The 230686-nt window shown below is 56.2% G+C and carries 181 protein-coding genes, 4 tRNA genes and 1 pseudogene (2 of these 186 only partly in view); 99 read left to right on the top strand and 87 right to left on the bottom strand.

The window, feature by feature from the left end; all coding sequences use genetic code 11:
- The 7 genes from RBR41_RS02110 to RBR41_RS02080 all read right to left on the bottom strand — a co-directional run.
- On the bottom strand, positions 1-1255 hold the 5' portion of the coding sequence (locus tag RBR41_RS02110; protein WP_320350623.1) for a hypothetical protein. 248 nt of this gene lie to the left of the window's left edge; the window shows 1255 of its 1503 coding nt (coding positions 1-1255); the start codon lies at positions 1253-1255; its stop codon lies off the left edge, out of view.
- Positions 1256-1389: 134 nt separating this feature from the next.
- Positions 1390-2511 carry a tetratricopeptide repeat protein gene (locus RBR41_RS02105; RefSeq protein ID WP_320350621.1) on the bottom strand — a complete coding sequence of 374 codons (1122 nt, stop codon included), beginning with the start codon at positions 2509-2511 and terminating at the stop codon, positions 1390-1392.
- A gap of 3 nt (positions 2512-2514) precedes the next feature.
- Entirely contained in the window at positions 2515-2817 is a 303-nt protein-coding gene (locus tag RBR41_RS02100) for an FtsB family cell division protein (RefSeq protein ID WP_179981633.1), read from the bottom strand.
- Positions 2817-3071 (bottom strand): hypothetical protein, encoded by a 255-nt coding sequence (locus RBR41_RS02095; RefSeq protein WP_320350618.1) that lies wholly within the window; start codon positions 3069-3071, stop codon positions 2817-2819. The genes RBR41_RS02100 and RBR41_RS02095 overlap by 1 nt, the downstream gene beginning before the upstream one ends.
- The gene (gene pgsA, locus RBR41_RS02090) at positions 3068-3628 is read right to left on the bottom strand and encodes a CDP-diacylglycerol--glycerol-3-phosphate 3-phosphatidyltransferase (protein ID WP_320350617.1); all 561 of its coding nucleotides are present in this window, start codon (positions 3626-3628) and stop codon (positions 3068-3070) included. Before pgsA ends, RBR41_RS02095 begins: the two co-directional genes overlap by 4 nt.
- Positions 3629-3873: 245 nt before the next feature.
- Complete coding sequence (locus RBR41_RS02085) at positions 3874-4788, bottom strand: Mrp/NBP35 family ATP-binding protein (protein ID WP_320350615.1); 915 nt, start codon at positions 4786-4788, stop codon at positions 3874-3876.
- 34 nt (positions 4789-4822) lie between these two features.
- Positions 4823-5434, bottom strand: a complete 612-nt coding sequence (locus tag RBR41_RS02080) for a protein-L-isoaspartate(D-aspartate) O-methyltransferase (RefSeq protein ID WP_320350614.1) — start codon at positions 5432-5434, stop codon at positions 4823-4825.
- Between the two features lie 226 nt (positions 5435-5660).
- Between RBR41_RS02080 and RBR41_RS02075 the strand changes: the two genes are divergently transcribed.
- The gene (locus RBR41_RS02075) at positions 5661-6989 is read left to right on the top strand and encodes a M23 family metallopeptidase (RefSeq protein ID WP_320350612.1); all 1329 of its coding nucleotides are present in this window, start codon (positions 5661-5663) and stop codon (positions 6987-6989) included.
- Between the two features lie 228 nt (positions 6990-7217).
- Positions 7218-11552 (top strand): acyl-CoA dehydratase activase-related protein, encoded by a 4335-nt coding sequence (locus RBR41_RS02070; protein ID WP_320350611.1) that lies wholly within the window; start codon positions 7218-7220, stop codon positions 11550-11552.
- A 386-nt stretch (positions 11553-11938) separates the two neighbouring features.
- Here the strand turns inward: RBR41_RS02070 and RBR41_RS02065 are convergent, their stop codons facing one another.
- Positions 11939-12232 carry a transcriptional regulator gene (locus RBR41_RS02065; RefSeq protein WP_320350610.1) on the bottom strand — a complete coding sequence of 98 codons (294 nt, stop codon included), beginning with the start codon at positions 12230-12232 and terminating at the stop codon, positions 11939-11941.
- 111 nt (positions 12233-12343) lie between these two features.
- Positions 12344-12853, bottom strand: coding sequence for a 2-amino-4-hydroxy-6-hydroxymethyldihydropteridine diphosphokinase (gene folK / locus RBR41_RS02060; RefSeq protein WP_320350608.1), 510 nt, complete (start codon positions 12851-12853; stop codon positions 12344-12346).
- Between the two features lie 418 nt (positions 12854-13271).
- Between folK and xerD the strand changes: the two genes are divergently transcribed.
- The 6 genes from xerD to RBR41_RS02030 all read left to right on the top strand — a co-directional run bounded on the left by xerD (position 13272) and on the right by RBR41_RS02030 (position 21522).
- Positions 13272-14207, top strand: a complete 936-nt coding sequence (xerD, locus tag RBR41_RS02055) for a site-specific tyrosine recombinase XerD (protein WP_320350606.1) — start codon at positions 13272-13274, stop codon at positions 14205-14207.
- On the top strand, positions 14204-16894 hold the full coding sequence (locus tag RBR41_RS02050) for a CBS domain-containing protein (RefSeq protein ID WP_320350604.1): 2691 nt from the start codon (positions 14204-14206) through the stop codon (positions 16892-16894). The genes xerD and RBR41_RS02050 overlap by 4 nt, the downstream gene beginning before the upstream one ends.
- A 199-nt stretch (positions 16895-17093) precedes the next feature.
- Entirely contained in the window at positions 17094-17627 is a 534-nt protein-coding gene (locus tag RBR41_RS02045) for an HIT domain-containing protein (RefSeq protein WP_320350832.1), read from the top strand.
- A 166-nt stretch (positions 17628-17793) separates the two neighbouring features.
- Positions 17794-18225, top strand: coding sequence for a LapA family protein (locus tag RBR41_RS02040; RefSeq protein WP_320350603.1), 432 nt, complete (start codon positions 17794-17796; stop codon positions 18223-18225).
- Between the two features lie 104 nt (positions 18226-18329).
- On the top strand, positions 18330-21122 hold the full coding sequence (mutS, locus tag RBR41_RS02035; RefSeq protein WP_320350601.1) for a DNA mismatch repair protein MutS: 2793 nt from the start codon (positions 18330-18332) through the stop codon (positions 21120-21122).
- Positions 21109-21522, top strand: a complete 414-nt coding sequence (locus RBR41_RS02030; protein ID WP_320350599.1) for a DnaJ family domain-containing protein — start codon at positions 21109-21111, stop codon at positions 21520-21522. The genes mutS and RBR41_RS02030 overlap by 14 nt, the downstream gene beginning before the upstream one ends.
- Positions 21523-21547: 25 nt before the next feature.
- Here the strand turns inward: RBR41_RS02030 and RBR41_RS02025 are convergent, their stop codons facing one another.
- From RBR41_RS02025 to rimI, 4 genes are all read right to left on the bottom strand, one after another.
- Entirely contained in the window at positions 21548-22663 is a 1116-nt protein-coding gene (locus RBR41_RS02025; RefSeq protein WP_320350597.1) for a Smr/MutS family protein, read from the bottom strand.
- Between the two features lie 312 nt (positions 22664-22975).
- Positions 22976-23353: a preprotein translocase subunit SecG gene (secG, locus tag RBR41_RS02020; protein ID WP_320350595.1), complete on the bottom strand. Its 378-nt coding sequence runs from the start codon at positions 23351-23353 to the stop codon at positions 22976-22978.
- Between the two features lie 53 nt (positions 23354-23406).
- Entirely contained in the window at positions 23407-24174 is a 768-nt protein-coding gene (gene tpiA / locus RBR41_RS02015) for a triose-phosphate isomerase (RefSeq protein ID WP_320350593.1), read from the bottom strand.
- 18 nt (positions 24175-24192) lie between these two features.
- Positions 24193-24666 carry a ribosomal protein S18-alanine N-acetyltransferase gene (gene rimI, locus RBR41_RS02010; RefSeq protein WP_320350591.1) on the bottom strand — a complete coding sequence of 158 codons (474 nt, stop codon included), beginning with the start codon at positions 24664-24666 and terminating at the stop codon, positions 24193-24195.
- Between rimI and RBR41_RS02005 the strand changes: the two genes are divergently transcribed.
- Positions 24665-25180 (top strand): NUDIX hydrolase, encoded by a 516-nt coding sequence (locus RBR41_RS02005; RefSeq protein WP_320350589.1) that lies wholly within the window; start codon positions 24665-24667, stop codon positions 25178-25180. The two genes, rimI and RBR41_RS02005, sit on opposite strands and share 2 nt — an antisense overlap.
- Positions 25181-25241: 61 nt before the next feature.
- On the opposite strand, the gene RBR41_RS02000 is transcribed toward RBR41_RS02005, so the two are convergent.
- From RBR41_RS02000 to RBR41_RS01990, 3 genes are all read right to left on the bottom strand, one after another.
- Positions 25242-26027 (bottom strand): inositol monophosphatase family protein, encoded by a 786-nt coding sequence (locus RBR41_RS02000; protein ID WP_320350588.1) that lies wholly within the window; start codon positions 26025-26027, stop codon positions 25242-25244.
- Between the two features lie 353 nt (positions 26028-26380).
- Positions 26381-27406: a rod shape-determining protein gene (locus tag RBR41_RS01995; RefSeq protein WP_320350587.1), complete on the bottom strand. Its 1026-nt coding sequence runs from the start codon at positions 27404-27406 to the stop codon at positions 26381-26383.
- A 2-nt stretch (positions 27407-27408) separates the two neighbouring features.
- Positions 27409-28446 carry a GAF domain-containing protein gene (locus RBR41_RS01990; RefSeq protein WP_320350586.1) on the bottom strand — a complete coding sequence of 346 codons (1038 nt, stop codon included), beginning with the start codon at positions 28444-28446 and terminating at the stop codon, positions 27409-27411.
- Positions 28447-28729: 283 nt separating this feature from the next.
- On the opposite strand from RBR41_RS01990, the gene RBR41_RS01985 reads away from it, so the two are divergent.
- From RBR41_RS01985 to RBR41_RS01970, 4 genes are read left to right on the top strand one after another with little or no spacing between them, the layout of a single operon-like run.
- Positions 28730-30448, top strand: coding sequence for a hypothetical protein (locus RBR41_RS01985; protein WP_320350584.1), 1719 nt, complete (start codon positions 28730-28732; stop codon positions 30446-30448).
- A complete protein-coding gene (locus RBR41_RS01980) occupies positions 30445-31200 on the top strand; it encodes a 16S rRNA (uracil(1498)-N(3))-methyltransferase (protein ID WP_320350583.1) in 756 nt (251 codons plus the stop codon). Before RBR41_RS01985 ends, RBR41_RS01980 begins: the two co-directional genes overlap by 4 nt.
- Positions 31197-32420, top strand: coding sequence for a replication-associated recombination protein A (locus tag RBR41_RS01975; RefSeq protein WP_320350581.1), 1224 nt, complete (start codon positions 31197-31199; stop codon positions 32418-32420). Before RBR41_RS01980 ends, RBR41_RS01975 begins: the two co-directional genes overlap by 4 nt.
- Before the next feature lie 3 nt (positions 32421-32423).
- Entirely contained in the window at positions 32424-33278 is an 855-nt protein-coding gene (locus RBR41_RS01970) for a lysophospholipid acyltransferase family protein (RefSeq protein WP_320350579.1), read from the top strand.
- A gap of 254 nt (positions 33279-33532) precedes the next feature.
- Here RBR41_RS01970 and RBR41_RS01965 read toward each other — a convergent pair whose 3' ends face one another.
- The 4 genes from RBR41_RS01965 to RBR41_RS01950 all read right to left on the bottom strand — a co-directional run bounded on the left by RBR41_RS01965 (position 33533) and on the right by RBR41_RS01950 (position 36986).
- Positions 33533-33814, bottom strand: coding sequence for a hypothetical protein (locus RBR41_RS01965; protein WP_320350577.1), 282 nt, complete (start codon positions 33812-33814; stop codon positions 33533-33535).
- A gap of 287 nt (positions 33815-34101) precedes the next feature.
- Complete coding sequence (locus RBR41_RS01960) at positions 34102-35574, bottom strand: DUF438 domain-containing protein (RefSeq protein WP_320350575.1); 1473 nt, start codon at positions 35572-35574, stop codon at positions 34102-34104.
- A 218-nt stretch (positions 35575-35792) separates the two neighbouring features.
- The gene (locus RBR41_RS01955) at positions 35793-36113 is read right to left on the bottom strand and encodes a cupin (protein ID WP_320350574.1); all 321 of its coding nucleotides are present in this window, start codon (positions 36111-36113) and stop codon (positions 35793-35795) included.
- Between the two features lie 411 nt (positions 36114-36524).
- A complete protein-coding gene (locus tag RBR41_RS01950) occupies positions 36525-36986 on the bottom strand; it encodes a pyridoxamine 5'-phosphate oxidase family protein (RefSeq protein ID WP_320350573.1) in 462 nt (153 codons plus the stop codon).
- Positions 36987-37278: 292 nt separating this feature from the next.
- Between RBR41_RS01950 and RBR41_RS01945 the strand changes: the two genes are divergently transcribed.
- The 3 genes from RBR41_RS01945 (at position 37279) to RBR41_RS01935 (ending at position 39251) form a co-directional block, all read left to right on the top strand.
- A complete protein-coding gene (locus RBR41_RS01945) occupies positions 37279-37845 on the top strand; it encodes a bifunctional transcriptional activator/DNA repair enzyme AdaA (protein ID WP_320350571.1) in 567 nt (188 codons plus the stop codon).
- Positions 37846-38095: 250 nt separating this feature from the next.
- Positions 38096-38605, top strand: coding sequence for a methylated-DNA--[protein]-cysteine S-methyltransferase (locus RBR41_RS01940; RefSeq protein ID WP_320350569.1), 510 nt, complete (start codon positions 38096-38098; stop codon positions 38603-38605).
- On the top strand, positions 38583-39251 hold the full coding sequence (locus RBR41_RS01935; RefSeq protein ID WP_320350567.1) for a DNA-3-methyladenine glycosylase: 669 nt from the start codon (positions 38583-38585) through the stop codon (positions 39249-39251). The genes RBR41_RS01940 and RBR41_RS01935 overlap by 23 nt, the downstream gene beginning before the upstream one ends.
- 313 nt (positions 39252-39564) lie before the next feature.
- Here the strand turns inward: RBR41_RS01935 and RBR41_RS01930 are convergent, their stop codons facing one another.
- The 4 genes from RBR41_RS01930 to RBR41_RS01915 form a co-directional block, all read right to left on the bottom strand.
- The gene (locus RBR41_RS01930) at positions 39565-40074 is read right to left on the bottom strand and encodes a nitroreductase family protein (RefSeq protein ID WP_320350565.1); all 510 of its coding nucleotides are present in this window, start codon (positions 40072-40074) and stop codon (positions 39565-39567) included.
- 258 nt (positions 40075-40332) lie between these two features.
- Complete coding sequence (locus RBR41_RS01925; RefSeq protein WP_320350563.1) at positions 40333-42627, bottom strand: FAD-dependent oxidoreductase; 2295 nt, start codon at positions 42625-42627, stop codon at positions 40333-40335.
- A 22-nt stretch (positions 42628-42649) separates the two neighbouring features.
- Positions 42650-44281, bottom strand: coding sequence for a glutamate synthase-related protein (locus tag RBR41_RS01920; protein ID WP_320350561.1), 1632 nt, complete (start codon positions 44279-44281; stop codon positions 42650-42652).
- The gene (locus tag RBR41_RS01915; protein ID WP_320350559.1) at positions 44269-45375 is read right to left on the bottom strand and encodes a glutamate synthase; all 1107 of its coding nucleotides are present in this window, start codon (positions 45373-45375) and stop codon (positions 44269-44271) included. Before RBR41_RS01915 ends, RBR41_RS01920 begins: the two co-directional genes overlap by 13 nt.
- Before the next feature lie 499 nt (positions 45376-45874).
- On the opposite strand from RBR41_RS01915, the gene RBR41_RS01910 reads away from it, so the two are divergent.
- On the top strand, positions 45875-46543 hold the full coding sequence (locus RBR41_RS01910) for a B3/4 domain-containing protein (protein WP_320350557.1): 669 nt from the start codon (positions 45875-45877) through the stop codon (positions 46541-46543).
- 112 nt (positions 46544-46655) lie between these two features.
- Here RBR41_RS01910 and RBR41_RS01905 read toward each other — a convergent pair whose 3' ends face one another.
- Positions 46656-48761, bottom strand: coding sequence for an HD domain-containing phosphohydrolase (locus RBR41_RS01905; RefSeq protein ID WP_320350555.1), 2106 nt, complete (start codon positions 48759-48761; stop codon positions 46656-46658).
- Between the two features lie 8 nt (positions 48762-48769).
- Entirely contained in the window at positions 48770-49867 is a 1098-nt protein-coding gene (locus RBR41_RS01900) for a transglutaminase-like cysteine peptidase (RefSeq protein ID WP_320350553.1), read from the bottom strand.
- A gap of 253 nt (positions 49868-50120) precedes the next feature.
- On the opposite strand from RBR41_RS01900, the gene RBR41_RS01895 reads away from it, so the two are divergent.
- Together RBR41_RS01895 and gdhA are read left to right on the top strand one after the other, a co-directional pair.
- Positions 50121-51494 carry an NAD(P)/FAD-dependent oxidoreductase gene (locus RBR41_RS01895; protein ID WP_320350550.1) on the top strand — a complete coding sequence of 458 codons (1374 nt, stop codon included), beginning with the start codon at positions 50121-50123 and terminating at the stop codon, positions 51492-51494.
- A gap of 220 nt (positions 51495-51714) precedes the next feature.
- Complete coding sequence (gene gdhA / locus RBR41_RS01890) at positions 51715-53064, top strand: NADP-specific glutamate dehydrogenase (protein ID WP_320350548.1); 1350 nt, start codon at positions 51715-51717, stop codon at positions 53062-53064.
- 304 nt (positions 53065-53368) lie between these two features.
- Here gdhA and RBR41_RS01885 read toward each other — a convergent pair whose 3' ends face one another.
- Positions 53369-54796 (bottom strand): PLP-dependent aminotransferase family protein, encoded by a 1428-nt coding sequence (locus RBR41_RS01885; RefSeq protein WP_320350546.1) that lies wholly within the window; start codon positions 54794-54796, stop codon positions 53369-53371.
- Positions 54797-54968: 172 nt separating this feature from the next.
- Between RBR41_RS01885 and RBR41_RS01880 the strand changes: the two genes are divergently transcribed.
- A complete protein-coding gene (locus RBR41_RS01880) occupies positions 54969-55910 on the top strand; it encodes a DMT family transporter (RefSeq protein WP_320350544.1) in 942 nt (313 codons plus the stop codon).
- A 209-nt stretch (positions 55911-56119) separates the two neighbouring features.
- On the opposite strand, the gene RBR41_RS01875 is transcribed toward RBR41_RS01880, so the two are convergent.
- From RBR41_RS01875 to RBR41_RS01845, 7 genes are all read right to left on the bottom strand, one after another.
- Positions 56120-57343 (bottom strand): LL-diaminopimelate aminotransferase, encoded by a 1224-nt coding sequence (locus tag RBR41_RS01875; protein ID WP_320350542.1) that lies wholly within the window; start codon positions 57341-57343, stop codon positions 56120-56122.
- A 15-nt stretch (positions 57344-57358) separates the two neighbouring features.
- The gene (gene dapF / locus RBR41_RS01870) at positions 57359-58222 is read right to left on the bottom strand and encodes a diaminopimelate epimerase (protein WP_320350541.1); all 864 of its coding nucleotides are present in this window, start codon (positions 58220-58222) and stop codon (positions 57359-57361) included.
- A 362-nt stretch (positions 58223-58584) separates the two neighbouring features.
- Positions 58585-60777 carry a glutamine synthetase III gene (locus tag RBR41_RS01865; RefSeq protein ID WP_320350539.1) on the bottom strand — a complete coding sequence of 731 codons (2193 nt, stop codon included), beginning with the start codon at positions 60775-60777 and terminating at the stop codon, positions 58585-58587.
- A gap of 54 nt (positions 60778-60831) precedes the next feature.
- A complete protein-coding gene (locus tag RBR41_RS01860; protein WP_320350537.1) occupies positions 60832-61170 on the bottom strand; it encodes a P-II family nitrogen regulator in 339 nt (112 codons plus the stop codon).
- A gap of 26 nt (positions 61171-61196) precedes the next feature.
- Positions 61197-62402 (bottom strand): ammonium transporter, encoded by a 1206-nt coding sequence (locus RBR41_RS01855; RefSeq protein WP_320350535.1) that lies wholly within the window; start codon positions 62400-62402, stop codon positions 61197-61199.
- 659 nt (positions 62403-63061) lie between these two features.
- Positions 63062-64663: a sigma-54 interaction domain-containing protein gene (locus tag RBR41_RS01850; RefSeq protein ID WP_320350534.1), complete on the bottom strand. Its 1602-nt coding sequence runs from the start codon at positions 64661-64663 to the stop codon at positions 63062-63064.
- 317 nt (positions 64664-64980) lie between these two features.
- On the bottom strand, positions 64981-66315 hold the full coding sequence (locus RBR41_RS01845; protein WP_320350532.1) for a UDP-glucose/GDP-mannose dehydrogenase family protein: 1335 nt from the start codon (positions 66313-66315) through the stop codon (positions 64981-64983).
- 170 nt (positions 66316-66485) lie between these two features.
- Here RBR41_RS01845 and RBR41_RS01840 point away from each other — a divergent pair, with 170 nt between their 5' ends.
- The 6 genes from RBR41_RS01840 (at position 66486) to RBR41_RS01815 (ending at position 71726) form a co-directional block, all read left to right on the top strand.
- Entirely contained in the window at positions 66486-66857 is a 372-nt protein-coding gene (locus tag RBR41_RS01840; protein WP_320350530.1) for a holo-[acyl-carrier-protein] synthase, read from the top strand.
- Positions 66857-68518 (top strand): NAD(P)H-hydrate dehydratase, encoded by a 1662-nt coding sequence (locus tag RBR41_RS01835; RefSeq protein WP_320350529.1) that lies wholly within the window; start codon positions 66857-66859, stop codon positions 68516-68518. Before RBR41_RS01840 ends, RBR41_RS01835 begins: the two co-directional genes overlap by 1 nt.
- The gene (tsaE, locus tag RBR41_RS01830; protein WP_320350527.1) at positions 68506-68991 is read left to right on the top strand and encodes a tRNA (adenosine(37)-N6)-threonylcarbamoyltransferase complex ATPase subunit type 1 TsaE; all 486 of its coding nucleotides are present in this window, start codon (positions 68506-68508) and stop codon (positions 68989-68991) included. The genes RBR41_RS01835 and tsaE overlap by 13 nt, the downstream gene beginning before the upstream one ends.
- A gap of 70 nt (positions 68992-69061) precedes the next feature.
- Positions 69062-70285: an aspartate kinase gene (locus tag RBR41_RS01825; protein WP_179979223.1), complete on the top strand. Its 1224-nt coding sequence runs from the start codon at positions 69062-69064 to the stop codon at positions 70283-70285.
- Positions 70286-70498: 213 nt separating this feature from the next.
- Positions 70499-71383, top strand: a complete 885-nt coding sequence (locus tag RBR41_RS01820) for an HD-GYP domain-containing protein (RefSeq protein WP_320350830.1) — start codon at positions 70499-70501, stop codon at positions 71381-71383.
- A complete protein-coding gene (locus RBR41_RS01815) occupies positions 71340-71726 on the top strand; it encodes a hypothetical protein (RefSeq protein WP_320350525.1) in 387 nt (128 codons plus the stop codon). Before RBR41_RS01820 ends, RBR41_RS01815 begins: the two co-directional genes overlap by 44 nt.
- Before the next feature lie 6 nt (positions 71727-71732).
- On the opposite strand, the gene RBR41_RS01810 is transcribed toward RBR41_RS01815, so the two are convergent.
- The 3 genes from RBR41_RS01810 to ettA form a co-directional block, all read right to left on the bottom strand.
- Entirely contained in the window at positions 71733-72383 is a 651-nt protein-coding gene (locus RBR41_RS01810) for an HAD family hydrolase (protein WP_320350523.1), read from the bottom strand.
- 108 nt (positions 72384-72491) lie between these two features.
- Positions 72492-73991, bottom strand: a complete 1500-nt coding sequence (locus tag RBR41_RS01805; RefSeq protein ID WP_320350521.1) for a DUF4139 domain-containing protein — start codon at positions 73989-73991, stop codon at positions 72492-72494.
- A gap of 151 nt (positions 73992-74142) precedes the next feature.
- On the bottom strand, positions 74143-75825 hold the full coding sequence (ettA, locus tag RBR41_RS01800; protein WP_320350519.1) for an energy-dependent translational throttle protein EttA: 1683 nt from the start codon (positions 75823-75825) through the stop codon (positions 74143-74145).
- 271 nt (positions 75826-76096) lie between these two features.
- On the opposite strand from ettA, the gene RBR41_RS01795 reads away from it, so the two are divergent.
- The 6 genes from RBR41_RS01795 to pgl all read left to right on the top strand — a co-directional run bounded on the left by RBR41_RS01795 (position 76097) and on the right by pgl (position 82036).
- The gene (locus RBR41_RS01795) at positions 76097-77059 is read left to right on the top strand and encodes a bile acid:sodium symporter family protein (RefSeq protein ID WP_320350517.1); all 963 of its coding nucleotides are present in this window, start codon (positions 76097-76099) and stop codon (positions 77057-77059) included.
- Entirely contained in the window at positions 77059-78288 is a 1230-nt protein-coding gene (locus RBR41_RS01790) for an aromatic amino acid transport family protein (protein ID WP_320350515.1), read from the top strand. The genes RBR41_RS01795 and RBR41_RS01790 overlap by 1 nt, the downstream gene beginning before the upstream one ends.
- A gap of 13 nt (positions 78289-78301) precedes the next feature.
- Positions 78302-78682 carry a RidA family protein gene (locus tag RBR41_RS01785; protein WP_320350514.1) on the top strand — a complete coding sequence of 127 codons (381 nt, stop codon included), beginning with the start codon at positions 78302-78304 and terminating at the stop codon, positions 78680-78682.
- A gap of 512 nt (positions 78683-79194) precedes the next feature.
- Positions 79195-79953: a class I SAM-dependent methyltransferase gene (locus tag RBR41_RS01780; protein ID WP_320350512.1), complete on the top strand. Its 759-nt coding sequence runs from the start codon at positions 79195-79197 to the stop codon at positions 79951-79953.
- 3 nt (positions 79954-79956) lie between these two features.
- Entirely contained in the window at positions 79957-81015 is a 1059-nt protein-coding gene (locus tag RBR41_RS01775) for a translation initiation factor IF-2 (protein ID WP_320350511.1), read from the top strand.
- A gap of 271 nt (positions 81016-81286) precedes the next feature.
- Positions 81287-82036 (top strand): 6-phosphogluconolactonase, encoded by a 750-nt coding sequence (gene pgl, locus RBR41_RS01770; RefSeq protein WP_320350510.1) that lies wholly within the window; start codon positions 81287-81289, stop codon positions 82034-82036.
- Positions 82037-82365: 329 nt separating this feature from the next.
- Here the strand turns inward: pgl and gatB are convergent, their stop codons facing one another.
- From gatB to RBR41_RS01755, 3 genes are read right to left on the bottom strand one after another with little or no spacing between them, the layout of a single operon-like run.
- Positions 82366-83802: an Asp-tRNA(Asn)/Glu-tRNA(Gln) amidotransferase subunit GatB gene (gatB, locus tag RBR41_RS01765; RefSeq protein ID WP_320350509.1), complete on the bottom strand. Its 1437-nt coding sequence runs from the start codon at positions 83800-83802 to the stop codon at positions 82366-82368.
- 26 nt (positions 83803-83828) lie between these two features.
- The gene (locus tag RBR41_RS01760) at positions 83829-85574 is read right to left on the bottom strand and encodes an ARMT1-like domain-containing protein (RefSeq protein ID WP_320350508.1); all 1746 of its coding nucleotides are present in this window, start codon (positions 85572-85574) and stop codon (positions 83829-83831) included.
- Positions 85571-86377: an NAD(+)/NADH kinase gene (locus RBR41_RS01755; protein WP_320350506.1), complete on the bottom strand. Its 807-nt coding sequence runs from the start codon at positions 86375-86377 to the stop codon at positions 85571-85573. The genes RBR41_RS01760 and RBR41_RS01755 overlap by 4 nt, the downstream gene beginning before the upstream one ends.
- Positions 86378-86562: 185 nt before the next feature.
- On the opposite strand from RBR41_RS01755, the gene RBR41_RS01750 reads away from it, so the two are divergent.
- The 7 genes from RBR41_RS01750 (at position 86563) to brnQ (ending at position 94986) form a co-directional block, all read left to right on the top strand.
- The gene (locus RBR41_RS01750; protein ID WP_320350504.1) at positions 86563-87195 is read left to right on the top strand and encodes a D-sedoheptulose 7-phosphate isomerase; all 633 of its coding nucleotides are present in this window, start codon (positions 86563-86565) and stop codon (positions 87193-87195) included.
- A gap of 2 nt (positions 87196-87197) precedes the next feature.
- Positions 87198-87431, top strand: coding sequence for an FmdB family zinc ribbon protein (locus tag RBR41_RS01745; RefSeq protein WP_179979237.1), 234 nt, complete (start codon positions 87198-87200; stop codon positions 87429-87431).
- A gap of 9 nt (positions 87432-87440) precedes the next feature.
- A complete protein-coding gene (gene hemC / locus RBR41_RS01740) occupies positions 87441-88373 on the top strand; it encodes a hydroxymethylbilane synthase (protein WP_320350501.1) in 933 nt (310 codons plus the stop codon).
- Between the two features lie 15 nt (positions 88374-88388).
- The gene (locus RBR41_RS01735) at positions 88389-90824 is read left to right on the top strand and encodes an ATP-binding protein (RefSeq protein ID WP_320350500.1); all 2436 of its coding nucleotides are present in this window, start codon (positions 88389-88391) and stop codon (positions 90822-90824) included.
- 129 nt (positions 90825-90953) lie between these two features.
- Positions 90954-91529, top strand: a complete 576-nt coding sequence (locus RBR41_RS01730; protein ID WP_320350828.1) for a TetR/AcrR family transcriptional regulator — start codon at positions 90954-90956, stop codon at positions 91527-91529.
- Between the two features lie 359 nt (positions 91530-91888).
- Positions 91889-93340 (top strand): sodium:solute symporter family transporter, encoded by a 1452-nt coding sequence (locus tag RBR41_RS01725; RefSeq protein WP_320350498.1) that lies wholly within the window; start codon positions 91889-91891, stop codon positions 93338-93340.
- A gap of 344 nt (positions 93341-93684) precedes the next feature.
- Positions 93685-94986 (top strand): branched-chain amino acid transport system II carrier protein, encoded by a 1302-nt coding sequence (brnQ, locus tag RBR41_RS01720; protein WP_320350496.1) that lies wholly within the window; start codon positions 93685-93687, stop codon positions 94984-94986.
- Between the two features lie 232 nt (positions 94987-95218).
- On the opposite strand, the gene pbpC is transcribed toward brnQ, so the two are convergent.
- From pbpC to RBR41_RS01695, 5 genes are all read right to left on the bottom strand, one after another.
- Positions 95219-97768: a penicillin-binding protein 1C gene (pbpC, locus tag RBR41_RS01715; RefSeq protein WP_320350493.1), complete on the bottom strand. Its 2550-nt coding sequence runs from the start codon at positions 97766-97768 to the stop codon at positions 95219-95221.
- Positions 97769-97799: 31 nt separating this feature from the next.
- Positions 97800-103484 carry an alpha-2-macroglobulin family protein gene (locus RBR41_RS01710; RefSeq protein ID WP_320350491.1) on the bottom strand — a complete coding sequence of 1895 codons (5685 nt, stop codon included), beginning with the start codon at positions 103482-103484 and terminating at the stop codon, positions 97800-97802.
- A 38-nt stretch (positions 103485-103522) separates the two neighbouring features.
- Positions 103523-104077, bottom strand: a complete 555-nt coding sequence (locus tag RBR41_RS01705) for a YqiA/YcfP family alpha/beta fold hydrolase (protein WP_320350489.1) — start codon at positions 104075-104077, stop codon at positions 103523-103525.
- A gap of 136 nt (positions 104078-104213) precedes the next feature.
- Positions 104214-104462: a hypothetical protein gene (locus RBR41_RS01700; protein ID WP_320350487.1), complete on the bottom strand. Its 249-nt coding sequence runs from the start codon at positions 104460-104462 to the stop codon at positions 104214-104216.
- Between the two features lie 528 nt (positions 104463-104990).
- Positions 104991-106766, bottom strand: coding sequence for a formate--tetrahydrofolate ligase (locus tag RBR41_RS01695; RefSeq protein WP_320350486.1), 1776 nt, complete (start codon positions 106764-106766; stop codon positions 104991-104993).
- A 355-nt stretch (positions 106767-107121) separates the two neighbouring features.
- Between RBR41_RS01695 and RBR41_RS01690 the strand changes: the two genes are divergently transcribed.
- Together RBR41_RS01690 and RBR41_RS01685 are read left to right on the top strand one after the other, a co-directional pair.
- On the top strand, positions 107122-107505 hold the full coding sequence (locus RBR41_RS01690) for a hypothetical protein (protein ID WP_320350484.1): 384 nt from the start codon (positions 107122-107124) through the stop codon (positions 107503-107505).
- Positions 107499-107741, top strand: coding sequence for a hypothetical protein (locus RBR41_RS01685; RefSeq protein WP_320350482.1), 243 nt, complete (start codon positions 107499-107501; stop codon positions 107739-107741). The genes RBR41_RS01690 and RBR41_RS01685 overlap by 7 nt, the downstream gene beginning before the upstream one ends.
- Here RBR41_RS01685 and RBR41_RS01680 read toward each other — a convergent pair.
- The 7 genes from RBR41_RS01680 to RBR41_RS01650 form a co-directional block, all read right to left on the bottom strand.
- Positions 107662-109017, bottom strand: coding sequence for a sodium:solute symporter family protein (locus RBR41_RS01680; RefSeq protein WP_320350480.1), 1356 nt, complete (start codon positions 109015-109017; stop codon positions 107662-107664). The genes RBR41_RS01685 and RBR41_RS01680 overlap by 80 nt on opposite strands.
- Positions 109014-111137: an adenosylmethionine--8-amino-7-oxononanoate transaminase gene (gene bioA, locus RBR41_RS01675; RefSeq protein WP_320350478.1), complete on the bottom strand. Its 2124-nt coding sequence runs from the start codon at positions 111135-111137 to the stop codon at positions 109014-109016. Before bioA ends, RBR41_RS01680 begins: the two co-directional genes overlap by 4 nt.
- Positions 111121-112071, bottom strand: a complete 951-nt coding sequence (gene bioB, locus RBR41_RS01670; RefSeq protein WP_320350476.1) for a biotin synthase BioB — start codon at positions 112069-112071, stop codon at positions 111121-111123. Before bioB ends, bioA begins: the two co-directional genes overlap by 17 nt.
- 574 nt (positions 112072-112645) lie before the next feature.
- The gene (locus tag RBR41_RS01665) at positions 112646-113044 is read right to left on the bottom strand and encodes a MucR family transcriptional regulator (protein WP_291302683.1); all 399 of its coding nucleotides are present in this window, start codon (positions 113042-113044) and stop codon (positions 112646-112648) included.
- A gap of 335 nt (positions 113045-113379) precedes the next feature.
- Positions 113380-114123, bottom strand: a complete 744-nt coding sequence (locus tag RBR41_RS01660) for a DUF4851 domain-containing protein (protein WP_320350473.1) — start codon at positions 114121-114123, stop codon at positions 113380-113382.
- 217 nt (positions 114124-114340) lie between these two features.
- Entirely contained in the window at positions 114341-118120 is a 3780-nt protein-coding gene (locus RBR41_RS01655) for a tetratricopeptide repeat protein (protein WP_320350472.1), read from the bottom strand.
- A gap of 62 nt (positions 118121-118182) precedes the next feature.
- Complete coding sequence (locus RBR41_RS01650; protein WP_320350470.1) at positions 118183-119316, bottom strand: sigma-54 dependent transcriptional regulator; 1134 nt, start codon at positions 119314-119316, stop codon at positions 118183-118185.
- Between the two features lie 110 nt (positions 119317-119426).
- Between RBR41_RS01650 and hrpB the strand changes: the two genes are divergently transcribed.
- Positions 119427-122174: an ATP-dependent helicase HrpB gene (gene hrpB / locus RBR41_RS01645; protein ID WP_320350469.1), complete on the top strand. Its 2748-nt coding sequence runs from the start codon at positions 119427-119429 to the stop codon at positions 122172-122174.
- Between the two features lie 88 nt (positions 122175-122262).
- Here the strand turns inward: hrpB and RBR41_RS01640 are convergent, their stop codons facing one another.
- Complete coding sequence (locus RBR41_RS01640; RefSeq protein ID WP_320350468.1) at positions 122263-123261, bottom strand: YheT family hydrolase; 999 nt, start codon at positions 123259-123261, stop codon at positions 122263-122265.
- 250 nt (positions 123262-123511) lie between these two features.
- On the opposite strand from RBR41_RS01640, the gene RBR41_RS01635 reads away from it, so the two are divergent.
- Positions 123512-124717 (top strand): aminoacetone oxidase family FAD-binding enzyme, encoded by a 1206-nt coding sequence (locus RBR41_RS01635; RefSeq protein ID WP_320350466.1) that lies wholly within the window; start codon positions 123512-123514, stop codon positions 124715-124717.
- A 2-nt stretch (positions 124718-124719) separates the two neighbouring features.
- Here the strand turns inward: RBR41_RS01635 and RBR41_RS01630 are convergent, their stop codons facing one another.
- The gene (locus RBR41_RS01630) at positions 124720-124923 is read right to left on the bottom strand and encodes a dual CXXC motif small (seleno)protein (protein WP_291302690.1); all 204 of its coding nucleotides are present in this window, start codon (positions 124921-124923) and stop codon (positions 124720-124722) included.
- A 588-nt stretch (positions 124924-125511) separates the two neighbouring features.
- Here RBR41_RS01630 and RBR41_RS01625 point away from each other — a divergent pair.
- The 14 genes from RBR41_RS01625 (at position 125512) to RBR41_RS01560 (ending at position 146257) form a co-directional block, all read left to right on the top strand.
- The gene (locus RBR41_RS01625; protein WP_320350463.1) at positions 125512-126309 is read left to right on the top strand and encodes a glycine zipper domain-containing protein; all 798 of its coding nucleotides are present in this window, start codon (positions 125512-125514) and stop codon (positions 126307-126309) included.
- A gap of 78 nt (positions 126310-126387) precedes the next feature.
- Complete coding sequence (locus tag RBR41_RS01620; RefSeq protein ID WP_320350462.1) at positions 126388-127593, top strand: serine protease; 1206 nt, start codon at positions 126388-126390, stop codon at positions 127591-127593.
- On the top strand, positions 127590-128933 hold the full coding sequence (locus RBR41_RS01615) for an SrfA family protein (protein WP_320350461.1): 1344 nt from the start codon (positions 127590-127592) through the stop codon (positions 128931-128933). Before RBR41_RS01620 ends, RBR41_RS01615 begins: the two co-directional genes overlap by 4 nt.
- Positions 128934-128935: 2 nt before the next feature.
- On the top strand, positions 128936-132046 hold the full coding sequence (locus tag RBR41_RS01610; protein ID WP_320350459.1) for a virulence factor SrfB: 3111 nt from the start codon (positions 128936-128938) through the stop codon (positions 132044-132046).
- A 15-nt stretch (positions 132047-132061) separates the two neighbouring features.
- On the top strand, positions 132062-134689 hold the full coding sequence (locus RBR41_RS01605; protein ID WP_320350458.1) for a putative virulence factor: 2628 nt from the start codon (positions 132062-132064) through the stop codon (positions 134687-134689).
- Positions 134690-134691: 2 nt separating this feature from the next.
- Positions 134692-135768 carry a sel1 repeat family protein gene (locus RBR41_RS01600; protein WP_320350457.1) on the top strand — a complete coding sequence of 359 codons (1077 nt, stop codon included), beginning with the start codon at positions 134692-134694 and terminating at the stop codon, positions 135766-135768.
- 26 nt (positions 135769-135794) lie between these two features.
- Complete coding sequence (locus RBR41_RS01595; RefSeq protein WP_320350456.1) at positions 135795-137798, top strand: vWA domain-containing protein; 2004 nt, start codon at positions 135795-135797, stop codon at positions 137796-137798.
- Positions 137799-137956: 158 nt separating this feature from the next.
- Positions 137957-138859: an ATP-binding cassette domain-containing protein gene (locus RBR41_RS01590; protein WP_320350454.1), complete on the top strand. Its 903-nt coding sequence runs from the start codon at positions 137957-137959 to the stop codon at positions 138857-138859.
- Positions 138856-140163: an ABC transporter permease gene (locus RBR41_RS01585; protein ID WP_320350452.1), complete on the top strand. Its 1308-nt coding sequence runs from the start codon at positions 138856-138858 to the stop codon at positions 140161-140163. Before RBR41_RS01590 ends, RBR41_RS01585 begins: the two co-directional genes overlap by 4 nt.
- Complete coding sequence (locus RBR41_RS01580; RefSeq protein ID WP_320350451.1) at positions 140153-141859, top strand: formylglycine-generating enzyme family protein; 1707 nt, start codon at positions 140153-140155, stop codon at positions 141857-141859. The genes RBR41_RS01585 and RBR41_RS01580 overlap by 11 nt, the downstream gene beginning before the upstream one ends.
- A 14-nt stretch (positions 141860-141873) precedes the next feature.
- Positions 141874-142776: an NAD(P)-dependent oxidoreductase gene (locus RBR41_RS01575; RefSeq protein ID WP_320350448.1), complete on the top strand. Its 903-nt coding sequence runs from the start codon at positions 141874-141876 to the stop codon at positions 142774-142776.
- 102 nt (positions 142777-142878) lie between these two features.
- Entirely contained in the window at positions 142879-144912 is a 2034-nt protein-coding gene (locus RBR41_RS01570) for an alpha-amylase family glycosyl hydrolase (protein WP_320350447.1), read from the top strand.
- Positions 144913-144966: 54 nt separating this feature from the next.
- Positions 144967-145043 (top strand) — tRNA-Pro (locus RBR41_RS01565).
- 377 nt (positions 145044-145420) lie between these two features.
- Positions 145421-146257, top strand: a complete 837-nt coding sequence (locus RBR41_RS01560; protein ID WP_320350445.1) for a DNA adenine methylase — start codon at positions 145421-145423, stop codon at positions 146255-146257.
- A 270-nt stretch (positions 146258-146527) separates the two neighbouring features.
- On the opposite strand, the gene RBR41_RS01555 is transcribed toward RBR41_RS01560, so the two are convergent.
- Genes RBR41_RS01555 through RBR41_RS01540 form a run of 4 tightly spaced genes read right to left on the bottom strand, consistent with a single transcriptional unit; the run spans position 146528 to position 149931 of the window.
- Positions 146528-146704 carry a hypothetical protein gene (locus RBR41_RS01555; RefSeq protein WP_320350444.1) on the bottom strand — a complete coding sequence of 59 codons (177 nt, stop codon included), beginning with the start codon at positions 146702-146704 and terminating at the stop codon, positions 146528-146530.
- On the bottom strand, positions 146701-147369 hold the full coding sequence (locus RBR41_RS01550; RefSeq protein WP_320350441.1) for a response regulator transcription factor: 669 nt from the start codon (positions 147367-147369) through the stop codon (positions 146701-146703). The genes RBR41_RS01555 and RBR41_RS01550 overlap by 4 nt, the downstream gene beginning before the upstream one ends.
- On the bottom strand, positions 147362-148831 hold the full coding sequence (locus RBR41_RS01545; RefSeq protein ID WP_320350439.1) for an ATP-binding protein: 1470 nt from the start codon (positions 148829-148831) through the stop codon (positions 147362-147364). Before RBR41_RS01545 ends, RBR41_RS01550 begins: the two co-directional genes overlap by 8 nt.
- On the bottom strand, positions 148828-149931 hold the full coding sequence (locus tag RBR41_RS01540; protein WP_320350437.1) for a phosphate/phosphite/phosphonate ABC transporter substrate-binding protein: 1104 nt from the start codon (positions 149929-149931) through the stop codon (positions 148828-148830). The genes RBR41_RS01545 and RBR41_RS01540 overlap by 4 nt, the downstream gene beginning before the upstream one ends.
- Positions 149932-150045: 114 nt before the next feature.
- On the opposite strand from RBR41_RS01540, the gene RBR41_RS01535 reads away from it, so the two are divergent.
- The 10 genes from RBR41_RS01535 (at position 150046) to focA (ending at position 160945) form a co-directional block, all read left to right on the top strand.
- A complete protein-coding gene (locus RBR41_RS01535) occupies positions 150046-151818 on the top strand; it encodes a formate--tetrahydrofolate ligase (RefSeq protein ID WP_320350435.1) in 1773 nt (590 codons plus the stop codon).
- Between the two features lie 339 nt (positions 151819-152157).
- Positions 152158-153051 carry a bifunctional methylenetetrahydrofolate dehydrogenase/methenyltetrahydrofolate cyclohydrolase FolD gene (gene folD, locus RBR41_RS01530; RefSeq protein ID WP_320350434.1) on the top strand — a complete coding sequence of 298 codons (894 nt, stop codon included), beginning with the start codon at positions 152158-152160 and terminating at the stop codon, positions 153049-153051.
- Between the two features lie 375 nt (positions 153052-153426).
- Positions 153427-154527, top strand: coding sequence for an NrtA/SsuA/CpmA family ABC transporter substrate-binding protein (locus RBR41_RS01525; protein ID WP_320350433.1), 1101 nt, complete (start codon positions 153427-153429; stop codon positions 154525-154527).
- Between the two features lie 79 nt (positions 154528-154606).
- Complete coding sequence (locus RBR41_RS01520) at positions 154607-155473, top strand: ABC transporter permease (protein WP_320350432.1); 867 nt, start codon at positions 154607-154609, stop codon at positions 155471-155473.
- A gap of 3 nt (positions 155474-155476) precedes the next feature.
- On the top strand, positions 155477-156298 hold the full coding sequence (locus tag RBR41_RS01515; RefSeq protein WP_320350430.1) for an ABC transporter ATP-binding protein: 822 nt from the start codon (positions 155477-155479) through the stop codon (positions 156296-156298).
- Between the two features lie 11 nt (positions 156299-156309).
- Complete coding sequence (locus RBR41_RS01510; RefSeq protein ID WP_320350428.1) at positions 156310-157098, top strand: ABC transporter permease; 789 nt, start codon at positions 156310-156312, stop codon at positions 157096-157098.
- Positions 157099-157210: 112 nt separating this feature from the next.
- Positions 157211-158053, top strand: a complete 843-nt coding sequence (locus tag RBR41_RS01505; protein WP_320350426.1) for an ABC transporter ATP-binding protein — start codon at positions 157211-157213, stop codon at positions 158051-158053.
- A gap of 60 nt (positions 158054-158113) precedes the next feature.
- Positions 158114-159004: a 3-methyl-2-oxobutanoate hydroxymethyltransferase gene (locus RBR41_RS01500; protein ID WP_320350424.1), complete on the top strand. Its 891-nt coding sequence runs from the start codon at positions 158114-158116 to the stop codon at positions 159002-159004.
- 69 nt (positions 159005-159073) lie between these two features.
- Positions 159074-159868 carry a GTP cyclohydrolase FolE2 gene (folE2, locus tag RBR41_RS01495; RefSeq protein ID WP_320350422.1) on the top strand — a complete coding sequence of 265 codons (795 nt, stop codon included), beginning with the start codon at positions 159074-159076 and terminating at the stop codon, positions 159866-159868.
- 57 nt (positions 159869-159925) lie between these two features.
- Positions 159926-160945 carry a formate transporter FocA gene (gene focA / locus RBR41_RS01490; protein ID WP_320350420.1) on the top strand — a complete coding sequence of 340 codons (1020 nt, stop codon included), beginning with the start codon at positions 159926-159928 and terminating at the stop codon, positions 160943-160945.
- 352 nt (positions 160946-161297) lie between these two features.
- On the opposite strand, the gene RBR41_RS01485 is transcribed toward focA, so the two are convergent.
- A tRNA-Pro gene (locus RBR41_RS01485) sits at positions 161298-161374 on the bottom strand.
- A 218-nt stretch (positions 161375-161592) separates the two neighbouring features.
- Between RBR41_RS01485 and RBR41_RS01480 the strand changes: the two genes are divergently transcribed.
- Both RBR41_RS01480 and RBR41_RS01475 read left to right on the top strand, forming a co-directional pair.
- Positions 161593-162519, top strand: coding sequence for a glycosyltransferase family 2 protein (locus tag RBR41_RS01480; RefSeq protein ID WP_320350419.1), 927 nt, complete (start codon positions 161593-161595; stop codon positions 162517-162519).
- Between the two features lie 14 nt (positions 162520-162533).
- Positions 162534-163529 carry a glycosyltransferase gene (locus tag RBR41_RS01475; protein ID WP_320350418.1) on the top strand — a complete coding sequence of 332 codons (996 nt, stop codon included), beginning with the start codon at positions 162534-162536 and terminating at the stop codon, positions 163527-163529.
- Positions 163530-163990: 461 nt separating this feature from the next.
- Here the strand turns inward: RBR41_RS01475 and RBR41_RS01470 are convergent, their stop codons facing one another.
- The 3 genes from RBR41_RS01470 to RBR41_RS01460 form a co-directional block, all read right to left on the bottom strand.
- The gene (locus RBR41_RS01470; protein WP_320350416.1) at positions 163991-164983 is read right to left on the bottom strand and encodes a DUF362 domain-containing protein; all 993 of its coding nucleotides are present in this window, start codon (positions 164981-164983) and stop codon (positions 163991-163993) included.
- A 381-nt stretch (positions 164984-165364) separates the two neighbouring features.
- A tRNA-Met gene (locus RBR41_RS01465) sits at positions 165365-165441 on the bottom strand.
- Positions 165442-165573: 132 nt separating this feature from the next.
- On the bottom strand, positions 165574-166371 hold the full coding sequence (locus tag RBR41_RS01460) for an undecaprenyl-diphosphate phosphatase (RefSeq protein WP_320350414.1): 798 nt from the start codon (positions 166369-166371) through the stop codon (positions 165574-165576).
- A gap of 145 nt (positions 166372-166516) precedes the next feature.
- Between RBR41_RS01460 and RBR41_RS01455 the strand changes: the two genes are divergently transcribed.
- Complete coding sequence (locus RBR41_RS01455) at positions 166517-166711, top strand: hypothetical protein (protein WP_320350412.1); 195 nt, start codon at positions 166517-166519, stop codon at positions 166709-166711.
- 186 nt (positions 166712-166897) lie between these two features.
- On the opposite strand, the gene metG is transcribed toward RBR41_RS01455, so the two are convergent.
- Together metG and RBR41_RS01445 are read right to left on the bottom strand one after the other, a co-directional pair.
- Positions 166898-168916, bottom strand: a complete 2019-nt coding sequence (gene metG, locus RBR41_RS01450; protein ID WP_320350410.1) for a methionine--tRNA ligase — start codon at positions 168914-168916, stop codon at positions 166898-166900.
- 216 nt (positions 168917-169132) lie between these two features.
- Entirely contained in the window at positions 169133-170221 is a 1089-nt protein-coding gene (locus RBR41_RS01445; RefSeq protein WP_320350827.1) for a regulatory iron-sulfur-containing complex subunit RicT, read from the bottom strand.
- A 343-nt stretch (positions 170222-170564) separates the two neighbouring features.
- On the opposite strand from RBR41_RS01445, the gene RBR41_RS01440 reads away from it, so the two are divergent.
- The 5 genes from RBR41_RS01440 (at position 170565) to RBR41_RS01420 (ending at position 180040) form a co-directional block, all read left to right on the top strand.
- Entirely contained in the window at positions 170565-171122 is a 558-nt protein-coding gene (locus tag RBR41_RS01440; protein ID WP_320350408.1) for an HD domain-containing protein, read from the top strand.
- A 17-nt stretch (positions 171123-171139) separates the two neighbouring features.
- The gene (locus RBR41_RS01435; protein ID WP_320350407.1) at positions 171140-172447 is read left to right on the top strand and encodes an ATP-dependent 6-phosphofructokinase; all 1308 of its coding nucleotides are present in this window, start codon (positions 171140-171142) and stop codon (positions 172445-172447) included.
- Between the two features lie 5 nt (positions 172448-172452).
- Entirely contained in the window at positions 172453-175773 is a 3321-nt protein-coding gene (locus RBR41_RS01430; protein ID WP_320350405.1) for a UvrD-helicase domain-containing protein, read from the top strand.
- On the top strand, positions 175770-178739 hold the full coding sequence (locus tag RBR41_RS01425; RefSeq protein ID WP_320350404.1) for a PD-(D/E)XK nuclease family protein: 2970 nt from the start codon (positions 175770-175772) through the stop codon (positions 178737-178739). The genes RBR41_RS01430 and RBR41_RS01425 overlap by 4 nt, the downstream gene beginning before the upstream one ends.
- Positions 178740-178900: 161 nt before the next feature.
- Positions 178901-180040, top strand: coding sequence for a nitronate monooxygenase family protein (locus RBR41_RS01420; protein ID WP_320350825.1), 1140 nt, complete (start codon positions 178901-178903; stop codon positions 180038-180040).
- A 164-nt stretch (positions 180041-180204) separates the two neighbouring features.
- Here the strand turns inward: RBR41_RS01420 and RBR41_RS01415 are convergent, their stop codons facing one another.
- Positions 180205-181014, bottom strand: a complete 810-nt coding sequence (locus RBR41_RS01415; protein WP_320350403.1) for a phosphoribosylformylglycinamidine synthase subunit PurQ — start codon at positions 181012-181014, stop codon at positions 180205-180207.
- 261 nt (positions 181015-181275) lie between these two features.
- Between RBR41_RS01415 and RBR41_RS01410 the strand changes: the two genes are divergently transcribed.
- From RBR41_RS01410 to RBR41_RS01380, 7 genes are all read left to right on the top strand, one after another.
- Complete coding sequence (locus RBR41_RS01410) at positions 181276-182919, top strand: CTP synthase (protein ID WP_320350402.1); 1644 nt, start codon at positions 181276-181278, stop codon at positions 182917-182919.
- Between the two features lie 394 nt (positions 182920-183313).
- Positions 183314-184738: an RNA polymerase factor sigma-54 gene (gene rpoN, locus RBR41_RS01405; protein ID WP_320350400.1), complete on the top strand. Its 1425-nt coding sequence runs from the start codon at positions 183314-183316 to the stop codon at positions 184736-184738.
- A gap of 142 nt (positions 184739-184880) precedes the next feature.
- Positions 184881-185420, top strand: a complete 540-nt coding sequence (hpf, locus tag RBR41_RS01400; protein ID WP_320350399.1) for a ribosome hibernation-promoting factor, HPF/YfiA family — start codon at positions 184881-184883, stop codon at positions 185418-185420.
- 57 nt (positions 185421-185477) lie between these two features.
- Entirely contained in the window at positions 185478-186407 is a 930-nt protein-coding gene (rapZ, locus tag RBR41_RS01395) for an RNase adapter RapZ (RefSeq protein WP_320350397.1), read from the top strand.
- 34 nt (positions 186408-186441) lie between these two features.
- Complete coding sequence (locus tag RBR41_RS01390; protein ID WP_320350395.1) at positions 186442-186885, top strand: PTS sugar transporter subunit IIA; 444 nt, start codon at positions 186442-186444, stop codon at positions 186883-186885.
- Positions 186886-186888: 3 nt separating this feature from the next.
- Positions 186889-187347, top strand: coding sequence for a PTS sugar transporter subunit IIB (locus RBR41_RS01385; protein WP_291301326.1), 459 nt, complete (start codon positions 186889-186891; stop codon positions 187345-187347).
- A 201-nt stretch (positions 187348-187548) separates the two neighbouring features.
- A complete protein-coding gene (locus RBR41_RS01380; protein WP_320350391.1) occupies positions 187549-188025 on the top strand; it encodes a hypothetical protein in 477 nt (158 codons plus the stop codon).
- Between the two features lie 307 nt (positions 188026-188332).
- On the opposite strand, the gene RBR41_RS01375 is transcribed toward RBR41_RS01380, so the two are convergent.
- The 4 genes from RBR41_RS01375 to ybgF form a co-directional block, all read right to left on the bottom strand.
- Complete coding sequence (locus tag RBR41_RS01375; protein WP_320350390.1) at positions 188333-189250, bottom strand: manganese-dependent inorganic pyrophosphatase; 918 nt, start codon at positions 189248-189250, stop codon at positions 188333-188335.
- 186 nt (positions 189251-189436) lie between these two features.
- Positions 189437-190420: a tyrosine recombinase XerC gene (locus RBR41_RS01370; RefSeq protein WP_413785122.1), complete on the bottom strand. Its 984-nt coding sequence runs from the start codon at positions 190418-190420 to the stop codon at positions 189437-189439.
- A gap of 287 nt (positions 190421-190707) precedes the next feature.
- Positions 190708-192051, bottom strand: coding sequence for a DNA-processing protein DprA (gene dprA, locus RBR41_RS01365; RefSeq protein ID WP_320350388.1), 1344 nt, complete (start codon positions 192049-192051; stop codon positions 190708-190710).
- Between the two features lie 2 nt (positions 192052-192053).
- A complete protein-coding gene (gene ybgF / locus RBR41_RS01360) occupies positions 192054-193643 on the bottom strand; it encodes a tol-pal system protein YbgF (RefSeq protein ID WP_320350386.1) in 1590 nt (529 codons plus the stop codon).
- Between the two features lie 196 nt (positions 193644-193839).
- Between ybgF and RBR41_RS01355 the strand changes: the two genes are divergently transcribed.
- Complete coding sequence (locus tag RBR41_RS01355; protein WP_320350384.1) at positions 193840-194976, top strand: hypothetical protein; 1137 nt, start codon at positions 193840-193842, stop codon at positions 194974-194976.
- A 378-nt stretch (positions 194977-195354) separates the two neighbouring features.
- On the opposite strand, the gene RBR41_RS01350 is transcribed toward RBR41_RS01355, so the two are convergent.
- Together RBR41_RS01350 and RBR41_RS01345 are read right to left on the bottom strand one after the other, a co-directional pair.
- Positions 195355-196689: a glycosyltransferase gene (locus RBR41_RS01350; protein ID WP_320350382.1), complete on the bottom strand. Its 1335-nt coding sequence runs from the start codon at positions 196687-196689 to the stop codon at positions 195355-195357.
- 16 nt (positions 196690-196705) lie between these two features.
- On the bottom strand, positions 196706-197983 hold the full coding sequence (locus RBR41_RS01345; RefSeq protein WP_320350380.1) for a glycosyltransferase family 9 protein: 1278 nt from the start codon (positions 197981-197983) through the stop codon (positions 196706-196708).
- A 217-nt stretch (positions 197984-198200) separates the two neighbouring features.
- On the opposite strand from RBR41_RS01345, the gene RBR41_RS01340 reads away from it, so the two are divergent.
- The 5 genes from RBR41_RS01340 to tilS all read left to right on the top strand — a co-directional run bounded on the left by RBR41_RS01340 (position 198201) and on the right by tilS (position 202811).
- Positions 198201-198905 (top strand): bifunctional precorrin-2 dehydrogenase/sirohydrochlorin ferrochelatase, encoded by a 705-nt coding sequence (locus RBR41_RS01340; protein WP_320350379.1) that lies wholly within the window; start codon positions 198201-198203, stop codon positions 198903-198905.
- Positions 198892-199719 (top strand): inner membrane protein YpjD, encoded by an 828-nt coding sequence (locus RBR41_RS01335; protein WP_320350378.1) that lies wholly within the window; start codon positions 198892-198894, stop codon positions 199717-199719. Before RBR41_RS01340 ends, RBR41_RS01335 begins: the two co-directional genes overlap by 14 nt.
- A 13-nt stretch (positions 199720-199732) precedes the next feature.
- Positions 199733-201025 (top strand): glutamyl-tRNA reductase, encoded by a 1293-nt coding sequence (gene hemA, locus RBR41_RS01330; RefSeq protein WP_320350377.1) that lies wholly within the window; start codon positions 199733-199735, stop codon positions 201023-201025.
- A complete protein-coding gene (locus RBR41_RS01325; protein WP_179979304.1) occupies positions 201025-201360 on the top strand; it encodes a hypothetical protein in 336 nt (111 codons plus the stop codon). Before hemA ends, RBR41_RS01325 begins: the two co-directional genes overlap by 1 nt.
- A 344-nt stretch (positions 201361-201704) precedes the next feature.
- The gene (gene tilS / locus RBR41_RS01320) at positions 201705-202811 is read left to right on the top strand and encodes a tRNA lysidine(34) synthetase TilS (protein ID WP_320350374.1); all 1107 of its coding nucleotides are present in this window, start codon (positions 201705-201707) and stop codon (positions 202809-202811) included.
- Between the two features lie 343 nt (positions 202812-203154).
- On the opposite strand, the gene dxs is transcribed toward tilS, so the two are convergent.
- From dxs to ispG, 7 genes are all read right to left on the bottom strand, one after another.
- Entirely contained in the window at positions 203155-205143 is a 1989-nt protein-coding gene (dxs, locus tag RBR41_RS01315) for a 1-deoxy-D-xylulose-5-phosphate synthase (protein WP_413785121.1), read from the bottom strand.
- A 25-nt stretch (positions 205144-205168) separates the two neighbouring features.
- Positions 205169-206062, bottom strand: a complete 894-nt coding sequence (locus RBR41_RS01310) for a farnesyl diphosphate synthase (RefSeq protein WP_320350373.1) — start codon at positions 206060-206062, stop codon at positions 205169-205171.
- A 15-nt stretch (positions 206063-206077) separates the two neighbouring features.
- Entirely contained in the window at positions 206078-206362 is a 285-nt protein-coding gene (gene xseB / locus RBR41_RS01305) for an exodeoxyribonuclease VII small subunit (protein WP_320350371.1), read from the bottom strand.
- A 185-nt stretch (positions 206363-206547) separates the two neighbouring features.
- Complete coding sequence (locus RBR41_RS01300) at positions 206548-207495, bottom strand: M23 family metallopeptidase (RefSeq protein WP_320350370.1); 948 nt, start codon at positions 207493-207495, stop codon at positions 206548-206550.
- A gap of 71 nt (positions 207496-207566) precedes the next feature.
- Entirely contained in the window at positions 207567-209045 is a 1479-nt protein-coding gene (xseA, locus tag RBR41_RS01295; RefSeq protein WP_320350369.1) for an exodeoxyribonuclease VII large subunit, read from the bottom strand.
- Between the two features lie 144 nt (positions 209046-209189).
- Entirely contained in the window at positions 209190-210914 is a 1725-nt protein-coding gene (locus tag RBR41_RS01290) for a proline--tRNA ligase (RefSeq protein WP_320350368.1), read from the bottom strand.
- On the bottom strand, positions 210914-211984 hold the full coding sequence (ispG, locus tag RBR41_RS01285) for a flavodoxin-dependent (E)-4-hydroxy-3-methylbut-2-enyl-diphosphate synthase (protein WP_320350366.1): 1071 nt from the start codon (positions 211982-211984) through the stop codon (positions 210914-210916). Before ispG ends, RBR41_RS01290 begins: the two co-directional genes overlap by 1 nt.
- Before the next feature lie 228 nt (positions 211985-212212).
- Here ispG and RBR41_RS01280 point away from each other — a divergent pair, with 228 nt between their 5' ends.
- The 4 genes from RBR41_RS01280 to ychF all read left to right on the top strand — a co-directional run bounded on the left by RBR41_RS01280 (position 212213) and on the right by ychF (position 215160).
- Positions 212213-212914 (top strand): FlgO family outer membrane protein, encoded by a 702-nt coding sequence (locus RBR41_RS01280; RefSeq protein ID WP_320350364.1) that lies wholly within the window; start codon positions 212213-212215, stop codon positions 212912-212914.
- 14 nt (positions 212915-212928) lie between these two features.
- Positions 212929-213270 (top strand): hypothetical protein, encoded by a 342-nt coding sequence (locus tag RBR41_RS01275; protein WP_320350362.1) that lies wholly within the window; start codon positions 212929-212931, stop codon positions 213268-213270.
- A gap of 8 nt (positions 213271-213278) precedes the next feature.
- On the top strand, positions 213279-213893 hold the full coding sequence (locus RBR41_RS01270; protein ID WP_320350360.1) for a FlgO family outer membrane protein: 615 nt from the start codon (positions 213279-213281) through the stop codon (positions 213891-213893).
- 163 nt (positions 213894-214056) lie between these two features.
- Positions 214057-215160 (top strand): redox-regulated ATPase YchF, encoded by a 1104-nt coding sequence (ychF, locus tag RBR41_RS01265; RefSeq protein WP_320350358.1) that lies wholly within the window; start codon positions 214057-214059, stop codon positions 215158-215160.
- 116 nt (positions 215161-215276) lie between these two features.
- Here ychF and RBR41_RS01260 read toward each other — a convergent pair whose 3' ends face one another.
- The 5 genes from RBR41_RS01260 to RBR41_RS01240 all read right to left on the bottom strand — a co-directional run bounded on the left by RBR41_RS01260 (position 215277) and on the right by RBR41_RS01240 (position 222156).
- Positions 215277-217304, bottom strand: a complete 2028-nt coding sequence (locus tag RBR41_RS01260) for a methyl-accepting chemotaxis protein (protein WP_320350356.1) — start codon at positions 217302-217304, stop codon at positions 215277-215279.
- 1057 nt (positions 217305-218361) lie between these two features.
- On the bottom strand, positions 218362-219111 hold the full coding sequence (locus RBR41_RS01255) for an RNA methyltransferase (RefSeq protein ID WP_320350354.1): 750 nt from the start codon (positions 219109-219111) through the stop codon (positions 218362-218364).
- A gap of 1 nt (position 219112) precedes the next feature.
- Complete coding sequence (locus RBR41_RS01250) at positions 219113-219715, bottom strand: DUF456 domain-containing protein (RefSeq protein WP_320350352.1); 603 nt, start codon at positions 219713-219715, stop codon at positions 219113-219115.
- 12 nt (positions 219716-219727) lie between these two features.
- Positions 219728-221026, bottom strand: coding sequence for a phenylacetate--CoA ligase (locus RBR41_RS01245; protein WP_320350350.1), 1299 nt, complete (start codon positions 221024-221026; stop codon positions 219728-219730).
- Positions 221027-221100: 74 nt separating this feature from the next.
- Positions 221101-222156: a DUF1786 domain-containing protein gene (locus tag RBR41_RS01240; RefSeq protein WP_320350349.1), complete on the bottom strand. Its 1056-nt coding sequence runs from the start codon at positions 222154-222156 to the stop codon at positions 221101-221103.
- Positions 222157-222275: 119 nt separating this feature from the next.
- Here RBR41_RS01240 and RBR41_RS01235 point away from each other — a divergent pair.
- Positions 222276-222360 (top strand) — tRNA-Leu (locus tag RBR41_RS01235).
- Positions 222361-222989: 629 nt separating this feature from the next.
- The gene (locus RBR41_RS01230; protein WP_320350348.1) at positions 222990-223319 is read left to right on the top strand and encodes a hypothetical protein; all 330 of its coding nucleotides are present in this window, start codon (positions 222990-222992) and stop codon (positions 223317-223319) included.
- A 130-nt stretch (positions 223320-223449) separates the two neighbouring features.
- Here the strand turns inward: RBR41_RS01230 and RBR41_RS01225 are convergent, their stop codons facing one another.
- Together RBR41_RS01225 and RBR41_RS01220 are read right to left on the bottom strand one after the other, a co-directional pair.
- Entirely contained in the window at positions 223450-223737 is a 288-nt protein-coding gene (locus RBR41_RS01225) for a type II toxin-antitoxin system RelE/ParE family toxin (protein WP_320350346.1), read from the bottom strand.
- A complete protein-coding gene (locus RBR41_RS01220) occupies positions 223727-223966 on the bottom strand; it encodes a CopG family ribbon-helix-helix protein (RefSeq protein WP_320350344.1) in 240 nt (79 codons plus the stop codon). The genes RBR41_RS01225 and RBR41_RS01220 overlap by 11 nt, the downstream gene beginning before the upstream one ends.
- Before the next feature lie 68 nt (positions 223967-224034).
- On the opposite strand from RBR41_RS01220, the pseudogene RBR41_RS01215 reads away from it, so the two are divergent.
- Positions 224035-224611: pseudogene (locus RBR41_RS01215) on the top strand (AAA family ATPase); the annotation flags it as partial.
- 760 nt (positions 224612-225371) lie between these two features.
- Here the strand turns inward: RBR41_RS01215 and RBR41_RS01210 are convergent.
- Together RBR41_RS01210 and RBR41_RS01205 are read right to left on the bottom strand one after the other, a co-directional pair.
- Complete coding sequence (locus tag RBR41_RS01210; RefSeq protein ID WP_320350343.1) at positions 225372-226715, bottom strand: sigma-54 dependent transcriptional regulator; 1344 nt, start codon at positions 226713-226715, stop codon at positions 225372-225374.
- Positions 226716-226718: 3 nt separating this feature from the next.
- Complete coding sequence (locus RBR41_RS01205; RefSeq protein ID WP_320350341.1) at positions 226719-228209, bottom strand: HAMP domain-containing sensor histidine kinase; 1491 nt, start codon at positions 228207-228209, stop codon at positions 226719-226721.
- Positions 228210-228439: 230 nt separating this feature from the next.
- Here RBR41_RS01205 and RBR41_RS01200 point away from each other — a divergent pair, with 230 nt between their 5' ends.
- The 4 genes from RBR41_RS01200 to RBR41_RS01185 all read left to right on the top strand — a co-directional run.
- Entirely contained in the window at positions 228440-228808 is a 369-nt protein-coding gene (locus RBR41_RS01200; protein WP_320350339.1) for a universal stress protein, read from the top strand.
- A 22-nt stretch (positions 228809-228830) separates the two neighbouring features.
- Entirely contained in the window at positions 228831-229769 is a 939-nt protein-coding gene (locus RBR41_RS01195) for a sulfite exporter TauE/SafE family protein (RefSeq protein ID WP_291302479.1), read from the top strand.
- 2 nt (positions 229770-229771) lie between these two features.
- Positions 229772-230530 carry a TIGR02186 family protein gene (locus RBR41_RS01190; RefSeq protein WP_320350337.1) on the top strand — a complete coding sequence of 253 codons (759 nt, stop codon included), beginning with the start codon at positions 229772-229774 and terminating at the stop codon, positions 230528-230530.
- Between the two features lie 77 nt (positions 230531-230607).
- Positions 230608-230686, top strand: the 5' end (the start) of a protein-coding gene (locus tag RBR41_RS01185) for a PEP/pyruvate-binding domain-containing protein (RefSeq protein ID WP_320350335.1). The gene runs 2546 nt beyond the window's last position; only the first 79 of its 2625 coding nucleotides appear in the window; its start codon is at positions 230608-230610; the stop codon falls past the right edge of the window.

Genomic DNA, 230686 nt, shown 5'->3' with positions numbered 1-230686 from the left:
CGGCCTTATCCTTGGATTCGCCAGTGTCACGCGGGCCAAAGGGGCTTGGTGCGACAACGCGAGGCTGTTCTTCACGCGGGCCAAAGGGGCTTGGCGCGACGACTCTGGGCATATCCGCTTCCGGACCCCCAAGTCCGCCAGGTCTGGCTTGCGGCATGGCCTTGGGCCTTTGAGCCCTTTCCACGGGGACATTCTCGCCTTCAAGCTGGCGTTCCTGAACTTTGGCTTTTTCAGATCTTTTGTTTTTGAGCAAAACACTGTCGCCGCTGCCAGGCTGGATGTCGTGGGAAGGCCCGCCCGCAGTCTGTGCAGACGGCTGCCCAGAAGCGTTGACGGCATCCCCGGGTGTGGGCATGGCGACGGCGTCGGGGCCCAGTTTTTTGCTTTTGCGCTCAGGCTGCGGCGGCGGAGGAAGTTTGGGGCGCTCCTTGGGGAAGAAGGCCAGGCCCTGCTCCACACCGCCGTTGCCTTCAGGGAAAGTGCCCTTTTCAGCCACAGCGAAAATCAGAGGCAAATTGCCAAGATAGCGCACCATGTAATAGAACGTGCCGTTTACGTTGGTGCACGTGCCGGAAGAGCTTTTTGTGACAACCTCATCCCAGTTCACACCAGCCAGGGGCGTGGCGGCAAAGTCATACTTTCCTGGCCACAACAGCGCGTTGGGGGAAAGGATGACCACATTTTGCGAACTGCTGGAATACTGCATGAGGGCACGCATATCAAAGTAGGTAGCGACCACGCCAAGAAAGTCGACGCCGTCATACAGGGGAGCGGCAAGCAAAATCTCCGGCCCCAGCGGCGAGGGCTGAACATCGGCACGAAGAGCACGGGTGCTCTGCTTTTTGTCTTCGTACAGCAAGGGAATGAAATCCAGCTGCTTCATGGGGTTTGCAGGTTCCTGCCCAAGGATGGTGCCGTCGTACTTTACGCCGGCAAAACCGCTGACCCAGGGAAAATTGCTGAAAAATGCAGCGATCCAGTCACGAGTCGGGGGCTTGTCGGCATTGAGCATGACGCGTTCAAGGCGGCTCAGTTCCACGTCAACCCCCATCATGCTGTGGGTCAGAGCCAGAGCTTGCGGTGAAAGTTCGCCTTTTTCGTCATAGTCCACCGAGGCTGGCGGGCTGACATAGGTGTTCCAGAAGCCCTTGGTAGACTTCCAGGCATTTTTGGTTGGCTGGTACGAACTGCATCCTGTAACCAGAAATGCAGCGGTAACCAGCATGAGTATGGTCCGCAGATATGATTTGAACACCGTATTCTCCCTCAGCTTTAGAACAGTCCGCACGCAATCGTCATCTGTTCTGCGCGAATGGTAAAAACCACCAGACAAAGATCAGCCGCTTTGCCTCTGGCTGCATATAATGCGAAATCGGCCTTGATAATGGTTTAGCTGTGCGCCCTGGCCTCGACCCGTTCGGCCAAGGCTTCGAGCATACTAATGAGTTTATCCTTGCCGGTAGATCCCCCTGCCTCGGCGGGCTCCTGCGTTTGTTCCGCAGGCGGCGCGCTGCCCAGACGCGCGTTCAGCGTGGCTATACGCTGCCGCAGATCAGCACTTTCTTCCGGCGCGGTGGCCGCAGCGGCCAACTCATGATAAATATCCAGCGCTCCCTTGATGTCTCCCTGTTCTGCCAGCACTTCGGCCATTGAACGCGTCCGCAGCGAAAAACGCTCCTCACTGTCGTCAGCTTCTTCACCGGATTGCACGGTGCCGCCTGTTGCGTTTTCCACGATCGGCTCTGCAGTACGGTCAAGAGGACTCTGCAAGGCAGCCCCCCCAGCGTCATCGCTGGACAAGCGTGCCGTTATGGAATGCAGGGGCGCTTCCAGCGACGCGCCATCCTCGACGTCATCAGGATCAAACGTATCCAGTTTTTCATGGACAAGGTGGTCGGCTGCCACAGGGTCAGTGCCGGGGTCTTCGTGCGCCAGAAGCTCGTGCGCAGGATGCTCGTACGACCGCCGCGCGGCAGAGATGGCATCGGCATCGTCCTGCGATTGAGGGGGCGTATGGCTACGGGCAGAATCTTCAAGTGGAGCTTGAAGTTTCTTGGGTTCCCCCATTGTGGGGCCGCGTGTGTCAGGCCCCGCCGCGCTGTGCCCGAGCAGACTGTTGACGCCCTGATCCAGCACTTCACGCAACGACACAGGGCCTTTGGCAAAATTGAGGGCTAGAAACCGCATGACGGCAGCTGTGTCCGGGGATTGGCCTGAGGTCAGGGTGGAGGCGGCCCATGCCTGCCAGAACCCTGAATAGGCCGTGAACATACGGCTGAGTTTCTCAACCTGGGCCTCGCAAGAGTTTTGCTGGCCCGTTTTATAAAGCAGTTCGATCAGAAAGAGTCTCGCTTCAAGAAACTCGTCATGGCGTGCCAGGCCCTGCTCCAAAACGGCCACAGCCTCATCTAAGTGCCCTTCTTCCACCAGCAGTCGCGCCAGAGGAAAAAAAACCTTCGAGTTGGGCTCAAGCTCCAGAACTTCTTTATACCATTGAATTTTTTCCGTCATATATTACGGCTCCCGATGGGGTTTGGCCGATGCGTCGAAGAGGTAGAGCACCTCATTGTCTCGCACATAGTGCAGGCGCTGCCGGATCACTTTTTCCACATATTGGTTGTCAGACTGCAGGAGGCGGATTTCACGGCTTAGAGCCATGTTTTCCTTATCCAGGTCAGCTATCTGTTTTTCCAGATCGGCATATTGTTTTTTGAGTTCACGATATTCAAGCAGACCCGTAGGCCCCCATACCGTACGGCTGAAAAGCACGATGCTTATGAGGCCAAGCACTACAAGAATAAAGGAACGCCAGAACATTACTGCAACAGCCGTTTGTTTTGGGGCTTTCCTTTGCGGGAAAGCTTGAGTTCAGCCAAAAAGGTAGCCGTGGCGTTTTCAAGGCGCTGCACGTCCTCTTCGGCAAGTTTCATCTGATCCACCTGTGCAAGGTAATCCTTTAGCGAATTGAGTTCCATATCAAAGTAACGCCCCCAGACCCCGGCTCGCATGTCGGGCTCCAGTTCCAGAATGGTCTGGATGCAGTTTTTGAGGCGTATCTGCAACGTACTCATACTTTGTCGGAATCCTTACGCGCCTGTGTGCGGCGGTAAAAATCATAGCAGTAATTGGAGCCTGAGATGAGGGCCAGTGCCAGCGCTGCATACAAAAGCCACTCGCCAATGGGGCTGAGATCCATCCCCCATAGCGGATAATGCAGAATGAGCGGCACGATGGCAAAAATTTGCAGAATGGTTTTGGCTTTGCCGAACTTGTCAGCGGCAAGCACTATTCCTTCATCAATGGCTATGGTGCGCAGGCCGGTGACCACCAGTTCACGGCAGACCATAATGATGACAACCCAGGCCGGGGCCCAGCCAAGTTTTACAAACATGATAAGAACGGAACAGATAAGTACTTTATCTGCCAAGGGATCAAGAAATTTGCCCATGCTTGTGACCATGTTGGAACGGCGGGCAACGTAGCCATCGGCCCAGTCGGTCAGCGAAGCGAAAATAAAGGCCAAGGCAGCGAGTTTACAGGTAACCGGTCCCTCAAAATACAGCAGTAAAACTACCAGAGGGGTCATAAGAATACGTAATAGCGTAATTTTATTAGCAAGATTAAGCATGTAGTTCTTTTTGACGCTCCCCGAGATTTTTTGTCCAAATAACATAAAAGCAAACAGGAGAAAAGAAGAAAAAACTCCCCTGCCTGGGCGCTTGAGGCCGGCAGGGGAGTTTAATTTTTTTAGGCGCTACAGGCTCAATGGGGTTTCGCACGTATCAGCAGTACAAAACAACCTGCAAAGAACGCAGAAACAGAACCTGCATAGTTTCTGACAGCCGCTGCGTGTTTCAGACAGCGGCTCAATGGCTATGCATGCGTGGAAGCCAGGGCTTCCACGCTGGTGTCGCAGGCAGAGGCAATGGCGTCGGCCAACTGCAAAAATGCTGTCTTGGCCGGGCTGTCTGCTTCAAGATACACAACAGGCACGCCGCGATCGGCCGCCACCACGGTAGTGGGATCCAGAGGCACCGCGCCCAGAAACTTCAGCGCATACCGTTTGGCAAGTTCTTCACCGCCGCCCTTTTTGAAAAGGTCTATTTCCTGATGGCAATGCGGGCAGATCAGGCCGCTCATATTTTCCACTACGCCCAGTATGTTTGAATTGGTGTACTGCAGAAAATTGATGGCTTTGCGCACATCGGCCAGTGAAATTTCCTGGGGCGTCGTCACCACCACACACAGCGCATCGGGGATGGACTGCATGACGGTCATGTGCTCGTCGCCTGTTCCTGGAGGCGAGTCAATGAGCAGAAAGTCGAGATCCCCCCACTTAACGTCCGAAATGAACTGGCGTATGGCGGCCGTCTTTTTGGGGCCACGCCACAGGATTGCCTGATCCTTGTCCTGCAGCAGGGAGTCCATTGAGATGACGGCGAGATTTTCATTATAGGCTGCGGGCAGCATGAGCTCGCCAGCCGGATCCATTTCAACCGTGCTGGTGAGGCCAAGAAGATTGGGAACGCTCGGGCCGTGCATGTCCACATCAAGGATGCCGACCTTGAACCCACGTCGGGCCAAAGCGGCGGCCGTATTGACGGTAACCGAGCTCTTGCCTACCCCGCCCTTGCCGCTCATGACAAAAATCTTGTGTCGGATGTGCCCTAGCCTGTCGGCTATAATCTTGTCCTGCATGGCTGCAGGATCAATGCACTTTCCATCGCCACCCTTGCCCGTTGAACTGGGACAGGAAGAAGACGAGGAACAGGAGGAACAGGAAGCCATGATATCTCCTTACTTTTGACGGGCACCTGTATGGCTACCAGCCGTGGTCGCCCACCAGGTCCACAAAAATGGCGGGGCCCATATCTTCACTTACCATGCGTCCCTGTTCTTTGCGCAGGCGCATAAGCCTTTGCGCGCGAGGACGCGGCCCCACAGGAATAAGCAAAATGCCGCCTTCATCAAGCTGATCCGTCAGGGGGCGCGGCACTTCCGGCCCGCCTGCCGTAACAATAATCCGGTCAAACGGGGCAGCCTCAGGCATCCCGAGGGTGCCGTCTCGCCGCTGCATGTGAATGCCGCGAAGCCCCAGCTGCCGCAAGAGGCTTGCGGTGCTTTGATACAGTTCGCGCAGCCGTTCCACCGTAAAAACCGTGCAGCCCATGGTCGCCAGTATGGCCGCCTGATAGCCGGAACCCGTGCCTATCTCCAGTACCCGCATGCCTCTGCGTAGTTCCAGAAGCTGGCTCATCAGAGCCACAACATAAGGCTGGGAGATGGTTTGTCCATAGCCTATGGGAAGGGGCGTATCTTCATAAGCCTGGACCCGCAGGGCCTCCTGCACAAAAAGATGTCGCGGGACGGCGCCCATGGCGGCCAAGACCTCCGCGTCGGTGATGCCTCTGGCTTCAAGTTGCTCGCGCACCATGCGCCTCCGCAGACGTTTGGGGTCCACCGGGGAGGCTGCCGCGCGCTCTGGCGCTCTTATGCCTGGATGTCTGCTGTTTTGCATACTGCGGAAGTGAAAACAGATTTTTACCCTCAAGTCAATGCACGCTACGGCCCCGCGCGACTTTATAAATGTTCCAGACTTTTCCTTGAAAATTGGCGGCCTTTATGCAAGGCTTTTCCCTGAGCTTAATGAGGAGCCTGCAATGCGAAAGAAAAGTATGTTTTCAACTGTGCTTGGAGTTCTTGTGTTGGTCGTTCTAGGAGTGGGCGGCTATACTTTTTTCAAGGACCTTGAAGGTCCCATTATTGAAGTTTCTCCCAGCACAGGCAGAGTGTCCCCCGTCAGTGTGCTTAAGATCAATATGCAGGATGTTTCAGGAATCAGATCTGTTACTGTCGGCGTGAAAAAAAATAACGTGCTCAATGTTATTTTTAACAAACACTTTGATCAATACCTGCCTGAACGTACTGTTGAAGTGTCCTTCAAGGACGCCAACCTTCGTGAAGGCGCCTTTGACCTCGAAATACGCGCCACTGACGGCTCGCTTGCCGGCTTTGGCCAGGGCAATACCCGCACGCTGCAGCTTCCCATGCGCCTTGATACCCAGCCCCCGCGCATTTCGGTCAAAACACTGCCCCCCAATGTGCGCCGTGGGGGCGCTGCCGTTGTCCGCTACACCATCGATAAAGAGGTGACCAGCAGCGGCGTCCTTGTGGCCGGCTATCTTGTTCCTGGCTACCTGCAAAAAGACGGCAGCTACGTCTGCTTTTTCCCCTATCCGTACACTATGACGGCCAAAGATTATAAAAACAGTGTGGAAATCACCGCCACTGACCTTGCGGGCAATGTGACCAAAAGCCGTTTGACGGTCATGGCCTTTGAGCGGGTTTTCAAAAGCGACAGTCTTGAACTGACCGACAATTTTTTGCTGAGCGTGGAGGGCAAGTTGCGCCATCTGGCTCCCAATGCAGCCAACCCTCTTGAATGCTACATGTATATCAATAATCAGGTGCGGGCCGCCAACGTTGAGGACTTGCGCAACATAAGCAAAGACTCTGCCTCGGCCATGCTGTGGAGCAGCGTTTTTACACGCATGCCCCGCTCCGCCCCGCGCGCGGGTTTTGCCGACCACAGATTTTACAGTTATCAGGGCAAGCAGGTTGGCGAGTCCTACCATCTTGGCTTTGACCTTGCGTCCATACGTAACGCCGAAGTGCCCGCCGCCAACAGCGGACGGGTCATTTTTAGCGGCGAACTCGGCATCTATGGCAATATTGTGGTGGTTGATCATGGTCTGGGGCTTATGTCCCTCTACTCCCACCTCAATGATTTTACAGTAAGGGCTGGCGATGTGGTGCAAAAGGGGCAGCTCCTCGGCCATACCGGCACCACAGGCCTTGCGTTTGGCGACCACCTGCACTTTGGAATGATGGTGGGCGGGGTTGAGGTTACGCCTCTGGAATGGCTCGACGCCAAGTGGATCCGCGACAATATCACCGACAGACTTGATGCCTCGATGGCTCAGCAATAACCCACAGCCAGCAGAGCGCCGCGCCCATTTTTCAGCCAAGCAATGATTGAAAAATGAGCGCGGCGCTTCTTTTTTTGTAACGTGGGGCTTGTCTTTGTCGCCCCTTGCAGTATATCCTGAATCTATAGCTGGAAAATATTTCGCTTTTCCTTTAAACAGGAATCATTCTTTGATGAAAGGCGATATCTTGTCTCTCCCACAAACACACAGAAATGTGAGGACTTATTTGTGTCTCCACATCCTGCGGCATTTCTTGGTCTGGACATAGGCTCCACCACTGTCAAGCTGGCGCTTCTTGATACCGAGGGTATGGTTATTGAAACCATGTACCGTCGTCATGGAACCGCCGTTCGCGCCACGTTATCCGCTCTTTTGGATGAACTGGCACAAAAATATCCTCTTTTGCCGGTGCGTTGCGCCATCACCGGTTCGGGCGCGCTGGATCTTGGCCAGGCCCTGTCTTTACCTTTTGAACAGGAACTGCTGGCCACGGCCCGCGCCGTATCGGCTGCGGCTCCACAAACCACCGTTGCTGTCGAACTCGGCGGCGAAGACGCCAAGCTGCTGTACCTTGGGCAGGATGTGGAACTGCGCATGAACGAATCCTGCGCCGGAGGAACCGGGGCCTTTATCGACCAGATGGCCCGTCTGCTCAGCACTGATGCGCAAGGACTCAATGAACTGGCCGCGCAGCACACCACTCTTTACCCCATTGCTTCACGTTGCGGCGTGTTCGCCAAAACGGATATTGTGCCCCTGCTGAATGGCGGGGTAGCGCGGGAAGACATCGCGGCCTCCATATTTCAGGCCGTGGTTGAACAAACCATTGGCGGCCTGGCTTGTGGCCGCCCCATTGAAGGCACAGTGGCCTTTCTTGGTGGGCCATTGCATTTTTTGCCGGAGTTGAAAAAACTTTTTATTGCGGCCCTGCATCTGGAAGATGACGAAATTGCCTGTCTGCCGCATGCCCAGTGTGCCGCCGCCCACGGTGCGGCTTTGTGCATGAAGGACAGGCAAGGCGAAACCCCGCTGGTTCGCCTGGACGAACTGGCCCGTCAGGCCCGCAATCTGGCTTGCGAAGCCCTGCCTCCTCTGACCAAGGCACTGCCACGCTTTTTTCGTGATTCTGCCGAATATGAAATCTTCAGAAAACGGCACTCCGACGACCGCCTCCCCCGATGCGATCTGAACAAGGCGACCGGCCCCCTGTATCTGGGGCTTGACCTCGGGTCCACCACGGTCAAGGCCGCGCTCATAGACGCGCAGCAGCGCATGCTGGCATCGTGTTACGTGTCCAATGGGGGCAACCCCCTGCAAGTTCTTCTGCCGCCTCTTGCCGACATGCTTGAGCAGATTCCTCCACAGGCCTGGCTTGCAGGCACGGCCGCCACTGGCTATGGGGCGCAGCTTGCCGAGGCGGCGCTCAAGCTTGACTGCGTCACAGTGGAAACGCTGGCGCACTTCAAAGCCGCGCATCGTATTGTGCCTGAAGTGAGTTATGTCATAGACATCGGCGGTCAGGACATGAAGTGCCTCAAGGCCGAAAACGGCGTTATCGCGGATGTGAGCCTTAACGAGGCCTGTTCCGCAGGCTGCGGGGCTTTTCTTGAAAGCTTCGCCCTGGGGCTTGGCATGCGTATGGAGGAATTTGTCGAGGCTGCCCTGTATGCCGAACATCCGGCTGACCTTGGCTCGCGCTGTACGGTATTCATGAACTCAAAGGTCACGCAAGCCCAGAAAGAAGGCATGAAAGCGGCCGATATTGCGGCTGGCCTCTGCTATTCTGTTGTTCGCAACGCTTTGGACAAGGTGCTGCGCATCAAGGATACCGATGAACTGGGGCAGCATGTGGTGGTGCAGGGAGGCTCATTCCTCAATGACGCATTGCTTTGCGCCATGGAGCGCACCCTGGGGCATAGCGTACACCGGCCGGCCTCTTCAGGGCTTATGGGGGCCTATGGGGCTGCCCTGACAGCGCTTGAGGCCTGCCCTGCCAATGAAGTGCGTTACTCCCCCCTGACAGCCGAGGGCCTTCGCAATTTTGAGATGCGCAGCCGCAGTTTTCGTTGCCGCGACTGCGGGAACAACTGCCTGCTGACCGAAACGCGCTTTTCGCACGGAACGCGCCATTTTTCAGGCAACCGCTGCGACAAGTTCGCCAATACCACTGGCAAAAAAACGGCCGCCGGACAAAATCTTTATGACTGGAAGCGTCAGCGGCTCTTCCGCTATGAACCGCTGCCCCTTGAACGCGCGCCACGGGGAGTTCTGGGCATACCGAGGGTGCTGACCGTATATTCGCACTATCCTTTCTGGTTCACCCTTTTCACCAGCCTTGGATTCAGGGTCGAGCTTTCCCCGCCGACCAGCCGTGCGCTTTTTGCCCGGGGCCTGGCCTCCGTGCCTTCGCAAAGCGTCTGCTATCCTGCCAAGCTGGCCCATGGGCATGTGCTTTCGCTTGTTGAAAAAGGAATCTCGCGCATATTCATGCCCTGCATTCCCCGTGAGTCCAAAGAATTTGAAGAAATGTGCGATGCTTTTTCCTGCCCTGTGGCCTGCGGTTATCCACAGGTGGTACGCGAAAACCTGCCGGAACTGGTCAATGGCAAGGCCCTCATGTACGCGCCTTTTGTGAATCTCAACCACACGGGATCCCTGGTGCGTAACCTCTGTCAGGAAATGGACCTGCCCAGGGGGGAAGTGCGCGCCGCTGTCCGCGTGGCCCGGCAGGAGCAGGAAAATTATTTGCGCGAACTGCGGGATGAAGCAGAAAAGCTCTACGCCGCAACACGCCGTCAGGGCGGAACATTGGTGGTGCTGGCAGGCCGCCCCTATCATGCCGACCCGCAGGTGCACCACGGTTTGCCGGACTTTATCGCGTCGCTCGGGGCTACGGTTATAAGCGAGGACGCCCTGCCTCGCCACTGGCTGCGCAAAATTCCCGTGCCGGGGCTGCGCGTCCGCAACCAGTGGACATACCCTGCCAGGCTCTACCGGGCCGCGTCATGGGCCGCTCAGGGAGAGCACGGCACATGCAGGGTTGAGCTTGTGCAGCTTACCTCATTTGGCTGCGGCCTTGACGCCATTACTTCCGACCAGATACGCGAGCAGCTGCACCAGCATGGCAAGCTGTATACCCTTATCAAGATGGATGAGGGCAACGCGCTCGCTTCGGCCCGTATCCGCATTCGCTCACTACTGGCCGTGGCAGAAGGACGCGGCAAGGGCGTACAGACGTTCATTCCGCCCCCCTCGGCGCCCGTTTTTTCCAAAAAAGACGCCCACTCGCACCTGATTCTTGTCCCGCAAATGGCTCCGCTGCATTTTCCCTTGATCACCGAAGGTATTGTGGGCAGTGGACACATGGTAAAACTGCTGCCCACGGTAACTTCCGAAGCCATCAGCCTGGGGCAGGCCTATGTAAACAATGATGCCTGCTATCCGGCCATTGTGGCTATCGGCCAATTGCTGCACGCGCTGCAAAGCGGCGAGCATGATCCCCACCGTACAGCCCTCCTTCTCTCACAGACCTGCGGGCCATGCCGCGCCAGCAATTATCCGGCCCTATTGCGCAAGGCCCTGCTTGAGTGCGGTTTTGCATCGGTTCCGGTGCTCACCATGAGCACATCCGGTGTTGACAGTCATCCGGGTTTCAGGCCCAGCCGCGCCATGCTGCACAAAATGGTGCTGGGCATGCTGGCCGGAGACATGCTGCAACGTCTTTCGCTGCATACGCAGACCTATGAGCGCCGTGCAGGAGACACAGCCGAAAGGATTGATCATTGGCTGCGCACATTGACCCCCATTGTGCGGCATGGCGATGATCTGGCCTTCAGTCGCAGTATGGAACGCCTTGTGCGCGATTTTGAGCAGATCGGCTGCGATGTGGACCACCGGCCGCGCGTTGCCGTGGTCGGCGAAATTCTTCTTACCTACCATCCTGACGCCAATCGGCATATTGTGGATATCATCCGGCAGGAAGGAGGCGAACCCCTGCTGCCCGATATTACAAACTTCATGCTGTATTGCCTGAGGGATTCCATTTACGACTGGCAACGCCAGGGCGGCAGCGCCCTGGGTGCGCTGGGCAGCACTCTGGCTATCAAAAAAGTGGAAAATTTGCGCAAAAGCATGCGGGAGGCTCTGGCAGGCTCTCCCCTTGCGGACAGGGTCATGCCCGTGGCCCATCTGGACACGCTGGCCCGTATGGGCGAGAGCATGCTGTCACTGGGCAACGCTGCTGGCGAGGGCTGGCTTTTGCCGGCAGAGATGCTGGAATTTCTCAACCACGGGGCAAAGGACATTCTGTGCCTTCAGCCTTTCGGCTGCCTGCCCAATCATGTGGTTGGCCGTGGAGCGTTCAAGACAGTGCGCCGGGCGGCCCCCCAGGCCAACATCATGGCCATTGACTATGATCCGGGCAGCAGTGAGGCCAATCAACTGAACCGCATCCGTCTGTTTATGGCCATTGCCAGAGACATGGCGCGCAAGCAGGGATTTTTACGGCTGGGCGACCTTCAGGATCAGTCAGATTTTGCCAAAAAACTTTGCGGCGTAAGATAGAGCAGTTTACGAATGAAATGAGTTAAATGCTCTGCAAGGATTTTTCTGAAAATCCTTGCCACGAAATGCGAGTAGGCGGGCTTTTGCCTGCCGTACGCGAGCATTTCAAGTGTTAAATGCTCTAGTTGCCGGACCACGGCACGATATAAGAAAGCACTGATTAAAGAGCCTGTTGGCAACGCGCAGTTGTTTCGTTTGGCAAGGCGCGATCTTTATTTGAAGCAGGAATGGACTCTTCCGTCCTCGACGGTTTCAAAAAAAAGAAAGCAACGCCGCCAACAACACCGCCAAACAGAATAAAATCAGCGTTTCCATAATAAAAACGGGTGGGATATGGCCGTACTGGCACATTCCCACCCGTTATAGTTTTTTGTGTCGCCGAACGGTTATTCGCGCGGGGGCAATTCGCGACCGCCTTCTTCAAGACGTTGCAAAAATTTGTCGCGGCATTCATAGCTGCAAAAATGGTGGACAAGTTCACCATCGCGCACAGAAATATTGCCTTCGGCAGAAACGTAGGTACCGCATTCCGGGTCCTTGACCATTTCTCCGGCAGCTATCTTGCGTTCCATTTCGGCCGCATTTTCTTCATTGTTTTCTTTTTTCTTTTTCAGCACATCATTGGCGAAAAGACGATACAGGGCGTAGACCGCCAATATCAAAATAAGCCACTTCAACATCTGTCGTGCTCCTTAGGCTCATGCAGGGCATCGGGCCAAAAAATCTGGAGTTTGCGGCTGGGCAACCTGCCTGCAAGCCGATGAAGACCCTACCACAGAGAGTTCTTGCCGTCACTGAGAAATTCTTTGTCCATCCTTTTCAAATTTCAGGCGCGAAAGCCAGTCCGCAGCAGAGATCCCGTCAATATGGATGCCAGGGGCAACGTCCAGCAGAGGCACCAGGGCAAATGCGCGTTGGGTTAGCCGGGGATGCGGCACAAGACAGTGCGCATCGTCGCTGCGCTGTTGACCAAAAAGCAATAAATCCGCATCAATGGTTCTTGGTCCGAAGCGCAGGGCAGGATCAGCGTTGCGTACACGGCCTAGACTGGCCTCCACTTGCAGCAAAGCCTCCACAAATGCGCAAGGATGCCAGCTCGGCGCCACAAAAAGTTCAACCACCTGGTTCAAAAACCATGGTTGATCGGCAAACCCCTGGGGTTCGGTAGTGTATATGGGTGATACCGCGCCAAGGCGCACATGGGGCAGATTGCCCAGGGCCTCGCGGGCCAGTTGAAGCATGCGCTCCGCGTCCGTGCTGTTGGAGCCCAGGCTCACGTACGCCTGAATTTCTTCACGCATGGTTGAAGCTGTCCTTTTTTCAGTTTGGAATTGAGCAGGTCCGCAACAACACCGTTCTGTCGACGGCATGAGCAGGTGCCAGCCGGAAAGCCCGGCGCGCTGCCCCACGCTCGTCTGCCCCGAAGCGGGTGTGTGGGCATCGGCGCGAGTATATATTTCAATGGTGCTCTGTTCTAGTGGCTGCACGAGCACTTGGCAACAACTTTCGCAAAAGCTTTTTGCCCTGAAACACTCCGGGGGCTACGGTGGCTGACGCCCGCCGTAGCTGGCGTGTGTAAGCGTTGCCACTGGATTTCCGCAAAAATGCATTGCTCTGGCAGCACGCGCCATAAGGATTAAAAGCGCCTGCGAGCATGTATCCAACTGCAGCATCTGTAAAAAACTTGCTCGCGGGGCCTAAGGCGGCTAGCATGCTCACATGACAGAATCCGCAGCATCAGCCACCGTACCCCACTGCCCCTTGGCCGCCCTTCTGCCTTCTTGGCAGGACCATCTGCTGGCCCAGCGTGGCCTGTCGCAGCAGACTGTTCTTTCCTACAGCCAGGACCTCGAGAATTTTTTTCTCTTTCGGCAGGAGCTCTCTGGCGGCGGCAGCATGGGCGCGCAACCCGACGAGCAGGAGGTCTTTCTTTACCTTGCATGGCTGCGCGCACGCCAGAACACGGGGAGAACGCTGGCGCGGCGTTTGTCCGCCCTGCGGGCTTTTTTTGACTTTGCCATGCAGGAAGGCGTCGTCAAGAGCAATCCCGCGCAGTTGATGGACAACCCCAAGCTGCCGCAGCACCTGCCCGAAGTGCTGACCCGCGATGAGATGGAAAAAATGCTGTCGCAGCCCGACATGCGCGAGAGAGGCGGCCAACGCGACCGCTGCATGCTTGAGCTGCTGTATGCGGCAGGACTGCGCGTGTCTGAACTTTGTGATCTGTGTGTGCCGGATCTGGATCTTCAGCGTGGTCTGGTGCGTGTTTTCGGCAAGGGGGCCAAGGAGCGGCTTGTGCCCCTGCACGATTTCATGCAGCGCATGCTTGAAAACTATATCAGTCATTGGCGACCAGCTTTTTCTCCCACAGGCAACCAGCTTTTCGTCAACCGGTCCGGCCATGCGCTCACCCGCCAGTATGTCTGGAAAATGGTAAAAAAATACGCGCTCGCGGCCGACATACGCCGCCCCATTTCCCCCCACACCTTCAGGCATTCTTTCGCGACGCACTTGCTTGAAGGCGGGGCTGACCTGAGGGCGGTGCAACTGCTGCTGGGGCATGCCGACATCAGCGCCACAGAAATTTATACCCATGTTCAGGCCGAGCGTCTGCGCGGCATCCACCGCCAATTCCACCCCCGGAGCCAGATGTGACAGCCGTCAAAGCCACCCTGATCACCTGCCATGCCAATGCGGATTTTGATGCCTTTGCCGCCATGCTTGCGGCCCGTCATCTATACAATCCGTACGTTCTGCTTTTTCCCGGCAGCCAGGAGCGCGGCCTGCAAAAGCTCTATGCCTGCCTTGATACAAAGGCGTACGGCTTTGCCGACAACAGCGATCTTGACTGGGATTCTTTTGACCGCCTGGTGCTTGTGGATACGCGCCAACGCAGTCGGGTGAGCCATGTGTCGCCCCTACTGGAGCGCCCCGGCGTGGCTGTCGAGATGTGGGATCATCATCCAGATTCAGGAGACGACATTCCCTTCGGCACCGTGCATCTGGCCCATATTGGCTCGGTCACAAGCCTTATTGTGCAGCAGTTGCGCGATCGCGGGGTGCGTCTTGAAGCAGAGGACGCCACCCTGTTGGGCCTGGGCATCTACGGTGACACGGGTTCATTCACCTATTCCTCCACCACTCCCGCTGACTTTGAGTCGGCGGCATGGCTGCTTGGCCAGGGTATGGATGTAAACCGCATCAATGACCTGGCCGCGCACGAACTTACCAGTATGCATATTCAGGCCCTCAACAGCCTGCTCGAATCTGCCGAGTCCTTTACCATCAACCGCACACAGGTGGTGCTGGCCGAAGCGGCTATGGAGCACTACCTGGGCGACTTTGCCTATCTGGCGCACCGCCTGATCGAGATGGAGAAATTTCCTGTTCTTTTTGCCATAGGCCTTATGGGCGACCGCATTCAGGTGGTGGCCCGCAGTCGCAGCGATGCCATCAACGTGGGGGATATCTGCGCCGCGCTGGGGGGCGGCGGGCATGCCTACGCGGCCTCTGCCTCCATCCGGCACATGACCATGCATGAAGTTCGGGACGCCATTTTGCGCCAGTTGTACGAACAGGCCCACCCTGACAAGACGGCGCGCGAGTACATGTCCTCCCCTGCCGTGGGGGTTGAGTCCACGGCCACCATCCGCGAGGCCGATGAACTCATGCTGCATTTTGGCCTCAAGGCTGTGCCTGTTTTTACGCCGGGCACCAGAACCTGCAAGGGCCTGCTTGACGCCCAGACTGCCTCTCGTGCCAGCGCGCACGGTCTTGGAGGAGCTCTGGTCGAGGACTACATGCAAGGTGCCGTGCAGACATTGCCGCCTGAAGCCGTTCTCAAGGATCTCACAGCAATCATCGTGGGCGCGCGGCAGCGCCTTGTGCCCATTGTGGAGGCAGACCGGGTCATAGGCGTCGTAACCCGCACAGACCTTATCAATGTCTTTGCTCACGAACAGGACAGCCTGCCGGTGCTCAAGCACTCCCCAAGCAAGGAGCGCCACGTGGGCAAGCTCATACAGGACCGCCTGCCCTCCTCCGTCAAAGACCTTTTGCAGTTGGCAGGAAAACTTGGCAGAGACCTCGGCTTGCCTGTGTACGCAGTGGGCGGTTTTGTGCGGGATTTGCTGTTGAACAGACCCAATCAGGATATTGATCTTGTGGTCGAGGGCAACGGTATCACGCTTGCCAAAGCCCTGGCCGTGGAACTCGGCGGAAGAGTGCGCGAACACCAGGAATTCCTGACGTCCGTGGTTATTTTCAAAGATGAAAAAGGTCAGGAATCGCGCATTGATGTGGCCACAGCCCGGCTGGAATACTATGAATACCCCGCAGCCTTGCCCACGGTGGAGCTTTCGTCCATAAAAATGGATCTTTTCCGGCGGGATTTTTCCATCAATGCCCTGGCGGTGCGGCTGGACAGCACGCCGTTCGGGCAGTTGATAGATTTTTTTGGTGGCCAGCGCGACATCAAGGAGCGCGTCATTCGGGTACTGCATACCCTGAGTTTTGTTGAAGACCCCACGCGCTGTCTGCGGGCCGTACGTTTTGAGCAGCGCTACGATTTTCGCATCGGCGCGGGAGCGGAAAGGCTCATTAAAAACGCTCTGGGCCTCAAGCTTATGGACAAGCTCGCAGGGCCGCGCCTTTTCAGTGAATTCAGGCATATCTGCGATGAGGACAATCCACTGGCCTGTTTGGTGAGGCTTGACCAGTTGGGGATTTTGACCGCCATCGCGCCACAACTTACGCTTATACCGACCCGCAGGGGTTTGTTGCAGGAGCTTCAGGATATGCTGTCCTGGTATCACCTGCTGTATTTTGAAAAAAAACCGCAAGCCTGGCTGGTATATTTTCTGGGCCTCAGCCACGGTCTGCCCTATGCGGAAACATCCGATCTGTACCGCCGCCTGGGGCTGCCGGAAAACAAAAGGGGCGAAATCCTGAACCAGCGGGAGCAAATGCGCACAGTTCGGGGCCGCCTTGAAACCTGGCAACGGCGGCAAGAGGGGCAAGCTCCCAAGATCAGCGCCCTGTGTGAGGTTTTGGCTCCCCTGTCGCTGGAGTCGCTGCTCTACCTCATGGCAGAGACGGAGAATGAACATCTGCAAAAAAGCCTGTCGCGCTATATCACCCAGTGGCAGCACGAAAAAGCCGACATCACGGGTGATGACCTCAAAGCCTTGGATCTGCCCCCCGGCCCCCTGTACAGCCATATTTTACGCACCGCGCTAAAAGCCAAGCTGGATGGCGAAACGCAAGGCCGCGAAGCGCAGCTTGGGCTTGCGCGCGAGCTTATGCGACAGGAGCGGGAGAAAAAAGCCAGCCATCCTTCATAGGAATGAGCCGGGGCACTGTTGAGTTTAAATGTTGAGTTTTTTACTTTCCTTTGTCGGGATTTTTCATTTTTTTCTTGCAGGCGATCAGGAGTTGTTCCTTTAACAGTGTAAAAATGCTGCGGATTCAGTGAGCGACATCAGGCTGGCTGGCGGCTTGCCTCTTGCTCCCGATGGTCAAGCGGTGTATAGAAAAAAAATTATGAAACAATTATGGGCACCTTGGCGTATCGAATACATACTTGGACCAAAACCAGATTCCTGTGTGTTCTGCCTTTCCGCCGACGGACTGGATGACGAGGAACGCCTTGTTCTTTACAGAGGCCGTCACGCCTTTGTCATCATGAATAAATTTCCGTACAACAACGGACACATCATGGTTTGCCCCTACAGGCACGTCATGAATCTTATTGATCTGACCACTGAAGAGGCCCATGAGGTCATGGATCTTCTACAGGTCTGCGCCGGAATTTTAAAAAAGCGTTTTAACTGTGAAGGCATCAACGTCGGCCTCAATCAGGGAGAGGCCGCGGGCGCGGGCATCAGGGAGCATCTGCATTTTCATCTGGTGCCGCGTTGGACTGGGGATTCGTCATTTATGGCAGTCTTTAATGAAGTGCGTACCATGCCCGAGCATCTGAGCCGCAGCTACGCTGCGTTGAAACCCTATTTCACGAAGGACGCCATGGCTGGGGAGCCATGTAGCGCCGGTTCCGTGCCCCATCAGGAAGGTTGAGATCAACCTCGGAATGGTTGATGAAGGAATGGCAGGAAGTTTTTTTGCGTCGCGGCGGCGTGAAAAAACCGGCTGGAGAGCGCAGGCTGTGCCTCACGGGGCGGGCGGCATTCTCAAAAAGCCCGTGAAGATTTTTTGAGATAGCTTTAGCCTGAGGAGTGTGTCTATGCGGTATATCAAGGTTCTCTTGCTGGCCATCGTTTTCTTTCTTGCGCTCGTATTCTTTTTTCAGAATCAAGGGCCTCTTTCACAAGACATGGTGCTCACGCTCCATCTTTTCTTTATCCCGCCCATGCATTCCATTCCCCTGCCTTTCTATTTTCTGGTGATCGCGGCCTTTGCGCTTGGATCATTGCTCACACTGAGCTTCCTTGTGTGGGACAAGCTGAACCTCTCTGCCCGGCTTATGAAGCACAAGTGGCACATCAGCAATCTTGAGCGCGAAATGGCCAAACTGAAAAAGAAGTCAGACGTCGAAGCTTCGAAGCTCAGTTTTCTTCAGAAGAACAAGGAAAAGACCGAAGGCGCTCAGACAGCGGAAACCAAGCCGGTGCAGGCTGCCGAAGAGTCTCTCGTGCCTGATCCCGACAAGCAGTAGAAATTTGTCCTCTGCTTTCCGGCGCTGCCCGATGCCTTTCGGGCAGCGCCATATGCCAATAATTTATGCAACAGAACAACAATTATTGCCCATGAAGCACCACCATGTCTGAGCCCACTATCAAAATGACTCCCATGTTTGAGCATTACATGAGCATCAAGGCTGACTACCCTGATGCTCTGCTTTTTTACCGCATGGGCGATTTTTATGAGCTTTTTTTCAGCGACGCCGAAGTGGCCGCCCGTGAACTCCAGATAACGCTCACGAGCCGCAGCAAGGATACGCAAAATCCCGTTCCCATGTGCGGGGTACCCTGGCACGCCGTTGACGCTTATGTGGCCCAGCTTGTGGACAAAGGCTATCACATTGCCATTTGTGATCAGATTGAAGACCCCAAAACGGCCAAAGGTCTTGTCAAAAGAGCAGTAACCTGCGTCAAGACTCCCGGAACCGTGGTGGATGACGCCAACCTGAACACCAAAAGCCACAATTACCTTGGGGCGCTTTGCCCCGGCACGGACGGAGAGGGAGGCGGTTTCGCCTGGGTGGACGTGTCCACCGGACAATGGAGCGGCGTAGATTTCAAGCGCCAGGCGGAGCTGTGGCAATGGGTACAAAAAATGGCGCCACGCGAGCTGCTGGTGCCCGAAGGCGCACAGCCGCCGCCCCGCACCCTGCTTGAAGGCGTTCGTCTGGTGCGTCAGCCCGTCAGTATTTTTGAACTCAAGCGCGCCACTGATCGGGTGCTTTCGGCTCAGGGCGTACGGGAAGCGGGCGCTCTCGGCCTTGCCGGGCACAATGAGATCATGCGGGCCTGCGGTGCGCTGCTTGCGTACCTTGCGCAAACGCAGATGCGCAGCCCCAAACACCTCAAACCTTTTCAGCGCCTTGATCTGAGTCGCCGTCTTGTGGTGGACGAGGTGACGGAACGCAACCTGGAAATTTTTACACGTCTCAATGGCCGTAAGGGAAAAGGCACGCTGCGGCATGTTATTGATGATACCATGACGCCCATGGGTGGACGCCTGCTTGAAGACATGCTGCGCCATCCGTGGCGTGAAGTTTCGCCCATAACGCGCATCCAGGACGCTGTGGCCTGGCTTTATGCAGACGACGGCCGCCGCTCCGCTTTGCGTGATGCGCTCAACAACGTGTATGACATGGAGCGTCTGTCCACGCGCATCAGCCTGAATCAGGGCAGCCCCCGCGACTTTATTGCCCTGCGCAACAGCCTCGCGGCTTTGCCGCAGGTGTATGCCGTGCTGACGGGCAATCCCGCGCCGTCAATTCTCCAGCGGCCCGATCAGGACGCGGCAGCACAGACTGCCGACCTTGCGGCAACGCCTCCTGGGGCTGTGACCGACATCATCAAGACCTGGGACGCCATGGAGGACTGCACGGCGCTTTTGTTGAGCGCACTTGTGGACAGCCCCCCGCCGGTCATTACGGACGGCGGCCTTTTTAAAAGCGGCTACAACGCTGAACTGGACAGACTGCTTGATCTCGCCGAACACGGCGAACAAAAATTGCAGGCCATGCTCACCGAGGAGCAGACCACAACAGGCATCGCCAAACTCAAACTGGGATATAACCGCGTATTCGGTTACTACTTTGAGGTGTCGCGCGCCGCGCATACCGATGCCATACCCTACCACTTCATTCGCCGCCAGAGCCTTGCCAATGCCGAGCGTTTTACCACTGAAGCGCTCAAGAGCCTTGAAGAAGAGCTGCTTTCAGCATCAGACAAACGCAAGGCTCTGGAGTACAGCCTTTTTCAGGATTTGCGTCAGCACATGGCGCAGCAGCGGGAACGCATCAGCCACATGGCTCAACTGATCGGCCATCTGGACTATTGGCAAAGCCTTGCCCAGGTCGGACGCATCAACAGCTGGTGCCGCCCCGAACTGACTGCGGACGCCAATCTGACCATTCGTGAGGGCCGTCACCCCGTGGTGGAGGCCATGCTTGGCCGCGCCAATTTTGTGCCCAATGATTTTCGCCTGGATGACAAACGCCGTCTGTGCCTGCTTACCGGCCCCAATATGGCGGGCAAATCAACCGTTCTGCGCCAGGTGGGCATCATCTGCCTGCTAGCGCAGATGGGCGCAATGGTTCCGGCCACGTCCGCGCGGCTTGGCCTGGTGGACAGATTGTTCTCGCGCGTGGGGGCTTCTGACAATCTGGCCCAGGGGCAAAGCACCTTTATGGTCGAAATGATGGAAACCGCGCGTATCTTGCGTCAGGCGACACGTCGCAGTCTTATCATTCTGGATGAAATCGGGCGCGGCACCAGCACCTATGACGGCGTGGCCCTGGCCTGGGCCATGGTCGAAGACCTGTCCAGGCGCGCTCAGGGCGAACTGCGTACGCTCTTTGCCACGCACTATCATGAACTTACGGCGCTCGAAGGCCGCGTGGATGGCGTTTTTACAATGAATATAGCCATCAGCGAATATGGCGGCGATATTCTTTTTCTGCACAAGCTTGTGCCTGGCCCTGCGGACAGAAGCTACGGCGTTGAGGTGGCCAGGCTCGCTGGCGTGCCCGGCCCTGTTGTGCAACGTGCGCGGGCCATACTGGCCAATCTTGAACGTGGACGCGATGTTGCGCGCAAGGCGGTAGTCACGGCCGTATGCCTGCCCGGGCTGGATTTGCCCGAACCCAAGCCGACGGAGGACCTGCCCATCCTTCAGGCGGCTCCCCCGAGAGCGGAGCATCCGGTGGTTGAACTGCTGCGGCATATGCAGCCTGAAGAGCTGAGTCCCCTTGACGCGCTGAAAACACTGATGGAATGGAAAAGCCTCTGGGGGACAGCCGCATCTGCTGCTGCATCTGACACCCAGCCGCAAGACGGCCAGCAGACAGCACCGGAAGGAGAAGACCATGGCAGGGGCTAATCCCTGGTCTGTCATCCAGTTCATTGCTGAAAGACGCATTGAAGAAGCCCAGGCACAGGGACTCTTTGACAATTTGCCAGGGCAAGGCAAACCGCTGGAACTGGAGGACACAAGCCATGTGCCCGAGGAACTGCGCATGGCCTACAAAATTTTGAGCAATGCGGGCTGTCTGCCTCCGGAATTGGCTGAACGCAAGGAACTGAGCCGCCTTGTGGACATGCTGGAAAACTGTGAGGACGAACAGGAGCGCGTGCGCCAGATGCAAAAGCTGCGCTTTATGATTGCGCGTGCAAAAATGCGCTGTCAGCGCCATTTGCAGCTTGAGCAGGATGATCCTTACTATGACAGGCTGCTGGACAGGCTGTCCGCGTCAGGCAAAAGAAATCCGCATCCTGCCTGATGTTCTTGCTTTCTGGCGGCCCCGATCAATAAAGATCGTCATCTGCCGGCGTGCGTTCCCAATAAACGCGCCCTTTTTTCTTGTACTTGCGCAGTAATACATAAACACTGCCAGGGCCCCCGTCGTGGGGCTGCGCAGTGCAGAAGGCCAGCACGACCCTTTTGAAGGGGTCCTGGGTCAGCCAGTTTTGCAGCTTCTCGCGCAAGATGCCTATGCCGTCAGGGGAGTTGCGCCCCCGGCCCGGCACCACAAGCACGGTGCGCAATCCTTTATACCAACCGCCGCGTAAAAAACCGCGCAAGGCCTCAAATGCCTGCAAAGCGTTGAGTCCGTGCAGATCCAGATGCGCTTCGGGACTGAAAGAACCTGCCCGCAGCTTGTTTATGGTCATTTGATCAAGACCCACCACATGCCCTTCAAGGTACTCGTCGGAAAATGACAGGGCAAATTCCAGCTTGCCATCCATGAAATCCTGAAGGCTGATCTCCCCGTTAGGCGGCGGAGTAACAGCATCAGGCACTGGCACCACGTCACGCCCGCGACCCTGAAGAGGAGCAACCTCGCCCATGGCCTGAAGAAACACGGCATCGTCCGCATCTGCGTCAGCCATGTCTCCGGCATGGCTTTCCACGCGGGAAGAGATTTGTGCCGCACCGAAGCCGGAACGCTTTTTCGCGCCCATGCGGAGGCCGCCCTGCGCCGCATCAGGCTGGTTTTCCCTATGGGTTGGCGTGGCGTCGTCCCTTCTTGACCCTCCGCCTGCTCCGCGTTCAGATTGTGGGGCTGGCATACCTGCGTTGCCTTTGTTGTGCTTCTTTTTTGGGTCGCTGCAATCTGGCAAACTGGCGTGTTCTTCCAACAGGAAGGTTCCCGGGCCGGAGTGTTTGCGCGCTCCATTTGCCCCACGGGGTGCTTTTGATGACTGCATTTGCCCTATGGAGCGTAAAAAAAGATCGCGCTCTTCCTCGTCAACACCAGAATCTTCAACGCCGGTAGCGTTTCCTGTGGAGTGGGTCTTTATATATTTTCTGGTTTTGGCAGCAGCACGAGATTCCGCAGGCTTTCCTGCTTTCTTTTCAGGAAGCTTGCCCATATTGAGGGATCTGAAGGGATTTTCGCCAAAAGAATCGGAGTCGGACATGGTCAACCCCACAAGGAGAGGTTAGAGCGTTTTTATTCGTGACGTTGCCGCCATCCGCAACGTTGCATCATCAACGCTTCATCATCAAAGCGCCATCAGTGGCTGACAATTGCCGCTTGAAACGCTCAGTGATTGCGTGAGAGGCGCTGCCCTAAAGGCGCAAGCGCGGTGTCTGCGCGCCCATACACCATAACACCGCGCTGTAACCTCGATAATATATCTTCCGAAGATATTTGTCCGGCCAAAATCTTTGTTCTGGTTGAAAAAAAAGCCGCGGCATGCCGCGGCTTTTTCAATCATGAAATCAAAGTGCTACTGCCCCGCAGGCGCGGCATCCTGCTTGCCGGCAGGAGCGGATTGCCCGGTCGGAGCCGCTGGTGCGGACTGAACGGGCGGCACGGCGTTGGTCTTGGGCACCGCAGGTTCTTCAATCTTTACATTAAGAATGGTAGATTCGCTGCTGGGCCGCGAACTGGTGACATACGTGTAACTCAAAGAAGTGATAACAAAAATCACTGCCATAAGCGTGGTAAGTTTGGCAAGAATGCCGCCAGCGCCACCACTGCCGAAAACAGAAGTGTTGCCCCCGCCAAAGATGACGCCCATGCCTTCCTTGCCCGATTGCAAAAGTACAAGGATAATAAGCAACACGCATACAATGATATGCAGCGTAAGAATGAGAGTCTGCACGTATTCCTCCTCGCCGTCCGGCCACTGCCCAACGGCGCGCCAGAAGTTGGGCATCAGGCCCCGATAATTTGTAGGAAGCTTTGCGCCTCTAAAGACGCTCCTCCTACCAAAAGACCATCCACGTTGTCAAGGGCAATAAGGGCTCCGGCATTGTCTGGCTTGACGCTGCCGCCATACAGGACGGGCAGTTTTTTGCCGGTTTCACCCATAAATTTTTCAAGCAGGACGCGTGTGACGCCGTGTGCTTCACGCACTTCACCGGGGCCAGCCACCCTGCCGGTGCCGATGGCCCACACGGGCTCGTAGGCAATGACAAAACGTCCGGTCAGGGCGTCATCAGCCATGGCGTCAGGTTTTGACGAAAAAAAGGCCGTCAATTGGCGTTCAAGCACTGCATACAAATGGCCCTGCTCACGCTCTTCAAGTGTTTCACCGATGCAGAGCATGGTTTTCATGCCATGGCTCAAGGCAAATACTGCCTTGCGCGCGACCATCTCATCGCTTTCACCAAAAATATGCCGCCGTTCGGAGTGTCCGGCAAGCACCCACTCCGCGCCCACATCCCGCAGCATGTCCACAGAAACTTCCCCCGTGAACGCGCCTTCGGGCGCGGGATAAAAATTCTGCGCCCCCACAGTCAGCGACTTTTGCCCGCGAAACGCCTGGGCCACACATTCAATGGCCGTCGCTGGCGGAAAAACAACAACTTCTCGCCCTTCCGGCAAAACTCCAGGCAGGGCAGCAGCTATTTCAGCAGCTGTGGTTTCGGCCTCCATGCGGTTTTTATACATTTTCCAGTTGGCGGCAATGATTTTATGCATAACATACCCCTTGAGGCGTTAAAGCTGACAGGAGTCAAGCTCACATCGGTAGACAAGGGCGTCTTCACCCGTGTCGGCATAGTAGTTGCGGCGTCGCCCTACTTTCTGGAAGCCGCAGCCCTCGTACAGGGCAATGGCAGCCCTGTTCCCCGTCCGTACTTCAAGCAAGACTCTATGAATATCCATTTTACGCGCCAGGCGCAAGACAGTGCGTAAAATGCGCTTTCCGTGCCCAAGGCGGCGCATATGGGGCCGCACGGCCAAATTGAGTATTTCCAGTTCATCTTCGGTATGATAAATGGAAATGTAGCCCTCAAGGCATTCGCCGTTAAACAGGCCAAAGGCCGCAAATGCCTTTTGTCCAAAAGCGGCACGGCATTGCTCTTCAGACCAGGGCAACGTAAAACACTCCCGTTCTATAGCAGACATTTTTTCGGCATGGCATGCTTCAAGTTGCCGCATGCGCCATGCCTGCCCTGTGGACATGCTCATGAAAACAATTCCTTATGACTGCCTGAAAAATCCGGCACAAAGCCTTGAAGTGGTGGACAGCAACAATGCGCCCCTGTGCATTATGGCGAAAGAAGATGTTTTGCGCCAATGCCTGCCGCACCGGGCCGTGGCGCTGCTTGTCCGCGACAGACGGGGGCGCGCCCTGCTGACCCTGGGCGAACAGGGTTGGGGATTTTCGTCATACGGCCAGGTTGCAGCCGGCATGTCGTGCGAGAGCAGCGCACAGGATATCCTGTTTCGCGAATGGAGCCAGGAGGGCGGCCGCCTTGCCTGCCTGGGCCTCATGCCGCCCTCGGCCAGCAATGGCCTGTCCTTTCTTCACCTGTATACGGCCAGCCTGCCGCATTCCATCATTAAAGCCAGGGCCATGGCACGCGACAGGCACCTGCTGGTGGATCAGGATGAGATGAAAGGATTGGGCGCACACTTTGGCGACCTGCTCTCCCCTGTCATGTACGCCGCCCTTGAGGGCGGATACCTCTCGCATTTCTGAGCGGCGCTGTTTTTGCCGCTGATCTGGATTACGCCCAGTTCGTGATGCTAGATCGTGGTACTCAGGTCGTGGGGCTCAGCAAGTCGACGGCCAGAGCGTGCAAACGTCCGTTGCTTGCAAGCAGGGGTTCGCCAAAATGCAGGGGATCGCCGTTCAGGTTGCTGACGCGTCCCCCCGCCTCTTCCACAAGCAGCATGCCCGCCGCAAAGTCCCACGGCTTGAGCCCGGATTCATAAAAAATATCCAGCTTTCCGCTGGCGACGTAGGCCAGATCAATGGAGGCCGCGCCAATGCGCCGTACACCTTGCGCCATGGGTAAAACCAGGGCGAGGCGTTCCAGTATTTCCGGCAGCCGGGTGGCAATATCATAGGGAAAACCTGTGCCCACCAGGGCGTCATTGAGACAGTCCACACCACTCACGGCAATGGGCTTGCCATTGCAAAAGGCTCCGTGACCACGCGCCGACCAGTAGCAGCGATGGAGCATGGGTGCATTGACAATGCCAAGCTCAACACGTCCGTTGTGCCACAGGGCCACTGAGGTGCCCACCTGCGGAATGCGATGCACAAAGTTGGTGGTGCCGTCCACAGGGTCGATGATCCAGCAAAGCTCGTCTGGCGCTTCATCATCACGGCTGCTTTCCTCAGCGAGAAAACACGCGCCGGGCACGAGGTCAGCCAGCTTTTCCTTTAAAAAAGCCTCTACAGCCAGGTCGGTCTGGGTGACCAGGTCAATGCTGCCCTTGTGGCGCACATTACTGGGCAACTCCCAGTGTTCGCGTATGATCTCGCCGCTTTGCAGGACAATATCCACGCAGTTTTTGAGTATGGAACTGGCATCAATCATGAGAAATCCTTTGTTTCAAGTCGAGCGCGTGAACCCCGCCAAATCCCCCGGTCAGAAGCCCAACGGACTCAAGTGATCGGGTGTATTTTCCGCGCTTCAGTTTACCCGGGCATGTCGTGGTGGTGACATTAAGAGCAGCCATGCGTTGCCGCTGCCGCACGACGCGGGCAGTTTTTTGCTTGGGACTGAACGCGACTAACAGCCCGGTTCAGCGCCGTAACAGGCGTACTGACACAGTTGCGGATGCCTGTTTGCAACGCTTGTGGGTTCTGGAGCCGCTTACGAATGAAATGAAGTCATTGCTCTGCAAGGATTTTTCAGAAAATCCTTGCCATTCTCAAGGGTAATCTGCGCTAGTTGATAAAGACGGAGCGGTACGTTTCGCGGTCAAGCATGGCTTTGGCTGTGCCTCGCAACACTGTGGTAAGCGGGTCTTTATCAACAAAAACCTTGAGGCGGGTTTCTCTGGCGATATATTCGTCAAGGCCCTTGAGCAGTGAGCCCCCACCAGCCATGAGCATGCCATTGCGGTAAATATCCGCGGCAAGTTCGGGCGGTGTTTTTTCCAGCGCACGCAGGACTACCTCAAGAATGGCCTGCACAGGTTCACGCAAGGCTTCACGCACATGGGCTTCTGTTACCTTGACCACGCGGGGGCCGCCGCGAACCATATCCTTGCCCGAAACCTCGAGGATGGGGGCATTGGGTATTGGCATGGCCGAGCCTATGATCTTTTTTACGTTTTCAGCTGTATTGTCGCCTACTTCCATACGAAAAGCGTCACGCATGAAGCGCTGTACGGCCAGGTTCATAGCGTCGCCCGCTATGCGTACCGACTGGGTATTTGCAACGCCGGACAGGGTAATGACAGCCACCTCGCTGGTGCCGCCGCCTATGTCAAGAACAAGATTGCCCAGGGGCTCGTGGATGGGTAAATCAGCCCCTATGGCAGCAGCCATAGGCTCTTCGATCATGGAGATGTCTGCCGCTCCGGCCAGCATGGCCGCGTCAATGACAGCCCTTTTTTCAACCTGGGTAATGCCGGTGGGGATGCAGATGGACATGGAAGGCCTGACCAGACGAAGTCCCGTGATGGCCTTGCGCACAAAGTAGGAAATCATGGCCCGGGTGACGTCAAAGTCGGCGATGACGCCGTCCTTCATGGGCCGAACCGCGCGGATGCGCTGGGGTGTCCGCCCAATATATTCTTTTGCGGCGGCACCCACGGCAAGGACTTTGCCGGAAAGCGCGTCCAGAGCGACCACTGACGGCTCATTGACGACAATGCCGTGCGCCCTGGTATAAAGCAGGGTGTTGGCGGTGCCAAGATCCATGGCTATGTCTTTCGACAGAAAACGGAAAAAGCGCCGCAGCAGCATAATTAATTTTCTTTTTGGGGTGGCATGGGGGCACTGTCCGGATCATATACCTGGGGGCCATCGCTGTGCAGCCTGGCCCTGGGCAGCATGGTGCGCAAACGTACCTTGAGGTACAGATTTTCCAGAAACAGCGCCAGATGGTCTACGGCCTGACGCACAAAACTGCGCATGGACTCATCAATCTGCCTGGGCTGCGTGTGGGCCAGACACAAAACACCGCGTGTACTTTTATTGACCATGACGGGCATGCAAATGGCGGCTTGAAAGTCCGGCATATCAGGGAGCTTGCCGAACAGAACCGTAGAGGGCGCGCCCTCTACCCCTTCGGCCACCACAGGCTGATCGTTGTGAAAAACCCAGCCGGTTATGCCACTGCCCATGGGCAGGATGAGGGGTTCCTGCCCGTCAAGAAGAAGCCGCGCTGATTCTGCTTCCACACAATATGTTTCGCCAGGGGTATCCACCGAGGCAAAGGCGCAGTAGTCAAAGCCCGTAGCCTCAACCATGATGCGCAGATAATTCTGTAAAAATTGCGGCCAGCGCTTGTAGCGAAAGCGCAGGTCCTGAATGACGCCCAGTTCCACAAAGTAGCGTGGAATGTTGCCCGTCAGATCCTGGCGGCCCTTGCTGCCCTGCTGGCGCGCCACCAACTCTGCAAACATCTGCAGAATCTTGTGGTCTTTGTCAGAAAAAGAATACTGTCTTTTGCTGTCAACGCATAACGCCCCGCCGGTTGGCACGGGGCAACCCATGAATGCCTTGATGGAGGCCTCTTCGCCACCGGAATAATAGCCGAGGTTGCTCTGCCGCTGATCGAAGTTGGGGACAAGAAGTGGCTGGCGATTGCGCACAATCCAGCCCACCAGCCCCTTGCCTGGCAGCACCGTGGCCTTGGCCCCGATTTTGTCGCCAAGGCTGAAAGAGGCGGCGAGGTGGTGCCCCTCACCTTCTTCATCGGGCAAAAACAAGACAACAGAGTATGCGTCAAAAACGCTGCAAACGATACTGAGTATATGTTTTTCTAAAGAATTTTCAGTCATGGTACTGTGGGTTTTATGGTGATGCGGCTTGGCCGCCAAATCTATTAATAAGCTCATTTCTTGTAACAAAGCGTACCGCCCCCCGCAACTGCTTTTGATCATAGGACGATGCAACAGGCCAGGCAATCAGAAGAAAAATAGATAAATTTGCATAAATATGGCCCCCCTGCCCCTGTAAGGGGTTGACTCTTGTGTAAAATATTTATTTATCAGCTATGGACACTGGAATTATTTTAAAAATAAGTATACATAATTGAGAAAGATTGGTCTGTAGGGTGCAGGAATGATCAAGTGGCAAGAGGTCTTTAGCAAAAATGGTCAACCTTGGCGGGATGCAACGTGCTTGTCCGCCCCTGTTGCCATCAGCGACCTTGAGTCGCTCAAGAATTTTCTTGATGCCGTACATGTGCGTTTCTGCCTGGTAAAACCCTATCAGGAAAACAAGAACTATCCGGTTGTGGAAGGCCGCGAGCTTCTGCCTTCATTTGACAATGACATGTTCGAATACAGGGATCTGCCTGGCTTTTCCCTGGTGGCTTTTGCCCGCCAACTGGATTATTTTTCTGAAATTTTTCAATTTGACAGGTTGCACCCGGTCGTCACCGAGGGCGAGGGAGCCTCATGCCCGCTGGAAAATCAGGTGATGGGGCAAAACCTGCAAACCCTCGCTTCACGTCTTCCGCGCATGCACCAGGATGTCTTTCGTCAGCAGTTCCGCTCTACAGATACTGTGCTGCTGGAAAGCTACCCCGCACTCATGCCCTACCTGCTCAACATGGACAGGGCGCAAGTGCTGGCCTGGGGCGCTGACAACCAGTTTCATCTGGCTGGCGTGTTTGCCTCATTTCCCTCTGATATTGACAGCGAACTCAAGCGGTTTGGCATACGCATAGGCAAGTTTGTCTATGGCGACAGCGATATTTATGAGCTCAACCGCATGTTCGTGTACCAGTATCTTATGGAGCTTTACGGCTTTCCCATTGTGTCCGAGCGGCGCACGTCCAGTGCGCTTTTTGCGCGCAAGCTGCATAAAATGGGTGAGCATTTTCTTCTGCGGGTTCTTGGGCAGACTGACCGTACCCTCACGACCTATGTGTCCACTGGCGGGAACCAGCGCTACCCCCAGCTGGAAAAGATAGCCCTGGTCGCCGTGGATGCCGACCATGAAGAAGCCCTTGAAATCATAGACCGCGATGGTTTTTTTCTTGATAAACCCCGTCGGGTCGTCATTTTGCGCGTCAAATACCGCCAGCATACATTTGATTCGAGCAACGTCCGTCAGGATCGCGCGCTTTCGGTTGTGGCTCAGGAAGTGCTGCACCCGCTTACCGGCGAGCGCCTCACCGGGCTCAATCTTATCAAGGATACGTCCAACATGTTCCTGCGCCTCAACGACATTGTGCGCGGCGAATTCACGGGGCGTATTGTTTTCAAGCGCACTGAGGTTGTTGAAAATACCGACACCCACGAAAAGAGGCTCAAGTTTCTGTACAGCTGGCTGACCAAGCACCAGCGGCGCATGATCAGTTATAGCGACGAGTTTTTTTCCAATGTCAGCAAAGTGTTATCTAATTACCTCTACTCGCCGGACAATGACGAAGTTTTTGAAGACCTGCGCGATCTGTATCAGGAAGTCTGCACACGGTTCAGCTATATTCAGCAGGCCCGCCGGGTGCGGATTCTGGAAGACCTGTGCACACGCAGCTGCAAGGGCGTACATATCACCTACAGGCAGATGTTCAGCGAAGCGCTGGGGCTGCTCAATGAACTGAAATTTGAGGTAGTCAACTTCTTTCCCGCATTGGTGGACGGCATTATTGACTGTGTTGAAAAAATATTGCGTGATCGCTACCTTCAACGTCAGTACATTGAGCCGCCGGAAGACAGTTTGACCCCTGCCGGAATTGAAATACGCAAAAATTACGGACGCCTCGTTTCCTTGCAGGACGGCTTCAAGGCTGTGCGCAAGGCAAGGATGGGCAAGGAAAGCATCTTAACATGAGTTTGGCGTTTTTTTATCTGCCTCCGGAACGTTGGGGGCATGAGGTTTGTCTTGATGGCCAGGAGGCCCGTCATCTGAGTCAGGTTTTGCGCATTGCCCCTGGCAGTGAAGTTGGACTTCTCGATGGCCGGGGTCGTCTGGGCCGCTTTGTTGTGCTGAAGGCCGGAAAAAAAACTGTTGACCTTGAGTGTCGTAGCGAAGATTTTTTGCCGCAGCCTGAAGCGCGCGCCGTGGTTGCCCTTGCCTACAGCAAGGCCGTACGACGCGGATTTTTTATGGAAAAGGCCGTGGAGCTCGGCGCATCAGGCATATGGCTGTGGCAAGGCGATCACAGCCAGGGCAAGCTTTCCGCAGCAGCAGAGGAAGCCTGCCAGGGGCAGCTTGTGGCTGGCGCCAAACAGTGCGGCAATCCCTGGTTGCCGGAGGTTCGCGTGCTTGGCGGCGGGGTGGACGATCTGGTCAGCCAGGCGGCCAAAGCCGACTACCGCATTCTGCCCTGGGAAGCGCAGGACGCCGTGCCCATGCTTTCCCCAACCATGGCGGGGCAGCGCGGTTTGACAGTCTATGTCATTGGCCCTGAGGGCGGTTTTTCACAACGTGAGCTTACCATGCTTGCAAAGTCTGGTTTTTGCGCTGTGAGCCTGGGCACGCGGGTGCTGCGCTGCGAAACGGCGGCAACCCTCTGCCTTGGCATACATTGGTGGGCTTCACAGTTGCCAAAGGCTCTACCGCACGAGGCGGAACTGTCATGACCGTCAACAAACCCCTGCCGGAGCGCATGCGCCCGGATGATCTGGCGCTCTTTCTGGGCCAGACGCATCTTGGCGGACGCCTGCGTTCTCTCATGCAGGCTCCGCGCCTGCCAAGCCTGCTTTTTTTTGGCCCTCCAGGCTGTGGGAAATCCACGTTGGCCCTGCTGCTGGCAAAATCCACAGGCAAAAAATTTTTGCGTCTCAGCGCGCCGGAGGCCGGTTTGCAGCATCTGCGCCGTTCGCTTTCTGGCGTGGACATTCTTGTTCTTGACGAGTTGCACCGTTTTTCCAAGGCACAACAGGACTTTTTTTTGCCTCTGGTAGAATCGGGCGAGCTTACCCTGCTGGCCACGACTACCGAAAATCCCTCTTTCAGCGTCACGCGCCAGTTGCTTTCACGGCTTCATGTGCTGCGGTTGCGGCCCCTGGGCCGCCCTGAACTTATGGAACTGGCCAAGCGCGGCGCTGCCGACCTTCAGATGGACATGTCTGAAGAACTGGCGGATTTGCTGTCTGGCGCGTCGCACGGTGATGCCCGCACCTTGCTGAACCTTGTGGAGTATGTGGCCGCCCTGCCCGCTGATCTGCAAGAACTTGAGCATATTAAGTCCGCGCTGCCCGAAGTGCTCGTGCGGCATGACAAGGACGGCGACAACCACTACGAGCTTGCCTCGGCGCTTATCAAATCCATTCGGGGCAGCGATGTTGATGCGGCCCTGTATTATCTGGCCTGTCTGCTTGAGGGCGGCGAAGACCCGCGTTTTATCTGCCGTCGGCTTATCTTGTCGGCTTCGGAGGATGTGGGCTTGGCTGATCCCACTGCCCTGTCGCTGGCGGTTTCGTGCCAGCAGGCTGTGGAATTTGTGGGCATGCCCGAGGGATTTATTCCCCTGGCCGAAACCGTGACGTACCTGGCCATGGCCCGCAAGAGCAATGCCTCATACGCGGCCTACCTCAATGCCCAGCGTGAAATCAAGCTCAATGGCCCGCGCCCGGTGCCGCTCCACCTGCGCAATCCCTCTACCCAACTGCAAAAGGAATGGGGCTACGGCAAGGAATACAAGTATCCCCACAACTACCCGGATTCCTGGGTCGAACAGTCCTACCTGCCTCAGGGCCTTGAAGGACGCCGTTTCTATCAGCCCCGCGATAATGGTGAAGAACCTCGGCTCTCACAGTGGTGGCGCAAGATTCACAAAATCAAAAAAACGGAAGACTAAGGTATGCATCCTTTTGTTGAAGGCGTTTTTGCGCAAAAATTTCTTACTGGCAATGACTATGCAAGCCAGCCAGCGCACGCGGGCTTTTTTTCGCGGCTTTTTCCATCACTCAGCTTTTACAGTCGCCTTTTTGGCGGCCCGGTGCGCTGGCTGTGCTCCAAGGCCGCCAAGGGACAGTGCGACGACAGCGCCTGGGTGCATGCCAGTGTATGGGTCGCCGACCTGATGGAAAACATTGGCTGCCCCATTGAAGTGCAGGGCATGGACGCCATCAATGAAGTGGACGGGCCCTGCCTTTTTGTGGCCAACCACATGAGCACGCTTGAAACCTTCATGCTGCCCGGCATGATACGCCCAAGGCGTCCCGTGACCTTTGTGGTCAAAAAAAGTTTGACGACCATGCCCTTCTTTGGCCCTGTCATGTGTTCACGTGACCCCATTGTTGTCGGGCGCACCAATCCGCGCGAAGATTTGACGGCAGTGCTTGAAGGCGGTCTTGAGCGCCTGAAAAAAGGAATATCCATTATTGTTTTTCCGCAGAGTACGCGGTCGCTGAATTTTGATCAGAGCCACTTCAATTCCATTGGCGTCAAGCTGGCGCGTAAGGCGGGGGTGCCCGTGGTTCCCCTCGCGCTGAAGACGGACGCCTGGGGGCAGGGGCGCAAAATCAAGGAACTGGGCCCAATACGCCCTGGCATGCCCGTGCGGTATTGCTTCGCGAAACCGATGCATGTGCAGGGGCAGGGCAAGGAAGAACACGCGGCCGTTTGCCAGCACATTGCCAGCCACCTTGAGGAATGGATACAAAAGGACGGAGCCAATGATTCCCAGCCGCCACAACGTGCGGTACAGGCCTGAACCTTTGCAGGCGTAGCATCCCCGCCCCATGCACCGACCAAATAAAACGGCCCCGCTGGAAAAAGTTCCTGCGGGGCCGTTCTTTTAGCGAACAATCAAATTTTCAGACCACAATTCCTGGGCACGGTGTTTTTGCGCGTCGTGCAGCATGGCTGTGGTTGCCTGCCTCCACGCTGCAGCGCCGATGAGCAGGGTTCACTCTTCAGGCGTGGCTTTGCAGGCGAGCAGCTTGAGCCATTTTTGCCTGGGAGGCGCTAGCCGCTGTGAGCGGCAGATTCTGTTGCTTCCGTCTTTTTTTGCAGCTTTTTTGAATACCGTGAGAAAAAGTAGCCGGAAACGGGTTTCACGCTTACCACTGCAAAAAAGAGGAGAAAATACAGCATGGAATCTATAAGCAGCATCTGTGTAGAGCGGTTTTCAAAGCCAAGGCCGCTCAGATAGCCATGCAGTTTTATAATAATCCAACACTCCAGAAAAAAAACGACCAAGGCGCACAGGAAACACCTGTCTTTGACCTTTCGCAGCTGTTTTTCCATATATTCCCTTCCGCAAGCAAACGGACGTTTTACACATCATGTTCCTGTTTTTCAAACCGGCCAGAATATGGCACAGAACGTGGGTTTACGCTAGTCTTTTCACCCCTGGGAGCGGAGCTTGTTTTGGGCAGAGCTTGTTTTGGGCGGAGCTTGTTTTGGGCGGAGCATGTTTTGGGGAAGCGGTCATTCACGTCCTGACATGCAGAGAGCTTCATGGCGATAAATGCATTAAAAAGGCAGGAAGTTGCCCTCCTGCCCATACAGACGATACATGTCACGGCCTGGCGTCATTCCCATTCAAGCAGTCGCCTCTGACCAGTCAGGGAGCGCAGGTGCGTGGCGTCTTGCCCCACTTCAAGGCAGCCCAGATAGGCTCCCTGCTTGTTTCTGAGCGCAAGATACTCAATATGGATGAACTTGCCGCCAAGTTCCAGCCAGAACTCTGCCTTGTCACGCTCTCCCCTCTTAAAGGCTTCGAGAATTTCAGTGACCATGTGCACTGATTTTGGGGGGTGGCAGTTTTTCACCTCGCGGCCGATAACAGCGGCGCTTCTGGGGAAAATACGGTGCGCGCTGTCAGAATAGTAGGCCACCCTGTCATCCGGGTCCACAAAGCTCACATCCACGGGCAAATTGCAAAGAATGGCGTCCACAACCTCTCGCGGCAGCTGCCCTGTCGAAAGATCGACAAGTCCTGACTGGCTCGCGCCTCCGGCAAGACTGACAGCAGACGCGCTCCATTCCCCTTCGGGCGTTACGCCGAAAGAGTAGCCGATTTCATCGTCACCCAGGCGGCAGCGGTTCCAGTCTTCCTCGGTAAGCAACTGAAGGCACATGGGAAAGAGAATATTTTCTTCTTTGCGAATCATTTCTGCAACTTCATCAATGAGGTCCTGCACAGCCGCAGATCCTTCCACCCTGTTGTCGTCAGCCAGAAGTTCCTGCGCCCGACGGAACTTGCCGCGGATGTCATCGTGCACTTCCCACATGACCTTGCCAGGAGCGCTCAGGTCATGCTTTTCGAGCAGGGGGAAGAGCTGATTTTCCTTGCGAACGTAGTGGGTCTGGATGCCGGCAAGTTCCTGTACAAGAGAACTGAGGCGCTTAAGCACAAAAGGCCATTGGGCGTCGGTTGGCGTATTGGATGGGCCCAGGGCTTCCCGGATTTCGGCAATAAGTTTTTTTGCCTGAGCATTTTCCTTCAAATAGGTGTGCACAGGGTGCCCCGGCGGAACCTGCGGCATCTGCTGCCCTTCCAGCGCGTTCTGGAACAGGGCCGCATGCAGATGACACATCCTTTTTATTTCCGTCTCGGGCAAGCCCTCGTTCACAAGGGTCTGCTCCAGGGCGGCAATTTCCTGCGGTGTGATATCCCCCACAGTTTTATTGAATTTATCCTGTAACTGGCTGAATTCCACGCCGTCATGAAGATCCTTGATTATTTCCTTGAGCGCGGCGAGGCGTTGCTCCTGCGAAGCCTTCGTATCGGCCCCCTGCACGCCCCTGGCGTCGGGAGGAGCGATTTCAACGGATTCGCCGGTAGTGGTCATGATTTCGCCAGCGATGAACAACAGCAGCGAAAGAACACTCTCATCACCCATGCCAGCCGCTTTTTCTACAGAGGCAACCCTGCCCACTGTCTGCCGCAAAAGAGGATTTTTGAGTTTTTCAAAGCTCTTGTTGTGGTTTGCCAGAGCGTCTATGAGAAAAGGATATTCCTTGGTGAGGGTATAGATACTCGCATCCTTGGTCAGCAACATGGCTACCTCGACTTATTTATGTAGCATTTTAAAAGTATTAGCGTTTGAAGCGGCAGCGTGCCAGAGCACTTGTACTGTAGCTGCCCTGGCCGCTGCACTATGTACAGGCCACGCCATGGAGGCGTAAGCGCAGTTTAACCGCACTGATGCCCGCCGTAAGAGGCGTGTTGTAACCTTTGGCTTTGTGTCGCTTCAAAGGCCATTGACTTTAAATCGCCCTAGATGGGCGGAGTAATGGTCACAAGCAAGCGCATGCGTGTTGTGGCCTCAACCCCGTGCGGTTCACGAATTTCAGAAACGAGAATGTCTCCGGTTTTTGCGGGCAGCTTCACGCCGTCGGCTCCCAGAAAAAAGCCCTCGCCTTCAAGAATCTGTATGGACAGCTCACCGTCCAGATCGTGCGAATGCACGGGAAAAATGACGCCAGCATCAAGGTTGAAGTTGATAATCTTGAAATTGGGAGAATCCTCCACAAGAAAGAAACGCTTCATGACATTGGGCGAAAATTCTCTGGTGGAATCAAGCTGCAGTATTTTCATGACAATTCCTTTGCCGGTCATGGCTGCTTTAGCGGATTTGCAGTGTGCTGGTTCACTATGAAACAGCACTGGCGGCTGCATACGCTGGCGCTCGTCGTGAAGGCGTATACGCCACGTGCCTGCGCCATTGGGCGCTGTAAAGAGAATGCTGTGAGCGTTTGGAATAAGCATTCCCAACGGTATGCAACACCAGTGAGTCTATCGTAGAGGTGGCCCGCCAGGTTTTCTGTGAGCATGCTCACAATAAACCATTAATTTTGCCTTTCCCCTATTCATACGATAAACCGCAAAGCCGTCTTGTCAAATTACCATAAGTCATGGCCATGTTATGACAAAACTGAAGCCAGTTCATGAAATACAGCCAGTTACCCACTATTTTAGTAATATTTGTCGGACAGAAGTTTCACGCGCTTACACAGGATAATATTTTCCAGTACAGGATTGGATTGAAAGTTCAATGATGCCAGTCATTTTTACCATAGCATCAGGGTAGGAACCGCCAGTATGCTGCGGTGTGTATTTACGCACAAAAGCGTCCAATACGGCGCGCTTTGCGGCAGCATCTGCAATCATGGCCGCGTGCCCCCTGATAATGACGCTTTCATAGGCGGTATTTGTGTCACACGCTTCTTGCGCATGGTGAACAAGCCCGATCATTCGCTCCACCTCAAAGCCCACGCGCGAGTCTCTTTTGATGTTGGCTAGTTTTTCGCCCGCAGCCAAACCGTGGATAAATATCTTTTCGTCCATATACACAAAATGAACCGGCGTAATATAGGGAAAGCCGTCCGATCCAGTGCTGGCCAATCTGGCCACCGGTTCGGCGGTAAGCAACGCGTGTATTTTTTCCTCTGACAAAGGATATTTTTTCATTCTTGCCTGCATGATGCACCTCGTATATGTTGATGTGAACCTAGCAATAACATTCTTTTATGTATAATGAATAGTGACATTTTCAGGTTTTTCCGCCTAACGCTTTTGTGCTGCGCTGGCGTGCTGGCGCGCAGTCCCTGCCCGTGATCCGCGACATTCCTCCGCTCTGGGTGCGCTTAAAACCGCATGGGCCTGCACCTGGCATGGTCAGTATGAATTGCATCTTGAAAATGAGTAAGACCCTGAACCTCCACTGTGCTATAGCAGACAGCAAAACGGAACGAGGCTCCCCATGACCGAGTTTTCGGACGACACCATGTGGCAGGCAGTGGTTGACTGTGATTCCGCATATGACGGAAAATTCTTCTATGGCGTAAAAACTGTGGGCGTATACTGCCGCCCCTCGTGCAGGTCAAAAACTCCTCTGCGAAAAAATGTTGTGTATTTCATGACAGAAGAAGAGGCCAAACGCACAGGATTTCGCCCCTGCAAGCGATGCCGGCCAGAACTTTGCGGGCAAGCGCCTGTTGCTGGCCTTGCCGCGCAGGCCAAAAAGCATATGGACGATCACTACGACAAACGCGCACTGCTGTTGGCTGAACTGAAAAAACTGGGCGTTACGCAAAGCCACCTGGCTGCCGTGTTCAGGCAACAGTATGGCATGACCCCCACGCGCTATCTGGGCAGCAGGCGCGAGCAGCAAGCCAAAAACCTGCTGGCCGCAACAGACATGCCCATTATTGATATTGCTGCTGCCATTGGTTTTGACAGCTTGTCGGCATTTTATGCGTTTTTTAAAAAACAGGCAGGCACGACGCCCCATACATTTCGCGTGCAATCAAAATCGCAGGTGGCGTGAATCCATAATGGAGACATGGCAGCCAGATTCCACCGTTCTACTCTGCTGTGAAGAGGGCTCGCACGGCAAAACCCGTTCGATCATTTTTGCCTTGAAACGTCTTGATTGCTGAGCCAAAGGCGGCCACACGAAGATGCAACGACCCAGTCATGATGGGCGCTGTACCATAAAGGCGCATGACGCAGGCATTGAGCTACGTATTTTGACGCGGATCTGCGCATAGTGTTCTGCACAGAAATGGAGATGCTTGATGAAAAACATGGCGTTTTACACCTTCCCCATTGGTAGAATCGGCATAGCCGCCGATGCTGGGGGCATATGCGGGGTGTTTTTCAGCACCGAGGCCCCACCTGAAGGCTTTGAACAGTCAGAAACGCCCATGATCAAAAAGGCGGCCGGGCAGCTTGGCGAATATTTTGAAGGTAAGCGCAAAGAATTCGACCTCCCATTGCACCTGGGCGGCACAGAATTTCAGGCCGCCGTGTGGCGGGCCCTGATGACCATTCCTGCTGGTGAAACCCGCAGCTACAAAGACATTGCGATAATGGTGGGTAACCCAGGCGCAAGCCGTGCGGTGGGGATGGCCAACAATCGCAATCCTGTTGCCATTATTGTGCCCTGCCATCGTGTCATCGGACAGGACGGAAGCCTGACGGGTTACGCGGGGGGCCTTGCCATTAAGCAGTATCTGCTGGAACATGAAAAAATCTGGCAGCCAGCCAGAACTGAAAAAGCGCATGAGCAACACAAATTATTTTGAATATGGCGAAAAAGAAAAGCAATGGCTCAGCTCGCGCGATCCTGCCCTGTCTGCCGCCATGGATGAAATAGGGCATGTTCACCGCGAGGTGCAGCCCGATTTATTCAAAGCGCTTATAAACTCCATTGTCGGCCAGCAGATATCCACAAAGGCCCATGTGACCATCTGGAACAGGATGCAGGAGCGCTTTGCCCCCATCACCCCGGAAAACTTTGAAAATCTGCGCGCGGAAGATATACAGACCTGCGGCATTTCCATGCGCAAAGCCCTGTACATCAAGAGCATTGCCGATGCCGTCAGTGACGGCGGGCTTGATCTGACGCTTCTGCCAGCCATGACGGATGTAGAAATAAGCGCAAGCCTTGTGCAACTGAAAGGCATTGGCCTTTGGACGGCAGAAATGCTGATGATTTTTTCAATGCAGCGCCCGGATATCCTCAGTTGGGACGATCTGGCCATACAGCGCGGCCTGCGCATGCTGTACAGGCATCGCAAGATTACCCCCAAACTTTTTGCCAAGTATAAAAAGCGCTATTCGCCCCATGCCTCTGTTGCCAGCCTGTACCTTTGGGCCATTGCGGGCGGAGCCTGCGCAAGCCTGAAAGACTGCGCGCCAGCAAAAAACAGGGGGCTAAAATCCAAATAATGCTTTGTCACACGCTGCGCCGGTCGTTCAGTGCGAACAACCAGGCTTGATGCCGCGAATGTAATGATGCGCCATACCAGAAAGCAGGCCGGGCCAGAAATACATTCTTAGGGAAGCACTGATTAAAGAACCTTTTGGAAACACGCAGTTGTTTCGTTTGGCAAGGCGCGATCTTTTTTCAAGCAGGGGTGGACTCTTCCGTCCTCGACTGTTTCAAAAAAAGTGAAGCAAGTCCGCCAAACGGAATAACTGCGCGTTTCCTTAACCCGGCCAGCTTTCTGGTCAGAACTTTGCGTACAGCGGGACGCCGTGCCTACCAGCCATTATGGTGAATTTTTTCCGCCTTGTAGCGATCGACTTTGCTGAAAGACTGCGCGGGGTGTCCCACAACTACCAGAGCCAGCACATTGATGTCCGCCGGGATTTTGAGCAAGTGACGGATGGGTTCCACTCTGTCTTCAATGGGGTGCATGCCGCACCATACCGTGCCCAGATTTTTTCCACGCGCCGCCAGGAGCATGTTTTCCAATGCGGCTGTGCAGTCCTGCTGCCAAAAACCTGCTTCTTTGGCTTCAGCGGGGTTGGCGCATACTACTATGGCCAAAGGCGCATGGGCTGCCATCTTGGCATAGGGGTGCAGTTCGGCGATTTTTGCGAGCAAAGCCTTGTCACGCACAACCACAAAATGCCAGGGTTGGCGGTTATGTGCGCTGGGGGCCGCCATGGCTGCACGCAAAAGGGTTTCCAGATCAGCTTCACTGACGTCTTCATTGGTAAATTCACGGATGCTGCGACGGGTAAAAATGGCTTCTAAAACGTCCATATTGATCTCTCCTGCAATAAACTGACGTGTGTATCAGAGTATTTAACCTTTGAAAGGTGATACCTTTCATAAGTTGTCTGGTCTAGTATACACAGTTTTGGATGAAAGAAAAAGTATGTAAAACTGCCGCGCGCCGAGGACAGGTATCCACGGCGCGCGGTTATTATACATAGTCTTGCCGATCAACACTGTCTGTGACTGTTGCACTGCTCCGCTTCTGCGGAAATGCGTTACGCGTCCCTGACAGAGTATCTACGCCTAGCTCATGTCCCAGTTGGGATACATGGTCCATATGCCGCAGGGGCAAATGCCTTCGCAGATGCCGCAGCCTATGCAGCGGGCTGGATCGGACACGTATTCAAAACCGTTTTCATCCTGCTTGCGGTCAATGGCTTTCTCCGGGCAGGATTTGAGGCACATCTTGCAGTCCCTGCACGAACCGCAACTGATGCAGCGGTTGTGTTCGTCCTGCGGGCTGGGCAGGTCCTTGTCATGGCATTTGGCAAAGTAGGCAGTGTGCAGCCGGGTTGACGGAACAAGGCGCTTTTCTGCCGGCGTATAGCTTTCGCCGCGAATCCAGGCGTCAGCGGAAAGGGCCGCCTCACGTCCTGTGCCAATGGCATGCACCAGAAGACCAGGCTTGATAACGTCGCCAACAGCGAAGACGCCATCCATAACGCTCAGGTCTGGCTTGGGCACAAGCCATTCACGGAATTTTTCAAGTCCCTCGGGCAGGTAGGAAAGGTCAGGCGACTCGCCCACGGTGATAATGACCATTTCACCAGGGATAAGCCTGCCCTCCTGCGTGATAAGGCCCTTGTCCGTGATTTCCTTGGTTTGAACCGGCCACACAAGCTTGCCGCCCAAAGCTTCAATCTGCTCAATTTCATGAGCAAAAGCGGCAGGTTTCTGCACGTCGACACAGGTAACCAGCTTGGCTCCGGAGGCGTAGGCTCCTGCCGCCGCGTCCATACCCGCATTGCCGCAGCCGATAACAATGACGTTTTCCGGCACCCTGGGGGCCTTGCCCTTGTTGACGGCCTTGAGAAAGTCTATGCCAGCCACGATTTTTTCATGCCCGGGCCAGGGGAAGATGCGGGGAACATGCCCACCCGTTGCCACAACAAGGGCTGAGTGCTTTTTACGAAGCTCCGCAAATTTTTTGGCGTCTACAGTGCAATTGTTTACAAAGCGCACGCCAAGGTCTTCAATGCGCTTGAGTTCTTTTTGCAGCAGATCATGGTTCAGGCGGGCACGCGGTATGACCTGCTCAAGCTTCCCGCCCATGACAGCGTCAGCTTCGTACACAGTGACGTCATGCCCCATACGGGCCAGTTGCCATGCCGCTGTAAGGCCACCCACACCGCCGCCGATAACGCCAACATGCTTGCCGGTACGCTTTTTTTCCTTGGGCACTTTAATATCTGCCGAGCAGGAGCCAAGCGCGCCAATCTGCACCGGGCTGTCCAACTGTGAGCGTGTGCAACTCTGCATGCAGGGGTTGGGGCACACGCTGCCGCAGACAGAACCCGGAAAGGGCGTGTAATCCAGCACCAGACGATAGGCTTCGTCCACCCTGCCCTCGCGCAGCAGGTTAAAACGCACCTGACTGGGAATGGAGGCCGGGCAGTTGAATTCGCAGGGAGCGGCGTAACGCGCGTTTTCCCAGAGGGGCACGCGCTGGCGATAGTCGCCACGCGCCACGAGCCCATTGACCGCGAAATCGTCCGACGCCACATCGCTGAAGATACCGTCAGTGATCCATTCTTTTGCCCGGAACTGCCCCATGCTGGGCATTCCTTCATGATCGCGCTCTTCAAAAGGCAGAGGGGTGATTTTTTTCCAATGCTTCCAGACAGAGAGTTCCTTGCGCAACCGGGGCTTGTCGATGGCGGTCAGAAAGTCGTCCAGTCCGGCTTCAAGCCAGGCGATGTCAGCGTCATCAATGGCGCTGACGCTGACTTCGTGAGGCAACTGCCCCACCGGGCCGCGAAAATACACAACGCCGCCCACCATGCCCACGCACGGACGCTCGCCCAGAACGGAGGGCATGGTCTGGCTTTCATAGCCGCAGACCACAGCTTTGCCGCCGCCCATAAACTCGAAGGAAAAGCTGCCCACGCTCTTGAGAACCCACAATTCGGGGGCCGAATATACGGGGTCATGTTTCATGAGCGAGCCGGAGCGCGTGCCCGCGCGCCCGCCAATATACACAAGGCCCGCAGCGGCACAGTGCGCCGCCGTGTCGCCGGCGTCTCCGCGCACAGTAATGCGGCCGCCGGCATTGAGCCAGCCCACATCGGCGGGAGCCGAACCTTCAACCAGAACTTCAGTGTCTGGCAGACACATGGAGCCAACCCGCTGACCGGGATTGTTCACGGTAAACGTGAGCTTTTTGCCGTCCTTGTTCCACAGGGGGCCGCCGATATCGTGCTGCCCCGATGCCTCAATATAAAAATTCGTCTCGCCCTTTTCCACTGCGGCCTCAATGGCCAACAGAAGATCCTGGGTGGACATCCTCTCGTGATTTTGCAGTGTAGTTACGCGCAACATACTGTCATCCTCGTGCAAAGTGCTAGCAGGCATACTGAATGCCCAGTTTGTCGGCCACGGATCTGTCTGTGGCTACCAGCGCATCAGAACGTCCGACCGGCATAGAGCTGTTGCCCACCGGGGCCAGCAGCTTGCGCAGCTCGGAGTCAAAGGCCAGCATGTAATCCACAATGTTTTGCGCGCCCCTGTCCACGTCAAGGCGTTTGACCAGACGCGGATCCTGGGTGCAGATGCCCGTGGGACACTTGCCAGTATTGCAGGCGTTGCAACGCCCCTGCTCGTTGCCAACGCAGCCGAGCAGCTGAATGAGTATCTTGCCGATAATAACGCCATTGGCTCCGAGACAGATCATCTTGAAAGCGTCGGCCGCAGCGTTGCCCGAAAGGCCAATGCCGCCGCCCGCCCACAAGGGAATCTGCCCTTGCAGCCCCTGGGCCACGGCTGCCTGGTAACAGTCACGCAGTTTGGAGACAATAGGATGGCCTGTATGCTCCAGCGAAACCTCGTTGGCAGCGCCCGTGCCGCCCTGAATGCCGTCGATGAAAAAACCGCCGCAAATCTTGTAAGGATCGCGCAGCAGGTTGTTGTAAACGGAAACAGACGTGGCCGAGGCAGCGCACTTGATGGCTACAGGCACACGGAAACCAAAAGCCGCATTGAGCGAAAGGTGCATTTTCTGCACCGACTCTTCAATGGAATACAGGCCCTGATGGTTCGGCGGCGAATGCAGGGTGGCCCTGGGTACGCCACGAATGGCCTGAATGTGCGGCGCGACCTTGGCCGCGGGCAGCAGGCCGCCGTCGCCCGGTTTGGCTCCCTGCCCTATCTTGATGAGCACGCCAGCCGGGTCTGTCTTCATGCGGGGCATGGCCCTGATGATCCGGTTCCAGCCGAAGTGGCCTGAGGCGATTTGCAGGATCATGTACTTGAGCTGTTCAGACTCCAGCAACTTGCTCGGCATGCCGCCTTCACCAGAACACATCCGTACGGGCATGTCGCATTTTTCGTTGAGATACGCCGTGGCAACGGCAATGGCTTCCCAGGCTCTGGTGGACAGCGCGCCGATGCTCATATCACTGAATATGGCCGGGTACACCCAGTTTACCGTAGGGGTGCGGTCGGTAAGCACAAGACTTGAGCCCTCGACGCGCAAGGGCAGTTCCTGCGCCAGCATGACGCGGCCCAGGGGGGAACGGATGTCAAAGGTATGCCGTTCCGAGTCCAGGGCAGGGTCTGTCATCTGGCTTATGCGGCCCACAACAATGGAATCAAGCGTGCGGGGCATGGCAAGATTGCTGCGACCGCCGCGCTTGATGGGCCCGTGGCTGCGCGCCAGCAAGGGAAAGCGCTGGTCCACATTGCGCACAGGGCGAATGGCGCTGTTGGGGCATATTTTTTCGCACATGCCGCAACCAACGCAGGCATGCTCGATGCTGGGCTTTTGCGAAATGACGGGCCGGGCCATATGCTCTTGCGAAGGATCGGGAAAGGCCTTGCGCGAAAGCGTCACACTGCGGCGCATCATGGTCACTTCAATGGCATTGAATGTACAGGCGGCCACGCAGGAACCGCACATGGTGCACATTTCCGGACGGTAGTCTATCTTCCAGCGCAGATCGTTAACGCTGACATCCTGAGTTCTTACTGATTCCATCTTTGCACCGCCAAATCGTTGTCAATGACCACCATTTCCCTTTCGTGCGGATAGATGTCTTCCGCCACATTCCTGTTGGGCATAATGGCATTGAGGCCACACACCTCTGAAGCAATCGCCACCATATCCTTGTCGCGGCCGACCACCACAGGGCGCAGTTTTTTGGAGTCGCAGCAGGTCATCATTCTGCCGTCGGGCAGCAGGGCGATAATGGTGTTGGGCCCGTTGATCTCAAGATGGGCAAGAGATTCGCGGATAAGCCCCAGCACCTTGCTGTCGGCGCGCTGTTCGGCTTCCACAAAAGGCAGGGGCGTGATGACATGCTTGTAGTACCGGATGGGCCATTCAAGCTCGTGCAGCACGTAGTGCAAAGTGTAAAGAAAGTTCTGCGAGTCGGATTCAAAGCCTATGTAGCCTCTATGCAGGGCTTTCTGAAACTCTTTGTTCTTGGTGAAAAAGGTGTTTTCGCCGTTGGCGCAGAGGGTGTACCCCTGAAGAAAGAAGGGGTGGGCCGCATAGCGCACAATGTCGTAGTTGGTGTTTTGCCTGCACTGCGTGACGATGTTTCGTGCGGTGAGACGACCATCATCGTTCCAGAGACGAAAGTAGGTGGCGATGTCCGCCGGGTCGCCGATTTCTTTCAGCGTCAGCACGTCGGGCCAGAAGGAATACACAAAGCCGTTGCCGTCTTTTTCAAGCAAGGCGCGCAACTCAAGGCGCGTGTCCAGCAGGAGGTCTTCGCGTTCAGCCTGACTACGGTAGCGGTAGATCTCGGGATAGTCGTAGTTGCGAAAAACGTAGCGCGGCATGGCTTCAATCTTCAGGCCGGGCTTTTTGTCCACTTCCGGCACCCACTGCGCCACCTGCACAAAGCCTTTTTCTTCCATGAAATCGTTGGCAAGCTGCACGCCCTGAGGAGTACAGGCCAAAGAAAGCAAAGGCTTATCCTTATAGTGGCTGAACACGCCCTCAAGGTCCTGCATGACCATGGCGAAGCCGGAGTTATCGTGTCCTTCCTGTTGTGGCAACATAAGGTTGAGCGCCACTGAGGGGGACACTGGCGTCTTGCTCTTGATAGAGCCTATTCTACACATATCTGTAACCTCGGTAAAAAGCGTCACGGAAAGACCGGTCCGCAATACGCGGCAACCGCAACACTGATGTACCCGCAATGGGGGAGGCGCCAATTGAAAGCTCGATTGGGCGCAAACGCGCAACCAATGAGCGGTGATCGAAATTCGGTTTCTACAGCCTTGGGGAGGCCGGGCAATCCGGTGGATTGCCGAAACCGCGCTGGCGGGCAATTTCGGTCACTGTCACAGGGGGGAAAATGACCTTGCTACAAACGGCAATGATAAGCAAGAACTTACGGCGGGTAATTTTAAAAAATTCTTTTCACATTCAAACCGGCCCTATGCGCGTGGCTACACAGTATTTTCCTGTAACCAGCGGGGATGCCAGCCGTGCTGCCCCTGCGCCATGCCCCAATATGCCTTCTTGCCGAAGGGACATAAAACGAGGATGATGCCCGACGTTTGCATCACTCAAAAAAATTCCAGGGTGGTAATGCCTCCAGGAACAGGGAGATATCGCATGGCCATGCCAACTATCAGCATTGACGAAAACCTCAAGACTGCCTGGCCTGCGACGCATGTGGGCTGCCTCTGCTACTCGGTTGACGTCTGTCCCAAAAATCAGGATCTCTGGGATTTCTATGAAAAAACCTTTGCTCCGTTGCTGGAGCAAAAGCTTGCCTCCACAGCCCTTCCAGACATGCCCAACATTGCCCAGGCCCGCGCAGCCTATAAAGCCTTTGGCATTGATCCGGGCAGGCACAGGATTTCATCCGAAGCCCTGTACCGGCGCGTTCGCCAGGGAAAAGCCCTGTACCAGATTAATTCTCTGGTTGACGCCAACAATCTGGTGTCGCTTGAAACGGGTTTTTCGCTGGGGTCATACGACGCCGCGCATATAGGACAAAAAATTGTGTTACGCTTGGGGCAGCCGGGCGAAGGCTACGCCGGTATTGGCAAATCAGGCATGACCCTTGAAAACATGCCGGTGCTGGCCGATGACTCAGGCCCCTTTGGCAGCCCCACCAGCGATTCGACACGGGCAATGATCACTGACGGCACCAGGAAGGCAATTACTGTTATTTATTCTTTTTCAGGCCTTGAGGCGCTGACCGACTGCCTTGATCTGGCAAAGCGCTGCTTCAACCGTTACGCTTGTGTTGGGGAGCCGCTTGTCACTGTTATTTGATGTGGCAATGGTTATGGCGAGCTTTTGAATATGAAACAAAAGATGCGCCGGAAGCATCCCAAAAGGCCTCCAGCGCATCTTTTTCAATTGTATAAAACTTGCCCTGATCGCGCTACACCTCACTGCGAACAGGGTTTGAAGAAACATCCGCTCCGGCAAAAATGGCTTGTTTCAAACTGTCATTGGACAAGGCCGCCAGCTTTGCCACAACGTCCTGGTCAAAGCCCGGATCGCGTTTGAGCAACGTGATAGCCTCCTGCGGTTCCATGCCCGCCCGGTAGGAACGCGGGCTGACCATGGCGCAAAAAGCGTTGACCACGGCCAGGATGCGCGCGTTGGGCGTGATTTCGTCGCCGCGCAGCTTACGCGGCTGCCCGGTGCCGTCAAGCCGCTCTCCCATCTGGTAAACGGCATCGGGCACTGGCAGGCCGAACTGCAAATCCTGCAATACCCTGTGGGCGTATTCTGGCGCCCGCATGACTTCACTCTGCTCTTCCGGTGTAAGCTTGCCTGTCTTGGTCAGCAGTTGGTGAGGCACAAAAATCTTGCCGACCTGAGAGAGGCGGGCCGCGAGGCGCAGTGTTTCTTTATTTTCATTGGAAAGTTCCATGGTTGTGCACAGAAGTTCCACCACCTGCTCCATTTTCTGCGAATGCCCAATAAGGTTCACATCCACGCTTTCAATGGCACGCACCAATGCCGCAGTACTGCTGGCCTGCCGCTCACGGGCGGCTTCTGCCCTGCGCCGGAATTCCGTGATGTCCTGAAAAATACCCACGCATCCGCCTGAAACAGGCGATTCCATCTGCAACCTGTCTTCAAAGGGAAAAAGCGTTACCCGGTACAAACGGAATCCCTGCGGCTGATCGAGCGATATCTCTATGCTGCCTTCGGTCTTGTTAGCCGCCACCCTATCCATGCCTTGCAGCAAGGTTGCGGCAGCGTCAGGCGGCAGCAGGTCAGCAACGCCGCAGCCAGCGATATCTTGTTCAGACTTTCCCACGATGGCGTTAAAGGCAGGGTTGCACATCTGTACCTGACCCTGGCTGTTGATCATCAGCAGACCCGCCTGGAGTGAGGCGTTTACGCTGTCCAGCATAAGCTTTTGCTGGCGAATAAGGAGGTAGAGGCGCATAAAATGATTGGCGGTTGTGCGGTAGGCGCGCCCCGCTATGCTGGCCCACACAAAGGCAACCAGCAGGGCTGAGCCCAGGCTGCCGAGAATGCCGAGGCCGTAAATCTGATGAGCCTGATTCTTCAGCACCGCATCAACTTCACTGGCAGGAACTTCCAGAACAACCCACCAGTCGAGTCCGCTGACATAGCTGCCCAGGGAATACACTTCGCCCTGTTCCCCAATGCCCGGTCTGCGCTTGAACGTGAGGCTGCTTTTATCCATCTGCGCCCCTGTCGGGAGCAACTCAGCCTTGCCGCCACGCAGGCTGATGCCCTGTAGGGCATTGCCTTCACTCTGCACAATGCAGGGACGGATTTCCCGATGCTGCTCCTGACTCAGCGACAGAAAGGACACCAGGGCCCTGTCCACGGGAATTGTGGCCAGCAGAGCCGCAACAGGTTTGGTGCTGCCCTGCCCCAGGACTTCGTAGAGCGGATCAACCATGTCAATGACAAGGTTCTGCCCAAGAACGCGCACAGGGCTAAAGGTCAGAGCCTTGTCGGTCATTGCTTCGCGTACCAGTTCCGTTTGCATTTCCGTTAAGGGACCATCATGTTCCTGCGCAATCAGGGGCTGGCCATTGGGCATGACAATACGGGCTGCTATCCACTGCCTGCTGCGGACAAAATCACGCAGAAGGTCCTGCATGTAGGGCAGCTGCTCGGCCAGCGAGTGCAGGGCCTCGTCACTGCTTGATTCCGCATCGGGAGCCGTGAGCCTTATGGCGCCGTCTGCCCCAAGGTTAGAAACATCGACAGCAAAAAGTCGAAACATTTCAGCCGAGCTGATAAAACGCGACTGTTCTGCAAGACCATTGTGCCATGAATGGATGGCCTCTAGAGACTTGTCCATCCAGACCTGCTCCATGTCGCGCTGATTATTCAGGATTTCCTGCGAGACATTTCGGATCTGAAGCGTGCACAACACATACGCCACAGCGGCGGCCACGGCGAAAAGCGCCAGGCTGACCGCTGCAATTACGGCTTTTTTCAGGCGGTACTTGCTGGCCACGCTTTGGGCGTCCATTTCCTGCATCTTCATAATGTTACCTACTTTACTTTGCGACCTTTCAGGTGCGCCCAGCGGCCCACTTCATTCACCGAATACTGCGGACTGTACTGCCTGATCCGGCTGTGGGACAAAACGGCATTACTGAGATTATCAAGTATATAGGCGTCGCCGTCCATGTATACAGCCAGAACGGCGTGTGCCATGTTTCGCACGGTATCGCGAACGACCACGATGCGCATGTTCTCGCGTGATATGCCAAGCTCTTTAAGCATAAAATACTTGACTATTGCGTAATCTTCACAATCGCCAGATTTTTTCAGAAACTCAGCCGGTATGGCCCAGTAATCCTCAACACCCCAGTTAACGATATCTTCCTTGTAGGGCCAGGTATTCCAGAATGAGTTGACATGACGCAGAAGATCCATGGGGCTCTTGCCCTGCACTTTTTCCTTAAAACCATCCCAGGTGACATTTTTTTTAAAATATTTGCCTGGAATAAAGATGGGGTCTTTTGCATTGCGCTTGAGCAGATCAAGCCAGTTTGGCAAGGAAGACAGCGGACGTTTGAACTCCACAGTCCCAAAAAGCTGAACCTTGGCCCCGGACGTGCCGGACTTTATGTCTGCAGGTTTGGCAGGCGATTTTGACGCCGCATCCGAGGCGGGTGCGGTCGTCTCGTCCCTAACGTCTGACGGGGCTTGCGCACCTGATGCGGCATCCCCAGGGGCAGTTTTATCCGCATCCGCGCCCACATCTGGGAGGGAAGCATTGCTTTCATCCTGCGTGGCGGCAAGCGCGTCATCCCCTGCGGCATCCTCTTCAAGCGGCGGCGTGGGGCTTTCAATATCTGTCTGGTCAGCCCGTCGGACAGAAGGACGCGGCGGAACCTGTCTGCCAGGCGTATTCTGCGGAGCGGGCTCCAGCTGGTCGACCCTGTCAAACGTCGTCGTTATGGGACGGTCTGGGGCGTAATCGTCGCCAACAAGACCACCGGCAACAAACGTCGTGCCCGTGCGTGCGCCTGCATTGGCGGAAGCAGGGGTAAAGTGCCGCCAGGCAAAGGCCGCCAGCAGAAATACCACTGTCACAGACAGGGCTATTATCAGAGAATTACGCAGTCGACGGTTATTTTTCATGTAGGGATGTTACGGTGGGGTTACACTAAAATGTCGGCTTTTTTTGTAAACTATATTGTACTGGTTGTCGCGTCCAGATGCAAAAAAGGCTTTCGCCGTTGAAACCCGGTATTTGTTTTAGCCTGCTGGCCATACTTCGGCATCTTTGCATTGGACCTTTACCCCGCAGATGGTATAGATTTTTTCGGCTGCACATGGTTGAGGGTCAGATTCATTGTAATCCTGGACAACAGAAAGCATGGCGGAGAAAAATATGAACAAATTTGATGTAGTCATTATTGGCGGCGGCCCTGGCGGAGTAAAAGCCGCCCGCGTTCTGACCAATGGCGGCGCAAGCGTCGCCATTGTTGAAAGCGCCCATTGGGGCGGCGTGTGCCTGAACTGCGGGTGCATACCCACAAAGATGCTGCTGGGCGCTACCGCCCCCAAAGGGCTGCTGCGCGGCCTCGAGCGCCAGCGTGTGGCCAAAGGCGCCATTGATATAGATTACGACGCATTGCAAAAGCGCATCCAGCGGTTTACGCGAGGCTCCGCTCAGACTTTGGCCAAGGGGCTTGAGCAGGCTGGAGCTGTTTTGTTCAATGGACGTGGCCGCTGCGCAGGCCCACACCTTGTGGAAATTCTTGACGCAGACGGCGCTGTCAGCGCCACCCTTGAGGCCCGCCATATCATTCTGGCCACGGGTTCGCGCTCTGCGGCTTTTCCCGGGCTTAGCCCCGATCATGAATCCGTGCTGGACAGTACGGACATGCTTGCCATACCTGCGGTGCCCGAAAGCCTTATTGTCGTTGGCGCAGGAGCCATTGGCCTTGAAATGGCCGATTTTTTCAACGCCATGGGTTGCAAGGTGACAATAGTGGAAGCCGCTTCACACATTGCCCCCACTGAAGATACTGATATAGGCGTCGAGATGCAAAAGCTTCTCGGTAAAACGGGCATTACCTGCATTTGCGGGATCAAGGCGTCCTCGTTGCTCACCCGTGACGGTCAAGCTGTGCTCACCCTTGAAGACGGCAGCGAGCTGCGGGCTGAAAAAGCCCTTGTGGCTGTGGGCCGTACGCCCAATACAGACAGTCTTTGCGCTGAAAAAGCCGGATGCACATTAAATCCGCGCGGTTTTGTGAGCGTTAACGAATATCTCATGGCCGCTCCCGCCGTATATGCCATCGGCGACGTGAACGGGCAGACCCTGCTGGCCCATGCCGCCGAACATCAGGGCGACTACGTTGCGCGGCACATTCTTGAGAAAGACCCCGATCCCTACGCATCCGGCCCTGTGCCGTCATGCGTTTACGGCAGCCTTGAAATCATGCGGGTGGGCATGACGGAACGTCAGGCCCTGGCGGAAGGCGGCGAAGTTATGGTGTCTCGCGCTCAGTTGATGTCCAATGCCATCGCCCAGGCAGGCGGAGATGCCTGCGGATTTGTAAAAGTCATATGGCGCAATGGCTCAATTGCGGGAATCGCCGCTTTGGGACACGGTGTTTCCCACCTTGTGACCGTGGCCCAGCTATTGCTGATCGGCCAGTATTGCGAGGAACGCCTGCACTCCTTCATGTTCGCGCATCCAACTCTGGATGAAATTTTGCACTCGGCTCTGGAGGCCCCACGCCAGACAATTGATTGATGGCTCACGCACAGAGCGCTTCAGCGGCGTCTCGATTTTATGTTGCGGGTTTATCCTCCAAAATCGTGACGCCGCTGACGTGTTTTTTATATTTACGCAATTTTGGATGCCAAAAGCCTTGTCAGACGTAGTTAAGTTAGCGTAACAATTTTTCCCGCCAAAAAATCAGAGTGGTTTTTTATAGCGTAATCCTGACCCATCCCCCACAAGGAGAACGATGATGTCCTACGTGCAGCGCGTAATAAGCAATCTTCAGGACAGATATGCCTACGAGCCCGTATTCCTTCAAGCTGTACAAGAAGTGCTGCACAGTTTGCAGCCCGTATTGGACAAAAATCCTCAATACGAGCGCTTTAAAATCCTTGAGCGCCTTGTTGAGCCAGAACGCACCGTTTCTTTTCGTGTGCAGTGGGTCGATGACAACGGCCAGGTTCAGGTCAATAAAGGTTTCCGCATCCAATACAATTCTGCCATTGGCCCCTACAAGGGCGGCCTGCGTTTTCACCCCAGCGTGAATCAGGGAATACTGAAATTTCTGGGGTTTGAGCAGATTTTCAAAAACTCCCTCACTGGCCTTGCCATCGGCGGCGCCAAAGGTGGCGCGGATTTCGACCCCAAGGGCAAATCTGATATGGAAGTCATGCGTTTTTGCCAGGCTTTCATGAGCGAATTGTTCCATCATATTGGAGCCACCGTTGACGTGCCCGCTGGTGACATCGGCGTGGGCGGACGGGAAGTGAGCTATCTTTACGGCCAGTACAAGCGCCTTACACACAGCTACGAAGGCGTGCTTACGGGCAAGAATCTGCTTTTTGGCGGTTCATTGGTGCGTACTGAAGCTACGGGATACGGGGCGGTTTACTTTGCGCAGAGCATGCTCGACGCCAGGGGTAAAAGCCTTGAAGACAGAACTTGCGTGGTTTCCGGCGCTGGCAACGTGGCCATCTATTGCTGCGAAAAGCTCTATCAGGTCGGCGCCAAGCCCGTCACCGTGTCTGACTCGCGCGGCATGATTCATGATCCTGAAGGCATCAAGGTGGACGTGCTCAAGCAGGTCAAAGAAATTGAGCGCGCATCCTTGAGCCGCTACGCGGAAATAGTCCCTTCCGCCGTATACACCCCGGTGAGCAGCTATCCTGAAGGACGCAATGCCGTGTGGTCAGTACCCTGCTTTGCGGCCTTTCCCTGCGCGACGCAGAACGAACTGAACCTTGAAGACGCCAAGGTACTGCTTGCCAATGGCTGCCAGTGCGTGGCTGAAGGCGCAAACATGCCCTCCACCCTGGATGCCATGCACGCCTTCCTTGATGCGGGCATTTGTTACGGCCCCGCCAAGGCGGCCAATGCGGGCGGCGTTGCCACAAGCCAGCTTGAAATGGCCCAGAATGCCAGCATGCAAAGCTGGTCCTTTGACGCTGTGGACAACAAGCTTCGCCAGATCATGAATAATATCTTTATGAGCGCCGCTGAAACGGCTGCGGAATTCGGCGTGCCCGGCAACCTCGTTGTTGGCGCGAACATCGCGGGCTTCTGTAAGGTGGCTGATGCCATGGTGGCACAGGGCGTCTAGCAGCCAGCCCCCATAGCACGGATTGTAAAAGCCGGAGGCTCCACGGGGCTTCCGGCTTTTGGTATATGAGCGATGTCACTTTGAACTGATTTGTGGGGGAGGGACCCTTTTGTAAAAGGGTCGCCTCCCCCACGCCCCCTCCCCCTAAAACTCTTATTGTACCTTGGTAAATACAATGGCTTTTCTGATTTGAAGGGGTAGCAAAAACTTTGTCCTCAAGGCATCCCACCCTGTAAAATTTATCTGCTCCGGTATCTGTACCGCGTCACCGCATACGCCAATGCGAGTTTTATTGCACCAGCTGTTAGGGGTGCAGTGTTTTTTTGATGATTTCAAGCCCGCGTGAAATTTCTTCATGCGTTAAGTGCGAATAGCCAAGGATTATCTCGTGGGCATGGCTGCCGTTAGCGCTCAGGCAATAGCGCTCAACCGGGTGCACCTTCACTCCCTTGCCATAAAGTGTTTCCGTCACTGCATCTGTAAACACAATGTCTGAAAAGCTGGCCACAAGATGAAGACCCGTCGCCTGCCCTTTGACTGTCACCCCACTGCCAAAGTTTTTTGCCAGACACTGCAGCAAATGGCTTCTTTTACGGGCGTAGATTTTTTTCATTTTCCAGATGTGCCGCTCAAGTCCGCCCTTGCTGATGAATGCTGCAAGGGCATACTGCGAAAGAGCATCGGTATGCACATCCATATATTTTTTTTCTCTTTTCCAGTCGTCCATCATACTCTCTGGTATGATGGCAAATCCGAGGCGCAAGGCCGGGGCAAGAATTTTACTGAAAGAACCCAGATAGATCACCATTTCAGGATCAAGTTCATAAAGCGCACTTGTGGGCGCGCCCTCGTAGCGAAACTCGCTGTCGTAATCGTCTTCAACCACGGCGCATGACATTTCGCGGGCAAAACGTACAAGGGCCTGACGCCGCTGAATGGGTAAAATCGCGCCCAGAGGGTATTGATGGGATGGCGTCGTATATACAAAAGCCACATCCGGCCTGGGCGCTGCAAGAAATTTCTGTAAGGACGACACATCCATGCCTTGTGCATCCACGCCAATCCCCTGCACGCGCAGCCCGGCGCGCGTCACTACCGCCGCCATTCCTGTATGCGCGGGATCTTCCACAAAGACGACATCCCCTTTTTTGCGCAGCAATCGCGCCACAAGACTCAATCCCTGTGTAGAACCTGACGTTATCATGACACGGTGCGGTGACACCCTGATTCCCCGCATCCTGAAAAGATATGCTGCAATGGCCTCGCGCAAGTCCCATACGCCTTCCGAGTCGCCATAGCGGAAAGAGGCTGAAGGCAATGATTCGCTGACGCGGGCGTAAATTTTTGCCCAGTCCCCCTTGGGGAAGGCATTCAGGTCCGGGATACCTGAACGAAAGCTGATAATTTCGCTGTTCTGCTCTTTGCCAGTGTGCCGCTCATCAGGCCGGAGCCGGGCTGGAGCATCGGCAACATGCGTGCTCGCCATGGCGACAATGCCCCGCGCAACCGTTGTACCTGACCCCTGACGGGTTTCCAGATAGCCTTCCGCAATCAACTGATCATAGGCTTCCAGAACAGTGCTTCGCGCGATGTTCAGGTCTTTGCCGAGCGCCCTGCTGGAAGGCAGTTTTTCCTTTTCACGCAACGCCCCAGAAAGGATAAAAAACTTAATTTTTTCATATAGCTGTCGTGAAACAGGCACCCTGCATTTTTTATCTGGCATGAACCACATATGTTCTCCTGAAAAAGTGGTCTGACAATATTCTATAAAAAGTGGCTCTGTTAAATACCATTTTTTATAAATATATGCAGATCAGGTCAAGAGCAAGAAGCCTTACCGCAATGGCTCGAAAATCAGCCATTGGGGATCTGGAAGGTAGTCAACCAACTGTGTCAGGTGAAAAATGAACAGACAGATGAAAGCGTACTGCTACCTTGCCATGGCGATGACCATTGCGGGCAGCGCGGTGGTGGCTGGCAAAATAATCGTTTCGGACATTCCCATTTTTTTGGGCGCAGAACTGGGCATTGCCTTCAGCCTCCCATTTCTGCTTTTCCCCGCACTGCGTCGACATAAAAATGCGTGGCCCTCAAACCGTAAAACGCACATGATTCTTTTTGCGCAAGGGCTTTGCGGTGTTGTGCTTTACCGCATTTTCATGTTCTGGGGGTTAAAGCACACCTCAGCGACAGCGGCTGGTCTGATTGGCAGCACGGCCCCGGTGCTTATAGCTTTTTTTGCGGTACTGCTGTTGCGCGAAAAGCTACCTGGTTCCCGGCTTGCTGGCGCTGCCTGTGTTTCCATAGGCATCACTGCCATGAATATCATGCCATTTCTTGAAAATTCAGTGGAGGCCGGGTCCACCCTGCTTGGGAACTGCCTTGTGCTGGCGGCGATCCTGTGTGAATCCCTGTTTTCGGTCATGAGTAAATCCCTGTGCCAGCCCAAGTCCGCACTGCTCAGAACAACCATAGTCACTCTGTACGCATTTACCTGCCTTTTGCCCTTGGCGCTGTATGATGCGGCTGGCTATGATTTTGCGCGCATGAACATACCGTCAATAGTATGTCTGGCATACTATGGCTTCTTTGTTTCTTTTCTTTCGTATGTGTTCTGGTTCAAAGGCGTAGCCGAAGTGCCTGCCGGAGTGGCTGGATCGTTTACGGGATTTGTGCCGTTAAGCAGCATCGTTTTTTCCTGGCTTGTCTTGCACGAACACATAGAGCTTATACATTGGATTGGACTTCTCTTTGTTTTAACAGGGATATTCTTTTCCTGTGCCTCTGACGCACTGCCGGGTACAAGAATATCGCCCATCAGGACTTCCTCAAAAAAGCATGTTTAAACCATCCTGCGCCAATGAGTGCTGGGCAGCATAAAAATCTTCGCCCTGCTTGGATCTGGAAGCAAAGCAAAAAACCGGCAACCTGCTCAAAATGATAGCTGCAAGTGCAGCCATTTCACTTGATGACCAGAAAACCAGAAACCACCCGCAAATTGCGGGTGGTTTCTGGTTTTTGAAAATTCGGTCGGCCTTATGCGGGGCGTCCCGTATCAGCACAGACCGCTAAGCCGTTTGATGGCCTCTTCCGTATCTTCGGGCGAACCAAAGGCGGTCAGGCGCACATAGCCTTCGCCGGAAGCGCCAAAGCCTGCGCCAGGTGTGCAGATCAGGGCAACCTGCAATAATCTGTCAAAGAATCCCCAGGAATCCGTGTCGCTGGGCACGCGCACCCATATATAGGGAGCGTTCACGCCGCCATACACGGAAAGGCCCATTTCGCTCACGGCAGTGCGCAACATGTCGGCATTACGCTGATATCCTGCGATCACCCCCATGATTTCCTTGTGCCCCTGTTCGCTGTACACAGCCTCGGCCGCGCGCTGAACAATATAGGGGCAGCCGTTATACTTGGTGCACTGGCGGCGATTCCACAGCGCATTGAGGCTGACCTTGCCACCCTTGCCGTCGCTGATCTGCAAGGCCTTGGGCACCACGGTATAGGCGCAACGCAGGCCGGTAAATCCGGCCGTTTTTGAGAAACTGCGAAACTCTACGGCCACTTCCTGCGCGCCCTCAAGCTCATAGATGCTGTGCGGCACATCAGGGTCAGTGATAAAGGCCTCGTAGGCAGAATCATACATGATGACGCAGCCTTCGCGCCGGGCATAGTCAACCCAGCCCTGCAGGGCCGCCCGTGAAAGCACCGTCCCTGTGGGGTTATTGGGATAGCAAAGGTAGATCAGATCCGGCCGCACCTTGGGAAAATCGGGCACAAAGTCGTTTTCCTTAACGCATGGCAGATAGACAATGTTGCTCCACTGCTTGCCTTCCATTTCACCGGATCGGCCAGCCATCACATTGGAGTCAACATAAACGGGATACACGGGGTCGGTGACAGCCACGAGGCTGTCCTGGGCAAAAAGCTCCTGAAAATTGCCCACATCGGGCTTGGCACCGTCACTGACAAAAACTTCATCGGCACTCAGGTTCACACCACGGGCCTTGTAATCATACTCGACAATAATGTCGCGTAAAAAGGCATACCCCTGTTCTGGCCCGTAACCATGAAAATGCGCGGCATCGCCCATTTCATCCACAGCCTTGTGCAGCGCGTTGATAACGGCGGGCACAAGGGGGCGCGTAACGTCGCCAATACCCAGACTGATGACACGCTTGTCGGGGTTCGCCTCCTTGAAGGCAGCCACCTTGCGGGCAATGTCGGCAAAAAGGTAGTTGCTTTGCAGCTTGAGAAAATTGCTATTTACGGTAGTCATTTGTGGCCCCTGTGATCAGATATAATATTCTCCGGCAAAGACGGTTACAGCCCCGCCGGTCATGTGTACGTGGTTGCTGCTTTCATCCCAATGGATTTTCAGCGTTCCGCCCTTGAGTTCCACCTCAACGTCGCGCCCGGTATAGCCATTGAGCACGCAGGCCACGGCAACGGCGCACGCGCCTGTACCGCAGGCCAGCGTTTCTCCCGCGCCGCGCTCCCAAACACGCATGCGCACCCTGGTGGATGAAAGAACCTCGACAAATTCCGTGTTCGTGCGCTTGGGGAACAGGGGGTGGTGTTCAAAACTCGGCCCCATACGGGGCAAGTCCAGATCATCAATGCCCTTCATGAATATAACGGCATGCGGGTTGCCCATGGACACGGCGGTGATTTCATACAACTGGCCGTTCACATCCACGGGGTGCGCCACAAAGCGCTGCTGGCCGCCGTCTGGCGATGCCTCTGTAAGCACGGGGATTCTTGAAGGGGTCAGTTCGGGTTCGCCCATGTCAACGGTAGCGCCGCAGACTTCGCCAGCCTCGAACAGCAGACGCACAACCTTCACGCCTGCGCCTGTCTCGACCGTGATCACGTCTTTAACCTGGATACCGTGGTCGTACACGTATTTGCCAACGCAACGCACGGCATTTCCGCACATTTCCGCCTCAGACCCGTCAGCATTGAACATGCGCATACGTACATCGGCTGATGCCGAGGGTAAAATGAGCACAAGCCCATCAGAGCCAACGCCAAAATTGCGGTTGCTAATTGTCCGGGCGAGTTCGCCAGGACTATCAACGCGCTCTTCAAAGCCATTGACATAGACATAATCATTGCCGATGCCCTGCATCTTTGTAAAGCGCAATGCGGCAGCCATATATTTCTCCTTTCCTGTCAAATCAAAAGCGAACAAAGCCCCGAATGAACATTATTGACTATATACTCAATACCCAAATTATTCTGATTCAAAATAAAAGTAAATATAGGGCTTACGACGCCACATAAAAGGTGGAGAGCCGCCAGACTCTCCACCTTGTGGCCACCGGCCTTCGCCGTCCGTTGCGGCGAACGGCGAGGCCCGTGGCTCCCTGCGGCTTGCCGCAAGGGCCGATGACAGGGAGACCACCTTCCCCCCCGGGATGAGACTCCTGTCATCAACTTTCTGGAAAAGCGCTACGCGTCACTGTCCTCCGTGCGGTTGAACGGTATGAGACGCTCACTGTGCATCGACGTTGCTGCCTAATGCACCCACAACAGTTCCGCATACTTGGGCAGCACCCACAAGGTGTCGTCCACCATGCATTCAAGGGCATCGGCATGTTCGCGACACTTGTGCATGGCCGTAAGGATGCAGTCACGCGCGGCCTTGGCTTCTTCAAGCGCACCATACGTTTTGTGGGTCTTGGCAATGGCCGCTTCCAGTTCGGCAACGCCCTGTTGCAGAGCTACAACATGACCCCGCAGGGTGTTGAAGGAGGCTTCTTCAGCAGCAGCGCCCTTTTCACCAAGCACGGCACGGGTTTTGAGCACAGCGTCAGCGGCATTGGCCTGAGCCACTACGCACTGGGGCAGCACTGAGGTACGCAGCATATCAAGCATGAGGTTGCCCTCGATGCAGATGGTTTTGCAGTAGTTTTCAAGCAGGATTTCCTGGCGCGAAAGAATTTCGCGTTCAGTAAGGATGCCATGACGCAGGAAAACATTCATGACGTCCGGATCACTGTAGTGCTCCAGAGCCGTGACGGTATTGTTGTGGTTGGGGAGGCCGCGACGGGCAGCTTCCTCAGCCCAGGATTCGGCATAGCCGTTGCCGTTGAACACCACAGGCATATGCTCTTTAAAGAGACGGGGCAGCAATTCCTGCAGGGCGGTGTTCAAATTCGTCCCGGCAGAAACGGAAGCCTCGAGCTCGGTGGCAATGTCGTCCAGAGCGCAGGCCACAGCGGCGTTGAGCACAATGTTCACGGGCGCCACGGACTGTGAAGAACCAACCGCGCGGAATTCAAACTTGTTGCCGGTGAAGGCAAAGGGGCTCGTGCGGTTGCGGTCGGCAAGATCCACAGGCAGGGGCGGCAGTGTCGACACGCCGACTTCCATAAAGCCGCTCTTCTTGTTCTTTGAGCCGCGTCCATTCATTATGCCTTCGAGCACGTCGGTCAGCTGCTCGCCAAGATACACGGACAGGATAGCCGGGGGCGCTTCGTTGGCGCCAAGGCGATGGTCGTTGCCCGCGCCCACAGTGCCGAGGCGCAGCGCCGTGCTGTGCTTGTGCACCGCACGCAGGACGGCGGCCAAAAAGACCAGGAACTGCGCATTGTCCTGAGGCGTCGTGCCGGGGTTGAGCAGATTCTGGCCTTCGGAGTCTCCCATGGACCAGTTATTGTGCTTGCCGCTGCCGTTGACGCCCGCAAAGGGTTTTTCATGCAACAGGCAGATAAAACCATGCCTGCCCGCCAGGTGACGCATCATATTCATGGTAAGCATGTTATGGTCGCAGGCGATATTTGCCTCTTCATACACGGGCGCAAGCTCGAACTGGCCGGGGGCCACTTCGTTGTGCCTGGTTTTGGCGGGAATACCCAGAGCCAGCAGCTCTTTTTCCACGTCCTGCATGAAGCTCATGACACGACCGGGAATGGCGCCAAAGTAATGGTCTTCCATTTCCTGACCCTTGGGAGAAGGCGCACCCAACAGGGTACGGCCTGCCAGCATGAGGTCGGGACGCAGGGCCGCAAGGTTTTTATCCACCAGAAAATACTCTTGTTCCGGGCCTACCATGGCCCGCACATAGCTGGCCGACTGGTTGCCAAACAGACGCAGAACGCGCAGCGCCTGCCTGGACAGAGCCGAGATGGAGCGCAGCAGAGGAATCTTGCGGTCCAGGGCTTCACCGGAATACGAATAGAAGTACGTGGGGATGTGCAGTGTGGCCCCGTAGGGTGCGGGAATAATGAACACGGGAACAGAGGGGTCCCACGCTGTGTAGCCGCGGGCCTCAAAGGTTGAGCGAATGCCGCCGGACGGGAAGGAAGACGCGTCAGGCTCGCCGCTGATAAGCATCTTGCCTGAAAACTCGCTGATAACCTGACCATCGGACGTGGGCGACAAAAAAGCGTCGTGCTTTTCAGCCGTGAGGCCGGTCATGGGATGGAACCAGTGCGTGTAGTGGGTTGCACCATTTTCGATGGCCCAGTCTTTCATGGCATTGGCCACGACATCAGCGATTTCGGGGTTCAGGCGTTCACCGTCGCGAATGGTCTTGGCCAGCTTGCGGTAAACATCCTTGGGCAGACGCTTGCGCATGGTGGAAAGGCCGAACACGTAGCGGCCAAAACCTTCTTCAGCGCCGCACCCGCATTCATCCTTGCTGGAGGGCATGACAGGGGCGGTGTTTATAGCCTTGAACAAAGCCTTTTTACGGGGGGAACTCATACGTTTTCTCCTTTATCCTTTAAACAAAATTTGGTTTCATTGGGGGGGCAACTCTTACAGAGCCGCATCGCCACGTTCGCCCGTACGGATGCGGATGGCATCCTCCACATCACTGATGAAAATCTTGCCGTCGCCAACCTGGCCTGTTCTGGCCGTGTTCATTACCGCATTGAGTACAGACTCCAGCATGTCCTCATGCAGTACGATTTCAACTTTTACCTTGGGGAGGCAATCTACTTGCATGATGTTTCCCCTGTACACTTCTGTATGCCCGCGCTGCCGCCCAAACCCCTTGATTTCAGTGTAATTGAGGCCATGGATTCCCAATTCTGAGAGTATATCCCTGACTTTTTCAAACATGCCGGGCCGGATGATAATTTCTAGCTTTTTCATTCTGATGTTCCTTTTTTCGGCAAGCCTTACATATTGTAGCCGCGTTCGTTATGTTCGCCGAGATCAAGGCCCGTAAATTCTTCTTCAGGCGCGATGCGCAGGCCGACGAGAGCGTCCACGACATAAAGGATTACGCGAGTGGCAATGTAGACGAATACCCAGGTGCTGATGATGGAGACAACCTGAATCCAGGCCTGACGGGGATTGCCATAAAAGAGTCCATCCACATTGTTGATGGCGGCGCTGGCGAAAAGACCGGTTGCAAGCGCGCCCCATGTGCCCCCAAGACCGTGAATGCCGACCACGTCAAGGGCATCGTCATAGCCAAGCTTGCCCTTCATGAACACGCCGCCGTAGCACACAAGACCACCAACGAATCCGATAAGCATGGCGGGCAGAACTTCGACATAGCCCGCGCCAGGTGTGATGGCTACCAGCCCGGCCAGCGCGCCCGATATTGCGCCAAGGCTCGTGGGCTTGCCAGTGTGCTTCCATTCGATGAGCATCCAGCCGAGAATACCGCAGGCAGAGGCCATATGTGTCGTTACCAGAGCCTGGCCGGCAAGTGCGCCGGCGGCCAGGGCGCTGCCCGCATTGAAACCGAACCAGCCGAACCAGAGGATGCCGCCGCCAAGCAGGGTAAGGGGCAGACTGTGCGGGCTGTGCTGCGTTCCAGTGGACAACCGCGGGCCAAGAGCCTGAGCGCAGGCCAGGGCCGCAGCACCAGAAGACATGTGGACAACCGCGCCGCCCGCGAAGTCAAGAGCGCCCATGGAGCCCATCCAGCCGCCGCCCCACACCCAGTGAGCCATGGGGGCATAGACGCATATGAGCCAAAGTCCGGAAAAAAGGAGCATGGCGGAAAAACGGATGCGTTCAGCGTACGCGCCTGAAATCAGGGCAACGGTAAGTACCGCGAACATGCACTGAAAACCCATGAAAACAGTGTGCGGCAATTGAGGGGCCATGGGGGCGGATTCACCGCCGACTCCCTTCAGAAAGAGATAATTGAGGTTGCCGATCAGTCCGCCCACGTCGTCGCCAAAAGCCAGGGTGTACCCCACGAAGGCCCACAGGACAGAGATAAGTCCCAAACAGGCATAGCTGTGCATATGTGTGGAAAGTACGTTGCGTGCGCGAACCAAACCACCGTAAAAAAGGGCCAGAGCCGGGGTCATTAGCATGACCATAGTGGCGCAGATGATGATAAATGCGGTATCCGAGGCGTTCATACGGGCATCCTTGATCTTTACGGCCAACCTGGCTGCATCGTGTGAAAATCTTCTGTTGATGCAGCATCGGCGAACCGTGTTGACTGAACCTCTTCGGCGGATCGGCGCCAGATCCGCCACAACGACACACTGCCGTTGCCAGTACATACCCACTTAGGCATTATCCATGCCAAAGGCGAAAACCACCTGCGTAACTTAAAATAACACACTACTATTTATTAATATTTTTTCTCTACCTACGATCTTTCTCCTCTTGATCGCCCTCTTTATCTGTCATTTTTATACAATTTTGTAGAAAAAAATTATCGCCAGCCAATGGGCCACTGACCTAAAATGAGATGATTTAATAAAATATAATAATATCATGTGATTATATTAATTTTTAAAAAATATACGTTTTTGTAGATTTTAACTTGCAAAAGGGCGTGTTCTGCCCAAAAAATGTGATAAGCCTGAAGCAGCAAGCTGTTTCAGGCTTATCATGTGTGTGAGCACGATGGCTTATTAAAATTACAAAAACGTAGATTTTCTCGGCAGGAGGACGATGCGCTGGCTTCTCACACCAAGGGGAAAAACACGGCAAAATTCTTGTAACGGTCTATTTTCATGAAAAAAAATATCAATACATACAAGCAGGCAAAGACTTTGTCGCAAGTATTTTACATGCGCTCCCGCTTAAGCCGGAACTCCTTGTAATTGATGCCATATTTTTTCATGCGCAAGGCCATTATTCTTTCGGTCAGCCCAAGGCTGGCGGCGGCCTTGCCCATCTGGCCCTGGCTGAACTCAAGAGCTTCCACAATGGAGGCCCGCTCCAGCTCGTCCAACTGATCCTGCAAGCTGCCGGAAAATCCCGGCCGCAGAGTGCACACATTTTCTCCGTTTACAGTGGTACAGTGGGCACCGTGCAAAGCGGGCGGCAAGTGCTGGGGCAGCACCAGGCCTTCACGGCCAAGAAGAAGCACTGCCCGCTCCATTACGTTTTCCAGTTCACGGATATTGCCAGGCCAGGCATAGCGTTGCAGCATATCCATAACGGCCAGGGAAAGGCGCACATTTTCGCGCCCATTGGTCTGCGCAAACTTTTTGATGAAGTGGTTGGCAAGAGGCAGGATATCCTCTGGACGGCCACGCAGCGGAGGCAGGTATATGGGAAAAACATTGAGGCGATAAAAGAGGTCCCGACGGAACGTTTCCTGATTGACCATGTGTTCAAGATTTCGGTTGGTTGCGGTGATGAAACGCACATCAACATAATGCGTTTCCATACCGCCCAGACGTTCAAAAGCTCTTTCCTGTAAAACCCGCAGAAGTTTGGCCTGCGTCATGAGCGAAAGTTCGCCGACTTCGTCCAGAAACAGCGTGCCGCCGTTGGCCAGTTCAAAGCGGCCCTTGCGGGTTGCATTGGCCCCTGTGAACGCGCCGCGCTCGTGCCCGAAGAGTTCGCTTTCAATGAGGCTTTCAGGCAAGGCCGCGCAGTTGAGCGAAATAAAGGGCTTGCTGGCGCGAGCGCTGCCAACGTGTATGGCCCGTGCCGCCAACTCCTTGCCTGTTCCTGATTCACCCTGCAAAAAAACCGTTGTAGCTGATGGCGCAACCTGTGCTATCTGCGCATAAACCTTTTGCATTCCTTCTGAATTGCCGACAAATCCCCTGGGGCGTAATGGTGATGATGTCTCTTCATCCATCCTTCCCTGAGTTTCCAGGGCAGAATGCCCCAGCAGGGTGGAGACAATAGTCAAAAGGCGCATTTCATCTTCAAGCGTTGCCTCATCCACCAGCAAATGGTCAACTGACAGCGCGCCCACCACCTGATCATTGAGCCGTATGGGAACACAGAGGAAGGATATCCCTTCTTTACCCAAGTCCCGCGAGCGGGTGCGGTTAAGAAAAAGCGGTTCTTCAGACACATTGGAAATATACATGGGGCGGCCACTTTCAATAACCCGGCCCGTGATCCCCTCGCCGCGCACGTAACGACCGCGACGCAGCTCGGCAGGCTTGAGGCCATAGGCCGCTTCAGTCCGTATTTCACCTGTATGGGGAGATATGAGCGTGATGGCGCCGCGCATCATATGAAGATGGCCCGCCATAAGCATAAGAGCCTTATTCAGCGCCTGCACAAGATCTGTAGTGGTATTAACCACTTCGGCGAGATCATAAAGCAGCTTGAGTTGCTGCTCATGGAGGTCGCCCGCAGGATTAGAAAGAGAAAGCGCTTGACTGACGCTTTCTTGGGGGGAAGGAGTGGTTTTGCTCATGTGCCAAATATACTCCACCAATGCGGGCCATGCAATTGGTCAAAGGTAGGGCGAAATGGCTCTACCCAGGACACTAGGCAGAGCAACTTTGAAATGCTTCTCATTTCAAAGTTTTCATTCAGCCGAAAAATGCGATTTTCGGCTGAATCCACGCCACGTTGTGGCGCGCTGCACGAAAGTGCAGCGTTAGAGCATTTACACTTTTTCAAAGTAAAATGCTCTAGGGGACACCCTGACGAAAAACCTAAAAAAGGGCTGAACATGACGATCAGCCCTTTTGACAGCTACACAGCCTTCATATGCCAATTCTTTGCCAGCTAGGCATTTGCCCTTCCAATGCAGAAATAGGCAAAGCCATGGGCAGCCATCGTGGTCGGTGAATACAGGTTGCGCCCGTCAAAAAGCAGGGGCGCGGTCAAAAGGGAGCGAACTTTTGCAAAATCCGGGTTGCGGAACTGGTTCCATTCGGTCACGACCATCAGCGCCTGCGCGCCCTGGCAGGTCGCATACTGGTCGTCCACAATTTCCACCAGCTTGTTATCGGCAAAAATCGCTCGGGCATTTTCGGCGGCAACAGGGTCAAAAGCCCTGATTTTCATCCCTCGGGATGTCAGTTCGTTGATAATGGTAATGGCGGCTGCTTCACGCATATCATCGGTATTTGCCTTGAAGGCCAGACCCCACATGGCCAGGGTCTTGCCCGCCACGCCGCCCTGAGGCGCAAAATATTCTTCAACTCGGCTGGCCATATACTTTTTCTGCCTGGCGTTCACAGCTTCAACGGCATTGAGCAGTTCCGGCCTTACGCCCGCATTTTCAGCAGTACGGATAAGCGCCTTCACATCCTTGGGAAAGCATGAACCGCCATACCCTACGCCAGGATATATGAACTGGTAGCCGATGCGGGAATCAGAACCGATCCCGGTGCGCACGTCACGCACGTCCGCCCCGACCTGCGTGCAAATGGTGGCGATTTCATTGATAAATGAAATTTTTGTGGCCAGCATGCAGTTGGCGGCATACTTGGTCATTTCAGCGCTGCGCACGCCCATGACAATGATTTTGTCGCGGGTGCGGGCAAAAGGCGCGTAAAGTTCGCGCATAAGCGCGGCGGCATTTTCCGAATCCGTGCCAATGACCACGCGGTCGGGCTTCATGAAGTCAGAAATGGCGTCGCCCTCTTTCAAAAATTCGGGGTTTGAAACCACATCAACATGCAGATCCACACCACGCTTGGTCAGTTCTTTTTCAATAAGGCCTCGCACCTCATCCGCCGTGCCCACCGGCACTGTGGATTTGTCCACAACGACCATGCTTTTCTGCATATGCTGGCCGATCTCGCTGGCCACCTGGCGAACATAGCTCAGATCGCAAGAACCATCGGGCTGGGGCGGCGTACCTACGCAAATAAACGCGCAATCGGCTTCTGCAATGCCTTCCGCAAGCGAGGTGGTGAAGGTCAGTCGGCCATCGGCACGGCTGTGGCGCACCATGGGCTCAAGGCCGGGCTCAAAAATATGGACAGAACCAGCGTTCAGCTTGTCCACTACAGCAGGGTTAACATCAACGCAGCTCACGGTATTGCCCATTTCAGCGAAGCAGGCGGCACTCACCAGGCCCACATAGCCGGTGCCGACAATGCACAATTTCATGTAGTATTCTCCCTGTATTAAAACAGACCGCACCCTTGACGTTACAACCGGGAACGGGTCAAAATAATTCGTCGAGTGGCTGCATATACGATATTTTTTTTCATTGGGCAACCAGACCTCCTGCCCCAATAGTCCCGGCACACAAACCTTTGCGCAGCAATGGGGATAAAATGATAGTAGGTATGGGCATCGATATCGTTGAGCTTGCCCGCATAGAAAAAAGTCTTGGCCGCTTTGGTCTGCGTTTTGCCGAAAAGATTCTGGGGCCGGAAGAACTGGCTGGCATGCCGGGGCATCCTCTCAATTACGTGGCCGGGCGTTTTGCCGCCAAAGAGGCAGCCGTCAAGGCCCTGGGCACGGGGTTCAGCCAGGGCATCGGGCCTGCTCAGGTTGAGACTGTTTCCGGCCCGGGCGGCAAGCCGAACTTGTTGCTGCACGGCGAGGCATTGCAACAGGCCCAGGCCATGGGCGTTACCCGCTGCCACGTATCCATCAGCCATGACCGTTCTTCGGCTGTGGCCGTGGTGGTTTTGGAGAGCTAATGAGTTATTCATCCACATCCCGCTTTCTCTTGCCCCCTCTGCCCTTTCCTCAGGAGATTCGCGCATGGGATGCGGGCGCGGAAGCTCTTGGGCTTCCCGAAATGCTCTTGATGGAAAACGCCGCACGTGAGGCTTTTGTCGTCTTGTGCCGCCATTGCCCGGATATTGCGGGCAAGACTGTCTGGTTATTTATGGGAAACGGCAATAACGGGGGCGATGCGGTCTGCCTTGCGCGCTACCTCCTTGACGCAGGTGCGAAACCTCTGGTGCTGCATACAAAGGCGCAAAGCCAGCACAAAGGGGCCAGCGCCCGGCACATGAAGGTGGCCAAGGCCGCTGGCGTACCCTTTTACCAACTGCGCTTCAAACAAAACCGCTGGAATCTGCCGCAGTATGATCTGCCGCATCTTATTGTTGACGGCCTGCTTGGCACCGGTTTTCGCGGGCCACTGCGTGAGGACGCCTTGTCCCTTGTTGAAGCCATAAATGAACTCGCGCCGGGGCGTTTGGTACTGTCCCTGGACATTCCTTCGGGGCTGGACGCCTGCACGGGCAAGCCCATGCCGCTTGCGGTACGGGCAACATGCACGGTCTGCTTTGCGGCTGGAAAACCCGGCCTGGCCCTGCCCTGGAGCCGACAATGGACAGGATCCGTGCATGTGCGCGATATCGGCATACCCGCAAGGGTGCGCGATGGCGCGCACTGTTCCGGTTATCTGCTTGACGGGCACTGCCTTGCGCCCCTTGCGCTGCCGTCCGGCCTGCCTGAGAACAGCTTTAAAAATACTTTTGGCCATGTCCTGATTCTGGGCGGTGCGCCTGGCTACGGAGGCGCAGCCCACCTTGCCGCCCGCGCGGCTCTGCGAACTGGCGCGGGACTGGTGACCGTGGCCGCTCCCGCTGATGCCATTACCGACATCAAGTGCGGCTGGCCTGAAATCATGACCCTGGCCCTGGAGAACACTGGGCCCCATTGGCCGTCTGCCATTTCAACCAGACTTTGCTCCTTGATGGATACCTGTACCGCCGTGGTCATCGGCCCCGGAATGGGACGAGATAAAGACGCTGCAAAATTTCTGCATGCCCTGCTGGAAGCACACCGGCCGCCGACTGTTTTTGATGCCGATGCCTTGGCCCTGCTTTCGTATGAACCCAAGTTGCTGGATAAAATCCGCAAAGAAGACGTCCTTACGCCGCACCCCGGCGAGGCGGGCATGCTTCTTGGCCAATCGGCCCAATGTGTTCAGGGCGATCGGTGGGCGGCCCTGGATAAACTGTGCGCCGCAAGTTGCGGCGTTGCTGTGCTTAAAGGGGCAGGCACCATGGTGCGGCAATCAACTGGCCCCACATTGATTTGCCCGTATGATGTCCCGCAATTGGCTGTGGGCGGGTCAGGCGATGTGCTGGCGGGCTGCATAGGCGGACTGCTCGCTTCACGGGCGGATGTTCTGCGTGAATGCAGCGCTGCCCTGCCCTGGGACTGTCATCCTTCCCTGCTGGCGGCAGGCATGGGCGTAGCCCTGCACGCCCTGGCCGGGCGCAGTCTGGCCGTGCAATGGCCCCTGCGCGGAAACACTCCAACAGCGACAGCAGATGCCCTGCCCCACGTGCTTCACACCGTACAGCAAGACAAGGAAGATACTTTTGCATGGCCCAGATAATACTCTACAGCCTTGAGGATACAGCCCGCTTTGCCGAAATGCTTGTAGCGGCAGTAAGTGGCGATGCAAAAACAAGAACGCTTCTGTTGCATGGCGACCTTGGCAGCGGAAAAACAACGCTGACACGTTTTATGGTGCTGTCTTTACCGGGAGGTTCAGAAGCGGAAGTGTCAAGCCCCTCTTTTACTCTATGCAACCATTATGCAACAGTACCACCAGTCCTGCATTGTGATCTATACCGTTGTGCCGGATCTTTGCCGGAGGAACTTTTTGACGCGCTGGATAATCCGAAGGTTTTAAATATAGTTGAATGGTCTGAATTGCTGCCCGAGCAGGACAGACCCGAAGAATATCTGGACATCACATTAAAGGCATGCGAAGAACATCGATTACTGACGATACAGGCGCACGGCTCCCGAGCCGAAGCTTTGTTGCGTCATTTGCGCGGTCAATGGCCCATGCGCAAAGCCTGAGGCTGGGGCCCGGCCGTCTATGCGGCTGGCCTGTTGTACTCTTTAAGGATAGTGGGCAATGGATACAGGCATGAAAATTTTAGTACAAAAGTTCGGCGGCACCTCTGTGGCCAGACTTGAGTGCATGAAGCAGGTGCGGGAAAAAGTTCTGCACGGCCTCGCTCAAGGCAACAAGGTTATAGCCGTATTGTCAGCCAGGTCTGGCGAAACCAATCACCTTTTAGCGCTTGCCGATGAATGGTCGGGCACGCCGGACAAAGCCGAATGCGACGCGCTTGTGGCCACAGGCGAACAGGTTTCCATCAGCCTGTTTACCATGCTGCTCAAGGATGCGGGAATTCGTGCCAGATCCCTGCTGGGCTGGCAGATACCCATTACCACTGACGAAGACTTCGGCCGCGCGCGTATCCGCTCCATAAACAGCAAAGCTCTGTACGCTTTTCTGGAAGACTACGATGTGCTTGTGGTGGCGGGTTTTCAGGGTTGCACTGAAGACGGCCGCATAACCACCCTCGGTCGCGGCGGATCCGACACTTCGGCTGTGGCTTTGGCTGCGGCTCTGGGATCAGTCGAATGCGAAATTTATACAGATGTTGACGGCGTCTATACCACTGACCCCAACATCTGCTCAACCGCCCGTAAAATGGACCGCGTCGCCTATGAAGAAATGCTGGAAATGGCCAGCATGGGGGCCAAGGTTCTGCACATACGTTCGGTGGAATTTGCCAAAAAATACAAAGTTCCCGTGCGGGTGCGCTCCACATTCAGCAGTGATCCCGGCACCCTTGTTACTCAGGAGGATTCCAGCATGGAAGCCGTTCTTGTTTCCGGCATTGCCTATGATAAAGATCAAGCCCGCGTAACCATGCGCGATCTGCCCGATGTACCTGGAATGGCCGCTGCCGTGTTCGGGCCGCTCTCTGAAAAAGGCATTCTGGTCGACATGATTGTTCAGAACACCAGCCTGGACGGTCATACGGACATCACCTTCACCATTTCGCGCAAAGATCTGCAGCAAACTCTGGCGGTGATGAAAGAAGTTGCCGAAAAAACCGGCGCATCCGAAGTTCTGCACGATGTGAGCGTGGCCAAGGTTTCGGCCATTGGTGTTGGCATGCGCAACCATTCCGGCGTCGCGGCCCGCACATTTGCCGCCCTTACGCAGGAAGGCATCAATATTCTTATGATCAGCACTTCCGAAATCAAGATCACCATTTTGATTCAGGAAAAGTACGTTGAGCTGGCAGTACGCATACTGCACGACACTTTCGGCCTTGACTGGGATATCGGCTAGAGGATATCAGCTTTGAATACATACCGTTCAAAGCTGACGCCCCCCCTGTGGTGGCGATAACAGATCTGACAGGCCGAATTTGCCCATTTATGGCAGGCCTTGCTCGCGCAACCGTCAGATTGATTTCAATGATAACGCTAGTGAGTCTTTACTCCAGACGTGTATATCCGGGTCATGTCGCAGTGACCCGGACATAGAGAGGCTTTCGTGGCTATGGATCCAGTAAAAATAATTATTACTGAGCTCAAGCCAGGGATGTTTATTGTTAATCCGGGTATTTCCTGGCTTAGAGCTCCCCTTTTGTATATGCAAGAGGGGCTTATTACTTCGCAGGAAGAAATAGATACTATCGTCAGGCAGGGTTTTGCAGAAGCGTACCATGACCCCAGCCGTTTCCGTCAAATGGACAGCTTTGCAAAAGACCCCGATGCTGACCATCCGGGCGGTTTGGCAAACGGTGATGATGACTTTTCGGACTGGCCCGATCCCCGCACCTCACTGGTTTCTCTGGATGAGGAGATGCCTCAGGCCAAAGCCATCTATTCGGATTCTTTCGAGCATGTTAAAAGCCTGATGCAGGCCGCTCAGGGCGGCGCCATAGACGTTGCGGCATCCCAGCCATATGTGGAGTCCATTGTCAACAGTCTCAACCGCAATGTTGACGCGCTCATCTCCTTGTCAAAGCTTAAAAGCTCGGACGAATACACCTACACGCACTCGGTTAATGTAACCATTTTCGCTGTTGCGTACGCCCATTATCTCGGACTATCAGAAGACAACCTGCATCTTGTTGGCATGTCCAGTCTTTTACATGACTTTGGCAAAGCTTTTGTGCCACAGGAAATTCTCAACGCACCACGTCGGCTTCTACCCAACGAGCAGGAGATCATGCAGTCTCATGTGCTGCTTGGTTACAATCATCTCAAAAAGGTCGAAAACGTGCGGCCTGAAGTTCTGCAGGGTGTCGTGCAGCATCATGAACGGCACAATGGCACAGGCTATCCGTATGGTCTGTCCGGAAAAAAAAATAGGCATTTATGGCCGCATTCTTTCCGTGAGCGACAACTACGACGCCCTTTCAGCCCGAAGAGTGTATAAAACGCCCATGCCAGCCAATGTGGCATTGGCCCTCATGTACAAAATGCGGGGACAGGCCTGGGCCCCCGGATATGTTGAGCGCTTTATCAAAATGATGGGAATCTACCCTGTGGGTACACCAGTGCAGCTGTCCAGCGGCGAGCGCGGCGTTGTTTGCCGCTCCAATCCCAACTTCCCCGCGCTGCCATGCATCATGCTGGCTTTCGATCCGGTGGGCAGACCCGTAAAGCCGTACGCCCTGGATTTGAGCAGAGAGCCGGGAGTTGAGATTGAGCGTTCTCTGGCAGGCAATGAGGCCGAACAGATGGACATCACCTTGCTTCTGTCGCAAGCGTTCCAATAAAGCCCATCATTCTCCGGTCAATAACTTCCGTAGCGCCTTCACATCGCGGCATATCTGATCCGCGCCAGCCTTTTTCAGTTCTTCTTCGGATCCGTAGCCGTATAAAACGGCGGCGCAGGGCATGCCCACTTCATGCGCTCCAAGCACGTCGTACTTGCGATCGCCAACCATCAGGCAGGCTTCTGACGGCGTAATGCCGAGAGTCTGGCAGGCATAACGCAGGACTGCGGGTTTGTCGGTGCGCGTTCCCTTGAGTTGCGCCCCGGCAATGCAGGTAAAATAGCGCGTCAGGTCAAAGTGCTCTATGATGCGCACGGCAAAGGATTCCGGCTTTGACGTTGCCAGGGCGAGAATGTGCCCTTTTTCCGCCAGTTGGCACAAGAGATCTGCAATGCCGTCATACAGGCGAGCCTCAAAAATGCCCTGCTCCCCGTAATATTCTCTGTACTTGGCGACCACCTGTTCCAGTTTTTCAGTATCTCCGGGAAAAAACTGTGCGAACGAATCCCGGAGTGGCGGGCCGATAAAGGGAATCAGGCTTTCTTCCGAGGCGGAAATATTGAAAGCCTCCAGCGCATACTGCACCGCGCGTATGATGCCCTGCGCCGAATCGGTGATGGTACCGTCAAGGTCAAAAAAAATGGGGTTAAATTTCACGTGATTTTGCTCCTCGCTCAACGTTTACGCACTTGTTTGGTGGTTGTAAAAGCCGCCCTGCTCGAACAGGGCGGCTTTTGCGCTATAAGCTCTCCCCATGCGGACGCATTAGGGAATATCACTGATCATCGGTATTTCTTTGGATGAAGTTATGGTCACGGAATGCTTGACCTCGGCCTTGCCATCGGCGGGTACATCAACATTCCAAAGCAGCATCTGCTCATCCGGCACCTGCTGTGAGGTCGGTGCGTCGTTGTAGGTAACCGTGACGCCCTGATCAACTATCATCGGCATGGGCCGCTCAAGACGGACGCTGACAGGATTCTTGTGCGTATTGCTCAGCACGTACGTCCAGGCCCAGGTCCACGTGCGGCTCTTTTCGAGGAAGCCGCTTTCGCCGCGACGTCTGCTGTTCACAATGACGTTTATGTGGACGCGCGGGTCAGGCCCGAAATACAGGGTTGCTTCTCCCCCACGCGGGGTGAAGAAGCCCTGGCCGACGCCCTGGCCATCCACGCAAAACTCTGCGGAACCATCAGGCCAGGACTGCTCTGCCGGCAGAGTATACTTGCCCATGAGCCACACGCGACTGTCGCCTGTGGTGGGGCGGGCCAGCCATTGCAGGGAGGTTTTCCACATATCTTCAACAATGAGCAGACGGGAGCGCCCCTCGGGCAGGCCGCGCACGGCAAGGCTCCAGCGGGCGAACACGGCGCTGCTGTCATGCACCACAGGAGGTGCCACAGAGGCCGCGTCAGATTCAGCCGTCATCATCATGGCCCGGCTGGCGGCCTGACGTGCCACTGGAGTAGGCATGGGAGCAGGCGTGGCCTGTGAATCGACGACCCACTTTCTCAGCTTTGCAGGTTCGCGCGGCCCTTCACCTCTGGAAATAAGGGTAATCTGGGCGTTTTGCCAATCAATGCCAGAAAGTTGCCAGATTTCAGCCATCAGGCGAACCGCGGTTTCATTGCTCTTGCCATTGCCGGTTTTTGCGTCAAAAGAATATACAGGCCGCCAGCCACAATTTTGCAATTGATAGCTGTAGGTTACTTTCAGATTTTTATCCTTGATGGGTTTGCGCAGAGCTATGGTGACGCGCTGTCCCATCTCCGGACTCAGGGGCAACTGGTCCAGTTGCTGACGCAGCGTTTCCAGATGGCTCACAAGATTCGCCTGCTCGATGATCAGGCCGGGAATTGCTCCCTCCTGCCGTTTTTCTCTCTGCACAAGGTCCTGGTAGGAACTGCTGACAGGCGGGCTTTGCCACAGCGCCAACTGGGCCTTGAGTGCTGCCAGCCTGCCGTTGACTTCGTTAATCTCTTTTGTCAGGTCTTCGCGCATGGCGGCGAGATGTCCCTTACGCTCCAGAACCTGGGGAAAGGTCGTCCAACGGGCGATGACGTGCCCCGGCACATTGATCTGCAGATCTTCAGCACCGCCCGGCAGCACAAAGCTTAAAACGCCCATATCATCATTCATGACAACGGGCAGGGTTTCTTCAACCTGAACCTGGCCGCCAGAAGGCGAGAGAATGACGGAAACCGGACTTGTCGGCGCGGTGGTGGCGATTTTTCCGGGAACAGCCCAGGCGCCGCCAGTGGACATGAGAGTTACCAAGAGACTCAAGACAAAGATGCGCGCGCTGCCTGAAAAATTACAGCGGCGAAAAGGGTCTTGCAGATTTTTCCATTTATGCATCTGCCCTCCAGAAGAACCTGCCCCCCTGCGCCGGGCAGCCGACGCAGGGGGGAGGCGTTTATCGTGTCAGTTTACGGAATTTGAGGCGGTGCGGCGTATCGGCATCCTTGCCGAGTCGCTTTTTACGGTCATCATCATAATCTGAATAGTTGCCTTCGACAAAAACCACGTTGGCTTCGTCTTCAAAGGCCATAATGTGCGTGGCCACCCTGTCGAGGAACCAGCGATCATGGCTGATAACCAGCACGCAGCCCGCAAAGTTGTCCAGCGCGTCTTCAAGGGCGCGCATGGTGTTGACGTCAATATCGTTGGTGGGTTCGTCAAGCAGCAGCACGTTGGCCCCGGACTTGAGCATGCGCGCCAGATGCAGTCGGTTGCGCTCTCCGCCGGAAAGCACCTCGACCTTTTTCTGCTGATCCGCCCCCTGGAAGTTGAAACGTGTGCAGTACGCGCGGGCGTTGATCTCGCGATTGCCGAGCTTTATGGCCTCTGCCCCGTCGCTGATGAGTTCGTACACGGTTTTTCCAGGCGTGAGGGATTCACGCCCCTGATCAACGTAGGCGAACTGTACGGTTTCTCCAACCTTGAGCGTGCCGGAATCAGGCTTTTCCTGCCCGACCAGCATCTTGAAAAGCGTTGTTTTACCCGCGCCGTTGGGGCCAACGATGCCCACAATGGCTCCTGGCGGAATGATGGCGTTCACGCCGTCCATCAGCATACGGTCGCCCATGGCCTTGCTGATGCCGCCAATTTCAATAACGCTCTTGCCGAGCCGCGGTCCCGGCGGAATATAGATTTCAAGGTCAGGCGCACGCTTTTCACTCTCGTGTGAAAGCATGGCTTCATAGGCGTTAAGACGGGCCTTGCCCTTGGCGTGGCGGCCTTTGGGAGACATCCGCACCCACTCCAGCTCGCGTTGCAGGGTTTTCTGCCGTTCGGCTTCTGATCTTTCTTCGTGGGCAAGGCGTTTTTGCTTTTGTTCAAGCCAGGACGAATAATTGCCCTTCCAGGGAATGCCCCGCCCGCGATCCAGTTCGAGAATCCAGCCCGCCACGTTGTCAAGGAAGTAGCGGTCATGCGTGACGGCGATAACTGTGCCGGGAAAGGTGGAGAGGTAGCGTTCAAGCCAGGCCACGGACTCCGCGTCCAGGTGGTTGGTTGGTTCGTCCAGCAGCAGAATATCGGGATTTTGCAGCAACAGGCGGCACAGTGCGACACGGCGGCGCTCGCCGCCGGAAATCTGGGGCACGGGCATGTCGCCGGGGGGGCAACGCAGGGCATCCATGGCCATTTCAAGCCGGGAATCCAGATCCCAGATGTTCTTGGCGTCCATGAGTTCCTGCACTTCTGCCTGCCGCGTGATCAGCGCGTCCATTTCGTCCGGCTCCATCGGCTCGGAGAACTTGGCGTTGATCTCTTCAAACTGACGGGCAATGGCGGTCAGATCGCTGACGCCATCCTCAACCACCTCGCGCACGGTTCGCGTTTCACTGGAAAGGGGTTCCTGTTCCAGATAGCCTATGGTGTGACCAGGGGCGAGGACAGTCTTGCCGTCATAGGCCTGGTCCACGCCAGCCAGGATTCGCAGCAGGCTGGATTTGCCCGCGCCGTTCAACCCAAGTACGCCGATTTTGGCCCCATAAAAATAGGAGAGGGAAATGTCTTTAAGCACTTCCTTCTGGCCGTGGCGCTTGGTCACGCGGATCATTGAATAAATAATCTTGTCTGGTTCGTTGCTCATGATGCTCCTCAAAATTTGGTGACGTTTTCGCCTTGCGCAGAAGTGCGGTACGAAAACGCGCGCCAAATGGGCGCGTTCTTAAAGAAACAGCCTACCTGCTTGGAAGAGCTTTTACAAGTGAACTTCCTGCCGCACTATGGCCGCGGCAGACGTGCCATTTTGTCCAAGCCTTTAGTGTCAGTACCCTTTTTATAGAGGCTATTGCCAAGGCAGCGCTACTCTGCCAGTATTCCCCACAGGACTTGTGACGCCACTGGCGGAGGAATTTGTTTTGCTGCGTTTTGCTACTAGAATCAGCGCCGCCATCACGCGCTACATGGGCATTGTGGTTATTGCCTGCTCCGGTCTGGCCCTCTGGAAGCCAGAGATTTTTTTATGGGTGGCTCCGCACATCACCATCCTGCTGGGCGTCATCATGTTCGGCATGGGCATGACCCTGCGGCTTGACGACTTCAGCCATATTGTAACCAGCCCAGGCCGGATTTTTTGGGGCATTGCGGCACAGTTCGCCATAATGGGCATACTGGCCTTCATTCTTTGCCACCTGTGTTCCCTGCCGCCGGATATGGCCATGGGCCTCATTCTTGTGGGTGCTGCTCCCGGGGGCACGGCTTCCAACGTCCTGACCTATATCGCCAAGGGTGACGTACCCTACGCGGTAACCCTCACATCTGCGGGCACGTTTCTTTCTCTCATCCTCATGCCCCTGATCACCTGGCTCCTGGGTGGCGTATGGATCCCTGTGGACGTATGGGGACTCATGGTATCCATCAGCAAGATCGTTGTGGTTCCTGTTCTGCTGGGCATTGTGGCCCACAGCTTTTGCGGAAGACTGACAAAAAATGCTCTGCCCTTTCTTCCCCTGTTTTCAGCGCTGACCATCACGCTTGTGGTGGCCGGAATCCTGGCCATAAACGCCGAAAATATCCTGCGGGCCGGCTTTGACATCCTGGTGGCCGTCATATGCCTCAATCTTGCGGGTCTCACGGCAGGAAGCCTTTTGGCGCGGTTCAGACGCTTTGACACAGGCATGGGCCGGGCCCTGTGCATTTCAGTGGGCACCAAGAATTCCGGCCTTGCCACCGCCCTGGCGCTGGCGCACTTTTCTCCCACGGCGGCCATTGCCGGAGCTTTGTACAGCGTCTGGCAAAACATTTCGGGCGCGCTGCTTGCAAACTATTTCCACACCCGCCCCCCTCAAATCCCCCCGACCAAGGATACTAAGGATCAGTAATGAATTTTCGCCTTCCCCCCGTGCTTGGCGGCTCAACACTTGTGGCCGGAACGGCCATTGGCGCCGGCATGCTGGCCCTGCCCATGGCTTCGGCAGGTATGTGGTTTTTCTGGTCTATTGGACTCATGCTGCTTTCATGGCTCGTCATGCTGCGCTCAAGTCAGGCCCTGCTGGAAGTGAGCCTGCACTTTGAACCTGGCCACAGTTTTCACACCATTGTACGGGAGTTGCTCGGGCCACGGTGGAGCCTCGCCAATGGCTGCGCTGTGGCCTTTGTGCTGTATACACTGATTTATGCCTATGTCAGCGGCGGCGGCTCAATTATTGGGCAGAGCATCCATTCCATGACAGGAAATATGCCGTCGCGTCCGCTTGCAAGCCTCGCCTTCGCCCTGCTGCTTACTTTCTTCATCTGGTGGAGTTCCAAGGCGGTAGACAGATTCTCCATTCTGCTTGTGGGCGGCATGGTCATAACCTATCTCTTTTCCATCAGCGGCATGATGACGCACCTGCGGCTGGATGTCCTGACGGACAGTCGGGGCGCAGGCGGAGAAATGATTTTTCTGTGGGGGGCTGTGTCCACCTACCTGACGTCATTCTGTTTTCACGCCTCCGTTCCAAGCCTGGTAAAATATATGGGCAAGGAACCGCACACCATTAACGCAAGCCTGCGGTATGGAACCATCGTGGCCCTGGTTTGCTATATTTCATGGCTGACAGCGGCTGATGGCAACATTTCGCGCGAAGATTTCAAGGCCGTCATAGCCGCTGGCGGCAATGTTGGCGACCTCATGGGCGCGGCAGGCGAGAACATTGGCAGCTTTTTCATCCTGCGGATGCTTGAAAGCTTTTCTTTGCTGGCTGTGGCCACATCCTTTCTTGGTGCGGGTTTGGGACTTTTTGACTATATGGCTGACCTGTGCAAATTTGATGACAGCCGTTCAGGCCGCACCAAGACGCTTCTGGTCACATTTGCTCCGCCCATTCTTGGCGGCATCATATGGCCGGACGGTTTTTTGCCTGCCATTGGCTGGGCCGGGTTGGCTTCGGCGTTCTGGGCCGTCATTGTGCCAGCGCTTTTACTTGGCGCTGGCCGTAAAAAATTTGCAAGCAAGGGCTACGCCGCGCCTGGCGGAAGGCTCACCGCGCCCATGCTGCTCTTGTACGGCTGCTTTGTAGCTGTTTGTCATACTCTTTTTGTCTTCAATCTTTTACCCATGTATCGCTGATAAGGAGCATAACATGAACAAGCAAGTCGTCAGCACTCCCAAGGCCCCTGCCGCCGTTGGCCCCTACAGCCAGGCCATCAGAACCGGTAATCTCATGTTTCTTTCCGGCCAGGTGCCCATTGATCCTGCCACGGGCAAGCTGGTGGAGGGCGATGCTGCGACGCAGGCCGTCCAGTGCTGCAAAAACGTACTGGCCATCCTTGAGTCGCAGGGCATGACTGCGGCCAACCTGGTAAAAGTCACTGTGTTTATCACTGATATTACCGCGTTTGGATCTGTTAATGAAGTCTACAAGCAGTATTTCACGGAGCCCTGCCCGGCGCGTTCCTGCGTCGAGGTCAGCGCCCTTCCTCTTGGCGCTAAAGTAGAAATTGAATCTATTGCCGCCGTTTAAACTCTTTTGCTGAACGAATTTGTGTGGCGGGGAACGCGGATGCGCCCCGCCATCTTTCTTCTTCAGCGTTTTTTCCGTAGTGTATGCTTGAAACGCTTTTTTCTGGTTCCTGATGTCTGACAGGTTTTTCTTGCCATTTTGGCCGCTTTGCAAAATAGTGACCTAATAAACAGTTAGAGCAATTTCACTTTGAAATTACTCTGGCGACTGCGTGAACAGGCGCCCGTCTCAGAGGTGCAAACGCAGCTTCAGCCGTTGCCCGCAGGGTTTACGGATGAAGACAGCACCGCTATTTATTTGCGTGGTTACGCACCGAAGCGGGCGTCTTGCAAGCATTGCTTCAGGCGTTGTGACGCAGGAAAATACGCCTGAAGACAGTAATTGGTTACACGGCATCTAAGTGGAAGAGCCACTGTCGCTATCCGTAAGCCCGCAGGAGCGGGCAACGGCTACCGCGAGAATGGATATTCTCAATGCGAAAATGCTGTATTAGCACAGAGAAGGCAGGTCGCATGAAGTGGTGGAATGGGAACATCAAGGGCACTTCTGCCTTGAGCAAGCAGCAAAATTTGTTGCAGCAATGTTTGGCAGGTTGGCCACGCAGAAAAAAAACACTGCTGGAAATCAACTGCGGCCAAGGGGCATTTTCGCCCTTGCTGTGGGAATGCGGCTTTGATCTGACCGTCACTGAATTACGCCCCGAACAGCGGACGCAAGCTGCGGCAGTTCTGGGCGCACGTGCAGAAATACTGGCCGCGGCCGACGATTATTTGCCATTTGAAGATAATTTTTTTGATTGCGCGGTGCTGCATCTTGCCGCAGGCGACACGAAAAAAATCGATGCCGCAGTGCATGAGGCTTTGCGCGTTTCCTCCAGAGGCATCGCAGTTACCTTTTGGAACAGCATGTCTCTGGCGTACGCTCTGCACCGCCTTCAGGGCAGCAAATCGCCCTGGCCCGGCCCGCCCCATAGCTGGTGGCAGGTTTGGCGCATCATCAGAAACGCCAACATGGGGAAACTCTGCGGCATGAGTACGCTGAACGGGCCTCGCAAATCCTGGGGCGGCACCTGCCCCTTGAGTTGCTTCACACGCAGGCTGCGTATGCCCTTCGGAGCCTGGGGCATCATACGTGTTGATTTGGAACCCGCGCGTACCGTTACCCCCATGCCGCTCAAGGTTAAGCGTCACCGTTTGCGCAGCCCGGAACCGGCACTGGAGTGCGGTTCAAAAAACTCATTGAATTCGCGTCAGGCGTCTTTGCGTGGGTAGACCATGAATCTTCCATTTATTCCCCAAATAGTAGCCTTTGCCCGACAGCATACGCTGGCGCTGGCCGCCACCGTGCTGGTGCTCATTGTCATTGTGGTAAGCTTCAGCGGATGGCGTTATTATCAGTATCGCCAGTCCAGCCAGTATGCTTATGAAATTTTGCGTGACGCTCTGAAAACAGGCGACGCCGAAACCATTGCTGAGATGGTGGACTTCAATTCGCTTTCTCGCGGGCTGGCCAAGGATCTGGCGCAAAATTACCCTTTTCTTAAAGCAGGGGCAGATCAGGAACGGCAGATTGCCGACATGATCCAAACGGCCCTGCTCAAACAAAGTCGCACCAAGCAGGAACCTGTCAAGGATGAACCCGATGTCAAGATACGCCTGAAAACAGCCCTTTATGCCTTGCCTCCGGATTTTCTCGCACAACTGGCCTCCTCCCTCAGCCTGCAGCCTCCCAATGACGGCACGGCGCTGCTGACAGCCAAGGCACGGCATCCGCTTCTTGATAAAAATTTCCTGCTTATTCTGCGCATGGATCAAACGCCTACAGGGTGGCGCGTGCGCCAACTGGTGAACAGCCCTGAACTGGTGCGCCAGTTCCGTGAGGCGCAGGTGGAGCGCATGACGGCCCAGCGTCAGATGATACTGGACAGAAACACTGCCACCGAAAAGCGCATGAAAGAACTTTTCCCGCTCCAGCCCTGTTCGGCCAGCGCCGGACTTATTTCTGACGGCAATACCCTGCTCGTGGTTGTGCATGTTCTTGCGCGCAACATAGGCACTGTCAGCGTTAACAACATGAATCTTTTTACTAATTTAAGCTCTGCCACAGGTGAGCCTTTACTGACCCGCTATCTGAATGCTGTTCAGCCCACGCACCCGGGCGAAGACTTTGAGCGCAACTGGACAATTGAACTGGACGGCAACAGTGAACTCGGGCGTCGCGTTTTGAACGGCCAACCCTTGCAGTGCAAGGGTACCTGGAAAACCCTGGGCCTTGATAACGGCGAAGTGCTGCACATTTCCGAAGCACCGGCGCCGATTGAAGAATTTCAATAATCGCGGCACACTGTTGACACAAATAGGACTTTTCTCTCCTGTGCTTCTGTGCCATAATAGGGACTGTTGTTTCGGCCCCTCTTGGGCAATATGAGACTGACGCGGTCACGTGCGCGCGTCAGAAATATAGATTTTCTGCCGTACCGCTTCGCCTGCCCGAAAAGCCGGGTTCCCAGCGCTACTGCGGCTACTGTTATGCAGGCAAATTCTCGCAGAACGGCCTGGGCACACGCCGGCCCGTTCCCATCGTCAACTTTGAAGGAGCCGCCACATGTCGGGCCTCAGCCGATCCATCCATCTCACGGTGCATATTCATAAAGATCCGGCCGCTATGGCTGAACGCGCCGCGCATATCCTTGCTGCCGCGTGCGAAGAGGCCGTTGCCGACAGGGGCGTTTTTCGCATAGCCCTTTCTGGCGGTCAGACGCCGATTCCACTTTTCCGCCTGCTGGCAGGAGATGACTGGGCTGACCGGCTGCCGTGGGATAAAATGAGTATTTTCTGGGTGGATGAACGCTGTGTCGGGCCTGAACATGCCGACAGCAATTACGGCCTGGCCCGTAAGGAATTGTTGAGCTATGTTCCCGCCACGCACTTTTATCGCATGCGCGGTGAGGAAGACCCTGTCGAGGCTGCCGCCAAGTATGAAAATCAGCTTCGCGCAGAATTCGATCTTGGCCCGCAGGAGATGCCCCGCTTTGACTTTATGCTGCTGGGCATGGGCGAAGACGGACATACTGGCTCCATTTTTCCCAATTCTCCGGCCCTGGCCGAAAAGAAACGTCTCGTCATTGACCAGTATGTGCCCGAACGCAAGGCAGATCGGCTCACATTGACGCTCCCGGTTATCAACAATGCCCGGTGCTGCATGTTTCTTGTGACCGGGGCGGAAAAGCACGCTGTCCTTTCACGCGCTCTTGACCTGCTGGCCCCGCCCACCTTGCCCGCACAAATGGTGCGGCCCGGCTTTGGCGATCTTGTGTGGGTTGTTGATGAGGCGGCAGCCACTGGCGTGAAATAGCAGCCAGCGTGCCTGAGCACGTTTACGTAACATCGCTCCAGAACATCTTTGAAAGCATAAAACAAGGCCCCTTGCACGCAAGGGGCCTTGTTTTGTCGTGACAAAGCACGAACACAGATAGCCTGAGCATTGTGTCGTTGAAAAGGGGGAGAGGCTTCAGGCATATCTGCTCCGCTCCAAACCTGAAAACCGTGTATTAACTAACACACAATAAGAGTTTTAGGGGGTGGGGGCGTGGTGGAGGAGACCCTTTTGCAAAAGGGTCCCTCCCCCACAAAGCATTTCCCCCACAAAGCATTTCTCCCACAAACATTTCACCGTGACATGCTCTACTGCAGTTTTTTCGCCAGCAGTTCGTTCACAAGGGCGGGATTGGCCTTGCCCTTGGTGGCGCGCATGATCTGGCCCACAAAGAAACTTATGAGTTTGGTCTTGCCGCCCTTGAACGCTTCCACTTCAGAGGGATTGGCGGCAATGACGGCATCCACGGCTTGTTCAATGGCGGATGTGTCGGAAATTTGCACCAGCCCCTTTTCCTTCACATAGGCTTCGGGCATGGTTCCGCTTTCAAAGATATCGCCAAAAATATCGCTGGCGATTTTGGCGCTGATAAGCCCTTGATCCACAATACGCGCCAGTTCGGCAAGGGCTTCGGGCTTCATGGCCCATTGGGCCGGGTCTGCGACGCTGAGGCCACGGGCGTGGCATTCCCGCAGCAAGGGGCCAAGCACAAAATTGGCGGCCTTGCGCGCATCATAAAGCTTGGCGGCGGCTTCAAAAAAATCCGCCAGGCCACGGCTCTGCACCAGCACTTCAATCTCGGCCTCGGGCAGGTCCGTCATCTGCATAAAGCGAGCGGCCCTCGCCTTGGGCAATTCGGGCAGTTCCTGCTTCCAGCGGGCCATTTCGTCGGCTGAAATTTCCACAGGCAGAATGTCCGGATCCGGAAAATACCTGTAGTCGTGGGCTTCTTCCTTGCTGCGCATGGACGCCGTGCTGTTCTTGACCGCGTCATAGAGACGGGTTTCCTGCACGACCTTGTCTCCGTCATCCAGAACGTCCTGCTGACGGCCAATTTCATACTCTATGGCGCGCTGCACATTGCGGAAGGAATTAAGGTTTTTCAGTTCCGTACGCGTGCCAAAGGCTTCTGCTCCCACAGGGCGCAAGGAAACGTTGGCATCGCACCGAAAGCTGCCTTCCTCCATATTGCCGTCGCATACGCCAAGATAGGTGACGATGCTGTACAGCGCCTTGAGGTAGGCCACAGCTTCGGCGGCGGAGCGCATGTCCGGCTCGGAAACGATTTCTACCAAAGGCGTGCCGGCCCTGTTGAGATCTACATAGCTGACGTTTTCACCTTGCGCGTGAATGTTCTTGCCCGCATCGTTTTCCATATGGATGCGGGTGATGCCCACACGCTTGGTCACGCCGTCAACGGTGATATCCAGATGGCCGTGCTCGCAGATAGGCAGTTCAAATTGGGAAATCTGGTACCCAGCGGGCAGGTCGGGATAAAAATAGTTTTTACGGGCAAAGACGGACCGCGAATTTATGGTGCAGTCCGTGGCCAACCCCACCAGAGCGGCAAAGTGTATGGCCTGCTTGTTGGGTACAGGCAAAGAGCCAGGCATGCCGGAGCAGACTTCACAGACATTGGAGTTCGGCGGTTGGCCAAACGTGGTCGGGCAGGAACAGAACAGTTTGGATGCCGTGGCCAGTTGCACATGCACTTCCAGGCCAATAACGGCTTCATAAGCGGCCATAAGTCAACTTACTCCCTCTTAGGTGATCAGCTCTGATGAGGAATGCTTGCGTCAAAGTACTTGCCCACGCCATACTCTCCCCTGCGGAAGAAAAGCCTGGCTTCGGGGCCAATGATCTGCATTTCGCGGTTTTTGCCTTGCACATCCAGAGCGATGCGCATTTCCTTGGTGCAGCCGGTGGAGTAGGTAGAATCCTTGCCGGACCACTGCGGGGGCACCTTACGCCCCAGAAGTGCAAAGCTTTCCTCAATATCTTCAAATGTTTGAAAGCGCCATACATCAATGAGACCGCTGCGTTGCACGCGTTCCCACATGTACATGAGGTCATCCCCGTCCATGCCTTCGATAAAGTGCTCAGCGGGGTTGATTATCAGGATATTATCCATTTTTTTGCGCAAATTGTCCACAAAGGCATGTACCAGGCTGATTGCGGTGGAGGTTTCACCGGGGATGCTGCCAATGACGCAGCTGTAGAACATAACGGGCCGCCCCTGGTCTTTGGCCTCGCGCATGCTGGCGATGATGTTTTCCGCCTGGGTGGCAATGGCTTCTTCGCTGAATTTGCGGGCCTCCCGGGCGTGTTTGCGCAGTTTGATGTGAAAACCGTTGCCGTCACGCCAGTAGCAGACGATGTCGCGCGTGAATTCCTGGCTGGTGCCAAGCAGCGTATCGGCGGCACGCCAGCCTTTGCCAAGGATAAGGTCTGCCTCTTTCCAGGCGCGGGAAAACGTCACGGAGGTGCGGTACAGGTTGAGCCTTTCGCGCGTGCCGTCGCCGATCACCACAAGGCGATGTTCCCGCAAATGGCGCAGCAGGTCATTCTTGCTCAGCTTGTCCTGACGCAGAACAATGCCTCCGCGCAGCCATGGCTTGAGTGACGGGTCGGTTTCCACATCTTCCAGAGTGGGCGCATAAAAATAAAACCCCGATTTGACGGCAAAAATAACCCTATGACCCATGCGGATAAGGCTTTGGACCATCACAAGGTCAAAAAGGGTGCCCCCATCAGCGTCGCAGAGAAAAAGCACGGTGCCGGATCGCCCGGCGCTGGCCTCAAAATAGAGACGCAGACTTTCGCAGGCAGCATACGCCTCATCCATGGCCTTGCGTATTTCTTCGCTGGAAGGGGTATTTTCAATCCAGTCGCGCGACAAGGCCGAAAGACAGAGCAGGCGTGTCACTTCCGCATAGTCCATGCTGCGGCGCGCTTCAGAGATGCCGGATGGCGGCGGCCCCTTGGGCATGGCTTCAAGATTGGCCATAATCTCCGGCAAGGCCAGCATTTCAAGCTGTTGCGCCGTTGATTCCCGCCGCCTGTATTCCCACGGATCGTCCAGCATGTGCCCCTGCGCCAGCACAAGACCGGTCATCCTTTTGACCAGCCTCGATGGAATAAGAGTATGCTGCGCTATGTACTGCGAAAACCGATAGCGGCAAAACTGCAAAATACGTCTGCGCTGCGCCTTGTCGGGCACAAACGAGCGTACCAGCCGCATGATGATGCGCCAGGAGCGGTTGTATTGATTGCGCAGTTCCACAGAGGGGTTTTGGGCGCACAGCATGGAAAACGTGGCGTCCGAGCACGGCAGATACACCTGATCAGGGGCAAGGTGCACCATGAAGGACATCTGTTCCGGGCTCGCGATGAGGTCAGGGTTCATGCGGTACGCAATATTGTTGTCCATCAGCATGCTGTACAGCCATGCGTCAAAGCGGACATCGTTCCCCAGACGGATATCCCGGACCTTCATGGGGACAAGCCCTTTATTCATTGATTTTCCCCCACGCTGCTGCCCGCCAACCCCTGTAAGACAAAACCGCGACTGCGCAGACGTTCAAAAAACGAGGCCCCTTCACCGAGAAATTGCACGGCGCCAGACCAGCCCGAAACGCGCAACACGTCGCCCTTTTCAAGCTTCTGCCCCTCTTGCCCGTCCACCGTCAGGTAACAGTCGGTGGAACCGCGCAACACCTGGAGCTGGATATCCGTGTTACCGGGAAAGACCATGGGAGATATGGTATTGAGGAAAGGACAGACCGGCGTGAAGCCGATGGCATCCATTGAAGGATACAGAAGCGCACCGCCCGCCGAGACGCTGTAGCCGGAACTGCCGACGGGGGTACACAAAATGACGCCGTCACTACGCAGGGAACCCATGTGCTGCCCGTCAGCCCAGATATCAAGACAGACCAGGCGCGACAGGGAGCCGCGGCTCACAACAACATCGTTGATGGCCGCGCCTTCGGCAAGTGCCCTGCCGTCGCGACTGAGGAACCAGCGCAACGCCATGCAGGAGCGCACGCGCTCATGGCCTTGCAGGCACTCTTCGAGCTTTTCACGCCAGTTTTCCGGCTGGGCGTCAGTGAGAAAACCCACGCGGCCAAAATTGATGCCCAACACAGGCACATTGCGGCCCACAAGCCGTCGCGCAACCCCGAGCATGGTGCCGTCGCCGCCAAGCACCACCACAAAATCAAGATCATCGGCAGCATAGAGAGAAGACGCTGGCCCGGCCTCCACAACATCCGCCCGATGTCCCTGTGTTTTCAGCCATGCGCCAATTTCTTCGCCCAATTCTGCAGCGCGTTCATGGCGGGCCTTGCAAACCAAAAGGACGTGGCATTTGTGTTGATTTTGCATAAGTCAACAATTTACGTTATCAAGGCTTTTATCGCAAGCCCGCACCTTGCTTGTCAGGGCAGGCGCTTTATCATATGAACAGAGTCTTCCACGCCACAAACCCAACAGGCCGTAGCACCATGAATGACAACGCACTTGACATCATTGCCGCCCATGCACGCGATGGCGCCAGGCTCAGAGAAAGCTTTTTTTCTGATCAGGCGGTCAATCTACGCGACACGGCGCTGCAGTTTGCGGTCTGCCTGGCCAAGGGCGGAAAAATTTTGCTTTGTGGCAACGGTGGAAGCGCGGCTGACGCCCAACATCTGGCCGCAGAATTTGTAAACCGTTTCCTGATTGACAGGCCCGCCCTGCCCGCCATTGCGCTCACGACAGATACGTCCGCGCTCACGGCCATAGGCAATGACCTGGATTTCAGACAGGTTTTTTCCCGTCAGGTAGAGGCATTGGGCCGCAAGGGCGATATTCTGGTGGGCATCTCCACCTCTGGCAACAGCCCTAACGTGGTGGCGGCTCTTGAGGCCGCGCGGAGCGCAGGCATGCGCACCCTCGGACTCACTGGCCGCGGCGGAGGAAAAATGGCCCCCTTGTGCCACATGCTGCTGGATGTGCCCAGTTCACATACGCCACTGATTCAGGAAATTCATATTACGGCCGGGCATCTGCTATGCCAGCTTACAGACCATTATCTTTTTGAAAATGTGGCGGCCCTTACGCCCTATCTACACGCGGATACTGTAAAAGAGGATTGATCATGCCCATCTTTGAGTACAGTTGCGAAAAATGCGACCGAAAATTTGAAGAACTGGTGTACGGAGATGCGGCTCCGGTTTGCCCGTATTGTGGCTCCGACGCAACGCATAAGCTCATGTCTTGCTGCGCCCATCACGGCGGCGGCGCTCATGGCGGCGAGTACGCGCCATCTTCTGGCAGTGGCGGCGGCTGCGCTGGCTGTTCCGGCGGCAACTGTGCAAGCTGTGGCCATTAGGTGAAAGGCATGCGCAGCACCCTTACCATCGCCACACGCGGCAGCCGCCTGGCCCTCTGGCAGGCTGAACATATCAAAAGCTGCCTTCAGGCCATTGCGCCAGAGCTTGAGATTCAGTTGAACGTCATCAAGACCAAGGGTGACATCATCCTTGATGTTCCTTTGGCCAAGGTGGGCGGCAAGGGCCTTTTTGTAAAGGAAATCGAAGAGGCCCTGCTCAACGGCGAGGCTGACCTTGCCGTGCACAGCATGAAGGACGTGCCCATGGAGCTGCCCCAGGGGCTTCTGCTTGGCTGCGTTCCCCCGCGCGAAAATCCCACCGATTGCCTGCTTTCCTGCCAGTACGATTCTGTGGCCGCATTGCCGCAAAATGCCTGCGTCGGCACCAGCAGCCTGCGCCGGCAGGCACAGCTTCTGGCCCAGAGACCAGATCTGCGCATCGAGAGCCTGCGCGGCAATGTTGACACGCGCCTGCGTAAGCTGCGGGACGGCGTGTACGATGCCATTGTTCTGGCTTCCGCCGGTCTGAACCGGCTGGAGCTGACTGCCCCCTGCATGCATTCACTTGACCCGCAGGTTTTTCTTCCTGCCGTTGGTCAGGGCGCTCTGGGCATTGAATGCCGTGAGGACGATTACGAACTTTTTGCTCTTCTGGCGCAACTGGAAGACACCCCCACCCGTGTATGCGTCGAAGCTGAACGGGGTTTTCTGGCCGGGCTTGAAGGCGGATGCCAGGTGCCCATAGCCGGGCACGCGCGTCTGCTTGATGATGACACGCTCTGCCTGGAGGGGCTGGTGGCCGAAGTGGACGGAAGCCGCATCCTCAGGGCGCAAAAGCAGGGCCATACTTCTCAGGCCCGCCAATGGGGTCTTGAGCTTGCCAGTGAGATTCTTGACCAGGGCGGCCGAGCCATTCTTGAAAAACTTTACCGACAGTCATAGGTATATCAGATAAATATGTCTAAAATCTCACCTTTGCCCGGCTCCAGGCTGCATGCCACGCTGGACCCGGCCCGTATCCCCTGGGACGACAGCCGGGGTATTCCTCCCCAGCGCAATGGCCGGAAAAACCCCTTCCAGCCGCGCGCCATGCAGGCTCTGGACCTTGCTTTGCAAATCAGGGCTCGCGGCTACCATGTATATCTCTCCGGCGAAACAGATCTCGGGCGCACGTACATGCTGCTCAACTACCTGCGGCCACAGGCGCGCAAAGCGCCCACGCCGCCGGATATTATTTACGTGCACAATTTCGCCGACCCTGACAGGCCGTTGCTTTTCGCCCTGCCTGCGGGGCAAGGCAAAAAGCTCAAGCAAAGCCTTAAGGAACTTGTAGACGCCATAGTCAAGGAACTGCCCCGCCGCTTTGAAGCCAGCGCCTATATGAAGCGCCGCGCCAAACTTGTGGACAAGTTTCAGACAGCACGCATGGGGCTTTTGCGCAAAATGAACTCCGTTGCCGTGGACAAGGGCTTCAACCTTGACATGGATGAGAACGGCGGGCTGACCCTTTTTCCCCTGGTTGAGGGCAAGCGCCTCAATGAAGAGGAGTTCGACAATCTTGACAGCGCAATACGCTTAAAGCTCAAGAGCCGGGGCGACAATCTGGTGCAGTCCATGGCTGGCTTCATGCGTCAGTTGAACAAGGCTGAAGAGAGCTTTCAGGACGACGAACGCGGGCTGGAGCGCGAGGCCATGGGGCAGGTGCTTAACGCTCTGCTTGCCCCTCTTGAGCAGCGCACCCTCAAGGCATGCGCCTGCGAAGGTCTGACCGGCTATTTTGCCAGCCTGCGCGAAGACATGCTGAAGAATACCGATGCCTTTTTGCAGAGAGACGGCGTGCCGCCCTCACTTGGCATTGAAGTCCATGGCGCGTCGGGTGCGGACAGTGTGCTGTACCGCTATGCCGTCAATCTTCTCGTTGACAACAGCGAGCAACAGGGCGCGCCCATTGTGGTGGACGATCACCCCACTGCCGTGAACCTGCTGGGCTGCATTGAAAGGGAATCGGAGATGGGCGCGCTGGTGACAGACTTTACGCTCATCCGCGCGGGAAGCCTGCATAAAGCCAACGGCGGTTTTCTTGTGCTCCATGTGGAAGACCTGTTGCAGCATCCCACAGCCTGGGAAGGGCTGTTGCGCGCGCTGCGCTCCAATCAGGCCCGTATTGAAGATTCGGGCGAAGCCCCCGATACCGCCATCCGTACCAAGGGCCTGACCCCCGACTCGCTGCCTCTGGATCTCAAAGTTGTGCTCATTGGTGGCGAAGAGCTGTACGAGGGGCTGCTTGTCAACGATGACCGCTTTCCCAAGCTTTTTCGCATCAAAGCCCATATCGCCGACGAAGCGGAACGCAATGCTACCAACATCCGCCACTATCTTGGCCATATGGCGCATATCATTCAGGGTTGTGAACTGCCGCCCTTTGACCGCACAGCCCTTGCCTGGCTTGTGGATCTGGGTTCTCACCTGTGTGAAGACCAGTGCCGCCTTTCGCTCAGGTTTCCCCTGCTGCGGGAACTGATGATTGAAGCCTCTGCCCTCGCCAACATGCGCGGAGTGGAGATCATCACCGCGCCCATTCTGGAGGAAGCCTATACGGCGCGCACGTACCGCGCCAACCTGGTGGAAGAAATCTTTATGGAGGAATACGACCGCGAGATGATCAAGGTTCGTACCTCCGGTTCCGCCATTGGGCAGGTCAACGGCCTTTCAGTCACCCTGCACGGAGACTTTGAATTTGGCCTGCCCCATTGCATTTCCTGCACTGTGGGCGTGGGGCACGAGGGCATTATTGACCTCGAGCGCGAGGCAGAGTTGGGCGGGCCTATCCACACAAAGGCCATGATGATTCTTAAAAGTTATCTGACTGACCTTTTTGCCCGCAAAAAGCCTCTTGTCCTTTCCGGCTCGCTGTACTTTGAACAAAGCTACGCTGGCATCGAAGGCGATTCGGCTTCAGGTGCGGAACTTGTCGCCCTGCTCTCGGCGCTGGCCGAGGTGCCGGTGCGCCTTGACCTGGCCTTTACAGGCGCGGTCAGCCATTCGGGGCAAATAATGGCCGTGGGCGGCGTCACCCGAAAAATTGAAGGCTTTTACAAGGTTTGCGCGCGCCATGGTCTTACGGGCACGCAGGGCGTCATCATACCCCATGATAATGTTGACCACCTCATGCTTTCACCCGAAGTGCTCAAGGCTGTCGAAAATAAACAGTTCAGCATTTATGCCGTGCGCCGTATTGAAGAAGCCCTGTTGCTGCTTACTGGCATCGCTGCCGGACGTCGCCTGAAAAATGGCGGCTTCTCACGCGGCAGCCTGTATGACCTTGTGGACAGAAGGCTCGAACGGTTGGGTGACTACGCGCAAAACGCCTTCCGGCGCAGCAAGCGCAGCTGAGCACGCACAACGGCCGCAGGACGGCAGGACGCTCAATTCAGTATTGACTTTACGCACATTTGCAGCTAACTTAATAAAGTAGCAGTAAAATTGCTGAATGACCATCCAACCGTGCCTGCGAAAACTATGATGAATAAAAGTAAAAAAGAATCATTACTTCAAGCGGCCAAGGATTTGTTTGGAGAATGTGGCTATGTAGAAACCACATTCAAAAAGATTTCAGACAAGGCCGGAGTTGCGTTAGGCTTGTTAACGCATCATTACGGCAATAAAGAAAAGCTCTTTCTGGCCTGTGGGCTGGATGTACTGGAGCATTTTCTAAAAAGGCTACGCCAGGCCACGGCCGAAGCCGATTCGGGCTTTGATGGCGTCATGCGTTTTTGCAAGGCCTATCTTGACTTTTCCATCGACAAGGACTCCAACTGGCTGGTTCTTGTGCGCTGTTCACCCTACAGCGACATGAAAACCAAGACTGACCGCGACATCATGGATTCCATGTTCTCTCAGGTGCATCAGGAACTGGAAAAAGTCATTGTGCGCGGCATCGAGGATGGCAGCCTGGTTACGGTTGACAGCAACTCCACAGCGCAGGTGATCATTTCCTTGATGGTCGGCGCCAACCGTACCCGAGTGCTTACCCCTTATGCCATGCCCTCCCTGTACAAGGATGTGCTTGATTTCGTGGCCAGATCCATAAAAGCCTGAGCCTGGTACTGCCACATGCCACGGCATGGTTTTATTGACAGTAGCATGAAGAAAATGTAGATCTCAGTTATGAAACTACTAAGCGCCATCCGCGACTTTCGATATTATTTTGCCGGAGTCATACACTGACCCCCGGATGCGGAGTTATGGCCGTTTTGCTGATTCAGGCAACATAGCCGCCGACCACAGGGGTCGGCGGCTTTTTTGATTCTGCGCTTTTTATCTGCCGGAGGGCTCATGGACCTGATTTCAACGCTACAGTTGATAGACACCCCAGTACTCATCGCAATTGCGTTACTGGTCGGCTCCTTTTTTCTGGCGCTCATCAACCTGGTGCGCCAGACGCAAAGGGGATAGACATGCTGGGCGACGCTCTCATCTGGTTCGGTTACATCGCGGTCTTCATCTGGCTCGCGCGCAAGGGCCAAGGGCATGATGCCATGGCTTCAGGCCGTGTGGGTTTCGTCATTCTGGCTTTGGCCTATGTGGCGACCTACATTTCCGCCGTTGCCCTGGTGGGCTTCGGCGGACTTTCATATATGTACGGCTTGCAGATGCTGTTGGTGGCTGCCGGCAACGTATGGCTTGGAATATGGTTCGTGTACCGTTATCTGGCGTGGCCTACCAAAATCTGTCAACGCAACCTGCAAGCCAGGACGCCCACGCAACTTATTGCCAAGGGACACAAAAGCCCCATGCTCGGCAAGGCCCTTGCGCTGATATTCGCCATTTTTCTTAGCGTCTACGCTTCGGCGGTTATCAAAGGGGCGGCGCTCATGCTTGCCCAGATATTGCCCATCCCCGTATGGATATTGGTCTGGATTGCGGCTGCGGTTGTTGGCGTTGTGGTTTTTATTGGCGGGTTGCGCGGGGTTCTCTACACCGAAGCCATGCAGGGTATTGTCGTGCTGGTGGGCATTGTCCTGCTTATATCGGCAGTGCTCTACAGGGTGGGCGGCCCCATTGAAGGCATTGCGCAACTGGCCAAAATTGCTCCCACGGCACGCGCCAATGAAGGTTTCCTCGCGCTTTCCATAGGTGAACAGGGCTGGTTTGTTCTTTCTCTTGTCATGGTCACATCTGTGGCGGTGTGGTCGCAACCCCAGATGATGCAGCGACACTTTGCGCTCCATTCCCCGCGCCAGATTAAACGCATCGTCCCGCTGGCCATGCTCGTGCTTACCGTACTTGTGGGCGGAACCTATTTTGTGGCGGCCCTTTCACGCATAATCCTGCCGGAAATTGCCTCGGCCGACGAGGTTATTCCTCATCTTGTAAAAATGCTTCTGCCCAACGCCGGGCTTCAGGTTTTTGTTCTGGCGATTGTGTCCGCCTCACTGTCGACGTCTACCGCGCTTTTTCATATCGCAGTGTCAGCCATTGCAGAAGACCTGCCCGGCAAACCAGCCTCCAGATTTTCCTGGTTTCTGGGCATTGTCTTTTGTGTTTTGGTTTCCGGCGGCAGCGCCCAGATCAAGGGCCAGCTTATTGCTCTTTTGTGTACCACCAGTTGGAGCATAGTAGGCTCGACCGTGCTTATCAGTTATTTGGCGCTGGTGCGTTTTGGCAAACGCAGTTCCCTTGCCGCGTGCATGAGTTGCGGTTTCGGCTTTACCTCTTGTCTGCTCTGGTATCTGCTGGCTAACAAGGCCGTCTCCCCCACTCCTGTTTTGGGGATGCAGGCTGCGCTTATTCCGCCCTTCTTTGTGGGCCTGGCTTGTTCGCTGGTGGGCTGGTTCACAGGATGGGCCTTGGACCATGAGGGGCGCAAGGCTTCCACGTTCTGGCCCGCGCCCAACGCCGGTTCATAACAACCTGGCAACCGAAAGCGTGTATAGCGCCCGCAGAGCCGTTTTAGGCAACGCTGCGGGCGCTTTTTTACGCCATAAATGTGCGCTGGGGAATCTGCTTCATAAAATGAACGCTGGCATGACGCTGCGACTTCTGCTATCTCTGGCTCTGCCCTTTCCCAGCCTCGCAACGCCGCTCCATGGGCGCTCAAAACGCGGGCTAACCACGCATATACTGTCGCGGCGAACGCTGCTCGCGCAGCCGCCAGAGCAGTCGCAAGGAGCTCGTGCTCAAACCCGTAACCCGCGTCCAGAAGTGCGCCTGCCCCACGCGCGCCATTTGGCATAGCCTGTGAGTACTTAGAATGAAGCCATCTCTTGTCCGTGACTCCATAATTGTCGGTGCAGCGCTGTTTTCAATGCTCTTTGGCGCAGGCAACGTGGTCTTCCCCCCATACATAGGGTTGACGGCAGGGCCGGAATGGTTTCTGGGATTTCTCTGTTACTACATGGCGGATGTGGGGCTGGCCTTTCTGGCCATTTACGCCATGCTGGCTTCTTCCTGCATTGACAAAAAAGAAGGCATCATGCACCGCCTTGGAAGCACGGCGGCAATGCTCATGATGTGCGCCATCATCCTTTGCATTGGCCCCCTGCTTGCCATACCCCGTACCGGGGCCACAGCCTTTGCCATCTCCTTTTCACCCCTGGGGTATTCCTCCAAGGGTATAAGCTCCGCCAAGGTCATTTATTCACTGGCTTTTTTTGGCATATCCACCATGCTGGCATTCAGGGAATCCAACATGGTAGACGTCATTGCCCGTTACCTTTCTCCCATCAAGATCGGCGGTTTTCTGCTTATTGTGGCGGCCGCCCTGTACATGCCCATTGGCCCCGTCAGCGATGTGGTGCGCGATGACAATGTGGCGTGGCACAGCATACTTTCCGGCTATCAGACCCTTGATGTCATGGCGGCGCTGGTCTACGGCCTGATTATCGTTACCGCCCTGAAAAACAAGGGGTATGAGACAGGCCGCCAAAAAGCCCTCTCCGTGGGCATTGCCAGCCTGGTAGCTGGCGCCCTGCTTTTTGTCATCTATTTTGGCCTGTGCTATCTGGGGGCCACCGGCTCAACCTATTACCCCGTGGATATGGAAAAAGGGACCCTGGTCACCAACCTGGTGGGCAGGCTCTTTGGCCGCGCAAGCACGGTTCTGCTGGCCGTCATTGTCACGGTTTCCTGTATGGCCACGTCTGTGGCGCTGATCGGAACAACAGGAACCTTCATCTCCCAGTTCAGCAAGGGGCGGCTCAGTTACAGAACCATTGTGATCGGCACCGGACTTTTCAGCATGGTTGTCTCCAATTTCGGCCTGGACAACATCATTGCCTTTGCAGCGCCCATCCTTACCTTTCTCTACCCTGGCACTCTTGTGGTCATTGTGCTTTCGCTTTTCGACAAACATATCGCCAATGACAACATTTTCAGGTTCGCCACGGCTGGAGCCCTTCTCGCCAGCGGCCTCAACGTTCTGGAAGAGTACGGCCTGCCCCTGGTGATCACCCCTCACCTGCCCTTCAGCTCTGCCGGTCTTGGCTGGATTGCGCCAGCCTGCGTTCTGGGCATGATCGGCTACTTTGTGCGCCGCCCAAAGTGCTTGTTATAATGCTTTGTTGGGGGGATACAGTAAAATGCTTTTTGAAATGCTTTGTGGGGGAGGGACCCTTTTGCAAAAGGGTCTCCTCCCCCACGCCCCCTCCCCCCAAAACTCTTAGTGTGTTTTAGTATAGCACAACGATTTTTCAGTTCTGAACCGGGCTTCATAGACCGCGTCTTCCAGCATCACGGCATTTTAAAAGACATCAGATATTTCGTCGCAAAAAAGATCTTTCTACCTGCTACGGCGTGACGCGGACGTGCAGACGTCTCTGGCTCGCCCGCCCGGCATCATCCACCACACGGACTTCGGCATCGCCAGGCACAGCCTGCCACAAAAGAATTTCGCCCGGCGCCCTGCTGCCAAGATAACTCCCGTTGACGAACCAGTGCAGGTGTTTGACGCCAGCCTCGGCATGAGCAATAAACGCCAGCTTTTCATTGCCCTTGTCACTCAAACTCAGCCTGTACACCAAACCGTCCTTGGGCTGGACAATTCGCGGGGCAGTGCCCGAAGCGACGTCCTTGCCGCCGCATTCGGGTGCAAATGGCGGCGGCTCCGGCTTGGGCATGCCAGCACGGGCAAACATCTGCGCAAGATCCGTGGGCCAGAATTCCCATGTCTGCACTTCCGTGCGGCCTTCCTGCGGCATGCAGGCCCGCAGTCCGGTAGTTTTATCCACAAGTATGGAGCGGAACACTCCTGATGGCGCAAGAGGCGAAACACCGGGAATGAACCAGGTTTTTGCAACGTCCGCGCACAACGAAGTGTCAAGGTCGCCCGTAGCGGCGCAAACCTCGATCTGCTCCACGTTCAAACCGTGCGCCGGTTCGGCAAAATGGTCCTGCATCGGTTCGGAGGCAGCCAGTTCACGCGCAATTTGCGTAAACAGCGGCACCGCCGAGATGGCCCCCACAAGAAGCGGATTCGGCCTGTTGTCAAAATTCCCCAGCCAGACCACCAGCACATAGGGCCCCACCATGCCTACTGCCCAGGCATCACGAAAGCCATTGGATGTGCCTGTTTTAAGGCGAAGCGGCAGCGTCGCGCCACGTTGCGAACGAACCTGGCGATCCGGATCGCCGTCTTCCAGCATGGAAAGGGTGACAAAGGCGGCTTCCGGCGACAGCAGTGGCAAGGCGGTATCTTCACGGCCTGTGTCATGTAAAAACCGCAAGGACCGCCAGACGCCCTTGTTGCCCAGCATGGCGTACAGACCAGCCAATTCGCGCATGCTCACTTCCGCCCCGCCAAGCACGAGGCTGAGTCCGTAATGGTTTTCTTCTGACAAAAACGCAACGCCAGCGCTATGTAAGAAGCCGTAAAAATTTGGATTTTTCAGGCGTGCCGCCAGAGCGATGGCGGGCACGTTGCGGCTGCTTCTCAGGGCGTTGGCCGCTCCTATGGGGCCGCGAAAGCTACCGTCATAGTTTTCTGGATCATAGCCCGAAAAACTACGCGGCGTATCGGCCAGGAGCGTCAGGGGATGGATCAGCCCCTGATCCAGGGCCAGGGCGTAGATAAAGGGCTTGAGCGTGGAACCAGGCGAACGCCGTGCGCGGGTGCCGTCCATCTGCCCCATGATGCCGTCGCTGAAAAAGTCGGCGGAACCGGCAAGAGCCCGAACTTCCATACTGGGCCAGTGCACCAGCAGCGCTGCGCCGTTGGTCAGCCCATAGGCCTGCTGCCTGGCCGTGAAGAGACGCAAATGCCGTTCTATTTTTTTCTGGCTGGCAGGGTCTATGGTTGTGCGCAACAGGTTGTCGCCCTGTGGCTGCTGCAAAAGTTCCGTACTCAGATGCGGTGCGGCAAAAGGCAGATCCCCCACCCCGAACACGCGCAGCGGAGCGTGTTCTTTGCGCCCATGCCATGCGGCCTCCAGCCTGTGCAACGCTGCTGTGAAATGCGGATTATCCTGCGCTGGACGCCGTTGAACGGGATTTTGCGGCACCAGCATGAGGGACATGCTCTCCCCGGGCGTCAATTCCTCAGGCGTCTTGTGAAAATAGACAATGGCAGCCGCGCCAAGACCCTCAATATTGCCGCCATAGGGAGCAAGGTTGAAATAGGCCTCAAGGATTTCCTCCTTGCTGAACTTCCAGTTCAGTTGCACAGCCAGGAGTATCTGGCGCAGCTTGGCTCCGATTTTTCCTGTTTCCAGCCCATAAGTTAAGCGCGCCACCTGCATGGTGATGGTAGATCCCCCCATGAGGCGCTTACCCGTCAGAAGTCCGTAGCCCGCCCTGGCCAGCGCCAGGGCGTTGACGCCTGGATGGTACCAGTAATAGCGGTCTTCATAGCGCAGCACAGCGTCCACCGCTGCCGGAGGAATATCGGCAAGGCGAGTGTATACGCGATATTTTTGATCCTTCGACAGGCTCAGGCGCATAAGCCCGCCCTTGCTGTCGCGCACCACACGGGAAAAGCTGACGCCTTCCAGAGGATGCCGACACGGCGCCAGTTGCAGCCAGAGCATAAACAGAGCCAGCAAAGCAACAGGCAGCAGAAACCACCAGCGTTTTTTGCGCAGAAAAACAGACAACGTACGCCGTGAAAGCGCGTTGCCTGATCCTTTACAGCCGGATTCGCCCTGCTGGGGCTCTGTTGCCGTTTCTTTTGTCATGCTGGTAGAATAAGTATTTTCGGTTACCGTGTCTGCGCTGTCAGATAAAGATATTTTGTGGCGTCTTTCATACAACTGCCTGAAAAATTTAAGGGTAAAATTGCCCTTTTTCGCACTGTCCAACAGAAAAAGCAGGGCAATGACCGGGCCGATTTTGGGTTCCGGCACATTGCCCTGCTTTTTTGCTTAATGGCCGTGCCTAGTCAACGATCATTTGCCCGCCGCCAAGACGGGCATTGATGGCAGGCTCGTACATGGCTTCAGCCGTTGCCGAAGGCAATACAAAGCGCCCTCTGGTGGCCGCGCGTACCTTGTAGGTAAACGTACGCGGGGCAAGACCGGAATTTACAAAGAAGATGCCCCGGTCTTCACGACGTTCATGACGGATAAGCCCCTCCTGGGCTTCTTTGCTGCTTTTTTCGAGCACAGGCTCCAGACCGCCGGGCAACAGGTCTACCATAACCACATTGCTGTATTCATCGGCAGAGCGCACGGTCAGTTCCACGGTGAGCACCTCGCCAAGCTTGGCGCTGGTGACGGCCTCGCCGCTGTTGTTGAGATAGCGCCGCTGCAATTCAAGCCCGTTGGCAGCGGCAGTCAGCGGCTTGCGCTCAAAGCCTTCAGTTGCGGTGTGAAGGTTCCAGCCAGAGTCGCCCTTGGGCAGTTTCACACTGTACGCAAGGCAGCCGGGCGCGTTCAGTTCAAGGACGGAGCCAAGCATCTCGGCCTTGCCAGCAGCAGGCGCAAAGTCCTGACCATAGCGGGTGCAGGTCAGCTCAATGCCCACAGGCGCAGGCGCATTCTTTTCTGCCAGCAGTATCAGAGCGCGGGACAAAAGCCCCATATCGACAGTTGTGGCTGTGGTGTTGAATGCGGAATCAAGCAGGCCCGCGACGTTGATCTCTTTGCGCCGCTCTGGAAAATGTCGCAGTATGACTGCGGCATGAAGCGCCCTGGCAGCCCCTGCGTCCAGCATGTTGTCGGTGGTGACTGCAGTAAACGTCACAGGCATGCGCTGCTGGGCGCGGCGCTCCATGCGCAGCATCTTGTAGCAGTCTGCCAGAAGCACCGCCACAAGTTCCCTGTCCCAGCCATTGGTGTTTTCACTGAACCATTGTTCAAGCCGCTCAACTTCCTGGGTCATTATGCGCCCGTCGCGTAAAAGAACCCATGCGCCATAGACTTTGACCCGGCCATCGTCGATATCCACCGGGGCACTGCGCACGGTGTTTTCCAGCGCATCAAGGATGTTACGGGTCAGACCGTCAGGCACGGCTACCCCGCTTTCGCGCAGTGTAAGCAGAAAGTCCCCGGCATAGGCCGTCACAAAATCACTGGCTGGCGCTGATGGCCAAAGACTCACCCCCTCATAGTAGGAAAAGTTGCTGCGTATGGTGGCAAGGGCGGCGCTGATGACGGCATTGCCGCGCTTTGTCAGCGTTTCTGGCGATGCCTTGGGATCAAGCAGAACCTTTTCACGCAAAGCGGGATTGCCCAGCAGGGAGGCATAGGGCATTGCCCGGCTGATGAGCTGTTCGGTGCAGCCATAAGGGTACGTATCCAGCCTGTCCAGCAAGGAGCGCAACCCAAGCAGGGGAAGCGCCGAGACGCTTGCCTGCCCCTGTGCTTCATACGGATAGATATCTCTGTCCACAGACACGTTCATGCTGTCCTTGAGGGGCACGACCTGTTCGGTGCGCACACGCGGCGCAGGAGGACGCACAGAAAGGCTCTGGCTGCGAACGCTCTCGGCCTTGCCCTTGCCTTCCAGATTGGCGGTAAAGCGCACGTCCGCTGAACCAAGGCTGTCCTGCGCACGCATGCGAAAACGCACCACAGCCTCGCCGTTTTCATTGATTTCAAGCGGAAGCGGATTCTGGCCGCTCAGGAACACCAGCTCGGGGCCGCACTCCATCTTTATGGCAACCTTGGCATCCTTGCCGCTGCCCTCTACGGTATTGGCGACAACCAATGCTCCGTCAAACTCGTCGCCAGGTGCGACAGCAAGGGGCAGAAGAGGTTTCAGGATGAGCGTTCCACGCACTTCGGTGCTGGTTTGCGCATTACCGGCCGTGGAGGCTCCGTCGCGCGCGGCACTGCTGCCAACGGCCATTATGCGGATGCGCCCGCTCACATATTCGGGAATGGTAAGGGTTACATCCGTCCCATCGGCATTGACGGCCGCCAGTACCTGCCAGAAGGCAAAAGGAGGCTCGCCCCGCCGCTTGAAGGGATTGAGAAAACGGCCGCCCGCCCCGGCCATGTCGCCGCCAAAGCCGGGGATACGACCCTGCAGGCGCGCGTGGTCGGGCATGAGCAGGTCAAAGGCCTGCATGGTGGCCACATCAAGAGCCCTGTCGTTCAAAAGGTCATTCAGAGGATCGGGCGTGGTAAAGCCTGTAAGCTGCAACACGCCTTCGTCCACAGCAAAAAGCAGGGCTTTGCCCGGCACCCGCGAGCTTACGCGCACAGTGATTTTTTCACCGGGCAGCACACGTGCGGGGGCACTGAGCTTCAGCCCCATATTTCTCTGGCTGACGCCAGCGGTAAAGGGCGCGACGCCAAAGGAATGGGGATTCATGTATATGGCTTCTGAACCAAGCGACCGCACAAAGGACACGTTAACGTAGCCGCGGCCTTCAAAACCCTCAGGTATGCGTATTTCCTGCACGCTTTCACCGGCTTGAGCCGTGAACCACGCGTGGGTCAGCACATTTTCCCTTTCAATGGTTATGAGCCCTGTGCCGGAATACGGCGTGGAAAGGCTCATCTTGATGGTCTCGCCGGGGGTGTACTGCTCCTTTTCAAGCTTAAGGCGCAGGTTGCCCTTGGCCAGGGAGCGGGTAGAAAGGTCAGAAGGCTCGGCCAGACGCGTGCCCGCAACGGAAAACGGAACAAGAGCCAGCACATGGCCGTTGTTCTGGCGCACTGTGACCAGATAATCTCCCGCTTCGGCTGTGGGCAGGGGCCAGACCAGTCCCTTGGCGTCAAGACTGACAGTCTGGCGCGTAATCTCCGTATCAACAGGAGTGGCGTCATAGCGGTATTCTCCGCGAGAATCGGTCACAAGACTGTTCACATAGCGCCGGGCAGAAAACACGATCTCGGCGTCACGCAGGGCGGTGGGCGCAAGCTCGTTGTTGACGGCCAGAAAGCGCAAGGAAGCCTTGGCGTTCTGCGGCACATAGTCCAGGTTGTTGGCCTGCCCCTCGGGCTTGTAGCCCAGGGCGAGTTCCAGCGGTGAAAACAGGGCTGACACCTGCCGCGTAACGGCCCTGCCGCCTGTGGGTTCAAAGCCCTCAATCAGCACTGTGCCGTAAAAGGTGCTGCCCTGCAGTTTGCCGAGGGGCAAGGCCAGCCTGGCAAGTCCCTTGGGGTCGGTGAACGCGTCGGGCAGATCCATGTATTGATCCTGCACGCTCGCAGACAGGGCGTCATAGAAGGCGTAGTCTTCATACCCCGGAAAGCGCAGCAGTCCTTTACGCGCATGAAAGGCGGTATGGATGCGGTGGTTGGCGGCAGGCTCACCGTAAAGATTGTCCAGCCGGGCCAGCACCATTGCGGGAGGCATGTTTTCGCCAGTACGTATCCAGCCCTTTGGCGCACTGGATTCAAAACTGGCGGCAAGGGCCAGGGTGTCTGGCTGAAACTCCTCTACCCGCGTGGTCACACTGCCCAGAACCGGGCCACCATAACCGGGCTTGTCCGAAGCGAGGCGGATATCCATGCGGTATTGCCCGACAGCGGCGTCTTCGGAACTGGTCCAGGTAAAGTTTTGAAGCCCTTCCGGGCCAACAGCAAAGGAACGGCGCATGACTTCCGTTCCGGCAGGGCTTGTCAGCACGGCTTCCAGCGGCAGGTTTTCGGGCAGGGCCTGCCAGTCAAACCTGCGTATCACGCAGCCAAAGTGCAGCGTTTCCCCAGGCAGGTATAACCCGCGCTGGCTGAAAACCGAGGCGCTCAGGCCGTTGCTGGCGGCATGACGGCCCGACACGGAAAAATTGCTGTAATCCACAGTACGGGCGCTGTCGTCAAGGGAAAGCCAGGCCATGTCCTGTCCCCCACCCTGGGCGGGCGCAAGGGCTACCAGCGCCACAGGGCGTTTTTCCCTTTCAAGTCCAACCGTGGAGGGCAGATCGGCACGCCCCTGTGCATTGGTCACAGCACTGCATACTGGCAAACCATTGGCCCCCAGAAGGCGCACTTCGGCATTGGACACGGGTTTGCCTGTGGCAATGTTCTGCACAAACACCGCCCTTGTTCCGTCAGAGGCGGTTTTGACACTGAGCCCCATGTCAGTGACCAGCAGCAGGCGCGTGGCTTCAGCCACCTGCTTGTCGCCATCGCGCCCTGTGAGCACCATGCGCATAAGACCGTGCCGCAGACCGCCCTGCCCCTGCAGCAGCGGGGCCAGATCCAGCACGCCAAAAAAAGCCTGGCCAGGGATATCCCCACGCTCGTTCTTGCGCACATTGATATGCCCCTGAACCATATCACTCAGAACCGTAAAGTCCGCTTCCGGTTCTTCAAAGCTGCCGTCCTTGGCCAAAAGGGCCATAAAGGGTTCGCGCACACGCTCGGCGCGCCAGTCAATTTCCGTCAGCCCCAGAGCGTAAATATCGAGCTTTTTATCACCGCTGAGCGCAAGAATATTGCCTGGCTGCAAGAAGGACAGCTCCGCTCCCATGCCGGGAACAGTAAGGATAAAACGGCGCACATCCGAAAGTGAAAGCCCGCCTGTGGACGTGAGGCCAGGCTTCACGGCGGCCAGCAAACCCCGACCGCTCGCGGCTTTTACACGCAGTATCACCTGATCGGTGGGCTCATCAGCAGCCTGAACCAGTTTCGGCTGAAGTTTTTCGCCATTTGCGATGTCCGTGGTGCTGATGGCGGGCATCTTTGCCCAATTGGCTTCCTGCCCTGCCTCTGGCGTTATCGTGCGCGGCAACTGAACCACATCCAGGTAGCGCAGCACCTCGGAAGGCAGCACGCGCAGGCTGGTTTTCACCACCAGGTGAAATTCCTTGTCCAGCCCGGTATCATACGCAACCCGCACGCTGATATCCTTGACGTTCATAATGCGGTCACGGCCGGTGACATACAGCAGCGCTTCGGAACTTGCCTGCCCTTTGTCGCCCGAGCCTTTCACCATGCGCATGTTATTTTTTTCAATGAATCCCGGCAGTCCCTTAAGGGATATGACGGCGGCGGCATTATCCCTGGGCAGGCTTGTAACAGTGGCAGAAACCACGACCTCATCACGGCGTTCGTTCCATACAAACCGCGGCGCGCCAAGAGCCAGGCCACTCTTCGCATCGCTGGGACGCAGGCTTATGTTCCCTTCCATACTCTGGGGATTGACCGGCCACATAAAATACACCGGAACAGAAACAGCGTGCGCCCCCTTGGGGGATGGATCAATCCAGAAGGTCTCCTTGCCGAATCGTACGGCCTGCGGCTGCGTCGTGTAGCGAACCTGACGGTTGACTTCGAACCGTGACGGCAACGGCACCTTATCAAGAGAGATGGTATATGTGGTCTGTGGGCTCAACGATTTTTCCGGCTGGAAAGACATGGTGGACCCGTAGCCCCAACGCCATTGCCCAGGTACAGACGGAGTCATACGCACACCTTCCACCAGGCGGCCTTCCTGACCGGCAGGCGGGCCGGAGCACTGACGCGACCAGTCCGATCCGTACTGTTTTTTGCAGCGTTCAATATCGATTTCAAAGCTTATGGAAAAACCGTCGGCCCTTTTCCACCTGTCGGATTCAGGCTTACTGGGCTCGGCAATGCGGTATGCCGGGCCTGCAACAGCAGCACCAGCAAGGCTTGTTATAAGCATGCACACTGCAATGCTGTACACAATGAATTTATGAAGCATGGTATCTCCGCGTGTTACAAGGCGGCTGAACATGTACGTTATTGCCAGTCGCGCAGTGTGCGCACGATAGTTTCATCCAGTGCCGCCAGGCTATGGCCATCGTTGGTTTCATGAATGTATGCGCAATTTTCCCAGTAGGCGCGTGCCTCTTTGGGGTCCAGCAGGGTATCGGCCAGCCCCAGAACCACCATGCGCTTGACCGGGGCAGATCGCGCATCGGCAAAGATGGAGTAACTGTCGCACATTTCGTGCGTGAATTCCCAGTGCTGCCCACCGTAAAAAGTGGTGTTTGGCCCTACAAATTGCCGCAATGACTGGGCAGGCCGAACTACCGGGTTGATAAGAACACAGTTGCAAAGCAGTAGCGCCGACAGTTGGGAAGCATAAAACCCGCCAAGAGACGCGCCAACAAGAACAACGGGGGATGAGGCGTCATGGATATCCCGCGCCTGTTTTTGCAGGCGCGCCAGATTTTCGGAAAAAAAGCCGCTTGAAGGATAGTCCAGCGCACGCGCGTCAGGAAAAAATTTTCGCAGCATGCCAAAAGTATGACTCTCAGGGCTGGAATTAAAACCGTGAACATACGCGATCATGTGCGCTTTCTCCAAGGAGGGGCCTGGGTTGAAAATATGCATGGCAAGGCTTGAGGCACACACATTACTGCGTTCACCAGTGTACTCACCAGCGGCACTGCCATTGCGACGGTCATTGCCAAGGTCATTGCCAAGGTCATTGCGCGGCGAAACCCTGTATGGTGTGGCACAGGAATGCGGACAGTGCCAGGCGTTTGGCCGAAGCCCACAGTAACTGCAGGGAACAGGCCGCACTGTTGCACACACGGCTGAAGTCCTGAGTGCGCCTCACGGCATGCGGAGGCTCGAACTGCCACTGAAACTTTTCACGGTGAAAATAGTCTGTCTGTCGCAGGGTTGGCGACACGGCAGCCAGACTGACAGCCCGACAGAAGATTTGCTTCACGCAAAATATTCACGGCTGGCCAGAAAATTCTTCAGAATTTGCCTGAGCAAAAAACAGCCGGATACAGTTGTATGGAAACAAAAATGCGGCAAGAAGACATGGATACGGCAATCAGAGCAGACTTCGACTACACTGCAGACGTATGCTTTTGTGGCATACGTGCCCAATTTTGTCTGAACATTCAATTCTTACTGAACAACGCTATACTCTGCCTGCATATATGTCAATTTTATATGCAAGCGTATAAACATACATATGAAAACATGTCCCACAAAAACGAGTGGCACTCTGACAAAAAAATTCCGCCGTTAGCGTGCAAATGGCAGACGCACGCTAACGGCGGATCAGATATGAAATAAAAGCCTATGCTTTTTGCCAGGGAAGCTCTGAGTAAAGAGCCTCCTGGAAACGCGCAGCTATTTCCTTTGGCAAGACGCGATCTTTTTTTAACGAGGAGGGTCTCTTCCGTCCTCGACTGTTTCAAAAAAAATGGAGCAACACCGCCAAACGAAATAAATCAGCGTTTTCCTAGAACAAGCCAGTTACCTTGCCGGTTTCCACATCAACATCAATGTTTCGGAAAGAAGGTTTGGATCCAGTGCCCGGCATAAGGCTGATGTCGCCAGCTACAGGGGCCACAAGTCCCGCACCGCCAAAGAAGAGGACATCGCGCACGTGCAGCTTCCAGCCTTTGGGCACACCCTTGAGTGAGGGATTGTCAGACAGGGAGTACTGGGTTTTCACCATGCACACGCCAAGATTGTCGGCATCCGGGCGCTCCTGCAAGCTCTTGAGGCGCTGTGTCGCAAGAGACTCATATTCCACGCCGTCAGCTCCGTAAACCTCCCGCGCGATGCTTTCAATACGCGCGGTTATGGGCTGCTTCCAGTCATACAGCGGGCGGAATTCGTTCTTTTCCTTGCAGGCGTCCATAACCGCATCGGCCAGTTCAAGCGCCCCGTTTCCACCCTTCTCCCAATGTTCGGACAGGGCTACGCGGGCTCCGGCCTGTTCACATATGCGGCGAATGGCGTCCACTTCAGCCTTGGTATCGGTGTGGAATTTGTTGATGCAGACCACTGCGGGCACACCAGAGCGGCGAACAACGCCAAGATGGTGCAGCAGATTGGCGCAGCCAGCCTCAACAAGCCCCACATCTTCACGGGTGTAAGCCTCGGGCAGGGGCTGACCGGGCTTGGGCTGCGGCGCGCCGCCATGGTTTTTGAGCGCGCGCACCGTGGCCACGACCACGGCAGCATCCGGAGTAAGACCACTGTAGTGGCACTTGAGGTTCCAGAATTTTTCATAGCCCATTTCAGAAGCAAAGCCCGATTCGGTCACATGGTAATCGCTGAGCTTGAGGGCAACCCTGTCTGCAATGACCGAACTCTGCCCAAGGGCGATATTGGCAAAAGGCCCGGTATGCACAAATACCGGCTGCCCTTCAATGGTCTGGATAAGGTTGGGCTTCACCGCTTCCACAAGCCATGCGGTCATGGCGCCGGCAACGCCGAGATCGCTTGTGGTCACAGGCTTGCCGTTACGGTCGTGCGCAAGGACCACACGCCCCATACGTTCACGCAAGTCGGCAAGGTCGCGGGCTATGGACAGAATGCACATGACTTCAGAAGCCACGGTGATATCAAAATGCGAACGCATCATGAAGCCGTCATTGCGGCGTCCGTCGCCCTCAATGCCAATAATGATATTACGCAGCGCCTGAACGCAAAAATCCATAACCCAGCCCGTGTTGACGCGCGTGGGGTCAATATTCAGACGGGCCATTCCTGAAAATTTTTCAAGCGTGGCGTCATCATAATTACGCTCATGCTGCATGCGGGCGGTAAGCGCTGTCATGCCCAGGTTGTGGGCAGCGCCCACGGCATGGAGGTCACCCGTAAAATTGAGGGAATACGGCGTAAGGGGAATGCACTGCGACAGTCCGCCCCCGGCAGCAGACCCCTTCATGCCCATGGTGGGGCCGCCGGAGGGCTGACGAATGGCCGCCGAAGAGCGCTGGCCACGCCGGGCGAGACCTTGCACCAGACCTATGGTCGTGGTGGATTTTCCTTCGCCAAGAGGCGTGGGCGTGATGGCCGTGACATCGATGTATTTGCCATTGGGGCGATTTTCCAGACGACGCAGCACAGCCTGTTGCTCAACCTTGCCCATATAGTGCCCGTAGGGCAGCAGTTCCGGGCCTTCAAGGCCCAGATCGGATGCCAGGGCTTCAATGGTTTTCATGCGGCTTTCCGCATCTTGAGCGATTTTCCAATCAGGGTGCTTGGTGGGATCTAGAGTCATGGCATCTCCAACGTAAGGTTTTCTAAGTTTATAATGTTATGATCAGACACAAAGAGCTTTAAGCCAAAGAAGACGGACAAAAGACGCTTTTTTTCATCTGCGTGCCCGGCCATCTTCTGTTTTAATTAAAATCACGATACGTTATTGTTTGCAAAAAAACAATGCGACACTCGAGTTTAACCCGCTTAACAAAGACCAGCGTACATTGCAGACGCAAACATGCTTTGATCTGAAAAAGTGTGTTTGGAACACAAGAACACGAACAACAGGTTCCCTGCGCTGCTTGCGGGGGGCAGCCCCCTGCGCTATGTTGACCACGCCATAAACACGAATGATGCCCGTAAAGAGGAAACACATGCGCCTGACCGCAAAACACGGCAGACTTTCCGTCACCCTGCGCGCAGTGCGTCAGGGGCAAGACCTGCAGGTCATATGCAGCGGCGGCGAGGCCCATATCGGTGCTGTTGCCCTTGCCAGCCCACATCCTTCAACTGAAGTTGCAGATGGGAAAAAAATGGATGGTCTGCTTGCCCTGCCCGGGCACCGCGAAGACAAGCTGGCTGCCCGCATGGCGCGCCGCTTGGCGGATGAACTCAACTGCGTAGTGTGTGTGACTGCCGGCATTCATTTTGACTCTATCACCAAAGAAGAAATTGAGCGAGTGCTCACCCTGGCTGATGACCTCACAGAGCGTTGCCTGACCAGACTGAAACAAGCCCCCAAGGAGTGCTCATGCTGACTGTCAAAGACCTGGAAAGTCTGGAGGCCTACATAAATTCGGGCCAACTGGAACAAGACTTCAAAGACGGCTGCGAGAATGACCGTTTTTACCTTCTTGAGTTGCTCGAAAAGCTTATGGACGTAGCGGAACTGGCCGACGCCACGGCCACAAGGCTTATATTCCGGGGTCTGCCTGTGCCGATGCCTCCGTCCGCGCAGGGCGGGGAAAACGGCGGGCAGCCGCAAGGCTCATGACCAGCGAAAACGCCAGACCAGCAAAACTCCAGTCGCTGACGCCGGTTAGCGCGGCCGTGAGCCCAAGCCCGCCCCCTCCCACAATGGCCAGCGCCATTCCCCAGGGGTGAAAATGCACCTTGCCGTGCAGGAGCATGCCGATAAAAACAGGAATCACCACGCCGCACACATAAATATCGTTGGCCATAAGCAGCAGGGAAAGAATGCCTTTGCCCGGCAGCGCCAGGACAAGCCCCATAATTCCAAGCAGGATCAGGCACAGACGGCACGTTCTTACGCCGGGCTTGCGCAAAATGTCGTTGCTGCACACCGAGGCGGCGGTGATCAGGCAGGAATCCGCAGCGGAAAAAATGGCGCTGAAAATACCAAGCAGGATGAGTGTGGCCGCCCATGATGGCAGGTGGGTCAGCAAGGCAGTGGTCAACACCTGTTCGGGCGCTGTTCCGGCGGGTACAAGGTCACGGCAGGCAATGCCAAGAGCCACAATCAGGGCCGCAGTGAGCGTAAGCCCTGCCGCTGCCACAAGCCCGCCGTTGCGTGCCGCCCGCTCGTTACGGGCCGTGAGCATGCGCCCGAAAAGCATAGGGCAGACCACATAACTTCCGCCAAGAATGAGAAGAAAATAGCGCAGCTTTGAAATGGGAAACTGCGCATTGAACACTTCCAGCCGCACGGCAGAAAGCGCCTGCCCGCCTCCAAGGTGAAGCGCCAGCAAAAGCGCTATGGCCAATGAAAGCAGCAAAATGCCGAACTGCCAGATATCGGTTTTCATCACCGAGGCCTGACCGCCAGCCAGCGTGTGCCCCACCAGCACAGCCGCCCCCACGAACATGGCCGTATTTTTTTCAATATTTGCCAGAGGGGCTATGATTGTGGCCAATGCGCTGAACTGCGCCGCAAGAATGGCCAGCCATGCCGTTACGATGATGACGGAGGCCAGGGAACGGCTGGGAGCCCCCAAAAACGTGGTGAGCATTTCCGGCATGGTCATGGCCCCGCTGCGGCGTACCTTGCGGGCCAGAAAAAGGCTCAGCAAAACCAGCCCGAGGGAGCCCGACATAAGCCACCAGATGGCGGGAACCCCCACCTGCCACGCCAGCCCGGCCATGCCCATAGTGGCGGAACCGCCCACGCAGGAAGCCACAATGGACAAGGCCACCAAACCAGCGGAACTGCGCCGTCCATTAACAAAGTAGGTATCCTTGTCAGGGCGGCGGCGCGCCATAAACCATGCGTGTAAAAACAGAACGGCAACATACGCCAGCAGAAAAATCACAGCAAATACACTCCCATGTGCAAAGCCTTTTCAACGGCGGCGCATAACTGTGCCACATCTTCCACGGGAGTCACGTACGGCGGCATGAGGTAGATGAGGTGGTTGAAAGGACGCAACCACACCCCGTGCTCCACAAAAAAATGCTGCAACGCGCGCGTGTTCACCGGATCGCGCATTTCAACCACACCTATGGCCCCGAGCACCCGCACATCGACGACATCCGGCAGCCCCTGACAGCCTGCCAATCCCTCGCGCAACGCAAGTTCAATATCGTCCACCTGCTTTCGCCAGTCGCCCGACGCCAGCATGTCAAGGCTGGCTCCGGCCACGGCGCAAGCCAGAGCATTGGCCATAAAGGTGGGCCCGTGCATAAAAACGCCGTCATCCCGGCAAATACCTTCCGCAACCTGCCTGCTGCAGGCAGTGGCCGCCAGCGTGAGCATACCCCCGGTAAGCCCCTTGCCGCAGCAAAGAATATCAGGGCTCACTTCGGCCCATTCAGCGGCAAACATCTTGCCCGTGCGGCCAAAGCCTGTGGCAATTTCATCAAATATCAAAAGCGTGTCTGCTTGCCTGCACAACCGCACAAGCTCGCGCAGATACTCGGGATGGTAAAACCACATGCCCCCCGCGCCCTGCACCACAGGCTCAAGGATAACGGCGGCAAGCTCCTTGCCATGCTCTGCGAACATGCGGCGGGCATCATCAAGGCATGCGGGATCAAAGGGCTGGTCGAAACGGCACGAAGGACGCTCCATGAAAAGCTGCCGAGGCAGTATGCCCGAAAAGAGGCTGTGCATGCCTGTAACCGGATCACAGACAGACATGGCCCCGATGGTGTCGCCATGGTAGCCCCCGCGTGGGGCCAAAAAACGGGTACGCTGACTCTCTCCCCTGCTCTGCTGATATTGCAAGGCCATTTTCAGGGCCACTTCAACGGCAACCGAACCGGAATCCGCAAAAAAAACCCGATCCAAACCATCAGGCATAAACTCAAGCAAATGCTCAGCCAGGGCCACGGCCGGTTCATGGGTGAGGCCGCCGAACATGACGTGGGGCATGCGTCCAGCCTGGGAATGCAGGGCATCAAGCAGGCGCGGATGATTATACCCGTGGATGGCCGCCCACCAGGACGACATGCCGTCAACAAGCTCTTCTCCGTCAGCAAGCACCATGCGGTTGGCAAAAGTATGGCTGACGGCGTTAAGTGGCGGAACATCCGTGGCCGAGGCATAGGGATGCCAGACCGTTTTTCTGTCTCGCTGTATGAGGCGTTCCTGTTCCAGAAATTCCAAAGATCCCTGGCCTTTTTCAGACCAGCGCTGGGCCATTTGCAGCGCTATGGGCCGCAGCAGATCTGTCAGCCTTTCCCAGCCGGACCAATCCAGTTTTTCAAGGCGCGGCAGCTCGACCACGGGCGCAGCACAGTCCATACCTTCGAGCTTTTTACGCAGAATACGGGCATTGTCCGCCAGAAGGCCCGCCACATCCACGCCAGGGCAGTTCATGGCAGGATCGGCTGTGGGGGTCAGGGCAACCCCGGCCAGAACAAGTCCGTGATGGCGCAGAGCTTCAACGGAAAGCAAAATATGATTGAGTCCGCCAAGATAGTTGCCGCCAGCCAGCAGGACGGGCAAGCCCAGCATGGACATCAGATCCAGTATGTCCTCGTCATCATTGAGGGGAACGCGCAATCCTCCTGCGCCTTCCAGCAAAAGCGCCCTGGCCGGGACAGCCCGCCAGTGGGCAAGAATGTCCTCGCGCAGGCTCCGGCAACTCAGGCGCTTGTTTTCTTTGGCGGCAGCAAGATGCGGCGAGGCTGGCAACTCGAAACAGTGAAGAACCGCCGACGGTTGCAGCCCTTGCATGGATTTTATGCCCTGCATGGCCTTTGCGTAAACAAAAGCGTCAGACAAGGGAGACGACGCAACATCATCGGCCCGCACGCCCGTCTGCACAGGCTTGACCGCCTGCACGGCCACGTTTTCCTGGCGCAGGCAACGCAATAACGCGCCCGTGCATACTGTCTTGCCCACATCCGTGCCGGAACCAGCCACAAAAATACCCCGCAGGGGCCGTGCTTCCTGCGCGTACATATGCGGTTCAGCAATGGGAGACACAGTCAACCTCCAACCCAAGATTGGCTATCATTGCAAGGTCATCGGCCAACCCTCGCCCATGTGTGGTGAGATAGTCGCCGGTCATGAGCGCGTTGGCTCCGGCATGAAAAAGTTCTTTCTGCCGCTGGCCAAGCACCAGGGGCCTGCCGCCGCACACGCGCAATGTTGCTTTGGGCAGGATGTGCCTGAAAAGGGCAATGATACGCAAGGCTTCACTTGCTGCAAGCGGCGGCTGCCCGGCAAGAGGCGTCTCGGGATGCGGATGCAGAAAATTTATGGGTACGTTGTTCACGCCCATTTCTTTAAGGCTGAAAGCGAAATCGATACGGTCATGCCAGCTTTCCCCAAGGCCGAACAGGCCGCCGGTACAGGCCGTCATACCCGCCTTTTGCACGCGAGCCACAGTATCGCTGCGCTGGCTCCAGGTTTGCGTGGTGCAGACGCTTGGATAAAATTCACGAGAGGTTTCAAGATTGTGGTGATACCTGTCAAGCCCGATGTCAGCCAACAGGGCCAGCTGGCTTGCATCAAGTCTGCCGAGCGACGCGCAAACACGTTTGCGCGCAGACTCAGGCAAAGATTGCAGCACGCCCGCCAGACGCTCAAACTCTTCACCACTCAACGCGCCGCCGCTGGTCACAATGCCGATGCGCGCAACAGGCTGTTCAGCCAACGCAAGGATGCGGGCACGCAATTCCTCATCAGGCAGCAAGGAAAACACTTCAATAGGCGTATGGTTGTGCCTGCTTTGCGAGCAAAACCTGCAGTCCATGCCGCAGTTTCCGCTTCGTGCGTTGATAATGGCACAAAGCGTCACCTTGTTGCCGAATGTTGCTGTACGAAGATGTGAGGCGCTGGCAAAAAGTTGCTCATCTGAAAGCGATAAAAGCTCCAGCGCCTCCGCAGGAGTATTCGCTGTGTAGTTTACAGTCATACCTTGACCCTGAAACCTGAAAAAAATAACCAGGAAGCTGCTACTCTTCCTCGCCTGCTGTTTCATAAAAAACAAAGTACCCCGGTGCAGAAGATCTGCGCCAAGAGTCGTCTGCTCTGTTTTCATGAAAATGGATTCGTAGCCGCTTCAAAAATGCACCATCACAAATGGCAGGCATCCCTTCAAGCAGATTAGAGCAATGTAAATTTACATTGCTCTGAGTCTGCAGGAGCAGACGCTCGCCATGCAGGCGTAGGTGCAGCATATTTGCGAGGTTAAACGCCGTAGTGTGCGTACCTTAAACTTTGAGAATGTATCTCCGCAAAGTTGCTCTGCTCTAACCGTAAAAATGAACAGTCACCAAATGCAGTTCATGCCCGTTACTGTATGTGCTCGCGCCAATGCCGGCAATGTGGCTTTCATCCGCAAAACCTGCGCATCACGGGTGGATTTGCGTCCGTAGAGCCTTAGGCGCGTCTGTTCACGTCATGACCTGGCGCTTCACAAAGCACGTTAACGTACCGCTGCTTCGCACAAATGAAAAAAAAGCCCGCCTGCGCGGCGGGCCCGTTTATTATTGGACTTTACGTCTTTTTTCCCACAGCTTCATATCTTTCATCTTTTTGCGGCGTTCACGCTGAAGGGCCTTGCAGACCAGCGGAGCATCTTTCTTGAAGCCCCATTTTTCGCGATATTCCGCAGTGCTCATGCTGTGGCCAGCGAGGTGGCGTTTGGTCAGAATTTTGAAGCTTTTGCCACACTCAAGGCAAGTAACGGACTTTTCCTTGACAGACTTACGGGCCTCTTGGGCCATTTCAAGGCTGTCCATTTCAACCGGAGTTTCACCTTCGGCCACGGCGCGAATGCCAAGAGCCACCCTCTGAATGAAAGTAGCTATTTCTTCTTCGCTCATCACCCGCACACCGGCCTGCGCCCTGGTGATTTCCAGAGCTTCTTTCAAATAGTCGTCCATAGTTACCCCTTATGGTCATCTTTATGATCCGCCAAACGCGCAACAGTGGGGGGCGCGTTTATATTTAAAACAGATCGAGTTGTTAAATCCACAGTCCCAATTGCCTGAACATACACAGGGCTTATTATTTCGTCAATGTAGTAATACGTAATTAAAAAATCATTTTACAAACATTAATGTAGGCATTTCGAATATATTGGCCATTTTGGCGCAGTAATGGCGAAAATTTCATACAACTTTGTGGCATTCAATGTGCAACGGCCTTCCAAAACATGAGTTTTGGAAGGCCGTTGCCAGAAGATTTCGAGAAAGGAGGACTGATTATTAATAATAAATCAGTTTACCTTAAAAGTATCGTTCTGTGATACAGTTCCCAAAAAGCGTTGATCCATGAACTGCCAAAGAATGTTTTTCAGGTAAGGATCAGCAAGTCCGTTCAAATTTTCGGGTATCCTGCCGACAGCAAAGGTATTTCTGGCACGTTGCTCAAATGCCTTCAACTGATCGGTCTGCGCGATGGTCAGCACGTCAAGAAAAGCCATCTGCTCGGGAAGGGGTTCGCGATACTCCAGGACAACCTTGCCGAGATTAAAGTTGAACCGGGAAGTAAAGCTGCGCACAAGCCAGCGCACCGGAGGCATGCCAGGCTTAATCCCGGCCAGAAGTGGAAAGGGATCGCGCGAACTGTCTACAATAAAAGTACTGGCTGAAAATTCGGTGTCGCCAATTACCTCGGTTGCGTGATCCACGCTGAAAGGCGGCGTGGAATCACTGTCCCAGTACCAGCGTTGCGGCAGTTCCGCCTGCGCCACAATTGCAAGCGGAGATTGCGGCGTGCCCTGACCGTAAGCGGCCAGCCATACAGACACGGGCAGCCCGCCCATAGCGCTTGTCCAGGTGAGGCTGCACTGCCCCTGGCCACCTGCGATCAAGGGCATGTCCTTGACCGTCAGACTGATAGCCGGGCGCGCCGTTGACACATAAACAGGCCCAACCATCCCACGCTGCAGGGCCGCATTGCAACCGGCAAGAAGCATCGCCAGAAGCGCCAACATACAAACGTGACGCAATACTTTCATATTTACCCCCGTCAACAACGGTATTTCCCGTCAGAGTTACATAGCAAGGTGTGCGATAACAATATCTATTACGACAATATGCCATGGATTCAGACAAGGCAACGCATGCAATTGATCAAAAACCGCCTGCATGAGTACCCGTCCAGGTAAAAAATATAACAAAATTGTGCAATTGAAAAACTATAAATATCTGTTGCGCTGGTGCGCGCAGAAATCCTTATTGGCCGGAAGCGCCCTGCGGCGCAGAGGAGCCTTGTGACGCAGGAGATCCCTGTGGCGCAGCGGCTGCGCCAGGCAGAAAATTCTGCAGGTCGCGTGATACCTCAAAAGTTCGCAGTTCACTGGCGGCTGCCTGGGCAAATGGTGAACCGGGATAGTTGCGTACGATGTCTTCCAGCAGGGCCTGCGCACGCGCGGCATCGCCAAGCTTGCGGTAGAGCCGCGCCTCACGGAATCGCAGGCCTGGGTATTCCGGCGATTGTGGTGGCGCGTAGACATTATAGCGTTCAACCCAATCCAGCGCTTCAGGAACACGGTTGGCCACTTCGCTGATGTCCATAAGCGCAGCCAGGGCATCCTTGATACGCTGCGGGTCAGCCTTGTCCGAACGCTCATCCTGCAACTGGGTAAAAAGCTCAACAACCTTGCGGTTGAGTGCGTACGCGTTCTTGATGTCCTTTCGTTCCTCAGCGTCACGCGCCAAAAAGTACGTCGCGTAGGCGCGTTGATACAGCGGAATATCCTGCCTTTCTGCCAGCTGCGCCCACATGGCCAGCGCCGGCCCGGTAAGGTTGAGATTTTGGGCAGACAGGGCCATGGCGTAGTCGAGCTGGTTGCGCAACTGCTTGTTCATGGGCCAGGTGGAAACAAGCTTGCCAAGATCAAGCACCTTATCCCAAGCGCCAGCTTTGAGGTACCGGTTGAAAAATTCCGTAAAAGCCGCTTCACCATAGTTGGGATCCATAGGGCTTTTCAAAAAATCTGTCAGCAGGGCCAAGGCGGCGGCTTCATCTCCGCGTTCAAGCAGACCTTGGGCCAAAACATAGCGCATGCGCGGATCAGGAGCGCCGTAACGCTCGCGCACAAGTGGAAAGCCGTTCCAAAGTATAAGGATGCGCCCGTAATTATTCTCGGCCAGGGAGTTGGCCAGTTCTTTCTGAAAAGCTTCCCAGATAAGATCACGGGCTTCGGGAACATTGGCGTTGTCAGGATAGGCGTCTATAAAATCGGCGGCCTTGCCCATGGCTTCAGTATATTTTTTATCCCAAAACAGCCACATGGCCTCTTTGAGGCGGGCCAGGACAGCCTCTGGCGCGGTTTTGGAACTCGCCGCCAGATCATTGTACACCTTCCATAATGTCCCACTGCCTGCCTTGGCGAACACTGCGCTCATCTGGGCATAGGAAATGGGAGAATCGTAAATGCCCTTCTCCGCCAGACGGAGCCTGGCCAGGGCCGCGGGTGACGTCCCGGCATACTGGCGTTCCACATAGCGGTAAACAAATTCCGCCGTGATCCAGACGCCCTGACGGGCATAGATATCGCCCAGTTCCAGTAAAAGAGCGTCATTGCCGGAATTGGCGGGCACAAGATTGTAGTAAAGCCAGTACAGGTTGAGGGCTGCGGGCATTTTGCCCAAAGCCTTGTCAGTGGCTGCCTGCAAAAGCAAAAAGGACGGTTGGTCTATATAGTACCGGGGCCAGCGCTTGCTTATGAAATCAAGTATAAGCTGGGCATTCTGAAATTTTTTCTGATTGCTGAAGGCTTCGGCAAGTCCCACGGAAGCTTCCTGCAAATAGGAAGATTCCGGGTATTTATCCAAAACGATGGAAAAAGACTGCTCTGCGCGCTCATTGAGACCGCGCTTCAACTGGGCCTTCCCCAACGCTGTGAACCCTTGCGCAACGCCTGGATAGTCAGGATAACGGCGCAGCAGAGCCACAATGTAGCCCCCCGCGTCCACCAGGTTGCCAACGTTAACATTTGCCAGGCCCAGGCGCAGCAGGGCTTCGGGCACACGTGGAGACCGCAGGTTGGCGTTCATTGCCTCACTGGTGGCGGACACAATGGCTTCATATCCCGCAAGCGGATTGTCCGCATAGCGCGCCCACGCGCAATCACTGATGTAATAGAGTGTTTTTTCCAGCATCTCCGGACTGATTCCGGGGAGACTTTTGAGCTTTTCAAGCTGCGGCAAAGCCTCGACATACTTGCGCTCGCGAAGGAGCCGCTCGGCTTCTTCCATTACAACTTCAGGCTTGATGGGCCTGGATACGGGATTGCCCTGTTCATCCACGTAAATGACGGGGCGCTCTTCCGGCTCTTTGGCGGGAGCTTCGGGCGCATGCTGAGATGAAGGCAGGCCCAGAGTTTGCCCGCTTACCTTACCGGATACTCCGCCAGAGCCGGACGGCCTGTCCTGTTTGGCAGAGCCGGACTGCGCAGCGCTTTGCACGGGCTGCGCAGCGGGTGGAGTTGGTGCGGGTACGGGTGCGGATGGAGTTGGTGCGGTTGAAGCGGGTGTGGCTGGCGGCAAAACAGCAGAAGTTGCCGATGGAGCGCCGCCTGAGGCACCTGGCTGCGCCTGTTCGCTTTTTTGCGTCTGTTCACCCTGCTGCTGTTCACCCTTCTCCAGTCCAACTGGCGCTCCGGAAACTGGCGCTCCGGAAACTGGCGCAACCTCTGACGCGGTGGCTCCATTGGCTGAAGGCAGGCTGCCTCCTGCTGAAATATGGGCAGCTTCATTATGGTCTGCGGGCCCGGCTGTGCCGTTTTCTTGCCGTGAAGTTACGCTGGTGCTTTGCGGTGCTGGCGCGCCCGGTTCGCCTTGGGCCTGATCGGCGCGGGTGGGCTCTGCGTTGCCCAGAGCCTCGGTCACAGTGGAAAGCGCCTTGTCTTCCGGCCAATCTTCCGGCCCCCCGGTGTTTATCTGGCCGAACACCGTCTGCCGGTCAACCATTCTCCCCCGCTCTCCAAGCGTTTGCAGGGAAGCTGGCGCTGCGCCAGCCGAGGCCGCGGCCGTCGGATCAGCGGATTGCTGCGCCGCATGCGCTTGGGAAAAGCCCAGCAAGTCCCAAATCCTGTCAGAAAATGCTTCACCACTGGATGCGGGGGATTTTATTAAAGGCGTTTTTTCACTCGATTGCGCCGACTGCGCCAGTTGGGCCAGTCGGGCCAGCGGGGCCAACTGCGAAAATGGCAGGGTCGATTCATGGCCAAGCGTGTGCCGCAAGGTTTCGCCAAGGCCATCCGCAGCACTGTCTGAAGGATTTGCCAAAGCAGCCTCGCCAAAGCGGTAGCTTGCAGTAGCAGTGGCAAAGGCTGACGCCTGTGTTTCGGAAATTGTGCCGAAAGCTGTGCCGGAAGCTATGCCAGAAACTGTGGCAGTCGGCTTGCTCCGGCCGTCGCCCAAAGCATCCCTGTCATGCACAAAACCGCCTGGCTCAGAAGGCAGGGCCACGGCTGCGGCCTGGGAGTTTTTTTCCCTTGCCGGGCTGGCGGTTTCACCTGTTGGGGCTGATGTCCCCTTTCCAGCGGCAAAAAATTCTATATCCAGCTTGTCGGGCGCTGTGCGGTGCACAGCATGCCGCACGGTGCGGGAAGAAAGCAGAATGCGCACGTGGCCGTCAACCAGACCGGCGCTTTCGAGCAGCGATCCCTGGGCGGGCATGGGGCCGTCAGGCGTGAACGAAGGCGTAGAGCGCGCACCAGAGTTCAAGTAAAGCGTTAAGGAATTGCTGCCCGAACGGGCAAGACTGTTGATCTGATCCGGGGCATCCAGTTGCAGGTGCAGCCTTTCAGCGCCATTTTCAGCCGCTGACCAGCTCCACGAAAGGGCGTGAGCGCTGAAGGGACTCAGCCCTACGCTTGCGACCCCCAGAAGAAAAATACAAAAAGATCGCCCGAACCGGCACAGAAGACGGCGCAGATTGACGACAAAACCTTCACAAAAGGGAAGATGAGTTTGGCGTATGCCAGCGGGTATCTTTTTATTCACGTACACTTCACGGAAAGTTTGAAGTACCTGGAACCGCCATGCATTATGCAAAAAATGCGCCGTCATGCATTGCGTTTCTTCAACTTTTCAATAAGGGTCGTGCGCTTTATGCCCAGCAGCTCAGCGGCCTGATTTTTAACGCCTTCGGCCCGTCCCAGCGCTTCATCAATCAGACGACTTTCCACTGCGTCAAGAAAATCTTTAAGGTTCAGAGCCTGGGCCTCGAGCACAGCCAGATCGGGCCAGGCGAAACTCCCGGGCTTTTGCGGCGCAACTGCCTGAACAGCGTGCGCATCTGGAACGCCGCTCTCCACAACAGACGCGTCGGAGCCTGAAGCGGGTGCGGCAGGGCAGGATTCTTCATGTACCGGGGTCTCTATTTCCTCGGCGCATTCTTCAACTTCAGGCAATGCTGCAATATCGCCGACATGGTCAAGTATTTTTCTGGGCAAATCATCTGGACTAACAACATCGCCGTCCACAAGAATGCTCAGGCGCTCCATAAAATTTTCAAGCTCGCGCACATTGCCGGGCCAGGTGTACGCAGACAGCACCCGGCGCGCATCAGGCGAAAGCACAAGGGTAGGACGCTTTTTTTTGGAGCAAAAAAAGTTCAGAAAATACTTGGCCAGCACAAGCACGTCTCCGCCCCTTTCGCGCAAAGGCGGCAAATGCAGGGGAATGACGTTAAGGCGATAGTACAGGTCTTCGCGAAAACGCCCGGCGGCCACCTCAACCTCAAGGTCACGGTTGGTGGCAGCCACAATGCGCACGTCAACTTTTTTGCAGCCGCTGCCGCCAACGCGCTCTATCTCTTTTTCCTGGAGTACGCGCAGAATTTTGACCTGAAGGCTCAGGTCCATCTCGCCTATTTCGTCAAGAAAAATGGTGCCCCCGTCCGCCACTTCAAAGCGGCCGGGGCGGGAGCGAATCGCATGGGTAAAAGCGCCCTTTTCATGCCCGAAAAGCTCGCTTTCCAGCAATTCTTTGGGAATGGCTCCGCAGTTGATGGGCACAAAAGGTCTATCATGCCGGCAGCTGTTGGAGTGCAGGGCGCGCACCAGCAACTCCTTGCCTGTTCCCGATTCCCCGGTTACAAGCACGGTGCTGTCTGTGGGCGCAACCTTGCCCAGAACTTTAAATACTTCGGCCAGACTTGTACTCTGCCCGATAATGCCGCTTTTATTTAACTCCATGAGTTCTTCTCCGCCGGTCATCCTTTCCTGTGTCAATACACTGACGCGAGAAGGATTGCCAGTAAAAAAGCTGTTTGAACTTTACGTCCTTATACAGCACGCTGCACCATATGACTGAACGTACCGCATATGCCGCCTCCGCAACTGTTCTGCCGCCCTGCCCCCTTGATACAGAGCGTCAGGCCCTTCTTGCCGCGCTGGATGCAGGCCGCAACCTTGTTCTCAGTGCCAGCCCCGGCGCGGGCAAAAGCAGCCGCGTCCCACTATGGCTTCTTGGCGCGCCATGGCTTGAGGGACGCAGCATCATCATGCTTGAACCGCGCAGAGTCGCGGCTCGTGCTCTTGCGCAGTATATGGCTTCTCTTCTTCATGAGGAAATCGGGCGCACAGTGGGGCTGCGCATGCGTGATGAGAGCCGTGTAAGCCGCCATACGCGCATTGAAGTGGTCACTGAAGGCGTGCTCACCCGGCTGCTACAGAATAATCCCGAACTGCCGCAGGCTGGCTGCATCATTTTTGACGAATTTCATGAACGATCGCTTACAGCAGATACGGGATTGGCGCTTTGCCTTGAAAGTCAGGCGGTTTTGCGTCCCGATCTGCGCATTCTGGTCATGTCCGCCACGCTTGATGTTCAGGCAGTTTCCGGCCTGATGGGGCATTGTCCGGCAATTCAATGCCAAACGCGTGCATATCCTGTGGATATCCGGCACATCCCCCTGCCCGCCCGAACAGGACGGATTGAAGGGGCTGCGGCTGGTCTGGCGGGCGCATTTGCCCTGTGGCAGCATATGGCCCATGTGATTCTTGCGCTGCTGCGTGAAGAAAAGGGCAGTTTACTGGCATTTCTGCCAGGCGCGGGTGAAATCCGGCAGGTCATGAATCTGCTGGAAGACCGCCTGCCGCCGGATGTGCTGCTCTGTCCTCTATACGGTAACCTGTCGTCCGCCAGCCAGAATGAAGCCATTGCGCCAGCCCCTGCGCACAAACGCAAGGTGGTGCTGGCGACCTCCATTGCCGAAACGTCGCTGACCATTGAGGGCGTCCGCATGGTGGTTGATGCGGGGCTGGCCCGGCTGTCGCGCTTTGACCCGTCCAGCGGTCTGTCCAGACTGGTGACGGAACGTGTATCCCTGGCAGGGGCGACCCAACGCGCCGGACGCGCCGGAAGAACGGAACCCGGCATCTGCTGCCGCCTGTGGCCCGTTGAAGAAGAAAAAGGCATGCGCCCGCATATCCGGCCGGAAATACTGGATGCCGACCTTACGGGCCTGCTCCTGCAGTTGTCAGCATGGGGAGCTTCTGATCCGGCCGCCATGGCATGGCTGGATGTGCCGCCCCCGGCGCATCTCGCCGTGGCTCGCCAATGCCTCGAATTTCTTGAGGCGCTTGACTGCGCAGGAAAGCCCACGGATATGGGCCGACGCATGGCCAGGCTGCCACTGGCCCCCCGAACCGCCCGCATGCTGCTGTGGGGCGCAGCGCACGGGCACGGCCCCCTAGCATGCTGCCTGGCGGCATTGCTTGAAGAAAGGGACCCTCTTGCCGCTGCCGCCGCGTCTGACGGCCAGAAGCACGCTCTTCACAACAGACAGGATTGCGATCTGACGCGCCGCCTTGATTGGCTGTGCCGCCAGCCAGGCAGCCGCCGAACAGACAGCCGGGAGGCGCGCCGGGACACAGATGACCGTGGACAGCAAGGGCTTCGCCAGCGCATTCGCCGCCAAAGCCTTCGCCTGACCCGGTACACGGCCTCCGGCGAGTCCGGCTCCACGTCCGCCGCCCCCGATGATCGCCTGAATGGCGCTACGGATGTATTATTTGCCGCAGCCCTTTCGGATATGGAGTCAACGGGTATGCTGGTTGCCATTGCCTGGCCGGAGCAGGTGGCCATGCTTCAGGCGGGCAGCCTCAACACCGTGAACAGCGCAGGCTCTCCCACGGCTGCCTACCGCATGTGCAACGGACGTTCGGCCCTTGTTTCGCAAACAGACACACTGGCCCGTCAGGACTTTCTGGCGGTTGCACATGTGGACGGCGCATTGCCGCACGGCCGCATCCGCCTGGCTGCTGCCCTTGATTCAAAAGCCATCAACAGTCTTTTTGCGCAGCAAATCATTGAGCGGGACACAGTGCGCGTCAATGACGCAGGCCAGGTATCAGCGCGCCATCAGCGAACGCTGGGCGCACTGCTGCTTGAGGATACGCCCCTGCCACGCCCGAAGCCGGAGCAGGTTGCGGCGGCCTTGTGCGCCTACGTGCGCGATCAGGGGCTGGACTGCCTGCCCTGGGACGACCAAAGCCGCCAGTGGCGAGCGCGCGTGAGCCTGTTGCGTCAATTGGACGGCGACCCCTGGCCGCTCATGGACGACGCCGCCTTGCTGGACGACCTTGAAAACTGGCTTGCACCTGCCTTGAGGGGCTGCCCGTCGCTGGCGGGCCTGACGGCTTCCGCATTTTTTGACGCCCTGCGCGGGCTGCTGCCGGGGCATTTGCGGCGACAGCTTGAAACACTGGCCCCTACGCACTGGCAGGTTCCTTCAGGCGCGCAAAAACCCATACTATATGGAGAGGAAGGCGGCCCTACACTGGACGTGAAGTTACAGGAAATGTTCGGCAGCAAGGAGACTCCAACCATTGCCCAGGGCCGCGTGCCCCTGCTCCTGCGCCTGAATTCTCCTGCAGGGCGGCCATTGCAGATCACGCGCGATCTGGCGCATTTCTGGCGCAACGGCTACCCCGCTGTGCGCAGTGAGATGCGCGGCCGATACCCGCGCCATCCCTGGCCCGAAGACCCTTTTACTGCCACGGCCACAGGCCTGACCAAGAAAAAGCTGGCGGCAAAAGGCAAGGGATAGCACAAAGTTTCGGTAATACCCGTGGTATTCAGTGTGGCACGGGGACACCTTGCGCACCACAGTAGGTTCCCGGTAATACCCGTGGTATTCAGTCAAAAATGCCCTGCTCCACCAGACCTCGCACAAATTCCTGCGCGCGCCGTTCGCTGTAGTATATGCCGCCAGCCTGAACAAAACCCACGTGCCCGCCATGCGCTGAAACTTCAAGAAACAAATGTCGGCTTGAACGCGCCGTGTCCCACGGGTAACAGGATGGCGCACAGAAAGGGTCGTCCGCAGACAGCAGAAGATAGGTGGGAACGCTTATGCGCGGCAGGTCAGGCAGCACAGTGTTTTTTTTCCAATAGTCTTCCGCTGAGGAAAACCCGAATGTCGGGGCGGTAAAACGACTGTCGAACTCGGCAAAGGTGCGGATGGACTCCAGACCCTCCACAGAAGGATATCCCGGAAAATGGGCGGCCTTGTAACGCACTTTTTCGCGCAGCGTGCGCAAAAAATGCCACATATATATACGGCAGGAAGGACCATCCATAATCGGCGCGGCAGCGGACAAATCGCACGGCACCGATACCACTACAGCTGCCTTGACCAGCGAGGACGCCGCTTCGCCGCCAAGGTAGCGGCATATCTGATTGCCCCCCATGCTGAAACCCGCCAGCAGCAAGGGACGGTTGAAGGTCTCGGCAAAGCGCACAACCGTGGAAAGGTCTTCAATTTCCCCCATATGGTACAGACGTGACGTGCGGTTGGGTTCGCCGGAGCAGGAGCGCATGTTCCAGGCCAGCACGTCAAAATCCAAAGCCCGCAACGCTGCGGTCATGCCAAGGACGTACTTGCGGCGGCTGTTGCCTTCAAGACCATGCGACACAATGGCAATGGCCCGGCCCAATCCGAATTTCCGGTCAGGCGCGTCAGAGGCCGGATGCAGGTCAATGTCAAGAAAATCACCGTCAGGCGTATCTATACGCTGGCGTGACACCTTGGGTGAAGCCGGTGGCTGCGGCCGGAAAAGCGACGGCCACATGGTGTTGACATGGGGGTTGGTCATAAACCAGGGGCAAGCATAGGTTGTGGCAAGTACGGGCATGATCCTCTCAATCCGTGAACATTTTTCTTGTCAGCCTGGTGCACGTCCTGCCCGGCGCGCCATAGGACGCCTTGGCAGACCTTGCCGACTTGTATATTTTCACTCCATGCAGACAACTCATTTACATAACGCTCCCCGAAAAGCGCTGTCAAATTTCAGCGGCGAAACACCGTCCACGCTTCCCACCCCCCTGCGTCAACCGCACGCCCATGGCGGACGCGGCCGTCACACTGGCAAGGACGTCACAGACGTGCTGATCCTGGGTGCAGGAGCCTCCGGGCTCATGTGCGCCAGAGAAGCTGCCGGGCGTGGCCTGAAGGTGGTCGTACTCGAACGCGGTGCGACCCCTGGCCGCAAGCTGGCCGTCAGCGGGGGCGGCAAGGCCAATTTCACCAATCGCCAGGTTGGCATGGCGAGCTATCGCTGCTGCGGCGAGCCAAACAGCGGTTTTTGCGCCCCTGCCCTGCGGTCTTTTACCCCGGCACACATGGTGCGCCTTGTGCGCCAATGGCATTTGCCGTTTGAAGAACGGGAACACGGGCAACTTTTTTTGACGGTTCCGGCGCAGAGGCTGGTCAATGCCCTGCTGGAAGATTGCCGCCAGCGCGGATGCCGCGTGGAATGCAAGAATCCTGTGGAATCCGTCTCTGTTGCTGACGGTGTGTTTGAAGTGCAAACCGCTTCGGGCATCTGGCAGGCAAAAAACATCGTCCTTGCCATGGGCAGCCCTGCGTGGCCGCAAGTTGGCGGCAGCGGTCAGGGGTACAGGCTGGCCCAGAGCCTCGGGCACAGCCTGGTGCCGCCGCGTCCGGCCTTGAGCCCGCTCATTCTGCCGCAAAACCATCCTTTGACGGCCCTGACGGGCATCAGCCTGCCGGTGTGCATCTCCGTAGGGGAGCAGCAGTGGCAGGACCATCTTCTTTTCACCCATGAAGGATTGAGCGGGCCAGCCGCACTCAAGGCATCCCTCTACTGGGAAGAGGGAATGGAGGTATGCATCGACTTCCTCCCAAATCAACAATTCAAGGCGCTTCTGGACAATCACGAGTCCGGCAGGCAAACCCCACGGGCCTTGCTGGCCCGGCTGCTGCCGCAACGACTGGTTGACGCCCTGTTGCCGCTGGAAAGCGCACGACGCAAGGCCGCAGAACTGTCGCGCGCAGTGCGCGCTTCACTGGAAGAGGCTGTTCACAGGTACAGGATACAGCCCACAGGCGTGGCCGGACTGAAAAAAGCTGAAGCATGCCTTGGCGGCATAGCCGTCAGCGAGGTAGACCCACAGACCATGGCCAGCCGCTGTTGCCCCAATGTGTATATTACGGGAGAAATCCTTGATGTGGCCGGTCTGCTTGGGGGATACAACCTGCATTGGGCCTGGGCCAGCGGCATGGCCGCTGGCAGGGCGGTGGCCGGAGTCAACCCGCAGACTGCCGCTCTACGCCCGAAGCAAGACTGATTTCAGATTCTGTTGCAGTACACGTTTTCCAAAAAGCTTTCCATGGCATCGTCAGCCTGCTTGATATACCCTTGCAAGGGGAATTCAGCCTTGCAGGACGGGCAGCGCATGAACACTTCATGGCAGGTACGTGTGATATGAAGTTTGTCTGCGCAGTTGGGGCAGGCAATGGTAGTTTTGGCATCGCGGGAAGCTGAAAAAGCCATGATGACTCACAAGGTAGCATGGTGAAAAAATGGCGGCAGTGCGCCAGCCTCTACGGGTCTGTCGGCACTATTCACGAACTGTATAAAACAACACAGCCCAAACGCGCCGAACGAGATGTTTAACCACTGCCTGGCCCTTGTCAAATATGCTGGCGCCAGTCCCCCACCACGCCAGCGTAATTTTATCCTGAAACCACGCTGGCGGTTGCGTGAACAGACGTTCGCCATAAAGGCGCAAGCGTGTTTATCTGCGCATTAAGCTTCTGCTTTTACGTGTCGAATACAATGAAATGCATTGACTGCGCTTAAGGATTTTCCTGATAATCCTTACCACGAAATGCGAGTAGGCAGGTTTTTGCCTGCCGTACGCGCGCATTTTACGTGTTAAATACTCTGGGGGTTTTTACCTTTGCTAAAGATTAAATCCACTAATACCCCTGCAGTTTTGACATCATAGGCCACAGGTTTTTAAGGTTATGCACTCAGCCCCGCAGCCTCATGCCCTGCCGGGACTTGCTGTTTTGCATGAATTTGCAGTATAATTAAAGAAGTGATTACGTTCTTCAACTTTAATTAGGAGGCCGGGGCATGCAGCGGCGCGTATATCTTCCTCTTATCCTGCTTCTTGCGGGCAGCCTGCTTTTTTCCGGCTGCACCAGCCGATACGGTGAGCAAAAGACCAAGGTAAACCATTATCCCCAGTGCTATGAGCCTGTCGCCCAACTGCGCCAGGACGAAAACAGCACCGGCAAAAGCACGGCTGCGGGCGCTGCTGGCGGCGCACTGCTTGGTGCGCTTATCGGCGGGCTGGCCACAGGCAAGATTGAAGGAGCGCTGGCAGGCGCTGTGGCCGGTGGCGCCGCTGGCGCTGTTGGCGGCAATATCTACGGCAAATCCCAAGAAAAGCAGCGTGACGCTGACTATCTGGCGCAATACAACCGCCAGATGGGAACCGAGGCTGCCAGCATGAACCGCGCTACAGCCGCCGCTAAAGTGGCTACCAAGTGCTATGACCAGCAGTTCAAACTGGCGGTCGATCAGTACAAGGCAGGCCAGCTCACCCGCTTTGACCTTCAGGACCGTTACAATGAAATCCGCAGCGGCCTTGAAGAAACGGCGTTCATTCTTAAGGACACGTCGGCTGCCATGGCGCAAAAAGACAGTGAATACGAGCGCGTGCTGGCTGGCGAAACCGCCAAGGAGCAGCCGGTTGCCTCTTCACCCGCATCCGGCTCCAAAAAGTCCAAACCCGTTGTCAAACAGGCCAAGTTGAGTCCAGAAGCATCGGAATGGAAGTCCTCACGCAAAGAACTTGAAGCTACGCGCACCGATGTGGACGCCCGCATGAACAGCTACGAACAAACCGTCAACAACCTGCTTGGTTAGTCGCCCGTTCGCGTTGCCCTGCCCTTTTTTGGGCAGGGCGCGCGAACATTTTTTGCGGCTGCACGCCGCGGAGTCACCATGAGTCAAACGCCCAGTCCCGCTGCCCCGGAGCAGGAAACGCACAACGGTTCGCTGCCTGCCTCCGTAGTGCCCTGGTATCGCCGTCCCCTGTTTTGGGGACTGTTGTTCTTTTTAGGTCTCCTGCTTCTGGCCATCTGGCTTTTCTGGAAAGAATGGCAGGCGGCGGAGAACCTTAAAGGACAAATAGCGTCCGAAACCACCGCGTTGCAAAAGCAAAACCAGGCCCGTGAAGATTTTCTCGCTCGCTTGCGCCAGCTTCTTAAAGAAGAACCTTGCGAAGTGCAGCGCAAGCTCCCCCTTGTCTCGCCACCGCCAGGCATTGCATGGCCTCCTCTGGCCGATGGCGCGGCAAGATCTGGCGACGTTTTGCCTGAAGCCTCCGAACCGTCAGCTCGCCCCACCCCCGCAAGCCCGCAGGCTTCGCAGCCCGTAAAGACGCCGCAAGGCTTTGCCGCCCTTATGGAGCAGGCTACTGTTCTTGTGCTGGCCTTGCGTGAAGAGGGGCTTTCAATGGGTTCCGGGTTTTTTGTGTCGCCGGGGCATGTGGTAACCAATGCGCATGTGGTGGGTTCCGCTCAAAAGGCTGTTGTGGTTAACAAGGCCACTGGCGCCCCCCTTGCTGCCCGCGTTCTGCGAGCCGTACAAAGCAATGGCCGTGATTTTGCCGTTCTGGCGGTTGAAGGCGGGCCAGCCATCACGCCCCTGACGCTGTCCAATGACGTCTGGCGTACGGAAAGAGTCAGTGCATGGGGCTTCCCGGGCGCAGTGACCAACGACGACCCCCAGTTTTCGGCCCTGCTCAAGGGCAACGCGGCGGCGGCCCCCGAAGTGGTTTACACCGACGGCGTGGTCAGCGTCATTCTTGAACGCAAACCTGCCCTTATCGTCCATACGGCGACGGTCTCCCAGGGCAACAGCGGCGGCCCGCTTGTTAACGACAAGGGCGAGGTTGTGGGCATCAATACCTTTATCAAACTGGACGACGAATCCTACAGGCAGTCCAGTCTGGCCATTGTAAGCGCCAGTCTGGCAGAATTTTTGAGGGCAGCCGGAGTGCCCGTCACCATGGCTGCGCCGTCTGGGCCGGATCAGGGGTCATCACAACCGGCCGTCCAAACCGATGGGGCAAAGCCCGCGCAAAATTCCGATCAGCCGCAAACCTCGTCTGACGGGGTCAAGGGCGCGCAAGGAGGCAAGCCATGAGCATACGCATAGCCGTAAGCCAGCGCGGGCCCATGCGGGCGCTTGCCAGCCAGGGAATCCTGGCCACAGACTGCCACGCCCAGCTTAAAGCCATTCTACTGCAAAAACTGGGGCCGGAACACGCCGCCCTGCTGGCCGAACCGCAACACGATGCCGAAGGCAATACGGTAGACTGGTATGCCGAGGGGCAGGGTCAGGCGACTCCCCTCAAAGACCTTACGGATACCGAAGCCAATGCCCTTCGCCTCAAAGCGGCGGCCCTTGCCCGTGACATCGCCGCCCTGGCGCAGAATCTTACTGCCGATGTCCAGGCCCGCCAGGCGCTTTCCGGACAGTTGCTGCAACAGGCATTGCAGCATCCTTCAGATGAAGACATCTGGTCTGTGAACGGCCAGCCCGTACTGATCAACTGGGGTTTTGCCCCCGGCAGCCCCGGAGCCCTGCCCCAGGATCTGACACGCCTTGGCGCGGCGCTCCCGCCTCCGCCACCTGCAGCCTCTGTCATTCCGGTTGCTGCCCCTGTGCGGGGCGGCTGCCTGCCCTGGCTGCTGCCGCTGTTACTGCTTTTGCTTTTGCTCTGGCTCCTGGGCGCGGCGCTCGGCTTTCTGCCTTCTCCCCTGCCCGCAAGCTGCATGCCGGTGGACCGCCAGAAACTTGCAGCCGAAGAGCAGCGCGCCGCCTCTTTGGATGACGAACTGGCCCTTTTGTGGAACCAGCTTCAGGAACGGGCCGCACTGTGCAAACCCGTGAAACCTGTGATTCCCCCGGTGGAGGAAAAGAAGCCCGAACCGGTAGAACCTGCGCCGGAACCAGAAATGGTGGAGCCTTTCCTTGGGGAAACCCCGGTGGCTCCGCCGCAGCCCGAAAAGCCCAAGGAACAGCCCAAGCAGCAAAAGCCGGAGCCAAAGCCCGAGCCCAAGCCAGTTGAGCCGCCCAAGGAGCCGGAAAAGCCCAAGAAAAAGAACGAGGATCTGACCATTCCCGAGGACGCGGCCAAGAAGAACGATTTGAGCTTCCTTGAAGGCTGCTGGACCAGCGAGACGGGTCTGTATTCCCATCCTTCCAATGAGCCCATCATTGCGGAGTACTGCTTTGACAAAAAGGGCAGCGGCCGCCGTTTTGTGCGTGAGCGCAATGGTCAGGTGTGCAGCGGCCCCGCCTCGGCCCGCTTCCAGGGCAACAAGCTGAATTTTGAATCCGGACAGGCCAAATGTCCTCGCGGCGGCATCTACGTTCCCCAGAAGGTGGAATGCACCGGCAGCGAAAATACCACGCAGTGCAAAGGCAGAGAGCAAGGCGCGGGCAACAACAAGTGGGACGCCCGCTTCAGAAGGAAATAAGCATGAATGGCATACCGAGCTACCTTTCCCCTGTAAGCATCATTCCTGGGGGCTGCCCGCAGTTTCTGGACTTTTCACTGCGTGAAGAGTCCATCCGTCGGCTGCGACGGTACTTTCGGGAAGAAAAAAAGAATCAGGGTGATCCCGACGGGCGCTATACCCATTATCTGCGCTGCCTGGCCGAGACGGAAAACGGGTTTATCGACCAGTTGACGGGCCAGCCCTGCGACGAAGACTACAGCGTTGAAGCCCGCCGCGCCGTGACCGCATGGGACGGGCACTGGCTGCCCATTCCCTTTCTGCGCTCCCTTGATCAGGCATGGCCTGACGGCGGCAAGCGCTTTGAGTGCGGGCCGTCCAACTGGGCGCGCGCGCGCGTCATGCAGTCCGAACGTCACCCGGATCAACTGCGCATCGTTCTGGCCTTTGACACCAATGTGGAGCAACGCCCGACCGAAGGGGATCGCTATCACGCCCTGTCGCCTCAGGATGTGGCCGCCCACGGGCATTTTATGCTGGCCCACCTTGTTCGTGACAATTCATGGTTTCTCAATGAAGCCTGGGTTGACGAATGGCTCTGTGGCATTTTCGACCTCTGGCGGCAGTCGCAGCACCGGGGGCGAGGCTCCTGGAAGGACGACACCCCCTATGTGCTCGAACATCTTGCCAACTATCTCACCTGGCTGGATGTGGTCCGCATGGCCCTCAACGATCTGGCGGCGCAGGTCATCAACCCCGACCGCGATACGCCAGTGGATGTGGACCTTGTGCTCGACATCGGCAATTCGCGCACCACGGGCATACTGGTGGAAACCCTGCCGCAGCGTGTGACCAACCTCAACGACAGCTATCTTCTGGAGTTGCGCGACCTGAGCAATCCAGAAAACATTTATTCCGATCCCTTTGAAACACGGGTAGAATTTGTGGATGCTGCCTTTGGCAACGATGCCCTTTCACGGCGCTCAGGCAGGCAGACCCCGGCCTTTGCCTGGCCGTCCGCCGTGCGTATCGGGCCCGAGGCCGCGCGTCTGGCGACCCAGGCCGTCTGCGCCGAGGGCACCACGGGCATGTCCAGCCCCAAGCGCTATTTGTGGGACGAACGCCCCTGGCAGCAAAGCTGGCGCTACAATACAGGCGGCAAGGCTGAACCCATGGTCAGTCGCGGGCTTTTTCCACGGCAGCTCAATCCTCTGGGCACGCCGCTGGCCTGCTTTGACGATCCACTGTTCAAAAAAAGTCCTGCCCTGCAAAAACAGCAGGCAGAACCTATTTTTGAATCCCTGTTCACGCGCTCGTCGCTCATGCTCTTCATGCTTGGTGAAATCCTCACTCAGGCCCTTGTGACCATAAACTCCCCCGCAACCCGCGCACGCCGTGAACTGCCCAATCTGCCCCGCCGTTTGCGCAGACTTATTTTTACTGTGCCCACGGCCATGCCTGTGGCTGAAAAACGGATATTCCGCCGTTGGGTTGTATGGGCCGTGCGCGTCGTCTGGACAGCTTTGGGCTGGGGCCAATGGTACACGCCCAAGGCGCTGGCGCGCGGCCAGAGCGGCGACTACCGCCAGAGCCCGCAAGTGCGCTGTGACTGGGATGAAGCCAGCTGCTCACAGCTTGTGCTGCTCTATAATGAACTGGCCGTCAAACAGCACGGTGACGCCCACCACCTTTTCCGCCTTTTGGGCAGACCCCGCGCCTCGTGCCAGGGGCATCCCTGCGTGCGCATGGCCTCCATTGACATTGGTGGCGGCACCACGGATCTGTCCATAACTACCTATGAACTGGCAAGCGGCGAAGGGGACACGGCGCGCATCGTGCCGCATACGGAGTTCAGGGACGGCTTTAACATCGCAGGGGACGAAGTTCTGCGCGAAGTGGTGGCCAACCATGTAATCCCCGCCATCGGGCAGGCCCTTGTGCAGCAGGGGCTGGCCGAGCCCCGCGCCCTGCTGGGGCAACTCTTCGGGCGGGACTCCATCGGCATGTCGCAGGAAGACCGCAACACCCGCGTCCGTCTTGTACGGCAGATTGCCGTGCCTGTAGCTCTGGGCCTGCTGGCTGCCTGCGAAAATCCTGAAATCCGTCATGCCAGCTACACCTGCGCCATACGGGACTTTTTTGAACCCGATCCACTGGAATCCGCCAGTGACGCACCTGGTGCGGAAGGCAGCGCCGGGGCTGGCCCGGGTTTTGAACCCGCAACCCTTGCCCCCCGTCCGCAGCCAGCCATTCTGAAAGCGGTGGAAAATATGGTGCGCAGGGGAGCCCCCCTCATCCAGGACTTTAACATTCTGAATGTCCCCATTACGGTCAGCCCGGCTGCCGTGGACGTGACCATACGCTCCACCCTGGGCCCCACGCTGTCTGCCCTGTGCGAGGTCGTACACATGTACGACTGCGACGTTTTGCTGCTCACCGGGCGGCCAAGCGCCTGGAACGGCGTGGTTGCGTCCGTCCTGGCCAAGCTGCCCGTTCCGCCGGACAGGATAATCCCCATGCGCAGTTACCACGCCGGATCGTGGTATCCCTTTGCCGACGCGCAGGGCCGCATCACCGATCCCAAGACCACTGTGGTTGTGGGGGCCATTCTTTGCGCCCTGGCAGACGGGCATCTTGAAGGTTTCTCCTTTGACACCGGGGCCTTGCATCTTACCTCAACGGCTCGCTACATTGGCGAGATGGACATCAACAGCCAGCTCAAAAAACCCAAGGTCTGGTTTACCGTTGATGTGGACAGCAATGAGGGCACCGAGCAGATACGCAAGGTAGCCTTCAGCGGCCCCTTGTCCATCGGGTACCGACAACTGGACGCCGAACGCTGGCCCACCACCCGCTATCATCTGCTGGCATTTGCCAATGAGGACGCGCGCGCCAGGGCTTCTGGCCGCCTGCCCTATGAAGTGGAAGTTCGCCTCACTGTTGATGACGTGTGGGATGATGCCCCTCGAACGGATGATGAAAAAGATCGTAGCGAGGGCGAATTCAGCATCATTTCCATTGTGGATAATCAAGGCCGTGGCGTTGACAGGCGTGATCTCGAGATACGCCTGCAGACGCTGAAACTGGATGAAGGCTACTGGCTGGACACAGGCATTGTGACTGATGCCGGTTAAGTGAGGCAAGTATATATGGTTATGCAGCAAGATATGGACCTCGCCCAGCAATGCCGCCAGCTGGCAGATACCGCCCGTAAGGCCGGAACATGGCTTCAGGATAACGCCGACATGGTGGGCGGCGAAAAAGCGTCCCTGCTCAAGGATATGCGCCACGCGGGCCGCTTTTTCAGCAAATGCAGTCAGGCAGCGGAACGCAAGATGTGCGCTGGCGTCTTCGGGCCCAGCCAGTCGGGTAAATCCTACCTTATCTCCGCTCTGGCAAGCGATGCCAACGGAGCATTGCTGGCCGACTTTTGTGGTGAAACCCAGGATTTTCTCAAAAAAATCAATCCAGAAGGCGGCAAGGAATCCACAGGGCTTGTGACGCGCTTTACCACAACGCAGCCAGAAGGCCTTACGCCGGAGTTTCCCATTCGCCTGCGCCTGCTGTCTGAAACGGACGTGGCCCGAGTGCTGGCCAATACCTACTACTCCGACTGCGAACATAAGGACGCCCCCAGCGCAGAGGCTCTGGTAAAAACCCTTGACCAACTGGAAGCAAGCGCTCCTGCCGCGCCCGTTGAAGGCAGCCTTGACGTCGACGATGTTGAAGACCTGCGCGACTATGTGAACAAGAACTTCAGTTCCCGTCCGCGCGTGCAGATGCTTCAGAACGGCTACTGGGCGCGCGCTGCGGCTCTGGCTCCACGCCTGGGCCTCGAAGGGCGCGCCCGTCTGTTCGGCCTTGTGTGGGATGAAATTGACGACTTTCAGTCAGTCTATCTGCAATTGTGCGGCGCGCTGCACAGTCTTGGCAGGGCCGCCGAGGTGAACTGCCCTCTTGACGCCCTTATTCCGCGTGAGCGAAGCATCATTGACGTGGAACGTCTGCACGGGCTGAAGCGCCCGACGGGCGATTCCCTGCCGATCCTTGCTCCCGGCGGCGTCAAGGTCACTTTGCCACGAGCCGTGATCACGGCCCTGACGGCAGAGATCACCATCTTCATGCGTGAAAAGCCCGATGATTTTTTTGACCACACAGACCTGCTGGACTTCCCAGGCTACCGCTCGCGCTACAAGTTCCCCGATCTGCGCGAAGCGCTGGCCAGCAAGGAAGAAATGCTCAAGGAGCTTTTTCTGCGCGGCAAGGTGGCCTATCTTTTCGAGCGCTACCGCGAGGAAAAAGAGCTGACCAGCATGCTTCTGTGTATTGCGCCTGGCCCGCAGGAAGTTCATGACCTGCCCCATGCCGTTTATGAGTGGATTTGCTCTACACACGGCGAAAAGCCCGCAAGTCGCGCGGGCAAAGCGCCAGCCCTGTTCTTTGTGCTGACCAAGATGGATATGGAGTTCGAGAAAAAGAAGGGCTCGCCCTCTGTGGAAACACGCTGGACCACCCGTCTTGAATCTTCACTGGTCAAGTTTTTCGGCCAGGTACATGACTGGGTTGATAACTGGGACGGCGTCCATCCCTTCAGCAACGTCTTTTTGCTGCGTAACCCCAACTTCACCTGCGAAGCCATTTTTGACTACGATGGCGGGCGCGAAACCGGGGTACGGCAAGATCAACGCGTTTTTGTGGAAGAGGTTCGTCAGGCGTTCTTGCAGTCCCCCCTGGTGCAGCAACACGTGGCCTCGCCCGACAAGGTGTGGCAGGCAGCCATGACGCTCAATGACGGCGGCGTCAGCCTGTTGCGCGACAGCCTGCGCCCCCTCTGCAATCCCGAACTGAAACGCCAGCAGATACGCGTGAGCCTTGGCGAAAGAAAAGAACAGATCGTCACGCGCCTTTCACCATTTTACCGCACAGACGATCGCGATGAGTTGCGCCGCCAGAAGGAGCAACTTTCACGAAGCTTTGTCACACTTCTTGCCAAATTGGCCGAAAAACAGCTTTTTGGCGAGTTTCTGCGCCGCTTGCAGGTGCGTGACTACGACCTTTACGAACTGTGCCTCAACGCCAGGCAAATACCGGAACAGGGACAGACCGCGGCAAGTCTGCAAGTGGTGGGAACCCGCGTTTCTGCTGACGACATTCTTGGCGACATTTTTGGCGAAAGCACGGAGAGCGCGCCCCCGGCGCAGGAAAATGACACGGCCCAGGCCAGAGACATGGCTGGCGTGTTCGCGTCACTCGTGATGGAGCACTGGATAGGCCGCCTGCGAGATCTTGGCGCTTCTGGCGAAGCACGCGCCCAGCTTGGCTTGCCGGCGCTGGAGCTTGACCAGTTGTGCCATGAAATCATTCTGGCCGCTTCACGGTGCCGCTTGCGCGAAAATCTTGAAGACAGCCTGCGGCGCAGCATGTCCTACAGCAATATCGCCCGTGAACGCCTGATCTGGAAGCAGGTCAGCCTTGCCGCCGATGCCATTAACGCCTTTGTGGACTGGCTGGGCTTTGACCCCCGCTTCAAAAACCAGAGCCAGCGCACCATCCTTTTTGGCGGCAAAAGCGTCAGCCTGTTTGATCCTCCGCCGGTTATCTCCGGCGAGCCGCGCATAGCCGAACAGGAAACCCCGTATGACCGCTTCTGGTATACGGACTGGCTGCGCGCCCTGGCCTACAGCATCATGGCCAATGTGGATTTTGACGGTCAACAGACTCTTGACCCCGAACAAAACAACCGCCTGCGCGATATTTTGCAGGTTTTCAAGGGATAACTATGCGCGCCAGTATCGCAGTGGACCCCGTACGTGGCCCCGGCTACGGCATTATTGAATTTGACGGTGCGGGCGAAGTGTCTTCGCCCGTGTTTGTGCTGCAACGGGCCTCGGATGGAAAATGCCTTTCCTCCGGTGGCTGGCAGGAAAGTGAAAGCGCTGTCACCCCCCAGGACTGGAGCGCCGCCAATGGCAGCCTTCGTCTTAATGTGGGCCCTGAAGTCGTGGATGAACTGGACAATCTGGACGCCTACCGCATCACCCTGCCCGGCTACGGGGCCTGCGCCATGAGCGTGGGCAAGATAGTGTACTCCAATATCAGTGGCGGCCAGGGCATGGCTGGCGGATACCGCGCGCCTGAAGCGCCGGCAACCCGTCCCGACCCCGATCCTGACCCCATGCCGGTGACGCCCCCCGAAGAGGCCCCCGCGCCAGACCCGGACCCCATCCCCGCACAAAATGAACCGCCTCTGCAAATGGCGCAAAACACTGTGCCCTCGGCCGGTGGTTCAGGAAAGCGCATGGCGCTCGTGGCGGCCATTGTTCTTCTGCTCTGCGCGGGATTCGCCCTCTGGTGGTTTGTGCTGCGCACACCAGAAACGCCTCCCCTGCCTGCGGCTCCGGAGCAGCCGAACGCTTCCGCCGCTCCCTCCAAGCCTGCTCCTCAGGGAGCCAACGGCGGCGCGACCGAAAAATCACCGCTGGCCAGCGCCCGCGAGCAACTGCGTGGCGAGGCTCTGCCCGATGTCAGCCTGGCCATGGCCAAGCCCCTGCGCAAGATGGACGCCAGCCCCGAAGAATGCGACGCCGCCTTCCTGCTTCTGGAAGACGCGGCACAAAAAGGCAATGCCGAAGCAATGTTCCTTGTGGGACAATACTATGATCCCACGGCAACCCTGCCCAGAGGCAGCATCCCGATGGATATGACCCAGGCAAAACGCTGGTACGACGAAGCCCTGCAAAAGGGGCAGGACAAGGCACAGGCGCAAAGTTCTCTGGACAAGCTCAAGGAATACGCCAAGGCTGAAGAGGCCAAGGGCAACGCCGAAGCGCGCGCCCTGCTGCAAACGTGGAAATAACGTCCAAGTGACTGTGAGGATATGCCATGCGCCCTGCCATGACTCTATACACTCTGCGTGCCCCGTTCATTCTGTTTGCCTGCGCACTGTTCGTGCTGTTTGCAATGGGAACGGGCGTGGTCTGCAGCACGTCCGCCGCTCATGCGGCCCCCCTGCTGCTTGAAGGCAAAAAAACGCTTTTTCAGCGGGTAGTCAGCCACCCGGGTGCGCGGCTTGTGGCGACCCCCGGTTCGGACGCTGCCGTGGTAAAAGAAAGCGTGACGCCCTTTACCGTGTTTTATGTGTACGCCCGCACCAACGGCTGGATTCAGGTGGGCACGGGCACGGCTTCTGCCGAGGGCTGGCTTGAGGCTGCAAAAGCCACAGAGTGGAACCAGTCCCTCACTCTGCTCTTCACGCCGCGAACAGGCCGCGAACCTGTGCTGTTTTTTAATACGGAAAAAGCGTTGAATGATATCTGCGCGGCTCCTGATATGGATACCCGCCTGGACAAGCTCGGCGCCGAGGCCGCAACGCTGCTGCAAGGCGGCAAGACGCCCCCCGCCGACTTTCCTGTGCTGGCCAGCGAACCCGCTGACGCAGCCGGGGCCGTATCGGAAAAACGCTTTTATCTCATGCCCATTCTCGACATGAAAGATCCCTTTGACGGCGTGAAATTTCTGCGGGTGGCCTCCATTGACCCCGGCAGTCTTGGCGGCGGTCAGGACGGCAAGGGTGGCCCGCCAAAAACAGGTATTGCCCTTGTCATTGACACCACCATTTCAATGAAGCCCTACATCGATCAAAGCCTTAATGTTGTCAGGCAGATATATGACAAGATCGAGCAGGACAAGCTGGAAGACAACGTGGGCTTTGCCGTGGTGGCGTTTCGCAACAGCACAACCGCCACGCCCGGTCTGGGGTATGTGTCTGAAGTGGTGAGCGACTTTGCCACTGCAAAAGACCGTAAAAACCTTGAAGAAAAACTGGGCAAGGTTCAGGAAGCCACGGTTTCAAGCCACGACTTCAACGAGGACTCTCTGGCTGGCGTCTATAAGGCTGTGGAATCGCTCAGCTGGAGCGGCTACTCCTCACGCCTCATTCTGCTTATCACTGACGCGGGGCCCCTCAAAAGCACTGACAAATACGCGTCCGTGAGCATGGGCCCCAACGAGCTCAATGACTTTGCGCGGCAAAAAGGCATCTGGATAACCGCATTGCATATCAAAAGCCCAGGCGGGGCCAAAAACCATGCCTATGCCGAACAAAGCTACCGCGCTTTGAGCAAGCTTTCGGGCAACCGTTCCAACTATCAGGTTGTGGCCGCGCCCACGGCCGCAGCAGGGGCCAAGCAGTTTGCGGAGGTCGCCAAGGTTCTGGCTACCGGCATGGTGGATATGGTTAAAAATACCGCTTCCGGCAAGATCATGACCAAACCCAAGGACGAAAAACCGCAAAAACTCACTGCCGAAGAAGAGGCCGCGCGCCTTGCCGCAACGCTCGGCTACGCCATGCAGCTGGAATATCTCGGCAGGGCGCATGAAAACCAGGCCCCCAGCGTGGTCAGTTCCTGGATCGCCGATATGGACCTCAAACGGCTTGCCAAAAGCGAGCAAAGCCCCAGTGTTGAGGTTGCCGTGCTGTTGACCAAGAACCAGCTCAACGACCTCAGCGCCCAGATAAAGGCCATCATCGACAGCGGCGAGCGCACCAAGAAAACGGATTCCCGCGACTTCTTCCAGGGGGTGCTTTCAGCATCAACCCGCATGGCGCGCGACCCCAACATGCCCACGCAGGGCAAGAACCTTGCGGAACTGGGCGTTCTGGCCGAATTTCTTGATGGTCTGCCCTACAAAAGCGACATCATGCTTTTGCGTGAAGAAGACTGGTACCGCATGAGCGTGGGTGAGCAAACGGCCTTCATCAATCGGCTCAAGTCCCGCCTTGCCCGGTATGAAGAATATGACCGCGACAGGGCCAACTGGGAAAGCTTTGGCCAGTCCAACCCCGGCGACTGGGTATACCGGGTACCCCTGAGCATGCTGCCCTAGAGCAGATTAACTTTGAAATGCAACACATTTCAAAGTTTTCATTCAGCCGAAAAATGTAATTTTCGGCTGAATCCACGCCACGTTGTGGCGCGCTGCACTTTCGTGCAGCCTTAGAGCATTTACGCTTTTCAAAGTTACAATGCCCTAAAAGGATCGGCATGAATAATCTGGTCTTTTCATTACGTAATGTGGGCAAAAGCCGTCCCGGTGCGGATGGCTTTTGCCTGCATATAGACGGCCTTGATGTTGTCCGTGGCAGCCTGCAGGCCCTGGTGGGGCCAAGCGGCTGCGGCAAAAGCACCGCGCTTGATCTGCTGGCTGGCATACTGCGCCCTGATGCGGAAGCGGCTGCGGGAGCGGCTGGAAGCGCGGCGCGGGTAGAACGTGCAGTGCAGACGGGAAGTGCAGCACTGGCGGAAAGTGCTGAACCTGTGGAAGCGCCTTCACGCCGGGAACGCCGCTTTCTATTCAGCCCCACCCCAAATGCTGCCAACGACATGCTGGAAAAGTGGCGCAAAAAAGACCTGAACTCCCTGGCCCGCCTGCGGCAGCGCCATCTTGGCTATGTGCAGCAGACAGGCGGCCTGCTGCCCTTTCTGACTGCCCGTGACAACATCATGCTGCGTTGCAGCAGTCTGGGGTGCGTGACAGAACGCAGCCAGCAGATACAGGGCATCGTGGACGGCCTCGGTATCGGGCGCCTGCTCGAACACTACCCCGCCACCCTTTCTGTGGGCGAGCGCCAGCGGGTCGCCATAGCCGCCGCCCTGGCGCATGCGCCCGAAATGGTGCTTGCGGACGAGCCCACAGCGGCCCTTGATCCCATGCATGCGCGCAATGCCCTGCGGATTTTCGCAAATCTGGCCCAAATGATGAATATTACCGTGCTGATGGTGACGCACAGTCTTGAAATGGCTGTGGAGGCGGGCTTTAGTCCCATCCAGGTGACGCTCGATCAGGGCGGGCTGGGCGCCATATCCCGCATCGATCACAGGGTGGAAGACAGCTCCACTGCTCCCGACTTTGGACAGCAAGCAGAACGGCAAGGAGCACAGCCATGAGTACGGGCATGAGTACGGGCATGAGCAACCACGCCGCTCCTGTGCGCCGCACGAGGACTCTGAGGCAGATGCTGCGCCTCTCCTGGCGGGATTACGCCTATGAAAAGCTGCTCTCGGCCTGCGCGATCCTTGGTCTGGCCGCCGTGCTCACTCCCCTGCTGGTTCTCTATGGCGTCAAATTCGGGGTGATGCAAACCCTTACGGACAGGCTGCGCAGCGAGCCGCGCACGCTTGAGATTTCCCCTGTGGTCAGCGGCCGTTTTTCCATGGAATATCTTGATGAGCTTGCCGCGCATCCCGACGTGGCCTTTGTGCTGCCGCGCACGCGCTCCATTGCCGCCACCATGGATCTTGTGGCTGGGCAGGGCACAGAGCGCACAACTCTTGTGGTTTCACTGGAGCCGACAGGTACGGGCGATCCGCTTCTCAAGCGTTATGGGGCGGCCGAGCCTGTCATGCCGGAACATCCCGACAAAGAGTCCATCGGCGTGTCCCTGTCGGCCTCGGCTGCGGAAAAGCTCCATGTAGCCATGGGCGACACCATCACGGGCCGTGTGGAGCGCCGCTATGCCGGGCAAATGCAAAGCGTGCGCGTTCCCTTGCGCGTTGTGTCCGTGCTGCCCCTTGCGGCACAGCAAAAGGATGTGGCCTTTATTCCGCTACCCCTGCTGGAAGCCACTGAAGACTACCGCGATGGCCGCGCCGTGCCCGAGCTTGGCACAAACAATGGATGGACAGGGGAAGCCCGCCCGCAGGAGGCCCGCCTGTACCCCGGTTTCAGGCTGTACGCCAGGGATCTCGATGCTGTCATGCGCCTGCGCCAGGGGTTTGCGCAGCAAAAGCTCGACGTGTACACCCATGCGGAAGAGATTGAGCAGATCAACAGCCTGGCTCGCGCCCTGAATCTTGTTTTTGCCCTCATTTGCGCCGCCACGGCAGCCGGATTTCTGGCCTCCACCACAAGCAGCACCCTGGCCAGCGTCAAACGCAAGGAACGCACGCTGGGTCTGCTGAACCTGGCAGGCTTCACCACTGGCGAACTCATGCTGCTGCCCTTGACGCAATCCCTGCTTACCGCCCTGCTGGGCACATCTCTGGCTTCGGGTCTGTATGCCCTGGCAGCCCTGGCCATAAACCAGCTTTTCAGTTCCAGCCTCAGCGGTATGGAACAGGTCTGCCGCCTGTTGCCACAACATTTTCTGCTGGCCTTCGCCGCCGTGGCAGGTCTTGCTCTGGCGGCAGCCCTCGGGCCTGCTTTGCGGGCCGCGCGCATAGAACCTTCGGAGGTTATCCGTGAAGTGTAAGTACTGCTGTCAGGCAAGTCTTTTCCTGTTCAGCCTGACGCTGCTTTGCTGCCTGCTTTGCCTTATGGCATTGCCGTCTCCTGCCACTGCAGCCCTGGCCCGCAAAGGCGAACTCAGCCTGGCGGACGCCACTAATCCCAAACCCGCAGATGACGACATAATACTGCCCATGCCCTGCAACCTGAGCATGGCGTTCAAGCTGGTGGCTGTGCCCGCCAAGGGGCTGCTGTGGGACATGCCCATGCGGCCGGGCATTGACGACAGCGCCAATGCCGATCGAGCGTATTATGACCGCCGATACAACACGGCTCTTTCCGGGGCGTTTTCTCTTGAAGATCTGCCGCCGGACTGGCGCAAACTGGCCCCCAAGGGGCAAAACTACTTTTACCTTGTCGCCAAATACGAGGTTTCCAACCTGCAATGGCAGGCCGTCATGGACAATGCCTGTCCGGCAACACAGCCTCTCGCAGGCGAAGCTGCAAAGCCCGTTACCGACATAAGTTGGTACGCGGCCGTGGACTTTACGCAAAAATACACGGCCTGGCTGTTGCAGAACTCGCCCCAGTCATTACCGCACTTTTCAGGCGACAACCGCAACGTGGGCTTTATGCGCCTGCCCACGGAAACAGAATGGGAATATGCCGCGCGTGGCGGCCATATGGCAGGCAGCCAGCAGCTTTTGCAGGAAGACTTTTTTGCCTTGCCCCCAGGAGCCAATAAAGAGGATTACGCCGTATACCGGCCGGAAGGATCCGCCCGCGTCGAAGACACCGCCAATATAGGGTCACGCAAACCCAATCCTCTTGGAATTTATGACACGGCTGGCAATGCCGCAGAAATGGTGCTGGACGCCTTTCGCTTTTCACTGGCTGGCCGCCTGCACGGCTCCGCTGGCGGCTTTGTCCGCAAAGGCGGCTCCTTCCTTTCTGGCGAGGCCGAAATCTTGCCCGGCCGCCGTGAAGAAACCCCGTTCTTTATGGCCGATGGCCCTGCGCATTCGCGTGACATGGGTTTTCGCCCTGTTATTTCCGGCATTAACACACCGGGCGGCAGCCGCCCGCAGGAATTGCAGGCAGAATGGAGCAAGGCTGGCGAATCAATGACCGCAGCGGGCTATGACACGCAGGCCGCGCGTAATCCGCTTGAGGAACTCGACCGCCTGCTTGTGTCCGCCCCCAATGAGGCCGTGAAGAAGAACCTTCAGGAACTGCGCAATACCATTAAAGAAAACAATATCACGCTCGAGCGGCAAAAACAGCTTGAGGCGCAGTCGCTCATGCGCACCGGCGTGTACATGACTGAAACCATCCGCAATTACTCCAGCAGGCGCAAATCGCTGCAATCACAGATTGAGGGCATGCAGCGGGACAGCAAGACGACCAAGGGGGCCGAACTTGAAAAACTGCGCCAGATAATGGATACTGCCCGCAGAGGGCTTGTCATGCTGGATACCAGCCTGGACAAGTCTTTGACCTTTTACCGCAGCAAGGTGGAGGACGGCGCAAAATTAACGCCGGAAACGCTGTCGGCTGCCTATGACTCTCTGAGCAAAGACTTCAGCGGCAGTGATCCCTTCAACGAAAACATGCGGCGCAACCTTGAGTTGTACCGTAACCATGTGGACTTGTTCCGCAAAAATAAGGTACTGTCGCGTGAGGCCATGCAAAAGGAAATTTTGGAACGTCGCTTTCAGTAGCCAAAGGAGTTTTTATGGCTGATAAAATGCGCATTGGGTGGATTGGCACTGGCGTTATGGGTTTATCCATGGCGGGGCATCTGCAGGCCGCAGGCTATCCCCTGACTGTATACAACCGCACCCGCGCCAAGACCGAACCGTTGCTTGCCAAGGGGGCGCAGTGGGCCGATACCCCGCGTGAAGTAGCGGCCAAATCCGATGTGGTCTTTACCATTGTAGGCTACCCCCGCGATGTAGAAAGCGTGATTCTTGGCGAAAACGGCATACTGCAGGGGCTGGCCCCAGGCGACCTTGTTTGCGACATGAGCACGTCCAGCCCCGTTCTTGCGGAACGCATCGCCGTGACGGCTCTGCAGCAGGGCTGCGTCTCTCTGGATGCCCCCGTGACGGGCGGCGATATCGGCGCCCGCAACGCGACCCTCTCCATCTTTGTAGGCGGTGAAAAAGAAGGGTACGAAAAGCTTGAGCCCTGCTTCAAGGCAATGGGCAAGAATATTCTGCACTGCGGCGCGGCCGGTTTCGGCCAGAAGGCCAAACTTGCCAATCAGGTGGCCGTTGCTGGCGTCATGTTCAGCGTGTGCGAATCCTGCTTTTTCGCGCAGGAAGCAGGCCTTGACGTGGCCAAATGGCTGGAGCTGGTGGTGCAGGGCGCTGCCGGCAGCAAGGCGATGGACACCCTGGGACGCCGCATCCTCAAAAGTGACTTTGATCCGGGCTTTTTCATCAATCACTTCATTAAAGACCTCGGCCTCTGCCTTGACGAATGCCGCCGCATGCAGATTGTACTGCCCGGCATAGGCCTGGCTGAACAGCTGTACCGCAGCATGCAGGCCAGAGGTCAGGGCGACCTGGGCACCCAGGCGCTTATTGACTGCCTTGCCACCCTTTCCGGCAAACAGTGGCGCTCGCACAGTTAGAACAGCCTTTCCCCGCCCGGCAGTTACGTCTGCCGGGCGGTTTTGCCTGCATGACGTGTCTGCGCCCCCTCTCCCTGGGCGAACCAGTTCGTGGAGGCCGCCATGACCCTGAACATTCCACAAAATCCCTTGCAAGATCCTGAACTGGAGTCCTACCGCTCCTTTCTGCTGGCACGAAGCGACAGATTCACAACTGAAATGGAGCGCATACAAACCCTCCACAGTTCCCTGCGCTCGTACGCCAACCTGCACGCCACCCTTGGGGTGCACCAGGCCAAAGACGCATCGGGACAGCCCGTATGGCGTCTGCGCGAATACATGCCCAATGCAACCGCAGTATGGCTGACCACAGACAAGCTCAACTTCCAGCGCCATGCGCGCTTTCAGTATCAGCGCGGCAATGACGGCTTTTTTGATCTCACCCTGCCGCAGGACGCCTTGCAGCACGGCACCTATATGGAATTACGCGTCCAGGCTGATGAAATCCCTGATGAAGACCCGCAAGCCCGCGCATTGCGCAGGGTACCTGCCTTTGCCCAATGGGTTGAGCAGGACACGACCATGCCGGGTCAATGGTGCGCCCGCCTCTGGCAGCCTGATGCGCCGTTTCGCTTCAGGCACCACAGGCCGCGTCTGGAGGCCTTCCCCCGGATTTATGAGGCGCATGTGGGCATGGCGCAGCCAGCCCTGCACCGTAGCGCCGACAGTGTGGGCAGTTACGCCAGTTTTACGCGCCATATTCTGCCGCGTATCCGTGAATGCGGCTATACCGTTGTGCAGCTTATGGGCATTCTTGAACACCCGTTGTACCGCTCCTTTGGGTATCAGGTCAGCAGCTACTTTGCGCCTTCGTCGCGCTATGGCACGCCGGACGAATTCAAGGCCCTGGTTGACGCCGCGCACGGGCTTGGTCTGGCGGTTGTGCTCGACATTCCGCACGGGCACGCCTGCCCCAACACCGAGCAGGGGCTGGCGCAGTACGACGGAAGCAATTATTTTTTCACCAGCCAGCATAACCAGTGGGGCACGCCGTCATTTGACTTCAGCCAGGAAATGGCGCGGCGGTTTCTGCTTTCCAACTGTCGCTACTGGCTTGAAGAATTCAGGGTTGACGGCTTTCGCTTTGACGCCGTGGGCAACATCCTGTACCGCGATCACGGCAGGGATGACGACTTCATCCACGTCAGCCATTGCTTTTATGACCGTGTGGGCCTGCCGCGCACCGACGAGAACGGTGAACTGTACCTGTGCCTCGCCAACACGCTTATCCATCAGCTTTGCCCCTCCGCCCTTTCCATTGCGGAAGAGTTTTCGGGCATGCCGGGTCTGACCTGCCCGCCGCAAGACGGTGGGCTTGGCTTTGACTACCGCTTTGCCATGGGCATACCCGACTACTGGGCCAAATGCATCGAAGAGCCGCGCGACATGGGCAGCCTGTGGCACGAAATGACCAACTACCGCCCGTATGACCGCACCATCAGCTATGTGGAGTGTCACGATCAGTGCATCAATGGCGATGATGCCATGATATGGCGGTTGCTCGGCAATCGCATGCACAGCCACATGTCTGTTTTTACGGACGACTGGCACGTGTCGCGCGGTCTGGCCTTTTACAGACTCATGCGGCTCATCACGCTGGCGACGGCCGATGCTGGCTATCTGAACTTTATGGGCAATGAATTCGGGCATCCCGAATGGCTGGACGCAGAAGCCTACGCCCACAGGCAATGGCACCTGGCCGATGCGCAAGACCTCAGGTACAGCCTGCTGGCGGCCTGGGACAAGGCGCAAATGCAGCAACTTGTACGCCAACACCTTGAAAGTTTTTGCCACAAGCCGGTGTTCCGCTTTATTCATGAAGAAAAGCGCCTGCTGGCATTTGAGCGCGGCCAGTTACTTTTTGTTTTTAATTTTCATGAGCTTGAAGCGCAAAAATCCCTGACTTTTGCCGTCACTCCCGGCAAATATGTGGAGATGATGAGCTCTGACGACAAACGCTATGGCGGGCACGGCAACCTTGATGTCGAAGGGCAGGTAACGGAGCATTTTACCACCCCGCTGCCAGACAGGCCGGAGGGCGATATTCACCTGTATTTGCCGCCATTAGTGGGACTTGCCCTGATTCGCCAAAAATAATTTTGAAAATGTGTTGACAGACCAAGTGGTTCAGCGTAGTTATCTTCCTCGCGTCGGGATGTAGCGCAGCCTGGGAGCGCACTTGAATGGGGTTCAAGGGGTCGAAGGTTCAAATCCTTTCATCCCGACCAGCTTAAAAGCAAATGAAAAATGCCGTTTAGGGTAAAACCTGAACGGCTTTTTTCATTATTAAAGATATCAGTAAGTTAGGTATATTGAAGAGATTATGGACACGACAACACACTCTACTCACGATACCATGAAAATGTGGTTATCCCCTGCCTCGGCACACCTGACCGGGTTACGGCATAAACAGGCTATCAATCGATGATCTTGTGACAACCGGAACCAAGAGATCTTCAAGATAGCTACCTATTTTTATGACGATTTTTTCCTCTACCTGGTATTGCCTGGGTGAAATTATCCACGAAACCCGAAGGACTACGTTGGCTTCGCTCTGTGATAGTATGGCTGTGTATTGCTATTTGTGAGGACGGGGATTTTGGCTATGAAAAAGAAAACGTTGGTTACCCCTGTGCTCAAATGGGTTGGTGGCAAGCGCCAACTGCTGGCCGTGCTAAAACCACTCTTACCGCAGAGGATTTCTACATACTGTGAGCCATTTGCAGGCGGCGGCGCACTGCTTTTCAATTTGCAGCCTAAAACCGCCTATGTAAACGATATTAACAAGGAATTGATCCGCGTCTATGAGGTCATAAAACGTGACGTTGAAGCCCTTATAGCCGCATTACAAGACTTCAAGAATGATGCTGACTTTTTCTATTCTGTTCGCGATTGGGACAGAGACAAAGAAAAGTACTCTTTATTAACTGATGTTCAAAAAGCCGCTCGCATTATCTACCTTAACAAAACCTGCTATAACGGCTTGTTTCGCGTTAATAATGCTGGGGAATTTAATTCTCCGTTTGGGAATTACCGTAATCCTAATATCGTTAATGCTCCGATGCTGCGTGCTGTTAGCGCATATCTGAACGCTGCCACAATTCATTTGACATCAATCGATTACGCTGAAGTTTTGCAAGGGTTGCCGAAAGGGACTTTTGTTTACCTTGATCCACCGTATGATCCTGTTTCAAATACTTCCAGCTTTACAGGGTATGCAAAGGGTGGTTTTTCTCGTGATGAACAGATACGGCTCCGCAACTGCTGTGATGAACTGCATAGATGTGGGTTGAAGTTTATGCTTTCAAATTCTGCAACGGATTTTGTCAAAGAGCAGTATAGTGCTTATAGAATTACTGTTGTACAGGCAAAACGGGCGATAAATTCCGATGCGACAAAACGCGGTGGAATTGATGAGGTGGTGGTGAGAAACTATAAATAACTCATCAAAAGCTATAAACGACACCACCCAGGAGCAATTTTTTGCCAGCCACTACGTCCTCAACCGCATTGCATAACAAGGTCGGCGTGATCTCCACCTTGCATATAATACGTTTGGAGAACATCGCCTGATGGCAAAAAAGGTAAGATCATGCACAAAGTGGTCCACAGTGCAGGCAGTCTTGTTGACGCGCAGCGTGCCGAGGGCCGGGGATCGTCATAGCTGGCCGTATCTGTCAGGCAGGGGCCAGGCCCCGGCAACTCCATCGGCTTACTTACAGGATCCGTGGTAGTGCCCGGCATGGCTGAAACAATGGCGACATATTGAGACATATTGATCTGCTATGGCGTTCAGCAAAGAGGATTTGCCGATATTGCGCCGGGCGAAGATGCCGATGTGCAGCCGTGTGGAGCGAGGCGTTTCCAAAAGGGCGGTATCAGGATTCATTCTCCGTCCTCGAAGTGCAGAGGTGAGATCAGATTTTCTTGTATGGCGTAGAATACCAGCTCAGGCAGATTTTTTGTGCCGAGTTTTTGCATAAGGCTGGCACGATGTTTTTCCACTGTTCGCGGGCTCAGAAAAAGCTCTAGGGCTATCTGTTTGGTCGTATGTCCGGCTACTACTCCTTTCAGTACCTGGCTCTCTCTTTCGGAAAGTGTAGTAGCATTTTTAGTGGAATGGCGGCGGCCCAGGTAGCCGTTGATTACGTTGGCCTGTATTTGCGAACTCAGGAAAAAACGGCCCCGGTTGACGGTGCGGATGGCGGCCAATAAGTCGCTTGGCGGCGAGGCTTTGAGTACAAAGCCCAACGCGCCCTGATCCAAAGCCTGCTGCACCAGAACATCCTTTTTGTGCATGGACAAAACAATAATACGCACATCTTGCACCTCACGCCGCAAAATGGGCAGGAGCTCTATTCCGGAAATGTCGGGCATGGAGATATCCAGCACCAGTACATCTGGTCTGAGCGTGCGTACCGCATCAAGCACATGGCTGCCGTCCTCGACGCCGCCCACCACCTCCATATCTTCTTCTGTATTGACAATACGTTGTACACCCTCGCGGACAATAGAATGATCGTCAGCGATGAGAACGCGAATTTTGTCACCCATGACGCTCTCCTGGTGTTCTTTTTTCTGTAACAAAAAGAAGAGGAAGAAAAACATCAACAGTACAGCCTTGATTCGGGGCTGAGGTTACTTCCAGGTAACCTTCCACAGAGCTGGCGCGTTCTGCCATGCCGAGAAGACCGATGCCGGTAACGTCGCCACGAGGGAGGTCGTATTCCGTCTGTTGTCTAAAGCCTTTGCCATTGTCTTTAATGCACAAAAAAATCCATTCGTGCATTATGTCAAGGGTGACAAAGACTTCTGTAGCTTCAGAATGGCGAATGATATTACTCATAGCTTCCTGCAGAATGCGAAATGCCGTCAGTTCAATATATGGTGCAAGTCTTTTTTCCAGGGCGGTTATTTTTGAGGTAAAGGTGAGGTTGGCGTGCTGCTGACCATGTTCCTGCAAGAAGGCCTTGATCATGAGCGGCAGCCCCAGGTGTTCCAGCGCCACAGGGTACTGGTGCGCCGCCACGCGTCGGATATCTTCTCCCAGCCGCTCCGCGCATTCCGCCAATTTGGCGCACAGTTCCGAAGCGCCATCACGGTCCTTGACGATAAGCTCTTTCATGGTGTGCAGCCCGAAGACAAAGCCCGCAACGCTTTGTCCGAACTCGTCGTGCAGGTCGTGACCTATGCGACGACGTTCTTCCTCGTTGCCCATCATGATATTTCTGGTCAGATGGTGGATGCGCTCCTCTGCATCCATATGTTCTCTGATTTCGCGTTGCAGTTCATTACGGCTGCTTTGCAGCGAGTCCATAGCTCCATTCAGGGCTGAAGCAATATGGCCGATTTCGTCGTTGGCAATAATAGGTATGTGCTTGGTCAACTGGTTTGACCGCAACCTGGCCACGCCCTCCATAATGCGGTGTATCTGCCGGAATATGGAGGATGCCAGCAGCCATGCCGCCAACCCGCCTATGACCATGGCAAGCACGGTGTACGCGATACCTTGGTTGCGCAGAGTCTGCAATTGGGTCGAGACTCTGCCCAGATCCGTACCCAACAGTACCCACCCTAAGTGCCGATTTTCTATAATCACCGGGGCCGCGGCGTGGATGGACGTGGAATCTTTTCGCCAGATGTGCGCTTGCTTTCTGCCGCGCAGCAGGACTATGGCCTCGGGGCCGGTAATGTAACGCCCTTGCTGCGAAGGGTTGGAATGGACCAGCACCCGACCGTCAGTCTCGACCACGGCCGCATAGGTGGCTGTGAAGTCTTTGACGCTTGCCCGCAGTACTTCATCCATTCCCATAATATCTTCAGAAAGCAGCCATGAGGACATGTTCTCGGCAATAAGACGCGAAAAATTCACGGTTGAGGATTCCGCCTCTGTAGCCAGAAATATCTTTTGGCGTTGATATACATCCACTACAAAAATTGACATCAGGACAAAATGAACAAGGGTTACATTTACTACAAGTTTTGTCCTGACACTTAATGTTTTATTTTTATTCATGGCTGAAGTACGCTAAGCTCTTTTGGAAAAGTGGATACGTAGTCTTTCATAAAATTGACTACGGGTTGATATGTGTCAATAGTACATCGCTCAAAATGCGAAAGTGTGAACTCATGAAGAATTTCTCTTCCGTCCGGAGAATTTACTAAATCCACAAGAGCGTCCATGATAATGCGCGCATCTTTTTCCGGCATATCGTCACGCACCAAAATAGCATTGTTTACCAACGACGGTGTTTTCCAGAGTATCTTCAGTATATTGTTGAATTCCGGGCGCTCCCGCATAAGCAGCTGCCATGGCATGGGCCATGTGGCGCCTACATCGGCATTGCCCAACACGACATTCATGATGACAGACTCCTGTGAACCCACAAAATGTATATCCGTATCTTTAATATCAAGTCCCCGGTTGTGCAGGTAATATAAAGGCATCATGGTGGCGGCCAGGGCCGTGGGCGAAGGGAAAGCCAGTATCTTCCCCTTGAGGTCCGCGATGTCTGTGATGCCAGAGTCCCTTCTCGCAAAAATAATGCCGCAAAACTGCGAATCGTCCCCCATCTTTCCTATGATTCGGTATCCGTGTTTCACGGCTTGCAGAGCCTGTGAGGGATTAGAGAGCGTTATTTCAAAGTCGTTTTGCCGGGTCCGGGCCTCGAAGCTTTGGTAATTGCGCGAAGCCACCAGCCGGACTTTGAAGCCGCATGCCTGGCTGTTGATTTTGTCCATCATGCGGATGAAGACGCTGAACAATCGGCGGGGGTTATAGAGAGGATGAACGGCAAACCGGTAGACTACGCCCTCCTGAGCGCAGACGGAATGATTGCCATACTCCGGGTAATTGGCCTTGTCGTTATCCGGGGTCGTCATCATTGAGAAAAGGAATCCCCCAAGCATCAAAACCGCGTACAACGGCAGAAGCCAGGGCCGATAGCTGGGGGATTCGTCTTCCGTGGGTTCCACAGCGGTCGTCAACACCCCATTCTTCTCCTTTCGTTTATCTTGCCCCAAAAAACTACTTACTGCACTAGGCAAGAGTACCCAGAATCTGTTCGGGATGTACCCAGAAGCTTTTAGGGCAACTTCTTTTTTTTTACGGGACATTCCGACTAGTTGCAGGCATGGGCGCGCGATAATCAACAAGGTGTCCGTATAAAGTCGGATTGCAGTCGCATGGTGCGACTTGTTCGACGGCGGTTACCTTAAGGAGAATCAACCATGCTCAACCCTGTACAGCACGCCGACTGGGAAATCGCCCAGGATGCCGAAACCCGTATGAAAAGCATTTATGATTTGGGCCGGGAGATCGGGCTCGAAGAAAAGGAGCTTCTGCCATACGGGCACACCATGGGCAAAATTGACGCCAATGCAGTCCTGACACGCCTGAGCGGCCGGCCCAACGGCAAATATGTGGACGTTACGGCCATTACGCCCACTCCCCTGGGCGAGGGCAAGTCCACAACCACTATAGGCTTGGTGCAGGGTCTGGGCAGGCTGGGGCAAAAGGCCTCCGCAGCTATCCGCCAGCCATCGGGCGGCCCGACCATGGGGGTCAAAGGGTCAGCCGCCGGGGGCGGCCTTTCCCAGTGCATTCCTCTGACCAAGTATTCTCTGGGGTTCACCGGCGACATCAACGCCGTGATGAACGCACACAACTTGGCCATGGTGGCGCTGACCTCGCGGATGCAGCACGAGCGCAATTATACCGACGACAAGCTGGAAAGCCTGTCGCACATGCGCCGCCTCGACATCGACCCCACCAATGTGCCTATGGGTTGGGTCATCGATTTCTGCTGCCAGGAACTGCGCAACATCATCACCGGCATTCCCGGCAACAATGGCAAGGCGGACGGTTTTATGATGCAGTCCCGCTTCGATATAGCCGTTGCCTCCGAAGTCATGGCCATTCTGGCCGTTGCCACGGATCTTAACGATCTGCGGGAACGCATGGGCAAGATCATCGTGGCCTATGACCGCCTGGGCAATCCGGTGACGACCGACGACCTGGAAGTGGCCGGCGCCATGACCGCCTGGATGGTTGATGCCGTCAATCCCAACATGATCCAGACCATAGAAGGGCAACCCGTGCTGGTGCACGCCGGCCCGTTTGCCAATATCGCCATCGGGCAAAGTTCCATAATTGCGGACCGGGTGGCCCTGAAGCTTTCCGACATCCATGTGACGGAATCCGGCTTCGGCGCAGACATCGGCTACGAAAAGTTCTGGAATCTTAAATGCCACTACAGTGGCTTGACCCCTGACGCTACTGTCATTGTGGCCACGGTGCGCGCTCTCAAAAGCCACGGCGGCGCGCCTGTGCCCGTGCCGGGTCGGCCTTTGCCCGAAGAATATAGGTCGGAAAATGTGGGATTTGTGGAAAAAGGCTGCTGCAACCTGCTGCACCACATCCGCACCGTCAAAAGCTCCGGCGTGTCACCTGTGGTTTGCATCAACGCCTTTGTCAGCGATAGCGACGCAGAGATCAAAAAAATCCGCGAGCTGTGCGAGGCTGAAGGCGCGCGCGTGGCCCTTTCCCGTCATTGGGAAAAGGGCGGCGAAGGGGCTGTTGAGCTGGCTGAGGCCGTGCTCGACGCCTGCGAGGAAAAGACGGTATTTAAGCCATTGTATTCCTGGGACATGCCCTTTAAGGACCGAATCGAGCTTGTGGCCAAAACTGTGTACGGCGCGGACGGTGTGGAGTACTTGGGGGACGCATTGGACAAGCTTGAAAAAATGCAGCAGCGCCCCGACGCCGGAAAACTTGGCCTGTGCATGGTAAAGACGCAGTACTCTCTTTCCGACAACCCGGACCTCAAAGGGGTTCCGCGTGGCTGGAATTTGCGCATCCGAGACGTACTGCTGTATGGCGGCGCCGGCTATGTGGTCCCAGTGGCCGGGAAAATCTCTCTCATGCCGGGAACCGGATCCAATCCCTCCTTCAGGCGCGTAGACGTGGATACAGCCACGGGCCGCGTGCACGGCATCTTTTAGCTCCCTGCAATGCTAATAGTGCAACTCCCAACATTATTAGGATGTTCACGTTGGCGATCCGCGCAGCCAGGCTGCGTTTGCGCCTTTGTGACGGGCGCGGAGCAAATGCCCCAGCATTTCATCGGTGAAATGCTGGGGCGACCACAGGGCATGGCGCAGGGGCAAGCTTCCCGCACAAGAGGGCAAAAAGGCGGCTGCTCTTGGCAAAAGTAAAACAAAAGCCTGCAAGAGACACCTGGCCAGCGTATTTTTAAGATTGCAATGGCCAGCAGAACCACGCGCCACGCAAGGACAAGGACGTTTATTTCACAGTAAACTTTACCTTTTTTGGAGATGCGTATGACAGCTGAAATAATCAGCGGCACTGCAATGCGCGCCACAATTCTGGCTGAACTACATGATGAAGTTACTACCATACGCAGCAGGTATGGCTGCGTACCCGGCCTTGTAACCATTCTTGTTGGCAATAACCCGGCTTCTGTCAGCTATGTATCACTGAAGATAAAGACGGCAGACAGCCTGGGTTTCCATGAAATACAGGACAATCAGCCCGAAGACATCACCGAAGCGGAACTGTTGGCCCTTATCAACAGGTATAACAACGACCCATCCATTCACGGCATTTTAGTGCAGCTTCCTCTACCGCGGCATATTGACGCGACAAAGGTGCTTTACGCCATCAGCCCAGAGAAAGATGTGGACGGATTTCACCCTGTAAATCTTGGCCGCCTGCTTATCGGCGGCAAAGCAGTCAATTTTCTGCCGTGCACTCCCGCCGGCATTCAGGAACTGATCGTGCGGTCCGGGACGGAAACCAGCGGCGCTGAAGTCGTAGTAGTGGGCAGGTCCAACATTGTGGGCAAGCCCATTGCCGTCATGATGGGCCAGAAAGGCAGGGGGGGCAACGCCACAGTGACCCTGGTGCACACGGGTTCTCGAGATCTTGGTGCCCATTGTCGGCGGGCGGACATCCTGATTGTGGCCGCCGGAGTGCCCGGCCTCGTCAAACCGGATTGGATAAAGCCTGGGTCCACGGTCATTGATGTGGGCGTTAACCGCGTAGGGTTCAATGAAGACACAAGTAAACCCATTCTTTCTGGCGATGTGGATTTTGAAGCAGCCAGACAGGTGGCGGGCAAAATCACCCCCGTACCCGGTGGCGTTGGTCCCATGACCATTACCATGCTTATGAAGAACACCATCAGATCCGCATGGATGCATCTGCGGCCATAGGGTGTCCTGCGAGGTTGAGACGCTTTGGCGGCTGCGCAAACAACTTCACCATGGGGCCAAGTAGTCCCTTTGCGGGTGAAGCCAGGAGAGCGTCGTACAGGGTTCGGTTGGCTTTATGAATGCATCTTCGCCGCACCGCACGGCTTCACGGAAACAAGGGGGCCGGCCCCGCTCTTCGGCGTGCCGCCCCCATACGGTATTTCTACCCATGACAACGTCAGATTTTACCTAGTGAAGTTGGGGATCGCCGGGGCGTGATTAGGGAGTCTTCCGGCTAGGTTTAACAGGCTTTTTGGCGCAACTATTTCATCATGAACGTATTGGTTGAGAACGTTGTGTGGATCAGGACCTTTTTATTCCCAAGGAGTGTTTATTATGCGTAAACTTCTCGTGTGGGTTTTTGCCGTTTTCCTTTGCTTCGGCATGGTGACGCCGTCCTTTGCCGAAAAAATTGTGGTCGGCTACCAGCCGTACGACACCATTTCTTATTCGGCCATAGTGATTCGCGCCAAGGAAATTTGGAAAAAGTACATGCCTCAGGGAACCGAGGTGGAGTTTGAAGGGGCTCTGCAAGGTTCCGTCATCGTGAATGCGATGCTCGCGGATAAGCAGAGCATCGGTTATCTGGGCGACATGCCCGCCGTAGTCTGCACGACCAAAACCAGTATTGCACCCATCAAGCTGGTGGCGTCCCTGGGGTTTTCCGCCGGGCAGCGCTGCAATGTGATCATGGTGCGCGCGGACGCCCCCCAATTCGCTTCGCCTGAAGACGCCGTCAAATGGCTGGACGACAAAACGATCGCGACGCCGAAAGGCAGTTGTGCCGAGCGTTTTCTGCGCACCGTCATGGAGCACAGTAACATTAAGCCCAAGACCATCCTTAACGAATCTTTGGAAGTTATCGCCACCAACTTCCGCGTAAAAAAGATTGACGCCGCTGTGTTGTGGGAACCCACGGTGAGCCGCATCAGCGATCTCGCCGGTGAGGGCGTTGCTCGAGTTGTCGCCACCGGCAATACGTTTGGCACTCCTGATGCCGGATTCGTCGCCATGCGCGCAGACTTTCTCCAGAAGCACCCCGACTTGGCTCTGGCCTGGCTGAAGGCCGAGTTGGAAGCGCAGCAATTCATTCTTGATCCCAAAAACTGGAACGAGGTAGCCCAGCTTGTTTCAGCGCAGGCTACCGGCATCACGCCGCTTATGGCTTGGTTTTCCATCTACGGGCAGATCCCGGCCCAATGTGGCGGCGCACCCGAGCGCGACACCAAGCCTTACATTTTCACGCCTGCCGTACACAATCTGCTGGAAGGCACATATACCTTCCTTTTCAAAAACAAGATCATCGACGTCGATCATGCGCCCGCCGGCGCCATTGACGACTCACTGGCCGTCAAGGCCGCAAAGGAACTGAATGTCCATGTGCCCTTGGGCGTCATTGTGCCCAAGGATATCTCCACGGCCAATCTGCCCAAATAGCGGGCAGAATATTGCGAGAGGGGCGGCAACGCCCCCTCGCCCCTGTTCATGTTTGAACACACCCTGAGGAGGATGGTTCATGCTTGAAGTCGCCGCGTCTGCGGGCGAAGTCCCCGTGGAGAAAAAGAACAGTATTGCCGTTCGGATCCTGCATAGCCTGACAAACAAAGATTCGAGAAGAGGTCTGTTGCTGGGGCTTATCGGCACTGTAGGGTTCCTGTTTTTCTGGTGGCTGGCCACGGAAAAGCTCAAATTACCCCGATTTGAAAAATTGCCTGGGCCCGTGTTGTGTTGGAACGAATTTATATCACGTGATCCAGTCTTTGGCACGTCCATTTTCACGCCGCAATACTACATGCATATCATGTGGAGTTGCCTGCGCATTCTTGCCGGCTTCACTATTGCCACTTGTCTCGGCGTCCCTTTGGGCCTGTTTATGGGCTGGAAGAAAAAAGTGCGCGATTATGCCTTCCCCGTACTGGAATTGTTGCGCCCTATTCCCACAATGGCGTGGGTTCCGTTGGCTATCCTGATGTTTGCAGGGCGCGAGGCTCCCATCATATTCCTGGCTTGTTTAGCCTCTTTCTTTGCCACAGTACTGAACACTCTGCTGGGCGTCGATTCCATCGACGAGGTTTATTTTCGCGCCGCCAAGTGCTTGGGTGCCTCCGAGCGGAATGTGTTCACACGCGTGGTTATCCCTGGTGCTTTGCCTTTCATCTTCACGGGGTTGCAGATCAGTATGGGCGTGGCTTGGTTTTCGCTGGTGGCGGCCGAGATGCTCTCTGGAGAATACGGCCTTGGCTACCTGATCTGGGATTCCTATGTCCTGAGCCAGTATCCCGTCATTGTTATCGGCATGGCCACGCTTGGGCTCATTGGCTATTTCTGTAGCGCGATTATCCGCATGGTCGGCAATCAGCTCATGCGTTGGACGGTGAGGTAAATCATGTCCAGTGAAGGCAAAATCAGTATCCGCAATGTGAGCAAAATTTATGACCCCGATGGCCTCAATGTCTGCGCAATAGACAATTGTTCCCTGGAGCTGGACGCGGGTGAGTTCTGCATGGTCGTCGGCCCTTCGGGCTGTGGCAAGACCACGCTTCTCAATGCCATTGCCGGGTTTCACGACATTTCTTCGGGCGAGATATATCTGGACGGCCAGCTTCTCTGCTCTGCCAACAAACAAACTCCCCCCGGCAAGGAACGCATTGTGGTTTTTCAGAACGGGGCTCTGTTCCCCTGGTACACTGTGCTTGAAAATACCACGTTCGGCCCTGTGGTGCAGGGAGAGGACGAATCTTCAGCACGCAAGAGGGCCATGGACCTTTTGGGGGAGTTGGGCTTGCAGGCCACGGCCAACAGTTATCCCGGGGAACTTTCGTCAGGCATGAAGCGCCGTGTGGAAATAGCCCGCGCGCTCATGAACGACCCCAAGGTTCTGCTGCTCGACGAGCCTTTTCGTGCCATGGACGCCGTGACCAAGGGCGTTATGCACGAGTTCCTGCTGCGGGTTTATGACCGGGTGCGCAAAACCATTTTTTTTATCACGCATGATTTGGAAGAGGCGATCCTGCTCGGCAGCAAAGTAGTTGTGATGACCACCAGACCTTGCCGTGTAAAGCAGATGATCAACGTAGATATCCCTCGCCCCCGCGACATCAGGGTGCAGACATCCGAACGGTATTGCGAGCTCAAAAGCCTCATCGTCAATGCCGTGCATGAAGAAGCATACAAGGCCTTTGAAGCCGGTGAGCGCGAGCTCGCATAAAAGGAACAGCCATGAGCAAGAAAAAAATTCCCTTGCTGGCCAGGCTGGAAACCATCGAATTCCAGCGCGGCGTCATTTCCATCATCACGCTCATTGTCATTTGGGAAGTAGGACGCTCCTTAAAGTTCCCCATGCTGGAATCCATGCCGGCCCCGCATGAGGTTCTAGGGGTGCTCGGCGGGCTTCTGGCCGAACCATCTTACTGGCAAAACTGGATGGCAAGCATCTATCGCGTGTTTAAAGGTTTTTTGTTTGCACAAATCGTCGGCATTCCCTTGGGCCTGACCATGGCGGCGAGCCGTACCTTTTTCGGCATTGTCTTTCCTTCTTTTGAAATATTGCGGCCCATTCCGCCTTTGGCGTGGGTGCCCATCTCCATCATCTTTTGGCCGACAACGGAAATGTCCATTACCTTTGTAATCTTTTTGGGCGCATTCTACACCGTGGTGCTCAATGTGGTCGGTGGCGCCAAGAATATTGATGCCCGTCTTACCCGCGCGGCCATTTCGTTGGGGGCGCGTCGCTGGGACATCTTTTGCAAAGTTGTGCTGCCCGCGACCCTGCCCAGCATTTTCACCGGCATGGCGGTCGGCATGGGCATCACCTGGGAAGTGGTGGTCGCCGCGGAGATGATCGCCGGCAAATCTGGCCTGGGCTATCTCACATGGTCGTCCTATGTCGGCGGGAACTACCCGCAGATCGTCATCGGCATGATGAGCATTGGCGTGGTGGGCTATCTGTCCAGTTCCGCCATCCGCAAGCTCGGCCATTATTGTATGCCCTGGACAAGAACATTCTAAACCTGTCTGTCATGGAAAATCCGGGACGTTGCGCTTGTCGTGCGGCAACGACTAATTTTCCGCGCGGATTCCCCAGGCTTTGCCAGAGCCGCGTAAAAACCAAGGAGCGAATATGGCCTCCTCTGAAATGGTCGTCAGCGACCTCCGTAAGACATACGGATATGGGCAGAAGGAAAAGATTATTCTGGAAGACTGCTCGTTCACCCTGCGCGGTGGAGAAATCACGGTTCTCATTGGTCCGTCCGGAAGCGGTAAAAGCACCCTAGTCAACCTGCTTGCCGGTTATGAAATGCCGGATTCCGGAAACATAACGCTGGACGGCGTGAAAGTGAAAGGCCCCGGCGGAGATCGCCTGGTCGTCTTTCAGGAAACGGCGCTTTTCCCGTGGATGAGCACCTATTCCAACGTGGCCTTTGGTCCTCTTGTGCAGCGAAAAATCGCCACAGCGCAGGTGGAGGCACGGGTTTCAGCCTTGCTTGAAAAAGTGGGGCTTCAAGACTTTCGCAACAAGTACCCCTCGCATCTTTCGGGAGGCATGCAGCGTCGGTGTGAGCTGGCGCGCATGTTGGCCAACATGCCAAAGGTCATGATGCTGGACGAACCTTTTCGTGGCCTGGACGCCATGACAAGGGAAATCATGCAGGAATATTTTGTTCGTCTGCTTGAAGAACAGAAAGGCACTGTCCTTTTTATTACTTCAGAAATTGATGAAGCCATTTTTATGGCCGACAGATTGCTTATCATGAGCAATGCCCCTGGCAAGATTATCAAGGAGATAGAAATAGATCTGCCGCGTCCTAGAGAAAAGGAAATCCTGCTTTCTTCCAAGGTGCAGCACTACAAAAGGGACGCGATGGATCTGCTCCATGCAGAGGCGCTTAAAGCTTTTTCATCCGGCAGCAGAGCTGTTCAAGATTTTCTTGAAGGCTATGAGCGCCAACAGGAACTGGTGTGATCCTGCCCGTATCCGTCACCGTTATCGCCATATCAGGCGAAAAAACAAAGGAGATTACCCATGGCTGAAACACAGGCCCCCACTACCCAAAAGCGTAAGCACGTCACCATTCCCATGTTGATGAAGAAAAAGCAGGCCGGAGAAAAAATTACCCAGCTCGCCGTATACGATTTCGCCAACGCCCGTGTGGCGGACCGTCTCGGCGCGGACATCCTGTGCGTTTCTGATACGGGCGGCATGGTGCTGTTCGGGCACCCCAACACCACGTCTGTTACTTTTGAAGAAGTCATGCTGATGGCCCAGGCCGTTGACCGTGGTTCGCAGTACGGCCTGCGCATGGTTGATATGCCCTATATGAGCTTTCATCTTTCTCCCCAGCAGGCCGTGGACAACGCCGCCCAGTTTGTACATCGCGCCAACGCAGAAGTGATGAAGTGCGAAGGTAACCAGTATCATTGCAAAAATATAGAAGCCATTGTCCGGGCGGGCATCCCTGTTCAGGGGCATATAGGCATTACCCCTATGCGTATGCCGCAGCTTGGCGGGTTTGCCGCTCAAGGGAAAACCGCTGATCGCGCCAAAGAGCTTATTGACGACGCTCTGGCCATGGTTGACGCCGGTTGTTTCTCTATCATGTGCGAAGTGTGTACCTCCGAGCTGTGTCAGTACTTGGCCGAAACCCTGCCTGTGCCGGTCATTTCACTGGGTGCCGGAAACAAAGCTGATGGCGTGCATATCATCGGGTCCGACCTGTTCCACCTGTATGAACCCCATGTGCCCCGGCATTCAAAAATATATGAAGACCTCATCCCCATCATGGAGCGCGTATACACACAGTACTTTGATGAGGTGCTGAACGAGGTTTACCCCGGCCCGGAACATACGGTCTTCATGAAGCCGGATGAACTCGCTAAGTTCAAAGAAATGCTGCACTGGACTCCCAAGCGTTAACTCTTTTCCTCCTCCTGCGTCACGCGAAGGCCCCCGTCTGCCAATGGGGGCCTTCGACAAGAGGTTTCCATGGAAGATGTTCAAATCGGCCCCGCAACCATTCCTCTGCACATAAACCGGGTGGGCGTGCGGGGCATATCCATGCCCATGCTGGTGCGTCGTCGTGGTTCTGACATGCCGCAACATACAGTGGCCGATGTGGAACTGGGCGTGGATCTTCCCCCCACATTCAAAGGCACGCACATGAGCCGGTTTGTGGAAACTATCCAGAGACATGCCGGCCTAGGCTTGGATTACAATGTAATCAGTAAAATACTTGAAGAGATGCGTGACCACTTGCGAGCGGAACGATCTTTCGCATCTTTTGGTTTTAAATATTTTTTGGACCGTAAGGCCCCGGCCAGCGGCATTGTTTCTACCATGCACTATGCCTGTCGTCTGGCCGGAGAAGCCGTGCCGGTTTCCAACCGGACTCCACCCTGGCATGTGCGGCACTCTATGGAAGTCGTTGTCCCGGTCATGACCGTCTGCCCGTGCTCCAAAGCCATCAGCGATGTCGGGGCCCACACCCAGCGTACGGAAGTGCGCATGACAGTGCAGATGTCCGGATGGGTGTGGATTGAAGAGTTGATTGATATAGCCGAATCCTCCGGCTCATCGCCAGTATATACGCTGCTTAAACGTGAGGATGAGAAGTTTGTTACTGAACATGCTTTTGCGCGGCCCGTCTTTGTAGAGGATGTCGTGCGCAATGTGGCTGCGGCATTGTCTGAAAATCCAAATATATCCCATTTCAGGGTTGAGGTGGAAAGCGCTGAATCCATACATGCGCACAATGCGTTTGCTACCATTGAATCCTGCTAGTGTTGGAAAAAAACTTTCATATTTCAGTGTGCTTTATCAATTTTTTATCATACTGTTATGTTTTATAAAAAATGCATTTATGAACAAATTATAAAGCATCTTATTCTGTTTCATAATATTTTTATAGAAAAAGAAGCGGTATTACGGGTAATGCTTAAGGAGTGGATCATGAATCATATCGCTTTTGACGCGCTTAACCCCGCGCAACTGTATGAAAAAGTTTTGCCCGTCATGGAAGAAAAGGCCATGAAAAATCGGCGCAAAGTTTTCCTGGCCGCAGTAATGGCCGGAGTATTCATTGGGCTGGGGTTTGTTTATTGCGCTATGGCTAATGTGGCCGGCGCGGGGAAGATTGTGGGCGGCCTGGTATTCAGCCTGGGGTTGATGCTGGTTGTGGTGTGCGGCGGCGACCTGTTCACGTCATCGACTCTGACGCTTATTCCCCGCGCCCACGGCTCAGTTACCTGGCGGCAGGTCTTTGCTAACTGGGGCGTAGTTTACGTCGGCAATTTTGTGGGCAGTATTCTGCTGGTCATGATTGTGCTGCTTAGTGGACATCCATGGGAAAGCGGCGGCAATGTGGCGTTGTTCTATATTAACACCACCGCGCACAAGCTTGATCATACATTTGTGGAAGCTGTATTCCTGGGTATCTTGTGCAACCTTATGGTTTGTCTTGGCGTATGGATGAGCTATGCCGGGCGTTCCTTGCTGGATAAAATGGCGGCTTGCCTTCTCCCTGTGGGACTGTTCATCGCTTGTGGTTTTGAACATAGTGTAGCAAATATGTTCATGATTCCCATAGGCATCATTTGCAGTCAGATTATGCCGCCAGAAGTGGCGGCCAAACTGGCGTCTCCCCATGCGCTTACTTCAGAACTTACTTGGTGGAATTTTTTGATTAAAAATCTTATCCCCGTCACCTTGGGCAACATCATTGGCGGGGGCATTCTGGTGGGGCTCTATCAGTGGAATCTCCACAGTCCCATAAGGAACAAGCAGTCCGACAGATTCTGCCCTCCTGAAAATCCGAGGCACAACGGCCTGCACGACCTTCACGGTGACGGACGCGCCTGAGATAAACGCTCCGCACTGGCCGCGAGAAAGAGCAAGGATGCCCCGGCAACGGCCCTGAAACAACTTGCGACAGATCTTGAGAAGGAGTTGCTGTATTGCCCTCCATTCTCCCTTAAAGGCCGCTTGATTCATGGGGGCCTTGCAAGCGTTGTCTGGAAAAACGAAGAAGGACTTCCAGGAAGCTTTTGAGAGCGGAGATATAAAGGGTACTGAGACGGTGAGCGCGCGTAAGGTTCCCAGTTAATCTGAGTGCATCACATTGCTTCATTGAAAAATCTGACACAGAGATGGCACAAATCTACAGGCAACAGAAAAGGGGCTTACGAATTTCTTCGTAAGCCCCTGAACTTTCTGGTCGGGATGAAAGGATTTGAACCTTCGACCCCTTGAACCCCATTCAAGTGCGCTCCCAGGCTGCGCTACATCCCGACATGAAAAAAAATAAAACAATTTCACAATATAAGCAATAAAAAAACGTAAGCCTCCTGGCAGGCAATTATACTTATGAACGGCAGCAGTTTGATTTTTTATTCATATTGCCATAAAAAAAACTTTATGAATATTGCAAACAAAAAAGGGAACCGGCAGTACAACCTTCGCTGCACTTAGGTGCCATTTTAACAAAAATCGTCAAAAGAGCACTTATCATGGGATGCGTACAGGATTTGATCACTGTAATTATTCCAGCGCATAATTCAGGCGAATACATAAAATTTGCATTAACAAGCCTTGAAATGCAGTCATACGCAAATTTTGAGGCTCTGATTATTGACGGTTCAACTGATGACACATCAAATTTAATTAATGAATTTGTTCATTATGATCATCGATTCACGTCATATAAGATACAAAACTTAGGCCCCGGCTTTGCAAGGAATTTTGGAATAGATAAGGCGAAAGGAAAATATGTAACGTTTATGGATCATGATGACATGGCTGCTGAAAACTGGTTAGGTGAGCTACATGCCATGGCAACAAGAGAAGAAACTGATATTACTTTTTGTTCAGGATTTGATTTTTCCGGTGATACTGTTTCCCTTTTAGAACTGCCACCAATCCCAGATTCTGTTTATATGCTTAACGATACAATCCGAAATCAAATAAGTTGTCTGTTTATTGCACCATGGTTAAAACTCATACCGCGAGAGTTTATTACCAAAAATAAACTCAAATTTTCTTTGGACAATAAATTTGATGATGTGTTGTTTCATTTTTGTGCAATGCATGCTGCCAAAAAAATTGCCTTTACTGAAAAGCGGCTCTACTATCATCGCATTCATGATGGCTCTATAACCAGCAAATCTATAGCAAACAAGAATTTATTTTTTTACCATTACAAAACACTCTATGATTTAATTTTATATAAGCATGACGAAAAATTGATACATCGATTCATGCGTTTTTTAAGCTCATATTCAGAACATGTTGAATCAGATCAGGTCTACACAAACATACACCATACAATATCTGAATATTTAAATCAAAAAAATGACGATGCAATACTCAAAACTATTAAATCTCTATTTCTCTTCTCATGGGAGCTTTTCTTGGACAAACCAATAAAAATTAATTGAGCAGGATTACATATATGAATCCGCCCGTTCTTAATATCACCATACCCGTGTTTAATCGGTTTCATCTTACGCAAAAAACAATTCTAACCCTGCGCAAAACGGTAACAAGTATTCCTTTTACGGTGACCGTAGTTGACAATGGAAGCGAGACTGCGCTGCGAGAAAGACTGGTAGAACTGCGCACTCACGGGTTGATAGACAATCTTTTTTTACTCCCCTGTAACATGGGTATTTCTTGCGCTTGCAACATTGGGTGGAAATCTGTTGATAGCCCCTATTACATGAAGCTTGATAACGATATTGAATTTATTGATGTCAGCTGGTTGGATAAACTCTTTCGGCTCTGGTCCCACGGGCATCCAGTGTCTACCCTTGGCCCCGCATTAACCCCCGAGCGGCTTAGACGGAATCCTGGCACTATCGAAAGTCAGGATGGCATTTTGGGCATTTGCACTGAAAACCTGCCCGGCGGCGCCATCATAATACCAAAAGCTGTCTCAGATGTTCTGGGCTACTGGAGCGAAGACTATGGCCTTTATGGGGCAGAAGATGGGGACTATGGGGTGCGCATGAACTGCGCTGGTTTTTTTCAGTATTACTATGACGATCGCGATTTTTTCATACACCACGGATACTATGGAGGTACGGAGTACGTAGGAACGGGGGTAGACAAAAAGAGTGAGCATGCACGCCTATTCAAGGATGAGGCTGGTGGTTTCGGCCTATTTGTTTTGAACTATTATCTCTACAACATGTGCATACGAAACTGGAAAGTGCCTTTGCGCTACCGCATAAAAGACATGAATGGATATAATGTCGTGCTGGAAGAGAATCCAGAACATGCACAGATACAAATAGCGTTACAGCGCAGTAAAAAATTTTTGGATGGGCTGTACAATACAGGTAAAAAATACAACATATATTCTGAGGCAGTGGTGACTCATTTAAAAAAAATATGGAAATCATGTGACCAAACATGCTCAATGCACAACATTGAACCTTCCCTTTAGAAGAGATCAACTTTTAGGATGCATTTTTTGCGCTTTACAGTCTCGGCTTCAGCGCTGACAGACCAACTGATGGCGCTTGAGACTTCGCGGGCAATAGCGCTTTCACTGGCGCCAAAGTGGTTTCAAAGTGAAATTGCCCCAACGCGACAAAATATCAGCGTTTATTCTTGTTCACACATCATTTTTTTAAAAACCTCCCCAATTGCCAATAAACACAGCATGACATCCAGAGCAATTTTGCCTGAACCCCCTCAACGTCGCTCCCCTGCGGGGTGGTGTGCCGCTACATGCCTTTGTCAAGGTGCGCAGTTCTGGTCACATACGAAAAATCATCAAAAAAAGCCCGCCTGGAGCCTCAAAAAGCCCGCCTGGATTCTCTTTTCTGCGCCCCAGAATTTTACGAACCAAACACGCTGACTATGGTTTTGCGCTGCTCCCTGACAAGGTCGGATCCGCGCCTGTCATGCGTCAATGCCCACAAGCGTATACTGCTGACGGCCAATTCCGAGTGATTCGGCGTGATCAAGCACATGTATCCCATTGCGGGACTCAATACGTTCACGCAACGAAGCGTTTTTTTCGCTGTCTGCGGCATAAACAAGGTCAACGCAGGCCCGATCCAGGGCCACAGGGTCAAAGGATGCCAGAACGCCAATGTCGTCCAGCTCTGCAGGCGCGGGATTCTTGTTGCAATCACAGTCAATGGACAGGTTGTTCATCAGGCTGACATAAACGATTCTGTCCGTACCCAGTTTTTCAACCACAGAACCTGCCGCTTCAGCCATTGATTCCAGAAACAGTTCTTTTTTTACCTTGTAGCATCGGATGAATTTGCCAAGGGCCCGAGTTTCTCCGCCGGTGTGGATCCACATTTTTCCTTCAGCGGAAGCAATGCCGATGGCCACATTCTTGATGGCCCCGCCAAAACCCGCCATGGCGTGTCCTTTGAAGTGGGATAAAATCACGAAGGAATCGTAGTTGGCAAAATGCGCGCCAACGTAATTTTCTGTGATGTGCTTGCCCCGCGCAAACGGCAGACTGATGGAGCCGTTTTCATCCATGATATCGACCGGAGCAATCTCCGTAAAACCGTGTTCCTTGAGGGCGACCATATGGTCTGCCGTATTGAAGCGCTTTCCGGCATAGGCAGTATTGCACTCAACGATGGTTCCGCTCACAGACTGCACAAGATCTTTGATCAACGCTGGCGCGGGATAGTTCTGCCCCCCCGGTTCTCCAGAGTGCAGCTTCACCGCCACCCTCCCCGGCAACGAACGGCCCTGCATCAGATGCCCGTAGATTTTTGTCAGCCCGACGGAACTGATATCTCTGGTAAAATATACAGTCGCTCCTTCCAGCCCCTGGGTAAAAGCCCCTTTGCCTGTCATGGCCACGGTACGCAGCACGGCTGCGTCCTCTTCAGTGAGGGCGCATCTGCTAATTGCCCCATCCATTGTATTCTCCTCCGCCCCACTCAAATCAGTCTGTTTGACACGACATGGCCTGAACCCTTAGCGCAGGCAAAACCACTTCACGGTGAAACTGCTCAGCGGATGTATGCGCAGGTGCGCACCGCAACGAAGTGGCAGGATGTCTGCGCTGCTGTTCCGCGGCGGGACAAGCCGTATAACCTGTGAGTACCTGTTTTTCAATCGTAGCCCGCACCAAGGGCACATCCACCTCAGAAGTGGCCCACGGGGCCATTGCACAGACGCTTGGCGACCCCAAGAGAGATAAAAAAACGAGGCGCTTATGCTTCTGTGTACAGTTAACGTACCCATCGAAGCATAAGCGCCTTTTATTTTTGGCACTTAGTTTCAGCGCCCATAGTACTCTGGTAGCAAGGGAGGGATTTGAACCCCCGACACTGCGGGTATGAACCGCATGCTCTAACCAACTGAGCTACCTTGCCGTGTGCTGCCCTCAGGCAGCGCGACGATTTAAATATAAGATTTGACCGGCCTTGGCAAGCAAAATTTTTCCAACACCCCGCCCCCTATCAATTTTCGGCCCGTGGCATTGGGCAGCCTGGATGGCGCGCGGCTCAGTTCACCATAAAATAATACACAAAGGGCGCGATGAGCAGCCGGTAAACGGCAAAGGGCACCAGGGTCATGCGCCCCACCAGGGCTACAAAAACCTTCACCGCCAGCAAGGCTGACACAAAAGAGCCGATCATGCCCACAAGAAAAAAGGGAATATCGGCAGAAGTGAACATACTCAGGTTTTTCAGCAGATCGTAGCCAGTGGCCGCCACCATAATGGGTACAGCCGCAATAAAGGAATACTCCGCTGCCAAAGGCCTTTTGGCCCCCAAGAGCATGCCGCCCATTATGGTTGCCGCAGAGCGCGAAAAACCGGGCCAGAGGGCAAGGCACTGAAAGCAGCCGATGCCCAGGGCCAGCTTTGGCGTCATGTCGTCAAGGCTGATGCAGGTTGTCTTGAACTTGCGCTTTTCAACAAAGATCATGCACAGCGCGCCCACCACCAGAGCAATAAGCACGGTGGCCGGGCGGAACAGGAATTCCTTGATGTAGGAATGCAGCAGAAGGCCAAGAACGCAGGCAGGCAACGACGTAAGAATAAGCAGTGTAATGCCGCGCATGCCCGCAAAGCGGACATAGGGCTGGGGGCGAACCAGGCCCCAAAACCGCTTCCAGTAAAGCACCACAACCGCAAGAATGGCCCCGAGCTGAATAACAACGTCAAAGGTGGCCGCCTTTTCACCGGCAAAACCGAGCAAATCGCCAACAAGAATGAGGTGGCCGGAGGAAGACACCGGCAAAAATTCTGTTAGTCCCTCAACAATGCTCAGAATAAAGGCAGTGAGCAAGTTGTCCATAACTGGCCTCTGTATTGCGCGCCGTGCGGCGAATCGCTGGCTTGGGCGTGTAGGCGCGTGGCGGGCACCGCATACTCGCGTATTGATGTTCCGTTATTGCCAAAAAACGGTCAAACGGTTATGGGTGAAAAAAAGGACGTATGCCATGAATACCATTATGCCGCAGGGCGAGCTGGTACGTAAAGCCGCTGCCTATCTGTCGGAAGAACGCGCGCACCATCCTGACAAAAGCCTGACCACGCTGCTGGATGAAACAGGCATGCGCTTCAACCTTACTCCGCTGGATGCCATGGCCCTGGAGCGTCTGTTTCAACAAAAGCCCTGTAGCAAGGCGGACTGATCAGCCCGCCCCCAGGAACTACGCCAGCCACACGATCAGAGCAACTTTAAAAGGCTTGACGCTTCCATGCGGTATTCTGCCGAAATACGCAATCTTCGGCAGAATCCACGCCACGTTGCGCGCTCTTCACCTCGTGCAGTGTCAGAGCATGTAACCTTATTCAAAGGTAATGCTCCAAGCCGGGCACTACGCTATTTCACTGCCGTTGGGAACGTCGGAATCCAGCCCAAGCAGGGTCAGGCCCGAATCATTTCCGGCCGTAAGCACCATGCCGTGCGACACGAGACCGCGAATCTTGCGCGGCTCAAGGTTAAGCACTGCACAAACACGTTTTCCCACCATTGCCTCTGGTGAATAGTGCTCGGCCAGGCCAGACAGTATCTGGCGGGGCTGCCCTTCACCAAAGTCAATTTCAAGACGCAGGATGCGGTCGGCATTGGGATGCTTTTCAGCTACCAGCACCGTTCCTATGCGCATGTCCAAAGCTTTGAAATGATCAAAATCTATGTTTGGCTTGCCCGCTGCCGCGCCAGTCAGATCCGCGCCGACCTGATCAGCGTCGGCGTTCACGGCCTTGGGCTGGCTGTTGGCCGCGTTCTGCTGCTTGGCAGCTTTTTTTTCCGCCTTGGCAGCCTTGGCTTTATCGGCCTCGCCGGAGTCCTTTTTCACCTCGATGCGCGGGAAAAGATTTGAAGCCTCGGCCACCGCCGTGCCCGGCACAAGCCCGTCAAAATTGTCCATCTCGGCTTCAAGGGCACGCACGGGAGGCATTCCAGGCTCCACGGGCTGGCCGAGCTGTTCCAGCATCTTTGCGCAGGCTACCGGCATAACCGGCCACAGGCACACTGCCGTTTTGCGCATGGCCGACAGAAGCACATACATGACAGTGGCGAGGCGCTCCATATTGCCCTGCTTGTGCAAGGCCCAGGGCCCCTGACTGTCCACGTACTTGTTCAGGGCGCGCACCAGTTCCCACAGGGACTCAAGCCCCTGGGAAAACTGCACGTTGCCGAAAAGCTGGCTGAAGTTGCGCATGGCCGTGGCGGTCAGTTCAATAATGGCTTCATCAGCTTCATCAAATGCCTTGGGGGCGGGAATCCGACTGCCGAAATACTTGGCGGTCATTGAAAGCACCCGGCTGAAAAGATTGCCCAAATCATTGGCAAGGTCAGCGTTGATGCGGCTGATCAGGGCCTCATCGCTGAAGCTGGCGTCCGATCCGAAGTGCATTTCACGCAGCAGAAAATAGCGGAAGGCGTCCGTGCCAAAGCGCTGGCTCATGGCTTCAGGCTCAACCACATTGCCAAGTGATTTTGACATCTTGGTATCACGCACAAGCCAGTAGCCATGCACATCAAGATGCTTGTACTGAGGCAGCCCAGCCGCCTTGAGCATGGTGGGCCAGAACACGGCATGCGGTTTGAGGATATCCTTGGCAACAAGGTGCTCGCCCGGCCAGAAATGCTCAAAGTCCTTGCCGTCAGGCCAGTTCAGTGCGCTTATGTAGTTGATAAGGGCGTCAAACCAGACATAGCACACATAATCCTTGTCAAAGGGCAGTTCTATGCCCCAGGTCAGCCGCGATTTGGGCCGGGATATGCACAGGTCTTCCAAAGCGCCGGATTCCAGCATGGCCAGAACTTCCGAGCGGTAGCGCTCAGGCCGGATAAAGGAAGGATTCTGCTCAATATGCTCCTTGAGCCAGGGCAAATACTTGGACATGCGGAAAAAATAGTTCTTTTCGCTGATAAATTCCGGCTTGACCAGGTGCTGTGGGCAAAGGCCGTTTTCCAGTTCCTTTTCGGTATAGAAGCGCTCACAGCCATAGCAATAGTGGCCGCCGAACTCGCCGAAATAGATATCCCCGGCATCGTAAACTTTCTGCATAAAAGCCTGCACCGAGGCCTTGTGCGCCTCATCGGTGGTGCGCACAAAGCGGTCGTTGGCAATATCCAGCTTGGGCCAGAGAGACTGAAAAAGGGCGCTGATGCCGTCCACAAATTCCTTGGGAGATTTACCTTCTTTTTCAGCAGCCTGCACGATCTTGTCGCCGTGTTCGTCCGTGCCCGTAAGAAAGAGCGTGTCCTGCCCGAGCAGCCTGTGAAACCGGGCCATGGCATCAGCCACGACAGTGGTATAGGCATGCCCCAGATGGGGTTTGGCATTGACATAGTAAATGGGCGTCGTGATAAAAAAGGTGTTCACTCAAGGCTCCGTAGGCTTGCTTGGCTATTGTGTTCTCTATATCAGAGCATTCTCGCTTGAACCGTTCGGGCGGCCGCGTGGCAGGCGCTCGCGTGAAGTCGCGAACAAATGCAACCGCTACAACCGCGTAGCCACGTCAATTGCATGGTCAGGCGCAGTAGCGGGCGTGACCGCAGACCTTTTGAACGCGTTCTCGTAAAAGTACTCTGCCCTGAATTACTCTGCCCTGCTGTGCGGCTTGCGACGCCGCTTGCGGCGCGGCTTGCCGGGGTCGCCCTGCCCGCCGCCAGCATCGCCATTGGCTGCGTCATTGTGGGCAAATCCCGCACCATCGCCGCCATTTTCCTGGCCGCGCTGCAATTCAGGCTCTTCATGCGGAAAAAGCTCATCCATCATATCAAGCTGATCAAGATTGTCCGGCGCAGCGGAAACTACCAGCAGACCGTCACCAACCTGGGCCTTGGGGGCCTGGCGTGGCGGATTTTGCGGATTTTGCACGGATTCGGGCCGGTGCGGCGAAAGGGCCTGCCACTCCTCAAGCGTAAGCTCAAGCTCTTCATTGGCCTCGGTGAGCACGGCCAGCGAGTTGCGGAACATATTGGCCCGCAGCACCTTCATGGCGCCTTTGTCTGTCTGGTATTTCTTGCCGAGCCGGGGGCAGTTTTTATGGAAGTGATCGTAATTTTCCTGCTCATACGAAAGGCAGCAGAGCAAACGGCCGCAAATGCCGGATATCTTGGCGGGATTGAGAAAAAGGTTTTGCTCCTTGGCCATGCGTATGGTCACGGGCGCAAACTTTCGCAAATAACGGCGGCAGCAGCAGACCATTCCACAGTTGCCCACAGCGCCCACCATCTGGGTTTCGTGGCGAACGCCGATCTGCCGCAACTCAATGCGGGCGCGGTACTCGCGTACAAGATCCTTCACAAGGTCGCGAAAATCAATGCGCGAGGGCGCTGTGAAGTAAAAAATGAGTTTGCTGCGGTCAAAAAAGACTTCCACATCCACAAGCTTCATATCCAGATCGCGCTGGCGGATGCACTGACGGCAAAAGGCCTGCGCCTCCCTGCTCAACTGCTCATTGGCCTCGCCGCGCCGTACGTCTTCGGGACTGGCCAGACGTAAAATCTGCGGCAGCGGTTCTTCCTGATCAGACAGCGGACGAGCCGGGCCAGAGACAATGACGGCCAGCGCATGCCCCTGTTCGGCTTCAATAAGCACATGTTCCCCCGGATTGAGACCGGCAGGACCACTGTAATAGCTTGTCTGGCCAAGCGAACGAAAACGCAGGCCATATATGGGCATTGAGGTCACGGTACAAAACCTTGTGAAACGATTTCCAAAAAAATTCTTTTCGGACATAAAAAGCCCGCTGTCAACCGTAGCCCCCCGAACAGGGCATGTGACAAGCCATTACGGGCAAAGCTTCCGCGCTTCAAAGGCAGGCAGGCGCAGATCGCCAAACAGGGCTTGGCGGAGTTTAGCCCTGCAATGCCTACTTGTGCAAGCACGTCGACAAAGCGGGCGCATGTATGGAAAATGGTTGCTGGCCTGTTACCATTGCGCGACAAAAGGGGGCAACACGCTGGCCCGACTTGCCTTCACCCCTGCCCTGCTTTACATTACACATGATACAGGAGCTACCACGATGATACAAAGAAATGATGCTTTACAGCTTCTCGCTGCCCATGCCACCCCCCCGTCCCTCATGCAGCATGCCCTGGCCACAGAGGCCATCATGCGGGCGCTGGCGCGCCATCTGAATGAAGATGAAGAGGTATGGGCCATTACTGGCCTGCTGCACGATCTGGACTACCCGACCACGGCGGACAACCCGCAGCGTCACGGTCTGGACAGCGCCGACCTGCTGGCAGACAAACTGCCGGAACCAGCCCTTGCCGCCATACGCGCCCATGCCGCAGAGATGAACGGGGGCAGGGCCGAAACCCGTTTCGACTATGCGCTGCGCTGTGGTGAAAGCGTTACCGGCCTTATCAGTGCCGCGGCCCTCATGCGCCCCACGGGCATGGAAGGCATGGAAGTAAAAAGCGTCAAGAAAAAGATGAAAGACAAGGCCTTTGCTGCCAGCGTCAGCCGCGAGAATATACGTCAGTGTGCCGAAGCCGGGCTTGAACTTGACGCCTTTCTGGCTTTGGCCATTGAAGCCATGCGCGCCCACGCCGATGAGCTTGGGCTGAGCAAATAACTTACCACGAGGCCCACATGAACAAAGAATGCACCCTGCATACGGGCATCCACACCCTCGGCCCCTGCAAGCTGGATTCTCACCTGCCCTACCGCACCTGGGCCGATGACAAATCCATACAGATATTTGTGGATGAAGAGCTGACCGAAGATGCGGGTGAGCCTTTCAGCGTTTGCCTTGAGGCCGCCGGGCCGCGCCGCAAGCTCTATTTTGACACCACGCGGGCCAAGTGCGCCATAGTCACCTGCGGCGGGCTGTGCCCAGGTATCAATGACGTCATACGCGCCATTGTTATGGAGGCATTTCATGCGTACAACGTGCCTTCAATTCTGGGCATTCCCTACGGACTGGAGGGCTTTATCCCCAAATACGGGCATACCCTCCAGGAACTGACGCCCAAGGGCGTGGCCGACATTCACCGCTTCGGCGGCACCATGCTCGGTTCTTCGCGCGGGCCGCAGTCCGCCGAAGAGGTTGTGGACACGCTGGAACGCAGCAACGTCAACGCCCTCTTTGTCATTGGCGGCGACGGCACGATGAAGGCCGCGCGGGCCATCAGCAACGAGGTGCATGCCCGCAAACTGAAGATTTCGGTCATTGGCATCCCCAAAACCATTGATAATGACATCAATTTCATTCCGCAGTCCTTCGGATTTGAAACCGCTGTCTTCAAGGCCACAGAAGCCATCGAGTGCGCCCATACCGAAGCCTGCGGCGTGCCCAACGGCATTGGCCTTGTAAAACTTATGGGCCGCGAATCGGGGTTTATCGCCGCCAGGGCCGCGCTGGCCCTGAAAGAAGTGAACTTCGTGCTCATCCCTGAAGCGCCTTTTTCCCTTGAGGGCGAGGGCGGCCTGCTGCCCGCGCTGGAAGAACGCCTGAAATCGCGCGGCCATGCCGTCATTGTCGCGGCAGAGGGCGCGGGCCAGCACCTGCTGGCAGAACAGAGCGGCACGGACGCTTCGGGCAACCCCGTGCTTGGCGACATTTCCGAACTGCTGCGCACGTTCATCAATACCTACCTTGATGCACGCGGCATGGCCCACTCCATAAAATACATTGACCCAAGCTATATCATCCGCTCCATTCCTGCCAACGCCAATGACAAGGTGTATTGTGGCTTTTTGGGCCAATACGCCGTGCACGCCGCCATGGCTGGCCGTACGGACATGGTGGTGGGAAAAATTCAGGACCGCTACGTGCATCTTCCTCTGGAACTGGTCACGCGCAAGCGGCGCAAGCTGAACATCTATTCTGATCTGTGGCGGGCCGTGCTTGAATCAACGGGTCAGGGCATGCTCAAGGGCATGCTGCCCCCCATATAGCTTCCATGCAGCATTTACGACAAGTCAAAGCGTCCGCCGGATCGGGAAAAACCTATGAACTGACGCGCTGCTTTCTGCAACGCCTCATCAGCAGCGGCGCTCCGGGCAGAGCGGCCTCCCCCGCCTGCGCCCTTGTGTATGGCGGCCCCTGCGGCTGGGGCGACATTCTGGCTGTCACCTTTACCAATGCCGCTGCCACCGAGATGCGCGAGCGCGTGATCAGGCAGTTGAAAAGCGCAGCGCTGGGCAGCCCCATGCAGGGGCTCGACCTTGACCCGGCCACGGCCAGACGCTGGGTTGACGCCATCATGCGCGACATGAGCGCGCTGAACATCCGCACCATTGACAGTCTGCTGCACCTCATCGTGCGCGCCGCCGCTCTTGAACTCAAGCTGCACCCGGACTTTCAGCCGGTTTTTGCCACTGAAGAGGCGCTGACGCCCTACCTCGACCTTTTGCTGGAAAAAGCCTGGCAGGGTGACGAAGGCATGCGCGACCTCTTGCGGCAGGTCTGCCGGGCCATGGTCTGGCATGGGCAGAGCAAGGGCTTTCTTGCTGGCGAAAAGCTGTTGCACCAGTTGCGCCCCCTGCTGGACAGCGCCCTTTTGGGCGATTTTGGCGAGCTTTCATCCTATGACGAACTTGATGCACGGCTTGCCTTTCTCAACGAGACCGCAAAAATGGCCGCCGCACGCCTGCTGGAACAGGCCGCGCGGCAGAACCTGCCCTGGCTGGCAAACGCGCTCAAGGCCATTCAAGCTTGGGCCAATGGCGATTATAAAATTTCCACCTATCTGACCAAGGACGAAGCCGCCCAGGTTTTTAAAAAGGGCGCGAACATCGATGCCGAGGTGGAGAGGGCCTATGTGGTCTTTTCCAGAGCAGCCGGGGCATGCCTCGCGGACGGGCAGATCCTGCGTCAGGCCCTGCGCCTTGAGCCTTCCATCCGCATGGCCCGCATCCTGACCTCGGCCTTTGCGCACAATCAGGAGCAGGAAGGCGCGCTCCCCGGCCTGCTTATTCCCCATCTGGCGCAGCAAGTGCTTGAAAGCGATTACGGCGTGCCGGACACGCTCTGCCGCCTGGGCACCCGCCTCAGTCATTTTCTTGTGGATGAATTTCAGGACACCAGTCAGGAGCAATGGCGCGCCCTTCGCCCCTTGGTGGAAGAAGCCCTGGCCCACGGCGGATCGCTGACCTGGGTGGGCGATGTGAAGCAATCCATCTATGGCTGGCGTGATGGCGACCCGGAGCTTTTTGACGGAATCCTTGCCGACAGGGGCCTCACCGCCATTGCCGCGACCACCTGCCGCGACAGTCTGCCCTTCAACTGGCGCAGCAGCCGACAGGTGGTGGAACACAACAACGCCCTCTTCTCTCCGCTGGAACAGCCGGAAACGGCACGGGCGGTCATGAGCGCTCTTTTGCCGGGCGACATGCAGCCAGAGCTGCGCGAAGAGATCATGAATTCTTCTGTGGCAGCGCTGGTCAGCGCCTTTGAGGGCACCACCCAGCAATGCCCGGAACACGCGCCTCAGGGCGGACTTGTGCAGGTGGAGGATGTGGCGGCCGACTCCTCCGAACTTCTGCGCGAAGCAGTCTTCGCACGGCTGAGCGAGATACTGCATGAAGACATAGCCCCGCAGCGCCCCTGGTCTGACGTGCTGGTTCTGGTGCGCAGCAATGATGGGGCCGCACGCCTGGCCGACCATCTGGTGCGGCAGGGCATTCCCGTCATTACTGAAAACAGCCTCCTCCTTGCCGCCCACCCCCTGATCATCCAGACTGTGGCCCTGCTTGCCTTTCTTGACAGCCCTGACGACAATATCGCGTTCATGACGCTGCTGTCGGGCAATATGTTTCGAGGCCATGCGGAAGCCGCCGAGCTTGCCAGCGCCGACGTGGACGGCTGGTGCGCCCAACAGAAAAAGGGCCTTCTGTACCAGAACTTTCGTCAGCGCTGGCCACGTATCTGGCAGGCCCTGCTGGCGCCGTTTTTCAGCCAGTCTGGCCTGATGACGCCCTATGACACGGTACTTGAGTGGTATGCGCGCCTTCAGGTGGAGCAGCGTTTTCCCGAATCCGCCACATTTTTGCGCCGCTTTATGGAAGTATTGCACAGCGCCGAAGAAAAAGGGCTTGCCACATTGTCCACCTTTCTTGAGCACTGGAACGCCAAAAATCACGAAGAAAAAGTTCCCATGCCGGAAAATATGGACGCCGTGCGCATCATGACGGTGCATAAATCCAAGGGACTGGAAGCTCCGGTGGTTTTCGTCCCCTTTACCGGCCTGAATATCTCGGTTTCGGACAAGCCCATGCGCGAAGAGCGCCAGGGCCTGAGCATGATGGTGCGTAATCAGAAAGCCCTTGGCCGCCCGTATTACGAAGAACTGGCCCGCCAGGCGCGGGAAAGCATCAATCTGCTCTACGTGGCCTTTACCAGGGCCAGAGACGCCCTGTATGTCTTTCGCACAACGGCAAAACAGCAATCGCCTGTTCTGGCGGGGCTGGATATACTGTGGGAACGCACGGGCTTGCAGCCACCCTATACGCTGGGCAGCCTGCCCCCTGCCCCGGAAGCTGACGTGGTCGGCAACGCGGAACAGCCGTCCGGCGCTCCAGTAATTGAAGACACCCTTTGCGCGCACTCCAAAGAAGGCGCATGTGCCGTGCAGGCAGAGCCCATCGGGCAGGCCGCCGCTGCGCCTGCCCCCGCTGCGGCCCCGTCCGCTCCTGAAGACTGGCGGCCCATGCAATGGCTGCCGCGTCTGAAAATTTTCCGCAATCCACTGGAGGCCTTTGCCTTCAGGCCCAAAGACAGGGGCAATTTGTTGCATTTTTGCCTGGAACATTTGCGCATCACCGGCAACCCGCAAAAGGACGCGCAGGCCGCCCTGCACTTCGGCCTGCGTCACTATCCCCTGACCGTGCCGGATGAGGCGGACATCCATCAGGGCGTGACAGAAGCGCTGCGCTGGTTTGCCAGCCAGCCGCAGTCAGCCCGCTGGCTGGCAAACGGTTGGCCTGAGCACTCCATCATGACCGACGACGGACACCTTTTGCGCATGGATTTGCTGGTGCGTGAGCGCTGGGGAACACTCGTTCTGGACTACAAAAGCGGGCAGCCCGATGCCGAACATGTGGAGCAGGTGCGCAAATATCTCGCCTGCCTGAACCGGGATGAAGATAAGGAGCAAACGTCTGCCAGGGGGCTTCTTGTGTACCTTGACCAGCAGCGTTTTCGCCTTGTGACGCTGGACGGCGCTTCGGAACTGGTTTCAGACTGCCAGGAAGTATTGCCCACTGAAGAAGGTCAGTCATGAGCGCCTCTCCTTTTTTGATTTTTCCCTGGCAGCGGCCCTTCTTGCCTGCCCTCAAGGATCACTTGAACGAGATCACCCAGGGCCGCCCCGGATCGGCCCTGCTGCTGGTTCCGCACAACCGCCCCTGGCGCTATCTTGTGCAACTCTATGCGGCCGACGGGTACACCGGGCTTTTGCCCAAGGTCATGACCTTGTCCGATGCCGTGGCCTCGTGGCGCGCCTTTGACAGTTCCGCCCCCCTGCATACGGCCAACACGCTGGATCGTGTGGCATTGCTGCACCAATGCATCAACGCCCTTGCCCGTGAAGACAGCAGCCTTGCGGCCCGCTTTGCCCGCATGGACATGGCCCTTTTTCTGCCCTGGGGCTTGCGCCTCGCGGCCCTGCTGGAAGAAATGTACGGGCAACTGGTGGAAATAACGGACATCAGACATCTGGAAAATGAAGTGGCCGCTCCGGCAGCGGCCCTGCTGAGCGCGCTGGGCCGCATCAGCAAGGCCTATGAGGCCGCGCTGCTCAAAAACGGCTGGACAACGCCGGGGCTGGACATTTTCACCCTGGCCCGGGGTAATCCGCCGGTTCCGCCCCTGTTCGTCCCACGCCCGGATCGTCCCGTGGTCATAGCGGGCTTTTCGCTGCTCACAGGCGGAGAAGACCAACTTTTGAAGCGGCTTTGGCAGGATGGGGCCGAAATCTGCCTGCACAGCGATCCGGCCCTTGCTGCAAATACGGGGAGCGTCCATTGGGCCTGCGAAGAGCAGGCGACATGGCTGCGCCGCTGGAATGCGCGGGCAATTGCGGCCATGCCCCTTACCGAGCAGGAAAAAGCCCACCAACCCCGCTACCGCTTTTTTGCCGGGTATGACTGCCATTCCCAGCTTGCCGCCTTGCGCCGCGACCTGGAATCCGTGGCCAGCACCCGCCAGCCCGGCGTTGACCTCGCAGAGGCCGCCTCCACAGCAGTGGTGCTCACGGACAGTTCCTTGCTCATGCCGGTACTGCACCATTTGCCGGACAAGGACGTCAACATCTCCATGGGCTATCCCCTGGATCGTTCGCCCTTGAACCGCCTGCTGGACGGCATCTTGCGGCTTCAGGCGACCAGAAGCGACGACGGACGCTACTATTGGCGGCAAGTGCTGCAATGCCTGCGGCATCCGTATGTGAACATGCTGCGCACCCAGGACAGGGACGGCAATCCCCTGCTCCTGCGCGACGCGCTGCGTTCGCTTGAAAAGCACATTCGCGAGGGCGCGCGGTTCGTGGATATGGACGAAGCCGTGCGTACCTGCCGGGGTGAGCTTTCGGATGCCCTGGCCCTGCTGCTGCAAGAAGCGCTGGACGTTCTGCTGCATGCGCCGTCCGCCGCCAGCACCACAAAACACATGGCCGACGTTCTTCAGAACCTGTGCACCTTTTTACGCAATCGCGGCGGCGAGATGTGGAAACACTTTCCCCTGGATGCAGAAGCCATGTACCGCCTCACGCGGCAGGCCGTGCCCGTTCTGCGTGAAAACCTTCTGTCGCAAACAGACTTTCCGCTCATCACGCTTCAGGGCATGGTGCGGGAAGTTCTCGGGCAGGAGCGTATTCCCTTTGAGGCAGAGCCCCTCACGGGCTTGCAGGTGCTTGGCATGCTTGAAACACGCCTGCTGCATTTCGACCGGGTGTTCATTATGGACGCCACCGACGACAAACTGCCTGGCAATCCCGCCCAGGATCCGCTCTTGCCGGACTCTTTGCGGCAAACCTTGGGGCTGCCGGACTCACGCCGTCGTGAAAGGGCCGCAGCGCACACCTTGTACCGACTTTGCGCCGGAGCGCATGAAGTGGCCTTTTTCTGGCAGGAAGGCATCAGCCGTTCAGCGCTTTTTGACGGTAAAAAAAATCGCAGCCGTTTTGTGGAGCAACTGCTCTGGCAGGAAGAGCAAAGACGCGGCGCATTGCTCGCCCCCGGCGAAGCGCCGCTCGAAACTGCAAGCTGCGCGGTAATGGCCGCGGCCACTGCAACAAAAATTCTCACACGCGGGGCTGAACTCAACGCCGCTCTGGAGCGTCTGCTCCGCACGCCGCTCTCCGCCACCCGGCTGGACGTTTACCTCCAGTGCCCCCTGCGCTTTGCCTGGCAGTATCTGTGCGGCCTGCGCCCGCCGCAGGAAATCAATGAAGGTGATGACCCGGCAGCGGTAGGCACCTGCATTCACAATACGCTCAAGGCCCTTTACGAACCCTATCTTCACAGGGTTGTCTGCTCTGGCGACATCTCGGCGCAAACAGTGCGCGCCCGTTTTTACGAGCAGCTGGAAGCAGCGGATTTACGCCGTCTGCTGCCAGCCGACAGTTGCCTGATGCTTGAAGAAGCGGCCCCCATGCGGCTCATGCGTTTTCTGACAGGCCAGCCGGACAACGTGCTTATCATGGCTCTGGAAAAAGAGCTTAAAGCAAGCCTGCACCTTGCCGGGCGCGATTATGATTTTGTCGGCACCGTGGACCGCGTCGACCGCCGGGACGGTCTGCTGTACATCCTTGATTACAAAACCGGCACCATCAAAAAGCATGACGGCAGCCTGTGGACTGACCTTTCCTATTTTGCCCGTGCCGAAAGCCTTTGCGATTCGCTGATGGCTGACGCCACGGGGGACCCGGCCCGGCTGGAACAGCTTGAAGACCTTTTTGACGAACTGCGCACCCGTCTGCCCAGCCTGCAGCTACCGTGCTATCTGTCCATGGCGGGAGCCTGCGGTATGGCCCAACTGGGCGACGCGGCCCTGGTTGAACTGCGTGACTCGGGCAAGGAGCATCCCCTGTTCGGCGGTCTTGTGGACGATGACCTGAATGCGGCCCTGGGATTCTGCCGTTCCGCCCTGACCCTGACCCTGATGCATATGGAATACGCCCCCAGTTTCTCGGCCCGGCCCGACAAACATTGCCAGTGGTGCCCGTATTCCGGCCTTTGTTCCATATAAATGCCGGGATGTTGGCGCTACGTACAAAAGTGTTCACAGAGTTATTGCATCTTGTGAAAATTGCAGCTATTGTTTCCTTAATTTATATATGGGGGATATCTTGACCAGCGCCTGAAAAGGTGTTGGACATGTTCCATACAAGTCAGGACGGAGGTCTTGCAATGTCTTTTCCCGCGTTGAAAATAGGACATCTCACCGCCAAAATCCCTGTGGTACAGGGTGGCATGGGTGTTGGCATATCGCTTTCCGGCCTCGCTTCCGCTGTGGCCAATCAGGGCGGCATCGGCGTTATCGCCGGAGCCATGATCGGCATGAAGGAACCTGATGTAGCCAAGGATCCTCTTACCGCCAACCTGCGCGCCCTGCGCACTGAAATTGAAAAAGCCCGCCAGATGACCAACGGCATTGTGGGCGTCAACCTCATGGTTGCGCTGACCACGTTCAGTCAGATGGTACGCACCACCATAGAAAGCAAGGCCGATATCATTTTTTCCGGCGCAGGCCTGCCGCTGGACATGCCCAAGCATCTCCTTCAGGCGTGCGAAGAAAAAAAAGAAGAGTTCAAAACCAAGCTGGTGCCCATAGTCTCTTCGGCACGTGCGGCTTCCGTCATTGCCAAAAAATGGATTTCCCGCTTCAACTACGTGCCTGACGCCTTTGTGGTCGAAGGCCCCAAGGCTGGCGGGCACCTCGGCTTCAAGCCCGAAGAACTGCAGGATCCCGCGCACGCGCTGGAAGTGCTTGTGCCTCAGGTTGTTGAAACCGTGAAGCCCCTGGAAGACAAGTACGGCAAGGCTGTGCCCATCATTGCCGCCGGTGGCGTATACTCTGGCGAAGACATCAAAAAATTCCTCGATCTTGGCGCTTCCGGTGTGCAGATGGGCACCCGTTTTGTGGCCACCCACGAGTGCGACGCCGATGAGCGCTTCAAGCTGTCGTATCTTGCCGCCACGGATGAAGACGTCACCATTATCAAAAGCCCCGTGGGCATGCCCGGGCGCGCCCTGTTCAACAACTTCATCCAGGCCTCGCGTGAAGGCAACAAAAAGCCTTTCAAATGCGTCTTCCACTGCGTACACACCTGCGAACAAGAAAAGACGCCGTATTGCATCGCTCAGGCGCTCATCAATGCCATGAAGGGCAACCTTGAACGCGGTTTCGCCTTCTGCGGCGCCAACGTGTCGCGGGTAAACAAGATCATCTCTGTCCGGGAACTTATGGACAGCCTGCAGCACGAATTCGATGACGCCATGGCCTCATTGAGCAAGAGCGTACAGAATATGTTCAACGGCAAAAACTGATTTGCCGTGGACGCGTGATACGAAAAAAGCCGGGCACATGCCCGGCTTTTTTGCTATCCTTTGCTGCAATTTCGGTTGCTGCAATTTTGATTGCCGAAATCTTCGGTCACCGAAACCTTCCGTCGATGAAATTTTCAGTGGTCGAATTTTTCAGTTGTCGAAATTTATTGGCCGCGCAGATAGCGCACGGCATTGACGAAGAGCAGCGTTCCCGGGGGGTCCAGTTCGCCGCGCGTCCAGGCGGGATGATTGGTCACATGATGGAAGGCTTCGGGGTGCGGCATAAGCCCGAGCACCCTGCCAGTGGGGTCGGTAAGCCCGGCGATGGCCAGGGCCGCGCCGTTGGGATTGAGAGGATATTCCTGTGTGGGCTGCTTTGTTTCGGGATCGGCATACTGCAGAGCAATAAGATTTTCCGATTCAAGGCGGCGCAGGCACTCTTCATCACGTGGCACAAGTTTGCCTTCGCCGTGACGCACAGGCATGCACAGCATGGGCATATCCTTGGTGAAGACACAGGGACTTTTTGCATTGGGCAAGAGGTGCACCCAGCGGTCTTCATAGCGGGCCGAATCATTGTGTCCAAGTGTAACCTGGCGTTCAAAGCGCATGCCCCCAAGGGCCGGCAGCACGCCAAGCTTGACCAGCAACTGAAAACCGTTGCAAATGCCCAAAATGAGCTTGCCCTGCTCCAGAAAGTCGCGCAAGCTTTGCAGCAGTGGAACGCCTTGCGCGTCCTTGAGGTAACGCCAGCGCATTACAGCGGCCTGGGCTGCGCCCAGATCATCGCCATCAAGGAATCCACCAGGAAAAACCAGCAAGTGATAATCAGCCAGACGAACCTTGGCTGCCACAATGTCTGAAAAGTGAACAACATCGGCTCTGTCTGCACCGGCCAGGCGGGCTGCATGGGCCGTTTCAAGATGAGAATTTGTTCCGTAGCCGGTGATGACCAGTGTATTGACCATGCCCATGCGGGTAAAGCCTCCTTGGCTTGCTAGCAAATCTTCATGCGCAGCGCCTGTGCTGACCAGGCGCTTGGTGCGCTGCCTGTGGGCCGAAAACAGCCCGCACTCCACGAACCGCAGGCAAAGCCAGGCTTACCGATGCGGGCTGAAGAGGGAATAACACACTACGTACCTTGTTTTCGATAGTCAATGCTAGCCAAAAAATTCATTTTGGGCTAAGGATACAGGGTTGTGCTGAAAAGTGATCACGATATCAAGGTGGAAGGCATGAAAACGAAATTTATCTTTGTGACGGGCGGAGTTCTGTCATCTCTGGGCAAGGGGCTTGCGGCGTCCTCACTGGGCGCGCTGCTGAAAACCCGTGGCCTTACGGTAACCATACAGAAGCTTGATCCCTATATTAACGTTGACCCTGGCACCATGAACCCCTTCCAGCACGGCGAGGTTTTCGTCACCGACGACGGCGCTGAAACCGACCTGGACCTGGGCCATTACGAACGCTACCTCAACGTGCCCATGTCGCGGAAAAACAATACCACCTCCGGGGCCATCTACAATCAGGTCATCGCCAAGGAACGTCGCGGCGACTATCTGGGCGCCACGGTGCAGGTTATTCCCCACATTACCGACGAGATCAAAAGCGTGGTTCTGTCCCTGGCTGAAGGGGAGGATGCCCCTGATGTGGCCATCATCGAAATCGGCGGCACTGTCGGCGATATTGAAGGGCTGCCCTTCCTTGAGGCCATACGCCAGCTGCGTTCCGATATTGGCCGTGACAACTGCCTCAACATCCATCTTACCCTTGTGCCCTACCTGCGCACCGCTGGCGAGCACAAGACCAAGCCCACCCAGCACAGCGTCAAGGAGCTCCTTTCCATCGGCATTCAGCCCGATATCATCCTTTGCCGCTGTGAGCAGAGCATCCCCGAAGAACTGCGCCGCAAAATAGCCCTCTTCTGTAACGTCGATCAGGACGCCGTGTTCTCCTCGGTGGATGTGAACAATATTTATGAAGTGCCGCTGAAGTTTTACGAAGAAGGCTTTGACCAGAAGGTGGCAATCATGCTGCGCCTGCCAGCGCGCAATGCCCATCTTGAAGCCTGGGAAAAGCTCGTCAGCGACTGCGCCGACCCCAAGGGCACGGTTACCATCGCCATTGTGGGCAAGTACGTGGACCTGAAAGAGGCGTACAAAAGCCTGCATGAAGCCCTGATCCACGGCGGCGTGGCCAATCGCGTTCAGGTGAACCTGCGCTACGTGAATTCCGAAAATATCGACGCCAGCAATGTGGCGGAACATCTGAAAGGCTGCAACGGCATTCTCGTTCCCGGCGGCTTTGGCTACCGTGGCGTTGAAGGCAAGATTATGGCCATCCAGTATGCACGTGAAAAAAAGGTGCCCTTCTTTGGCATCTGCCTTGGCATGCAGTGCGCTGTCATCGAATTTGCCCGCCATGTGGCGGAAATGGCCGACGCAAACTCCGAAGAGTTCGACCACCGCTCCAAGCACAAAGTCATTTACCTCATGACCGAATGGTACGACTTCCGCACCAAGAACGTTGAAAAACGCGATGCGGGCAGCGACAAGGGCGGCACCATGCGCCTTGGGTCATACCCGTGCAAGGTTCTGCCCAATTCCCGCGCGTTTGAAGCGTACAAGAAAGAACTGGTTGAAGAGCGCCACCGCCACCGCTATGAATTCAACAATGAGTTCAAGGAAGCTCTGGCGGAAAAGGGCATGGTTTTCAGCGGCACCTCGCCTGACGGAAACCTTGTGGAAATAGTGGAACTGCCCGACCACCCCTGGTTTTTGGGCTGCCAGTTCCACCCCGAATTCAAATCCAGGCCCATGGACGCGCATCCGCTTTTCCGTGAATTTATCACGGCAGCCAAAAAGCACGCCAAGGTTTAGGGCATTTACCTTTGAAAAAGTGTAAATGCTCTAACGTTGCACGAGAGTGCAGCGCCCACAACGTGGCGTGGATTCAGCCGCAAATCGCATTTTCGGCTGAATGCGAACGTTGGAGTGTGAAGCATTTCAAGGTTGATCTGCTCTAGGGCTTGCGGGATCACATCATCTTTTGATGACAGAAAGAAGGGAGGGCGACCTCCCTTCTTGCGTTTCAAAGCCTGAAGCTGTTCCTGAAGCCAACTCCTTGAAAATAATGATGCAAAGCTCGCGCCAGCACACTGGCCTCGTTGTTTTTTGGTCGCGCAACCACTGGCTATTGCATAATTTTTGCCACTATGGCACACTACTTGTAACTAAGATATTTTCTGCTGACCTTTCAAGACGGAACAGGCTCATGGCACTGGAACTTCGACAGCAACTAAAACTGACTCAGCAGCTCGTGATGACCCCGCAATTGCAGCAGGCCATCAAGCTGCTCCAGCTCTCACGCATGGAGCTTCTTGAGACTGTGCAGCAGGAGATGCTGGACAATCCTTTTCTTGAAGAATCCCAAGGCGATGACATTTCGACAGATCCCGGGGAAGACAGGCGGGAAAAAGCCGCCGAAGAGGTGTACGACCAAGACCTGGCCAAGGATGCTGACTGGGAGGATTACCTTGGAGAGTTCGCCAGCACCCCCCGCCTTGTGCAGCCACGTGAGTATGAGGTTGCCGAAGACATTTCCCCCCTCGAAGCGCGCTATTCGGCCAAGCCCACCCTTGAAGGCCACCTGATGTGGCAATTGCGTCTTTCATCACTCACAGAACAGCAAAAAGACATAGGCGAAGTCATCATCGGCAACCTTTCTTCAGCGGGCTATCTGCAGGCCAGCCTGGAAGAAATCGCGCAGATGACGGAATCGGAACCGGCAGAAGTTCAGGCAGTGCTTGAAAAGATACAACTGTTTGATCCCGTGGGCGTAGCCGCCCGCGATGCCCGTGAATGCCTGCTCGTACAGATAAAAAGCCTGAAGTATGACCGCGACCCCATATTGCTTGAACTGGTGCGCTCGCACCTGGAGGACCTTGAGGCCAAGCGCTACAAGCCTCTTCTGCGCAAATTCAAGCTGGATATGGAGGAACTGAAAGAATATCTGGACATCATCCAGAGCCTTGACCCCCTGCCCGGAGCCAGTTTTGGCGGTGGCGAACCGACCTATGTGAGCCCTGATGTTTTTGTGTACAAAATGGGTGATGAGTTCGTCATCCTGCTCAACGAGGACGGCTTGCCGCAGTTGCAGCTTTCCAACATGAGCCAGATGGACTTGAAGGGATCTTCGGATAAGGAAAAAGAATACTGTACAGAAAAAATGCGCTCGGCCAGCTGGCTCATCAAGAGCCTCTATCAGCGCCAGCGCACCCTGTACAAGGTTATGGAAAGCATCGTTCGCCACCAGCAGCCCTTTTTCGAGGATGGCGTGACGCGCCTGGCGCCGCTTATTCTCAAGGACATTGCTGACGACATCAGCATGCATGAATCCACGGTAAGCCGCATCACGACAAACAAGTATGTGGCGACGCCGCACGGTATTTTTGAACTGAAATTTTTCTTCAACAGCGGCCTGGAGCTTGATGACGGCAGTCAGGTCGGCTCCGAGAGCGTCAAGGCCCTCATCAAAAAGTTCATCGCTGACGAAGATGCCAGGTCTCCCCTGAGCGATGAACGCATCGGCGAGATGCTGAAAGACCACCTCAAGGTCAACATAGCACGGCGCACTGTGGCCAAGTACCGCACCGCCCTTGATATTCCGTCATCTTCAAGACGCAAGGAACATTTCTAATCCTGCCTCCGGCGCGGCACAGACGCTGCGGTTCGCATGAGGCGATACATATAAAAAGATGGTTCATCAAATTTCCACCGTCGCTCAAAAGACGGGTTCCACAGTTCTCCATGCCGGGAACTGACATCATAAGGAGGATTATATGAACATCTCTTTTGCCTTCAAAAACTTTGAAGCCTCCGACCATCTTAAAAAGTATGCCCGACGCCGCATGGAAAAGCTGGGGCGTTTTTTTGGCAAGTCTTCCGGTCTTGAGGTAAGCGTGGTGCTTACCGTGGACAAGTTTCGCCATCGCTGCGAAGTGACAGTTGTCGGCGAAGGTTTGCATATAAATGCAACGGAACAGACGTCAGATATGTACGCCGCCATCGACCTTGTGACAGACAAGGTCGAGGCACAGATCAAGCGCCAGGTCTCACGGGTCAAGACGCAGCGCCGCAAGGCACGTTCCGAAGATGTTGACGTCTTTACCTATAACCTTGACGCAGACGCTGAAGTGGCGCAACCGGTTGAAGGCACTGACCGCCTCGCCACCAAGCCGCTGCACCTTGACGAGGCGCTCATGCAGCTTGATTCCATTGGCAGTGAGTTCCTGGTGTTTTTCAACGCCGAAAACGGCCGCATCAACGTGGTGTACCGCACCCGCACGAGCAGCTACGCGCTGATTGACCCCGTCTTATAATTACGCCTGTTTCCGGCCGCCTGCCATCAGGCGGCCGGAAATATTGCAGGGGGAATCATGACTGCCACCACAAAGCAGCCACAAAAAACATCGGCTGCGAATCCCGCAGCCGAACTGCCGGTAGCCGTGTGCATTGTCACCGGCCTTTCCGGCGCGGGCAAAAGTACGGCCCTTAAAGTATTTGAGGATATGGGGCACTTTGTGGTGGACGGGTTGCCGGCAAGCCTGGCCCCTGAAATGGTAAGCATGATGTCTCGCCCTTCCATGAGCCATTTCAAGGGAATAGCCCTTGGCATGGATCTGCGCCAGAGCAACTTTCTGGATGAGATCAATGAAGCGCTGTCTGATCTCACCGCCCAGAACATTCGCCCCATGCTCCTGTTTCTGGAATGCAACGTGCAGGAACTGCTGCGCCGCTACGCCACAACGCGCCGCCCCCATCCCCTGGAACGCGAGGGCATGGGGCTTGAAACAGCGCTGCTTTCCGAGCGCAACAGCCTGCGCCCTTTACGGGAAATGGCCGACCTTGTGGTGGACACTTCCCGCTTCTCCATTCATGACTTGCGCCGGGCCATTCAAAAGCGCTGGAGCGACAGCAAAAGCAAGCTTCGGGCCATCAAGGTCAACATCATCTCCTTTGGCTTCAAATATGGCGTCCCCCGTGAGGCCGACTTCGTGTTTGACCTGCGCTTTCTTAGCAATCCATATTTTGTTGATGAACTGCGCCCCCTGAGCGGCAAAGACAAGGCCGTGGCGCAATATGTTTTTGACAAGCCCAATGCGCGCGAATTTCGAGCAAAACTTATGGACCTGCTGCTGTTCATGCTGCCGCTTATGGAAGCTGAAGGCCGCTACCGCGTCACCATTGCCGTTGGCTGCACCGGCGGTCGCCACCGCTCCGTGGCCATGGCCGAAGAAATCACGCAGGCCCTGAAACAGGCAGACTACCCCACGACCCTGGAACACCGACATCTTGAACTTGGCTAGAAAAGCTGGCAGGCTCTGAGCCGAGAGGAGTGCCATGACGGAAGACAGCAAGAAGACACAGGTAGGGATTATTATTGTCTCGCATGCCGACTATGGTTCTGCCATGCTGCGCACGGCCGAATTCATCCTTGGCCCGCAAAGCGACTGTAGCTCCATCAGTGTGGACATTGCCCATGAAGTTTCTGAAACGGTACGCCGCCTTACCGATGCCGCGCAGCGGCTGGACAAGGGCGCGGGGGTCATTATTCTTACCGACATGTTTGGCGGCACGCCCACAAACCTCGCCCTTGCACTGCTCGCCACCCACAAGGTGGAAGTGGTGACGGGCGCAAACCTGCCCATGCTGCTCAAGGTCTTTTCCGCGCGCGAAAAAAACCTGGAAGAGCTGGCGCAGCTTGCTGGCGAGGCGGGCTCCAAAGGCATCGTTGTCGCAGGAAACATGCTGCGCAATAAAGCACGGGCCAAAAACGACGGCTAACCTATGTGGTTTCGTGTGGACAATCGCCTGGTGCATGGGCAAGTCATTGAAGCGTGGTTGCCCTATACCGGCGCCAGGCATCTGATTGTCGCCAATGACGAACTGGCGGCAGACGCGTTGCGGCAGCAGATAATCGAGCTTGCCGTGCCGCAGCGCATCCTCACGCACTTCATCCCTGTACACGATCTGGCCATAACGCTGGACGCATGCGGCGAAGACTGTTTTGTGCTCTTTGGGAATTGTCAGGACGCGCGTCGCGCGAGCAATGCGGGCATAATTATGGAAACGCTCAATATCGGCAACCTGCATTACGGCCCTGAAAAAATGCAAATCCTTCCTCATGTGGCGCTATCCGCCGAAGACAGGGAAGATTTGCGCTCCATCCAGCAGCATCTGGTGCTTCTTGATTTTCGCAGCGTCCCCACAGAAACCGTAAGGGGTCCCCATGAGCAGCTTATATGAGATGATGGCAACCGGGGCGCCTTACGCTTTTTTTTTGCCCTGGCTGGCGCGGCCCGCTCATCCTGCATTATCGGCATTGTTGACCGTCCCATCTGCCTTGCGCTCATAGCCGGGGCCGTCACTTCCGACTGGAGCCTAGCCCTGCCTCTGGGCATTATTTTTGAACTTCTGTGGCTGGACGCCCTTGAACTGGGCAGTGTTGTGCCACCCTACGGCAGCCTGAGCTTTTTACTGCTTTTTCCCATCTGCAGGCACTTTGACCTTGTGGAACCGGGCCGCCTGCTCATCCCCCTCATCCTTTGCATGCTGGCGGCATACGCGGCGGCCTATGGCGAGCATCGTCAACGCATCAGCCAAAACCCCATGGTTGACAAGGTGGAGGCCTGGTGCGCGGGCAAACCCAAGGGCCTCGCCCCCGGCACGGCACTACTGCTGTCTTCCCTGTACAGGAGCCTGTGGCAGATAGTCCTTTACTGCCTCTGCTTCATCCTGATCTTCAGTCTTGTTGACACCCTGCACAACAGGCAAGCCCTGCCCACCCTGCGAACCGTTACGTGGTCAGCCCTTTACGTGGCCGCCCTTATGGGAGCGGTGCTTTCCCTGCGCACACGCCAGGCCTATGCAGTTCTTACGGGCAGCCTTGGCGTGCTGGCCATGCTTCTCTGGATCGACAGCTAACGCACTACAACTTTAAAATGCCTTGTGGGGGAGGGCCCCTTTTGCAAAAGGGTCGCCTCCCCCACGCCCCCACCCCCTAAAACTCTTAACGAATTTTCTGATCTGAAGTGAGGCCTTTGAAGACAACACCTTTCAGACTGTATACCATGCAAAGTTCATTGGCTCTCATGGCAAATGCGTATGCTATCTCCTTTAGAATGAATGTATACTCCCCGGCCACTTGCCCACACATTCCACCTGATGGCCATAAAGCAAAAACCCCGGCGCGCAGGCACCGGGGTTTTTAGTTGCTACAGACAGTCAGCGCTTACTTGAAAGCCTTTTCAAAGTTGGGCACAACCTGCTTTTTGCGGCTCATGACGCCGGGCAGCCACACGGTGGAGCCTTCGGCCTTGACGCCAAAAGCTTTTTCCACCACTGAGGGGTCGTCGGAGACGATGAGCATTTCCGAGCCTTCTTTCATGATGTCGGTCAGCAGCAGGAAGACGCTGTGGCGGCCTTCAGCCTTGACCTTTTCAATTTCTGCCTGCAGGCCGGCCTTCACGGGCTCAAGGATGGAAAGGTCAACCACTTCAAGCTGGCCAATGCCGACCTTGTTGCCGTTCATGTCAAAATCTTTGTAGTCACGGAAGACAAGGTCTTTCATGGGGGTGCCGTCAACAGCGCTCTTGACCTTGAACATTTCCATGCCCAGAGCCACCACATCGCTCACGCCCGCGATCTTGGCCAGTTCTTCAACGGCCTTTTTATCAGCAGGGGTACAGGTGGGGGACTTGAAGATAACCGTGTCGGACAGGATAGCGCACAGCATCGCGCCAGCAAGGTTCTTGGGAATTTCGATGCCGTAGAAGTCATACATGTTCTTGAGAACGGTGTTGGTGCAGCCCACGGGCCAGATCCAGGCTTCCAGCGGCGAAGAAGTGGTCACGTCACCAAGCTTGTGGTGGTCGACAATGCCGAGCACAGTGGCGGAATCCATGCCCTTGGGGGCCTGGGCCAGATCGGAGTAGTCAACCAGATAAACATCCTTGCCAGCCACGTCGGCGACAACCTGAGGAGCAGCGATGCCGAACTTCTTCAGCACAAATTCGGTTTCGGGAGTGGGCGCGCCCTGGGCAACCGGGGTGACGTCCATACCGCGCTTGCTGTACAGATCAGCGGCGACAATGGCGGAAACAATGCTATCGGTATCAGGATTCATGTGACCAAGAACTAATGCAGACATGACTGTCTCTCCTTCCGGTATGGTTCAGGTATGCGGTTCAATTTGACCGATTTGTACTCTTTAGCACAAAGTACTGCCCCTGCCAAGCGCCTCATGGAAATTTTCCTGACTACGGCACACCACGAGGCACAAAGTTTTTTTCATAACACGCTTGATTTACAGTTAAAAAATAAGCTCGTGATTTTTTTATTTTTTCAAGGCCCTTGGATGCGCATGGTCATAGGTTTGCATCAGGCTTTCCAGGCTCACCTGCGTATACCGCTGTGTTGTCGTAAGGCGCTGATGTCCAAGCAATTCCTGAACACTGCGCAGGTCTGCCCCAGCCTCCAGCAGATGGGTGGCAAAGGAGTGACGCAAACTGTGCGGCGACACGGTAAAGGTCAGTCCCGCGCGCTGACACAGGCGTTCCACAATACGCGCGGCTTCCCTCCTGTTAAGACGGCCCCCCCGCGTGCCCACAAACACTGCCGGTTCTTCCGGCAGCGCCAACAGCGGGCGCTCTTCAAGCCAGCGCTTCAGGCTTTCGTGTGACGTGTCCGAAAGCGGCGCAAGCCTTTCATTTGAGCCCTTGCCCATGATACGCAACACACGCGAACTCAGTTGTACGTCGTCCACATCCAGGCCCAGAGCTTCGGATATGCGCAACCCTGAGCCGTACAGCAGTTCAGCCAGAGCCAGGTCGCGGCATAGAATTCGCTCTTCTTCCGCACTGCCGGAAACAGGCCCGCCACCGCCAGCCGGCCCCTTGGTACTGTCCAGCAGGGCAAAAGTTTCATCCACATTGAGTGTGCGTGGGTGACGTTTTTCCTGGCGGGGATTACGCACCAGTGCGGCCACGTTTTCCGTGACTCTACCACCCCGCTGCTGAAACCGAAAGAAAGATCGTGCTGCCGCCAGTTTGCGCGCCATGGAGCTTTTGGCGTCCCCCTTGCGAAACAGCCAGGCCAGAAAAGACTGGATATGGCGGCGCGTCACGGTTTGTGGCTGCCCCAGGCTGACCCCCTGGCCGCGCAAAAACTCCGCCAGTTGTCCAAGATCAACCGCATAGGCTTTTTGCGTTGCCTCGGAGGCCCCTTTTTGCACAGCCATCCAGGTCAGAAATGCCTCAATAAAAAGTGGGCTGCGGTCAACCACGGCGGCCTTTGCACCACCTGCATCCACGCCGGACACATCCTTGCCTGTATCCTTGTCACCCGTATCCACTCCGGACACATCCGCGCCAGACGCATTCATGCCAGACGCATCCACACGAGACGCATCCATGCCTGACGTTTTTGCCTTTTTCACTGTGGCTGCCGCGTTGCGCGCAGTTCGCCCGGCGGGCCTGCCCCGCCCTGCCGCCGAAGGGCCCCCTGGCTGACCCGTGGCCCCGCCTTCAGCAGGGAGCGTCATTTGCCCCTGAACAGGCACAGCACTGGCACGGTGCGCGCCCTTGGTGTTTTTTGCGTTCTTTACCGTCATACTCCGGCCTCATACCGGGCTCCCGGCAGTCTGCGCACCTGCCCAAGCATCTCAAGCCCCACAAGCATGGCATTCATCTCTGACACCGGCATGGCAAGGGTGCAGGCCAGATCATCAGCCTGCATGGGGCCTTTCTGGCGCAGGCAGTCCAGCAGAAGCGCCCTGCGCTCCGAGGGCGCAAGCTGTTCGGCGGCGTCCAACGGGGGCAGATCCTGCTGTAAAGGCTGGTCGTCAGCCTTTATGGCTTCGTCCTTCTGTGTACTTACGTCTGTGCGCACGCGGCGACTGTCCGTGGCGGCCTCGCCCGTGCCCGCGATCTCTCTTTTGATCACGGCCTCTCTTTTGATCACGGCCTGGTCAGCGCCGTCATCCTGATCCTGCACGGATTTTTCCTCTTCGCTCAGGCTTGCCTGACTGATGCCATACGGCCGAAGCTGATCCGCCAGATCGCGCAACACGTCCTCGGCGCTGAACACAGGGCGCGCACCCTGCCGTACCAGATCCTGACAGCCCAGGCAGTGCGAATCCAGCGCCGGGCCGGGCACTGCGTAAACCTCACGGTTTTGCTCCAGTGCCAGGCGGGCTGTAATGAGGCTGCCGGAACGGCTGGCGGCTTCCACCACCAGAACGCCAAGGGCAAGACCGCTGATAATTCGGTTGCGCACAGGGAAATGTTCGGGCAAGGGCAGCGCCCCGGGCATAAATTCTGAAATCAGCAGACCATGCTCCCGCATGGCGTCAAAAACGCCCCTGTTTCCCCGTGGGTACATGACGTCAATGCCTGTGCCGAGTACGCCAATACTGCGTCCGATGCGGGCCAGAGCTGCCTCATGGGCCACCCTGTCAATGCCCAGCGCCATACCCGATACAATAGTCACCCCGCAGGACGACAGACACCGGGCCATATGGGCCGCCACGGTTCTGCCGTGTTCCGTAGATCGACGCGAACCCACGATGGCAAAAGCCGGAGCCTGCAAGAGCGACATTTCTCCCTGGCAGTACAGCAATACGGGAGCGTCCGGCAGTTGCCGCAGCGGGGCCGGGTACAGGGGGTCTGTCCATAACAGGATAGCGGCGTCAATGTCGCGCACGCTGTCCCACTCCTGCCGAGCCGTAACGCGCCATGAGCCGGTGGCCATTTCGGCCGACTGCTTCTGGGTAAGCCCTGCTTCACGCCAGCGCTGCCGGGACTGTACCGCGGCGTAGGCTGAACCGAACGTACGCAAAAGCCGCGCGCATGATCGGGCCCCAAGCCCGGTGCAGTGCCGCAGAGCCAGGCTGGCCCAGTATTCGGTACGGGCCTCTTCGCCCATTTCGGCCCAGGACAGCCCTTGGGACATGACTAGCGGGCCAGTCCGCGTGACCGGGCGATCCGGGCGGCCTCGGAGTTGGGGAAGCGCGCCAGCAACTGTTTGTATGCCTCGGCGGCCGCCGTCTTGTCGCCAAGACGGCTCAGGCACATGCCGGTTTTAAGCAGGGCATCGGCATTTTTGTGGTGCTGCGGATAGGATGCGTCAACCTTGCGGAACTGGTTCAGCGCTTCCTGATAGTTGCCCTGCGCATACAAACCCTCGCCAATCCAGTATTCGGCATTGGCCGCATACACGCCCTGCGGGTATTCCTGAAGGAAGCCTTCGAACCGGGTTATGCCCTCGGCAGAGCGCCCGGACGTCATGAATTTAAGGGCCGCATCATAGGCAGCTTTTTCATTCTTCGCAGGCTTGGCGACTTGCTGTGTGGCGGCTTGGGGCGCGGCAGCGGCAGAAGGCGAAGATTTTGCCGGGGCCGTCGGAGCAGTCTGGGCAGCAGGAGCAGCCGCCCGTACTGCGGGAGCGGATGTGACCGTTGGCGTGGCAGCACCTGCTGCTTCCACAGGGGGCAGGCCGGGATATTCCGGCGGCAAAGCTAGCTCTGAAGGTGGCAAGGAGGGCACGGGAACTGCCGCATTGCCACCTGCCGGAGCGCCCTTGCCAGAGCTGGCGGGGCTGGCGGGCACGGTGGGCTGATTCGTCCCTTGGCTTGCAAAATTTGTCGGACTGACAGCAGGCGGCACCACGGGTTCCGGGGCTGCCACAGGCGGCAGGCCCACACTAGGCGTTCCCGCCCCACTGGCAGGCTGAGAAGTTTTATTTGATGTGCCGACCTGCCCATGAGGGCCAGCCGTGGCGGCCTTACCCTGAGAAGGATTGGCAGCGGCAGGACTGGCAGCGGCAGGGCTGGCGACGGCAGGGCTGGCGACGGCTCCATTTGCAGTCACCGAAGTAGAGGTGGAGTCCTGGGGAAAAGAACGTGGCGGAGCCGCAGGATCGATAACCCGCCCCTTGGGGCCGCTGGCAGTTTCAGGCGCAACGGCGGCGGGCGGTGTTTCCTTGCCCTTGGCGGCGGGCGTTTTTTCACTCGTCTTTGCGGAAGAAGGCGCTGGTTCTGCCGCCAGGGGGGCTGCGCCGGAAGATCCTGCCGAAGCTGCGACTGGCGGGACTGTGACTGGCGGGGCTGCCTGGGCCGCCGGGGCTGCGACTGGCGGAGCAGTCACGACCGAGGGGCCGTTATGTCCCAGCGCCACATCCGGCGGACGTTGGCCAGCCGGTTCAGAGGCCGGGGCCGCGCCTGTCGCGCCAGGGGAGTCCGACGATGCGCCCGCTGCCGCCGACGGCACCGGCTTCACCGGGGCAGGTGGCAGGATGGGAACGACAGTCATGCTGGTCTTCTGGCCGCCACGGGTGCGCACTTCAAATGTTCTGTTTTTGAGCTGGGCCACCTGGCTGTCCAGAGTGGCCACGCTCTGCTCCAGAGCATTCAAACGCTGATCGGTTTCGCGCAGGGTCTTCTGGTTGGCCGTTTCTTTACCTTCCACATGGCGCAGTTGCGCTGTTGAAGCGCAACCCGTGGACAAAAGCACGCAAGCCAGAGGTACAGCAAAAAGTTTATTCATAACGTCTCCCGCAATAATTTTGCCCCAAGCCCGGGCATATATCAAGAACCCTTGCGGCCCCGGCTTTTTTAAGGCAAATACAGGCTTGAACGCATTTTATCGACCATAGCGTACTTTCCCAAGCCAGCGCAAGATTATAAGGAGCAACCATGAGTGTTTCTGTTCTGAAGCCACGCCCTGCCACAGGCGGCGCCCGATGAACTTTCTTCAGGATGTATTGGTTCAGCTATCCGCATGGATGGAGCTGCCGCGTCAATGGATGCAGACCTGCCCCTTTATGCAGACAGGCCTTGATTCCCTGTGCGTAACCCTGGCTCTGGCCGCCTTGCTGGCCTTTGCGGGACTTGGCTTCATATCGGCCACTGCACGGATATTGTCCATAACCCGCAAGCGCTCCTCCTATGATAAATGCGCGCGCCAACTGGCCCAACTGGCAATGGTTCTGGGCTGGGTTCTGCTGGTGGCAGGGCGCGTATGGCTGTTTTTCGCTCAGGGTTCCTACACCCCCGACTCCCTGCCCGACTTCATGGTGGAACTGAGCTGGATTATGCTGGGGATTGCCGTACTGGTCAGCAGCCTTTACTTCGCCTTATGGAAATTTCTTGTGAAGGTTCCGATCCTGCATGTGGTCATGGGCATGATCAGCAGCGTGCAAGGCTGCATCGCCGTGGTTGTCGCCCTGAGTTCCGCCCGCATGATAAACGCCTATACCAGCCCTGACGCCACCTCCATTACCCTGGGCGACATTTTCTTTCCCGGCTGGCTTTCGCCTTTCTGGCGCTCCTTATACTGGACCCTGCCCCTGATTCTGGCCATGGCGGCAGCCAGCGGCGCCATGTGGCTGACCCTGCGCCGCCAGCGCGACGATTTCGGACGCGACCACTACAATACCATGGTGCCCTGGTGCGCCGTATGGGCCCGCAATGCCTGGGCCGTCTTCTGGCTGATCTTTCTTGCTTCGACAGTGGCTGAAATACAGCAGGCATGGCAGGGCGGCGTTTTCACCACTGAAAATGCCCTGCGCGAAAGCGCCAAGGTGCTGGTGTGGCTTGTTCCCCTGATCCTGTGGACAGTTGTGGCCCGCAGCGCCGCGCCCATGCGCCACAAGTTCACCCTGCTGGTGGCCCTGATCATGGCCGTGGCCTTCATGCTGCCCTATTATTCTCAGGCCACAAGCCTGTCATCTCCAGCACCCCGGACGCTCCAGGAAATGATTATCGCCCCTCTGGAGGAAAGAGAATTGCCACCCTCGCCGCAAACAGCACCACAAACTGCGCCCGAAGCGGACCAACAGGCAAAACCCCAACCCGCTCCGCAAAAAAGCCCCGAATAGCTGACGCCTGTTGCCACGCCCGCGCCCGGTTCTCACCTTTTCTGACCGGGTCTGACTGGCCCTCACCGGACATGGCTGGTTCTGGCCAATAACGGGGACGGTTTTGCAGCACGGCGTGACACCACACAGCCTTTTCTGCTTTCACACAAAAAAACCCGCCTTGCGCGGGTTTTTTTGTGTGAAGGCCAGAGCAGCAACTTTTGAGTCAGATACATCATACCAAGAGTTTTAGGGGGTGGGGGCGTGGGGGAGGAGACCCTTTTGCAAAAGGGTCCCTCCCCCACAGAGCCTTTCTCCCCTACAAAATATCCCTCCCTCACAGGGCCTTTCTCCACTACAAAGCATCCCTCCCCCACAAACATTTCAAACCATAATTACTTATTTTGCGTACTGCTTGCGCCATTCGTCCAGGAACAGCAAGCAGGTTTCGATTTCATCAAGCACGCCGGATCGTGCTCTCAGTGCTGCGGCAACATGGTCAAAATCCGCATGGGGGCCAAGCCCCAGGCGCTCCACTGTGCTGGCCATGGCAGAGTTCAGTTCCGCCGACAGTTCCGGCGTCAATCCCTTGGGCAATGGCAGCTCCGGGGAGCCGGATGCGGCATTTTGCCCGTCCGCGTTTTCGTGCGCGTGTGCTCCGTTCCCGCCATCGGCCCAGGGGCCAAGACGCTCGGCCATATAATCCAGCAGGCGCTGCATGCGCTGCTGATAGGTGTGCTCACGCAACACCCGTTGTTGCGCCCTTGCGGCATATGCGCTCCGCGCTTCGGGATGCGCGAGAAAATAGTCAAGCTTGGCATACAGCTCTTCAGTGGTGGAAAAGGTCGCCAGTTCATCGGGGGCAAAAAGGTCAGCCAGCAAACTGCGTTGGTCCACAAGCTGAAAAGCGTTCATGGCTGCCAGTTCGAAGGTGCGCGGATTGACAAAATCGCCCTGACTTACAAGCTCTGTGGTATGCAGGCTGGAATGCAGATTGAGGTTCACCTTGGTGGCATTATAGATTTTTACGCTTTCCTCTTCCCCGATGCGTGCGCCGCCTCGCTGCACATGCGCGGCCAGCAGATTTTCGCCTTCCCAGTCAGAACCCCAGATTTTGAAATTGCGGCCCAGCAAGGGCCTGAAGGCCAACCGCCGATTGGGATAGCCAGCACCCAAAAACCCGATATCCGCGCCATACTCCCGCTGTTCTTCAGGGCTGAGAGCCACTGGCTTATGAAAATCCGGATGCGCGGCCATGGGCAGATAGAGCGCGTTGGTCTGACCTGTCTCGGCCAGCATATCAAGGAAAGGCTGCTTCTGGATAACGCCAAAGGCATCATACAGGGGGGCGTAGGCGCGCCAGTATTGAAAAATCTCATGGTCTTCGACAAACCACATGGCCGTGCGCACCCCTGCCCGCCGCAAGCGCTGGAGAAGGCTGCGCCCCATGGGAGCCTGGGCCATGGCCAGAACCAGATGCGGCTCCTGCGCCTGCACCTGCGCCCATATGGCCTGGGCCACAACCTGAAGAAAGGAATTCTCCAGTTGCGCGGTCTGGGCCGGAGGCAGCTCAAGCCCCTGCAGTCCCGTAAAAGCCGGATACATGAGTGGAGCCTCGAAAGTCCGCACGCTGTGCCCCATCTCTTCCAGGGCGCGTGCGCAGTACCTGCCTATGGGCAAGGAACCGCCATACATCGGCAAAACCACAAGAATTCTCAGAGGGGCAAAGGTCATGAACATATTCTCCACATCAGCAGTATCTGCCGGGCGGCAGCATCCAATCCGTATCACGGCACAACCATTCGTCAAACAGCCAGGCATGACCAGAATTGGCCTCCCCAGAAATAGTCATGCCCTCAGCGTCGTCTGCTGACGACACAAAGGGCACATTCAGATATGAGGCCAGAAATTCCCGCACCTGTGCACGTCTGGCCGCATGCCTGTCGGTCCCGGCCACAAGATGCAGCACTGTGCCAAGAGAATCCACGCGGCTGCGCCACAGCTGCAAACCTTCGGGCAAAGTCGCCCGTTCCGTTCCTTCGGTCAGGGCCAGCGTCAAGGAGCGCAGCAGGGCCTGACTGCGAAAAGGCTCAAGACAGGCCGTGTCATATGGGCATGGGGCCGATTCCAGACACGGGGCGCAATGCCGTTCGGCCTGCCAGACAAAATGCCCCGGCCCGTACGGCCCTGTTTCATGCGCAAAGGCTGAAGACAGAAAAAAGGCCAGAACAGGCACGCCAAGGCGCGCGGCCAGGTGCATGCTGCCCGTATCCGGCGTTATCAGGGCGTCCAGCCCGCTGACCGCGTCAACAAGGCCCGGCCAGTCGGTTTTGCCGCTGAGGTCTTCCACCCTGTCGAGCATCTTGGACGGCAACAGCCGTTGCAGTTTGCGCGCCACGTTTTTTTCCGCACTGGAGCCAAGCAGGCGCACTTTTGGCCCACCCATGGAGGAAAAAGCCGTGCGCACCACGTCAGCCAGCAGGGGCGCAGGCAAAGAACGGCGGGATTCGCGTCCGGCCAGCACCACGCCTATCCCCTGCCCGCCAGGGGCGGCCACGGGATTAACCTCGGCTGGCGGCAAAGGGTCATGGGCGAAATGGCCCCAAAAATCCACAAGATTCAGCGATGAAAGCACGCGCTGGCCGCTCAACTTAAAGGCCATCCTGGCCCACGGGGAGCGCCATATGCCTTCGGCAGCAGGCCTGTAGCCCACAACAGTCTCTGGCGCGAACATACGGCACAGAGCCGCCGTCAGGCCGGAAAAATTGCAATTGTATACGGCAGTGAACTCCATGCCGCGCCAGCCTGCCAGAACCCGGATATTTTTTTCCAGAATTTCATGTTCCTGACAGCCGTGCAAAGCAAGACCGTGCACTGTGGCAAACGGGTAGATCTGGCGCGCAAGGGCAGACAGGCCAGCATCAACAGCCAGATGCACCTGGCCACGCCGCGCAAGGGTGCGCAGCAAGCGCCCGGTTTGCACCACATCGCCAAAGCGTGCCGCCTGAATGACCAAAAATGTCGCCATGCCCCTTCCTGATTTTGCGATTTGTCGCCCGATTTGTCGCCGGGCTGCCCCTGCAGTGAACAGCGGCATTGCCGCGCCCGCAGCCAAAATCAATCAATATGGGGAAGGTACGGCAATAGGCGAACGGAAGCAAGCGCGGGGGACTTTGCAAAAACCGCCAGCTTCTGTACAATACGGTATTCCGTATATTTGCAGCATGACGCACACCGGACCCCCTATGGAAACTTTCGCGCCAAAACCTCCCATGTATCCGCTCTTTCTCAGCCTCAACGGGCTGGATTGCCTGCTGGTCGGACTGGGACAGGTCGGGCAGCGAAAACTGTCTGGCCTTCTGGCCTGCGATCCGGCATTGGTTCTGGTGCTGGAGCGCAACGATCCGCCAGCGCACGACGCTGCCCTGCAAGATATGCTGCGGGATGAGCGTGTACGCTTTGAGCGCCGAACCTGCACGGCGGACGACATACGCGGTAAAACCCTGGTGTTTGCCGCCACAGGCGATGCGGATGAAAACCGGCGCATTGCGGCCATGTGCCGCAGCCTGGGCGTACTGTGCAACTGCGCCAGCACGCCGGAAGAAGGAAATTTTCAGGTTCCTGCTGTGGCCCGTTGCGCTCCCCTTGCCGCGGCCCTGTCCACAGGCGGCGCAAGCCCTGCCCTGGCCAGGCGCTGGAAAGACGAACTGGCTCAATGGCTGGCCCCCCGTGCCCGCATGGCGACCCTTATGGGCAGGTTGCGTCCTCTGGTTCTTGCCTTGGGCGTCGAGACAGGGCAGAATACGCAGTTGTTCCGAAGTTTGGCAGTCTCCCCGCTTCAGCAGTGGCTTGAAGCCGGTGATATTGAGAGCTGCCGACAGTGCCTGCTGGCGGAACTGCCAGCGGAATTGCACGTTCATATAGCGGAGTTACTTTATGATCTCCCCTGAGTTTTCAACCGGCGTCACCCTGCTGCTCTATGGGCTGGCAAGCGTGTCCGGCATTGCGGGCATGATGGCGCGCAGCCCTTTCTGGCGGCGTACCTGCTGTTACCTTGCCGCCGCTGGCTTCATTTTTCAGACCATCGGCCTGGCCATGGGCTTTCACAAGTCATTGCCGGACGGATTGAGCCTTGGCGCCTATCTGCAGCTTATGGCCTGGTTTGTGGTCCTGTGCGGCCTTGCCGCCTGGAGCAAGTTCAAGCAGGAGGCCTCTCTTATTTTTGCCTCGCCGCTGGGGCTCATGCTCTTTGCCATGTCCGCGCCCTATCTTCAGGCTGTGGTTCAGGTGCCGCCCTACCTCAAAGCGCCCTTTTATGCCCTGCATATAGCTTCGCTCTTTCTCAGTCTTGCCCTCATGGCCCTGGCTTTTGCGGCCGGATCCCTTTTTCTTTTTCTTGAGGGCCGCATCAAGAGCAAGCAGTACATGAAGGGCTTCTGGCAGGACATGCCCGCCCTTGCCATGCTTGACAAAATCAACGCCTTTGCCACCATTGTGGCCTATCCCCTGTATACGCTCGGCATCGTTTCCGGCCTCATATGGGCCAAGCCTGTTTTTGGAGCCACGGTGACGGGCGATCCCAAGGAAGTCATCAGCATTGTTATCTGGCTGCTGTTTTCCGTGCTGTTCAACAACAGGCTTACCAAGGGCTGGCGCGGCCGCAAACCCGCACAGCTGGCTGTTTTCATTTTTATACTGTGTCTTTTTTCAATCATTGTGGTGAATACCTTAATGGAAACGCACCACGCATTCATCCGGCGCTGACTCGGGCATAATTATGGACTGTGATATCTTTCTTGTGGGCCTGAATCACCGCACCGCCGGAGTGGACGTGCGCGAACGCTTCGCCCTGGCCAACCATTGCGATGAGGAACACTGGGCATTGCCATGTATCGGCGCAGTGAGCGAAAGCGTCATACTTTCTACCTGTAACCGTGTGGAAATCCTGGCTGCTGGCACCGGCGACATGGCCGAACAGATACTGTGCAGCTGGGCCAAGGCCAGAGGAACTGACGTTGAGGACCTCCGGCCCTACGTCTATGTGCATAAAAACCTTGAAGCCGTCCGGCATCTGTTTTCAGTGGCGTCGAGCCTGGATTCGATGGTGCTTGGCGAGCCGCAGATCCTCGGCCAGCTGAAAACCGCCTACCGCAAGGCCGTCAAAAGCCGCGCCACCGGAGTCATACTCAACAGGCTGCTGCACAAGGCTTTTTCCGTGGCCAAGAGGGTACGTACTGAAACGGCGGTGGCTTCCAGCGCGGTTTCCATCAGCTACGCCGCCGTGGAGCTTGCCAAACGCATCTTTGGCGACATGCGGGAACACAAGGCCATGCTGGTGGGCGCGGGTGAAATGGCGGAACTGGCTGCCATGCATCTGCTTCAGTCGGGCATTAACGAGATCCTTGTGGCCAACCGCACCCACGCCCGAGGGCAGGAACTGGCCAAGCAGTTCAATGGCCGCGCCATCCCCTTTGAGCAGATGCCCCACTACCTGCTTGATGTGGACATCATCATCACCTCGACGGGTTCGCAGGAGCCCATCATCCGCGCGCGCGACATCCGCGTTGCGCTCAAGGCCCGTAAAAACAGGCCCATGTTCTTCATCGACATCGCGGTACCCCGCGACATCGACCCTGACGTCAACGGCCTGGACAATGTTTATCTTTACGACATCGACGATCTCAGGGAAGTGGTGGAAGAAAACCTGGCCACCCGCCGCGATGAGGCGGCCAAGGCTACGGAAATCGTCAATGAGGAAGTGGCGTATTTTTCAAAATGGCTCGCCAGCCTGGATATGCAGCCCACCATTGTTGACCTCATCAAAAAAAGCCAGGCCATTGCCGAAGAAGAACTGGCCAAGACCCTCAAACGCCTTGGCCCGGTGGACGACAACACCCGCAACGCACTGGAGGCCATGGCCAGCTCCCTGGTGCGCAAACTTAATCACGATCCCATCATGTTTCTGAAACACGGCGGCATGTCGCAGGAGGGCAATGGCCCGCGCATCAGCGTTATGCGACGCATATTCAACCTTGACAAAACAGGCTGTATTTATTCGGAGGAAAACTGATGCGCTGGTATGGCATTGATGACCTCACGCCCGAAGAAATTGCCAAGATAACCGCCACGCTCAAGGATATGGAGCTTGAATCCGGTATGGACGGCCTCTATTGGCTGCCCGCTCCTGTGGAAATGCTTTCCCCTGTTCAGAAAGAACATGTCAAAAGCTGCGGCCCGCACGTTTTTGGCCTTGAAGTTGAAGAAGACTCCCTGCGTATGGAACTGCTCGTAAGAGCCAAGAACCGCATGCGGTGCGATTGCGTGCATTATGCCGGCCCCGAACTGCGCGCCAGCATGATCGCCTGGTTGGAGCAGATGCTGACAGACCTTGGCATCACCACCTGAGGAAACGCTGATGTATACCGTTTGGCGGACTTGTTTCACTTTTTTGAAACAGTCGAAGAGTCCACTCCTGCTTGAAAAAAGATCGCGCCTTGCCAAACGAAACAACTGCGCGTTTCCAAGAGGCTCTTTAGTCAGTGCTTCCCTAATACCGGCTTGCGCGTCGTTCCAAACCGTTCATGCCCTACCGGAGCCTGTGAATCCTCCCGTGTGGCGCGCGCCATCTGTACCTTCGCGCAGCACACTTTGTCAGACCAGCTCTGCGCCGCCCGTTCCGGCAGGGCAATAAGTCAATCACACCGCCGCGCACCCGCTCAGACCGTTGCGGCCCGCAACCGGGGCACAGCATGAACCAGATACCAAGCCTGCAAAGCCTTCCCCGCGCCTCCGCGCTCCTTTGTCTTGAAGTCGAGCGCTTCTGCCTGCGCCAGCTAGCCCTGCCAAAGGGGGCAAGCCTTGTGCTGGCCGTTTCAGGCGGGGCCGATTCCACGGCGCTGGCTCTTGTGCTCTCCCTTCTGGCTCCGCGCCTGGACTTGCGCCTTTCAGCCCTGAGCATCAACCACGGCCTGCGCCCCGAAGCCGAACTGGATGCGGCCCATGCGCATGCTGTCTGTCAGGCCCTTGGCATGCCCTGCACCCTGCGCACGGTGGATGTGAAGGGCTTTGCGGCCAGCCACCATATGGGCGAGGAAGAAGCCGGGCGCGCCATGCGCTACGCGCTGCTGGAAGAAGAACGCATAGCCCGGAACGCGCATTTTATCGCCCTGGGGCATCACCGCCAGGATCTCAGTGAGGACATCATCCTGCGGCTTGTCCGTGGTGCGGGCTGGCCCTCGCTTGGCGGCATGCCCGCCAGAGACGACGCGCGCTGTCTGCTGCGGCCGCTGCTGGCCTGCGACCCTGATGCTCTCAAACAGCTTCTGCGGCACTGCGACCTTGACTGGCGTGACGATGCCAGCAACCAAAGCCTGGACTACCGGCGCAACAGGCTACGACTTCAGGCCCTGCCCCTGCTGCGGGTCGAAAACCCTGCCCTGGATCGCACCCTCGGCCACATGTGGCAATTGGCCAACCTGGACAGGGACTACTGGGAAAAGACCCTGGACGACGCCCTTGCCGCCCATCCCTGGCAGGAAACGACGACTGTTCAACAGGACGGCCTGTCAGCCCTTACCGCATTGACATTGCCCCGTGCTCTCTTACGCCCCCTGCACCCGGCGGCCCGCCTGCGGCTATACATGCGGGCGCTGCAACACGTCTGCTCCGGCAACAAGGCAATGGGCGCCACAGGCGCGCCCGCGTCGCCGCCATCAACGTCCGCCCAGGCCAGGTCAAGCACCCTGCTGGCCATGGACGAAGCCCTTACGCAGGGGCGCGGCAACACACGCTTTCAATTGCCCGGCGGCATAGTGGCGCACCTCAAGGGTGGCAGTATTACTTTTAGCCGTTTCTGATAAATATTTTGTGGGGGAGGGACCCTTTTGCAAAAGGGTCGCCTCCCCCACGCCCCCACCCCCTAAAACCTTTATCGTAAGCAGCATGCGCGTAAAAAAGGGAAAAGAAGCCATTCACGACTTCTTTTCCCTGTAATCCTGTTCATACTCCGGCATTTTCAGCCAGAGCAAAGGGAGGTCAAAATTGCTTTAGGAGGCGCTGATTAAAGAGCCTCTTGGAAACGCGCAGTTGTTTCGTTTGGCAAGGCGCGCTCTTTTTTCAAGCAGGAGTGGACTCTTCCGTCCTCGACTGTTTCAAAAAAAGTGAAGCAACGCCGCCAAACGGGATAAATCAGCGTTTCCTTTATTTCTGCTTCGCCAGATCAATGATGGCCTGAGCAATATTCTTGGTGCGCAGCCCCACAAGCTCGCGCAGGCGCAACTGGCTGCCATGCTCCACAAAGCTGTCGGGCAGCCCCAGCCGCTTGATCCGCTGGCCACGCATGAGCCCTTTGTCCACATAAAATTCCAGCACAGCCGATGCAAAACCACCGGCCAGCACGCCCTCTTCCACAAAAAGAATACGGTCAAAGCGGTTTGCAATGGTGGCAAGCTGTTCCTGCGGCAAGGGTTTGAGCCATATGGGGTCAAAAACCAGAGGCCGAAAGCCAAGAGCCTCTTCAACCTGCGCCGCAGCCTCAAGGGCGGGATGAGCGCGGCTGCCCGCTGCAATGATGGCAATGCCTTCGCCGTCCTGCAGCACCTCTCCCCTGCCGGGGGTCAGCAGGCGCGGCAGCCCGTCCAGGGGAACGCCAAAACCCGCGCCTCTGGGATACCGCAAGGCACAGGGGCCGTCGTGGTTGAGCGAGGTAAAAAGACAGTGGCGCAGCATATCTTCATCACGGGGCGCCAGCAGGCTTATTTGAGGGATATGCCGCAAATAGGCGATGTCAAAGGCTCCGTGGTGTGTGGCCCCGTCTTCGCCCACAAGACCGGCACGATCCACGCACAGGGTAACGGGCAGGTTCTGGATACAGACGTCGTGCACCACCTGATCATAAGAGCGCTGAAGAAAGGTGGAATAAATGGCCAACGCCGGACGGTACCCCTGGCTGGCAAGACCAGCGGCAAAGGTTACAGCGTGCTGCTCGCAAATGCCCACATCCACAAAGCGATCGGGGAACCGCTCCCTGAAGCTGTCCGTGCCGGTGCCTTCCGGCATGGCAGCCGTAATGGCGATGATTCTTTTATCTTTTTCAGCCAGTTCTATCAGCGTTTTGCTGAAGATTCCGGTAAAAGACGGCACCTTGGCCGTTGAGGGTACGGGCTCGCCTGTTTCAGGCGTAAACAGCCCGACGCCATGATAGAGGGTCGGATTTTTTTCCGCAGGGGCATAGCCCTTGCCTTTTTGCGTGCGCACATGCAGCAGCACGGGGCCGTCCTCGACAGCCGCCGCCATTTGCAGATGACGGCGCAGGCTTGTGAGGTCATGCCCGTCAACCGGGCCAATGTAATTGAAACGAAAAGCCTCAAACAGCATGCCAGGCGTAAAGAACGACTTGAAACTCCCCTCGCCCCGCAGGGCATACAAGGCCAGTTTCTGACCTATGCGCGGGATGGAGCGCAGGAAGTTGAGCACTTCCTTACGGGCCTGTCGCACCCAGCGCCGGGACATGGTACGGCTTAAAAACAGTGAAAGCGCGCCTACATTGGGTGAAATGGACATTTCATTGTCATTGAGCACCACAATGAGTCGCCGCCCCATATGCCCGGCCAGATTAAGCCCTTCAAAAGCTTCGCCTGCAGTCAGTGAGCCGTCGCCAATAACGGCCAGCACATGGTGCTTGAGGCCCGAAAGGTCACGGGCCAGGGCCATGCCAAGGGCGGCGGAAATGGATGTTGAGGAGTGCCCGACGCCAAAGTGGTCATAAGGACTTTCGGCCATGCGCGGGAAGCCTGAAATGCCGCCGAAGGTGCGCAGGGTGTCAAACTGATGCGCCCGCCCCGTGAGCAGTTTGTGCGCATAGGCCTGATGGCCCACATCCCACACGAGCTTGTCTTTTTCAATATTAAACGTGGAAAGGAGCGCAAGTGTCAGTTCCACAACCCCCAGCGAAGGGGCGAGGTGACCGCCGTTGCGCGAAACCACATCAATAATGCGCTGCCGCACTTCTCCGGCCAGTTGCTGCAGTTGGGCTTCGCTCATGCTCCCCAACTGCGAAGGACGCTCAATACTGTCCAAAAGCGAACCGTGCGGTTCTGCCTGCGGCGAATTATGGGAAAGACCCCGCCCGGCATGACCTGCTTCAGCCACATTTACCCCCTGCTTATTCCCAGAGAAGTCGATCGGCATTGCTGTTTTTTGCGCATCAAGCATATCAGGCCGCCCTGTTGACCGTGTATTCGGCCAAAGCACGTAAAAATTCCGCTTCCTGCCCGCTGAAGGAGGCCAAAGCAGCCTTGGCGGTCTCGGCCTGCTCCTGCGCAAGCGCCCGGCTTGCATCGAGTCCCAGCAAGGCGGGATAGGTTTTTTTGCCCTGGGCCACATCACTGCCCGCAGGCTTGCCAAGCGTGGCAGTGTCCGCCACCACATCAAGAATATCATCAGCTATCTGAAAGGCAACACCCAGGGACGCGCCATAGGAACCAATGGCCGCAAGATCCCCGTCTGAAGCCCCGGCCAGCATGGCCCCGCACACGCAGGAGGCCCGAAGCAGCGCGCCTGTCTTCATGGCGTGTATGCCGCGCAATTCCTCAAGCGAGATCTCGGCCTTGCCGGTAAATATCATGTCCCATTCCTGCCCGCCCACCATGCCGGACGAGCCAGCGGCCAGGGCCAGTTCGCCCACGGCACGCAAAACACGGGGAGGAGCCACGGGACTGCGGCACATCAGCAAAAAGGCATCGGTAAGCAGACCGTCACCGGCAAGAATGGCGGTGGGTTCGTCAAAAGCCTTGTGGTTTGAGGGCTTGCCGCGTCGTAAATCATCATTGTCCATGGCGGGAAGGTCGTCATGCACGAGCGAATAGGTGTGCACCATCTCGATGGCCGAAGCAAAAGGCAGAGCATCCTGAATGGGCAGCCCACATAGGGCCGCAGTGCTCAGGCAGAGTACGGGGCGCAGGCGCTTGCCCCCGGCCTGAAGGCTGTACTGCATCGAATCCCTGAGGCGTGGCGGTATGGGCCGACCGTCAAAAGCGACCGCAAGACAGGTCTCCACCATGTGCCCACGTTCACGCAAAAGTTCCTTCATCCGGGATACTGGCATCATCACCTGTCAAGCCTCCTACGCTTCTTCGGCTTCTTCAGCTTCATCGTCGGGGTACGAACCGGGCGCTTCCCCTCCCTGGACGCCCTGACCTGTCATGGGCCGGGCCTGACCGTCCTGCCAGACCTCCAGTTCGTGTCGCGCCTTGTCGAGCTGCTGCCGACAGTACCGCGCACATCCCGCGCCTTCTTTATACAGGGCCATGCCTTTTTCCAGAGGCAAGTCTCCGGATTCCAGCGCGGCGACAATTTCCTGAAGGCGGGCCAGTTTTTTTTCAAAAAGATTATCGGTCTTGGCGCTCATACAGTCTACTTTCCCTTTTGAGGGGCTTGTGGGGGCTGGTCACGGCAGTGGAGCAATCTACCTTTCAAACTGCTCTGACGGCTGCGTGAGCAGACGTTTGCTACGGAGGCGTAAGCGCAGTTTGGCTGCGCGGTTAAACGCCGAAACAAGCGCGCTTTAAACTCTGAGAATGTATATTCTCAAAGTTACTCTGCTCTGGGGGCGACCCCGCCATTGGCACGAGGGGCCTGAAGAAGCGGCTGCGGATCCACCGACACGCCCTGCACCAGAAGCGAGAGGTGCAAATGTGGCCCTGTGACGCGGCCCGTGGCCCCCACAAGACCTATGACCTCGCCCTTGCGCACCATCTGGTCCTTTGCGACCAGAATTTTGGACATATGCAGGTATGCCGTAAAGACCCCTTCGCCGTGATTGATGTACACCACATTGCCCGAGAAGTACAAATCACCCGTCAGGGCCACCCTGCCATCCGCGCAGGCCACAATGGGCGTTCCCTCTGTGCCGCGCAGGTCCAGTCCACGGTGCAAACCGCGCGGTTGGCCGTTGAATACCCGCTTGAGGCCGAAAAGGCTCGAAACGTCACCGGGAACGGGCCGATCAAAAGGCAGCGTCCAGAGACGTTCGGGCAAGTATGCGGCAAGGGTTTTGCGCACAAGCTCCCTGTCGGCCTTGATGCGCTCCATTTGCGCCGCTGGCGGATCAACATACTTTTTGTCCACAGTGAGCTTCTGAACCGGGCGCTCTTTATCATACACGCCAATGCCAAGTGTCGCCGCCTGCTGGTCAGCAGCAGGCTTTTTGCTGCCTACATGGCCTGCAATGGGGGTCACCGAGAGTGTGAACTCATTTTCCTTGGCATCAAGAGGCACAGGCAGCAGCATGACGGCCTGCCATTTTTGCGGCCCGCCGGGAGCCTGCGCGGCGGCAACGGCCGTGGCGGCGTAACTCTTGCCCATCCACTTGAAGTTGAAGGCCGTCACAGGTTCTTCACTGACAGCCAGAGCCACGAAAGCGTCGCCTCTGGCCACTGTGGCGGGTGCTTCAAGCTTTACTTGAGGGGCGGCAAAAGCAGAAATATTCCCAAGCGGATACAAGAGCAGCAATGAGAAAAAAGCCAGAATCAACACCGGCATGAAGGCCGACCTCTGCACGGATTCTGTCGCACGTCTGTCCTGACGTCGTGGTATAGTATGCAACCGCTGTATCATGATTCCTCCACATTGCGACTTTGGCGGCGTCGCACGCCGTTCACCACGGCAGACAGGCTGCCGTCGGCCAGACGCACTTCTATACTGGTTCCGGAAGGAACCTGATCAACCGAGCGCACAAGGCCCTCAGGCGTGCTGACCAGAGCATAGCCCCGCGTGAGCGGCATCAGGGGATCGCGCGCCTCAAGAGCCATGGTCAGGGTTTCAAGGCGCCGCAACTGCTCTGTGACATAGCCCCGAGCCGTGCTTTGCCAGTGCTGTATGCCGTGTTGCAGCGCCCGCTCCTTGTCGGCCACAAGTCGCGGCAAAGCCGCATGCAGCCGGGCGGCAAGCTGTTCCAGCCGCGCATCAAGGGTATCCAATTTTTCTGTACCAAGGGCGCTGCGCAGGGCACGTTCCAGAAAATCGGCTTTCCGCGCCTTGTCATCCAGCCAGTACCGACCAGAGCGCACCAACCCCGCCTCCAGGCTGGCAAGGCGTTCATAAAGGCGTTCGTGGTGACGCTGCGGCGAAAACCAGGACAAGGCTTTTTCGCATTCGCGCAGGGCCTGCCCTGCCCCTTCAAGACGGCGCTCCATGGCGCGGCGCAGGGCTGCCCAGGTTTCATCCACACGCTGGTGCAGTTCCATCCGCAAAGGCCAGAGCAACTGGGCCGCGTGGCTTGGCGTTGCCGCGCGCATGTCGGCAGTCATGTCCGCCAGGGTAACGTCCACCTCATGCCCAATGCCAGCCAGAACGGGCAGGCGGGACTCAAATATGGCCTGGGCCACAGACTCTTCATTGAAGGCCCACAGGTCTTCCAGAGAGCCGCCGCCGCGCACGAGCACGATGGCCTGCGCCCAATCCTGGGCATTGGCCTCGGCCAGCGCCCGCACAATGGCCGGAGCGGCCTCCGCCCCCTGCACCAGAGCCGGAAACAGGCGGATGCGCGAACCGCTGCCGCGTGTGCGCGCCAGTTCAAGAAAATCGTGAATGGCCGCTCCAGTAGGAGATGTGATGAGCGCGATGCGTTGCGGATCACGAGGGAGCGGGCGCTTGCGCTGGCTGCTGAAATACCCCAGGGCCGCCAGCTTGCGCTTGCTTTCTTCAAATGCCAGGGCCAGCAGCCCCTCGCCCGCAGGCTGTACCAGTTCCACGGCAAGCTGATATTGCCCGCGTGGAGCGTATACGCTGATGCGCCCCGCGCAAAGCACGTCCAGGCCATTACGCAAAAGTTCAAGAGGGGACGGCCTTGGTTTGTCGAAAACCTCGCCCGTAAGCGGATCAAAGGGCTGATCAGCCTGCCGCTGCATGTGCCGGAACCAGACGCACTGCAACTGCGCATCCTGATCTTTGAGGCTGAAATAGACATGCCCGGAACCGGGGCGGGAAAAATTGGTCACCTCGCCCCGCACCCAGACAAAGGGAAAGCGCCCCTCAAGGCTCTTGCGCAATTGCTCCGTAAGCTCGCGGACTGTCAGTATGGTTTCCTGCATGGTACCCCGTGGCCCCTTGCGCGGCGAAGAAAAGAAAGCGGCTCACTGACGAACTGCGCCATGAGCCGCCCGTACACTGCGATGTGGCTGCCCGGCACGGTTTCAGAAAAACCGCATCAGGCAGCCACAGTAAAGCACAAATGCCTAGCGGCTGGCCCAACCCTGCCGGACTTTTTCAATCCAGGCGGTAAAATCCTGCTCAAGGCTGTCAACGGAAAGCTCGCCCTTTTCGCCCGTACGGCGGTCTTTGCACTCAACGATGCCACGGGCAAGACCCTTGCCGCCAACCACAAGCTGCGCGGGGATGCCAAGCAGGTCGGCGTCCTTGAACTTGACGCCGGGGCGCTCTTCGCGGTCATCCATCAGCACTTCCACGCCCATGCCCTGCAACAGGGCATATATTTCTTCAACCTTTGCATTAACTTCTTCACTGCGGGGATCCAGGTTGAGCAACATGCACTCAAAAGGAGCCACCGGCGGGGGAAAGACAATGCCATGCTCGTCGTGATTCTGCTCAATGGCGGCAGCGGCCACGCGGGACACGCCGATGCCATAGCAGCCCATGATCATGATCTGCTCCTTGCCGTTTTCGTCCAGGAACACGGCATGCATGGCTTGGCTATACTTCAGGCCCAACATGAAGATGTGCCCCACCTCGATGCCCCTGGTCAGCTCCATGCGACCACCGCAGCGCGGGCACTGGTCTTCGGGGGTGATGGTGCGCAAGTCGCCCCAGGCGATCACAGAGGCATCACGCTTGAGGTCAATATGCCTGATATGGGCATCGGCCGCGTTGGCTCCAACCACATAGTCCGTGCCGCCCTGAAGCTCAGCGTCGGCATAAACGGGCACGCCGAGCCCCACAGGGCCGGCAAAGCCGACGGGCGCGCCTGTTACCGCCTGCACTGTAGCAGCGTCGGCCAGTTCCACTTCCTGCGCCTTCATCAGATTCTTGAGCTTGATGTCGTTCACTTCACGGTCACCGCGCACCAGCACGGCCACAGTCTGGCCGTCAACCTTGAACAGCATGGTTTTGGCAATACTGCTTGCGGGCACGTCAAGCATGGCAGCCACTTCTTCCACGCTGTGTGCTCCGGGCGTGGCGACGATTTCCTTGTCCGGGCAGGCTGCGGTGGCAGGCTGGCCCTTCCAGACGACTTCCGCTCTTTCCACGTTGGCGGCATACTCGCAGTCATGACAGAACGCGATGGTGTCTTCGCCAGTATCGGCCAGCACCGTGAATTCATGGGAGAAGTTACCGCCGATGGAGCCTGTGTCCGCCTCAACAGCGCGGAAGCGCAAGCCCAGGCGCCTGAAGACGCGCATATAGGCGTCGTACATGGCCTTGTAGCTTTTTTCCGCGCCCTCGGTGGTGGCGTCAAAGGAATAGCCGTCCTTCATGACAAATTCGCGCCCGCGCATGAGCCCGAAACGGGGGCGTATTTCGTCGCGAAACTTGGTCTGTATCTGGTACAGACGCACAGGCAGCTGGCGGTAGGAGCGCACCTCGCCGCGCACAAGGTCGGTAATGACTTCTTCATGCGTGGGGCCGAGGCAATACTCGCGCTCATTGCGGTCTTTGAAGCGCAGAAGCTCCTTGCCGTAATGCTCCCAGCGGCCTGTTTCTTTCCACAGGTCGGCGGGCTGCACCATGGGCATGAGCAGTTCACGAAAATCGGCCTTTTCCATTTCTTCACGCACGATGCGGCCGATTTTTTCTATGACCCTCAAGCCAAGGGGCAGGTAGATATACAGCCCCGATGTAAGCCGACGAACCATGCCCGCCCGCAACAAAAGCTTGTGGCTGACCACTTCCGCATCGGCCGGGGATTCCTTGAGTGTGGGAATATAGCAGGAGCTGAAGCGCATTAGATGTTTTCCTTTTCGTTAAGCAGTGATTGCAGTTCTTCCATAAACGCAGCCAGCAGGGCTTCCTGCCCCTTGACGGAGCGAACGATCTCGCCCTTGCGGAAAATAATGCCCTTGTCGCGCCCTCCGGCCACGCCCAGATCGGCCTCGCGGGCCTCACCGGGGCCATTGACCACGCAGCCCATAACCGCCACCTTTACATCGGCGGTGGAGGTTGCCAATCGATCTTCAACCGCGCGCGCCAGTGAAAAAAGGTCAATTTCTGTCCGTCCGCAGGTCGGGCAGGAAATGATTTCCGGCCCACGCGAGCGCAGACCAAGGGCGCGCAGAATCTCCCAGGCCACGGTGACCTCTTCGGCGGGATCGGCCGTGAGGGACACGCGCAGCGTGTCGCCAATGCCTTCGTGCAGCAATATGCCCAGCCCCACTGCGGATTTGACAGTGCCGCGCATGAGGCCCCCGGCTTCGGTAATGCCGATATGGGCGGGATAATCACAGGCCTCGGCAAGCAGGCGGTAGGCCGTGATGGTGTCCATCACGGATGAGGACTTGAGGGAAATCTTGGTATCGTAAAATCCGCGCGCTTCCAGCAGGCGCACATGCCCTAGGGCGCTTTCCACCAGAGCTTCGGGGCAGGGGCCGCCGTACTTGCGCAACAGGTCTTTTTCCACGGAACCTGAATTGACGCCCACGCGAATGACCGCGCCATGCGCCTTGGCCGCATCAACCACACTGTCCACATGGGCCTTGGGGCCTATGTTGCCGGGGTTGATGCGCAGGCCCTCAAAGCCCGCCTCCAAAGCGCCCATGGCAAGACGGTGATCAAAATGGATGTCGGCAATGAGGGGCAGGGATGTGCCTGCGCGAATGGCAGGCAGCGCCGCCACGGCGGCTTCATCGGGCACAGCCAGACGCACCACCTCGCAGCCCCGTTCCGCCAGCCTGGCTATCTGCGCCAGCGTGGCCTCGGGGTCGCGGGTGTCTGTGTTGGTCATGCTTTGAACCACAACGGGCGCGCCCCCGCCTACAGTCACGTTGCCGAGGCGTATGGCCCTGGTGCATTTGCGCATGCCTTTTCTCCAATAAAAAACCTGGCGACACTGTGTCGCCATATCCTGTTAATGGCGTCTTGTATGCTATTTCCGGCCGCAAGCCAAGCATGAAGCCAATTATGCCGCTGGAACATGTTTTGCATGTTTTTAGAAAAAAACAGACTCGATCTGATGCCTGTTTTATCCCGGCACTGAAGTTTATCGCGCAGGGGCCGATAAGTACAACAGAACACTATTGAGGTTGCCATGCACAACTTGTTACGCCTTATCCTTATTTGTACCCTTGCGCTGTCCTTGATGCCGGGCTGCTCTAAAGCTCCGGCTACTGCCAATGATCCTGGCTACATAGATGCCGTTGAACTGAAACTGAAATTTCGCGAACTGACGGATCAGATGCTTGCCACCATGCCCAATGACGCCCTGCAAGGGGTCGTGGCCATGCCCACATCCTTTGTGGACGAAAACAACACGTCACGCAGTTCACCTCTGGGTAGACTTATGGGCGAAGCCATGTTTTACGAGTTCAACCAGCGCGGCTTTCCCGCGCGCGAATACCGCCTGACCGGCAATATCGCCGTAGTGGGCGGCCGCGACGATCTGGCCCTCATTGAAAACGCCGTCATCCCGGCCGGGCAAAAATGGGCTGCCCTGGTCGTGGGTACCTATTATGTGGACAAGGACGCCACCTTCGTCAACGCGCGTCTGGTTCGCGCCACGGACGGTCTGGTCATGCGCACGGGGCAGCTTGTGCTTGTGAACACCCCCATTGTGGCCCGCATGGGCAAAACTGACCCCCCTGCCGTCAAGCCCGCGCCCGCGCAGTCCGGCAGTTCAAGTGTGGCCTCAGCGTCAAAAACCTCCGGCCAGCGTGGCGGTTTGTACCCTTCGCTCTACACCCCGGCCAGCTCCATCACCAGCGGCAGCATTAACATCAAACAGGGCAAATAATGCCGGAAGCAGCCATGCGCCTCATCCCACGCATCATTACAATCATCTTTCTCGCCCTTGCGGCGGGACCGGTTCTGACCGTAAGCCTGGACGGCCCACAGGCAACAGGTCAGAACCTTTCGGCCTATGACACAGGACAACCCCAAACGACACGCGCTGGCGGGTCGGCGGGCCAGGGGCCGAACATCAGCGCCAAATATCTGAAGCAGGCCCGGCAGTACCGGGATCAGGGCCGCTATGAACTGGCCCGTCAGTCATACACACAAGCGCTTTCCACCTGCCGATCCGCCGAGGATCTGGCGATTATTGAAAAAGAACTGGGCGGCATTGAACTTTTGCTGCGCACCATGCGTTGAGGATTATCATGAGCCGTTATATTGCCGTTATACTCCTGCTGGCGGCCCTGCTTCTGCCCCTCACGGCCGCAGCCGCAGGCAATGTGCCCTCCGCAGCCACCACCATAGCGCGCCAGTTGGATGAGCAACTGATGATGCGCTACGCTGGCTCCGACCCCGAGGTCAGCAAAAAGGAGCAGCAGGCCCTGGCGCGCGCCCATATCATTATCATGGGCACCACCCCCGCCAACCTCAATGACCTCAATGAGGCTTCACCGCTGGCCCGCCAGATGATGGAAGAGGTCACACGCTGGCTCATGAACGCGGGATACCGCTTTCAGGAACTGCGCAAGGGGAGCGACATCTATTTTGACAAAAAAAAGGGCGAGTTCATCCTTACCCGCGACGTCAAGCGTCTGGCCAGCAGGGTCGGCACCAGTCAGGCCATCATGGCGGGAACCTACGTTGTCAGTGGGGAACAGGTACGCTTCAACATCCGGCTGATCCACACCAACAGCAACGAAGTGCTGGCCATGGGGTCGGGCACGGTGCCCATCACCGACGACCTCATGCCGCTCCTGCGCGATCCTTCTCCGGGGGGCAAGGGGGGCGTTACGCCCACAGTGAATACGCGCTTGCAGTAAGTTTTCTTGCTTCCGCCACACTTTCTGTCTATAACAGGCCCGGCCCGGTACATGTGCCGGGCCTTCAAACCTGAAAACTTTTCGCTGCGCGGGTCTGCAACAGCCCGCGCGGCTTCGTTATTCCTTTCAATGCAAGAGCGCTTGCCGCGATTCAGGAGAAAGCATGGCCCTCAGTATAGGTATCGTCGGTCTGCCCAACGTGGGCAAGTCTACCCTTTTCAACGCCCTTACCAAGGCCCAGAACGCCCAGGCCGCCAACTATCCCTTCTGCACCATTGAGCCCAACAAGGCCACTGTTGCCGTGCCTGACAAGCGCTTGCAGGAACTGACAAACAAGGCCAAGCCGCAAAAAACCATCAACGCCAGCGTGGATTTTATCGACATTGCCGGTCTTGTGCGCGGCGCCAGCAAGGGTGAAGGGCTGGGCAACCAGTTTTTGGGCAACATCCGCGAATGCGCGGCCATTGTGCACGTGGTGCGCTGTTTTGAAGACGAAAATATCACGCATGTGGACGGCGGTGTAGACCCTCTGCGCGATGTGGACACCATTGAGACCGAACTGCTGCTGGCCGATCTGCAGGGCGTTGAAAAGCGCCTGGAACGTCTGCAAAAGATGGCCAAGACCAACAAGGACGCCAAGGCAGTGGCCGACATCATGCAGACCCTGCTGGCCCACCTCAATGACGGCAAGGCCGCCCGTGATTTCCCCCTGCCCGAAACCAATGAAGCCTTCATGACTTCATGGCGCGAACTGGGCCTGCTGACGGCCAAGCCCGTCATTTACTGCGCCAATGTGGACGAAGCCGCAGTGGCCGGGGGCAATGCCTTTGTGGAAACCCTCAAAACTTTTGCCGCCGAGCGCCAATCGGGCTTTGCCTGCATTTGCGCCAAACTGGAAGAAGAGCTGCAAGGCCTGTCCGACGCGGAACAGGCGGAAATGCTGTCTTCGTATGGCATTGATGAAAGCGGCCTTGTGCGCATCATTCGCACGGGCTACGAAACGCTCGGCCTGTGCAGCTACTTCACCGTAGGCCCGCAGGAAGTGCGCGCCTGGACCATACACAAGGGCTGGAAGGCCCCTCAGGCGGCCGGGGTCATACACACGGACTTTGAGCGCGGCTTTATTCGCGCCGAGGTCATTTCCTACAATGACTACATGAGCCATGACAATGAGGCGGCCTGCCGCGCCAGCGGCGTACTGCGCGTGGAAGGCAAGGAATATGTGGTCAAGGACGGGGATGTGATGCACTTCCTGTTCAATGTGTAACGCATTTTACTGTCATTCTGCCTGAAAAACGTTTTTTTCAATCGAATCCACACAACGCCAAAAGGCCCTCCCGCTGAACCGGGAGGGCCTTTTTCGTGTTCAGGTCTTTATGGGAACTACGCTTTCTTCATGTGCTCTATGAGTTCAATAAGGCTATGGGCCTGCTTGCGCAGCGCCTCCAGTTCGGTCATGGCCAACTGCATGGACTCGGCTGTGGTGGCGGCAATGTGGTTCACTTCAGCGATGGATTTGTTGATCTCTTCGCTGGTGGCCGACTGCTGCTCACTGGCCGTGGCAATGGCGCGCACTTCATCGGCTGTCTGATCCACCATCACCACGATTTCCTGCAGCGCTTCACCGGACTTGTTGGAAAAATCCGTCGCAGAGGCGATATTGCGCACAGCCATCTCCACTTCATGGATGCTCTGCGAGGCGCTCTGCTGGATGGCCTTAATGGCATTACCCACGTCAGTGGTGGAGGTCATGGTTTTTTCGGCCAGCTTGCGCACCTCGTCTGCCACGACAGCAAAGCCACGCCCTGCGTCGCCGGCTCTGGCGGCTTCAATGGCCGCGTTCAGCGCCAGCAGGTTGGTCTGGTCAGCAATGTCAGAAATGACGCCCATAATCTGGCTGATGGCCTTTGCGTGCTCATCAAGCTTCGTCATACCGTCCTTGAGCGCCATTGACTGCCGCTGCACTTCCTGAATGCCGCCTACAGCCTTGGACACGACCTCGGAACCAGTTTGAGCCTTAACTTTGGCAGAAGCGGAAACGTCCGCCGCTCCACCGGCATTTCGGGCCACCTCAAGCACTGTGGAATTCATTTCTTCCATAGCTGTGGCAGTTTCGGCCAGTCGGGACACAGCGTGATTCAACGCGCCGCCGGTATTGTCCACCTGTTCGGCAATATCGTTGATGGAGGAATTAAGTTGTTCAACCACGCCCTCAATTTGGGCGGCGGCGCTTATCATGCCATCACGCTTGGCAATTTCGGCCTGAGCCTGGGCCTGTTTGGCTTCTTCCATTGCGCGCTGCGCCTCTTCGCCCATCAAACGGGCCTGCTCGGCCTGCCTGCCTGCGTCCTGAACCAGCTTACGCAAGTTCTCTTCCATGTGCCGCAGCGCGTCGGCCAGCTGCCCCATGTCATCCTTGCTGTACACATCAAGCGTCAAATCCTGCTGCCCTTCAGCCACCCCAAGGGCGTACCGGGTGATCTTACCCACAGGCGCGCTGACCCTGAGCCCAATAATGACTGACATGGTAAGCTGCACAACCAGCAGGGCAATGCCAACCATAATGGCCTTGTTAATGGCCTCACGCTCAAGCTCATGCAGCACGTCTATGGGCATGCCCACAAACCACATGCCGATAATCTTGTCGTTCACATCCCTGACGGGCCAGTACGCGGAATTGTACTCCACGCCCAAAATATTGTTATGGGTAAAACGTGTTTCACCTTTATTCAGCACGGCCTCAACAATCTCTGGAGATTGAAGTTTTGTACCCACGGCTCGCTGACCATTGGTCATAATGGTGGTCATTACCCGTGTGTCGCCCCTGAAAATGGTGACATTGAGGCCGGACAGCTGCTTGAGCCAATCAAGATAGGCAGGCGTTACAAGGGACTTGCCGATGGAGACGGAACCCACCAGCTTGCCTTCATACAGTATGGGCTGGCTTGCCCGAATGGTAAAAGGCACTATGGTACCTTCAACCATGGCCGCAGCGGGTTGCCCCTTGAGGGCCAGCACCACGGTTTCCTGGTTGATGACGCTGTCGTTGTATTTGTCGGAATGGCCGCGGGCGATGACCTTGCCGGTTTCGTCCGTAATGGTCATGAAATCAGACTCGGCCATTTTCATGAGCTTTTGCCCGATTTCTCTGGATTGAACATGATCTTTTTCGGCAATGGCCCGGGCAAAGTCGCCATCCTCGGCAAGCAGGGCCGCGCTATGGATAAACTGGCTGCGAGTTATCTCGGTAGCCTCCGTGATGACGTTCTGCATGCGGCGTATGCCCGTGTCCAGCTCAACTTCAATCGGCACCTTCATGAAGTAGATGGAAACAAAAAGCACTACTCCACAGCAGGTGATCAGCGCAGCAAAGAGCGAACCCACATATTTGTGCGTGAGCGTTATGCGCATGCTCCCTCCTTAAAACAAAAAGTTACAGTCCCAACATATACTACCAGTAGTAAATCTACTCAAAAAAGGTAGGTTACTGCCGCATATATATGGCAAACGACACAAAGGCCCCCGCCTTATGATCGTTCGTGTGTCTTCCGATACCCTGTCGCCAGTCACCTGATGCCGACTAAAGCAGACAGAACTTGTGCTCTATAGTATTCTTCGGTGTAAACTTAAAAATAAATAGACTTGAATGCAAACCAAGTTTTCACAATTTTGAAACGTTCAAGGTATTCAATTCGCATTAACATAACAATTTCAGTATATTAAAATAAAAAACAACTTAAGAAATATATTATTTCAAGATATTTCGCCAAATCAGTAATGACAAACAATTACACATAGATGATTTGTTCCTGTCTGGTTGGTATTTTGAATATTATTGGAAAAACGGCATGTTGCGATGATGGGTCGTAGCTCGACAGCCGGACGCATGTCCTATGAAAACACAATATTAATAACTTTAATAATATAATTAAGTTAAACAATTTCGCAATTCACTTGGCGTCAGGGCACAGTGCCAATTGTGAATAATTTCTTAATTATCAAAGATGGCTGCTTGAGCATCAAGCAATGTGGGTACGGATGGCACTGCTGATCAGGGTAGAATTGCAGCAGCGATTATGCTGCAACAGGCCGCCACGCAGCCCTGTTGGGGGAACCTCTCCCAAACTGGAGCATGGTTACGTTGAACTACTCACATGCACCAGGGCTGCACAAGAGTGCAACGCGCCGCAACATGGCGTTGATTCTGAAAAAATCGCACGGGTAGGCAGAATGACGAATTTGAAATGTGCAGCATTTCAGGCTGCTCTGGTCCAGGTCTGCAGGGGTTTCATGATGTGCAGGACAAGGCCCTACACGGGCCACCTTGCGCTGGCCGCTTTGCACAGGCAGCGATACGTTGGCCGCTTCGCCGGGCTACTTCGCACAGGCTGCTTTGCCGGGCTACTTCGCACAGGACGCTTGCCGGGCCATTTCGCCGGGCTACTTCGCACAGGCCGCTTGCCGTAACTCAGCCCAATTTGTGGCGAACCTGCCTGCAAAGTCCCATCAGGGCGTCATACTCATGCCTGCGCAGCCCGGCCCTGGTGAAAAGGCGTCGCCAGGGCATAAGAAAGTAGTCCGGGTTATCACCGTGCAGATAGTCGAGTCGCAGCAGCATATCCTTCACGGATTCCATCAGGCGTTCCTGTTCCGCCGCTGTGACCAGTTTGCCCCCTCCACTCTCGCCCGGCGCACGTCCGCCTTCTTTCTTTTGGCAATTACGTACGGCATTGGCGCATTCATACAAAAGCAGCAAAACGGCCTGAGCCAGATTGAGCGAGCTTGCAGCCGGGTCGGTAGGTATGGTTGTCAGTTTATGACAATGGGTAATTTCTTCATTATTAAGCCCCCTGTCTTCAGGGCCAAAAACCAGAGCAACCCGTTCGCCCCGCGCCAGCACCTCGGCCACCGCTGCCGCAGCCTGCGTGGGAGCAAGCAATGACTGCCGCCAGCCGCCCACACGGGCGGTCGTGCCAACCACCAGGGCTGTGGGCGCCACAGCTTCTGACAAATCTGGGCTGACTGTCACGCCGTCCAGCAAATCCTGCCCCTTGGGCGTGGCCAGCGGACGCGCTTTTTCCCTGTCCCAATGCTCCGGGTCGACCAGACGCAGAGAGGAACAGCCCATATTCACGCAAGCCCTTGCGGCCATACCAATATTTTCGGGAAAACGGGTCTTGACCAGAACGACATCAAGACCATCAAGCAAAGAAGCCATGTCAGCACAATCCTTTGACCAGAGCCATAACCAGTTGAAGCGGTTCGTCAGGCGTCAGGCCACCCCCTACCGGGGGCTTCGGCCAGATGCGGCTGGCAGCCAATGCCAGCATGGCTCCGCCAATACCGCATTTGCAGACCGTTCCCAAAAAGCGCCCCACCATAGCCCCAAACGCGGCATCCAGTGATTCCCGAAGCGGGCGGCCCTTGGCCATCTCCATCACAAAACAGCCTGTCCACGCGCCAGCCACTGCACCGATAAGCGCCCCCAGGCCGAAAAAAAGCGGCGCCAGCAAAATGGCTCCGGCAATGGCCCCAATCATGCCCGCAAAAGTCCCCGATGAACTTGACCCGTAGCGTTTGGCCTTGATGATCTGCATGCCCAGTTCCAGCGCCTCGCCCACAAGAGCCAGGCCCACCATCATGACCCAGAACCAGACCGTCATGGACTCCGAAGCTGGATGCGCCATCTTCCAAAGCGCCACCAGCCCCAGCATCACCCAGTTGGCGGGCAGGCCGAAAACATTGAGCACGAGCACAAAGCACAGCAGTGTGATAAACGCGCCCGCCAACAGGCTCGCCAAGGGAAAGGGCAGAAAGTCCATACAGATCTCGACCTATTTTTTGGAGCGCAAATCCTGCAAGCGCACAGCCTTGCCCTCGGTGCGCGGCAGGCTGTTGCTCTGCACGATTTCTACCCTGGGGGTGATAAGAATTTCATCACGCAAACGCTGGGCAATGTTTTTCTGCAGGTTTTGCAGCACACGCATGTCTTCAACAAAGAACTCGTCACGTACTTCAATCTGCACGCGCATGACATCGCCAATGCCGTCATTCTCAAGCAGGATGAGGTAGCTCTGCCCCACTTCGGGGAAGGTCATGATAACCTGTTCCACCTGCATGGGATAGATGTTTACTCCCTTGATGATAAACATGTCGTCCGAACGGCCAAGGATGCGATCCATACGACGGTGCTTACGGCCACAGCCGCATTCGCCCGGTATGAAACGTGTGAGATCACGGGTGCGGTACCGCAAAATCGGCATGCCCTGGCGGCAAAGGCAGGTCATGACCAGTTCGCCCACTTCGCCATCAGGCATGGGCTGTCCGGTTTCGGGGTCGACAATTTCCGGAATATAGGCGTCTTCCCAAAGATGCATACCGCTCTGCTCAAGGCATTCAAAGGCCACTCCGGGGCCGTTCATTTCTGAAAGCCCGTAGGAATTGTATGCCTTCATCTCGAAAAGGGCTTCGATGCGGCGGCGGAATTCCTCGGTATACGGCTCAGCGCCCACAAGGGCAATGCGCAGGGGAAATTCGCGCGGGTCTTCACCCATATTGCGCAGATGCTCGCCAAGAATGAGCGCGTAGGACGGCAGGATGTGGGCCACCGTGGTGCGGAAATCCTTGGCCAGCTTGATCTGACGGCGGGAGTTGCCCGCGCCTGCGGGGATGGTCAGACAGCCCAGTCGTTCAGCGCCAAAGTGGATGCCAAGGCCGCCCGTGAACAGACCGTACCCGGACATGTTTTGGAACACGTCTTCGCGACGCACGCCGACCATGTGCATGCACCTGGCCATAAGGTCAGCCCAGGAATTGATGTCGTTCTGCGTATGGCAAATGGCCACTGGCGACCCTGTGGTTCCACTGGAACAATGCATGCGAACGATTTCCGCCTGGGGCACGCAGAGCATACCCGTGGGATACTGCGCGCGCAGATCTTCCTTGGTGGTGAAGGGGATGCGACGCAAATCATCCAGGCTGCGCAATGAATCCGGCCCGATCCCGGCTTCGTCCAGCCGCTGTCGGTAGAATTCGCACTTGCGGGCCTGCCCTACCGTGTTTTTCAGCCTGACAAGCTGCGTTTCCTCAATGCGTTCCCGGCTCCACAATTCTGCAGGATCAAAAACTTCCATGCCTTCCCTCACCTTAACAAGCAGTAACATCGCCACATTGGGGGATCTCCAGCTATAACCCGGAGGCCTCAGAATCAGTTGGTATGCAGTCGCGCCCAGCCCCAGATGAGCCCCAGGCTGCCAGCCAGCATCATGTCGCCATGCGGTGCCAAAAAGCGCCCATGGCCCTGCAACATGGCCCGTTTGGGGCCAGTAATATAGGTGGGGGCGTAACCCCCGGCCTCTTCGCAATAAGGCCCGAAAGCGGTTCCGTGGCCACCGGTGGATTGCACCTCTTCGGCAGGCAACCAGTGTTTACGGAATTGTTCCAGATCGTGCAACAACTGCTCCAGATCACGCATGCCCGTGTGGTGTTCGTAGATGCCGCGCACCTGCCCCCTGTAAACAAGGGCCGCCACAGTGTGTCCGTTACCCACGTTTATCACGGTTATTCCCTCACGGAAACTGCGATCCATGACCTCGCTGTCACACAGCGCTCCAAGAAGTGCGCTGGTGCCTGTATCGGCTACAGCCCCGCCCGTTTTTTCGTGCAGCGGCGCCAGGCGTGTCAGGGCCGGAGGCGGTACGGAATATATCCATTCGGCCGGATCAGCGGAGGACGCCAAAAGCTGGCTCCACATGCGCATCCTGGCCTGACGGTTGCCCCCCACGTGATAGCCGTGATCCTGGGCTGCGGCCAGAACCATGTGGGGCTGCGGCAGACCGGCCATACGCAGCAGGCCAGCCCAAAAATCCGGCGCATAGTCTGTAAGAAAAATGGGCACGCTGCCTTCAGGGCAGTTGGCAAAAAATTCAACCCCCATCGCGCGCACCACGTCTTCACTGTCGTGAATTCCACGCGATGCGGCGGGAGTTGACCCGACCTTAAAGCCTGCGGCCAGGTGCTCCTTGAGGGCCTGACTGAAACCGCCACCCATATTTCCACCATAAAGCCAGATGTCGCGGCGTAGCAACGTCAGTTCACGTATACGCTGCGCCACCATGCGGGCAGGGGTGGGAAGCACGAAACGCGGCCAGTTTTCACATTCAAGCCCTGGACGGGCCAAAAGGACATCCTGCGTACCGCTGCCTATATCAAGGCACAGGACAGGCCCTGTACGCTTCAAAAACTTGTGTACAAATTCGTCCATTAGTTGTCTCCAGTAAGGGCCAGAAGTTACCCGCAACACCCGGCAAGCGCAAGTCCCGGAAATTTTATTTAAAAAAACACTTGCCAAGAGCAGGCCAATGCGATAGTTCATTGCTTCGCGCCGAGGTGGTGGAACTGGTAGACACGCTATCTTGAGGGGGTAGTGAGGATTCTCGTGCGGGTTCGAGTCCCGCCCTCGGCACCATGAAAACATTAAGGATTACAGCTAGCTAGTTGTAATCCTTTTTTGTTTTCCCATAGCTTGAAATGCGCCTTTCCGGCCTTTTGACTCCCCAAATACGTCCCCTCCCCAAAAGGGTCACAAACGGGGTCACAAGCGAGTCGATTTATGGCGCAGATTGCTTCCCCTAACGCTACCTGCCAAGGGAAAACTCCCACCTTCCTTTACCTTAAAACAGGGAATCTTTTACTATCGCTACAGATTCCCAGAACCATTGCGGCAACGCATGTATCATTCTGAAATTCGTATCAGCCTGCGAGTGGAGGACGGTGCGCTTCTGCACGAGAGACTGAAGTTTCCTCAGCTTTGTCATGCCCAACTTGGCCTGCAACTGCCTGCATATGCTGACGCGGCGAGCATGGAAGCCTGGCTGCTCTGTCTTTCCATGAAGGAGGTAAAGACATTCGGCCCTTATGGCTTCAGTCAGGCCATGATGGACACGGTTCTTGACCATGCGACACAGCTTTGGGGACCTCACGGTCTACCGTGCCGGGAACTTGTCCCTTTCGCAGGTGGACTGCGCTCAAGGTTTTTATCCGCTCTGTTCTTACTGCGACAATGACGATTGCCCCAAGTTTCCGCAGGGCGTGCAAATGCCACAATGGGAACCTGCTCTGGACAAGCTGACCTTTCTCAAAAGCCAGCGCTCAGTTTTGGATGTGGAAATCAAAGAAATAGAAGCCGTGCTCAAACTGGTGCATCGGCAAGCTGGCACACGGGACTGGGTGAACGCCGGGAACTACCGCTTCCGTAGGTCGGTGGCTGCAGGCCGAACCACGTTGGATAAGGAAGCCTTGCAAGAAGAGTTGACGGAAATATTCCACTTTGAAGGCTTTGCAGACATTGATGTGGACGCTTTGTTGGCCAGGTGTGAACGCATGGCTGTGCCTTTAGAACGCTTGTTTGTTTCGCCAATTAAATGAACCCAAAGCGGAATTGCATTGAGACGTTATTTGACATGCCTTGTGTCTGACCAAACAGATACGGAGGAATTGTCGGCGCTTTTGGGACAACTTGCAGTGTGTGCCTTCTGTGGCGATTGCAGTTGACTGTTCAGGATGGGTAGCGTCGTGCGGTGTGCAGGACACGAAGGATCTGCACTTCGGATTTAACAACACGGTATGCAATAAAATACGAAAAACCAGTCAGTACAAGCTCACGAGTACCTGCGACCCTGCCAGCCCTTCCCCGCGAAGAAAGCACGGCAAGACTTTGTCCAGCATTCCATATGCATTGGGCAACTTCCTTTGCGGCATCCAAGTGCCTTTCAGCCAGATAGGCCGCAATGTCATGCAAATCCTCAAGGGCCAGAGTGAGCCAGCGCACCGCCCTACTTTGCATGAACGCCCCAATGAGCAAAGGCTTCCGTCACTTGATGGTCTGAAGCAAATTTCCCCTCATCTGCCTGGCGAACACCCTCCTGAATAGCCTCTACCTGCCAAGATTGCTCAGCAACATACTGCCTCACCGCTTCCGCTACCAGCCAAGAGCGAGAGCGTGAAGTAGCTGCGGCAAGCTTTTCAAGTCGCGCCTGCGTATCCGTATCCAATCTAGCTGTAACTGTGGACATGGGAGCCTCCTATGTCTTTATTGTGTACATTCAAATTAAACGTGTCAAGCAGACACATTGAGGAAAAGATGCACGCAACACCAACCTCTGAACTCGACACCCTCCAGTCCGCCGATCTTGACGCCGAACGGGTTTTTAGCGGCAAGCCCTCGGGCACCACGGTAAGGGGTTACGCCATTTCATCGGCTTATACTCCAGCTATTGATCCTGGCTATATATTCCACGAGTCCAGCCGTGATATCGTAGTTTGGTTTGTCAAAGGAACTGCTCTATGTCTTTGGTACTACGGGCTGCGGCAAGACCAGTTGCATCAAGCAGCTGGCAACCAGGCTCAACTATCCCGTGTTTGAGGTGACAGGGCACGGAAGGCTGGAATTTGCCGATCTGGTGGGCCATCTGACGATCAAGGACGGCAATATGGCCTTTGAGCACGGCCCGCTTGCGCTGGCCATGCGGTATGGGGCGATACTTTTGCTCAACGAAATTGACCTGACCTCACCCGAGATCGCCGCTGGTCTGAACAGCGTATTGGACGGATCCCCACTGTACATAGCGGAAAATGGGGGTGAGATCATCCCGCCGCACCCCATGTTCCGTTTTGTGGCCACTAAAAACACCAACGACGGTGGTGACGATACGGGCCTTTAACTATCTCGATCGGCACGGGGTGCGCTTCATGTCCGGCGAGGCCATACGCGCCGAAGCGGACGTCTTGGAAGCATTGAAAAGGGATATTTTCAATGCGAAAATGCTATAAGTAAGAGCCTCCCGTTTTTTGCCAACCTGCTGATGCACGTATTGTGGGGTCTTCCAGCCAAGCGCCGAGTGCTGGTATGTGGCTTGGATTCAGCCGAAAAATCGCGTTCTTCGGCTGAATGACAACTTTGAAATGTGAAGCATTTCAAAGTTAACCTATTCCAAAATCAAAACCACCCGCATATCAATAGCAGGTGGTTTTGATTTTGAACAATATGCCTCTGACAGAATGCTCCCATAACGTTGAAGCGGTCAACAGCACCAGAATGTCTTAATCCTTGGCAACGATTTACCTATCTCATGATGGCAATTTTAGCGCTGAGGTTCCTCGTTGCGGTCATCGCTATTTTCGCCGTCATGGGATGATCCGGAGTCATGTTGAGGGCCAGTCTCTACGCCCTGAGAGGCTCCAGAACCGGAAGTTCCATTCGATTCGTCCTGACTGGCCGGAGCGCTACCATGCGCGGAAGCTCCGGTATCGGATTCTCTTTCGCCTTCCGTCTGTCCATCATGGCTTGTAGGCTGCACTTCTGTGTTTGAAGACACTTCAGTCTGGGCAAGATAATCACCATTATGCCTACGGCCCCATAAATTCGGGCTGCATGCGCGGGCTGCACGTTGCTATGACCGCTGCGGGGTTTACCGTTCCCTACTCCACTCCATATTCCTTGAGCTTGCGCCACAGCGTGGTGCGGGGCATGCCCAGCACCTCTGCCGCAAGTTTTTTATTATAGCCGGTCTTTTCCAGTATCTTGATTACATAACGGCGTTCCATCTCTGCGAGAGTGGGCAGGCCATCCCCTTCAAGTGTATCAAACTCCAGCCGCCGGATATCTTCAGGCAGGTCTGCTGAAGTGATGGTTTCGCTGTCGGTAAGGGCCACGGCCCGCTCGATGATGTTTTCCAGCTCGCGCACGTTGCCGGGAAAGCTGTACCCCATAAGTGCAGCCAGGGCCTGATCGTCCAGATCATAAACCTGTTTGCGAAAGGCCAATCGGTATTTCTCGATAAAATGCCGCACCAAGAGCGGAATATCCTCACGCCGATCCGCCAACCGGGGCAAGGTGGTGCTGACCACGTTGAGCCGAAAGAACAGATCCTCGCGGAAAGTCCCTTTTTCCACTTCTGTCTTGAGATCTCGGTTTGTGGCCGCAATAACCCGGATATCCAGGTCAATGGGGCGCGTGCCGCCGACCCGCAGGATGCGTCGTTCCTGAAGCACATGCAGCAGACGCACCTGCATGGAAAGCGGCATTTCTCCCACCTCGTCCAGAAATACCGTACCGCCCGAAGCGGCCTCCAGCAAGCCGACCCTGCTTGTTGCGGCCCCGGTGAACGCGCCTTTTTCATAGCCGAAAAGCTCACTGCTGATGAGCTCTTCCGTAAAGCCGCCGCAGTTGAAGGTAACAAAGGGCTGGTTGCGGCGCGGGCTCAGATGGTGCAGGGCAAGGGCCACAAGGGCCTTGCCTGTGCCGCTGTCGCCCTGAATGAGCACATTGCAATCCACAGGCGCAACCTTGCGAATAAGCGAAAAAAGCTCCTGAATGGCCGGGCTGTTGCCCACTATGGACGACAGGCCGGAGGAGCCCAGCAAAGCCTCGCGCAGGCGGGTATTTTCCATACGCATGGCTATTTTTTCCTGCGCATGGCGGGCGAGAGTGCGTATTTCGGTAAAGTTCACCGGCTTGGTAAGGTAGTGAAAGGCGCCGTCGCGCATGGCCTCAATGGCGGTGGAAATAGTACCGTGCCCGGTAACAATGATGACCTCGGTTTCGGGCCTCAACCCCTTGATTTTGGGCAGCAGCTCAAGACCGTTCATATCCGGCAGCAACATGTCTGAAAAAACCACGTCGAAGGGCTGCTCGATCATTGCTTCCAGAAAGGAACGGGCGCTCACAAAGGCCTCGACCGCATATCCTTCCTTGGCGAGAGCCTGACTCAGGCGTTTGCAGACAACGGGCTCGTCGTCAACAATGGCGACACGCAGAGGCATTTGTCACTCCTTTTCATCCGGCTGAGATACGCTGTCCACACGCGGCAGCAAAACCGTAAACACGGCCCCCTGCCCTTCTTTGCTCCGCACGCTGATCTGCCCCTCGTAGCGGTGCACCAGGGCGTAGGTTACGGCAAGGCCAAGGCCGGTACCCTTGCCGACCTCCTTGGTGGAAAAAAAAGGCTCAAAAATGTGCTCTTGAATGGATTCCGGTATGCCGGGGCCGGTATCGCTGACATCAAAGGCCACCATGTCCGCATCCGCCTCGCGCGCGCTGATGCCTACGGTTCCGCCCTTGGGCGTGGCCTGAATGGCGTTGAGCAGCAGGTTCATGAACACCTGCTGCAGACTGCGCAGATCGCCGCACACATCGGGCAACCGTTCCGGCACCTCCACATGCAGCGTTACCCCTGCCAGCATCACCTGATTTTTCAGCAGGTTCAGTGTCGAACCCACAACCTTTGCCGGACACAGCCCCTCTGAGGCTGGGTGTCCGGTGCGGGAAAAATCAAGCAGATTACGCACGATATCCGATGCGCGTTCCGCCTGCTGCATGATGTCGTCGATCATTTCCTGACCGTCGGCATCGATGGCTTCCCTGTAGTCTTCGCGCAGGCCTTCGGCGCTCAGCAGCACGTTGTTGATGGGATTGTTCAGCTCGTGCGCGATGCCTGCCGTGAAGGTGCCGAGGGCGGCCATTTTGCGGGCTTGCAAAAGATGCTCCTGATTCACGGCCAGTTCGTGCGACATTCTGTTGAATGCCCGGATAAAGTCGGCAATTTCGCTGAGTTGCTCTGCGCCGGTAGCGATGGGGCTGAAATCGCCGCGCCCGACCCTGGCCGTACCCGCCGCCACCATGCCCAACGGACGCAATACCCCCTGCGAGATCAGCTTGATGACCAGGGCCATGAGCAACAGAAACACCGACAAAAAGGCCACCGGCATGATGTGGGTCTGCTTGAGGGCCTTGTGTGCGCGTTCGCGCTTCTGCCTGCGGATATCATCCGCGCCCTCGGTGAGGGATTTACCCAGATTGCGCAACGCCTCCTGCCCCGTGGTGCCGCCTTTTGCAAGTGCGCGCATGGCCTGACCGTAACGGGAGAGCAAAGCCATGAAGTTTTTTTGCTGCGCATCACCGACCAGCACGGCCATATCCCCGGCCAGCTCCCCGGCAAGGGCGTCTATGCGCTCAAGGTACACAATGCCCTCGCTCAGACTTTTGGCATCGCTGTAGAAGAAGTAATTTTTTTCATACCTGCGCACTTCAAGAATGTCGTTCAGCAGGTCGTCATATTTTTCACCAAGCAGCAGCCGCTGGCTCACCGTGGACAGACTCCAGTAGTTCAGGCCCGCCAAAACGCCTATGGACAGAAAGGTAACGGCAAAAAGGATAAACATTTTGCCCTTGATGGAGTGAAAAAAATCCCCGGAATACGCGAACATGCGCTCAAGACCCCGCATGTCCGCGCTGTCTTTTATATCCATGCTTCCCATTGCCGCCTCCCTGCCAGATATCAGCACATGATCTCCACCGCCTGCACGCAACTGGCGTATCAGTTCATTTTGAAACATTTTTCACTAGCAATTTTTTACATGCTTTTCAAAATGAACACAACACATCAGGGATGTTAACTCCACACCTTTCCAATATCCTGAAATAACAAAATATTATTTATAATAACACTTGGCATCACATTTGCCTATGCCGCCCCATGAGGTCGCGCATGGAACGCATATTGGTGACCATTGATCAACAGCACCCCCAACAGGAAGCCCTGACGCATGGATGTTCGCTGGCAAAGCGCATTCAGGCCAGGCTATATGTTCTTTTTGTGCAAACCGGGGCGTTCCAGAATGCACATCCCGCGCGTCAGAGACTTGAGCTGCTTGTAGGATACGCAAAGGCTGATGGAATCAATATCGAATACTTTGTTGCAGAAGGAGGCTACGAGGAATCCATTGTTTCATTTGTTCAAAATCATGGAATAACCCTGCTCATTCACGAACAGGAGCATGCCGGAATATCTGCAATGCAGTCTGTCCGACACCGGGTTTCATGCAGGGTTGAAATAGTAACTCCACAAAAACGTTGACGCAACACAGCGAGGCTGACGTATGAACATACCGCTGTATATGTATCTGCCCATTGCAGGCAACAGCGTGAACATGGCCGCGATTCTGGGCCTGGGCGGCACGGTTGGGCTGCTCTCGGGCATTTTTGGCGTGGGCGGCGGTTTTTTTATGACGCCGCTGCTCATCATGCTGGGCATCCCCCCAACGGTTGCCGCCGCCTCGGATTCCAATCAGATTATCGGCGCTTCCACCTCCGGCACACTGGCGCATTTTCGTCTGGGCAATGTGGATTTCAAAATGGGATTCCTGCTGCTGGCGGGCGGCGTGGCAGGAGGCTGCGTGGGGGTGCGCGTCATCAAGTTGCTGCGCGCGCTCGGCAATGCCGACTTTCTCATCAACGTCACCTACGTGCTTATGCTTGGCCTTGTGGGCGGCTACATGTTTTATGAAAGCCTGCAATCCATGCGTTCGTCCGGCACGCCAACAAGCGCCCCTAAAAAAGCACATCCGGAATCCTCTTACAGGCGCGGTTTGAGTTCCATGCCCTGGCAGATGGATTTTGCGCGATCGGGAGTGCGTCTTTCCCTGCTCATGCCCCTGGGGCTTGGAACGCTGGTAGGCATACTTGCCGCCATAATGGGCGTGGGCGGTGGTTTTATCATGGTGCCCGTCATGGTGTACCTGCTGCGCATGCCCATGCATGTCGTGGTCGGCACGAGTCTGTTCCAGATTCTGTTCACGTGCGTCAACGTCACCATCATGCAGTCCATCGAAAATCATACGGTTGATTTCATTCTGGCCCTTTTGCTGCTCATCGGCTCATCCATCGGCGCACAGCTTGGCACGCGCATCGGCAAAAAACTTCAGGCCGATCAACTCAAAATTCTGCTGGCAACGCTTGTTCTGGTGGTTATGGGCAAGATTCTTTACGACCTGTTGGCCCGGCCGGATGTACTGCTGGCGTATGCAGGGGGGCATTAACCATGAGCGGCCTGAAACTTTCGCACTATATGACAGTTGCCGCGCTGACCATGGCCTTGTGCTGTGCAAGCTTTCCGGCGCATGCCGACGAAGCCGTGGCGCTTGCGGTCAAGCCGTCCGACATTGATATTTCCGCCTCGTACAGGGGAACTGTGCTGCATGTGGAAGGGCTGGCTCCACAGGGCAGCGCCATTGTGGCACGGTTTGTCGGCACCAGCACCGATCTTGCTCTGCGTCAGAAGGGCAAGGTTTTCGGCCTGCTGTGGATGAACCTTGGCACTGTACATCTGCACAATGTGCCTTCGGTCTTTCTGGTGGAGGCGTCACGACCGCTTGCGGATATGGGCGGCGCGGTGCTGGGGCTCGAAGCTGTGCGCAAGGCGGTAACAGTAGAAGAAGACAAATCCGACAGCCTTGATATCCCCGCCGAACTTATAAAGCTGAAGCAACAGGACGGTCTGTACCGGGAAGAAACACGCGGCATTACCGTGGCTGACAACGGCAGTTTCCGCGCAGACATAGCCATTCCTTCGCGGATGTCTCCGGGAGAGTACAGGGTCGAGATATTTGCCCTGCACAACGGCAGCATTTCTGGCAGCGCTTCGGCCCCGGTAACAGTCAGACTTGTGGGCATGCCCGCCTGGATAGACCACATGGCCAGGGACAACAGCCTGCTCTATGGCATATTGTCCACCCTGGTAGCCATTTTTGGCGGTCTGGCAATCGGTATGATATTCCAGAGCAAGGGCGGAGCGCACTGACGCATCCTCAGCGAACGTGCTCCAACGCGCGAACGGGCAACGGGGGGAGCAGCAACGCTCCCCCGGCGGAGGCAATTGTGGGAATTCTGGCGCGCATGGCCAGCATGCTGACAGGCTGGCGCAACGAGCAAGGCGTGACCTTTGCCCTGCTGTTCA

Source organism: Desulfovibrio sp., from assembly GCF_034006445.1.
Classification (GTDB): Bacteria; Desulfobacterota; Desulfovibrionia; order Desulfovibrionales; family Desulfovibrionaceae; genus Desulfovibrio.
Note: the sequence above shows the minus strand (reverse complement) of the source record. Positions and strands in the feature narration are given on the sequence as shown.

Excerpts from the sequence above, each read along its gene's own strand:
- RBR41_RS02105 (WP_320350621.1), bottom strand. The coding sequence starts at position 2,511 with ATGACGGAAAAAATTCAATGGTATAAAGAAGTTCTGGAGCTTGAGCCC.
- RBR41_RS02100 (WP_179981633.1), bottom strand. The coding sequence starts at position 2,817 with ATGTTCTGGCGTTCCTTTATTCTTGTAGTGCTTGGCCTCATAAGCATC.
- RBR41_RS02095 (WP_320350618.1), bottom strand. The coding sequence starts at position 3,071 with ATGAGTACGTTGCAGATACGCCTCAAAAACTGCATCCAGACCATTCTG.
- pgsA (WP_320350617.1), bottom strand. The coding sequence starts at position 3,628 with ATGCTTAATCTTGCTAATAAAATTACGCTATTACGTATTCTTATGACC.
- RBR41_RS02085 (WP_320350615.1), bottom strand. The coding sequence starts at position 4,788 with ATGGCTTCCTGTTCCTCCTGTTCCTCGTCTTCTTCCTGTCCCAGTTCA.
- RBR41_RS02080 (WP_320350614.1), bottom strand. The coding sequence starts at position 5,434 with ATGGTGCGCGAGCAACTTGAAGCCAGAGGCATCACCGACGCGGAGGTC.
- RBR41_RS02075 (WP_320350612.1), top strand. The coding sequence starts at position 5,661 with ATGCGAAAGAAAAGTATGTTTTCAACTGTGCTTGGAGTTCTTGTGTTG.
- RBR41_RS02065 (WP_320350610.1), bottom strand. The coding sequence starts at position 12,232 with ATGTTGAAGTGGCTTATTTTGATATTGGCGGTCTACGCCCTGTATCGT.
- folK (WP_320350608.1), bottom strand. The coding sequence starts at position 12,853 with ATGCGTGAAGAAATTCAGGCGTACGTGAGCCTGGGCTCCAACAGCACG.
- xerD (WP_320350606.1), top strand. The coding sequence starts at position 13,272 with ATGACAGAATCCGCAGCATCAGCCACCGTACCCCACTGCCCCTTGGCC.
- RBR41_RS02045 (WP_320350832.1), top strand. The coding sequence starts at position 17,094 with ATGAAACAATTATGGGCACCTTGGCGTATCGAATACATACTTGGACCA.
- RBR41_RS02040 (WP_320350603.1), top strand. The coding sequence starts at position 17,794 with ATGCGGTATATCAAGGTTCTCTTGCTGGCCATCGTTTTCTTTCTTGCG.
- mutS (WP_320350601.1), top strand. The coding sequence starts at position 18,330 with ATGTCTGAGCCCACTATCAAAATGACTCCCATGTTTGAGCATTACATG.
- RBR41_RS02030 (WP_320350599.1), top strand. The coding sequence starts at position 21,109 with ATGGCAGGGGCTAATCCCTGGTCTGTCATCCAGTTCATTGCTGAAAGA.
- RBR41_RS02025 (WP_320350597.1), bottom strand. The coding sequence starts at position 22,663 with ATGTCCGACTCCGATTCTTTTGGCGAAAATCCCTTCAGATCCCTCAAT.
- tpiA (WP_320350593.1), bottom strand. The coding sequence starts at position 24,174 with ATGCATAAAATCATTGCCGCCAACTGGAAAATGTATAAAAACCGCATG.
- RBR41_RS02005 (WP_320350589.1), top strand. The coding sequence starts at position 24,665 with ATGAAAACAATTCCTTATGACTGCCTGAAAAATCCGGCACAAAGCCTT.
- rimI (WP_320350591.1), bottom strand. The coding sequence starts at position 24,666 with ATGAGCATGTCCACAGGGCAGGCATGGCGCATGCGGCAACTTGAAGCA.
- RBR41_RS02000 (WP_320350588.1), bottom strand. The coding sequence starts at position 26,027 with ATGATTGATGCCAGTTCCATACTCAAAAACTGCGTGGATATTGTCCTG.
- RBR41_RS01995 (WP_320350587.1), bottom strand. The coding sequence starts at position 27,406 with ATGCTGCTGCGGCGCTTTTTCCGTTTTCTGTCGAAAGACATAGCCATG.
- RBR41_RS01990 (WP_320350586.1), bottom strand. The coding sequence starts at position 28,446 with ATGACTGAAAATTCTTTAGAAAAACATATACTCAGTATCGTTTGCAGC.
- RBR41_RS01985 (WP_320350584.1), top strand. The coding sequence starts at position 28,730 with ATGATCAAGTGGCAAGAGGTCTTTAGCAAAAATGGTCAACCTTGGCGG.
- RBR41_RS01980 (WP_320350583.1), top strand. The coding sequence starts at position 30,445 with ATGAGTTTGGCGTTTTTTTATCTGCCTCCGGAACGTTGGGGGCATGAG.
- RBR41_RS01975 (WP_320350581.1), top strand. The coding sequence starts at position 31,197 with ATGACCGTCAACAAACCCCTGCCGGAGCGCATGCGCCCGGATGATCTG.
- RBR41_RS01970 (WP_320350579.1), top strand. The coding sequence starts at position 32,424 with ATGCATCCTTTTGTTGAAGGCGTTTTTGCGCAAAAATTTCTTACTGGC.
- RBR41_RS01965 (WP_320350577.1), bottom strand. The coding sequence starts at position 33,814 with ATGGAAAAACAGCTGCGAAAGGTCAAAGACAGGTGTTTCCTGTGCGCC.
- RBR41_RS01960 (WP_320350575.1), bottom strand. The coding sequence starts at position 35,574 with ATGTTGCTGACCAAGGATGCGAGTATCTATACCCTCACCAAGGAATAT.
- RBR41_RS01955 (WP_320350574.1), bottom strand. The coding sequence starts at position 36,113 with ATGAAAATACTGCAGCTTGATTCCACCAGAGAATTTTCGCCCAATGTC.
- RBR41_RS01950 (WP_320350573.1), bottom strand. The coding sequence starts at position 36,986 with ATGAAAAAATATCCTTTGTCAGAGGAAAAAATACACGCGTTGCTTACC.
- RBR41_RS01945 (WP_320350571.1), top strand. The coding sequence starts at position 37,279 with ATGACCGAGTTTTCGGACGACACCATGTGGCAGGCAGTGGTTGACTGT.
- RBR41_RS01940 (WP_320350569.1), top strand. The coding sequence starts at position 38,096 with ATGAAAAACATGGCGTTTTACACCTTCCCCATTGGTAGAATCGGCATA.
- RBR41_RS01935 (WP_320350567.1), top strand. The coding sequence starts at position 38,583 with ATGAGCAACACAAATTATTTTGAATATGGCGAAAAAGAAAAGCAATGG.
- RBR41_RS01930 (WP_320350565.1), bottom strand. The coding sequence starts at position 40,074 with ATGGACGTTTTAGAAGCCATTTTTACCCGTCGCAGCATCCGTGAATTT.
- RBR41_RS01925 (WP_320350563.1), bottom strand. The coding sequence starts at position 42,627 with ATGTTGCGCGTAACTACACTGCAAAATCACGAGAGGATGTCCACCCAG.
- RBR41_RS01920 (WP_320350561.1), bottom strand. The coding sequence starts at position 44,281 with ATGGAATCAGTAAGAACTCAGGATGTCAGCGTTAACGATCTGCGCTGG.
- RBR41_RS01915 (WP_320350559.1), bottom strand. The coding sequence starts at position 45,375 with ATGTGTAGAATAGGCTCTATCAAGAGCAAGACGCCAGTGTCCCCCTCA.
- RBR41_RS01910 (WP_320350557.1), top strand. The coding sequence starts at position 45,875 with ATGGCCATGCCAACTATCAGCATTGACGAAAACCTCAAGACTGCCTGG.
- RBR41_RS01905 (WP_320350555.1), bottom strand. The coding sequence starts at position 48,761 with ATGAAGATGCAGGAAATGGACGCCCAAAGCGTGGCCAGCAAGTACCGC.
- RBR41_RS01900 (WP_320350553.1), bottom strand. The coding sequence starts at position 49,867 with ATGAAAAATAACCGTCGACTGCGTAATTCTCTGATAATAGCCCTGTCT.
- RBR41_RS01895 (WP_320350550.1), top strand. The coding sequence starts at position 50,121 with ATGAACAAATTTGATGTAGTCATTATTGGCGGCGGCCCTGGCGGAGTA.
- gdhA (WP_320350548.1), top strand. The coding sequence starts at position 51,715 with ATGTCCTACGTGCAGCGCGTAATAAGCAATCTTCAGGACAGATATGCC.
- RBR41_RS01885 (WP_320350546.1), bottom strand. The coding sequence starts at position 54,796 with ATGTGGTTCATGCCAGATAAAAAATGCAGGGTGCCTGTTTCACGACAG.
- RBR41_RS01880 (WP_320350544.1), top strand. The coding sequence starts at position 54,969 with ATGAACAGACAGATGAAAGCGTACTGCTACCTTGCCATGGCGATGACC.
- RBR41_RS01875 (WP_320350542.1), bottom strand. The coding sequence starts at position 57,343 with ATGACTACCGTAAATAGCAATTTTCTCAAGCTGCAAAGCAACTACCTT.
- dapF (WP_320350541.1), bottom strand. The coding sequence starts at position 58,222 with ATGGCTGCCGCATTGCGCTTTACAAAGATGCAGGGCATCGGCAATGAT.
- RBR41_RS01865 (WP_320350539.1), bottom strand. The coding sequence starts at position 60,777 with ATGAGTTCCCCCCGTAAAAAGGCTTTGTTCAAGGCTATAAACACCGCC.
- RBR41_RS01860 (WP_320350537.1), bottom strand. The coding sequence starts at position 61,170 with ATGAAAAAGCTAGAAATTATCATCCGGCCCGGCATGTTTGAAAAAGTC.
- RBR41_RS01855 (WP_320350535.1), bottom strand. The coding sequence starts at position 62,402 with ATGAACGCCTCGGATACCGCATTTATCATCATCTGCGCCACTATGGTC.
- RBR41_RS01850 (WP_320350534.1), bottom strand. The coding sequence starts at position 64,663 with ATGAGCAAAACCACTCCTTCCCCCCAAGAAAGCGTCAGTCAAGCGCTT.
- RBR41_RS01845 (WP_320350532.1), bottom strand. The coding sequence starts at position 66,315 with ATGAAATTGTGCATTGTCGGCACCGGCTATGTGGGCCTGGTGAGTGCC.
- RBR41_RS01840 (WP_320350530.1), top strand. The coding sequence starts at position 66,486 with ATGATAGTAGGTATGGGCATCGATATCGTTGAGCTTGCCCGCATAGAA.
- RBR41_RS01835 (WP_320350529.1), top strand. The coding sequence starts at position 66,857 with ATGAGTTATTCATCCACATCCCGCTTTCTCTTGCCCCCTCTGCCCTTT.
- tsaE (WP_320350527.1), top strand. The coding sequence starts at position 68,506 with ATGGCCCAGATAATACTCTACAGCCTTGAGGATACAGCCCGCTTTGCC.
- RBR41_RS01825 (WP_179979223.1), top strand. The coding sequence starts at position 69,062 with ATGAAAATTTTAGTACAAAAGTTCGGCGGCACCTCTGTGGCCAGACTT.
- RBR41_RS01820 (WP_320350830.1), top strand. The coding sequence starts at position 70,499 with ATGGATCCAGTAAAAATAATTATTACTGAGCTCAAGCCAGGGATGTTT.
- RBR41_RS01805 (WP_320350521.1), bottom strand. The coding sequence starts at position 73,991 with ATGTCCACTGGCGGCGCCTGGGCTGTTCCCGGAAAAATCGCCACCACC.
- ettA (WP_320350519.1), bottom strand. The coding sequence starts at position 75,825 with ATGAGCAACGAACCAGACAAGATTATTTATTCAATGATCCGCGTGACC.
- RBR41_RS01790 (WP_320350515.1), top strand. The coding sequence starts at position 77,059 with ATGAATTTTCGCCTTCCCCCCGTGCTTGGCGGCTCAACACTTGTGGCC.
- RBR41_RS01785 (WP_320350514.1), top strand. The coding sequence starts at position 78,302 with ATGAACAAGCAAGTCGTCAGCACTCCCAAGGCCCCTGCCGCCGTTGGC.
- RBR41_RS01780 (WP_320350512.1), top strand. The coding sequence starts at position 79,195 with ATGAAGTGGTGGAATGGGAACATCAAGGGCACTTCTGCCTTGAGCAAG.
- RBR41_RS01775 (WP_320350511.1), top strand. The coding sequence starts at position 79,957 with ATGAATCTTCCATTTATTCCCCAAATAGTAGCCTTTGCCCGACAGCAT.
- pgl (WP_320350510.1), top strand. The coding sequence starts at position 81,287 with ATGTCGGGCCTCAGCCGATCCATCCATCTCACGGTGCATATTCATAAA.
- gatB (WP_320350509.1), bottom strand. The coding sequence starts at position 83,802 with ATGGCCGCTTATGAAGCCGTTATTGGCCTGGAAGTGCATGTGCAACTG.
- RBR41_RS01760 (WP_320350508.1), bottom strand. The coding sequence starts at position 85,574 with ATGAATAAAGGGCTTGTCCCCATGAAGGTCCGGGATATCCGTCTGGGG.
- RBR41_RS01750 (WP_320350504.1), top strand. The coding sequence starts at position 86,563 with ATGAATGACAACGCACTTGACATCATTGCCGCCCATGCACGCGATGGC.
- RBR41_RS01745 (WP_179979237.1), top strand. The coding sequence starts at position 87,198 with ATGCCCATCTTTGAGTACAGTTGCGAAAAATGCGACCGAAAATTTGAA.
- hemC (WP_320350501.1), top strand. The coding sequence starts at position 87,441 with ATGCGCAGCACCCTTACCATCGCCACACGCGGCAGCCGCCTGGCCCTC.
- RBR41_RS01735 (WP_320350500.1), top strand. The coding sequence starts at position 88,389 with ATGTCTAAAATCTCACCTTTGCCCGGCTCCAGGCTGCATGCCACGCTG.
- RBR41_RS01730 (WP_320350828.1), top strand. The coding sequence starts at position 90,954 with ATGAATAAAAGTAAAAAAGAATCATTACTTCAAGCGGCCAAGGATTTG.
- RBR41_RS01725 (WP_320350498.1), top strand. The coding sequence starts at position 91,889 with ATGCTGGGCGACGCTCTCATCTGGTTCGGTTACATCGCGGTCTTCATC.
- brnQ (WP_320350496.1), top strand. The coding sequence starts at position 93,685 with ATGAAGCCATCTCTTGTCCGTGACTCCATAATTGTCGGTGCAGCGCTG.
- RBR41_RS01710 (WP_320350491.1), bottom strand. The coding sequence starts at position 103,484 with ATGCTTCATAAATTCATTGTGTACAGCATTGCAGTGTGCATGCTTATA.
- RBR41_RS01705 (WP_320350489.1), bottom strand. The coding sequence starts at position 104,077 with ATGATCGCGTATGTTCACGGTTTTAATTCCAGCCCTGAGAGTCATACT.
- RBR41_RS01695 (WP_320350486.1), bottom strand. The coding sequence starts at position 106,766 with ATGACTCTAGATCCCACCAAGCACCCTGATTGGAAAATCGCTCAAGAT.
- RBR41_RS01690 (WP_320350484.1), top strand. The coding sequence starts at position 107,122 with ATGCGCCTGACCGCAAAACACGGCAGACTTTCCGTCACCCTGCGCGCA.
- RBR41_RS01685 (WP_320350482.1), top strand. The coding sequence starts at position 107,499 with ATGCTGACTGTCAAAGACCTGGAAAGTCTGGAGGCCTACATAAATTCG.
- bioB (WP_320350476.1), bottom strand. The coding sequence starts at position 112,071 with ATGACTGTAAACTACACAGCGAATACTCCTGCGGAGGCGCTGGAGCTT.
- RBR41_RS01665 (WP_291302683.1), bottom strand. The coding sequence starts at position 113,044 with ATGGACGACTATTTGAAAGAAGCTCTGGAAATCACCAGGGCGCAGGCC.
- RBR41_RS01660 (WP_320350473.1), bottom strand. The coding sequence starts at position 114,123 with ATGAAAGTATTGCGTCACGTTTGTATGTTGGCGCTTCTGGCGATGCTT.
- RBR41_RS01650 (WP_320350470.1), bottom strand. The coding sequence starts at position 119,316 with ATGGAGTTAAATAAAAGCGGCATTATCGGGCAGAGTACAAGTCTGGCC.
- hrpB (WP_320350469.1), top strand. The coding sequence starts at position 119,427 with ATGACTGAACGTACCGCATATGCCGCCTCCGCAACTGTTCTGCCGCCC.
- RBR41_RS01640 (WP_320350468.1), bottom strand. The coding sequence starts at position 123,261 with ATGCCCGTACTTGCCACAACCTATGCTTGCCCCTGGTTTATGACCAAC.
- RBR41_RS01630 (WP_291302690.1), bottom strand. The coding sequence starts at position 124,923 with ATGGCTTTTTCAGCTTCCCGCGATGCCAAAACTACCATTGCCTGCCCC.
- RBR41_RS01625 (WP_320350463.1), top strand. The coding sequence starts at position 125,512 with ATGCAGCGGCGCGTATATCTTCCTCTTATCCTGCTTCTTGCGGGCAGC.
- RBR41_RS01620 (WP_320350462.1), top strand. The coding sequence starts at position 126,388 with ATGAGTCAAACGCCCAGTCCCGCTGCCCCGGAGCAGGAAACGCACAAC.
- RBR41_RS01615 (WP_320350461.1), top strand. The coding sequence starts at position 127,590 with ATGAGCATACGCATAGCCGTAAGCCAGCGCGGGCCCATGCGGGCGCTT.
- RBR41_RS01610 (WP_320350459.1), top strand. The coding sequence starts at position 128,936 with ATGAATGGCATACCGAGCTACCTTTCCCCTGTAAGCATCATTCCTGGG.
- RBR41_RS01605 (WP_320350458.1), top strand. The coding sequence starts at position 132,062 with ATGGTTATGCAGCAAGATATGGACCTCGCCCAGCAATGCCGCCAGCTG.
- RBR41_RS01600 (WP_320350457.1), top strand. The coding sequence starts at position 134,692 with ATGCGCGCCAGTATCGCAGTGGACCCCGTACGTGGCCCCGGCTACGGC.
- RBR41_RS01595 (WP_320350456.1), top strand. The coding sequence starts at position 135,795 with ATGCGCCCTGCCATGACTCTATACACTCTGCGTGCCCCGTTCATTCTG.
- RBR41_RS01590 (WP_320350454.1), top strand. The coding sequence starts at position 137,957 with ATGAATAATCTGGTCTTTTCATTACGTAATGTGGGCAAAAGCCGTCCC.
- RBR41_RS01585 (WP_320350452.1), top strand. The coding sequence starts at position 138,856 with ATGAGTACGGGCATGAGTACGGGCATGAGCAACCACGCCGCTCCTGTG.
- RBR41_RS01575 (WP_320350448.1), top strand. The coding sequence starts at position 141,874 with ATGGCTGATAAAATGCGCATTGGGTGGATTGGCACTGGCGTTATGGGT.
- RBR41_RS01570 (WP_320350447.1), top strand. The coding sequence starts at position 142,879 with ATGACCCTGAACATTCCACAAAATCCCTTGCAAGATCCTGAACTGGAG.
- RBR41_RS01560 (WP_320350445.1), top strand. The coding sequence starts at position 145,421 with ATGAAAAAGAAAACGTTGGTTACCCCTGTGCTCAAATGGGTTGGTGGC.
- RBR41_RS01555 (WP_320350444.1), bottom strand. The coding sequence starts at position 146,704 with ATGAATCCTGATACCGCCCTTTTGGAAACGCCTCGCTCCACACGGCTG.
- RBR41_RS01550 (WP_320350441.1), bottom strand. The coding sequence starts at position 147,369 with ATGGGTGACAAAATTCGCGTTCTCATCGCTGACGATCATTCTATTGTC.
- RBR41_RS01545 (WP_320350439.1), bottom strand. The coding sequence starts at position 148,831 with ATGAATAAAAATAAAACATTAAGTGTCAGGACAAAACTTGTAGTAAAT.
- RBR41_RS01540 (WP_320350437.1), bottom strand. The coding sequence starts at position 149,931 with ATGTCCCGTAAAAAAAAAGAAGTTGCCCTAAAAGCTTCTGGGTACATC.
- RBR41_RS01535 (WP_320350435.1), top strand. The coding sequence starts at position 150,046 with ATGCTCAACCCTGTACAGCACGCCGACTGGGAAATCGCCCAGGATGCC.
- folD (WP_320350434.1), top strand. The coding sequence starts at position 152,158 with ATGACAGCTGAAATAATCAGCGGCACTGCAATGCGCGCCACAATTCTG.
- RBR41_RS01525 (WP_320350433.1), top strand. The coding sequence starts at position 153,427 with ATGCGTAAACTTCTCGTGTGGGTTTTTGCCGTTTTCCTTTGCTTCGGC.
- RBR41_RS01520 (WP_320350432.1), top strand. The coding sequence starts at position 154,607 with ATGCTTGAAGTCGCCGCGTCTGCGGGCGAAGTCCCCGTGGAGAAAAAG.
- RBR41_RS01515 (WP_320350430.1), top strand. The coding sequence starts at position 155,477 with ATGTCCAGTGAAGGCAAAATCAGTATCCGCAATGTGAGCAAAATTTAT.
- RBR41_RS01510 (WP_320350428.1), top strand. The coding sequence starts at position 156,310 with ATGAGCAAGAAAAAAATTCCCTTGCTGGCCAGGCTGGAAACCATCGAA.
- RBR41_RS01505 (WP_320350426.1), top strand. The coding sequence starts at position 157,211 with ATGGCCTCCTCTGAAATGGTCGTCAGCGACCTCCGTAAGACATACGGA.
- RBR41_RS01500 (WP_320350424.1), top strand. The coding sequence starts at position 158,114 with ATGGCTGAAACACAGGCCCCCACTACCCAAAAGCGTAAGCACGTCACC.
- folE2 (WP_320350422.1), top strand. The coding sequence starts at position 159,074 with ATGGAAGATGTTCAAATCGGCCCCGCAACCATTCCTCTGCACATAAAC.
- focA (WP_320350420.1), top strand. The coding sequence starts at position 159,926 with ATGTTTTATAAAAAATGCATTTATGAACAAATTATAAAGCATCTTATT.
- RBR41_RS01480 (WP_320350419.1), top strand. The coding sequence starts at position 161,593 with ATGGGATGCGTACAGGATTTGATCACTGTAATTATTCCAGCGCATAAT.
- RBR41_RS01475 (WP_320350418.1), top strand. The coding sequence starts at position 162,534 with ATGAATCCGCCCGTTCTTAATATCACCATACCCGTGTTTAATCGGTTT.
- RBR41_RS01470 (WP_320350416.1), bottom strand. The coding sequence starts at position 164,983 with ATGGATGGGGCAATTAGCAGATGCGCCCTCACTGAAGAGGACGCAGCC.
- RBR41_RS01460 (WP_320350414.1), bottom strand. The coding sequence starts at position 166,371 with ATGGACAACTTGCTCACTGCCTTTATTCTGAGCATTGTTGAGGGACTA.
- RBR41_RS01455 (WP_320350412.1), top strand. The coding sequence starts at position 166,517 with ATGAATACCATTATGCCGCAGGGCGAGCTGGTACGTAAAGCCGCTGCC.
- RBR41_RS01445 (WP_320350827.1), bottom strand. The coding sequence starts at position 170,221 with ATGCCCATATATGGCCTGCGTTTTCGTTCGCTTGGCCAGACAAGCTAT.
- RBR41_RS01440 (WP_320350408.1), top strand. The coding sequence starts at position 170,565 with ATGATACAAAGAAATGATGCTTTACAGCTTCTCGCTGCCCATGCCACC.
- RBR41_RS01435 (WP_320350407.1), top strand. The coding sequence starts at position 171,140 with ATGAACAAAGAATGCACCCTGCATACGGGCATCCACACCCTCGGCCCC.
- RBR41_RS01430 (WP_320350405.1), top strand. The coding sequence starts at position 172,453 with ATGCAGCATTTACGACAAGTCAAAGCGTCCGCCGGATCGGGAAAAACC.
- RBR41_RS01425 (WP_320350404.1), top strand. The coding sequence starts at position 175,770 with ATGAGCGCCTCTCCTTTTTTGATTTTTCCCTGGCAGCGGCCCTTCTTG.
- RBR41_RS01420 (WP_320350825.1), top strand. The coding sequence starts at position 178,901 with ATGTCTTTTCCCGCGTTGAAAATAGGACATCTCACCGCCAAAATCCCT.
- RBR41_RS01415 (WP_320350403.1), bottom strand. The coding sequence starts at position 181,014 with ATGGGCATGGTCAATACACTGGTCATCACCGGCTACGGAACAAATTCT.
- RBR41_RS01410 (WP_320350402.1), top strand. The coding sequence starts at position 181,276 with ATGAAAACGAAATTTATCTTTGTGACGGGCGGAGTTCTGTCATCTCTG.
- rpoN (WP_320350400.1), top strand. The coding sequence starts at position 183,314 with ATGGCACTGGAACTTCGACAGCAACTAAAACTGACTCAGCAGCTCGTG.
- hpf (WP_320350399.1), top strand. The coding sequence starts at position 184,881 with ATGAACATCTCTTTTGCCTTCAAAAACTTTGAAGCCTCCGACCATCTT.
- rapZ (WP_320350397.1), top strand. The coding sequence starts at position 185,478 with ATGACTGCCACCACAAAGCAGCCACAAAAAACATCGGCTGCGAATCCC.
- RBR41_RS01390 (WP_320350395.1), top strand. The coding sequence starts at position 186,442 with ATGACGGAAGACAGCAAGAAGACACAGGTAGGGATTATTATTGTCTCG.
- RBR41_RS01385 (WP_291301326.1), top strand. The coding sequence starts at position 186,889 with ATGTGGTTTCGTGTGGACAATCGCCTGGTGCATGGGCAAGTCATTGAA.
- RBR41_RS01375 (WP_320350390.1), bottom strand. The coding sequence starts at position 189,250 with ATGTCTGCATTAGTTCTTGGTCACATGAATCCTGATACCGATAGCATT.
- dprA (WP_320350388.1), bottom strand. The coding sequence starts at position 192,051 with ATGTCCCAAGGGCTGTCCTGGGCCGAAATGGGCGAAGAGGCCCGTACC.
- ybgF (WP_320350386.1), bottom strand. The coding sequence starts at position 193,643 with ATGAATAAACTTTTTGCTGTACCTCTGGCTTGCGTGCTTTTGTCCACG.
- RBR41_RS01355 (WP_320350384.1), top strand. The coding sequence starts at position 193,840 with ATGAACTTTCTTCAGGATGTATTGGTTCAGCTATCCGCATGGATGGAG.
- RBR41_RS01350 (WP_320350382.1), bottom strand. The coding sequence starts at position 196,689 with ATGACCTTTGCCCCTCTGAGAATTCTTGTGGTTTTGCCGATGTATGGC.
- RBR41_RS01345 (WP_320350380.1), bottom strand. The coding sequence starts at position 197,983 with ATGGCGACATTTTTGGTCATTCAGGCGGCACGCTTTGGCGATGTGGTG.
- RBR41_RS01340 (WP_320350379.1), top strand. The coding sequence starts at position 198,201 with ATGGAAACTTTCGCGCCAAAACCTCCCATGTATCCGCTCTTTCTCAGC.
- RBR41_RS01335 (WP_320350378.1), top strand. The coding sequence starts at position 198,892 with ATGATCTCCCCTGAGTTTTCAACCGGCGTCACCCTGCTGCTCTATGGG.
- hemA (WP_320350377.1), top strand. The coding sequence starts at position 199,733 with ATGGACTGTGATATCTTTCTTGTGGGCCTGAATCACCGCACCGCCGGA.
- RBR41_RS01325 (WP_179979304.1), top strand. The coding sequence starts at position 201,025 with ATGCGCTGGTATGGCATTGATGACCTCACGCCCGAAGAAATTGCCAAG.
- tilS (WP_320350374.1), top strand. The coding sequence starts at position 201,705 with ATGAACCAGATACCAAGCCTGCAAAGCCTTCCCCGCGCCTCCGCGCTC.
- dxs (WP_413785121.1), bottom strand. The coding sequence starts at position 205,143 with ATGCCGATCGACTTCTCTGGGAATAAGCAGGGGGTAAATGTGGCTGAA.
- RBR41_RS01310 (WP_320350373.1), bottom strand. The coding sequence starts at position 206,062 with ATGATGCCAGTATCCCGGATGAAGGAACTTTTGCGTGAACGTGGGCAC.
- xseB (WP_320350371.1), bottom strand. The coding sequence starts at position 206,362 with ATGAGCGCCAAGACCGATAATCTTTTTGAAAAAAAACTGGCCCGCCTT.
- RBR41_RS01300 (WP_320350370.1), bottom strand. The coding sequence starts at position 207,495 with ATGCCGGTGTTGATTCTGGCTTTTTTCTCATTGCTGCTCTTGTATCCG.
- xseA (WP_320350369.1), bottom strand. The coding sequence starts at position 209,045 with ATGCAGGAAACCATACTGACAGTCCGCGAGCTTACGGAGCAATTGCGC.
- RBR41_RS01290 (WP_320350368.1), bottom strand. The coding sequence starts at position 210,914 with ATGCGCTTCAGCTCCTGCTATATTCCCACACTCAAGGAATCCCCGGCC.
- ispG (WP_320350366.1), bottom strand. The coding sequence starts at position 211,984 with ATGCGCAAATGCACCAGGGCCATACGCCTCGGCAACGTGACTGTAGGC.
- RBR41_RS01280 (WP_320350364.1), top strand. The coding sequence starts at position 212,213 with ATGCACAACTTGTTACGCCTTATCCTTATTTGTACCCTTGCGCTGTCC.
- RBR41_RS01275 (WP_320350362.1), top strand. The coding sequence starts at position 212,929 with ATGCGCCTCATCCCACGCATCATTACAATCATCTTTCTCGCCCTTGCG.
- RBR41_RS01270 (WP_320350360.1), top strand. The coding sequence starts at position 213,279 with ATGAGCCGTTATATTGCCGTTATACTCCTGCTGGCGGCCCTGCTTCTG.
- ychF (WP_320350358.1), top strand. The coding sequence starts at position 214,057 with ATGGCCCTCAGTATAGGTATCGTCGGTCTGCCCAACGTGGGCAAGTCT.
- RBR41_RS01260 (WP_320350356.1), bottom strand. The coding sequence starts at position 217,304 with ATGCGCATAACGCTCACGCACAAATATGTGGGTTCGCTCTTTGCTGCG.
- RBR41_RS01255 (WP_320350354.1), bottom strand. The coding sequence starts at position 219,111 with ATGGCTTCTTTGCTTGATGGTCTTGATGTCGTTCTGGTCAAGACCCGT.
- RBR41_RS01250 (WP_320350352.1), bottom strand. The coding sequence starts at position 219,715 with ATGGACTTTCTGCCCTTTCCCTTGGCGAGCCTGTTGGCGGGCGCGTTT.
- RBR41_RS01245 (WP_320350350.1), bottom strand. The coding sequence starts at position 221,026 with ATGGAAGTTTTTGATCCTGCAGAATTGTGGAGCCGGGAACGCATTGAG.
- RBR41_RS01240 (WP_320350349.1), bottom strand. The coding sequence starts at position 222,156 with ATGGACGAATTTGTACACAAGTTTTTGAAGCGTACAGGGCCTGTCCTG.
- RBR41_RS01230 (WP_320350348.1), top strand. The coding sequence starts at position 222,990 with ATGCCACAATGGGAACCTGCTCTGGACAAGCTGACCTTTCTCAAAAGC.
- RBR41_RS01225 (WP_320350346.1), bottom strand. The coding sequence starts at position 223,737 with ATGCAAAGTAGGGCGGTGCGCTGGCTCACTCTGGCCCTTGAGGATTTG.
- RBR41_RS01220 (WP_320350344.1), bottom strand. The coding sequence starts at position 223,966 with ATGTCCACAGTTACAGCTAGATTGGATACGGATACGCAGGCGCGACTT.
- RBR41_RS01210 (WP_320350343.1), bottom strand. The coding sequence starts at position 226,715 with ATGCCTCTGCGTGTCGCCATTGTTGACGACGAGCCCGTTGTCTGCAAA.
- RBR41_RS01205 (WP_320350341.1), bottom strand. The coding sequence starts at position 228,209 with ATGGGAAGCATGGATATAAAAGACAGCGCGGACATGCGGGGTCTTGAG.
- RBR41_RS01200 (WP_320350339.1), top strand. The coding sequence starts at position 228,440 with ATGGAACGCATATTGGTGACCATTGATCAACAGCACCCCCAACAGGAA.
- RBR41_RS01195 (WP_291302479.1), top strand. The coding sequence starts at position 228,831 with ATGAACATACCGCTGTATATGTATCTGCCCATTGCAGGCAACAGCGTG.
- RBR41_RS01190 (WP_320350337.1), top strand. The coding sequence starts at position 229,772 with ATGAGCGGCCTGAAACTTTCGCACTATATGACAGTTGCCGCGCTGACC.